General features: G+C 52.9%; 151 protein-coding genes, 4 tRNA genes, 8 pseudogenes and 2 riboswitches (1 of these 165 only partly in view). Of the genes and pseudogenes, 84 read left to right on the top strand and 79 right to left on the bottom strand.

Features of this window, described 5'->3' with window-relative positions:
- Positions 1 to 46: 46 nt before the first annotated feature.
- Positions 47 to 122, bottom strand: a tRNA-Val gene (locus DZE2538_RS14550).
- A 318-nt stretch (positions 123 to 440) separates the two neighbouring features.
- On the opposite strand from DZE2538_RS14550, the gene gltX reads away from it, so the two are divergent.
- Positions 441 to 1,856, top strand: a complete 1,416-nt coding sequence (gltX, locus tag DZE2538_RS14545) for a glutamate--tRNA ligase (RefSeq protein WP_038916657.1) — start codon at positions 441 to 443, stop codon at positions 1,854 to 1,856.
- Positions 1,857 to 1,986: 130 nt separating this feature from the next.
- Here gltX and DZE2538_RS14540 read toward each other — a convergent pair whose 3' ends face one another.
- Complete coding sequence (locus DZE2538_RS14540) at positions 1,987 to 3,255, bottom strand: O-acetylhomoserine aminocarboxypropyltransferase/cysteine synthase family protein (RefSeq protein ID WP_038914440.1); 1,269 nt, start codon at positions 3,253 to 3,255, stop codon at positions 1,987 to 1,989.
- A 268-nt stretch (positions 3,256 to 3,523) separates the two neighbouring features.
- Here DZE2538_RS14540 and DZE2538_RS14535 point away from each other — a divergent pair.
- A tRNA-Ala gene (locus DZE2538_RS14535) sits at positions 3,524 to 3,599 on the top strand.
- 46 nt (positions 3,600 to 3,645) lie between these two features.
- Positions 3,646 to 3,721: transfer RNA gene (locus tag DZE2538_RS14530), tRNA-Ala, on the top strand.
- 125 nt (positions 3,722 to 3,846) lie between these two features.
- On the opposite strand, the gene ung is transcribed toward DZE2538_RS14530, so the two are convergent.
- Positions 3,847 to 4,533, bottom strand: coding sequence for a uracil-DNA glycosylase (ung, locus tag DZE2538_RS14525; RefSeq protein ID WP_023640498.1), 687 nt, complete (start codon positions 4,531 to 4,533; stop codon positions 3,847 to 3,849).
- Positions 4,534 to 4,938: 405 nt separating this feature from the next.
- Here ung and grcA point away from each other — a divergent pair, with 405 nt between their 5' ends.
- Positions 4,939 to 5,322, top strand: a complete 384-nt coding sequence (grcA, locus tag DZE2538_RS14520) for an autonomous glycyl radical cofactor GrcA (protein WP_012885760.1) — start codon at positions 4,939 to 4,941, stop codon at positions 5,320 to 5,322.
- A gap of 240 nt (positions 5,323 to 5,562) precedes the next feature.
- Here the strand turns inward: grcA and srmB are convergent, their stop codons facing one another.
- Entirely contained in the window at positions 5,563 to 6,915 is a 1,353-nt protein-coding gene (gene srmB, locus DZE2538_RS14515) for an ATP-dependent RNA helicase SrmB (RefSeq protein WP_038916656.1), read from the bottom strand.
- Between the two features lie 146 nt (positions 6,916 to 7,061).
- Between srmB and trmN the strand changes: the two genes are divergently transcribed.
- Positions 7,062 to 7,823, top strand: coding sequence for a tRNA(1)(Val) (adenine(37)-N(6))-methyltransferase TrmN (gene trmN, locus DZE2538_RS14510; protein WP_038916655.1), 762 nt, complete (start codon positions 7,062 to 7,064; stop codon positions 7,821 to 7,823).
- A 104-nt stretch (positions 7,824 to 7,927) separates the two neighbouring features.
- On the opposite strand, the gene nadB is transcribed toward trmN, so the two are convergent.
- On the bottom strand, positions 7,928 to 9,532 hold the full coding sequence (gene nadB, locus DZE2538_RS14505; protein WP_019845892.1) for an L-aspartate oxidase: 1,605 nt from the start codon (positions 9,530 to 9,532) through the stop codon (positions 7,928 to 7,930).
- 355 nt (positions 9,533 to 9,887) lie between these two features.
- On the opposite strand from nadB, the gene rpoE reads away from it, so the two are divergent.
- The 11 genes from rpoE to acpS all read left to right on the top strand — a co-directional run bounded on the left by rpoE (position 9,888) and on the right by acpS (position 19,336).
- A complete protein-coding gene (gene rpoE / locus DZE2538_RS14500) occupies positions 9,888 to 10,463 on the top strand; it encodes an RNA polymerase sigma factor RpoE (protein ID WP_012885756.1) in 576 nt (191 codons plus the stop codon).
- A 49-nt stretch (positions 10,464 to 10,512) separates the two neighbouring features.
- The gene (rseA, locus tag DZE2538_RS14495) at positions 10,513 to 11,178 is read left to right on the top strand and encodes an anti-sigma-E factor RseA (RefSeq protein WP_038916654.1); all 666 of its coding nucleotides are present in this window, start codon (positions 10,513 to 10,515) and stop codon (positions 11,176 to 11,178) included.
- Positions 11,178 to 12,128 carry a sigma-E factor regulatory protein RseB gene (gene rseB / locus DZE2538_RS14490; RefSeq protein ID WP_038914436.1) on the top strand — a complete coding sequence of 317 codons (951 nt, stop codon included), beginning with the start codon at positions 11,178 to 11,180 and terminating at the stop codon, positions 12,126 to 12,128. Before rseA ends, rseB begins: the two co-directional genes overlap by 1 nt.
- The gene (gene rseC / locus DZE2538_RS14485) at positions 12,125 to 12,595 is read left to right on the top strand and encodes a SoxR-reducing system protein RseC (protein WP_038916653.1); all 471 of its coding nucleotides are present in this window, start codon (positions 12,125 to 12,127) and stop codon (positions 12,593 to 12,595) included. The genes rseB and rseC overlap by 4 nt, the downstream gene beginning before the upstream one ends.
- Positions 12,596 to 12,856: 261 nt before the next feature.
- Positions 12,857 to 14,656 carry a translation elongation factor 4 gene (lepA, locus tag DZE2538_RS14480; RefSeq protein ID WP_012885752.1) on the top strand — a complete coding sequence of 600 codons (1,800 nt, stop codon included), beginning with the start codon at positions 12,857 to 12,859 and terminating at the stop codon, positions 14,654 to 14,656.
- A gap of 15 nt (positions 14,657 to 14,671) precedes the next feature.
- On the top strand, positions 14,672 to 15,640 hold the full coding sequence (gene lepB / locus DZE2538_RS14475) for a signal peptidase I (RefSeq protein ID WP_012885751.1): 969 nt from the start codon (positions 14,672 to 14,674) through the stop codon (positions 15,638 to 15,640).
- 183 nt (positions 15,641 to 15,823) lie between these two features.
- Positions 15,824 to 16,504, top strand: a complete 681-nt coding sequence (gene rnc, locus DZE2538_RS14470; protein ID WP_012885750.1) for a ribonuclease III — start codon at positions 15,824 to 15,826, stop codon at positions 16,502 to 16,504.
- Positions 16,501 to 17,406, top strand: coding sequence for a GTPase Era (gene era, locus DZE2538_RS14465; protein ID WP_019845897.1), 906 nt, complete (start codon positions 16,501 to 16,503; stop codon positions 17,404 to 17,406). Before rnc ends, era begins: the two co-directional genes overlap by 4 nt.
- A gap of 11 nt (positions 17,407 to 17,417) precedes the next feature.
- Positions 17,418 to 18,152, top strand: a complete 735-nt coding sequence (gene recO, locus DZE2538_RS14460) for a DNA repair protein RecO (RefSeq protein WP_019845898.1) — start codon at positions 17,418 to 17,420, stop codon at positions 18,150 to 18,152.
- 72 nt (positions 18,153 to 18,224) lie between these two features.
- Complete coding sequence (gene pdxJ / locus DZE2538_RS14455) at positions 18,225 to 18,956, top strand: pyridoxine 5'-phosphate synthase (protein WP_038916652.1); 732 nt, start codon at positions 18,225 to 18,227, stop codon at positions 18,954 to 18,956.
- The gene (gene acpS, locus DZE2538_RS14450) at positions 18,956 to 19,336 is read left to right on the top strand and encodes a holo-ACP synthase (RefSeq protein ID WP_019845900.1); all 381 of its coding nucleotides are present in this window, start codon (positions 18,956 to 18,958) and stop codon (positions 19,334 to 19,336) included. The genes pdxJ and acpS overlap by 1 nt, the downstream gene beginning before the upstream one ends.
- A gap of 28 nt (positions 19,337 to 19,364) precedes the next feature.
- Here the strand turns inward: acpS and DZE2538_RS14445 are convergent, their stop codons facing one another.
- Positions 19,365 to 19,625: a YfhL family 4Fe-4S dicluster ferredoxin gene (locus tag DZE2538_RS14445; RefSeq protein WP_019845901.1), complete on the bottom strand. Its 261-nt coding sequence runs from the start codon at positions 19,623 to 19,625 to the stop codon at positions 19,365 to 19,367.
- A 345-nt stretch (positions 19,626 to 19,970) separates the two neighbouring features.
- Here DZE2538_RS14445 and pdeH point away from each other — a divergent pair, with 345 nt between their 5' ends.
- A complete protein-coding gene (pdeH, locus tag DZE2538_RS14440; protein ID WP_019845902.1) occupies positions 19,971 to 20,762 on the top strand; it encodes a cyclic-guanylate-specific phosphodiesterase in 792 nt (263 codons plus the stop codon).
- Between the two features lie 778 nt (positions 20,763 to 21,540).
- Positions 21,541 to 23,058 carry a sensor domain-containing protein gene (locus DZE2538_RS14435; protein ID WP_023640491.1) on the top strand — a complete coding sequence of 506 codons (1,518 nt, stop codon included), beginning with the start codon at positions 21,541 to 21,543 and terminating at the stop codon, positions 23,056 to 23,058.
- A gap of 10 nt (positions 23,059 to 23,068) precedes the next feature.
- Here the strand turns inward: DZE2538_RS14435 and DZE2538_RS14430 are convergent, their stop codons facing one another.
- Both DZE2538_RS14430 and DZE2538_RS14425 read right to left on the bottom strand, forming a co-directional pair.
- Positions 23,069 to 23,893, bottom strand: a complete 825-nt coding sequence (locus DZE2538_RS14430; protein ID WP_038916651.1) for an HlyD family efflux transporter periplasmic adaptor subunit — start codon at positions 23,891 to 23,893, stop codon at positions 23,069 to 23,071.
- Positions 23,880 to 26,066 carry a type I secretion system permease/ATPase gene (locus tag DZE2538_RS14425; RefSeq protein ID WP_038916650.1) on the bottom strand — a complete coding sequence of 729 codons (2,187 nt, stop codon included), beginning with the start codon at positions 26,064 to 26,066 and terminating at the stop codon, positions 23,880 to 23,882. The genes DZE2538_RS14430 and DZE2538_RS14425 overlap by 14 nt, the downstream gene beginning before the upstream one ends.
- 756 nt (positions 26,067 to 26,822) lie before the next feature.
- Between DZE2538_RS14425 and DZE2538_RS14420 the strand changes: the two genes are divergently transcribed.
- The 3 genes from DZE2538_RS14420 (at position 26,823) to tadA (ending at position 28,743) form a co-directional block, all read left to right on the top strand.
- On the top strand, positions 26,823 to 27,164 hold the full coding sequence (locus tag DZE2538_RS14420) for a tryptophan synthase subunit beta (protein ID WP_019845907.1): 342 nt from the start codon (positions 26,823 to 26,825) through the stop codon (positions 27,162 to 27,164).
- A 128-nt stretch (positions 27,165 to 27,292) separates the two neighbouring features.
- Positions 27,293 to 28,231, top strand: coding sequence for an N-acetylmuramic acid 6-phosphate etherase (gene murQ, locus DZE2538_RS14415; RefSeq protein WP_038916649.1), 939 nt, complete (start codon positions 27,293 to 27,295; stop codon positions 28,229 to 28,231).
- The gene (tadA, locus tag DZE2538_RS14410; RefSeq protein ID WP_038916648.1) at positions 28,231 to 28,743 is read left to right on the top strand and encodes a tRNA adenosine(34) deaminase TadA; all 513 of its coding nucleotides are present in this window, start codon (positions 28,231 to 28,233) and stop codon (positions 28,741 to 28,743) included. Before murQ ends, tadA begins: the two co-directional genes overlap by 1 nt.
- 73 nt (positions 28,744 to 28,816) lie before the next feature.
- Here the strand turns inward: tadA and mltF are convergent, their stop codons facing one another.
- Entirely contained in the window at positions 28,817 to 30,274 is a 1,458-nt protein-coding gene (gene mltF, locus DZE2538_RS14405; RefSeq protein ID WP_023640487.1) for a membrane-bound lytic murein transglycosylase MltF, read from the bottom strand.
- 278 nt (positions 30,275 to 30,552) lie between these two features.
- Between mltF and purL the strand changes: the two genes are divergently transcribed.
- From purL to glnB, 5 genes are all read left to right on the top strand, one after another.
- Positions 30,553 to 34,437, top strand: a complete 3,885-nt coding sequence (purL, locus tag DZE2538_RS14400; protein WP_038917197.1) for a phosphoribosylformylglycinamidine synthase — start codon at positions 30,553 to 30,555, stop codon at positions 34,435 to 34,437.
- A gap of 710 nt (positions 34,438 to 35,147) precedes the next feature.
- Positions 35,148 to 36,581 carry a sensor histidine kinase gene (locus DZE2538_RS14395; RefSeq protein ID WP_019845912.1) on the top strand — a complete coding sequence of 478 codons (1,434 nt, stop codon included), beginning with the start codon at positions 35,148 to 35,150 and terminating at the stop codon, positions 36,579 to 36,581.
- Between the two features lie 2 nt (positions 36,582 to 36,583).
- Positions 36,584 to 37,369 (top strand): two-component system QseEF-associated lipoprotein QseG, encoded by a 786-nt coding sequence (qseG, locus tag DZE2538_RS14390; RefSeq protein ID WP_012885734.1) that lies wholly within the window; start codon positions 36,584 to 36,586, stop codon positions 37,367 to 37,369.
- Positions 37,366 to 38,703 (top strand): two-component system response regulator GlrR, encoded by a 1,338-nt coding sequence (gene glrR, locus DZE2538_RS14385; protein ID WP_012885733.1) that lies wholly within the window; start codon positions 37,366 to 37,368, stop codon positions 38,701 to 38,703. The genes qseG and glrR overlap by 4 nt, the downstream gene beginning before the upstream one ends.
- 85 nt (positions 38,704 to 38,788) lie before the next feature.
- Positions 38,789 to 39,127, top strand: a complete 339-nt coding sequence (glnB, locus tag DZE2538_RS14380; protein ID WP_012885732.1) for a nitrogen regulatory protein P-II — start codon at positions 38,789 to 38,791, stop codon at positions 39,125 to 39,127.
- Between the two features lie 79 nt (positions 39,128 to 39,206).
- Here the strand turns inward: glnB and pemA are convergent, their stop codons facing one another.
- The 6 genes from pemA to hmpA all read right to left on the bottom strand — a co-directional run bounded on the left by pemA (position 39,207) and on the right by hmpA (position 48,321).
- The gene (pemA, locus tag DZE2538_RS14375) at positions 39,207 to 40,304 is read right to left on the bottom strand and encodes a pectinesterase PemA (RefSeq protein WP_019845913.1); all 1,098 of its coding nucleotides are present in this window, start codon (positions 40,302 to 40,304) and stop codon (positions 39,207 to 39,209) included.
- A 100-nt stretch (positions 40,305 to 40,404) separates the two neighbouring features.
- Entirely contained in the window at positions 40,405 to 42,051 is a 1,647-nt protein-coding gene (gene paeY, locus DZE2538_RS14370; RefSeq protein ID WP_038916647.1) for a pectin acetylesterase PaeY, read from the bottom strand.
- Positions 42,052 to 42,129: 78 nt separating this feature from the next.
- A complete protein-coding gene (gene pelE1 / locus DZE2538_RS14365; protein ID WP_038916646.1) occupies positions 42,130 to 43,287 on the bottom strand; it encodes a pectate lyase PelE1 in 1,158 nt (385 codons plus the stop codon).
- Between the two features lie 531 nt (positions 43,288 to 43,818).
- Positions 43,819 to 45,036 (bottom strand): pectate lyase PelE2, encoded by a 1,218-nt coding sequence (pelE2, locus tag DZE2538_RS14360; protein ID WP_038916645.1) that lies wholly within the window; start codon positions 45,034 to 45,036, stop codon positions 43,819 to 43,821.
- A 421-nt stretch (positions 45,037 to 45,457) separates the two neighbouring features.
- A complete protein-coding gene (gene pelA, locus DZE2538_RS14355) occupies positions 45,458 to 46,639 on the bottom strand; it encodes a pectate lyase PelA (RefSeq protein ID WP_023640482.1) in 1,182 nt (393 codons plus the stop codon).
- A 494-nt stretch (positions 46,640 to 47,133) separates the two neighbouring features.
- Complete coding sequence (hmpA, locus tag DZE2538_RS14350) at positions 47,134 to 48,321, bottom strand: NO-inducible flavohemoprotein (RefSeq protein WP_038916644.1); 1,188 nt, start codon at positions 48,319 to 48,321, stop codon at positions 47,134 to 47,136.
- 332 nt (positions 48,322 to 48,653) lie between these two features.
- On the opposite strand from hmpA, the gene glyA reads away from it, so the two are divergent.
- The 5 genes from glyA to DZE2538_RS14325 all read left to right on the top strand — a co-directional run bounded on the left by glyA (position 48,654) and on the right by DZE2538_RS14325 (position 54,346).
- Entirely contained in the window at positions 48,654 to 49,907 is a 1,254-nt protein-coding gene (gene glyA, locus DZE2538_RS14345) for a serine hydroxymethyltransferase (protein WP_012885725.1), read from the top strand.
- A 135-nt stretch (positions 49,908 to 50,042) separates the two neighbouring features.
- Positions 50,043 to 51,191, top strand: coding sequence for a 3-phenylpropionate MFS transporter (locus DZE2538_RS14340; protein ID WP_023640481.1), 1,149 nt, complete (start codon positions 50,043 to 50,045; stop codon positions 51,189 to 51,191).
- Between the two features lie 42 nt (positions 51,192 to 51,233).
- The gene (locus DZE2538_RS14335) at positions 51,234 to 51,896 is read left to right on the top strand and encodes a DUF1007 family protein (protein ID WP_038916643.1); all 663 of its coding nucleotides are present in this window, start codon (positions 51,234 to 51,236) and stop codon (positions 51,894 to 51,896) included.
- Positions 51,887 to 52,924 (top strand): nickel/cobalt transporter, encoded by a 1,038-nt coding sequence (locus DZE2538_RS14330; protein WP_038916642.1) that lies wholly within the window; start codon positions 51,887 to 51,889, stop codon positions 52,922 to 52,924. Before DZE2538_RS14335 ends, DZE2538_RS14330 begins: the two co-directional genes overlap by 10 nt.
- A 300-nt stretch (positions 52,925 to 53,224) precedes the next feature.
- Positions 53,225 to 54,346 (top strand): ABC transporter substrate-binding protein, encoded by a 1,122-nt coding sequence (locus tag DZE2538_RS14325; protein WP_038914422.1) that lies wholly within the window; start codon positions 53,225 to 53,227, stop codon positions 54,344 to 54,346.
- 119 nt (positions 54,347 to 54,465) lie between these two features.
- On the opposite strand, the gene DZE2538_RS14320 is transcribed toward DZE2538_RS14325, so the two are convergent.
- From DZE2538_RS14320 to suhB, 4 genes are all read right to left on the bottom strand, one after another.
- Positions 54,466 to 55,257, bottom strand: a complete 792-nt coding sequence (locus DZE2538_RS14320; RefSeq protein WP_019845922.1) for an ABC transporter ATP-binding protein — start codon at positions 55,255 to 55,257, stop codon at positions 54,466 to 54,468.
- Positions 55,254 to 56,237, bottom strand: coding sequence for a FecCD family ABC transporter permease (locus DZE2538_RS14315; RefSeq protein ID WP_236617023.1), 984 nt, complete (start codon positions 56,235 to 56,237; stop codon positions 55,254 to 55,256). Before DZE2538_RS14315 ends, DZE2538_RS14320 begins: the two co-directional genes overlap by 4 nt.
- A 102-nt stretch (positions 56,238 to 56,339) precedes the next feature.
- Complete coding sequence (locus DZE2538_RS14310) at positions 56,340 to 57,464, bottom strand: ABC transporter substrate-binding protein (protein ID WP_038916640.1); 1,125 nt, start codon at positions 57,462 to 57,464, stop codon at positions 56,340 to 56,342.
- Between the two features lie 185 nt (positions 57,465 to 57,649).
- Positions 57,650 to 58,453, bottom strand: coding sequence for an inositol-1-monophosphatase (gene suhB, locus DZE2538_RS14305; RefSeq protein ID WP_023640476.1), 804 nt, complete (start codon positions 58,451 to 58,453; stop codon positions 57,650 to 57,652).
- 127 nt (positions 58,454 to 58,580) lie between these two features.
- On the opposite strand from suhB, the gene trmJ reads away from it, so the two are divergent.
- The 11 genes from trmJ to sseB all read left to right on the top strand — a co-directional run bounded on the left by trmJ (position 58,581) and on the right by sseB (position 67,423).
- Complete coding sequence (trmJ, locus tag DZE2538_RS14300) at positions 58,581 to 59,327, top strand: tRNA (cytosine(32)/uridine(32)-2'-O)-methyltransferase TrmJ (RefSeq protein WP_023640475.1); 747 nt, start codon at positions 58,581 to 58,583, stop codon at positions 59,325 to 59,327.
- Positions 59,328 to 59,510: 183 nt separating this feature from the next.
- Positions 59,511 to 60,005, top strand: a complete 495-nt coding sequence (gene iscR / locus DZE2538_RS14295) for a Fe-S cluster assembly transcriptional regulator IscR (RefSeq protein WP_016941830.1) — start codon at positions 59,511 to 59,513, stop codon at positions 60,003 to 60,005.
- 58 nt (positions 60,006 to 60,063) lie between these two features.
- Positions 60,064 to 61,278, top strand: a complete 1,215-nt coding sequence (gene iscS / locus DZE2538_RS14290) for a cysteine desulfurase (RefSeq protein ID WP_038916639.1) — start codon at positions 60,064 to 60,066, stop codon at positions 61,276 to 61,278.
- Between the two features lie 24 nt (positions 61,279 to 61,302).
- The gene (gene iscU, locus DZE2538_RS14285; protein ID WP_012885713.1) at positions 61,303 to 61,689 is read left to right on the top strand and encodes a Fe-S cluster assembly scaffold IscU; all 387 of its coding nucleotides are present in this window, start codon (positions 61,303 to 61,305) and stop codon (positions 61,687 to 61,689) included.
- A 25-nt stretch (positions 61,690 to 61,714) separates the two neighbouring features.
- Positions 61,715 to 62,038: an iron-sulfur cluster assembly protein IscA gene (gene iscA / locus DZE2538_RS14280; RefSeq protein WP_012885712.1), complete on the top strand. Its 324-nt coding sequence runs from the start codon at positions 61,715 to 61,717 to the stop codon at positions 62,036 to 62,038.
- Between the two features lie 97 nt (positions 62,039 to 62,135).
- Positions 62,136 to 62,654, top strand: coding sequence for a co-chaperone HscB (gene hscB / locus DZE2538_RS14275; RefSeq protein WP_038916638.1), 519 nt, complete (start codon positions 62,136 to 62,138; stop codon positions 62,652 to 62,654).
- A gap of 74 nt (positions 62,655 to 62,728) precedes the next feature.
- The gene (gene hscA, locus DZE2538_RS14270) at positions 62,729 to 64,579 is read left to right on the top strand and encodes a Fe-S protein assembly chaperone HscA (RefSeq protein WP_038916637.1); all 1,851 of its coding nucleotides are present in this window, start codon (positions 62,729 to 62,731) and stop codon (positions 64,577 to 64,579) included.
- A 1-nt stretch (position 64,580) separates the two neighbouring features.
- Positions 64,581 to 64,916, top strand: a complete 336-nt coding sequence (fdx, locus tag DZE2538_RS14265) for an ISC system 2Fe-2S type ferredoxin (protein WP_012768859.1) — start codon at positions 64,581 to 64,583, stop codon at positions 64,914 to 64,916.
- Positions 64,917 to 64,927: 11 nt separating this feature from the next.
- A complete protein-coding gene (iscX, locus tag DZE2538_RS14260) occupies positions 64,928 to 65,128 on the top strand; it encodes a Fe-S cluster assembly protein IscX (RefSeq protein WP_012885708.1) in 201 nt (66 codons plus the stop codon).
- A 110-nt stretch (positions 65,129 to 65,238) separates the two neighbouring features.
- The gene (pepB, locus tag DZE2538_RS14255; protein WP_038916636.1) at positions 65,239 to 66,534 is read left to right on the top strand and encodes an aminopeptidase PepB; all 1,296 of its coding nucleotides are present in this window, start codon (positions 65,239 to 65,241) and stop codon (positions 66,532 to 66,534) included.
- A 94-nt stretch (positions 66,535 to 66,628) separates the two neighbouring features.
- A complete protein-coding gene (sseB, locus tag DZE2538_RS14250; protein WP_023640471.1) occupies positions 66,629 to 67,423 on the top strand; it encodes an enhanced serine sensitivity protein SseB in 795 nt (264 codons plus the stop codon).
- 130 nt (positions 67,424 to 67,553) lie between these two features.
- On the opposite strand, the gene sseA is transcribed toward sseB, so the two are convergent.
- On the bottom strand, positions 67,554 to 68,408 hold the full coding sequence (gene sseA, locus DZE2538_RS14245) for a 3-mercaptopyruvate sulfurtransferase (protein ID WP_023640470.1): 855 nt from the start codon (positions 68,406 to 68,408) through the stop codon (positions 67,554 to 67,556).
- Between the two features lie 292 nt (positions 68,409 to 68,700).
- On the opposite strand from sseA, the gene ndk reads away from it, so the two are divergent.
- From ndk to DZE2538_RS14195, 10 genes are all read left to right on the top strand, one after another.
- Positions 68,701 to 69,129: a nucleoside-diphosphate kinase gene (gene ndk / locus DZE2538_RS14240; protein WP_012885704.1), complete on the top strand. Its 429-nt coding sequence runs from the start codon at positions 68,701 to 68,703 to the stop codon at positions 69,127 to 69,129.
- A gap of 176 nt (positions 69,130 to 69,305) precedes the next feature.
- Positions 69,306 to 70,484: a dual-specificity RNA methyltransferase RlmN gene (gene rlmN, locus DZE2538_RS14235; protein WP_012885703.1), complete on the top strand. Its 1,179-nt coding sequence runs from the start codon at positions 69,306 to 69,308 to the stop codon at positions 70,482 to 70,484.
- 198 nt (positions 70,485 to 70,682) lie between these two features.
- A complete protein-coding gene (gene pilW / locus DZE2538_RS14230; RefSeq protein WP_038916635.1) occupies positions 70,683 to 71,438 on the top strand; it encodes a type IV pilus biogenesis/stability protein PilW in 756 nt (251 codons plus the stop codon).
- Positions 71,428 to 72,450, top strand: coding sequence for a cytoskeleton protein RodZ (gene rodZ, locus DZE2538_RS14225; protein WP_038916634.1), 1,023 nt, complete (start codon positions 71,428 to 71,430; stop codon positions 72,448 to 72,450). Before pilW ends, rodZ begins: the two co-directional genes overlap by 11 nt.
- Positions 72,451 to 72,486: 36 nt before the next feature.
- Positions 72,487 to 73,608, top strand: a complete 1,122-nt coding sequence (gene ispG, locus DZE2538_RS14220) for a flavodoxin-dependent (E)-4-hydroxy-3-methylbut-2-enyl-diphosphate synthase (protein WP_012885700.1) — start codon at positions 72,487 to 72,489, stop codon at positions 73,606 to 73,608.
- A gap of 156 nt (positions 73,609 to 73,764) precedes the next feature.
- Positions 73,765 to 75,039 (top strand): histidine--tRNA ligase, encoded by a 1,275-nt coding sequence (hisS, locus tag DZE2538_RS14215; RefSeq protein WP_023640466.1) that lies wholly within the window; start codon positions 73,765 to 73,767, stop codon positions 75,037 to 75,039.
- Between the two features lie 13 nt (positions 75,040 to 75,052).
- Complete coding sequence (locus tag DZE2538_RS14210) at positions 75,053 to 75,673, top strand: YfgM family protein (protein WP_038916633.1); 621 nt, start codon at positions 75,053 to 75,055, stop codon at positions 75,671 to 75,673.
- Between the two features lie 10 nt (positions 75,674 to 75,683).
- Entirely contained in the window at positions 75,684 to 76,865 is a 1,182-nt protein-coding gene (gene bamB, locus DZE2538_RS14205) for an outer membrane protein assembly factor BamB (RefSeq protein ID WP_019845936.1), read from the top strand.
- Between the two features lie 141 nt (positions 76,866 to 77,006).
- Entirely contained in the window at positions 77,007 to 78,500 is a 1,494-nt protein-coding gene (der, locus tag DZE2538_RS14200) for a ribosome biogenesis GTPase Der (protein WP_038916632.1), read from the top strand.
- A gap of 82 nt (positions 78,501 to 78,582) precedes the next feature.
- Positions 78,583 to 78,840, top strand: coding sequence for a zinc ribbon domain-containing protein (locus DZE2538_RS14195; RefSeq protein ID WP_038916631.1), 258 nt, complete (start codon positions 78,583 to 78,585; stop codon positions 78,838 to 78,840).
- Between the two features lie 21 nt (positions 78,841 to 78,861).
- On the opposite strand, the gene DZE2538_RS14190 is transcribed toward DZE2538_RS14195, so the two are convergent.
- From DZE2538_RS14190 to xseA, 3 genes are all read right to left on the bottom strand, one after another.
- Complete coding sequence (locus DZE2538_RS14190) at positions 78,862 to 79,227, bottom strand: protealysin inhibitor emfourin (protein WP_019845939.1); 366 nt, start codon at positions 79,225 to 79,227, stop codon at positions 78,862 to 78,864.
- The gene (locus tag DZE2538_RS14185; RefSeq protein ID WP_019845940.1) at positions 79,208 to 80,257 is read right to left on the bottom strand and encodes a M4 family metallopeptidase; all 1,050 of its coding nucleotides are present in this window, start codon (positions 80,255 to 80,257) and stop codon (positions 79,208 to 79,210) included. Before DZE2538_RS14185 ends, DZE2538_RS14190 begins: the two co-directional genes overlap by 20 nt.
- An 86-nt stretch (positions 80,258 to 80,343) precedes the next feature.
- On the bottom strand, positions 80,344 to 81,732 hold the full coding sequence (gene xseA / locus DZE2538_RS14180) for an exodeoxyribonuclease VII large subunit (protein ID WP_038917196.1): 1,389 nt from the start codon (positions 81,730 to 81,732) through the stop codon (positions 80,344 to 80,346).
- A gap of 172 nt (positions 81,733 to 81,904) precedes the next feature.
- On the opposite strand from xseA, the gene guaB reads away from it, so the two are divergent.
- Positions 81,905 to 83,368: an IMP dehydrogenase gene (gene guaB, locus DZE2538_RS14175; RefSeq protein ID WP_023640462.1), complete on the top strand. Its 1,464-nt coding sequence runs from the start codon at positions 81,905 to 81,907 to the stop codon at positions 83,366 to 83,368.
- A gap of 86 nt (positions 83,369 to 83,454) precedes the next feature.
- The gene (gene guaA, locus DZE2538_RS14170; RefSeq protein WP_038916630.1) at positions 83,455 to 85,032 is read left to right on the top strand and encodes a glutamine-hydrolyzing GMP synthase; all 1,578 of its coding nucleotides are present in this window, start codon (positions 83,455 to 83,457) and stop codon (positions 85,030 to 85,032) included.
- 580 nt (positions 85,033 to 85,612) lie between these two features.
- Here guaA and DZE2538_RS14165 read toward each other — a convergent pair.
- Positions 85,613 to 86,260, bottom strand: coding sequence for a TetR/AcrR family transcriptional regulator (locus DZE2538_RS14165; protein WP_038916629.1), 648 nt, complete (start codon positions 86,258 to 86,260; stop codon positions 85,613 to 85,615).
- Between the two features lie 126 nt (positions 86,261 to 86,386).
- Here DZE2538_RS14165 and DZE2538_RS14160 point away from each other — a divergent pair, with 126 nt between their 5' ends.
- Both DZE2538_RS14160 and DZE2538_RS14155 read left to right on the top strand, forming a co-directional pair.
- Positions 86,387 to 87,280 (top strand): NAD(P)/FAD-dependent oxidoreductase, encoded by an 894-nt coding sequence (locus DZE2538_RS14160; protein ID WP_038916628.1) that lies wholly within the window; start codon positions 86,387 to 86,389, stop codon positions 87,278 to 87,280.
- 98 nt (positions 87,281 to 87,378) lie between these two features.
- Positions 87,379 to 87,756 (top strand): antibiotic biosynthesis monooxygenase family protein, encoded by a 378-nt coding sequence (locus DZE2538_RS14155; RefSeq protein WP_038916627.1) that lies wholly within the window; start codon positions 87,379 to 87,381, stop codon positions 87,754 to 87,756.
- 275 nt (positions 87,757 to 88,031) lie between these two features.
- Here DZE2538_RS14155 and DZE2538_RS14150 read toward each other — a convergent pair whose 3' ends face one another.
- From DZE2538_RS14150 to DZE2538_RS14095, 14 genes and pseudogenes are all read right to left on the bottom strand, one after another.
- Entirely contained in the window at positions 88,032 to 88,418 is a 387-nt protein-coding gene (locus tag DZE2538_RS14150) for an acyl-CoA thioesterase (RefSeq protein WP_038916626.1), read from the bottom strand.
- Between the two features lie 128 nt (positions 88,419 to 88,546).
- A pseudogene (locus tag DZE2538_RS14145) lies at positions 88,547 to 88,927 on the bottom strand (hypothetical protein); the annotation flags it as partial.
- 102 nt (positions 88,928 to 89,029) lie between these two features.
- Entirely contained in the window at positions 89,030 to 89,443 is a 414-nt protein-coding gene (locus tag DZE2538_RS14140; protein ID WP_236616970.1) for a hypothetical protein, read from the bottom strand.
- 125 nt (positions 89,444 to 89,568) lie between these two features.
- Entirely contained in the window at positions 89,569 to 89,814 is a 246-nt protein-coding gene (locus DZE2538_RS21295; RefSeq protein ID WP_169409507.1) for a hypothetical protein, read from the bottom strand.
- 119 nt (positions 89,815 to 89,933) lie between these two features.
- Positions 89,934 to 90,185: pseudogene (locus tag DZE2538_RS21495) on the bottom strand (RHS repeat-associated core domain-containing protein); the annotation flags it as partial.
- A gap of 170 nt (positions 90,186 to 90,355) precedes the next feature.
- Positions 90,356 to 90,730, bottom strand: a complete 375-nt coding sequence (locus DZE2538_RS14135) for a hypothetical protein (RefSeq protein ID WP_038916623.1) — start codon at positions 90,728 to 90,730, stop codon at positions 90,356 to 90,358.
- Positions 90,731 to 90,732: 2 nt separating this feature from the next.
- On the bottom strand, positions 90,733 to 91,047 hold the full coding sequence (locus tag DZE2538_RS21075) for a hypothetical protein (protein WP_050568699.1): 315 nt from the start codon (positions 91,045 to 91,047) through the stop codon (positions 90,733 to 90,735).
- Between the two features lie 36 nt (positions 91,048 to 91,083).
- Positions 91,084 to 91,873 (bottom strand): annotated as a pseudogene (locus tag DZE2538_RS14125) (RHS repeat-associated core domain-containing protein); the annotation flags it as partial.
- 104 nt (positions 91,874 to 91,977) lie between these two features.
- Entirely contained in the window at positions 91,978 to 92,457 is a 480-nt protein-coding gene (locus tag DZE2538_RS14120) for a hypothetical protein (protein ID WP_038916621.1), read from the bottom strand.
- Complete coding sequence (locus DZE2538_RS14115) at positions 92,450 to 96,787, bottom strand: RHS repeat-associated core domain-containing protein (protein WP_236616969.1); 4,338 nt, start codon at positions 96,785 to 96,787, stop codon at positions 92,450 to 92,452. The genes DZE2538_RS14120 and DZE2538_RS14115 overlap by 8 nt, the downstream gene beginning before the upstream one ends.
- Positions 96,788 to 96,798: 11 nt before the next feature.
- A complete protein-coding gene (locus DZE2538_RS14110; RefSeq protein ID WP_033577390.1) occupies positions 96,799 to 97,206 on the bottom strand; it encodes a DUF1795 domain-containing protein in 408 nt (135 codons plus the stop codon).
- Positions 97,207 to 97,219: 13 nt separating this feature from the next.
- The gene (locus tag DZE2538_RS14105; protein ID WP_038916620.1) at positions 97,220 to 99,073 is read right to left on the bottom strand and encodes a type VI secretion system Vgr family protein; all 1,854 of its coding nucleotides are present in this window, start codon (positions 99,071 to 99,073) and stop codon (positions 97,220 to 97,222) included.
- A 111-nt stretch (positions 99,074 to 99,184) separates the two neighbouring features.
- The gene (locus tag DZE2538_RS14100) at positions 99,185 to 99,703 is read right to left on the bottom strand and encodes an Hcp family type VI secretion system effector (RefSeq protein ID WP_012768188.1); all 519 of its coding nucleotides are present in this window, start codon (positions 99,701 to 99,703) and stop codon (positions 99,185 to 99,187) included.
- Between the two features lie 318 nt (positions 99,704 to 100,021).
- Positions 100,022 to 101,896, bottom strand: coding sequence for an autotransporter domain-containing protein (locus DZE2538_RS14095; RefSeq protein ID WP_236616968.1), 1,875 nt, complete (start codon positions 101,894 to 101,896; stop codon positions 100,022 to 100,024).
- Between the two features lie 364 nt (positions 101,897 to 102,260).
- Between DZE2538_RS14095 and DZE2538_RS21090 the strand changes: the two genes are divergently transcribed.
- Positions 102,261 to 102,413, top strand: a complete 153-nt coding sequence (locus DZE2538_RS21090) for a hypothetical protein (RefSeq protein WP_162830905.1) — start codon at positions 102,261 to 102,263, stop codon at positions 102,411 to 102,413.
- Between the two features lie 12 nt (positions 102,414 to 102,425).
- Here DZE2538_RS21090 and DZE2538_RS14090 read toward each other — a convergent pair whose 3' ends face one another.
- From DZE2538_RS14090 to DZE2538_RS14040, 11 genes are all read right to left on the bottom strand, one after another.
- Positions 102,426 to 103,061: a carbonic anhydrase gene (locus DZE2538_RS14090; protein ID WP_023640454.1), complete on the bottom strand. Its 636-nt coding sequence runs from the start codon at positions 103,059 to 103,061 to the stop codon at positions 102,426 to 102,428.
- 168 nt (positions 103,062 to 103,229) lie between these two features.
- Complete coding sequence (locus DZE2538_RS14085) at positions 103,230 to 104,189, bottom strand: YbgA family protein (RefSeq protein ID WP_026358146.1); 960 nt, start codon at positions 104,187 to 104,189, stop codon at positions 103,230 to 103,232.
- Positions 104,190 to 104,239: 50 nt separating this feature from the next.
- Positions 104,240 to 104,773, bottom strand: a complete 534-nt coding sequence (locus DZE2538_RS14080) for a DUF3833 domain-containing protein (RefSeq protein WP_023640452.1) — start codon at positions 104,771 to 104,773, stop codon at positions 104,240 to 104,242.
- On the bottom strand, positions 104,770 to 105,303 hold the full coding sequence (locus DZE2538_RS14075) for a hypothetical protein (RefSeq protein ID WP_038916619.1): 534 nt from the start codon (positions 105,301 to 105,303) through the stop codon (positions 104,770 to 104,772). Before DZE2538_RS14075 ends, DZE2538_RS14080 begins: the two co-directional genes overlap by 4 nt.
- Before the next feature lie 34 nt (positions 105,304 to 105,337).
- The gene (locus DZE2538_RS14070; protein ID WP_019844858.1) at positions 105,338 to 106,564 is read right to left on the bottom strand and encodes an SAM-dependent methyltransferase; all 1,227 of its coding nucleotides are present in this window, start codon (positions 106,562 to 106,564) and stop codon (positions 105,338 to 105,340) included.
- Entirely contained in the window at positions 106,561 to 107,304 is a 744-nt protein-coding gene (locus DZE2538_RS14065; RefSeq protein WP_023640449.1) for a DUF1365 domain-containing protein, read from the bottom strand. Before DZE2538_RS14065 ends, DZE2538_RS14070 begins: the two co-directional genes overlap by 4 nt.
- Positions 107,297 to 108,559 (bottom strand): NAD(P)/FAD-dependent oxidoreductase, encoded by a 1,263-nt coding sequence (locus DZE2538_RS14060; protein WP_038916618.1) that lies wholly within the window; start codon positions 108,557 to 108,559, stop codon positions 107,297 to 107,299. Before DZE2538_RS14060 ends, DZE2538_RS14065 begins: the two co-directional genes overlap by 8 nt.
- Complete coding sequence (locus DZE2538_RS14055; protein ID WP_019844861.1) at positions 108,556 to 109,275, bottom strand: SDR family NAD(P)-dependent oxidoreductase; 720 nt, start codon at positions 109,273 to 109,275, stop codon at positions 108,556 to 108,558. Before DZE2538_RS14055 ends, DZE2538_RS14060 begins: the two co-directional genes overlap by 4 nt.
- A complete protein-coding gene (locus DZE2538_RS14050) occupies positions 109,272 to 109,724 on the bottom strand; it encodes a nuclear transport factor 2 family protein (RefSeq protein WP_038916617.1) in 453 nt (150 codons plus the stop codon). Before DZE2538_RS14050 ends, DZE2538_RS14055 begins: the two co-directional genes overlap by 4 nt.
- A 263-nt stretch (positions 109,725 to 109,987) precedes the next feature.
- Complete coding sequence (locus DZE2538_RS14045; protein WP_019844863.1) at positions 109,988 to 110,734, bottom strand: MerR family transcriptional regulator; 747 nt, start codon at positions 110,732 to 110,734, stop codon at positions 109,988 to 109,990.
- Between the two features lie 204 nt (positions 110,735 to 110,938).
- Positions 110,939 to 112,141 carry an MFS transporter gene (locus DZE2538_RS14040; protein WP_038914404.1) on the bottom strand — a complete coding sequence of 401 codons (1,203 nt, stop codon included), beginning with the start codon at positions 112,139 to 112,141 and terminating at the stop codon, positions 110,939 to 110,941.
- A gap of 119 nt (positions 112,142 to 112,260) precedes the next feature.
- Between DZE2538_RS14040 and DZE2538_RS14035 the strand changes: the two genes are divergently transcribed.
- Together DZE2538_RS14035 and DZE2538_RS14030 are read left to right on the top strand one after the other, a co-directional pair.
- Positions 112,261 to 113,040, top strand: a complete 780-nt coding sequence (locus tag DZE2538_RS14035) for a DUF3750 domain-containing protein (protein WP_038916616.1) — start codon at positions 112,261 to 112,263, stop codon at positions 113,038 to 113,040.
- 244 nt (positions 113,041 to 113,284) lie between these two features.
- Entirely contained in the window at positions 113,285 to 113,677 is a 393-nt protein-coding gene (locus DZE2538_RS14030) for a VOC family protein (protein ID WP_019844866.1), read from the top strand.
- 53 nt (positions 113,678 to 113,730) lie between these two features.
- Here the strand turns inward: DZE2538_RS14030 and DZE2538_RS14025 are convergent, their stop codons facing one another.
- Genes DZE2538_RS14025 through DZE2538_RS14015 form a run of 3 tightly spaced genes read right to left on the bottom strand, consistent with a single transcriptional unit; the run spans position 113,731 to position 114,952 of the window.
- Entirely contained in the window at positions 113,731 to 114,261 is a 531-nt protein-coding gene (locus DZE2538_RS14025; RefSeq protein ID WP_227469902.1) for a DUF4865 family protein, read from the bottom strand.
- On the bottom strand, positions 114,258 to 114,644 hold the full coding sequence (locus tag DZE2538_RS14020) for a tautomerase family protein (RefSeq protein ID WP_038916615.1): 387 nt from the start codon (positions 114,642 to 114,644) through the stop codon (positions 114,258 to 114,260). The genes DZE2538_RS14025 and DZE2538_RS14020 overlap by 4 nt, the downstream gene beginning before the upstream one ends.
- Positions 114,645 to 114,646: 2 nt before the next feature.
- Positions 114,647 to 114,952, bottom strand: a complete 306-nt coding sequence (locus DZE2538_RS14015) for a carboxymuconolactone decarboxylase family protein (protein ID WP_019844869.1) — start codon at positions 114,950 to 114,952, stop codon at positions 114,647 to 114,649.
- A gap of 113 nt (positions 114,953 to 115,065) precedes the next feature.
- Here DZE2538_RS14015 and DZE2538_RS14010 point away from each other — a divergent pair, with 113 nt between their 5' ends.
- Positions 115,066 to 115,962: a LysR substrate-binding domain-containing protein gene (locus DZE2538_RS14010; RefSeq protein WP_023640442.1), complete on the top strand. Its 897-nt coding sequence runs from the start codon at positions 115,066 to 115,068 to the stop codon at positions 115,960 to 115,962.
- Here the strand turns inward: DZE2538_RS14010 and DZE2538_RS14005 are convergent.
- Complete coding sequence (locus tag DZE2538_RS14005) at positions 115,944 to 116,726, bottom strand: NAD(P)H-dependent oxidoreductase (RefSeq protein WP_038916614.1); 783 nt, start codon at positions 116,724 to 116,726, stop codon at positions 115,944 to 115,946. The genes DZE2538_RS14010 and DZE2538_RS14005 overlap by 19 nt on opposite strands.
- A gap of 86 nt (positions 116,727 to 116,812) precedes the next feature.
- On the opposite strand from DZE2538_RS14005, the gene DZE2538_RS14000 reads away from it, so the two are divergent.
- The 6 genes and pseudogenes from DZE2538_RS14000 to DZE2538_RS13980 all read left to right on the top strand — a co-directional run bounded on the left by DZE2538_RS14000 (position 116,813) and on the right by DZE2538_RS13980 (position 123,391).
- Entirely contained in the window at positions 116,813 to 117,709 is an 897-nt protein-coding gene (locus DZE2538_RS14000) for a LysR family transcriptional regulator (protein ID WP_038916613.1), read from the top strand.
- 120 nt (positions 117,710 to 117,829) lie between these two features.
- Positions 117,830 to 117,928: riboswitch (TPP riboswitch) on the top strand.
- 67 nt (positions 117,929 to 117,995) lie between these two features.
- Positions 117,996 to 118,187: pseudogene (locus DZE2538_RS21285) on the top strand (integrase); the annotation flags it as partial.
- A 62-nt stretch (positions 118,188 to 118,249) separates the two neighbouring features.
- Positions 118,250 to 119,382, top strand: a protein-coding gene (locus tag DZE2538_RS13990) for an IS3 family transposase (protein ID WP_152486144.1) whose coding sequence is annotated in 2 segments (ribosomal slippage) — positions 118,250 to 118,499 and positions 118,499 to 119,382 — 1,134 coding nt in all. Because the reading frame shifts where the segments join, the coding sequence is not laid out codon by codon here.
- Between the two features lie 300 nt (positions 119,383 to 119,682).
- Positions 119,683 to 121,080 (top strand): 3'-5' exonuclease, encoded by a 1,398-nt coding sequence (locus tag DZE2538_RS13985; RefSeq protein ID WP_038916610.1) that lies wholly within the window; start codon positions 119,683 to 119,685, stop codon positions 121,078 to 121,080.
- The gene (locus DZE2538_RS20455; protein ID WP_071603586.1) at positions 121,081 to 121,755 is read left to right on the top strand and encodes a DarT ssDNA thymidine ADP-ribosyltransferase family protein; all 675 of its coding nucleotides are present in this window, start codon (positions 121,081 to 121,083) and stop codon (positions 121,753 to 121,755) included. It abuts the gene before it with no gap.
- 1 nt (position 121,756) lies between these two features.
- Positions 121,757 to 123,391 carry an ADP-ribosylglycohydrolase family protein gene (locus DZE2538_RS13980; RefSeq protein WP_038916609.1) on the top strand — a complete coding sequence of 545 codons (1,635 nt, stop codon included), beginning with the start codon at positions 121,757 to 121,759 and terminating at the stop codon, positions 123,389 to 123,391.
- A 422-nt stretch (positions 123,392 to 123,813) separates the two neighbouring features.
- Here the strand turns inward: DZE2538_RS13980 and DZE2538_RS21410 are convergent.
- Positions 123,814 to 124,008, bottom strand: a pseudogene (locus DZE2538_RS21410) (recombinase family protein); the annotation flags it as partial.
- Positions 124,009 to 124,083: 75 nt separating this feature from the next.
- Here DZE2538_RS21410 and DZE2538_RS21280 point away from each other — a divergent pair.
- Positions 124,084 to 124,913 (top strand): annotated as a pseudogene (locus DZE2538_RS21280) (IS3 family transposase); the annotation flags it as partial.
- Between the two features lie 210 nt (positions 124,914 to 125,123).
- Here DZE2538_RS21280 and DZE2538_RS13965 read toward each other — a convergent pair.
- Positions 125,124 to 126,369: pseudogene (locus tag DZE2538_RS13965) on the bottom strand (IS110 family RNA-guided transposase).
- An 82-nt stretch (positions 126,370 to 126,451) separates the two neighbouring features.
- Here DZE2538_RS13965 and DZE2538_RS13960 point away from each other — a divergent pair.
- From DZE2538_RS13960 to psiE, 4 genes and pseudogenes are all read left to right on the top strand, one after another.
- Positions 126,452 to 126,751 (top strand): annotated as a pseudogene (locus DZE2538_RS13960) (integrase core domain-containing protein); the annotation flags it as partial.
- A 183-nt stretch (positions 126,752 to 126,934) separates the two neighbouring features.
- Positions 126,935 to 127,034: riboswitch (TPP riboswitch) on the top strand.
- A 34-nt stretch (positions 127,035 to 127,068) separates the two neighbouring features.
- Positions 127,069 to 127,863 (top strand): hydroxyethylthiazole kinase, encoded by a 795-nt coding sequence (gene thiM / locus DZE2538_RS13955; protein WP_038916607.1) that lies wholly within the window; start codon positions 127,069 to 127,071, stop codon positions 127,861 to 127,863.
- Positions 127,860 to 128,663 carry a bifunctional hydroxymethylpyrimidine kinase/phosphomethylpyrimidine kinase gene (gene thiD, locus DZE2538_RS13950; protein WP_038916606.1) on the top strand — a complete coding sequence of 268 codons (804 nt, stop codon included), beginning with the start codon at positions 127,860 to 127,862 and terminating at the stop codon, positions 128,661 to 128,663. Before thiM ends, thiD begins: the two co-directional genes overlap by 4 nt.
- Before the next feature lie 196 nt (positions 128,664 to 128,859).
- A complete protein-coding gene (psiE, locus tag DZE2538_RS13945; protein ID WP_016943320.1) occupies positions 128,860 to 129,267 on the top strand; it encodes a phosphate-starvation-inducible protein PsiE in 408 nt (135 codons plus the stop codon).
- A gap of 185 nt (positions 129,268 to 129,452) precedes the next feature.
- On the opposite strand, the gene trhP is transcribed toward psiE, so the two are convergent.
- The 9 genes from trhP to DZE2538_RS13900 form a co-directional block, all read right to left on the bottom strand.
- Positions 129,453 to 130,829, bottom strand: a complete 1,377-nt coding sequence (gene trhP, locus DZE2538_RS13940; protein WP_038916605.1) for a prephenate-dependent tRNA uridine(34) hydroxylase TrhP — start codon at positions 130,827 to 130,829, stop codon at positions 129,453 to 129,455.
- A gap of 169 nt (positions 130,830 to 130,998) precedes the next feature.
- A complete protein-coding gene (locus DZE2538_RS13935) occupies positions 130,999 to 131,961 on the bottom strand; it encodes a glutathione S-transferase family protein (RefSeq protein WP_019844877.1) in 963 nt (320 codons plus the stop codon).
- A 124-nt stretch (positions 131,962 to 132,085) separates the two neighbouring features.
- Positions 132,086 to 132,817 (bottom strand): envelope stress response regulator BaeR, encoded by a 732-nt coding sequence (baeR, locus tag DZE2538_RS13930; RefSeq protein ID WP_019844878.1) that lies wholly within the window; start codon positions 132,815 to 132,817, stop codon positions 132,086 to 132,088.
- A gap of 19 nt (positions 132,818 to 132,836) precedes the next feature.
- The gene (gene baeS / locus DZE2538_RS13925; protein WP_038916604.1) at positions 132,837 to 134,195 is read right to left on the bottom strand and encodes an envelope stress sensor histidine kinase BaeS; all 1,359 of its coding nucleotides are present in this window, start codon (positions 134,193 to 134,195) and stop codon (positions 132,837 to 132,839) included.
- 8 nt (positions 134,196 to 134,203) lie between these two features.
- Positions 134,204 to 135,607 carry an MFS transporter gene (gene mdtD / locus DZE2538_RS13920; RefSeq protein WP_038914396.1) on the bottom strand — a complete coding sequence of 468 codons (1,404 nt, stop codon included), beginning with the start codon at positions 135,605 to 135,607 and terminating at the stop codon, positions 134,204 to 134,206.
- Between the two features lie 95 nt (positions 135,608 to 135,702).
- Entirely contained in the window at positions 135,703 to 138,792 is a 3,090-nt protein-coding gene (gene mdtC, locus DZE2538_RS13915) for a multidrug efflux RND transporter permease subunit MdtC (RefSeq protein WP_038916603.1), read from the bottom strand.
- Complete coding sequence (locus tag DZE2538_RS13910) at positions 138,789 to 141,929, bottom strand: MdtB/MuxB family multidrug efflux RND transporter permease subunit (RefSeq protein ID WP_038914394.1); 3,141 nt, start codon at positions 141,927 to 141,929, stop codon at positions 138,789 to 138,791. The genes mdtC and DZE2538_RS13910 overlap by 4 nt, the downstream gene beginning before the upstream one ends.
- Positions 141,929 to 143,194, bottom strand: coding sequence for an MdtA/MuxA family multidrug efflux RND transporter periplasmic adaptor subunit (locus DZE2538_RS13905; RefSeq protein WP_026357931.1), 1,266 nt, complete (start codon positions 143,192 to 143,194; stop codon positions 141,929 to 141,931). The genes DZE2538_RS13910 and DZE2538_RS13905 overlap by 1 nt, the downstream gene beginning before the upstream one ends.
- Before the next feature lie 211 nt (positions 143,195 to 143,405).
- Complete coding sequence (locus DZE2538_RS13900) at positions 143,406 to 144,587, bottom strand: NupC/NupG family nucleoside CNT transporter (RefSeq protein ID WP_016943329.1); 1,182 nt, start codon at positions 144,585 to 144,587, stop codon at positions 143,406 to 143,408.
- A 255-nt stretch (positions 144,588 to 144,842) separates the two neighbouring features.
- Here DZE2538_RS13900 and DZE2538_RS13895 point away from each other — a divergent pair, with 255 nt between their 5' ends.
- Entirely contained in the window at positions 144,843 to 145,805 is a 963-nt protein-coding gene (locus DZE2538_RS13895) for an aldo/keto reductase (protein ID WP_038916602.1), read from the top strand.
- A gap of 850 nt (positions 145,806 to 146,655) precedes the next feature.
- Here DZE2538_RS13895 and ompA read toward each other — a convergent pair.
- Both ompA and sulA read right to left on the bottom strand, forming a co-directional pair.
- A complete protein-coding gene (gene ompA / locus DZE2538_RS13890; RefSeq protein ID WP_023640420.1) occupies positions 146,656 to 147,720 on the bottom strand; it encodes a porin OmpA in 1,065 nt (354 codons plus the stop codon).
- Positions 147,721 to 148,083: 363 nt separating this feature from the next.
- Positions 148,084 to 148,578 (bottom strand): SOS-induced cell division inhibitor SulA, encoded by a 495-nt coding sequence (gene sulA / locus DZE2538_RS13885; RefSeq protein ID WP_019844887.1) that lies wholly within the window; start codon positions 148,576 to 148,578, stop codon positions 148,084 to 148,086.
- 219 nt (positions 148,579 to 148,797) lie between these two features.
- Here sulA and DZE2538_RS13880 point away from each other — a divergent pair, with 219 nt between their 5' ends.
- A complete protein-coding gene (locus tag DZE2538_RS13880) occupies positions 148,798 to 149,427 on the top strand; it encodes a TfoX/Sxy family DNA transformation protein (RefSeq protein WP_019844888.1) in 630 nt (209 codons plus the stop codon).
- Here the strand turns inward: DZE2538_RS13880 and yccS are convergent.
- A complete protein-coding gene (gene yccS, locus DZE2538_RS13875; protein WP_038916601.1) occupies positions 149,424 to 151,628 on the bottom strand; it encodes a YccS family putative transporter in 2,205 nt (734 codons plus the stop codon). The two genes, DZE2538_RS13880 and yccS, sit on opposite strands and share 4 nt — an antisense overlap.
- A gap of 9 nt (positions 151,629 to 151,637) precedes the next feature.
- Positions 151,638 to 152,084, bottom strand: a complete 447-nt coding sequence (locus DZE2538_RS13870; RefSeq protein ID WP_019844890.1) for a YccF domain-containing protein — start codon at positions 152,082 to 152,084, stop codon at positions 151,638 to 151,640.
- A 167-nt stretch (positions 152,085 to 152,251) separates the two neighbouring features.
- On the opposite strand from DZE2538_RS13870, the gene helD reads away from it, so the two are divergent.
- On the top strand, positions 152,252 to 154,309 hold the full coding sequence (helD, locus tag DZE2538_RS13865) for a DNA helicase IV (RefSeq protein ID WP_038916600.1): 2,058 nt from the start codon (positions 152,252 to 152,254) through the stop codon (positions 154,307 to 154,309).
- A 75-nt stretch (positions 154,310 to 154,384) separates the two neighbouring features.
- On the opposite strand, the gene DZE2538_RS13860 is transcribed toward helD, so the two are convergent.
- Both DZE2538_RS13860 and DZE2538_RS13855 read right to left on the bottom strand, forming a co-directional pair.
- Positions 154,385 to 154,843 (bottom strand): methylglyoxal synthase, encoded by a 459-nt coding sequence (locus tag DZE2538_RS13860; protein WP_012885637.1) that lies wholly within the window; start codon positions 154,841 to 154,843, stop codon positions 154,385 to 154,387.
- A gap of 142 nt (positions 154,844 to 154,985) precedes the next feature.
- Entirely contained in the window at positions 154,986 to 155,633 is a 648-nt protein-coding gene (locus tag DZE2538_RS13855) for a DUF2057 family protein (protein ID WP_019844892.1), read from the bottom strand.
- A gap of 250 nt (positions 155,634 to 155,883) precedes the next feature.
- Here DZE2538_RS13855 and DZE2538_RS13850 point away from each other — a divergent pair, with 250 nt between their 5' ends.
- Positions 155,884 to 156,297, top strand: coding sequence for a CoA-binding protein (locus DZE2538_RS13850; protein ID WP_023640416.1), 414 nt, complete (start codon positions 155,884 to 155,886; stop codon positions 156,295 to 156,297).
- A 101-nt stretch (positions 156,298 to 156,398) separates the two neighbouring features.
- On the opposite strand, the gene hspQ is transcribed toward DZE2538_RS13850, so the two are convergent.
- On the bottom strand, positions 156,399 to 156,707 hold the full coding sequence (gene hspQ / locus DZE2538_RS13845; protein WP_019844894.1) for a heat shock protein HspQ: 309 nt from the start codon (positions 156,705 to 156,707) through the stop codon (positions 156,399 to 156,401).
- 204 nt (positions 156,708 to 156,911) lie between these two features.
- On the opposite strand from hspQ, the gene yccX reads away from it, so the two are divergent.
- On the top strand, positions 156,912 to 157,190 hold the full coding sequence (yccX, locus tag DZE2538_RS13840) for an acylphosphatase (protein WP_038914387.1): 279 nt from the start codon (positions 156,912 to 156,914) through the stop codon (positions 157,188 to 157,190).
- Positions 157,191 to 157,220: 30 nt separating this feature from the next.
- Here the strand turns inward: yccX and tusE are convergent, their stop codons facing one another.
- Both tusE and DZE2538_RS13830 read right to left on the bottom strand, forming a co-directional pair.
- Positions 157,221 to 157,550, bottom strand: coding sequence for a sulfurtransferase TusE (tusE, locus tag DZE2538_RS13835; protein WP_038916599.1), 330 nt, complete (start codon positions 157,548 to 157,550; stop codon positions 157,221 to 157,223).
- 96 nt (positions 157,551 to 157,646) lie between these two features.
- On the bottom strand, positions 157,647 to 158,396 hold the full coding sequence (locus DZE2538_RS13830) for an SDR family oxidoreductase (RefSeq protein ID WP_038916598.1): 750 nt from the start codon (positions 158,394 to 158,396) through the stop codon (positions 157,647 to 157,649).
- Between the two features lie 100 nt (positions 158,397 to 158,496).
- Between DZE2538_RS13830 and DZE2538_RS13825 the strand changes: the two genes are divergently transcribed.
- A complete protein-coding gene (locus tag DZE2538_RS13825; protein ID WP_038908673.1) occupies positions 158,497 to 158,856 on the top strand; it encodes a winged helix-turn-helix transcriptional regulator in 360 nt (119 codons plus the stop codon).
- 112 nt (positions 158,857 to 158,968) lie between these two features.
- Here DZE2538_RS13825 and yccA read toward each other — a convergent pair whose 3' ends face one another.
- Complete coding sequence (gene yccA, locus DZE2538_RS13820; RefSeq protein ID WP_012885629.1) at positions 158,969 to 159,628, bottom strand: FtsH protease modulator YccA; 660 nt, start codon at positions 159,626 to 159,628, stop codon at positions 158,969 to 158,971.
- Between the two features lie 235 nt (positions 159,629 to 159,863).
- Between yccA and DZE2538_RS13815 the strand changes: the two genes are divergently transcribed.
- Positions 159,864 to 159,951 (top strand) — tRNA-Ser (locus tag DZE2538_RS13815).
- 178 nt (positions 159,952 to 160,129) lie between these two features.
- On the top strand, positions 160,130 to 160,654 hold the full coding sequence (locus DZE2538_RS13810; protein ID WP_023640347.1) for an isochorismatase family protein: 525 nt from the start codon (positions 160,130 to 160,132) through the stop codon (positions 160,652 to 160,654).
- Here DZE2538_RS13810 and DZE2538_RS13805 read toward each other — a convergent pair.
- Complete coding sequence (locus DZE2538_RS13805) at positions 160,651 to 161,016, bottom strand: DUF4186 domain-containing protein (protein ID WP_038916597.1); 366 nt, start codon at positions 161,014 to 161,016, stop codon at positions 160,651 to 160,653. The two genes, DZE2538_RS13810 and DZE2538_RS13805, sit on opposite strands and share 4 nt — an antisense overlap.
- 225 nt (positions 161,017 to 161,241) lie before the next feature.
- Here DZE2538_RS13805 and DZE2538_RS13800 point away from each other — a divergent pair, with 225 nt between their 5' ends.
- Positions 161,242 to 161,670 (top strand): universal stress protein, encoded by a 429-nt coding sequence (locus DZE2538_RS13800; RefSeq protein ID WP_012885626.1) that lies wholly within the window; start codon positions 161,242 to 161,244, stop codon positions 161,668 to 161,670.
- Between the two features lie 91 nt (positions 161,671 to 161,761).
- Here the strand turns inward: DZE2538_RS13800 and DZE2538_RS13795 are convergent, their stop codons facing one another.
- From DZE2538_RS13795 to ppk1, 4 genes are all read right to left on the bottom strand, one after another.
- Positions 161,762 to 162,028: a DksA/TraR family C4-type zinc finger protein gene (locus DZE2538_RS13795; RefSeq protein WP_038916596.1), complete on the bottom strand. Its 267-nt coding sequence runs from the start codon at positions 162,026 to 162,028 to the stop codon at positions 161,762 to 161,764.
- A 182-nt stretch (positions 162,029 to 162,210) separates the two neighbouring features.
- On the bottom strand, positions 162,211 to 162,438 hold the full coding sequence (locus DZE2538_RS20435; protein ID WP_071595863.1) for a YfgG family protein: 228 nt from the start codon (positions 162,436 to 162,438) through the stop codon (positions 162,211 to 162,213).
- A 206-nt stretch (positions 162,439 to 162,644) separates the two neighbouring features.
- The gene (ppx, locus tag DZE2538_RS13790) at positions 162,645 to 164,174 is read right to left on the bottom strand and encodes an exopolyphosphatase (RefSeq protein WP_038914384.1); all 1,530 of its coding nucleotides are present in this window, start codon (positions 164,172 to 164,174) and stop codon (positions 162,645 to 162,647) included.
- A gap of 4 nt (positions 164,175 to 164,178) precedes the next feature.
- The gene (gene ppk1, locus DZE2538_RS13785; RefSeq protein WP_019844903.1) at positions 164,179 to 166,248 is read right to left on the bottom strand and encodes a polyphosphate kinase 1; all 2,070 of its coding nucleotides are present in this window, start codon (positions 166,246 to 166,248) and stop codon (positions 164,179 to 164,181) included.
- 221 nt (positions 166,249 to 166,469) lie between these two features.
- On the opposite strand from ppk1, the gene DZE2538_RS13780 reads away from it, so the two are divergent.
- From DZE2538_RS13780 to DZE2538_RS13765, 4 genes are all read left to right on the top strand, one after another.
- Positions 166,470 to 168,656, top strand: a complete 2,187-nt coding sequence (locus DZE2538_RS13780) for an ABC transporter permease subunit (protein WP_038916595.1) — start codon at positions 166,470 to 166,472, stop codon at positions 168,654 to 168,656.
- Positions 168,653 to 170,299 carry a phosphate ABC transporter permease PstA gene (gene pstA, locus DZE2538_RS13775; protein ID WP_038916594.1) on the top strand — a complete coding sequence of 549 codons (1,647 nt, stop codon included), beginning with the start codon at positions 168,653 to 168,655 and terminating at the stop codon, positions 170,297 to 170,299. The genes DZE2538_RS13780 and pstA overlap by 4 nt, the downstream gene beginning before the upstream one ends.
- A gap of 17 nt (positions 170,300 to 170,316) precedes the next feature.
- Positions 170,317 to 171,132: a phosphate ABC transporter ATP-binding protein PstB gene (gene pstB, locus DZE2538_RS13770; RefSeq protein ID WP_038916593.1), complete on the top strand. Its 816-nt coding sequence runs from the start codon at positions 170,317 to 170,319 to the stop codon at positions 171,130 to 171,132.
- A 193-nt stretch (positions 171,133 to 171,325) separates the two neighbouring features.
- A protein-coding gene (locus DZE2538_RS13765; RefSeq protein WP_023640341.1) for a helix-turn-helix domain-containing protein crosses the window boundary here: on the top strand, positions 171,326 to 171,664 show its 5' portion. It continues 102 nt past the right edge of the window; the window shows 339 of its 441 coding nt (coding positions 1-339); its start codon is at positions 171,326 to 171,328; its stop codon lies beyond the right edge, outside the window.

Here is a 171,664-nt window from a genome sequence, read left to right as displayed (position 1 = left end):
CCAATCTCAAATCTTCTTACTTTACACAGCGCGGCACTCTAATGAGTGGTGGGTGATGACGGGATCGAACCGCCGACCCCCTCCTTGTAAGGGAGGTGCTCTCCCAGCTGAGCTAATCACCCCCGCTGTGTGGAGTCGCATTATAGGGATAGTTGCCTATGAGTCAACGCTTTTTAAAACGAAAATGGTTGTTCGTTGTAAAATTAGTCGATATGCCGTATTTCTGGGCGTTATCGTTGAATCCCTGCGCATTTTAGCGCGAAGAGACGGGCCTCGACGCGGTTATGGCGTTGAGGAATCGAGGGGGAGTGATAGAATATTGCCCACTTTAAGCAGGCTGTGTCTCGCGCTGACAGCGCGCACCCTTGATGGCGGGGCGCAGTCCGGAATCCTGGTTGGTGTTAACCGACCGTTGCTGTCTAATTAAGGCCGTAATCCCAATGAAAATCAAAACCCGCTTTGCGCCCAGCCCGACTGGTTATCTTCATGTTGGCGGTGCCCGTACCGCACTGTATTCCTGGTTGTTTGCCCGTCATCATGGCGGCGAATTTGTTTTGCGTATTGAAGATACTGATCTGGAGCGTTCGACCAAAGAGGCGATTGACGCCATTATGGATGGCATGAACTGGTTGAATCTGGACTGGGATGAAGGCCCGTACTATCAGACCAAGCGTTTTGATCGCTATAACGCGGTCATCGATCAGATGCTGGAAAACGGTACGGCTTACAAATGCTACTGCTCTAAAGAACGTCTGGAAACGCTGCGTGAACAGCAGATGGCTAATGGTGATAAGCCGCGCTATGACGGCTGCTGCCGCGATTCTCATGAACACCATGCTGATGATGAGCCGCATGTGGTGCGTTTTCGCAACCCTCAGGATGGTTCGGTGATCTTTGATGACCGTATTCGCGGGCCGATTGAATTCAGCAACCTTGAGCTCGATGATCTGATCATCCGCCGCACCGACGGTTCACCAACCTATAACTTCTGTGTGGTTATCGACGACTGGGATATGGGGATCACCCACGTTATTCGTGGTGAAGACCATATCAATAATACGCCGCGTCAGATCAATATCCTCAAAGCACTGGGCGCGCCTGTGCCGGAATACGCGCACGTTTCCATGATTTTGGGCGACGACGGTAAGAAGCTGTCTAAGCGCCACGGCGCTGTAGGCGTGATGCAGTACCGTGATGACGGCTATCTGCCGGAAGCACTGCTGAACTATCTGGTGCGTTTGGGATGGGCTCACGGCGATCAGGAAATTTTCTCTATTGATGAGATGAAGCAGTTGTTCTCACTGGATGCTGTCAGCAAATCCGCCAGTGCATTTAATACTGAAAAATTGCAGTGGCTGAATCACCACTATATTAACCATCTGCCGCCGGAATACGTGGCGACCCATCTGTCGTGGCATATCGAGCAGGCCGGTATCGATACCCGTACTGGCCCTCAGTTGAGCGAACTGGTGACATTGCTGGGCGAGCGCTGCAAGACGCTGAAAGACATTGCCGAGTCCTGCCGCTACTTCTATGAAGAGTTTGCTGAGTTCGATGCGGATGCTGCGAAGAAACACTTGCGTCCGGTAGCGCGTCAGCCGCTGGAATTGGTTCGCAGCAAGCTGGCTGCCATCACTGACTGGACACCAGAAAATATTCACCATGCTATTCAGGGCACTGCAGATGAATTGCAGCAGGGGATGGGAAAAGTAGGGATGCCGTTGCGTGTGGCGGTAACCGGCGCAGGCCAGTCTCCGGGTGTGGATGTGACGGTACATGCTATCGGTCAGTCGCGTACACTGGCGCGTATCGATCGGGCACTGGCGTTTATCAGTGAGCGCGAAGCCCAGCAATAATTGTCTATTGTCGGGATAGTGACTCTTCAAAACCCTGCTTGCCAGGGTTTTTTTACGTCCAGTATTCACTCTTGAAATCGCCATCATTTTGAAAATGATGGCGATTGATTACCGTGACGCAACCGGAATATCAGGCATTGAGTGCCTGATTCAGGTCGTCCAGTAAATCTTCTATTGCTTCGATGCCGACTGACAGGCGAATCATTTCCGGTTTAACACCGGCCTTAGCCTGTTCTTCCGGTGTCATCTGGCGATGAGTGGTCGATGCCGGGTGGCAGGCTAATGATTTGGCATCACCAATATTGACCAGCCGTTTAAAAATTTTCAGGGCGTCATAGAAGCGTACACCCGCGTCGTAGCCGTCTTTGAGGCCGAACGACAGAATGGCGGACGGCGTACCTTTCATGTATTTCTGTGCCAGAGCGTAATGTGGGTGATCCGGCAATCCGGCATAGCTGACCCAGGCCACGCTAGGGTGAGATTGCAGGTATTCCGCTACTTTTTGGGCATTTTCTACATGTCGTTCCATGCGCAGAGAGAGCGTTTCCAACCCCTGTAATAACAAGAAGGCATTCATGGGGGCGAGCGCTGAACCGGTGTTGCGTAGTGGAACGGTTCGGGCGCGGGCAATAAAAGCGGCGGGGCCGAATGTTTCGGTATAAACCACACCATGATAGGCCGGTTCAGGGAGATTCAGTCCCGGATATTTTTCAGGGTATTGTGACCAGGGGAATGTACCGGCATCCACAATGGCACCGCCGAGTGAATTACCGTGGCCACCAACGTATTTCGTGATCGAATGCACGACGATGTCTGCACCGAATGCAATGGGTTTGCACAGTACTGGCGAAGCAACGGTGTTATCCACGACCAGCGGTACGCCGTGTTGGTGGGCGACTTGTGCCAGCGCTTCGATATCGACAATGTTGCCCGCTGGATTGCCGATACTTTCACAGTAGACCAACCGGGTTTTCTCATCAATCAGTTCGGCAATAGCTTGCGGCGAGTCATCCGCTGCGAAACGGACCTCTACCCCGAAACTCGGCAGCATGTGAGCAAACAGGGTATAGGTGCCGCCATATAACTGTGGTGTCGAGACAATATTGTCACCCTGGCGGGTCAACGTTTGAATCGCATAAGTAATGGCGGCACTACCGGCAGAAACCACCAGCGCCGCAATTCCGCCTTCCAATGCCGCCAGACGTTGTTCCAGCACATCATTGGTCGGGTTCATAATCCGCGTATAGATATTACCCGGGACGGCAAGGTTGAACAGATCCGCGCCGTGCTGTGCATTCTCGAATTCAAAGGCGACATTTTGGTAAATCGGCACGGCTACGGCTTTGGTGACGGGATCGGAGGTAAAACCATGGTGTAGAGCGAGTGTGGCATCTTTCATGTCTGGAAAACTCCGGTAGATGAAATAATGACGCATTGTTAAGGTTTTTGTGAAAAGTAAGAAAAACTTTTTTGTCATAAGCTAATAGCAAACGCGCTTGATTTGCAGCGTTTTTTGCCTTTGGGATAAAACGTGCGTTGTTGCATGACACCTGGCGTCCTGCGTTGACGGCTTTTTCAGCGGTTGATCGGAGAAATGGATTTTGGCGTTGACAGGGGTAGGGGCGTTGCATATCATGCGACCCGTTCACACGATACTGTGTCGATACGGGGCTATAGCTCAGCTGGGAGAGCGCTTGCATGGCATGCAAGAGGTCAGCGGTTCGATCCCGCTTAGCTCCACCAAACCTTCATCCCAAAAGGTCTGGTTATCGATAGTGTCATCAGGTGTGGGGCTATAGCTCAGCTGGGAGAGCGCTTGCATGGCATGCAAGAGGTCAGCGGTTCGATCCCGCTTAGCTCCACCATAATTCTCCGTAGTCCTTCCCTTATTATTTCCTTTTATTCCCTTATAGTTCGATCAATTTTTGCGTTTGTGCTTCTGATGATGCGTTATTGCCTCTGACCAGCAAAGGCAACAACGAACTCGCTATCAGACGTTTTCTGGTAAACGGGGCGTCCAGTCGATGGGCGAATCTCCCCGTTGCTCCAGCAACTGATTGGTTTTCGAGAAATGATGGCATCCTAAAAAACCACGGTGCGCGGATAACGGCGACGGATGCGGTGCTTTCAGCACATGGTGCCGCTGTGTATCAATAATGCTGCCTTTCTTCTGCGCATGAGATCCCCACAACAGAAATACGATCCCTTCCCGATGTGCATTCAGATTTTCTATCACCTTGTCGGTGAACGTTTCCCAACCCAGATTCGCGTGAGAATGTGCTTTACCGGCTTCTACCGTCAGTACGGTATTCAGCAGCATTACACCTTGCTGTGCCCAGCTTTGTAAAAAGCCGTGGGAGGGGATCTCAAATCCAGGAATATCGTTGGCCAGCTCTTTATAGATATTGACTAATGAGGGGGGCGCTGGCACGCCCGGGCGTACCGAAAACGATAGCCCATGCGCCTGATTCGGACCGTGGTACGGGTCCTGCCCCAGAATCACGACTTTGACGTCATGAAACTCAGTAAAGCGGAAGGCGTTAAAAACATCTTTTTGTGGCGGATAGATAACCTTGCCTGCCGCACGTTCCTGATGGACAAACGACAAGGTGTTAACAAAGTAAGGCTGTTCTTTCTCTTGGGCCAGCACATCGTGCCAGGTCAGGGAAGTGGTCATGGCAAGGCTCTTTGCTCAATCGGGTAAATGGCGACAACCTGGGTGCGCAGGTTCAGCCTGATTCATCAATCCAGGTGCCTAAGATTACCGTCAAACACGGCAGAGGGAAAATTATTCGCTGTCTTTTATTGCCGACACATTGCGGGTTGCGAATTTTTTTTAAAATTTACAAAAATAATTGTATCGAGGATTTTGGGGGAAATTGATATAAAACAATTAATTATGAATCGGTCGCCAAGCGGTGGGTGGTTAAAATTGACTTACATCAAAGAGTGGGTGGGAAAGGGCTGGTATACAGAGTATCAGATTCGATTGGTTTTGCGCTGGCGTTAAGGTTGCTGGCACATTGTTATCAATCGTGGATTTTGTATTCGGTTCAATAGACGCCGCTTAACGGAGGCAATAATGGTTACAGGTATTCAAATCACCAAAGCAAATAACAATGCCCTGGTTAACTCTTTCTGGCTGCTGGATGAAGAGAAATCTCAGGCGCGTTGCGTGTGTGCCAAATCGGAGTTTAACGAAGATCAGATCGTGGCTATCAGCGATCTGGGGCAGTTCGAATATCGTGAAGTACCGCTGGAAATCAAACCGGAAGTGCGCGTTGAGGGTGGCCAGCATCTGAACGTGAACGTATTGCGTCGCGAAACACTGGAAGATGCAGTGAAGAACCCGGAAAAATACCCGCAGTTGACCATTCGTGTGTCGGGTTATGCCGTTCGTTTCAACTCGCTGACGCCTGAGCAGCAGCGTGATGTTATCGCCCGTACCTTTACTGAAAGCCTGTAAGCGCGTCGGTAAGACAGAGAGTCAGGTGAAGAACGCTAGCTTTACTTGAACAGCGCTAGACAAGCTATCGTCATGTAAACCATGCCGGTCACATAATGTGTCCGGCATGTTTTTTTATGGCATGTTTTTTATGAGACGATTTTTATGGCGAGGGATAGCAGGTATCGATAGCCTGACGCTGGCTTTCAGTTGCCCTTAAAAACACAGGGAGCCATGTGGCTCCCTGTCTGGTTTAACGGTTCAGGTATTATCCGCTGGTTTTTCTTTTGGTTGTTCCGCTGACGCTTTGGTGCTGGGCTGACGACGCTTACCGATATTTTTGCTATCGCGGTGGCGCACCTTGACCTTCGCCTTCTGCTTTTCTTTCTCTTTTTCTTTCTGCTCTTTGCGCTTAGCCAGCACTTTTTTCGATGGCTTACCGTTAGATTTGGGGCTTGGCGCACGGGTGCTCGGGCGTAATTCATCAATGACGCGCGCTTTCAATGGCTCGTTGAGATAACGACCAATTTTATCGAGCAGCAGATAGTCATGCGCTTCGACCAGCGAGATAGCACTGCCTTTACGGCCCGCTCGTCCGGTACGGCCAATGCGATGCAGATAAATGTCAGACGTGCGGGGTAAATCGAAGTTGAACACGTGGCTGACATCCTGAATATCCAGACCGCGTGCGGCGACATCTGTAGCAACCAGCACTTTCACCCGGCCTTCGCTCAACCGTTTGATGGCTTCATTGCGTTTGGCCTGCACCATTTCCCCTTCCAGGTAACAGGATTCGATGCCAGCAGATCGCAACCAGTCTACCAGTTCATGCACCCGCTCACGTTTGCGCACAAACACGATGGAACGCGTGACGTCCGGCTGCTTGAGCAGGTGGCTGAGTAGCGCGGTCTTGTGCTGAATGTCATCCGCGCGGTAGTACCATTGCAGAATTTTTTTACGCTCACGCCTCGATGGATCGGCTTCCACTTCGGCAGGCTCGTTGAGCAGTCGCTCGGCAAAATCCTGAATAGCATCCCCTTCAAGCGTTGCAGAGAACAGCATGGTCTGCTTACGCCAGCGGGTTTCACCGGCAATATGCTCGATGTCCTGCGCAAACCCCATGTCCAGCATGCGGTCTGCTTCATCCAGAATCAGGGTTTCTACTGCACGACAGTCAAAATTCTCTTCTTTGATGTATTGCAATAAACGACCGGTCGTGGCGACAACCACATCCTGATTTTCGCTAAACACCTCAGCGTGGTTCATATAAGCCACCCCACCGGTGATGGTCGCAATGTCCAGATGAGTATGAGCCGCCAACGCCCGAGCCTGATCGGCTACCTGCATCGCCAGTTCCCGGGTCGGTGTCAGGATCAGGATCCGCGGTGGGCCGGATTTTTTACGTGGAAAATCCAGCAAGTGTTGTAAAACCGGCAGCAGATAGGCTGCGGTTTTGCCGGTTCCGGTCGGTGCGGAGCCCAGTACATCACGCCCTTCCATCGCCGGAGGAATAGCTTCGGCCTGAATGGCGGTTGGACGGCTGAAGCCCATGTCGCGCAAGGCGTCAAGCAGGCTGTCATCAAGATCAAACTCGGAAAAATTGGTCGCAGTCATGGTCTACCTCTGTTCGGGGCGCTGATTATAGACGCATTGGCGGGCTTGTTCATCTGTTTAAGCGGCATTCGCCACTTTTCCCAGGCGGGCGTTTCTCCTATGCTAACCGCGGTTTGACAACAATATGGCATAAATACGGCATAGCAATGACCTTCCAGCAGCATACACCGGCTCCGCGCGCCGGAGGATTTACTTTTAAACAGTTTTTTGTCGCCCATGACCGCTGTGCGATGAAAGTGGGAACCGATGGCGTGTTGCTGGGCGCATGGACACCACTGCATCAGGAAACGCGGATACTCGATATCGGCTGTGGTTCCGGCCTGTTGGCCTTGATGCTGGCGCAACGCAGCGGTGGGCAGGTGCCTGTCGACGGTGTAGAACTGGATGCTGCCGCCAGTACGCAGGCGGTAGACAATGTGGCATTGTCACCCTGGGCTGACGCTATACGAATTTATCAGGCCGATATTCTGGCCTACGCTCGGGATACGGCTTCGCGTTACTCGTTGATTGTGAGTAATCCGCCCTATTTTTCCCCCGGAGTGGATTGCGCATCGACCCAGCGTGCACAGGCGCGTTATACCACCACGTTGACGCACGACGCTTTATTGGATTGCGCCAGTCGGCTACTGACGCCTGAGGGACGACTTTGTGTCGTCTTGCCGGTAAGCGGGGCGGAAGATTTCTTAACGCTGGCACAGCAGTTGGCATGGTGTGCTGATATCCGAGTCGATGTGGCGGACAGTGCGAGTCGGCCGGTCAATCGGGTGCTGCTGTCACTGCGGCGTGCAGGCGAGTCGGAGATAAGCACGATAGCGGTGAATCGAACGTCGTTAATCATTCGTGATGACAACCGCCAATATTCGCCATCTTTTCAGGCCTTGACGCGGGATTTTTATTTGTCGATGTGAAAGGCTATTCAGGAAGGAATGCGATCTCCTGAGCAGCCCGTTTTTTGTCCGCTAGGTAAAGGGACTCTGCCGGGGGAGACCCGGCAGCGGCACTGAGTTATGTATTAAGGATGAAGTATCGTGGGATGCGCGTTTGGCGAACGTTCTGGGTAATCGAGCGTGTAGTGCAACCCCCGGCTCTCTTTACGCTCCAGTGCACAGCGCACAATCAATTCTGCGACCTGAACCAGATTACGTAGCTCCAGCAGATTGTTAGAGAGACGGAAGTGGGCGTAATACTCACTGATTTCCTGCTGTAGCAGCGTGATGCGCCGCAGTGCGCGCTCCAGTCTTTTGGTGGTGCGCACAATGCCGACGTAATCCCACATGAATAGCCGCAGTTCGTGCCAGTTATGTTGAATCACGACCCTTTCATCCGAGTTTTCTACCTGGCTTTCATCCCAGCGAGGCAGCGATTCCACCAGTGTTTTTTCGGGTAAGTGCTGCAAAATGTCTTCGGCGGCAGACCAGCCATATACCAGACATTCCAGCAGCGAGTTCGACGCCATACGGTTGGCACCATGCAACCCGGTGTAGCTGACTTCACCAATGGCATACAGGCCGTCCAGATCGGTACGCCCCTGCTGGTCAACCACGACACCGCCACAGGTATAATGGGCGGCGGGAACAATGGGGATGGGTTCCCGGGTCAGATCAATGCCCAGTGACAGTAACTTTTCGTAGATAGTCGGGAAGTGCTGGGTGATAAAATCTGCGGGTTTATGACTGATATCCAGATACATACAGTCTACGCCCAGACGTTTCATTTCATGATCGATAGCCCGGGCGACAATATCTCGCGGTGCCAGTTCTGCCCGCTTGTCAAAATCGGGCATGAAACGGCTACCATCTGGCCGGATTAACCAGGCACCTTCACCACGCAGCGCTTCGGTCAACAAAAAATTGCGAGCCTGTGGGTGATACAAACACGTCGGGTGGAACTGGTTAAACTCCATATTGGCTACCCGACAGCCTGCTCGCCAGGCCATGGCGATACCGTCTCCGGAGGAAATATCGGGGTTGGTGGTGTACTGGTAAACTTTGGCAGCACCGCCGGTGGCGAGTACCACGGCTTTGGCGCGGCAGGATTCAACGTGCTCTTTTTCGCGGTTCCACAAATAAGCGCCGACCACCCGTTTGTGGCCCGGCAAGCCGAGTTTGCTGGAGGTAATCAAATCCACCGCATTGCAACGTTCCAGCAAGACAATATTGGGGTGTTGTTTCGCCTGGCTCACCAGCGTGGTTTCTACCGCTTTACCCGTGGCGTCTGCCGCATGCAGGATACGGCGATGGCTATGGCCGCCCTCACGTGTCAGGTGGTAGCGTGCTTCACCATGCGGTGCGGTTTCGGTGTCGAATAACACGCCTTGATCGATAAGCCACTGCACGCAATGACGTGCGTTACGCGCAATAAACGAGACCGATTCCCTGTCGCATAAACCGTCGCCAGCAATCAGGGTATCGTTGATATGGGCGTCAATGCTGTCGGTTTCATCAAAAACGGCGGCGATTCCGCCTTGTGCGTAGAAAGTAGCGCTTTCGCTAAGTGGGCCTTTACTCAGCACCATGACGCGAGCATGGGGCGCCAGACGTAGCGCCAGTGATAATCCAGCGGCTCCGCTGCCGATAATCAGCACATCACAGTGGTAGTCTGTAACTGAAGACATCATGATCGTTGTTTAATTTATAAAACGGTATTTTTGAATCTAGCACAATATTTATCTTAAATGCACGTGTGTGTTTAGTGTGTTAAACATTGTGGGTGTAAAAAGGTGGAACGGGGTGCCAGCAACGGGCTTTTGACGTATGATTTGCCAATTGGCTGGGGAACGTCATGAGAATAAAACCCCACAGAGCAGCACGGTGACACGTAGCAAGTATCCGACAGGATGCAAAAAAAGCGTCGTGTAGTGGAACTTTATGACATTAAAAGACTCCAAGCCGATGCTTGCTCGATTTCAGATATATGGCTGGCAGTACATGACTTAGGCGTGGCGACACGGTTTTGGGGAGACATGATCTCGGATGAGCGAGCAGTTAGCGGATCAGGTGCTGGTTGAGCGGGTCCAGAACGGCGACAGAAAAGCGTTTAATTTACTGGTCGTTCGTTATCAGCATAAAGTGGCGAGTCTGGTATCGCGTTACGTTCCCTCTGGGGATGTGCCCGATGTAGTGCAGGAATCGTTTATCAAAGCCTATCGCGCGCTGGAGTCGTTTCGTGGCGAGAGTGCCTTTTACACCTGGTTGTACCGCATTGCCGTGAACACGGCGAAGAATTATCTGGTGGCTCAGGGGCGACGTCCTCCCTCCAGCGATGTGGATGCGAACGACGCTGAAAATTACGAAAGTGCCAGCGCGTTGAAAGAAATATCGAACCCTGAGAATTTAATGTTGTCTGAAGAGTTACGACGGATCGTTTTCCATACTATCGAGTCATTGCCCGAAGATTTACGTCTGGCAATTACGCTGCGTGAACTGGATGGGCTGAGTTATGAGGAGATCGCCGACATCATGGATTGCCCGGTCGGTACAGTTCGCTCGCGCATATTCCGCGCACGGGAAGCGATTGATAATAAAGTGCAACCGCTTATTCAGCGTTAGCTTGTTCTTAACGTTACTCATGACGGGTTTGACAAGGTAAGGTGAAGTTATGCAGAAAGAAAAACTTTCCGCTTTAATGGATGGTGAGGCAGTGGATAATGCGCTGCTGGGCGCCTTGTCCAAAGACGATGCATTGCAGCAAAGCTGGCAGCGTTACCATCTGGTACGCGACACGTTACGAGGGGATGTCAGCGAAACGCTGATGCAAGTTGATATCGCTTCGCGTGTGGCTGCCGTCCTCGAACAGGAACCCGTTCCGTTCAAGACGAAAACTGTGCCGGAGTCTCAGCCGCATCCTCAGTCCTGGCAGGCGTTGCCGTTCTGGCACAAAGTACGTCCACTCGCCAGTCATCTGACACAAATTGGTATGGCCGCGTGCGTTTCGCTGGCAGTGATTGTTGGTGTTCAGCACTACCAGCAAAGCAACGTCGTTAGCGACAATGTGGTGGAAAACACGCCGGTACTGGGCACATTGCCAGTGATGGGTGGCTCCGCTTCGCCAGTTAGCCTGAGCGTGCCTGCGGAAAACAGCGTGGCGCATACTGGACAGCGTCAGATGCAGGCGCAGCATGAGCGCATTAATGCGCTGCTGCAGGATTACGAACTGCAGCGCCGTGTGCATTCTGATCAGCTCCAGTTGCAGCAGCAAGGGAGCCAGCAACAGGCCGCCGTACAGGTGCCTGGTACTCAGTCATTAGGAATTCAACCGCAGTAATGAAGCGCTTCTGGTTTGCCGCATGTGTATTGCTGAGCAGCCTGTCTTATTCCTCCCTCGCCCCGGCAAGTGATTCCGGGGCGTTGTTGCAGCAGATGAGCAGCGCCAGCCGATCATTAAATTACGAAATTTACTACATCAGTGTTTCCCGTCAGGGCATTGAGTCATTGCGCTACCGGCATTCGGTACAAAATGGCGAAACGCTGGCTGAACTGATTCATCTTGATGGTCCGAAGCGCGAAGTGATTCAGCGCGGTGGTGACATTAGCTATTTCGAAGCGGATGCCGAACCGTTTACGTTGTCTGGCGATCATATCGTCGATTCACTGCCGGCACTGATTTTCGCCAACATTGAGCGTTTGTCTGCGTATTACGACTTTATTCCTACTGGTCGTATCCGTCTGGCGGACCGCCAGGGCGATGTGGTGAGGATTGTCTCGCGGGATGGCACGCGTTTCAGTTATATCGTCTGTCTTGATGCGGAATCTCGCCTGCCATTGCGGGTTGATCTGCTCGATCAGAATGGCGAATTGCTAGAACAGTTCCGGGCGATTTCTGTCACGGTGGATAAAAATGTGCAGCTAGCCATGAAACCACTCGATAAAGTCAGCCAGCCGCCATCTCTCAGTATTTCTACGACGTCTGTTGCCGATTTTAACTGGACGCCAGAGTGGCTGCCGGTTGGTGTTGAAGAGGTGTCGCGCAGTCAGCGTCCTCTACCGGGCGTGACCGGTCTGACGGAATCTCGTCTTTATAGCGATGGTTTGTTCAGCTTTTCCGTTAATATCAGCCCGGCAGGGGAAAACCACCCTGACCAGAACGCCTCATTGGGGCGCAGAACTATCCATACCGAAGTACGGAATAACCGGGAAATCACGGTGATTGGTGAGTTGCCGCTGGCAACCGCCAAACGTATTGCGGATAACGTGCTCTTCAAGGCGCAGCCATGATTAAAGAATGGGCGACGGTGGTATCGTGGCAGGCGGGCATCGCCGTGTTGCATTGTGAACAACACTCCGGGTGTCAGAGTTGCCAGTCCCGTACATCATGCGGCACCGGCTTACTGAATCAGATTGGTGGTGCGCCAACGCACCAGCTGAGCGTTGCGTATTCGCAGCCTTTGTCACCTGGTCAGCGGGTGGAAATCGGTCTGGCGGAGTCCAGTCTGTTGCGCTCGGCAATGCTGGTTTATCTGCTTCCATTGTTGGGGCTGATGCTGGGGGCTGCGTTGATGCAATACTGGCTGGAGAGTGAACCGGCAACAGTCATCGGTGCCTTTGCTGGCGTGGCGGTGAGTTTCGTTCTGGTAAAGCGCTTATCTGCGAAAATTGGCAATAATCAGCGTTATCAGCCAGTCATTCTGCAGGTTTCTCTGCCTGAAAATCTACTGCGAACCGATATGACGCCGGAACGTTAAAACGCAGGCGGCCAGCAGGATGGCGGGCTGGTGGTCGGTTTGCTTTTTGTCCTTTAATGACTTTTTACCTCTGCTTTCATCTTCTCATCCATAACCTTGCCATAATCAAGAAATTGATTCGATACGCCATGACTAGGTTTTCCTTTGCATGGCATGTAGAATGCTGCGATTCAGGTATATGACAGTAGCTATGGCTGTCATCACATTGCGCGTGCCGTTCGGCAAGAATTTCAGAAATACCAAGGTAGAAAAACTTTTATAATGAAGCATATACGAAATTTCTCCATTATTGCTCACATCGACCACGGTAAGTCGACGCTCTCTGATCGCATCATCCAAATTTGTGGTGGCTTGTCCGAACGTGAAATGGAGGCGCAAGTGCTGGACTCCATGGATCTGGAGCGTGAGCGCGGTATTACCATCAAAGCTCAGAGTGTGACGCTGGATTACAAGGCTTCAGACGGCCAAACTTATCAGCTCAACTTTATCGATACCCCCGGACATGTCGACTTCTCCTATGAGGTTTCCCGCTCGCTGGCTGCCTGTGAAGGGGCATTGCTGGTTGTAGATGCCGGGCAAGGGGTTGAAGCGCAAACGTTGGCTAACTGCTACACCGCGCTCGAAATGGATCTGGAAGTGGTGCCGGTACTGAACAAGATTGACCTGCCAGCAGCCGATCCTGATCGCGTTAGCCAGGAAATCGAAGATATCGTGGGTATCGATGCAACCGATGCGGTGCGCTGCTCCGCGAAAACTGGCGTCGGTGTGCCGGATGTGCTGGAGCGTCTGGTGCGTGAGATTCCACCGCCGGAAGGCGATCCGGAAGCGCCGTTGCAGGCACTGATTATCGACTCCTGGTTCGATAACTATTTGGGTGTGGTATCGCTGATCCGGATTAAAAACGGTACGTTGCGTAAAGGCGATAAAGTCAAAGTCATGAGCACCGGCCAGGTGTACAACGCCGAACGTCTCGGGATTTTCACCCCCAAACAGGTGGACCGCGATGCGTTGCAGTGTGGTGAAGTGGGCTGGCTGGTTTGTGCCATCAAAGATATTTTGGGTGCACCGGTGGGCGATACCCTGACGCTGGCGCGTAAACCGGCTGAAAAGCCGTTGCCGGGCTTTAAAAAGGTCAAACCGCAGGTCTATGCCGGTCTGTTCCCGATCAGCTCCGACGACTATGAGGCTTTCCGCGATGCATTGGGCAAACTCAGCCTGAATGATGCGTCTTTGTTCTACGAACCGGAAAGTTCTACCGCGCTGGGCTTTGGTTTCCGCTGTGGTTTCCTGGGGCTGTTGCACATGGAGATCATTCAGGAACGTCTGGAGCGTGAATACGACCTTGATCTGATCACTACAGCACCGACGGTGGTGTACGAAGTGAAAACCACCAGTAACGAGGTTATCTATGTCGACAGCCCGTCTAAACTGCCGCCGGTCAATAACATCGAAGAACTGCGTGAGCCGATTGCTGAGTGCCACATGCTGCTGCCGCAGGAATATCTGGGTAATGTGATCACCTTGTGCGTGGAAAAACGCGGCGTGCAGACCAACATGGTCTATCACGGCAATCAGGTGGCGCTGACTTATGAAATTCCGATGGCCGAAGTGGTACTCGACTTCTTTGATCGCCTCAAGTCCACCTCGCGTGGTTACGCATCGTTGGATTACGGCTTTAAGCGCTTCCAGGCATCGGACATGGTGCGTGTGGACGTGCTGATCAACAGCGAGCGTGTGGACGCGCTGGCGCTGATCACCCACCGTGATAACTCGATGTACCGCGGTCGTGAGCTGGTGGAAAAAATGAAAGATTTGATTCCGCGCCAGCAGTTCGACATCGCGATTCAGGCGGCGATCGGCAACCACATTATTGCCCGTTCCACCGTAAAACAGCTGCGCAAGAACGTTCTGGCGAAATGTTACGGTGGTGACGTCAGCCGTAAGAAGAAACTGCTGCAGAAACAGAAGGAAGGGAAGAAACGCATGAAGCAGGTGGGGAATGTCGAGCTGCCGCAGGAAGCGTTTTTGGCCATTCTGCATGTTGGAAAAGAAAGCAAATAACCCTGAGGAGTTGGCATGGCCAATATGTTTGCCCTGATTTTGGCATTGGCAACGCTGGTGACCGGCGTTGTCTGGTGTCTGGAGCGGTTCAAATGGGCGCCAGCTCGGCGTGCCAAAATTTTGGCGTTGAGCCAGCAGGTTAATGGCGCGCTCGATGAGAAAACCCTGGCGAGCAACATTAAACAGCCGGGATGGGTGGAAACGTTCGCGTCCGTTTTTCCTGTGCTGGCGTTGGTGTTTGTCGTGCGTTCATTCATCTTTGAACCGTTTCAGATCCCTTCTGGTTCGATGATGCCAACGTTGCTGATCGGGGATTTCATTCTGGTCGAAAAATTTGCTTACGGCCTCAAGGATCCGATAACGCAAACGACGTTGATTGAAACCGGGCATCCGAAACGTGGCGATATCGCGGTATTTAAATACCCGGAAAATCCGCGTCTGGATTACATCAAGCGCGTGGTGGGGTTACCGGGCGATCGCGTGAGTTATGACCCTATCGCCAAACAGGTCACCATCCAGCCGGGATGTAGCGACAAGTCGAGCTGCACCAGTGCGTTACCGGTGACCTATAGCAACGTTGAACCCAGCGATTTTGTACAGACGTTTAGCGGCAGCGGACGTGAGATGACCAGCGGTTTCTATCAGATTCCGGTGGGCCAGAAAAGCGAAGGCATTCGCATGGCGACCCGCAAGGAAACGCTGGGCGATGTGACGCACAATATTCTCGCTGTCCCCGGCGCTCAGGACCAACTGGGAATGTATTATCAGCAACCCCGTCAGCCACTGGGAAGTTGGGTGGTGCCTGCTGGCCATTACTTCATGATGGGGGATAACCGCGATAACAGCGCCGACAGCCGTTATTGGGGATTCGTACCGGAGAGAAATCTGGTGGGTAAGGCAACGGCTATCTGGATGAGTTTTGAAAAACAGGAAGGTGAATGGCCCACAGGTGTGCGTTTAAGTCGCATCGGTGGTATTCATTAATCGAATGTAAATAAACTCGCAGCATATTTGCGACTTCCGTTGTAGAATATTTCTGAATAATAAATGCTGGCTCCCGGGCGGGAGCCACTGCAAACGAAACAGTTTTGACTTAAATGTAGTGGCAAGGCAGGGCTGTTCCGTATGCTGTTGTTTAAAAAGGCATTATAGATCTATTGGTAGCACATGAACCCCATCCTGATAAATCGTTTACAAAAAAAGCTGGGCTATACTTTCCAACAATATGACCTTTTATTGCAGGCACTGACCCACCGTAGCGCCAGCAGTAAACATAACGAGCGGCTGGAATTCCTGGGGGATTCCATTCTGAGCTTCGTTATTGCCAATGCGCTGTATCACCGTTTTCCCCGCGTGGATGAAGGTGATATGAGTCGGATGCGTGCAACGCTGGTGCGTGGTAATACACTGGCGGAAATTGCCCGAGAATTCGAATTGGGCGAATGCCTGCGCCTTGGTCCTGGTGAATTGAAAAGTGGTGGCTTCCGCCGTGAGTCGATTCTGGCGGATACCGTCGAAGCGTTAATCGGCGGTGTATTTCTGGACAGTAATATCCAGACCATCGAGCGGCTTATCCTGTCGTGGTATCAAACCCGACTCGATGAAATAAGCCCTGGAGACAAACAGAAAGATCCGAAAACCCGCCTGCAGGAGTTCCTGCAGGGACGTCACTTACCTTTACCGACCTATCTGGTGGTGCAGGTACGTGGCGAGGCGCACGATCAGGAATTTACGATTCATTGCCAGGTCAGCGGGTTTAGCGAGCCGGTAGTGGGTACTGGGTCTAGCCGTCGTAAAGCCGAACAAGCGGCGGCGGAACAGGCCCTGAAAAAGCTGGAGCTTGAATGAGCGAAGAACAGACCTACTGCGGCTTTGTCGCGATTGTTGGCCGACCGAACGTCGGTAAATCCACCTTACTGAACCAGTTATTGGGGCAGAAGGTGTCTATTACCTCGCGTAAGCCGCAGACGACGCGTCACCGTATTATGGGGATCCACACCGAAGGGCCGTATCAGGCTATCTACGTGGATACCCCAGGGCTGCATATCGAAGAAAAGCGAGCTATCAACCGCCTGATGAACCGGGCGGCCAGTAGTTCAATCGGTGATGTGGAATTGATCATCTTCGTGGTGGAAGGTACCCACTGGACTGACGATGATGAAATGGTAGTGAACAAACTGCGCGATCAGAAAACGCCTGTACTGTTGGCTATCAATAAAGTGGATAACGTCACAGATAAAACGAAGCTGCTGCCGCATATCCAAATGTTGAGTGAAAAGATGAATTTCCTCGATGTGGTCCCCATCTCTGCGGAGAAAGGCACCAATGTCGATACCATCGCTGCGATTGTGCGTAAGCATCTGCCGCAGGCCATTCACCATTTCCCTGAAGACTATATCACCGACCGTTCACAACGTTTCATGGCATCGGAAATCATTCGCGAAAAGCTGATGCGTTTTCTGGGCGAAGAGTTGCCGTATTCGGTGACGGTGGAAATTGAGCGCTTTGTCGCCAACGAGCGTGGCGGTTACGACATTAATGGTCTGATTCTGGTTGAGCGTGAAGGCCAGAAAAAGATGGTGATTGGTAACAAGGGTACCAAGATTAAAACCATCGGTATCGAAGCGCGTCAGGATATGGAACAGATGTTTGAGGCCAAGGTTCATCTGGAATTGTGGGTGAAGGTTAAATCTGGCTGGGCGGACGATGAGCGTGCGCTGCGTAGCCTGGGTTACATTGACGACCTGTAAGGCATACGCCGATGGAAGGCTGGCAGCGCGCGTTTGTCTTGCATGGGCGACCTTACAGTGAAACCAGCCTGTTGCTGGACCTGTTTTCTGAGAATGAAGGCCGTGTACGGGTGCTGGCAAAAGGCGCCCGAGCGCGGCGTTCCAGCCTTAAAGGGGCGCTGCAACCCTTTACACCTCTGCTGGTACGCTGGGGGGGGCGAGGCGAAGTCAAAACGCTTCGTAACGCTGAGCCTGTTTCTCTGGCGTTGCCATTAAGCGGTTCACTGCTCTATAGCGGTTTGTATGTGAACGAGCTGCTGACCCGCGTACTGGAATTGGAAACCAATTACTCCGCTCTATTTTTCGATTATCTCCATTGTTTACAACAACTGGCTGCCACCAACGGATCGCCAGAACCGGCATTGCGTCGTTTCGAGTTGGCGTTGCTGGAGCATCTGGGGTATGGCGTCGATTTTCTACACTGTGCCGGTAGCGGCGAGCCCGTTGCTGATACCATGACCTATCGTTACCGTTCAGAGAAAGGCTTTATTGCCAGTCTGGTGGTGGATAATGTTAGCTTTACCGGGCGTGAATTGCAGGCGCTGGCGTCGAGAGAGTTTCCCGATACCGACACATTGCGTGCTGCCAAACGTTTTACTCGTATGGCGCTGAAACCTTATCTTGGCGGTAAACCGCTGAAGAGCCGGGAGTTATTCCGCCAGTTCATACCGAAGCCCTATAAAGCGGTACCGGATGAAAAGATCTAGAACCGGCCGGGTACCGCCAGTGCTGGCCGGGGTGTACACTGCGACGAAGACTTAATTATTGAAGGATGGATCATGGCTGAGTTGTTGTTGGGCGTAAATATCGATCATATTGCCACCCTGCGTAATGCTCGTGGTACCGCGTATCCCGATCCGATTCAGGCGGCATTTGTCGCTGAGCAGGCGGGAGCGGATGGCATTACCGTCCATTTGCGTGAAGATCGCCGCCATATTACCGATCGCGATGTGCGTTTATTACGTCAGACCATCCAGACCCGCATGAATCTGGAAATGGCGGTAACGGATGAAATGCTGGCGATAGCCTGTGAGTTGAAACCGCATTTTTGCTGTCTGGTGCCGGAAAAACGTCAGGAAGTGACGACGGAAGGCGGGCTGGATGTGGCGGGGCAGCTTGCACGCATCACATCGGCGGTAACGCAATTACGTGAGGCGGGGATTCAGGTGTCGTTATTTATCGATGCCGATCGCACACAGATAGATGCCGCCGTTGCCAGTGGTGCGCCTTATATTGAAATTCATACCGGCGCTTATGCTGATGCGCAAGACGATGTGGCCCGGCAACAGGAGTTTGAACGCATCTGTGATGCGGCGACCTATGCGGCGTCTTGTGGCATCAAGGTTAATGCCGGTCATGGTCTGACTTATCATAATGTCCTGCCGATTGCGGCGCTGCCGGAAATGCATGAACTGAACATCGGTCACGCGATTATCGGGCGTGCGGTGATGAGTGGGCTGGCTCCGGCGGTGGCTGAGATGAAAACACTGATGCGGGAAGCGCGTCGCTAATGGCGATTTTGGGTCTCGGTACGGATATTGTTGAAATCACCCGTATTGAAGCGATCGTCGGTCGTTCCGGCGATCGCCTAGCGCGGCGAGTGCTCAGTCCCCAGGAATGGATACAGTATCAATCCCACTCTCAACCGATTCGCTTTTTGGCTAAGCGCTTTGCAGTGAAAGAAGCCGCCGCAAAGGCGTTGGGCACTGGCATTCGCGATGGTCTGGCCTTTGCCCAGTTTGAAGTGGTAAATGATGCGTTGGGCAAACCCTGTTTGCGGTTTCTGGCGCGCGCCGCTGAACTGGCGCAAGCCTTAGGGGTGCAGCATGTACATGTATCGCTGGCAGATGAGCGACACTACGCCTGTGCTACCGTGATTATCGAAGGGTAACATTGAATGGCATTATGCTGAGCGGGTATTACAGCTGGTCGGCATGGTGCAGCAGGACAAATTTTTCCCACAACTGCTCGTGATTTTCTGGATGATTCGCGTCTTTAATAATGGTGTTGTCGATAGGGCAGACCTTTTGGCAGGTCGGCGTATCGTAATGCCCAACGCATTCGGTACAACGTAGCGGGTCAATTTCATAGATCTCATCCCCCATCGAGATGGCTTGATTGGGGCATTCCGGCTCACACATATCGCAGTTAATGCATTTCGCGGTAATCAGTAGCGCCATGTTTTCTTTCCTTTCATCAAACAGCCGCTGATTATACTCTTCTACGGGCCAGTTACACAGCGTGGTTATGGTATAAACAATGCCGCTGGAGAAGGGCTCAAAAAGCGAGTTTATTCGATTGATTGACGGACTATACGACAAAGACATTAATCACTATTATGCGATTGTAATGCATAATTTCTCATAGCTTTTTGATATAAAAAACAAAATTCCCATGCAATGTGTCCGTCATATTCGCTTTGTACTGTAACTTGCATTACAGTCAACCCAGATAAAGATTGTCGGGGTGAAGCCGATAAACTCATGCGTGCATGTGGTATACTTGATCTGTAAGCATCTCCTTCAATGGCGGAACACATAGTGCAGCAAAACAGTCACTTTAATCAGCCCGGCTCTGCAGCCTCTATCTCCGGGGAGGCACTGCTTACAGATGCTGATTACTGTCACAGCTGCCATCGGCGATACAGATTTCAGCCCATTTATCGCACGTCAGGTCGTTTAATGGGAATTGAGTTACTGACCGCTGTTTTTCATCCATCCATGCCACAGACGTTTTTATCTCCTGAACAGTATTTTGCCCGCCTGAGCGTTGAAGAGCGCCTGCAAATCGTCATTGAACAGCTTCAGCTACTTAATCAGTGGCACGATCGCTTTGTTCGTGACGGGTTACGTGCCTCCGTCAATATTGACGGCCTGACGCTACTGGCTTTGCAGGACAGCCGCGAGGCTAAAGCACTGCTGTCGACCATGCCCTGGCTACGTTTTGAACTGGTTGAAAGTCTGGCTGTATTGCCCCATGACGTGCTGGCGTCACTCCCCGAAGCGAACCAGCTCTGGCTGGATGATTTCGGCTGCGGCGTAGCGAATTTTTCCTCGTTGGCGCAAGTAAAATACGATTGCATCAAAATTGCCCGTGAACTTTTCATTATGCTGTTGCAAAGCGAAGAGGGTAGAAAGCTGTTCCCGTCGCTGGTCTCTTTGATGGCGACTTACTGTAATGATGTGGTGATTGAAGGGGTTGAAACGCAAGAAGAGTGGGAGATAGTCAGACAATCGAACGCTTCTGCTGCCCAAGGATATTTCCTGTCTCGACCTCAACCATTTGAAAATATGGAAGATCTCCGTTCAGAGTTGTAATTACGCCTGCTTAATATTCCTGAGTCACTACTGTTTATTTGATTAGAGTAAACCTTCCCGACCCCTGCAAACCCAGTCCCCGACTCATTAATCCCTTGAGGGTAAAAGAAAAATTCATCTTCCAAAAATATACCGTATAAAATAAATGATTAGATTGCTAGCCATGGATTTTTCATTTTTTATGCCTTGTTTTTTATATAAATATAGTGTTTTATGTGGCCGAGGCGCTGTTTTCTGAATAGGGAAACTGTGATGATAGCTGAAAAAATCAGCAATCATAAGAGAAAGAACTGGCTAATTTTAAAAGATATAACCATTTGATTTATAAATACAAAAAAATAGATGTTTGCTATCAACGATCAAAAATCGTCTGGTGATAGTTTTTTTTGATTAAAATGATGTGACTTATCGGTATAATTGATTTGCTTACGAAAAATTGATAGTCAAAATACTGCGCTACGAAATCTGTAAAGAGCTGTATCAAAATATTAGCCAGGCTTATGTCTATAACGATCATTAATATAACTGATTAAGCTAATTCTCTTGATTTTATTATTTAGGTCTGCACACAGCGATATAATGGAGGCTTTATGCTGTCGTTTTTATGGCTATGAACCTGTCCTGCAGAGCTGGATAGTTTTTTCATTCATCCTTTCTACTCTCCGGAAATGTGCCAACCCTGAAAATCCATACGAGGGGAGTTATTACCGGGATTTTTCGTCTTCAGTGATGCGATTTGTTCGTTCAGGACCGCTCCGGGCCTGAGGAGAGTGTTATTGTGTATGAAATTATAATAACCCTATTAATAGTGCTCTTAGGGATTTCTACAGCAAGAAGTCGTAAATTTCAGGAAAAAGCCGACGCAGAACAAAAAAAGCAAGACTTCCTGAATATGGTGTTCTTCGCCGCCGAGTACAGCCCATCATCCATTATGATCGCTAATGAAAGCTGTGAAATCGTGTATGTGAACCGGCAGTTCACCGTGATGTCGGGTTATGAAGCAGAAGAAGTGATTGGTCGTAAAACAAATATATTAAGCTCGGGTATGACCAACGCCAGCGTGTATGAAGAACTGTGGTCTACCCTCAATAAAGGTGAGATTTGGAACGGCGAGTTCGTCAACCGTAAGAAAAACGGGCAGTTATATTGGGAAAAAGCCAGCATCGTCAAAATATATAATAAAGCCAGCGATGCGCTTCAGTATGTCAGCATAAAAATGGATATCACTGAGCGTAAGACTCAGGAACACCATGACAACTCCTACAACCGTGCGCTGGAGTTGCTCTCGAGCGGCGCGCCGTTGAAAGATATCCTCGACGCTATCATCTTCAGCGTCGAGGAGAAAAACCCTGGGCGGATCGTGTGTTCCGTCCTGTTGGTTGATAAGGAGAAGAAATGTCTGACGCTGGGGTCTGCACCCAGCTTGCCGGGCTTTTACAAGAATGCGATTCACAACGTGAAAATTGCCGATGGGGCGGCGTCGTTTGGTTCGGCGGCTTATTCTGGTAAACGTGTGATTGCCGAGGATATCTCCACGCATCCTCATTGGTCGTTGTATAAAGGCCTGGCATTGTATGCTGGCCTGCGTTCTTGCTGGTCTGAGCCCATTTTTGGGCAGAATAAAGAGATTTTGGGGGTGCTGAGTGTTTACCACCGCAAAGTCTATTCGCCAACGGAGGATGAAATCGCCTCTATTGAGAAATCAGCCCAGTTGGTGGCTGTCGCCATCGAACGTTATCGGGCGATTGATATGCTGCGTCGCAGTGAAGAGCACTACCGACAACTGGCCCATTACGATTCTCTAACCTCGCTGGCTAACGGTCTGACCTTCGCTGAACAGATGGAACAGGCTATCCAGTTATCACGGCAGACTGGCCGGAAGATCGCATTAATGTTCCTCGATCTGGATAAATTTAAGCAGATTAACGATACCTTCGGCCATGCCACCGGGGATTTACTGCTCAAAGAGGCGGCAGCGCGTATGCGAGGTGCGGTACGTGAAACGGATACGGTTTACCGCCGTAGCGGCGACGAATTTATTATTCTGCTGCAGGGGATCAAGGAAGTCGAGAATACGTTGTATGTCGCGGACAAGATTCACCATGCCCTTAACGAACCTTTTTATATCGAGGGCAAGAAACTGGATATCTCATGCAGTATTGGGATTGCGCTGTACCCGGAACATGGAACCGATTCGCTGACATTAGCCATCAACGCAGATGCGGCGATGTATCAGGCGAAGGCATTAGGACGAAGCCAGACCCAGATTTACCATGACCTGAATACACATCAGTAGCGCCGAGGCGTTATCTCTCCCGCAAGGCTTCCATCCGAGCCTGTCGTATTGGCTTTAGCAGATAGCTGAGCAATGTTTTCCTGCCAGTAATAATACCCACATGCGCTACCATGCCGGGAAGGATCAGTTGTGGCTTGTCGATACTCCCCAGGTAGTTGCTCTGTGTGCGTAACCGAACCAGATAGAAGCTGTTACCGGCTGGGTCTGTCACGGCATCCTGACTAATCTGCTCGATATAGCCTTTCAGGCTGCCAAATGTGGCGTGATCATAGGCTGCGAAAGCGATTACCGCTTCCTGGCCTGGACGCAAGAACGCCATATCCTTCAACCGGACTCGGGCTTCTATCAATAACTTGTCATCCAGCGGCGTGATTTCCACCAGCGTGCGGCCCGGTAAAACTTGCCCATTAGTCGTATCAACCAAAATATGTTTGACCATACCCCGCACTGGCGATACGACCAGTGACAGCTCATCCGAGGTATTTGCCGGCGCTTTTTCCTGCGATGAGCGTGTATCCAGCCGCATCAGTGGGTCGCCGATGTTAACGATTTGCCCTTCACGGATGTATAGCTCATTCAATTCACCCGTAACGGTTGCCTGTACCCGGTATTGTGGTGATTGACTGAGTGTCTTGCCCGTCGCACTGACGACTTCGTCCATTTGTGCCATGCCAGCCCAGCCAATCAGAAACATGATGAAGGCCAGCATAATCCAGATTGATAACCGAATGAGGCGGGGCGTATCTTCCACCAGAGCCTCACCGACAGCGGGCAGCGTGTGTGAGTCCTGTTGGTGATGGCAGGATAAATAGCGAGTGAATTTAGCGAGACGCATTGATCTGCCCCTTCTTTAATGCATCCAGCACGATGGCTTTGGGACCGTCGGCGATAATACGGCCTTTATCCACGATAATCAGTCTATCCACCAAGGTCAGCATGGATACCCGGTGTGTCACCAGCAACAGTGTTTTGTTGGTAATAATGGTTTGCAGGGCTTGTTTAAAGTGGTCTTCACTGCTGTTATCCATCGCACTGGTGGGCTCATCCATAAGCAGGATAGGGGGATTAAGCAATAGGGCACGGGCAATCGCTACCGCCTGCTTTTGGCCACCTGACAGGTTCATTCCACGCTCGCCAACCTGTAGGTTGTAGCCGTCTGGGTGTAACCGGGCGAAATCATTGACACCAGCGATATCCGCGACTTTCAGCATGGCATCATCCTCAACGTAGCGGGCCCCACAAATCAGGTTATCCCGCAACGTACCACTGAAAAGATGAATATCCTGCGGCACGTAACCAATATGATGGCGCAGATCGGCAACATCGAGCTGACGCGTATCGACCCCATCAATCAACAGGTTACCGTGGGTGGGGTGGTAAAGGTTGACGATTAACTTTTCCAGCGAGCTCTTACCCGAGCCGGTTCGGCCTATGATGCCAACTTTTTCACCTGGGCGAATAGACAGGTTAATATCGATCAGAGCACGGTTTTTCTGTTCGGGGTAACTGAACGTGACATCGCGAAATTCGATACTACCCTGAATGTTTTCTCGTTTTAGCGGATAGTGTTGCTCGCCACGTTCTTGCGGCAACATCATCAATTCCTGAGTTTCTTCCAGCGTTAGCCTGGCATGCTGGTAGCGGGTGATCCATTCGGATAACGGCCCCAGGGTCAGCAATACACGACTATTGAGCAGGTAACAGGCAAACAGCGTACCTAACGTCAATTGGGCGTTTTGCAGCAGGTAGACTCCGATGACTATTACGATGACGCAGGCGAGATGTTGGCAGGCTTGTGTCAGATGCAAAGCGCAGGCTGACAACGTTTTCACCCTTAAGGTCAGTCGACTAATCTCACCGCTGATGTGTTCCCACTGGCGCTGGCGTTCGCCTTCTGCGTTATTGATTTTAATGGCGTCCAGCCCACTCAATGTTTCCGTCAACAGCGCCTGGCGTTCATCCGTTAGTTGGCGGGAAAGGGCTTGTGCTGCCAGTATGGGTTTTTGAAACAGCCAGTTAATCAACAATACCAGCGGTATTGTCAGTAACGGTACCCAAAGCAACTGACCACCTAAGACACCGAGTAAGATAATCATCAGTAGTGCGAAGGGAAAGTCTATCAGGCTACCGAGTGACTGCGACGATAAGGTATCGCGCAAGGCATGAAATTCCCGCACCCGATGTGCTATGGCGCCGACTCGTGCCGGGAAAGCGGAGCGCATCATGCCGATCAGCCGTTCGAATAGCGTGGCAGAAAGAATCAAATCAGTTTTTTTACCTGCAATATCCAGACAGACGCTGCGCAATATGCGCAGAATAAGGTCGAATACCAGTGCAATACCGAGGCCGGAGGCCAGTACCCATAAGGTGGCTGTTGTTTGATTGGGGATCACCCGATCGTAGACCTGCATAACAAACAGCGGAATGAATAGCGCGATGATATTGATGAGCAGGCTGGCGGCTATTGCATCGAGATAAAGAGGGCGAGACAGTTTCAGTGTGTCACGCAGCCAGGCTTGGCTGCGTGACAGTCGTGTCATCGGCGGGGCATCAAAACGATGAGCTGGCTGCGCGAACATGACCAATCCCAGATAGTTCTGCTGCAGCGTATTGTGGTCAACCATGATTTCGCCACCTTCGGTTTCGCCGGTCATCAGACGGGCATTGCCGTCTTCAGTCCAGCCCAGCAGGATGGCTGCCCGCCCTTCACGCAGTAGCAACATCGCTGGCAGCGACATGCTGGGTATCGCGGTTAAAGAGCGTTTGAGTATACGGGCGCGCAAACCGGCGCGCGCGGCGGCACGCGGCAGCAAACTGGCAGATAAACGCAGATCTTCCAGCGGTAATCCTGCCGTCAGTGTGGCCCGACTGGTCGGCTTCCCCTGCAATTGGCACAGGGCCAACAGACAATCCAGTAAGGGATCGTCATGACGGGTGCGAGGATCCTGATGTTGTAGAGAATGCGGACATTCTCCGCCGCCTGGTGGCTGCTCATGGTGTGTATTCATGTCGCTGCACATTCCTTAGCTATCGTGATTGCTTGCAGGCAAGGCGATCGCCGATAAAAAATGACAATAAACAAAAGTGAGCAATATGGCCTGATTTTGTTGTTTTTTCTGGTGTTGACTGGCAAGCATTATTCATGGCGAACCTTACCGGACGCAACCTTTCATTTCAGTGGTATCAGACAGTCTGGTGATGGGAGAACGCTGCCAGTCAGTTGATCTGCTCAAGTACGAACTCTCTGGTATTGGTCAATATAACTGACATTTTGATGCGATATAATACGTGCATTAATTCTTGTATTGATCACATTTTAGCGGGCTATCGACTCTACTCGATACGTGAATAGCGGCGGATAATATTCTGGATAGCTTGCCGGGGGCTGGCGAAAATGCCATTCTGATAGGTGGCCTGACGGTGTGACTACGATTTTCTATCGTCACACCGTCAGGCTTCGTCGCAGGGTCTATTGCCCGTACGGCGTGACAAACTCCATCCAGCGGCAGTGTGTTATTCATTAATGCGGCTGCCTTGCTCGGGTGAAGACGATGGATTCTCGTATCGGTATCCTCTGGCAGACACAGCAGTAATACGGACTTAGCAAGGTTGCGCCAGTGCGCAGCCCTGTGCACCGTGGGCGTGTGTTTGAGGCCGTTATGTCTATCGGCTTGCAGCGTGGTAATAAAATGAAATCCTAATCAAGAGCGGAGGTTCCTCCTGTCGTTGGATTCTCTTCTATTGCTAATAAAAAAGGGCTTGGTATGTTTTACATTTTGCGTGACAGCAACGGGCATCTTATCAGGGTAGAAAGATCGCCGTTTCCAGAAATGAATGGTGAACTGCCGGATAATTCAGTCGAGGCAGCGGCATGGCTGCATAATCAGCGGGCCATTCTGGCTAAGATCGAGCGTTTGCGCAGCAGCGATCTGGAAATGGTACGTGTGCTTGAAGACTTGATTCAGGTGCTGATCACCAAAGGACAGATTAGTATCACGGATTTTCCAGCGGCGGCGCAGCTTAAACTCGTCAACCGCGCACGGGCGCGTGAAGAACTGGGTAATCTGGAGTCACTGATCCGTGAGGATGAAGATAAAATCTTCTGATGCTGATAAGTACCGACAAAACGGCTTGCCAGTTACCTTGCAAGCCGTTTTTTATTGCTCCGACAAACGGCAGAGTGATGAGCACCTGCCGACGGCACGGAACAAATGGGTAATCAAGGTGGCTGATAATGGTAAACGATGAGAAAAGTATCGATTTTGGTACGCTGGTTTCAGAAACACGTCATCCTGCATCCATGAATTTGGATCAGTTATCTACGCTGGAAATGGTGTCCTTGTTCAATCAGGAAGATCACCGTGTGCCGGAGGCGGTGCGCAAGGTCCTCCCCGCTATTGCTCAGGCGGTGGATGCGGCTGCAGGTTGCCTGAAGGCGGGTGGACGAATGATTTATCAGGGCGCCGGTACCAGTGGACGCCTTGGCGTGCTGGACGCCTCGGAGTGTCCACCGACCTTTGGCGTGCCACATGGGGTGGTGGTGGGGTTGATTGCCGGTGGCCCTGGCGCGTTGCTAAAGGCGGTGGAGGGTGCGGAGGATAACCCTGTACTCGGTGAATCGGATTTGGTTGCGCTGACACTCACTTCTCGCGATATCGTCATCGGCATTGCCGCCTCAGGGCGAACACCCTATGTGATTGGTGGTTTGCGTTATGCGCGGACACTGGGTTGTCGCACCGTCGCCATTTCCTGCAATCCCCATTCACCGATTGCACAAGAGGCGGAGATCGCGATCTCTCCCTTGGTGGGGCCAGAAGTGTTGACTGGTTCCACCCGGCTGAAATCCGGCACAGCACAAAAACTGATATTAAATATGATATCCACCGGTGCGATGGTACGACTGGGTAAGGTGTATCAGAACCTGATGGTGGATGTGAAAGCCACCAACGTGAAACTGGTCGATCGAGCCTGCCGTATTTTAATGGAGGCTACCGGGGTTGATCGGGAAACGGCACAGCAGTGTCTGGTGCAAACCGATTATGAGGTCAAACCGGCGATAGTTATGGTTGTGGCAGGATGTGATGCACAACAGGCTAGGCAACGGTTAGTACAGAGCGATGGGTATCTGCGTGATGCGTTATATAAAGAAAATGCAAAAAACCAAGGGGAATAATGAGTAGTCCGATGGATGATGAATTCTGGATGCGTCACGCCTTGTCGCTGGCACAACGAGCCTGGGACGAAGGTGAAGTACCGGTTGGCGCGGTACTGGTGCAAGGTGATCGGGTGATTGGTGAGGGCTGGAATCGACCGATCGGTCGCCATGATCCCACCGCCCATGCAGAAATTATGGCGTTGCAGCAAGGGGGGCAAGTGCTGCAGAACTATCGTCTGCTCTACACCACCCTGTATATTACGCTGGAACCCTGCGTGATGTGCGCCGGTGCCATGATTCATAGCCGCATCACTCGGTTGGTGTACGGTGCGGCGGACGCCAAGACGGGAGCTGCCGGCTCGCTGGTGGATATTCTGCGCCATCCCGGAATGAATCATCAGATAGCCATTACCGACGGTGTGTTGGCGGAAGAGTGCTCCGAACTGCTGAGTCGTTTTTTCCGTATGCGCCGCCAGCAGCAGCGTGAAGCGCGTGCCGGGCGTGATACTTCACATGATACTTCCGCCTGAATGGGGCCGCGCAGAATAACAAGGTCCGAATCGTAGCGACCCGAACCCTAGTGAATAGGGTTGCAGGAACCGCTTAGCGGGAGCGTGTGGCGGTCAATTGCTCTGGTGGTACGGCGGGGTAGGCGCTGCCAGCCAGTTGCTGTTGTAACGCACGGCTTTCTTTCTCTGAAAGATACCCCACCAGACTGACCATGTAGCGTCGGATATTTTCCACATAGTCGTAAGCCTCCTGACCACGCGCATAACCGTTGACTGTCTGGGAGTAGTAGCGTTTCTGACTCAACATCGGCAGGCGTATTTTGACGTCTGCCCAACTGTCTGGATTTCCCTGCTGTTTTTCTGTCAGCTTACGGGCATCCATCATATGCGCGTACCCCATATTATAGGCCGCCAGCGCAAACCAGATACGCTCGTCCAGTGGGATGGTGGCAGGTACCTGCTGCATCATTTGGCTTAAATACCTGGCGCCGCCGCGAATGCTTTCCTCCGGATTGAGCCGGTTGACCACATCCAGACTTTCAGCGGTATTACGTGTCAGCATCATCAAACCGCGTACCCCGGTTGGCGAGGTTGCCAGCGGGTTCCAGTGCGATTCCTGATAAGAAATCGCCGCCAGCAGTTTCCAGTCTATTTCCCGGGCGTATTTCTCGAACAGCGGACGTAAACCCGGCAATGTGTTGTCGATAGCGCTGAGGAACGTAGTGGTATCCACATAGTCGAATTCGCCGACGTGCCCCAGATACTTCTCTTCCAGACGGGCAAGGGTGCCGTCTTCCATCACCTGACTAAAGAAGTCGAGCAGCGCCGCAGAGAGGCTGTCATCGCGGTTTTGCCGCATATACCAGGTCACTGGCTCTTCGTCGCTGAGATCGAATGACACCGCCAGCTGTGGGTGGATTCGTTGCATCAGACCAATGTTGATTGAATCAGCGATGGTGTAATCCAGCTTTCCATCCGCAACTTGTTTTAGGAGATCCAGCTCAGAGACATCGGTGGCGACTTCCCAACTCAACTGCGGATATTTTTCGGCTTTGAGATCGCGCAAGGTAGCGGCATGTGCCGAGCCAGACAGTACGGTCAGTTTACCCTGCATTTTATCCAGTGAGGTAGGACGCGCGCTCCCCATACGGTAGACCAGTTGTTGTGACACCGAATAATAGGAAGGGCCTGCCTGGAAGCGGTTCAGACGTTCCTGGTTATAGATGAGGCCTGCTGCCAACAGGTCAGCATTGTCGTTATCCAGATCGCTGAATAAATCGTCAACATTTTGACGTACGGAAACCACCAGCCGCACGCCGAGGTAGTCGGCGAATCGCTTGGCCAGTTCATAATCCAGCCCGGTGGGGGAACCGTTGCTGAGGGTATAGGTCAACGGAGAGGTCACGGTGCTGATGCGTAGCTCACCACGTGAAAGGATTTGCCTTAACTGGACGTCCTGATGACTGCGCCAGGGAATATTTGGCCACAGTGCCAGCGTCAACAGCAAAGCGATTACCCCGATGAAAACATAATTTATCGTTAAACGCTTCAATGAGTTGTCTCTCGGCGGCCAGTTGGCCTGTCTGTCTGTAACGGCAGTTTCTTATTACGTCTGTCCCAGAGTCGGGGGGCATTTTGCTTAACAAACCGCCAGTGTGCAACTGTTATTCGTTTGTCTATTGTTTGACCACAGAACCTCTGCAATGTTTAACAATCGCTACGCAAACGGTTTCGTCACGCGTCACTATTCTCTATAATAGCCCGCGTTTCCCCCCTGTAGCGCCCTGACGCACTGTCTCCGGTGCCTCGAAGACGAGAGAAATTTAGATGATGGAAATACTGCGTGGTTCACCGGCCTTATCGGCTTTCCGTATCAATAAACTGTTGGCCCGGTGCAAGGAATACCAACTGCCCGTTAGCGACATTTATGCCGAATACGTCCACTTCGCCGATGTGAACGCTCCGCTAAACCATGAAGAACAGTCACGACTGAGCCGCCTGCTGAAATACGGGCCTTCTCTCGCTGAGCATGAGCCTACCGGTCGGCTGATTCTGGTGACCCCGCGTCCGGGCACCATTTCTCCCTGGTCTTCCAAGGCTACCGACATTGCGCACAATTGCGGCCTGCAGAAAATTCGTCGTCTGGAACGTGGCCTGGCGTTTTACATTCATGCACCGACATTAAGTGATGCCCAGTGGAAAGAACTGTCTTCACTGCTCCATGACCGCATGATGGAAAGCGTTTTTGACGACCTGCAACAGGCTAACCTGCTGTTCTCTCAGCACCAGCCAACCGCGCTTAAGCGAGTCGAAATTCTGCTGCAGGGCCGTCCGGCGCTGGAAGAGGCCAACCTGCGTTTGGGGCTGGCGCTGGCTGATGACGAAATGGATTATCTGCTGGAAGCCTTTACTAAACTGGGGCGCAATCCAACCGATATCGAACTCTATATGTTTGCTCAGGCGAATTCTGAGCACTGCCGCCATAAAATCTTCAATGCCGATTGGGTCATCAACGGTGAAACACAGCCAAAGTCGCTGTTCAAGATGATCAAAAACACCTTTGAGCATACACCGGACTATGTGTTGTCTGCCTATAAGGACAATGCGGCAGTGATGGAAGGATCGGCTGTAGGCCGTTTCTTCCCTGACCCACAAGGCGCTTATGCCTACCATCAGGAAGACGCACATATCCTGATGAAAGTGGAAACCCATAACCATCCGACGGCGATTTCACCGTGGCCGGGTGCTGCGACTGGCTCCGGCGGTGAAATCCGTGATGAAGGCGCTACTGGGCGAGGCGCGAAACCGAAAGCCGGTCTGGTTGGGTTCTCGGTATCTAACCTGCGTATCCCCGGTTTTGTTCAGCCGTGGGAGCAAGATTTCGGTAAGCCGGACCGTATCGTCAGCGCGCTGGATATCATGACCGATGGCCCACTGGGTGGCGCGGCCTTTAATAATGAATTTGGCCGTCCGGCATTGACCGGTTATTTCCGTACCTATGAAGAAGCGGTAGACAGCCATAACGGCGTTGAAGTACGCGGTTATCACAAACCTATCATGCTGGCCGGTGGGATCGGCAACATCCGTGCGGAACATGTCAAGAAAGGCGAAATTAGCATTGGCGCCAAGTTGATTGTGCTGGGCGGGCCTGCAATGAATATCGGTCTGGGAGGCGGTGCTGCATCGTCTATGGCATCAGGCCAGTCTGACGCGGATCTGGATTTTGCCTCGGTGCAACGTGATAACCCGGAAATGGAGCGCCGTTGTCAGGAGGTTATCGATCGCTGCTGGCAGCTTGGCGAGCAGAACCCGATCCTGTTTATCCATGACGTCGGTGCTGGTGGCCTGTCCAACGCCATGCCGGAACTGGTCAGCGACGGTGGTCGCGGTGGTCGTTTCGAACTGCGCGATATTCTGAATGATGAACCTGGGATGAGCCCGCTGGAAGTCTGGTGCAACGAATCACAGGAACGTTACGTGCTGGCAGTAGCACCGGAACAACTGGCGCTGTTCGATGAGATATGCCGTCGTGAACGCGCGCCTTATGCTGTCATTGGTGAAGCGACGCAAGAGCAACACCTGACGCTCAGCGATCGTCACTTCAACAATAAGCCGATCGACATGCCGCTGGACGTACTGCTGGGCAAAACGCCGAAAATGTTGCGTGATGTCGAGCGTAAAGACGTCGAAGGTACTCCACTGAATCGCGAAGGCATTTATCTGGCGGAAGCGGTTGAACGCGTGCTGCACTTGCCTGCGGTGGCTGAGAAAACCTTCCTCATTACTATCGGTGATCGTACGGTGACCGGGATGGTGGCACGTGACCAGATGGTTGGGCCGTGGCAGATACCGGTAGCGGACTGTGCGGTGACAACCGCCAGCCTGGATAGCTATTACGGTGAAGCGATGTCAATCGGCGAACGTGCACCGGTGGCGTTGCGTAACTTTGCCGCATCGGCACGTCTGGCGGTAGGGGAAGCACTGACTAACATCGCCGCGACACATATTGGCGACCTGAAGCGTGTGAAATTGTCTGCCAACTGGATGGCGGCAGCCGGGCATCCAGGCGAAGACGCAGGTTTGTACGAGGCGGTGAAGGCTGTTGGTGAAGAACTCTGTCCGGCGCTGGGGCTGACGATTCCGGTGGGTAAAGACTCCATGTCGATGAAAACCCGCTGGCAGGAAAATGGCGAAGATAAATCGGTAACTGCACCGTTATCGCTGGTGATTTCTGCGTTTGCCCGCGTAGAAGATGTACGCCATACCGTTACACCGCAGTTGCGTACTGACAAAGACAACGTACTGCTGATGATCGATCTGGGTGCTGGACATCACGCATTGGGCGCGACAGCACTGGCTCAGGTTTATCGTCAACTGGGTCGTAAAACGGCGGATGTGCGTAATCCGGCACAGCTGGCTGGTTTCTTCAATGCAATGCAGACATTGGTGGCGAACAAGGCACTGCTGGCATACCACGACCGCTCAGACGGCGGTTTGCTGGTCACGTTGGCTGAAATGGCGTTTGCCGGCCATTGTGGTGTTAAAGCCGACATCAGTTCTATGGGTGAAGATGCGTTGGCAGTGCTGTTCAACGAAGAGCTGGGGGCTGTTATCCAGATAGAAGCTTCTCGCCGTGCCGAAGTCGAACAGGTGTTGGCTGAACACGGTCTGGCAGAGTGCGTGCACTATCTGGGACAGGCACAAGCGGGCAACCACTTCATCATCCACAGTGGCAATGAGGTGGTGTACCACGAAAGCCGCACTACACTGCGCAACTGGTGGGCGGAGACGACCTGGCAAATGCAGCGTCTGCGTGATAACCCACAGTGCGCAGATCAGGAGCACCACGCGAAATCTGATGACAACGATCCGGGGTTGAGTGTCGCACTGACTTTTGACCTGCGCGAAGACATTGCCGCACCATTTATCAGCCGTCAGGCGCGTCCCAAGGTGGCCGTCTTGCGTGAGCAAGGTGTCAACTCGCATGTAGAAATGGCGGCGGCGTTCCATCGTGCCGGGTTTGATGCCATTGATATTCATATGAGCGATCTGCTGGCTGGTCGCCGTAATCTGCAAGACTTCCAGGCGCTTGTTGCGTGTGGTGGCTTCTCTTACGGTGATGTGCTGGGGGCAGGTGAGGGCTGGGCGAAGTCCATTCTATTCAACGATCGGGTGCGTGATGAATTCGCCGCATTCTTCCTGCGTCCGCAAACGCTGGCGCTGGGGGTCTGTAACGGTTGTCAGATGATGTCCAACCTGCGTGAGTTGATCCCAGGGGCGGAGCACTGGCCGCGTTTTGTTCGTAATAAATCTGACCGGTTTGAAGCACGTTTCAGCCTGGTAGAAGTGACCAGCAGCCCATCACTGTTCCTGCAGGATATGGCGGGTTCCCGTATGCCGATCGCTGTGTCGCATGGCGAAGGTCGTGTAGAAGTCCGTGACGACAGCCAGCTGTCTGCACTGGAACAGCATCAGTTGGTGGCACTGCGCTACGTGAATAATTATGGCCAGGCAACGGAAGATTACCCGGCTAACCCGAATGGCTCGCCGAATGGTATCACGGCGGTGACCAGCGTGAGTGGCCGTGCCACGGTAATGATGCCGCATCCGGAACGCGTGTTCCGCACCGTGAGTAACTCATGGCACCCGGAAGAGTGGGGTGAAGATAGCCCGTGGATGCGTATGTTCCGTAATGCTCGCCGCCAGTTGGGGTGATGTGTTCGAATACAGCGTTGATAAGAAAGGGGCTTTGGCCCCTTTCTTTTTTTGTCTCAAATCAGCGACAACAGCATGATTGATTGTCTCCAAAAGGTGACATTTATTCGATTGATTTTAAAGAATTATTTTTAATGGGTATTAGGGTGTCTTTTTTTAGCGACAAAAAGCCCTGATTTCACCGAATAGCGAAGGAATCGCGGAAAGCGTTCAGGCTGTATTATTAATACCTTCGATGTGTTATTTTTATTTTTCTTTCTATTTCAACACGTTGATTATTTAAGTTGAAAACTGGCACGATGAGTGCATAATGAGTGCGCTGCTCATTCAACTGGTTATGATAGCAATGTAACAAACATGCTCATAACGCCCGGAATGATGCCAAAAGATAAGGTGCCTATCGTCCAGCATTATTGATAACTGCCCTCGGGCTTTATCACACATCGGGCGACACGTTGAGTGAGGCACCGCCTATTCAGAGACCCGGTCAGACAGTAACTGTGTGACCGGGTTTTGCTTTTGGGTATTCACCGAGTCACTCCCAGCGCCTATTGCGCGTTCGTTCCTTTCTGACTACCGCAATTTGCAGGGTTGCATGGCATGATTGCGGCCGTCTTCCCAATATACTGATGGTCTGCATTTGAGCTGATACTGATAATGCGTACAATGGCGGGCGAGGTATCAGACGGTGTACTTTGGCAGGTAACGGTATGATTTCGTTGAAACGTTGGCGTTTTTTCCCACGCTCTTTGCGGCAATTGGTCATTATGGCTTTCCTGCTGGTCTTGTTGCCGTTGCTGGTATTGGCTTATCAGGCCTATGAGAGCTTGGATCATCTTAGTGAACAGGCGGCGGGGATCAATAGCACGACACTGGCTGATGCCCGGCGCAGCGAAGCTATGACCAGTACGGCTATCAGCATGGAACGCAGCTATCGTCAGTTTTGCGTGCTGGGCGATCAGACCCTGTCGCAGTTGTATCAAAATCAGCGTAAGCAGTATTCCCAGATGCTGGACGTGCATGCGCCGATTTTGCCTGACCCGTCTTATTATCAAAACCTGCGGCAATACCTGACGGAACTGACCGATATCCGTTGTCAGAACAACGGCCCGGCAGCCGCGTCTATTACCGTACTGGATAACTTCTCTCGTACCAATGCTCAGATGGTACAAGCCACACGTGAAGTCATTTTCTCACGGGGACAGCAGTTGCAGCAGGATATTGCTGAGCGTGGCCGTTTCTTCGGTTGGCAGGCACTGGTGTTGTTTCTGGTCAGTGTGCTGTTGGTGGTGCTGTTTACTCGGATGATCATCGGGCCGGTGAAAGGCGTCGAGAGAATGATTAATCGGTTGGGGGAAGGTAGACCGTTAGGCCAGCTCATCAATTTTAGAGGGCCGACGGAAATCCGTTCTCTGGCACAGCGGATCATTTGGTTAAGTGAGCGCCTTTCCTGGCTGGAAGCGCAACGTCATGAATTTTTGCGCCACTTATCCCATGAACTAAAAACGCCACTGGCGAGCCTGCGTGAAGGCGCGGCGTTGTTGGCTGATGAAGTGGTAGGCACGCTGACGGACGACCAGAAAGAGGTGGTCGCGATTCTGGATAATAGCAGCCGCCACTTGCAGCAACTGATCGAACAATTGCTCGACTATAACCGTAAGTTGGCGGATGCACCGGCTGGACTGGAGCAGGTCGATGTCAACGATATCGTTAATATGGTGGTTGCCGCGCATAGCCTACCGGCTCGCAGCAAGCTGATGCAAACGCATGTCGAATTGAATGCGAAGACGTGTCGGGCGGAAACGACATTGTTGATGCGGGTGATGGATAATCTCTATTCCAATGCGGTGCACTATGGTCAGGAATCCGGTAACATTTGGATCCGCAGCCGCCAGATAGAGAACCGGGTTCAGATTGACGTCGCTAACAGCGGCACCCCCATTCCTGAATCAGACAAAAGTATGATCTTTGAACCTTTTTATCAGGGAACTCACCAGCGTAAAGGTGCGGTAAAAGGCAGTGGTCTGGGGTTAAGCATTGCGCAGGATTGTATCCGCCGTATGCAGGGTGAACTGAATCTGGTGGCGGTGGAATATGCCGATGTCTGTTTCCGTATTGAATTACCATTAAACACTGAGAATTAACCATGATTGCACGGTTGTTGAGCCTTCTGCCGTTACGAAGCCTGGTGGTGTTGTTACCCGGCCTGGAGGTGATTGCCGCGCTGAAAAAACTGCTGACCGGTTTGCCCTTGCTGTTTTTACTTGCCGGTTGTGCTCAGGACAGTGATAACCCACCTGTTGGTCGGCGAGAGGCTGAAATCGTCAGCCCGCCTAAAGCGCAAGTGGCGGATTATCGCACCATGTCATGTGAACAGTTATGGCCGCTCCACAATGCCGACGCGATGAATAATGCACTGTACTGGCTGCGCGTCATGGAGTGTGCTTCACGTATGACACCGATGCAGGCCCGGCAACAGACGCTGTTGGTCGGTGAAAATGACTGGAGTGGGTTATTCCGTCAGGCCATCTTGCTGGACAATGCCGAAACCACCCCGCAAGAACGTCAACAGATTATTGAACAACTGAATCGTCAGCGGTTGAATGTGCCACTGACGTTATTGCCGTTGTTTCAGGTCTGGCTGGATAAACAGAATCTGATATTGACCCTGGCGGATGAACGTCAGCGTTTTCAGCGTACGCTGGAAAACAGCGATAAACAGCTGGAAGCGATGCACGAGCAGCAGACGCAGTTACAGTCACAACTGGAAACCACGACGCGTAAGCTGGAGAATTTGACCGATATTGAACGCCAACTGTCATCGCGTAAACCGACACAGGGGGATTTGCCTGATGGTGAAAGCCGTCGGGGGAAAAGCGCTGAGAGTGAAGCACCGCCGGCTGTGGCGAAAAAAGGAATGAAAAGCGAATGACCACCAGAAAATCCGCCACCCTGCTGTTGGTAGACGATGACCCCAGTCTGCTGAAATTACTGGGGATGCGCCTGACCAGCGAAGGATTTACCGTGATTACGGCAACCAGTGGTCAGGAAGCGCTACGATTGCTGTTGCGGGAAAAAATTGATCTGGTGATCAGCGACTTGCGCATGGATGAAATGGATGGATTGGCGTTGTTTGCTGAAATTCAGAAGAATCAGCCGGGCATGCCAGTGATCATTTTAACTGCTCACGGGTCTATTCCTGAAGCGGTGGCGGCAACACAGCAAGGGGTGTTCAGCTTTCTGACGAAACCGGTCGATCGTGATGCGCTGTATAAAGCGATTGATGATGCACTCAAACTTTCACCGCCGACCAGCGATGAAAGCTGGCGCGCCGCGGTGGTGACTCGCAGCCCAATCATGCAACGTCTGCTCGAACAGGCCAAAATGGTGGCGCAATCGGATGTCAGCGTGCTGATTAACGGCCAGAGTGGTACGGGGAAAGAAGTTCTGGCACAGGCGATTCATGCCGCCAGCCCGCGTGCGGGACGGCCATTTATCGCCATCAACTGTGGCGCATTGCCGGAGCCGTTGCTGGAGTCAGAGCTGTTCGGCCATGCCAGAGGCGCTTTTACCGGTGCAGTCAGCCAGCGCGAAGGGTTATTTCAGGCGGCGGAAGGCGGGACGCTGTTTCTGGATGAAATCGGTGATATGCCGCTGGCATTGCAGGTGAAGCTGCTACGTGTGTTGCAAGAGCGCAAGGTCAGGCCGCTTGGGAGTAACCGGGATCAGGATATCAATGTACGGATCATCTCCGCTACGCATCGGGATTTGCCCAAGGCGATGGAAAAAGGCGAGTTCCGTGAGGATCTTTACTACCGCCTCAATGTGGTGAATCTCAAGCTTCCTGCATTGAATGAACGCGCAGAAGATATTCCATTGTTGGCGAACCATTTGCTGCGTGAAGCCGCGACCCGGCATAAGCCTTTTGTGCGCAGCTTTTCGACCGATGCCATGAAACGTTTGATGGCGGCCAGTTGGCCCGGCAATGTGCGGCAACTGGTCAATGTCATTGAGCAATGCGTCGCGCTGACCAGTGCGCCGGTCATTGGTGATGCACTGGTAGAGCAGGCGCTGGAAGGGGAAAATACGGCATTACCTACGTTTGCTGAAGCACGTAACCAATTTGAGCTCAATTATCTGCGAAAATTGCTGCAAATTGCGAAAGGCAACGTCACGCAGGCCGCACGTATGGCCGGGCGTAACCGTACCGAATTTTACAAATTGTTGGCACGGCACGAACTGGACGCCAACGATTTTAAAGAATAGTGTTAAGTTATTGTGAATTGCATGGCCGATCATTATTTCGCCGTGCTGGCTCTTGCCGCTACATAGTGATGATTAGGATTTCACCATGAAAAAAATTGATGCAATTATTAAACCGTTCAAACTGGATGATGTACGCGAGGCGTTAGCTGAAGTCGGTATCACCGGGATGACCGTAACAGAAGTAAAAGGATTCGGGCGCCAGAAAGGCCATACCGAGCTGTACCGTGGTGCGGAATACATGGTGGATTTTCTGCCGAAAGTAAAAATTGAGATCGTGGTGTCTGACGATATTGTGGATACCTGTGTGGAAACGATCATGACTACTGCACAGACCGGTAAGATCGGCGATGGCAAGATCTTTGTATTTGATGTGGCTCGTGTGATCCGTATCCGTACCGGTGAAGAGGATGAAACCGCTATCTGACCGGTTACTTTCGATGTTCCGAAAGTAAACAGCCAGCCGTTATCGGCTGGCTGTTTGTTATCCGCAACAGGGTAACCTGTCAGGGGAGTGTTGGCGTCCAGTCACCCAGTACTTTGCTTTGGGTGTATTCCGCTGCCTGCGAGTCGGTCAACTGTCGACGCGCTGAGCTTTTTGCAGCACCGGCACCATAAGATTTGTACTCGAAGAAACGGGAATCTTCCGGATAGAACCAGATGGTATTGCCGTCTTTGTCTTTGCCAGACATCTTGTCCCAGCCGTAAATATGGTTATCCATGCTGGTGTTCAGGAATACTGTCTGGCCAATGGCATTCGGGTCCGCGTAACGTCCATCAGAGAACGTCGTGGTTGGATGCCAGGGGCGCCCCAGTCCATAGCTCTGTGCCGGAACTGAGTCGCTTTCTTTAATCACGCGGCTGTTGGTGATTACCAGACCATACTTCTGGTTGATGTTGGTGCTGGGCGCGGTCAGGTAGCCAGACACACCGCTTTTCACATCGGCACGGTAGCGTGAAACCAGATCGCAGTTATTGAACAGAGCCGTGCCGTCGCCAAAGATAAAGTCAACGGTACCGCTGATTCGACAGTCGGAGAAGAAGCTGCGCCCACCGGACACATACAGCGTGTCCTGATAGCCGACCAGGCTCACATCGTTGAAGTAAGCGCGGTCGCCGCTTTTGGTAACATAAAGCGCAACGGCCTGAGTATCTTTGATTTTAGTACTGTCACTGTCACTTTTGGCCTGGTTGGCCGGGAAGTCAAAATCATTGCGGATGGTCAGCGACTGGGCGCTGAAATCCTTGGCGCTGATGGTTACCGTGCTGCTGCCTGCTGTTCCCCATTTGCTGCCGTCTGACTTCAGCGTTCCTGCCGCTATTGCGGCGGCGATAACGGTGCCGCTACGACTTTCCCCTTTCAGATGCAGATTATTACGGGTAATGGTCAGGCGCTCATTATAGACGCCATTTTTGATCAGAATGACAAACGACGAGCTACCGGCCGGTGCGCTGGCGATAGCATCGGCAATGGTTTTAAACGTTTTGCCGTCGCTGGCGGTTTTTGACACCACAGCATTATAAGTTGTGGCTGCCTGAGCCTGATGAACACTGAGGGCGACCATCAACGACAGCGCAAGAGTTCCAGAGAGCGTTTTTAACATACACATATTCCTTTAGTGGTAGGTGACAGAAGTCCAGATGTTTTATGAACAGACAACATCCAATAAAACGTTGCTTTGCCTAAAACGTAATTTCTCCGCATTAGCGATCCGTTGCCTGCAGCTTACCGGCCAATTCCCGTAGCGAAGGGGTTGCTTTGATCTGGTCTGCGACTATTGCAGCGACTGCCTGTGCCCCTTTCTGCTGGAAATGGGTGTTATCAGGTTGAGTCAGGCTGCCGGGCTGATCACGGTAATAGGGGTAGAGATTCGGATCGACGGCCAGCCAGTATTGCTGCCACTGCTGCCCGTCGCCCTGATTGGCCAGCGCCAGCGTCGCGGTTTCTACATCCAGTAACGGCACGTTATTCTTATTAGCCGTGTCGCGAATAGTCTGGGTGTAATCGCCAACAAAGGCATAACCGCCCACTTTGTTCTGTTTTGTCAGGTGGCTGTGAACAGCGGGTGTTCCAGTTTTTCCGTCAGCTCGTCTAACACGGGCCGTCGGGGTCAACAGCACCGGTATCATATGATGTGCTTGTGCGTAACGGATGTAGCGCTCCAGAGAAATCTGTAAAGACATATCCGGTTTGCCTTGCGGATATTGCGGTTTGCCATCTGCGCTATTGGGGTAAGTGCAAAGGTTGGTGACATCAGCGACTCCGCGAAGGGCTTTCTGGCTATCGCAGTTTTGGTCGTTAATTCCCATAGCGATAAACAGGTAATCACCTTGCCGCATAAATGGCTCCATCTGACGGAACCACCCTTCGTAATAAAAATCGCGCGAACTGCGTCCCGCGCGGGCACCGTTGACGACGGTAACATCACCGCCAGGGCGGAATTGTTGTTCAAAGACTTGGCCCCATCCCATACGGGGAAAACGCGCTTTCTCGTAGGTTGCTGCCGTCGAGTCGCTCACGATGAAAATACGGGTTCGAGCCTGTTCCAGTGCTTTACGCTGTTGGTTAGCACTGGTTAGATCCAAGGGTTCGTAGTTACCAGAGGCATTCAGTCCGGCAATCGGGCGAAACTTGATGTCGGTTAGCACGGTGTGACTGGCCTGGCCGTTGTTATTGTTATAACCACGCATATGGTTGATAACCTGAAGGATCTGGGTAAAGGCTGGCGTCATCGTATCAGAATACGTTAACGGATCGAACTGGGAAGGGTCGGCAATACCCGCCTGTTTCAACGCATCATCAAAACCGGCATGAAATTCGCTGTAGGCAGCTTCCCAAGCCGTTGTCGATAAAGAGGGTATATCGGCAGCATCGATCAGTTGCTGTGGGCCGATATAACCGGCTGATACAGCGACCTCAGATAAAATACGATCGGTCAGCGGATTGATATTGGTGCGATTTTCATGGCCGTCACGCAATTGCGGTACCAGTGCACCCATACAAACGGCGCGAAGCTGATTACTCAACAGGCAATTCTGTCCACCGGCTTCAATGACGGACAGACGCAGTGGTGTGACCATTGAAGAGACATCGGCATAAAACCGCCCCTGGATATCGGTTTTCAGGCTGCGCTCTGTGCCACGCTGGTCTTTGATAAGCAAGGTGGCTGGAAAGCGTATGTCACGATAGGCCACCTGGCCGCTAATCTGAGTATTAGGTGCTAGCGTAGTGACGTTGAGTGTCTGCTGGGAAGCGGAAACGGGAGCGCTGCTTTCAGCCTGTGCAAAAGAAATTGGCAGACAAAGCAGGGAGCCTAGGAAAAGGGTCTGTTTCAATGTAGTTGTTAGCATGGTGATTGCCCCTTCTTTCTATTGTTGATGTAATAAGCGGCCACTCGATGGAGTGGCCGCTGTTGTTGGCAGGGGAAATTACAGTTTGCCGTAGCCTGCGTTGTTGTTGATGCTGGTAGCCAGGCTGCTGGTCATAGTCTGAGCCGAATATTTGTACGGCAGAGTCGGTTTGTACGCCGTCAGACCACAAGTATCCAGTTTAGTGGTGGTCGAGCCGTTAACCAGTGAGCCGTTGTCGGAGAACACCTTGCTGTTGAATTGCTTCACGATGCTACATTCTGGGTTCTTACCATCAATGCTCTTCAGGTTGGAGAGCGTGAAGGAGTTGGACTCAGACAGGATGCTGCCGCTGGTGCCCAGGCCGAAGCTGTACAGGTACGGATAGACGCTGTGCTTCACGTCGCCCAGATACACGTTGTTGTAAGCGTGGATGCTACCGAAACGTACGCGCGGAGTACGTTCGGTTACGCGGTCAAACACGTTGTTGTGGAAGGTGACGCGCAGTTTGCCGGAATCCTGTGAGCCATTGCTGTCGCTGTGGCCGATCAGGATAGTTTTGTCGTGCAGTTCGAAGCGGCTGTAAGAAATAGTGACGTAGTCAGAGCCTTTCTTGATATCCAGTGAGCCGTCGTGTTGAACGTATTTTTCACCATCTTTGGTGGTGTATTTATCGTCAGTGAAGCTACCATCGCTGATGGTGACATGGTCAACCCAAACGTTGGTCGAGTTGTCGATAACGGCAGCATCCCACTCGGCGTTCCAGCCATCACCGGTTTCATAATGCGGCGCGACATCCACCGGGGTTTCGATATACAGGTTACGCAGGATAACGTTGCTCACGCCCTTGATAACCAGCGAACCGTTGGTGAATTTACCATTGCTACCAACACCAATAATGGTGGTATTGGACGGAATGCTGATCTGGCTGCGGGCCTTTTGGTCGTCAAAGCTGGTATACGCTTTGCCACCACTGATATCAATCGGTCCGGTTATTTTGATGATTTTGGGTGATGAGTCAGTTCCATTCAGGGCTTTTTTAAAGTCGCTAATGTTTTTTACTTCAACTGCTTTTGATGCCTTCGCGCCACCAGTAGTGCCGCCGTTTTGCGTTGCCCAGCCAGTTGTTGCAGCATCAGTTTCTACTGCCGCATAAGCAGAGGTAGCCATCAGTGCGGCTGTGACAATCGCAGCCAGTAAACTTTTTTTTCCTGCAGAAGACACACGAGAGTTATTCATAGACCGTTTCCTTGCGCTGTAGGCGCTAATCCAAAGTGCATTATTGAAAATCAAAAAACCGTTTGTGAAAAAATGAAATGCCATTTTGTCCTTCGGCAAGGCGGATTTTTAAGCATTTTTGATTGTATGTTTTGAGATCAAAATCTCGTTTTTTTTATGAGAGTTATTAATTTTGTCTAAAGTGTGATCGAGACCGGTAACTTTTACTAATAGATGTTGAATTAAATTTTCTATTAAATTCAGCAATATACTTTGGTGTTTTTGTCTGTTGTAAGTAGTGTGATTAACAATTGATTCGATTTTTATTAAATATAATTTTATTGATATGAGGGGCTTATGTCAGATTAACTCCCCGGTGCTTATGGTGAAAAACGGACAGGCTTGCGAAAAATGCCCTTGTTGCAGAACTGAAAAGCATCGTAGTGAGGAGAGTCGATATTCCTGTTGAGGCACTGTGATGGAAGTAGCTCAGGGAAGAAGGAAAATCATCGAGGCCCCTGGCGATGGTGGCCTCGATGATTGAGCGGAGAATTACAGTTTGCCGTAACCCGCGTTGCTGCTGATGCTGTTTGCCAGGCTGGTCGTGATGGTCTGGGCAGAGTATTTGTAAGGGATTTTCGCGGTATAAGCGCTGAAACCAAAACCGCAGCCGTTTAGATTGTACGAAGCACCGTTGATGATTGAGCCTTTATCGGAGAAGATCTTGCCGTTAAACGCTTTGACCACGCTACATTCTTTATCGCGACCACTGATCTTTTTGAGGTTATCAATGGTAAAGGCGTTGGATTCAGACAGTAGGCTGCCGCTGGTGCCGATACCGAAGCTGTACTGATAACGATAGGCTTTGTGGTTAACGTCGCCGATGTAGACGTTGTTGTAAGCATGCACGCTACCGAAACGTACCCGAGGCGTTCGCTCACCGACGCGGTCAAACAGGTTGTTGTGGAAGGTGACGCGCAGTTTGCCGGCATCTTGTGAGCCGTTGTTGTCGCTATGCCCGATCAGAATGGTTTTGTCATGCAGTTCGAAGCGACTGTTGGAAACGGTAACGTAGTCAGAGCCTTTCTTGATATCCAGTGCGCCGTCATGCTGGACATATTTTTCGCCATTTTTGGTGGTGTATTTGTCATCGGTAAAGCTGCCATCGCTGATGGTGACATGGTCAACCCAGACGTGATCCGAGTTATCGATCACGGCGGCATCCCACTCGGCGTTCCAGCCATCGCCGGTTTCATAATGCGGCGCAACGTCCACCGGCGTTTCAATATACAGGTTACGCAGGATGACGTTGCTCACCCCTTTGATAACCAGCGAACCATTGGTGAATTTACCTTGGTTGCCGATACCGATAATGGTGGTATTGGACGGAATACTGATCTGGATGCGGGCCTTTTGGTCATCAAAGCTGGTGTAGGCTTTGCCACCGCTGATATCAATCGCGCCGGTTACCTGAATAATCTTGGGTGACGAATCGCTTCCATTTAACGCCGCTTTAAATTCGCTGATACTTTTCACGGCATAGATCTTAGACGATGACGCTTTAGCGCCGCCGGTTGTACCGCCGCTTTGTGTTGCCCAGCCGGTAGACGCGGTTTCCGTCGCTTTGGTGGTTTGCAGGCTGGCGGCAGAGGCAGTGGATACCATCAGCGTAGTGGCGATGACGGCGGCTAACGCGTTTTTCGTGGTGCGGAGGGCAGAACGTCCGGCTATTTTCTGTCTTGAAACAGAAGGCATAGATAAGTTGTTCATCACGATTTTCCTTATTCCTTGTTCACTCAGTGAATGTTCCTAATGTGTCTATGGATTAACGGTGTCTCAGAAAACGGAATAGCATTTCATCTTTTGGTTTGGCGACTATTCGTGTGTTTTCAGTGCCTGTTTTGTGAACTGTTTCACGATGATGGCAATCGCTTTTATTAACAAAAAATAATCTATTGACTGAATTTGTAACCTTGTGTTACGTGCGCGGTTTTTATGTTTACAATAATATCAATGAGTTGATTGGGTTATTTTCGCTGTTTAGCGTGGGTATGATTAAATAAATTGCGTATTGGTGAGTGGGGGATACAACGCTGGTCTAACCGGCGTGGAAGGACAGGATAAGCGATGAAAAGCAAAAGTGGTGTAAAAACGGCTGCTGATGCAGCCGTTGAAAACACGAAAAGAGAAATTACAGTTTGCCTGAGCCGGCTTTATCCGTAATGGATTGTGCCAGTGCGGCAGTCATTGGTTGAACGGTATAAACGTAAGGAATGGCACTGGTATAGGCGCTGAAACCACAACCCGATAGATCAACGGCGCTGCCGTTTAGTGTGGAACCGTTATCCGAAAAAATGGAGCCGTTGAATTTCTTCACAATCTTACAGGCTTTGCTGGCACTCAGATTTGCGATAGTGAAGCTATTGCCTTCCGATAACACGCTGCCGCTGGTACCGATACCAAAGCTGTACAAGTAGCGATAAACCGGATCTTTTACGTCACCTTTGAAAACGTTATTGAAACTGTGAATGCTGCCGTAACGTACGCGAGGAGCGCGCTCGGTGACGCGGTTGAACACGTTATTGAACAGGGTGACGTGTAGCTTACCTTTGTCCTGAGCGGAGTTAGTGTCGCTATGACCAATCAGCATGGTTTTGTCGTGCTGATCGATAAGGCTGTTGGAGATGGTCACGTAGTCGGAGCCACGTTTGATATCCAATGCGCCGTCATGCTGCACATAGGTTTCGCCATCTTTGGTGGTGTACATGTCATCAGTGAAGCTGCCGTCAGTGATCGTGACGTGATCAATCCACACATGGTGCGCACCATTGGTGATATTCATGCCGTCCCACTCGGCATTCCAGCCATCACCTGCTTCATAGTGCGGCTCAACATCAATCGGCGTCTGAATATAGACGTTACGGATGATCACGTTGTTGGTACCGTCAGTGCCGTCAATAATCAGCGAACCGTTGAGGAATTTTGCGTCGCTACCGATACCGATAACGGTGGTATTAGCGGGAATCATAATCTGGCTGCGGGCTTTTTGATCGGCAAAGTCTTTGTAAGGTGTACCGCCGCTGATATCAATCGTCCCTTTTATCTGAATAATCTTTGCAACTGTGCCAGCACTCAATGCACTAGTGAATTCGCTGATATTCGTGACGATGTAGATATTGTTGCTGCTTGCGGCCGCCCCGCCAGTAGTCGTGCCGTTTTGTGATGCCCAGCCGACAGAAGGGGCAGATTCCAACGCTTTATTGTTAATCAGCTCAGCGGCGGACACGCCAGAGGTCATCACGCCAGCTATCAGGGTGGCCAGCAGATAGGTTGAAGAGCGGGTAAAAGAACGTCCTGATGATGTGTTCATCATATTTTCCTTAGTTGACGTTTGTTTGAGTATTAAAAACTTCCATATATATCGAAAGGCATTTTTTATTTATTGCCCGCCAGGACATCACGTCATGAATTTCACTATTTATTAACTTTCTTGCCTTAACAATAATGAATAGTTTTTTCTGATGTCTCTGAAGGGCTGACAATGAATACGATCTATTTATTTACTTTTCAATTGAAACAAATAATGAAACGATGTTTTAAATGTAACATTGTGTTTTTTATCTCCGATTAGAATAGATAATCAGGGCTTTCTTTTTTTCGGGAATAAGGTGTGAAAATGATAACTTACGTTATTTTTATTACGCATTTTTATTTTTCTGTGTAGTGCGAAGGGGAATGAAAATGGCCTTAAAAAGCAGCGATGAGTTTATTTGGAAACAGGGTTCCAGTATTTTATTTTAGAAAATAAAACAGGCCGAATGGTCGGCCCGCTGACATTGTTGATATAAAAAATACCGTCGGTGTGAGCTATATCACTTTGTGTGGACCAAAACATTCGTAATGAATGTGTAATTCGGTAATTCCAGCTTCCAACAATTGCCGGGCGGCAAACTGCATAAAAGCAATCGGACCGCACAGATAGCACTGCAGGTCTGCCACCGGCAGTGATGTGGAAAGGTCCTGCAACGCCATTAAGCCGTGAAAAACAGAAGGGCGTGATGTCGCTTGTGGTGGGGTTTCCCGATACCAGATATAGGATTGCAACTGTGGTAACGCCGTGCCAAGGCTGGCGACTTCATCCGCAAAGGCGTGCACTTCTGGGTTTTCCGCCGCATGTAGCCAGAAGATGTCACCCTGATGTTGTTGCTGTTTTAGACTGTGCAACATGCTGAGCATCGGCGTCTGGCCGACACCTGCAGAAATCAGCGCCACCGGTGTTGATGGCGCGACATCCAGAAAGAAATCGCCGTGCGGTGCTGCCAGTTCAATGATGTCACCTTCACGGGCTATCTCATGCAGGTAACCCGATACACTGCCCATAGCTTCGCGTTTGACCGCGATACGGTAGTAGCGTCCGTTGGGCTCAGTAGTTAGTGAGTACTGACGAATTTCCTGATACTCAAAGCGTTTATCACGGATATAGACTGCCAGATACTGGCCCGGACGGTACGCAGCGATAGGGCCGCCATCCGCCGGTTCCAGCGTGAAGCTGGTAATCAGGCTGCTCTGAGGCTGTTTTGATACGATACGAAACGGCCGTGTGCCGGACCACCCGCCATGTTGCTCAGCACTGTGCTGATAAATAGCGCTTTCCCGCTGGATAAAGACGTTTGCCAGTACGTTGTAGGCTTTGCCCCAGGCATCCAATACCGCCTGACCCGGCTTCAGCATTTCGTCAAGCGTAACCAGCAGGTGAGTACCTACTATCTGATATTGCTCCGGGCGGATAGTAAAGCTGGCATGTTTCTGGGCGATTCGCTCGACAGCAGGCAGCAACGCAGGCAGGTTTTCAATATGCGTCGCATAGGCGCAAATCGCATTGAATAACGCCTCACGCTGATTGCCGTTACGCTGATTGCTCATATTGAAGATATCTTTCAGTTCCGGATTATGCTGAAACATCCGTTGGTAAAAGTGCGCAGTTAACGCAGGGCCAGTTGCAGCCAGTAACGGTATCGTGGATTTAATGGTAGCGATGGTTTGTTGATCCAGCATGGTGAACCCCTTCATTGTTGTCTTTTAAGTTGTATTTAAAATGCATGTTATTGGAAAGGGCTCCGTCTGTAAATACCTGGCGGTGCGATAGGCAAAAGGGAAGGGTGAAGATGGTGTGTATGAAAAAAATGCAGGTGGCGGATGAGAAAAAATCAGCCAGAACGATAAATCCCGGCAGGATGGGAAGCCTTGTGTAGCCTGTAGCTAATCGTTTGCGTAAAAACCTCTGTCAAGCTCTATCATCCCCAGTCCAAAACGGTTTACACTATGCACCCACGGCCCCCTGGGGTGATTTTAATAAAGAAGCACGTTAGCTGAGTCAGGAGATGCGGATGTTAAAGCGTGAAATGAACATTGCCGATTACGATGCCGAGCTATGGCAAGCAATGCAGCAAGAAGTGGTGCGTCAGGAAGAGCACATTGAACTGATTGCGTCAGAAAACTATACCAGTCCACGCGTCATGCAGGCCCAGGGGTCTCAGCTGACTAACAAATACGCCGAAGGGTATCCGGGCAAACGCTACTACGGCGGTTGCGAATACGTCGACGTGGTTGAGCAACTGGCGATCGATCGCGCGAAAGAACTGTTCGGCGCTGATTATGCCAACGTTCAGCCGCACTCAGGTTCTCAGGCTAACTTTGCTGTCTACACCGCATTACTGCAACCGGGCGATACCATTCTGGGTATGAACCTGGCGCACGGTGGCCACCTGACTCACGGCTCTCCGGTTAACCTGTCCGGTAAGCTGTATAACGTCGTGCCTTACGGCATTGATGACAGCGGCAAGATCAACTACGACGAAATGGCTGAACTGGCTCGCACACACAAGCCGAAGATGATCGTGGGTGGTTTCTCCGCCTACTCCGGTATCGTGGACTGGGCGAAAATGCGCGAAATCGCTGACAGCATCGGCGCTTATCTGTTCGTCGATATGGCGCACGTCGCGGGCCTGGTTGCGGCGGGTGTTTACCCGAACCCGGTTCCGCATGCGCACATCGTGACGACTACGACGCACAAAACCCTGGCGGGCCCGCGTGGTGGCCTGATCCTGGCGAAAGGCGGCGACGAAGACCTGTACAAGAAACTGAACTCCGCCGTGTTCCCGGGCGGACAGGGCGGCCCGCTGATGCATGTTATCGCGGGTAAAGCGGTAGCGCTGAAAGAAGCGATGGAGCCAGAGTTCAAGACCTACCAGCAGCAGGTTGCGAAAAATGCCAAAGCGATGGTGGAAGTGTTCCTGTCTCGCGGCTTCAACGTGGTGTCTGGCGGTACCGACAACCACCTGTTCCTGCTGGATCTGGTCAGCAAGAATCTGACCGGTAAAGAGGCGGATGCTGCGCTGGGTCGTGCCAATATCACCGTCAACAAAAACAGCGTGCCGAACGATCCGAAGAGCCCGTTCGTGACCTCTGGTATCCGTATCGGTACACCGGCAGCAACCCGTCGCGGCTTCAAAGAAGCGGAAGTCCGTGAACTGGCTGGCTGGATTTGCGATGTGCTGGACAATATCAATGACGAAGCGGTTATTGAGCGCGTCAAACAGAAAGTGCTGGATATCTGCGGCCGTTTCCCGGTTTACGCCTGATAATCCTGCCTGATCTGCCCGGCTTTGTCGGGTAGATTGCCAACGCCAGCCTTAGGGCTGGCGTTTGTTTTTCTGCTTCCCGTTGCGTCTGTTCCGGCTCTCTGACAGAGTAACCGACCGTAGAGGGGAGACAACATGGTTTTACAATCCACATATTGGCTGGCACTCAGCTATTTCACCTATTTCTTCAGCTATGGCATTTTTTTGCCTTTTTGGGGCGGCTGGCTCAACGGCGAAGGGCTATCCGCTGAGTCGATCGGTATCCTGCTGGGCGCTGGGCTGGTGGCCCGATTTATTGGCAGTCTGTTTATTACACCGCTGGTGAAAGATCCTGCCCGGTTGATTAGCGTATTGAGATTGTTGGCATTGCTGTCGGTGCTGACATTCATCGGGTTCTGGTTGGGCAGCGCCTGGCTCTGGCTCCTGATGGTCATGGCAGGGTTTAACCTATTTTTTGCACCCTTGATTCCACTGACGGATGCGCTGGCGGCGACCTGGCAAAAACAGATTCCACTGGATTACGGCCGGGTACGCGTCTGGGGCTCCATCGCGTTTGTGATAGGCTCTGCCGTAACCGGGCAACTGGTCGCCGTCTGGGGACATCAGGCGATTTTAGTCACCCTGGCGGTGGGATTGCTCTCAATGCTGCTGGGGATGATGTTACGACCGCATGTGATGCCCGCTTCGGTAAAACGTCACCAGACACACACTGCCGCTACGCCATGGCGTGTTTTGCTGCGTGAGTCTGCGGTCTGGCGTTTCTTATTGTGTGTGTCTTTGTTGCAGGGCGCGCATGCCGCTTACTACGGCTTTAGTGTGATTTACTGGCAGCAGGCAGGGTATTCGGCGGCGGTTATCGGCTATCTGTGGTCGTTGGGCGTGGTCGCGGAAATCGTGGTTTTTGCACTGAGTAAACGCCTGTTTGGGCATTGGAGTGCGTCCGGGCTGCTGATATTGTCTGCATTGTGCAGCGTGGTACGCTGGAGCCTGATGGGGGCGACGGTATCGCTGCCGTGGTTAATTGTGATGCAGATTTTGCATTGCGGCACCTTTACAGTTTGCCATCTGGCGGCGATGCGGTTTATCTCTTCCCGTCACGATGCTGACGTACTGCGCTTGCAGGCAGCGTACTCCGCGCTGGGTACAGGGGGCGCGGTTGCGGTGATGACGGTGGTGTCAGGGTTCCTGTTTGAGCATTTGCAAGGTGGGACCTTTTGGATAATGGCAGTGCTGGTGTTGCCTGTGTTCATGTTCCGTCCTCAGGTGAGTACTCGCTCTCGCTAAGTGAATAGGCATCAGTGTCAGGTGAAACGGACAGGATAAACAATGTTACATTATAACAATTTAGGCTTTTCATTCCGTTGGGTAAGCTGCCTGTTATTGACACTGCTAGCGTTATCCGGCCCGGCATTGGCCCATCCACACAGTTTTATCGACATGAAAACGACGGTGGAGGGGAAAGACGACCTGATAACCGGATTGCGTATGAACTGGACGATGGATCCTATTACTTCCGCTGATTTGCTCTATGATGCCGGTAACGCGGCGAAAGATTCCGACGTGTGGAAAAAACTGGCGGCAGGCGTGATGGCGAATGTGCTGGGGCAGCATTACTTCACCGATGTTTATCGAAACGGAAAGCCTGTGAAATACCTGTCGCTGCCAACGGAATATCATCTCTCCCGAGCGGGCAATAAGGCGGTGCTGGAGTTCGTGTTGCCATTGGCTCACCCGCAACCGCTGGCAGGGGCACCGTTACTGATTTCCACCTACGATCCTTCCTACTTCGTGGATATGTCGTATAAAGACGATAAAGCGATTCAGATTAGCGCGGCGCTGGCCGCACGCTGTAAAACTACGCTGATGACACCTAAACCCGATGCCTCGCTGCAGTCTTATGCGTTGTCGCTGGATAAAAACGCGAAACCCTCTCAGGACATGGATTTGGGAAAACAGTTTGCTCAACAGGTGACGTTGCAATGTCAGTAAATCGCTCGCGAGTTTCCCCTAATTATTTGCACTGGTGGCCGCTGGCGTTGTTTGTGCTACTACTGGGGGTTGCTGTATGGCAGGCGTGGGTCTGGTGGCCATCGCTCTTGCTGCAAAGTGTTGAGTGGCAGCGGTCTTTGCATCAACAAATGTCGGATTTGATGGAGCAGGTGCATGCCAGACCTCAACAGGCTGGCTGGACGCTGGTGATGTTTAGCCTGGTATACGGTGTGCTGCATGCTATTGGTCCCGGTCATGGCAAAGTGGTGATCGCCACTTATCTGGCGACGCACCCGTCCCGACTGAAAAGCAGCCTGCAATTGACCCTGACGGCCGCGTTGTTACAGGGGCTGGTGGCGATTATTTTGGTGACCGTCGTACTGGCGGTGTTGCAGCTTTCCAGCCGGACTTTGCATATCAGCAGTTTCTGGATGGAAAAACTCAGCTTTGTGCTAGTGACAGGGCTTGGGGGATGGCTGTGTCTGCGTGCGCTGCGGCGCCTGCTGGCGGTATTATTCCCCCGACCTAAACCACGCATTCACGCGTTAACGCCGCTTGGTTCACCCGTGCCGGGTAGTCGGCTGGCACCACCAGCCATACGCCATCAACATGACGCACAGTGCGGGTGTGGTCATCAACATGTGCCGTCGGCAGACGCGTTAAACCACAGTGACGGCTGGCGAACCCGTCTGATGGTTGTGCTGGCGATGGGAATGCGCCCGTGTTCCGGTGCGATCCTGGTGCTGTTATTCGCCAAAGTGCTGGATGTGTTTGTCTGGGGTGTGATCTCTGCGTTGACCATGGCGTTGGGAACGGCGCTGACAGTTTCGCTCTTAGGCGTGGCGGTATTGTTCTGCCGTCGTCAACTGGAGCGTTTAAGCCGTGATGGGACACCTTCCCGCTGGCAACCCTTTCTCTGGTCGGCCTTATCGCTAGCCGGTGGCATGATGCTGACCTTTGCCGGTATTGTGCTTTATCTCACCAGCCAACCCGATGTTATGGGCGGCATTCGGCCATTGATGGGGTAAGTACCGTTATCTCCCTTCGCATCGCCATCTGTCCCACAGTTTTCCAAATAGCAGTTCTCTAACGCTCAGTTTCCTAACATTCTGTGCGTTAGACGCACTGCTATTTTGTAAAGCAGAAGGGGGCGTTAACATCGCTCTATGTCGTCTGCCTGTCTGTATCCTCTGTTCATTTTCTGTCCACATAGTTACTTATCCTGTTCTTTTCCTGTGAAAAATATTGCTCCCAAACCGAGGCAACTTTATTATCTCATTGAATGATAATCAGTCTTATTATTAATTGGGTGATCAGGGAATAGCAGAATGAAAAAGTGGTTGTGTGCTGTTGGCATGGTATTGGGGTTGGCGTCGGCCGTCAGGGCGGCACCGATAATGATTGAAGATGTCAGCGGCAGAACCGTTGAGATCAAATCTGAAGTCAAACGGGTGATTTTGGGGGAGGGGCGGCAGATTTATCTGCTGGCGGCTTTTGATACCGAGGCCCCGTTCCAGCGTGTGGTCGGCTGGCGGGATGACTTGCCGAAAGCAGACTACGATGGTTATCTGGCTTATGAGAAGAAGTATCCACAGATTAAACAGTTACCGACCTTCGGCGGTGCCAAAGACGGTACGTTCAACGTAGAACAAGCCGTGAATCTGAAGCCGGATCTGGTGCTGATGAATCTGGAAGCGAAAGCGGCGACCGATGAGGCTAAGTTGATTGAAAAACTCGGCGGGTTGGGCATCCCGGTGGTCTTTATCGACTTTCGGGAAAAGCCGTTTGAAAACGCAGAGAAAAGTATTCGCATCATGGGGCAACTGCTGGGTAAACCAGAGCGTGCTGAGGCCATTATCCAGTTCCGTCGCCAGCAGATTGATGTCGTGACCGAACGCCTCAAACAGTATCAGGGGCCACGTCCGAAAGTTATGATCGATCGCGCAGGCGGTTATGACGAAGAGTGCTGCATGTCATTCGGCAATGAGAACTTCGGGAAAATGGTGGAAGCCGCCGGTGGCGTGAATATCGCTAAAGGTATTATCCCAGGTACATTCGGTACGCTAAACCCAGAGCAGATCATCAGCGCGCGCCCGGATGTGGTGATCGTCACCGGTGCTAACTGGAAAAACTACAATACCGCCAACGGTTGGGTCGGTGTTGGCCCCGGAGCTGACAAGTCGCAGGCGTTGCAGCGTTTGCAGAAACTGATGGAGCGCCCTGCGTTTAAAACCCTGCCAGTTGCCACCAACGGTAAGGCGCATGCCATCTGGCATCAGTTTTATGACAGCCCGTATCAGTTTGTCGCGATTCAGGTGATAGCGAAGTGGCTGCATCCGGATTTATTTAAAGATATCGATCCCGATGCGACTTTCCGCACCTTCCATGAGAAATTCCTGCCGCTGCCGTATCAGCCAGGTTATTGGGTGACGCTACCGGCGAAGTCCTGACAGACGACTGCTGCCTTCATCGGGCGGCTGACCGCTCAATAAAAAAGCCCCGAACCAGTAACTGTTCGGGGCTTTTTTCAGTGCTTATTAGACGGGGTAGCGGGTTCGTAGCGGGAATGCTACAGCCGTGGTTCAGTGACCAGCCCGTCGATCATCACTTGTGGAATACCGCGCGAGCAGCGTTCAATGCGGCCACGCACGCCATACACCTGAGCCAGACTGTCTTCACTGATCACGTTAGCGGGTTCGCCGTCTGCGATCAGTTTGCCGTCTTTGAGCATCAACACATGGTCGCCGTGACGCAGCGCAATATTAATGTCGTGCACGACTACTACCGTCACAATATTACGCTTACGGGTTTCCTGGCGGACCAGGTCCATGACGTGATACTGGTAATTGAGATCCAATGCACTGAGTGGTTCATCAAGCAATAGCAGTGAAGGCTGGCGGATCAGCGATTGTGCCAGCCCGACCAGCTGTTTCTGACCACCAGAGAGTTGATCCAGATAGCTCATTGCCAGATGCGAAATACCCAGTTGCCTGAGCAGCGCCAGCACTTCATCTTCGTTACTGCTGTGATGCAGTCCACCGGATGCACGCTGAGCGACGATAATCGATTCCAGTACATGGAGATGTACGCCTGCGGGCAATGATTGCGGCAGATACACCACTTTTTCCGCCCGTTTGGCGAAAGGTAACTGCATCAGGTTGACGTCATCCAGTAACAGGTCGCCTTGTGCCTGCCCTAAACCGGCCAACGCGCGCAGCAGTGTCGATTTACCGCTACCATTTGGCCCGAGCAATACCGTGATCTTACCGCGTGGCAGGAGTGGCACCGACAGGTCGTTAATGATGTTTCGTTTGGTGTAACCGGCAGAAAAACGCGAAATCGACAACCCATTGTGACTCATACGTTCCCCCGGTTACGCAGAATAATACTCAGGAAGAAAGGAACCCCTACCAGCGAGGTGACAATCCCAACCGGAATAATGACGCCGGGCAGCAGGTTTTTGGACGCGACTGACGCTAGCGACAACACCAACGCACCCGTCAGGGCACTGGCCGGTAGATAAAAGCGGTGGTCTTCGCCGAAAATCATACGGGCGATGTGCGGGGCGACCAGGCCGATAAAACCAATCGGCCCGACGAACGCGACCGATAGAGCCGACAGTAAACTGATGCGCAGCAACGTCGTCAGACGCAAACGGCGTACGTTGATACCAAAGCTGATGGCGCGATCTTCACCTAAGCGCAGTGCGGTCAACTTCCATGAGCTCATCATGGACAGCGGCATCACCACAGCCAGAACAGCCAGCAGAATACCGAGTTTCTCCCAGGAGGAGCGGGCCAGACTACCCATCGTCCAAAACACCAGTCCTTGCAGCGTATCTTCGTTGGCGACGAACTGCAAAACGGAGACCAGCGCATTAAACGTAAACACCAGTGCTATACCGAATAACACCACGCCAGAGGTCGCCACCTTCGTCCAGCGGGTAATACCATCCAACAACAGAGCCGCCAGTAGCGCGAACAGGAAGGCGTTAGCCGAAATGAACCATTGCGCTGGAACGCCGGGAATACCAATCCCCAGTACGATTGCCAGCGCCGCGCCAAATGCCGCCGCCGACGAAACACCCAACGTGAATGGGCTGGCTAGCGGGTTATTCAAAATGGTTTGCATTTCTGCACCGGCCAGCCCCAGCGCCAAACCGACCACCACCGCCATTAAGGCGTAGGGCAGACGGATGTCCCAGACGATGACCCGGCTACCGGCATCGGCGTTAGCCGGGTCGGTCAGTGTCTGCCACAGCACATCCAGCGGCAGGCCGGAAGGGCCGAGCATAAAGTCCAGCAGCAGGGAGGCCACAATCGCGACCGCCATCACCGCCATGATCACCAGTCGATGGCGGATGACGGCGTTGTAATGAACTATCGCGCTGTTTTCAGCCGTGCTGACACGGCTGATGGAGGATTCGGTGGTTACACTCATGGGTTAATTAGCCAGTTTACGGGCAAACACAAAATTGTCGTCAGGTAAGGTAGTGAAATGGCGAACGATGTAGTGATAGGTCTCGTCCGGGTTCAGATTGCTGAACTGCTTCGGGTACACCGCTTTGGCCAGATATTCCATACCAACGATGTTGTACGGATGGTTATAGAAGTGGTGGTAAACCCCATAGACCTGACCTGCTTTAATCGCAGGAACCTGGTCAATACCGGTACGGCTCAGCAGTGCTTTGGCTTTTTCCTGGATATCGCTGTCGCTGGCACCATAGCCAAATGGCAGAATTTTGCTGGTACCGTTACCACGTTTGGAACCGGTCATGATGTAGGTATCCGGTTTTTCGCTGATCACTTTTTCCAGTGAGACAAAACCCGATGCTCCCGGCAGCAAACCAGAGCCGATATTCTTCGCGCCAATGGCTTCCAGCAAGCCACCCCAGCCATTGTGGCCGTGAGTAAAGCAGCACGCGTCAGAGTTGCCAGCGATAGGTTCGATAAAGACGGTGGGTTTGGGGGTGATACCGGCTGTCACTTTCTGAATATCGTTAAAGTGCTGACGATAAAAATCAGTATAGGCTTTGGCGTTTTCTTCACGGTTTAACACCTTGCCAAGTAAGTCAACGCTGGGAGCGGTGTTTTGAGCCGGGTTGATTTCATAGTCCACAAACACCAGCGGAATGTGCAGCGCGTTCAGTTTGCTGATGACGCCATTTTCCACCAGCGCTGGTTTGGCGCGCAGTTGGGCGATCATCAAGTCTGGTTTTTTAGCCAGAATGCTTTCCAGCTCCACATCGCCTTTGTCGCTGAACCCCATGTCGAGGATGCCTTCAGACTGTGGCCATTTTCCCTTCAACAGATCCCAGGTAGCGGTGTCTTGTTTCTTAGGCAGATTGTTCCAGGCAACCAGTCGGTGGAATGGATTATCGCGATCTAACAACGCCATCGACATGATGTCGCGGCCGTCCTGCAAGACAATGCGCTGCGGTTCCTGGTTGATGGTGACGTGCTGTCCATCGATATCGGTCACGGTGAGGGGATACTGGGTGGCTAAGCTGGCGAAAGATGTGGTCAGTGTGGTAGCCAAAAGAAGAGAACGCCATGATTTCTTTAACATAACTTATCCTGTCATTAACCGCTGTGTGATAGGTCAATTCTGAATCGAGTGAATAGGAAATGAATGAGTTTAATAATTATTATCATATAAGGTTAAACTCTCACTCAATAGGGCTGAGTTGTAAAGAAAAATAACAGAGAAAAATCATAGCGTGGGCATGGCTGATGACATGCCCACGGGAAGGGTTAGCGCTTAAGTGCGTCGCTTAACTGGTCGCGGATGGTGGACAGCAAAGATTTCACAACTCGCGGGTTACCCGCAACGATGTTACCGGAAGCGAGGTAGTTATGGCCGCCAACGAAGTCGGTCACGATGCCGCCAGCTTCACGTACCAGCAGTTCGCCGCCAGCGAAATCCCAGGGTTTCAGGCCGATCTCAAAGAAGCCATCTACGCGACCTGCTGCCACATAGGCCAGATCAAGCGCGGCGGAACCGGTACGGCGGAAGTCGGCGCACTGGCTGAACAGGGCTTCCAGTACACGCAGATAGCTGGCGCTGTGCTGTTTGTGTTTGAACGGGAATCCGGTAGCAAGAATAGTGCCGTCCAGATCGCGGGCGTTGCTGCCGCGCAGGCGATAACCGTTTAACTGCGTGCCCTGACCACGGGTGGCGGTAAACAGTTCATTACGCATTGGATCGTAGACAACCGCGACTTCGGTGCGGCCTTTGACGCGAACGGCGATGGAAACAGCAAAATGGGGGAGACGTTTGATGAAATTGGTCGTGCCATCCAGGGGATCGATAACCCATTGCACGTCCTGATCTTCACCCACCATTTCACCGCACTCTTCACTAATGATGGTGTGCTGCGGGTAGGCTTTACGGATTACCTCGATAATCAGGCGCTCTGCATCGCGATCAACGTTAGTGACAAAATCGTTACTGCCTTTCTGGCTGGCCTCAACGGCGTCAGGTGTTTCATAGTTTTTTGCGATCAAGTTGCCGCCTTTGCGCGCTGCGCGCACGGCGATGTTAAGCATCGGATGCATGGTATCGTCCACAAGAATGTTAAAGAACAGAAAGCGGCGCGAAGTATAGCAGATAGCAGGAGAAAGAGAAAACAGAGAAGTTTGTGTTAACATACGCCAGTTTTCCGTTTCGTATGACAGAGTCCGCATGTTACAGAATATACGCATTGTGCTGGTGGAGACGTCGCATACCGGCAATATGGGGTCAACGGCCAGGGCGATGAAAACCATGGGCCTGACTAATCTTTGGCTGGTTAATCCGCTGGTCAAACCCGATTCGCAGGCAATCTCCTTGTCTGCTGGCGCCAGTGATGTCATTGGCAACGCTACTATTGTTGATACTCTCGATCAGGCGCTTGAAGGATGCGGTCTGGTAGTGGGTACCAGCGCCCGTTCCCGCACGTTACCCTGGCCGATGCTGGAGCCACGCGAATGCGGTGTGCGCAGTATTCAGGAAGCGCAGCACGCACCGGTGGCTATCGTGTTCGGTCGCGAACGCGTAGGGCTGACGAATGAGGAACTGCAGAAATGCCACTATCATGTGGCGATCCCCGCTAATCCTGAATACAGCTCGCTCAACCTGGCGATGGCTGTACAGATCCTGTCTTATGAGGTGCGCGTCGCCTGGCTGGACCACCAGCAACAGGGCGAAGTGGCACACGAAGAGAGCCCCTATCCGCTGGTGGATGATCTGGAGCGTTTTTATCAGCACCTGGAAGATACCTTGCTGCATACCGGTTTCATCCGTCAGTCGCATCAGGGACAGGTGATGAACAAGTTGCGCCGGTTGTTTACCCGTGCTCGTCCTGAAACGCAGGAGCTCAACATTCTGCGCGGCATTCTGAGTGCCATCACTAAAACGACGCCATCGGATCCGTCGCAGAATAATCATTGAATAAGAGCGGTTTGAGAGCGGTTATTGGGAATACGTGCTGTGCCGGGGTAATAGTTGAGTTATTTACTTGGTTAAATAGTTGACTGAAACACTCGGGAATGTCAGACTTATGACTGTGCTATGTATACTTGACTCGTAATACTTGTCTTAATAATACATGTTTATCTTACGGATACCACTAACATGAGACTGACATCTAAAGGCCGCTACGCCGTTACCGCCATGCTTGATGTGGCGCTGCATTCAAAGGAAGGCCCGGTTCCGCTGGCGGATATCTCCGAGCGTCAGGGTATTTCGCTTTCTTATCTGGAACAGCTGTTCTCTCGCCTGCGTAAGCATGGGCTGGTCGCCAGCGTGCGTGGTCCAGGTGGTGGTTATCTGTTGGGGAAAGACTCCGCCGAAATCGCTGTCGGCTCGGTCATCTCGGCGGTGGATGAATCTGTGGATGCCACCCGCTGCCAGGGGAAAGAAGGGTGTCAGGGCGGCGATCGCTGTCTGACCCACACGCTGTGGCGTGATTTGAGTGACCGCATCAGCGAGTTTCTCAATAACATCACCCTGGATGAATTGGTCAATAACAAAGAAATTCTGGACGTCGCGGATCGTCAGGATGCTGACGTGCGTCGTACCGCTAACGGACGCATACAAGAAACTATCAACGTCAACTTGCGTGCCTGAAAGAAAAAAGAACGAAACGCCTTGAACGTTTTGAAGTGATGTACGGAGTTTAAGAGCAATGAAGTTACCGATTTATCTGGATTATTCCGCTACTACGCCGGTCGATCCGCGTGTAGCCGAAAAAATGATGCAGTTTCTGACGCTGGACGGTACGTTCGGCAACCCGGCCTCACGCTCTCACCGTTTTGGTTGGCAGGCGGAAGAGGCGGTAGATATCGCCCGTAATCAGGTGGCTGAACTGGTTGGTGCGGACCCGCGCGAGATCGTTTTCACTTCTGGCGCTACCGAATCCGACAATCTGGCTATCAAAGGTGCGGCGAATTTCTACCAGAAAAAAGGCAAGCACATCATCACCAGCAAGACCGAACATAAAGCCGTGCTGGATACCTGCCGTCAGCTTGAACGCGAAGGGTTTGAAGTGACTTACCTGGCACCGCAACGCAACGGCATCATTGATTTGAAAGAGCTGGAAGCGGCTATGCGTGATGACACCATTGTTGTGTCGATCATGCATGTGAATAACGAAATCGGCGTGGTGCAGGACATCGCGACCATCGGCGAAATGTGTCGCAGCCGCGGCATCATTTTCCATGTTGACGCGACCCAAAGCGTAGGCAAACTGCCGATTGATCTCAGCCAGCTGAAAGTTGACCTGATGTCTTTCTCCGGTCACAAGATTTACGGCCCTAAAGGGATTGGCGCGCTGTATGTGCGTCGTAAACCGCGTGTGCGTATCGAAGCGCAGATGCATGGCGGCGGCCATGAGCGTGGCATGCGTTCCGGTACCCTGCCAGTCCATCAGATTGTCGGCCTGGGTGAAGCCTATCGCATCGCGAAAGAAGAAATGGCTGAAGAGGCTATTCGCCTGCGTACTCTGCGCGATCGCCTGTGGAACGGCATCAACGATATCGAAGAAGTGTACCTGAACGGCGATTTGACGCAGGGCGCTCCGAATATCCTGAACGTCAGCTTCAACTATGTGGAAGGTGAGTCGCTGATCATGGCGCTGAAGGATCTGGCGGTGTCTTCCGGTTCGGCTTGTACCTCTGCCAGCCTGGAGCCTTCTTATGTGCTGCGTGCACTGGGGATGAACGATGAACTGGCGCACAGTTCCATCCGCTTCTCTCTGGGTCGCTTCACGACCGAAGAAGAAATTGACTACACCATCGATCTGGTTCGTAAATCCATCGGCCGTCTGCGTGACCTGTCTCCGTTGTGGGACATGTTCAAGCAAGGCGTGGATATCAGCAGCATCGAATGGGCGCACCATTAATTCGCAGGAATCAGGACGTATATTATGGCTTACAGCGAAAAAGTAATTGATCACTATGAAAATCCGCGCAATGTCGGCTCGTTCGATTCTTCTGATCCGAGCATCGGCAGCGGTATGGTAGGCGCACCGGCCTGTGGTGACGTGATGAAACTGCAAATCAAGGTCAACGAGCAGGGGATTATCGAAGATGCCCGCTTTAAAACCTACGGTTGTGGTTCCGCCATCGCCTCCAGCTCGCTGGTCACCGAGTGGGTGAAAGGCAAAAGTCTGACGGAAGCCGAATCGATCAAGAACACCCAAATCGCCGAAGAACTGGAATTGCCGCCGGTGAAAATTCACTGCTCTATTCTGGCTGAAGACGCTATCAAAGCCGCCATCGCCGATTACAAGAGCAAACGTAGCGACAAATAACAGGCAGATGAATTAGAGGTTTGCTATGTCGATTTCCCTGAGCGACAGTGCTGCACAACGTGTTAATGCTTTTATGGCTAACCGTGGCAAAGGTATCGGTTTGCGTCTGGGGGTGAGAACTTCCGGTTGCTCCGGTATGGCGTATGTGCTGGAATTTGTTGACGAACTGAACACCGATGATGTGGTGTTTGAAGACAAGGGCGTGAAGGTCATTATTGACGGTAAAAGCCTGGTCTACCTTGACGGCACCGAGTTGGATTTCGTCAAGGAAGGGCTGAACGAAGGTTTCAAGTTCAATAACCCTAACGTTTCCAGCGAATGCGGTTGCGGCGAAAGCTTTAATGTCTGACCGCTGGCCGGTCTGTTGACTGGCTCCCGCCGTGTGGTGTGCTTCGGCACAGAGCACGGCGGGCGTGCATGAATTGTCTGCGAACTCAGAGCACACTATGGATTACTTTGCTTTATTCGGGCTGCCGATTCGCTATAAGGTGGATGGCAGCCTGCTTGCTTCCCGGTTTCAGGAACTGCAGCGCCAGTTTCATCCTGACCGCTTTGCCGCCAGCCCGGAACGCGACCGTATGATGGCGTTACAACAGGCGGCCACCATCAATAATGCCTATCAGGCGCTAAAGCATCCACTGAAGCGCGCCGAGTATATGCTATCTTTGCACGGCTTCGATTTGAGCAGCGAACAGCATACGCTCCATGATACTGCATTCCTGATGGAGCAGATGGAGTTGCGTGAAGAGCTCGATGAGATTGAACGCCGACCGGATGCGGAAAGTGCGCTGGCAACATTTGCACAGCGTCTGCAAGGGATGATCCGCCAGCGTAGCGAGCAAATGGTGGGCGAGCTGGATGCAGAATCCTGGTCGGATGCAGCGGATACCGTGCGTAAACTACGCTTTTTTGATCGACTCCGGCAGCAGGTCGAACAACTCGAAGAACAATTGCTGGAACGATAAGTCACATTCAATCCGGTAGGGCAACCATGGCCTGATGTCAGGTTTGCCCGCCCGCCAATTGATGGAAGCTCAATATGGCCTTATTACAAATCAGCGAGCCAGGACTGAGTGCAGCGCCGCATCAGCACCGTTTGGCTGTTGGCATTGATCTGGGAACCACCCACTCTCTGGTTGCCACCGTTCGTAGCGGTGAGGCACAGACACTGCCTGACCATAACGGGCGTCATCTATTACCGTCTGTTGTGCATTATGACGCTGACGGGCACACCGTTGGTTGGGAGGCTCGCCAGCAGGCGGCCATTGACCCGGTTAACACCGTCAGCTCCGTCAAGCGCTTAATGGGACGGTCACTTGCTGACATCCAGCAGCGTTACCCTCATCTGCCTTATCAGTTTACTGCCAGCGAAAATGGCCTGCCGGTGTTGCAAACCACTGGTGGCCCACGCAATCCGATTCAGATATCGGCCGACATTCTGTCTGCGCTGACCCGCCGTGCTGAGGAAGCGCTCAATGGGTTACCTGACGGTGTGGTGATTACTGTGCCGGCTTATTTTGATGACGCCCAGCGTCAGGGCACCAAAGACGCTGCCCGTCTGGCGGGTCTGCACGTGCTGCGCCTGCTTAATGAACCCACGGCGGCGGCGATAGCCTATGGTCTGGATTCCGGTCAGGAAGGCGTGATTGCCGTATATGATCTGGGCGGTGGTACCTTTGATATCTCTATTCTGCGTCTTAGCCGTGGGGTATTTGAAGTGCTGGCGACTGGCGGCGACTCGGCCTTGGGTGGGGATGATTTTGACCACCTGCTGGTTGAGTGGATTCGCGAACAGGCCGGTATCGTCGTGCGTGATGATCATCAATTGCAACAGGCGCTGCTTAATACGGCGGTGCAGACTAAGATCGCCCTGAGTGAGTCGCAATCTGTGCCGGTATCGGTCGCGGGCTGGCAAGGTGATATTACCCGTGAACAGTTCAATGAGTTGATTGCACCGCTGGTGAAACGCACGTTGTTGTCTTGTCGTCGCTCGCTCAAAGACGCGGGTGTTGATGTCGATGATGTGAAAGAAGTCGTCATGGTTGGTGGTTCCACCCGCGTCCCGCTGGTACGTGAGCAGGTGGGCGAATTCTTTGGTCGTACGCCGTTGACCTCTATCGACCCGGATAAAGTGGTGGCTATTGGCGCGGCTATCCAGGCGGATATTCTGGTCGGTAACAAGCCTGACAGTGAAATGCTGTTGCTGGATGTGATCCCGTTGTCCCTGGGGCTGGAAACCATGGGGGGACTGGTCGAAAAAGTGATTCCGCGTAATACCACGATTCCGGTAGCGCGCGCGCAGGAATTCACCACCTTCAAAGATGGCCAGACCGCGATGATGATTCACGTGTTGCAGGGTGAACGCGAGCTGGTGCAGGATTGCCGTTCGCTTGGACGCTTTACGTTGCGCGGTATCCCAGCCATGCCCGCAGGCGGCGCGCATATCCGGGTCACGTTCCAGGTGGACGCCGACGGGTTGCTGAGCGTTACCGCGATGGAGAAATCCACCGGGGTGGAAGCCTCGATTCAGGTGAAGCCATCTTATGGTTTGAGCGATGATGAAATCGCCACCATGATTACCGATTCTATGCAGAACGTGCAGAGTGATATTAGCGCGCGCAGGCTGGCAGAACAGCGGGTGGAGGCCACACGCGTGCTCGAAAGTCTCAACAGCGCGCTGGCGGCAGATGCCGCGTTGCTCACCCCGCAAGAGCGTGCGGCGATAGACGCTGCCAGTCTTCATTTGCAGCAGGCTGCACAGGAAAACGATGCCTCAGCGATTGAGGCCGCGATTAAAAAATTAGATCAACAAACCCAGGAATTCGCAGCTCGCCGGATGGATGAATCTATTCGCCGTGCGCTGGCGGGCCATTCCGTGGACGAGGTATAACATGCCCAAGATTGTTTTTCTGCCGCATCAGGATTTGTGTCCGGAAGGGGCGGTTTTAGAAGCGAACAGTGGTGAAACCATTCTGGACGTGGCATTGCGTAATGGTATCGAGATAGAGCATGCCTGCGAGAAATCCTGCGCTTGTACTACCTGTCACTGCATTGTTCGTGAAGGATTTGATTCGTTGCCGGAAAGTACCGAAGACGAAGATGACATGCTGGACAAAGCCTGGGGACTGGAACCGGAAAGCCGCCTGGGATGCCAGGCACGTATCACTGATGAAGATCTGGTGGTAGAAATTCCGCGTTATACCATTAACCATGCACGCGAACACTGATGGGGTAATTCATGGGACTAAAATGGACCGATAGCCGTGAAATCGGCGAAGCGTTGTACGACTTGTATCCAGATACTGACCCAAAAACTGTGCGTTTTACCGATCTACACCGCTGGATTTGCGAATTGGATGAGTTTGACGACGAACCTGATGCGTCAAACGAAAAAATTCTGGAAGCTATCCTGCTCGTGTGGCTGGATGAAGCCGAATAACTAAATTAGTCAACGGGCTACCTTGCGGTGGCCCGTTTTCTCTTTTTTCATCATGGCGAGAGTGGGCTAACAAGAGCAAGGCCCAATTAGAGCCAATTTGGAGTAGATGTATGACAACTGAAGCGATGCTGATTACCCTTTCCCATCAGCCAGCAGATTCACGCTGGGGTGAGAAAGCCTCGTTAACTGCCAATGAGCAGGGATTTACCATTCATCTGTCCGGCAGCAAGCCGCAGACGATAATTCAGCGAGCTGCCCGTAAAATTGATGGGCAGGGCATCAAACACGTCAAACTGGCTGGCGATGGTTGGGATCTGGAAAGCAGTTGGGCGTTCTGGCAGGGATACCGTGGGCCGAAGGGCAAACGTACGGTGGAGTGGGCCTCGTTGCCCGAAGCGCAACAGCAGGAGCTGGAACGCCGTCTGAAAATCGTTGACTGGGTGCGTGATACCATCAACCTGCCAGCGGAAGATCTGGCACCGGAGCAACTGGCTACCCGTGCTATCGATCTGCTGTGCAGCGTGGCGGGCGATGCTATCTCTTATCGTATTACCAAAGGCGAAGATCTGCGCGAGCAAAACTATGCCGGCTTGCACACCGTCGGCCGCGGTTCAGAACGTTCGCCGGTATTGCTGGCGCTGGATTACAACCCGACTGGCAACGCAGACGCGCCAGTGCTGGCCTGTCTGGTCGGTAAAGGTATCACCTTTGATAGCGGCGGTTACAGCCTGAAAGGTAGCAGCTTCATGGATTCCATGAAGTCGGATATGGGCGGTGCGGCGCTGGTAACCGGCGCGCTGGCACTGGCGGCGGCGCGTGGGCTGCAACAGCGTGTGAAACTGTATCTGTGTTGCGCAGATAACATGGTCAGCGGCAACGCATTCCGTCTGGGTGACATCATTCGCTATCGTAATGGTAAAACCGTCGAAGTCATGAACACCGATGCGGAAGGGCGTCTGGTCCTGGCCGATGGGCTGATTGATGCGTCTGAGCAGAATCCGCAGTGGATTGTGGATTGCGCGACCCTGACCGGTGCGGCGAAGACGGCGTTGGGGAATGACTACCACGCGCTGTTTAGTTTCGACGATGCGATGATTGATTCGCTGATGGAGAGTGCCCGTCGTGAAGACGAGCCGTTCTGGCGTTTGCCGCTGGAAGAGTTCCATCGCCAGCATTTACCGTCTAACTTCGCTGAACTGAATAATGTGGCGGGTGCGGCACATACCGCTGGTGCCAGCACCGCGGCGGCGTTTCTGTCTCACTTTGTGAAAAACTACCAGCAGGGCTGGTTGCATATCGACTGTTCTGCCACCTACCGTAAGTCAGCGGTGGATCAATGGTCTGCTGGTGCAACCGGTTTAGGCGTACGTACGCTGGCTGATTTTCTGCTGCATAAAGCGGGTTAACCTGCTTCAGGCCATGTGAGGACGACAACAGGGAACATTGATTCCCTGTTGTCGTTACTGTGCTTGCCGCTCATGTTAAGCATTGAGGAGAGTTATGGAGTTTTCACCCCACAATCGGCTGGAAGAGGTGTTAAAGCTGGCCGCATCGGAACCGGCGCACCGCCCTGAGTTTTTCAGCGAATTGCTGGAAGCCACGGTGTATGTGCTCGGCCACAGCGAAGAAAACGAAATATCTGGTGATGTTGTCTCGGCAGATAGCGGGCTGCAATTGCAGCATTGGGAGAAACCGGATGGCGATTCCGCGATTCCGTTTTTTTCTTCGCTGGAAGCGTTACAACTGGCGGTGACCGATGAGCAGGCATTTCTGGCGTTACCTGCCAGAACGCTGTTTGATATCACCCGCGGTGCCACGCTGTTTTTGAACCCGAAGTTACCGTATGGCAAAGAGTTTCTGCCGCAGGAGATTGAGCACCTGTTGTCCGCCGAGGGTAATGGTCTGGCGCAACAGCATGTTCTGGATGGTGATACCGAACTGAAAATCGGCATTCCGGCAGAGATGCCAACACAGATGATTGAGTCGCTGACCCAATTGTTCAGCAAACACCGTAATGTTAAACGGGCGTTTCTGGCGCAGATTCAGGAGCCTGATGAAGAACAACCGCATTTGCTGATTGGGCTGGATATCTATGGCGATGAGGTGGAGGAGCTGATTCAGGCTGCTGGTTCGGTGGCTACGGATACGCAGCCAGATGACCGTCCGATCGATATTTGTCTGGTGAACAATGAAGAACCCGGTATCAGTCATTTCCTGATTCGCCACACGACGCCGTTTTACGAGCGCAAATGGGGCAGCTTCCTGCGCGAATTCAAAAATGGCGTGCAGGCCTAGCGGGAACGCCTAGCGGGAACGCCGTGATAGCGGCTTTGCAGTAAACGCCGCGCACATAAAAACGGCACAGGCTGACAGGGCCTGTGCCGTTTTTTTATGCATCGAATATCTGTTTAGAAGGGTATCTTCGCTAGCCGGTAACGACCGGCACGTCATCGCGTGCACCCCATTCACTCCATGAACCGTCGTAGAGCGAAATGTGCGGCGCATTGAGTACAAACAGTGCCAGCAACACGACCGATGCCGTCACACCGGAGCCGCAACTGGCGACAATCGGACGCTGGATGTCGACACCAGCCTGATGAAAGATGGCAGCCAGTTCATCAGCCGGTTTTAGCGCGCCCTGGTCAACCAGCAGGTTCCAGGGAACGTTGAAACTGCCAGGAATATGTCCACGGCGTAACCCTGGCCGGGGTTCATCCATTTGACCGAGAAAGCGCGGCGCAGGGCGAGCATCAACGATTTGTTCATTACCTGTGTGGCAAAGCTCCAGCACCTCAGCAAGCGAGCGGATAGCGCCTGCGGTTGGCATTGGGGCATGGAATACGTTGGCAACGGGCGACGCGTTCCCTTGTTCCAGCGCGAAGCCCTGCTGTTTCCAGCCAGCCAGACCGCCACTGAGAATGGATATGCGTGGCGCGCCCGCCAGTCGCAGCATCCACCAGGCCCGTGGCGCGGAAAACAGGTTGCCTTCATCGTAAATCACCAGATGCTGTTGCTCGCTCAGCCCCAGCTTGCCCAGAGCGTCAGCAAAGGTCGCGATGTCTGGCATCATGTGCGGCAGTGAGGTCTGGTGGTCTGAAAGGGACTCGATATCGAAAAACACCGCGCCCGGCACATGTTCTGCACGGTATTCGGCGGCGATATCGCGTGTATCGTTGCCTGGCGGCAACATGCGAGCGTCAATCAGGGCGATATCCGCATCGTGGCGATGCGTATTCAGCCAGGATGCACTAACAAACAGCCCGGCGGCAGATGTAGACATAAAACCTCCCCCTATGGATCGGTTCACCGATCCTGCATGTGTCAATTGATGGCATTGTCAGTAATATTTCTGTGCTGAGCAAGGTGTCTGATACAGCGGCATGGCCTGGGCCAGATTTGTTATCACCGTGCAGGTAGCATACCGACGAAGAGGCTAAATTTTTTTTACGAAAATGTTATTTTCCTGATGGGAAAGTCATGACAGTGCCTCTATAATCGGCGCCACTTTACACGGGCTGGTATTATAATTTTATCTAACCAGCTGTTATGACATGTTATTGGATGAGGCCACTATGACGGTAGAACGTACCTTCTCTATTATCAAACCAAACGCAGTTGCCAAAAACGCGATCGGCGCGATTTATGCCCGTTTCGAAAGCGCGGGTTTCACCATTATTGCCTCTAAAATGCTGCACCTGAGCCGCGAACAGGCAGAAGGGTTCTACGCTGAGCATAAAGGTAAACCGTTCTTTGACGGCTTGGTAGATTTTATGACTTCCGGCCCGATCATGGTGCAGGTGTTGCAGGCGGAAAACGCGGTACAGCGTAACCGCGATATCATGGGTGCTACTAACCCGGCCAACGCGCTGGCGGGTACCCTGCGTGCTGACTATGCTGACAGCTTCACCGCGAATGCGGTACACGGTTCAGATTCTGTGGAATCTGCCGAGCGTGAAATCGCTTATTTCTTCAGCGCTGACGAAATCTTCCCGCGTAGCTAACCGCTATAGCCGGCCAGACACGCGCTTCCCGGTTAAATAATCAGGCTGAGGTAGCGCGGGTGTTATAAAATTTGTACAATGCCGCGCCCTGGGTGAGCACGCGCTTAACCAGGGCGTTTCTTTATTCGTTTCCCTTTCGCGCCATAACGTGTAACAACGAGGCCATGAGTCAATTTATGTCTGAGCAAACCGTATCTTCCGCCGTTGCTGTATCCGACGCTATCGCCGTCGCCGCCAGCAGCAATGAAAAAATCAACCTGTTGGATTTCAATCGCCAGCAAATGCGCGCCTTTTTTGCACAGCTGGGTGAAAAACCGTTCCGTGCCGATCAGGTCATGAAATGGATGTATCATTACTGCTGTGATGATTTTAACCAGATGACCGATATTAATAAGGTTCTGCGCGGCAAGCTGCAGGCGATCGCGGAAATTCGGGCACCGGAAGTCGTGGACGAGCAGCGCTCTTCTGACGGCACCATCAAGTGGGCGATTCTGGTTGACGGCCAGCGTGTGGAGACGGTGTACATCCCAGAAGATGACCGCGCCACGCTGTGTGTGTCCTCACAGGTGGGGTGTGCGCTAGAGTGCAAATTCTGCTCTACCGCGCAGCAGGGGTTTAACCGCAACCTGCGCGTATCTGAAATTATCGGGCAGGTATGGCGTGCGGCGAAAATTATCGGTGCTGCCAAAGTAACAGGTCAGCGTCCTATCACCAACGTGGTGATGATGGGGATGGGTGAACCGTTACTGAACCTGACCAATGTGGTGCCGGCGATGGAAATCATGCTGGATGATTTTGGTTTCGGTTTGTCTAAACGTCGGGTGACGTTGTCAACGTCTGGGGTTGTCCCTGCGCTGGATAAACTGGGCGATATGATTGACGTGGCGCTGGCGATTTCCCTGCATGCGCCAACGGATGAAATTCGTAACGAAATCATGCCGATTAATAAAAAGTATGATATCGAGACTTTCCTGGCGGCGGTACGACGCTATCTGGACAAATCCAACGCGAATCAGGGGCGTGTGACGGTGGAATACGTGATGCTAGATCACATCAACGACGGCACCGAGCATGCGCATCAGTTGGCGGAGTGCCTGAAAGACACGCCGTGCAAGATAAACCTGATCCCCTGGAACCCGTTCCCCGGCGCGCCTTATGGCCGCAGTTCCAACAGCCGGGTTGACCGCTTCTCCAAGGTGTTGATGGAGTATGGTTTTACGACTATCGTGCGTAAAACTCGCGGTGATGATATCGATGCGGCGTGCGGCCAGTTGGCGGGAGAAGTGGTGGATCGCACCAAGCGCACGTTGAAGAAAAAGATGGAACGCGACACGATTGCGGTAAAAACCGTCTGAAAATGATGTCAAATCAACCTGCTTTCTGAGGAAAGCAGGTGATAAATACGTTTTCGGGGCTTATCATACGGTGGGGTCATTGAAGACCCGGCGACGGCTTCGTACCGTTGTTGGTTGATGACAGGCTGTGGCAAGTCATCGATTGCGTTAACATGTCACAGCGGTGACGAGCCAGGATGGCTGCAAGGAGTATCAGGGATGAAACGGATGTTGCCGGGAAAGCGTGCGGCATTAGTCGCAGGTATTGGATTGCTGGCTGGGTGTTTGCACTCGCCGTCGAAGCAGGCTAATCCTGCAGCGGCACAAACGCGGTTGCAACTGGGGCTGGAATATCTGTCCCGGAATAATCTTGATGCGGCGCGTGATAATCTGCAAAAAGCAGAGCAACTGGCACCGGATGATTACCGTACTCAGTTAGGTATGGCGCTGTACGAGCAGCGTATTGGCGAAAACCTGGCGGCTGAAAAACGCTATCGACGTCTGTTGCGACAGGCGCCCGCCAACGGCGGCGTGATGAATAATTACGGTGCGTTTCTCTGTGGTTTAGGGCAGTATGTAGCGGCGCAACAGCAATTTGCCGCTGCCGTGCAACTCCCTGATTACCATCAGGTTGCCGATGCGCTTGAGAACGCGGGGTATTGCTTTCTCAAAGCCGGGCAGTCAGATGAGGCAGGTCAGTGGCTCAGTCGTGCACTGAGATACGATCCTGCGAAAGGCAATCGGCTTCTGGCGGAGGCGGAGAATCGTTTCAACGCCGGACGCCATGATCAGGCGCGATTGCTCCTGAGTATTTATCAGTCACAGCTTGCGGCAAGTGCCGAAAGTGTGTGGCTACAGATTCGTTTCGCCGCGCTGGCGAATCATCATGACGAAGTAGAACGTTATGGCGGATTGCTGGCGCGAAGTTTTCCACAATCCAAACAGTACCAGCAGTTCTTAGCTAATGAATACTGAAGCCACTCAAGATAATACTGCAGCAACGATAATGACTCCTGGCGAACGTTTGCGTGAGGCGCGCGAGCAACTGGGATTGACGCAACAGGTTGTTGCTGAACGGTTATGCCTGAAACTATCGACCGTTCGTGAAATCGAAGATAACAATACGCCTGCTGGTCTTGCCCCTACTTTTCTTCGCGGTTACATCCGCTCCTATGCCCGACTGGTTCACCTCCCCGAAGATGAATTATTGCCGATGCTGGAAAAGCAGGTCATGCCAAGTCGCGTTTCCAATGTGGCACCGATGCAGCGTCTGGCATTAGGTAAGAGCCGCAAAAAGCGTGATGGCTGGTTGATGCTGTTCACCTGGCTGATTTTGATCGGCGTGTTGGGCCTGACCGTTGCCTGGTGGTGGCAGAATCATCAGGCTCAACAGCAGGAAATCAATTCAATGGTGGATCACGCCACCGCTTCCCAGAACCGTAACGGCGGGCAGGCAAGTGATGTGAACACTGATCCGGAACCGGTTGATACCGATGACAATACGGCGGTGAATAATACAGCGGTTAACAACGCGACGATGAATAACGGACAGCCTATTGCGCTGAATTCGTCGGCCGCAACACCGTCTCAACCTGCTGCGTCGACGCCGGTTGCACCGACAGCGAATAATGCGCCTGCAGCGGCGGGTACGGCGTCTCAGGCCCCTGCGTCGTCTTCTGATCAGTCCTTGTTGAACCAGACCGCTACCGCACCGGCCAGTGCAGCGACAACGGCAGAAGCACCAGGCGCTATCGTAATACGTTTTACGGCGGATTGCTGGCTGGAAGTGGTAGATGCAGCGGGCAAAAAACTGTTCAGCGGCGTACAGCGTAACGGCAATGTGTTGAATCTGACCGGCCAGGCACCGTACCGGTTGAAAATCGGCGCGCCGGGTGCGGTACAAGTCGAGTTTCAGGGCAAACAGGTTGATTTGAGCCGGTTTGTCAAAAGCCATCAGGTGGCTCGTATTACGCTGACGGCAGAGTAATGGTGCCGTCGCACTGGCAATTGTGGAGAAGAAGTGATGCATAATCCCGCACCCATCAACCGCCGCAAATCAACCCGGATTTATGTCGGCAAGGTGCCTGTCGGTGACGGTGCACCGATTGCAGTGCAGTCGATGACCAATACCCGCACTACCGATGTCGACGCGACAGTCAGGCAGATTAAGTCACTCGAGCGGGTTGGTGTGGATATCGTGCGCGTGTCGGTACCGACGATGGATGCTGCAGAGGCATTTCGTCTGATTAAACAACAAGTGGATGTACCGCTGGTGGCGGATATCCATTTTGACTACCGTATTGCGTTAAAAGTAGCGGAATACGGGGTTGATTGTCTGCGTATTAATCCTGGCAACATCGGCAGCGAAGAGCGTATTCGTTCGGTTGTGGATTGCGCGCGTGACAAAAATATTCCGATTCGTATCGGCGTCAACGCCGGTTCTTTGGAAAAAGACTTGCAGGAAAAATATGGCGAGCCGACGCCGGAAGCGTTGCTGGAATCCGCCATGCGCCATGTGGATATCCTCGATCGCCTTAATTTCCATTCGTTCAAGGTCAGCGTGAAAGCATCGGATGTCTTTTTAGCGGTGCAGTCCTATCGCTTGCTGGCGTCCCGTATTGATCAACCGCTGCATTTAGGCATCACAGAAGCGGGTGGGGCACGTAGCGGTGCGGTGAAGTCAGCTATTGGTCTTGGCTTACTGCTCTCTGAAGGTATCGGTGACACCCTACGTGTGTCACTGGCGGCGGATCCGGTGGAAGAGGTCAAAGTCGGTTTTGATATCCTCAAGTCACTGCGTATTCGTTCACGCGGCATTAATTTTATTGCCTGCCCGACCTGCTCACGTCAGGAGTTTGATGTTATCGGCACGGTGAACGCGCTGGAGCAGCGACTGGAAGACATCATCACGCCGATGGATGTGTCGATTATCGGTTGCGTGGTCAACGGCCCGGGTGAGGCGCTGGTCTCGACGCTGGGTGTCACTGGCGGCAATAAGAAGAGCGGTTTTTACGAAGATGGCGTACGCCAGAAAGAGCGCTTTGACAACGACGATATGATCGATCAACTGGAAGCCAGGATCCGCGCCAAGGCGTCTATGCTGGATGAAAAACAGCGTATCGCCGTCAATATGGTGGATAAGTGATTCATCCGGCAAGTCTGGATGCGATCCGGTACGAATTCCTGAACTGAAGCACCCGATGATGGCGGCAGCGACATTGAAGACATTGCGTCGTTGCTTCTATAATCGGGTCTATTTTTTAACAGCGCATTACTTTCTGAAAACGCATAGAGAACTGACGTGGCAAAGAATATTCAAGCCATCCGTGGCATGAACGACTACCTGCCAGCCGAAACGGCACTGTGGCAGCGTATTGAAGATAGCCTGAAACAGGTACTCCGCGGGTACGGCTATAGCGAAATTCGTACACCGCTCGTCGAACAGACTTCGTTGTTCAAACGTGCGATCGGCGAAGTGACCGATGTCGTTGAAAAGGAAATGTACACGTTTGAAGACCGCAACGGCGATAGCCTGACGTTGCGTCCTGAGGGGACTGCGGGGTGCGTTCGCGCCGGGATTGAACACGGTATCCTGTACAATCAGGAGCAGCGGTTGTGGTATACCGGCCCGATGTTCCGTCATGAGCGTCCGCAGAAAGGGCGCTATCGTCAGTTCCATCAGTTGGGTTGCGAAGTGTTTGGTCTGAAAGGGCCGGATATCGATGCGGAAATGATCCTGATGACCGCCCGCTGGTGGCGTGTGTTGGGGATCGATCAGCATGTTAATCTGGAACTGAACTCCATTGGTTCATTGGATGCCCGTGCCCGTTACCGTGATGCGCTGATCGCATTTCTGGAACAGCATAAAGATCAGTTAGATGAAGATTGCCTGCGCCGTATGTATACCAACCCGTTGCGGGTGCTGGATTCCAAGAATGCGCAGGTGCAGGCGTTACTGAATAACGCGCCGACCCTGACCGACTATCTGGATGACGAGTCTCGTGCGCATTTCGATGAATTGTGTGAACTTTTAACCCAGTCAGGTATCCCATATAAGGTTAATCCGCGGCTGGTTCGTGGGCTGGACTATTACAACCGCACTGTTTTCGAATGGGTCACCAGCAGTCTGGGATCACAGGGAACGGTGTGTGGCGGTGGTCGCTATGATGGTATGGTTGAGCAGCTTGGCGGTTCCAGTACCCCGGCGGTAGGTTTTGGCATGGGGCTAGAGCGTCTGGTGCTGCTGGTACAAACGGTCAATCCGGCGTTTGCGGTACAGTCTGGCGTAGATGCCTATCTGATTTCATCGGGTGCAGGCACGCAACATGCGGCGATTCGCCTGGCGGAAAAACTGCGTGACGCGTTGCCGCAACTGAAATTGATGACCAACTACGGTGGCGGTAACTTCAAAAAACAGTTTGCCCGTGCGGATAAGAGTGGGGCTCGGGTTGCGTTGGTGCTGGGTGAAACCGAAGTGGCGGCCGGGCAGGTCGTGCTGAAAAACCTGACCAACGGCGAGCAGGAAACTCTGTCTCAAGCGGATGTAGCGGCGCGCCTGGCGGCGTTACTGAATTAAGGAGAAAGGCAGCGTGGAAGTTTATACCACTGAGAACGAACAGGTTGAGGTAATTCGCCGCTTCTTTGCTGAAAACGGCAAGGCGCTGGCTATCGGCGTGGTGCTGGGTGTCGGTGCCTTGGTCGGTTGGCGCTTTTGGCAAAATCATCAGGAAAGTAGCGCGATGGCGGCTTCCGCTGCCTATCAGCAAGTTACCGAATCGCTGTCTGCCGGTACGGCGGAAGGCGTTGCTGGCGCTGAAAAATTTGCTGCCGGTGAGCACGGCAATTATGGCGCGCTGACGGCACTGGCGCTGGCGCACCAGTTTGTTGAAAAAAATGATATCGCCAAGGCTGAGCAGCAGCTCCGCCTGGCATTGAGCCAAACCAAAGATGGCGATCTACAGGCGATGATTAACCTGCGTCTGGCTCGCGTATTATTGCAGCAGAAGAAGCCGGATGAAGCCTTGAAAACGCTGGATGCCATCAAGCTGGAAGGTTGGGCGGCGATGGTCGCTGACGTTCGCGGTGATGTGCTGGCGAGCAAAGGCGACAATCAGGGCGCTCGAGATGCTTACAGTAAAGGTATGGCGGCAAAACCTTCTCAGGGCCTGCAATCCCTGTTGCGTATCAAACTGAATAATCTGCCCAGCTAAGAGGGACTTCATGCAACTGCGTAAAACACTTTTGGTCGGACTGGTTTCTGTTACCCTGCTGAGCGGCTGTTCGCTGTTTGATCGCGAGGAGGACGTGGTCAAAATGTCTCCTCTGCCGCAGGTGACCAACCAGTTTACCCCCACCAAAGTCTGGAGTCGCTCCGTTGGGGACGGTACAGGGGAGTTCTACTCGAATCTGCATCCGACCTGGCAGGACAGCCGTGTTTATGCCGCCGATCGCCACGGTACGGTAAAAGCCTTGGATCTGAATAGCGGTGAAGAGAAATGGCGCGTCGATCTGGCGGAGAAAACCGGCCTGCTGTCCAGCAATCGCCCTGCGTTGCTGTCAGGCGGTGTTTCCGTATCAGGTAACCATGTTTATGTCGGCAGCGAACGGGCGCAGCTTTTTGCCCTGAATGCTGATGACGGCTCGTTACAGTGGCAGACCAAAGTGGCGGGTGAAGTGTTATCCAGCCCGGTGGTCAGTGATGGTGTGGTCATTATTCATACCAGCAACGGCATGCTGCAAGCGCTTAGCGAGTCTGATGGCACCATCAAATGGACGGTAAATCTGGATATGCCGTCGCTGTCGTTGCGCGGTGAATCTGCGCCGACAACCGCGTTTGGCGCCGCTATTGTCGGTGGCGACAATGGACGCGTAAGCGCCGTCATGATTAATCAAGGTCAGTTGATCTGGCAGCAGCGTATCTCCCAACCTGGCGGCGCGACTGAAATCGCTCGTCTGAATGATGTTGATACCACACCAGTTGTGGCAGGTAACGTCGTCTATGCGCTGGGATATAATGGCAACCTGACGGCACTGGATCTGCGTTCCGGACAGATTACCTGGAAGCGTGAAATTGGGTCGGTAAACGATTTTATTGTTGATGGCGATCGCATTTATCTGGTGGATCAGGATGATCGCATCGTCGCGCTGAATACCAACGGCGGGGTGGTGCTCTGGCGGCAGAGTGATCTGTTGCACCGTAATGTGACCGCACCCGCGTTGTATAATGGTTATCTGGTTGTCGGTGATGCCGAAGGTTATATGCACTGGGTGAATACCACTGACGGTCGTTTTGTGGTTCAGCAGAAAGTCGACGGCTCTGGTTTGTTGAGTAAACCGGTCGTGGCCAGCGACAAACTGTTGGTGCAAGCCAAAGGTGGCGAGGTTTACGCTTTTACCCGTTAACCGCTGCGCATGTTCGGGACTGATGGCGATGCCGTCGTCCCTGTAACGGCTCCTGATGCTGTCAGGGGCCGTTTCGTCTTTTATCTTCAGCAGCGTTTTCTGCTGTAACGAATTGAACTATAAGCAATAGAGGTTGTAACAATGATACCTGTCGTCGCGCTGGTCGGGCGCCCGAATGTGGGGAAATCCACGCTGTTTAATCGCTTGACGCGTACCCGTGACGCATTGGTGGCGGATTTTCCTGGGCTGACGCGTGACCGCAAGTATGGTCGTGCCGAGGTAGAAGGAAATGAGTTCATCATCATTGATACTGGCGGTATTGACGGTACTGAAGATGGTGTGGAAACACGCATGGCTGAGCAGTCGCTGCTGGCGATCGAAGAAGCGGATATTGTGCTGTTTCTGGTGGATGCCCGCGACGGTCTGATGCCGGCGGATCACGCCATCGCTCAACACTTGCGCTCGCGTGAAAAAGACACGTTTCTGGTAGCTAACAAAGTTGACGGTATTGATATTGATACCGGTATTGCCGATTTCTATTCGCTTGGTCTGGGTGACGTCTACCCCATCGCCGCATCCCATGGCCGTGGCGTGACCTCGTTGCTGGAAAAAGTGCTGTTGCCGTTTGCCACCGAGCCGCTTCAGGAAGCACGTGAATTAACCGAAGAAGAAGCCAATGCGGCTTACTGGGCAGAACAGCTTGGTGAAGGCGATGATGATGGCATTGATGATGTCGATGACGAGGCGCCAAATTTCGAAGGACTGCCGATTAAACTGGCGATCGTGGGTCGTCCGAATGTCGGTAAATCGACACTGACCAACCGTATTCTCGGGGAAGATCGGGTGGTGGTGTACGACATGCCTGGCACCACGCGCGACAGTATCTATATCCCGATGGAGCGTGATGGCCGCGACTATGTGTTGATCGATACTGCCGGGGTGCGCAAACGTGGCAAAATTACCGATACTGTAGAAAAGTTCTCGGTGATCAAGACATTGCAGGCAATTGAAGACGCTAACGTCGTGTTGCTGGTGATCGATGCCCGTGAAGGGATTTCCGATCAGGATTTATCGCTGTTGGGCTTTATTCTCAACTCTGGCCGTTCACTGGTTATTGTGGTCAATAAGTGGGATGGGTTGACACAAGAGGTTAAGGATCAAGTAAAAGAAACCCTCGATCTGCGCCTTGGGTTTATCGATTTTGCCCGAATCCACTTCATTTCAGCATTACACGGCAGTGGCGTGGGTAACCTGTTCGAATCTGTCAACGAAGCCTATGAGTGTTCTACCCGACGGGTAGGGACGGCAATGTTGACCCGTATCATGCAGATGGCGGCAGACGATCATCAGCCACCATTAGTACGTGGTCGCCGCGTGAAGCTGAAATATGCACATGCCGGGGGGTACAACCCGCCGATCGTGGTAATCCACGGTAATCAGGTCAAAGATTTGCCGGATTCCTACAAGCGCTATTTGATGAACTACTACCGGCGCTCACTGGATGTGATGGGAACCCCAATCCGTATTCAGTTCAAGGAAGGGGAAAACCCCTTTGCCAACAAACGCAACACGTTGACGCCGAATCAGCTGCGCAAACGTAAGCGCCTGATGCAGCATATCAAAAAAGGCAAATAAGCCGTGGTAGCAGAGCAGTGTTAATCCGCCGGGGCAGAAGCAATTCTGCCCCGTTTTACATACGTGGAACGGGAGGGAGACGATGGATACTTATTGTCCCGAATGTCAGCAAGCGATGGTATGGCGTGCCAGCGATCGGCAGCATGACGTTCAACATAGCCGCAACGACCAGTATTATTGCGAGGCGTGCCAGCGTGATTTTCTTCGTCTGACGCTATGCCCGGAATGTGAACAGCCATTGCAGGTGTTACGAGCCTGTGGCGCAGAAAACTATCTGTGTGCCAACGGCCACGGCTTGATTTCGCGCTCTCGCGTGGTGGTACGTTACCAGCCGCTGTAGTTCTGTGTAGTTCTGTAGCAGTCAGGGGGCTTCGTCATCCAGCCCATTACGCCACAGGGCTTCCAACTCGGACGAGGCATGCCGTTCGGGGATCAGCAATACCCAGTCAGCCTGGTGGCTATCCTGTGTATTGCAGTAGTGAATATGGATTCGGTAGTAGAACTGATCACCACGGCCAGGGGAACCAGGCTGACCTGGTTCCTGTGCTGCAGGCAGGGCGTCATGCAGCACGGCACGGATTTTTTCTTTTTGTGTGGCGGGTACTTCTGCCAGCGTAAAGCGTCGCGGGCCAGCCAGTTTCGGAATCCAGGCAAAACCGCCTTCGCGTGCCAGTTCAATAATCACATCGTCCGTTAAATCCGGCAGGTTATTCCTGTTCGTGCTCATTGATGATTCCCGTATCAATCCCAACCTGATGCCAGGCTCGCAGCACGGCATCAGCAACCGCTTCATTGAAGCGCCGCTTCGCGTGCTCTACGGTAAATCTGGCAAAGATGGAGAAATCGGCATTTTGCGGCAGCTCTTTGTCGCACACAGTGTCATACCAGATTTGACCGGCTTTTTCCCAGGAATAACCTCCTAGTGCCATCGCTGCGAGGTAGAAGGCACGGCTGGGGATCCCCGAATTCAGGTGCACGCCGCCGTTATCTTCACGGGTGTTGACGAAATCACGCATATGGGCGGGTTGTGGGTCGGTACCTAGCAGCAGGTCGTCATAGGCGGTGCCGGGGCGGGACAGCGAGCGTAGCCCTTTTCCGTCAATACCTTCGGCCAGCAACCCTTCGCCAATAATCCAGTCCGCCTGCTGTACTTTCTGGTTGCGGTAGTATTGTTTGACCATCGAGCCAAACACGTCGGCGAGCGATTCGTTGAGTGCACCGGACTGGCGGAAGTACAGTAAATTGCATTCGCTTTCTACCACGCCGTGCGACAGTTCATGTGCGATAACATCCAGTGCGATGGTGAACCGATTAAAAATTTTACCGTCACCGTCGCCAAATACCATCTGTTGCCCGTTCCAGAAGGCATTTTGGTAATCCTTACCGTAGTGAACGCTGCCAGTCAGTGATAACCCTTTGTTATCCAGTGAATTGCGACCAAAGATTTTCCAGAAAAAGTCGTAAGTGATACCCAGATAATTGTAGGCTTCATCAGCCGCGACATCACCGTTTCCTGATTGACCCTCGGCCCTAATCCGCTTGCCCGGTAATACCTGCTGGTGCTCGGCATCGTAGATGTCGCGCTGTACCTGACCCGCGGGGCGCTCCTCATGCTCATCAGGATGGACGACCGGAGCCACCATCAGGGATTGCACGTGCATCAGAGTGTGTTGCGCACAACGACGTTCTTCATCTGATCCATTATTAATGATGCGATGCAGAATGTAGGGCGGAATGATGCTACGGGCGGATTGCATACTTCATCTCCTTATGCCTGACAGTATGGTGCAACATATGATTAACACTGATCTACCACAATTACGACACGATAAGTATAGCCTAATCACTGAATATTTTTTGGCTGACGTTTTGCACGTGGTTTAGTAGATTCTTTTTTGATTTCAGTTACCTGACTCTCAACCCAGCCATCCTGTAACCGGGTTTTTAGTTTATCGCCCTTGGTGACCTGAACCGTTTGCTTCATGACCTTGCCATCTGAAGTGGTCGTGACACTGTAGCCACGGGCCAGTGTCGCCAGCGGGCTGACGGCTTCGAGATGGGAGCAGGCTTCGCCAAATTGTTGTTTATACTGGCTAAGTTGCTTTTCTAACGCATGGTGCATGCGGTAGCGTAGCTGCTGTATCTGTTGCTGGGCGCGATGTAACCGTGACTGCGGCTGGTGTTGCTGCAAACGCTGGGCGAGACGTTCCTGACGGCGCGTTTGTTGGCGCAGTTGCAATTGAATTGCGTCATCCAGACGTTGGCGTAGCCGAATCAGTTGGGTTTGCTGGCGGGCCAGACGGAGTTGTGGATGCTGCTGATGTAACCGATGTTGTAATCGGACGAATTGTTGCTGGCGCTGTGCCAGATAATAATCCATCGCCATTTCCAGTCGTTGGCGCTGGGCACGAATTTGTCGCAGCAGCTCCAACTGATTACGGCTAACCAGTTCAGCGGCTGCTGAAGGCGTTGGCGCTCGCAGGTCCGCCACAAAGTCAGCGATGGTCACATCGGTTTCGTGGCCGACTGCGCTGACAATCGGGATACGGCTGGCGAAAATGGCCCGAGCCACCCGCTCGTCGTTGAAACTCCACAAATCTTCCAGTGAGCCGCCGCCGCGGCCGACGATCAGCACATCACACTCTTCGCGCAGGTTAGCCAGCTCAATAGCCCGCACAATCTGACCCGGTGCATCCACACCTTGTACCGCCGTCGGGTAGATAACGACCGGTAGCGACGGGTCACGGCGCTGCAGAATGTGCAAAATGTCATGCAATGCTGCACCGCTGGCAGAGGTAATCACGCCAACCTGACGGGCGGGTTTGGGAAGTGGTTGTTTGTAGTGTTGGTCAAATAGCCCTTCAGCCGACAAACGCTGTTTTAGCTGCTCGAACTGTTGTTGCAGTAACCCATCGCCAGCCGGGTGCATGCTTTCCGCCAGCAACTGGTAGTCGCCACGCGGTTCATAGAGCGTGATGGTGGCGTGAATCAGCACCTGTTGTCCGTTTTGCGGCCGAAAGGTCACCCGACGATTGCTGGTGCGGAACATGGCGCATCGCACCTGCGCGCGCTCATCTTTGAGCGTGAAATACCAATGCCCCGAGGAAGGCTGGGAAAAATTGGAAATTTCTCCGGACAGCCAAACCTGGCCCATCTCACCTTCCAGCAACTGTTTTACTGTCTGATTAAGGCGACTGACGGTAAATATGGCGGATGACGGCAATGAAGACATTGTGACCCGGATCAAATAATAAAACAGAGAGTTAATCAATCAATACTACCGGTCAATGGGCCGTTCGCAAGCGTTTTTATAAAAAAATGCTGGAGGCAATCGATTTCGGCCTGTATAATGCCGCGGCAATATTTTATCTAATTCCCATCCTCAATCCCGGTGAGATATTGCCATGCTACGAATCGCTAAAGAAGCACTGACCTTCGATGATGTTCTCCTCGTTCCTGCCCATTCCACCGTTCTGCCCAACACGGCTGATCTGAGCACACAACTGACTCAACGTATCCGTTTAAACATTCCTATGCTGTCTGCCGCCATGGACACCGTGACCGAATCTGGTCTGGCGATTGCGCTGGCACAAGAAGGCGGCATTGGTTTCATCCATAAGAACATGCCCATTGAGCGCCAGGCGGAAGAAGTGAGCCGCGTAAAACGCCATGAAAGCGGCGTGGTGGTTGACCCGCAGACAGTAACGCCAGAAACGACACTGCGTGAAGTGAAAGCGCTCACCGAACGTAACGGTTTTGCCGGTTATCCGGTGGTCACGACCGGTAATGAGCTGGTCGGCATCATCACTGGTCGTGACGTTCGCTTCGTTACCGATTTGGACCGTCCGGTTAGCGCGGTCATGACCCCGAAAGAACGTCTGGTGACGGTCAAAGAAGGCGAAGCGCGCGACGTCGTGCTGCAAAAAATGCACGAGCGCCGTATCGAAAAAGCGCTGGTGGTGGATGCGCAGTTCCGTCTGGTTGGGATGATCACAGTAAAAGATTTCCAGAAAGCAGAACGTAAACCGAACGCGTGTAAAGATGAGCACGGCCGTCTGCGCGTTGGTGCAGCAGTCGGTGCCGGTGCGGGTAACGAAGAGCGTATTGACGCGTTGGTTGCCGCTGGCGTGGACGTCTTGCTGATTGACTCCTCCCACGGCCACTCTGAAGGCGTGTTGCAGCGTATTCGTGAAACCCGTGCCAAATACCCGGATTTGCAGATCATCGGTGGTAACGTCGCGACGGGTGCCGGTGCGCGTGCGCTGGCCGAAGCCGGTGTCAGTGCCGTGAAAGTCGGGATTGGCCCTGGTTCTATTTGTACTACCCGTATCGTAACCGGTGTCGGTGTACCGCAGATTACGGCGATTGCTGACGCGGTCGACGCACTGGAAGGCACCGGAATTCCGGTGATTGCCGACGGTGGTATCCGCTTCTCTGGCGATATCGCCAAAGCGATCGCCGCGGGTGCCGCCTGCGTGATGGTCGGTTCCATGCTGGCGGGCACGGAAGAATCGCCGGGTGAAATCGAACTGTATCAGGGCCGTGCGTTCAAATCTTACCGTGGCATGGGCTCGCTGGGTGCGATGTCTAAAGGTTCGTCCGACCGTTACTTCCAGTCTGACAATGCGGCTGACAAGCTGGTACCGGAAGGTATCGAAGGTCGAGTGGCTTATAAAGGCCGCCTGAAAGAGATCGTGCATCAGCAGATGGGTGGTTTGCGCTCCTGCATGGGCTTGACCGGTTGTGCGACCATTGATGCGCTGCGTACTAAAGCTGAATTCGTGCGTATCAGCGGTGCTGGTATTCAGGAAAGCCATGTCCACGATGTGACTATTACCAAAGAGTCGCCGAACTATCGTATGGGCTAAGCGCTTACCGGCTGATTTACTGTTACGAACCCGGTAAACTTACCGGGTTCAATTTTTCTTTCGCTCCGTAGTGGAATACGCCTCTCATGACAGAAAACATTCATCAACATCGCATTCTTATTCTGGATTTCGGCTCGCAATACACGCAACTGGTGGCACGTCGCGTACGTGAACTGGGCGTATACTGCGAACTGTGGGCATGGGATGTCACCGAAGCGCAAATTCGCGAGTTCAACCCGAATGGCATCATCCTTTCCGGCGGCCCGGAAAGTACCACCGAGTTTAATAGCCCGCGTGCGCCGGAGTATGTTTTCCAGGCCGGTGTACCGGTACTGGGTGTCTGTTATGGTATGCAGACCATGGCGATGCAACTGGGCGGCAAAGTGGAAGGCTCCAGTGAGCGTGAGTTTGGCTATGCTCAGGTTGAAGTCAAATCCAACAGTGCGCTGGTCCGCGATATTCAGGATGCCGTCAGCGCCAGCGGTGCTCCGCTGTTAGACGTATGGATGAGCCACGGCGACAAAGTCACCGCTATCCCGGCTGACTTCGTCACTGTTGCCAGCACCGATACCTGCCCGTATGCCATCATGGCGAACGAAGAAAAACGCTTTTACGGCGTGCAGTTCCATCCGGAAGTGACCCACACCCGTCAAGGTCAGCGCATGCTGGAGCGGTTTGTCCGTGATATTTGCCAGTGTGAAGCGCTGTGGACACCGGCCAAAATCATCGACGACGCCGTTGAGCGTATTCGTCAGCAGGTTGGTGGAGACAAGGTGATTCTTGGCCTGTCCGGTGGAGTCGACTCGTCGGTAACGGCATTGCTGTTGCATCGTGCGATTGGTGAACGCCTGACCTGTGTGTTTGTGGACAACGGTCTGTTGCGTCTGAATGAAGCCGAGCAGGTGATGGAGATGTTTGGTGACCAGTTCGGCCTGAACATCGTACATGTTCAGGCGGAAAACCGTTTCCTGTCGGCGCTGGCGGGCATTGATGACCCGGAAGCCAAGCGTAAAACCATCGGCCGCGTCTTCGTTGAGGTATTTGATGAAGAAGCAGGTAAGCTGACCGATGTGAAATGGCTGGCGCAAGGCACGATTTATCCGGATGTGATCGAATCCGCTGCTTCCGCTACTGGCAAAGCGCACGTTATCAAGTCGCACCATAACGTCGGCGGTTTGCCGGATGATATGGCGCTGGGTCTGGTTGAGCCGCTCAAAGAGCTGTTCAAAGATGAGGTGCGCAAGATTGGTCTGGAATTGGGCCTGCCGTATAACATGCTGTACCGTCATCCGTTCCCGGGGCCGGGCCTTGGCGTGCGTGTGCTGGGTGAAGTGAAGAAAGAGTATTGCGACCTGTTGCGTCGTGCTGATGCCATCTTTATCGAAGAACTGCACAAAGCGGAATTGTACGACAAAGTCAGCCAGGCGTTCACGGTGTTCCTGCCGGTACGCTCCGTTGGTGTTATGGGTGACGGTCGTAAATACGACTGGGTTGTTTCGCTGCGCGCAGTCGAAACTATCGACTTCATGACCGCACACTGGGCGCACCTGCCGTATGAATTCCTCGGCCGCGTTTCCAACCGTATTATCAACGAAGTCGACGGTATCTCCCGCGTGGTATACGACGTTTCTGGTAAGCCGCCAGCAACGATTGAGTGGGAATAAGGTTAATTAATAACTATTTGATTTTATATCAGAAAATAAAAACGGATAGTAATGCTTACTACATGATCAATGGCGTTTTTAATAGCGTACATTGTATGTAAGAGCGCTACATCGATACCATGTTCCGGCTAAGGAATGCCGGCATGGTATCGAACACGCTCAGTCGCCGCAGATGTCAGCCGTCACGGTTTGTCCGTCTCCACTATGGTGTTGATATGAGTAAGCAACTCATCACCATCTGCTTCACCGCAGTTACCCGCAAGTACGCATGGCATTGTCTACGTCCGACTGGAACCCCCGTACCATTGTGTGAAGTCCCCTGCCGGCGGGTGAAAAGAGGCAACCCCTAACTGAAGGTTCAAGACCCAACAACTGATTGCCACGTCAACAGCATCACATTCTCTCTGTCCATGAGTACCCTTGACTGGGCCTGATTATCGACGCCCGTTACACACTGTGGACTCACCAATGCGACCGAGTTTGCTCATGTCCAGATTCTCTTTACGCTTGGAGTTTACGCCTTTCATGCAATAGCAGTGCGTTAGCCTCACATCAATTGGAGACGCGTCTGCTACTTATCTTATCCGCTCGTGTGATCGTGGCCACCGTGCGCAGCGATGAACATCTCGACGGCCGAGCGGCAGTAGGATTCGATTTCGTTGTCGTCCTCTGCTCTCGCCTCATCGAAGCGAGCGATTGTCAGGAGGTCGGATCCTTTGATAAGCGCGCCAAATAAGCGGGCAGATCGGAGAGGATCAGGCACGTTCAGCACTGCCTTCGCGTGCAACTGACGCAACAGGGCCTCGATCTGGGCAATCACATAGGCAGCACCGGCTTCGTAATGGAGCTTGCTTAACGACTTTTGATTCGTCTTGTCGGCCATGATCATGGCTTCGACACTGCGGACTTCCGGGCTCAACAGCGTGCGAAGCAGGGATGATCCCACCGCGATGAGCTGATCTTCTGCCGAACCGCCGACGCTTTCAATAAGGGCCTGGGGGGAAAACTGATGACAGTGAGCCGCGATGGCCGCGCTGAACAGCGCCTCCTTGTTCTCGAAGTGCCGATAGATACTTAGCTTGGATATCTTCGCCCGCTGGGCGACCTTGTCCATGGTTGTCGCTTGAAAACCCAGTTCCACAAAGAGTTCGCTCGCGGCGTCGACTATCGTTTGGCCGAGCGCCTCATTGGCGGGGCGACCGCGTCGTCCCTGCTTTTTTTCGATCATGCTAATTCCAGTACTTGACAGTATCTTAATTACATAATTATGATACCGCATAGTATCTAAATTATGCAAGCCAATGAGTAGGTTTCAACCTGCTCTTCAATCATCAACAACACGGAACCCATTACCATGAATGACGTTATTATCATTGGTGGCAGCTTTGCCGGCCTCGCCGCCGCCCTGCAACTCGGCCGTGCCCGCCGCAAGGTCATCGTTCTCGATACCGGCCTGCCGCGCAATCGCTTCGCGGATCGCTCGCATGGCGTGCTCGGCCATGACCACAAGCTGCCGCAGGACATTCTGACCGACGCTCGGCAACAACTGGCGCGCTATCCCACGATCAAACTGGTGAGTGCCCGGGCCGAGAGCGTCTCCGGTGCTATCGACGATTTCTCTGTCCTCACCAGTGATGGCGAAAGCCTCAGGGCGCGCCGCCTGATACTGAGCTATGGCGTTGCCGACCAGATTCCCGCTGTTCCGGGCTTTGCCGAAGGCTGGGGTTCGAACATCGTGCCCTGTCCTTATTGCGACGGCTTTGAAGTCGCCGACCGTCATTGGGGCCTCGTCTGGTCCGGCACAATGTCGCACAACTACGTCAGGCTGTACCACGACTGGACCGACACGCTGACGGTCTTTGCCGATGGTCATGACATCCCAGCCGATATCCGGGCGGATCTGGCGCACCGCGGCATTCCCGTCATCGATGGGCGGATCACCGAAGTTGACCATGATGCTAGCCATAACGCCACCATCAGGCTCGATGTCGCCCCCTCTGTTGCAGTCGACATTTTGTTCGCGCATCCACGTAACAAGCCGTCTGCACGTCTGCATGAATCGCTGGGCCTCGCCACGGTCGATACGCCCCAGGGCATTGCTCTCAAGGTCGACGAACGCCGCGAAACCAGTATGCCCGGCATCTATGCTGCCGGCGACCTTGCCAACCCCGCCATGCATTCGGTCACTACGGCAGTATGGCAAGGTGCCATGGCGGGTATCTCCGCCCAGCAGTCGATGCTGGTTTGAGAGCACAAATTACCTTCTCCAGTTGCCGTAGGCTGCAAAAGCCTGCTAACCGCATTGATCACCCCAGTTTCGATTTCACAATAGATGGGAGTACGACCATGGAAGTTTTAAAGAAATTCAAGCCGCTAGACGATGAATTCCCGCTTGAGCGCCAACTGGGTATCCCGGCCGCGCCAATCGTACTCATCAACATATTCACGGTTGGTTCTGCCGACGAAGCGGGCTTTCTGGATGCCTTTACGACGGCAGCCGGAATCCTGACGAAGCAGCCCGGCTATATCTCCACCCAACTGCACCGAGCGATCGGCGATAGCCCGATCTTTCTGAACTATGTGGAGTGGGAGTCTACCGAGACGCTCCGCGATGCCTTCGCCCGTCCCGAGTTCATAGCGAAGGTTTCGGACTATCCGCCATCCGTTTCGGCCATGCCACACCTGTTTCAGAAGGTCGCCGTCCCCGGCTTTTGCACGGCCTGACTCCAGGCTTGTGCCGCATATCCTTTCGCTGCATGAAACGCAACCTCTATTCCGGCTTCTTTGAGGCCGTGTCGATTAGGCGCGTCGCAGGTAACTGACCATCCACACTTCAGTCTCGGTCCTGGCGAACGGTCGGTGATGATCAAGGGGGCGGCGTGGATCGTCATGGCGAGCAATCCGGCAAGTTGACAAGGATTAACCGGGGAGGACACCCCGGTTCGGCTGTTTGTACCTCTATGTGCCTGTTCCGGCGGCATGGAGGTACTATGCGACTTTTACAGCGCTAGCGCATTGGTGATGGCTTCAGGCATGGACGGGCGACCATTACTCAGGCAGGTTGCCACAAATGTGGCTTCTGCATATGTGGTGCCATCAACCTTAATGTGTTGAACGAAGTTGACGCGGTTACGCTTCTCATTTTTTTCTAACTGGCAGGTAACCTCTAGCCGATCGCCTTTTTGCAGGCTTTTACGAAAGCGCAGGGAATACTCAAGTACCATATAGATTTTCCCTTGTTTAAATTCCTCTTCAATATCAATACCCAACGATTCTTTCATGAACGCGTGGCGCGTCCATTCCATATAGAATGGGTAATAGAGGCCATCGACGACGCCCTGGAAATCGATATGGCTATCTTCAACGTCATAGTATTTTGAAAACATGTCTCGTCTCATCCTGATCTGATGGTTACTTTGGTCGTCCCGTTGATATACCCCACTTCTGCCGTAGAAGAAATGAGAATGTGTATCGAATGACAAAAGCAGGGATGTGATTGGGACAGTGCTGTGCGCTGCCAGCGCAGGGTGCCGTTCGGTGCGAACAGTGCCTGCGGGGTACCGTTCTGGCTGCTGGTGACAAAATCCGTTTCCCAGTCGCCGCCGGTGTGCTGGCGCTGCTGTACCACCAGTTCCCAGCCGTTGTAGACCCAGTGACGACGTTGTATCAGCTGGCCGTGGCGGTAGTGGCGGATTTCCGCTATCTGGTCGCTGTCCCACAGGTAGCGAATTTCTTCGGCTTTCTGGTCGCAGCGCTTGCCCACCTGGCGGCCAAACGGGTCGTAACGGTACAGCCAGCGCTCGCCGTTCGGGGTATCCACCACCCGCAGCTGGTTGCGGCTACCTCTACTATATTTCCACGTCTATGGGTGGTAGCCCGGCTGTCGAGTCTGTTTACAGGTCAAAGGTAGAAGATTTATTAAGTAATCTCGACTGATTTAAAAAACAACCTCTTCTTTTCCGTGAATATTATATCCAAGTAACTAATCAGAATGAAATTAAAAGCGCCACGAAAGGGCAGACGCACTCACATCGTCATTCAGATATGCAGTCAAGTATTCAATGAAATTCTTATATTTCGACTCTCCATTCACGTCATAAACCCAAAATTCAGGTTCAGACTCATCATCAAGCCATAGCAGAAAAATAGCTTCATTTCCTATATCACTACCGGCAAACAAGGAAAGACGGCTTTCTCTAAATAGTCCATAAGCACTGTTAGACCAATCATCTCTTAAGCATTCAGCTTGAAATTTAATTAAGTCAATAAATTCATCCTGAATAGGATTGCTCCACAAATCCTCCATATCACTAATGCTTAGCCAATGACCATGAGTAGCGTTTCCCCATCTTCCGTAGAGTTTGAACCGCGCTTCCAGCATTGGACTGGCATCTCTGTAAACACCTTTCATTAGAGTCGGTATCTTACCTTGATAAACTAGCTCAGGAGAATTGGGTTGAATAAAAAAATCACCGTCAAATTTTTTTTCTTTTCAATTACAGAATTCATTTGTTCTTTCATAAGAAATCCCGAAACTTAAATGAGAATTACTTTAGAGTATGTGGTTCCAACAGGAACCGCTTGAGTAGCGCCGCCGATATAGCTATTCACTCTAGACAGAAGCGGAATTATTGGTCCTTCAGTTTCCCCTCCCCATCCAACATCAGGGGTATGACCTGGAGCAGTACCTTTTGGATATAATTCAGGTGTCTTTTTCTTAGCTGCGTTAGCTGCATTATTAGCAGAAGCGCGCATTTCTGGACTTACGGCTTGTCTTGTCATTGAGCCACCATTAGCCTGAATTTGAGCGTTCCAATCTGCAACATGCTTCTGTAATGCCAAATCTCTGCTGAACCAGGAGAAAATTTGTTTTTAATGCTTAGAATCCCATCTTTATCGACACTTGCACAACCAGCTAATCCAAACGGATCAACCCATCCAACCGGATTATGCACATATGCATAATTCTGCTCACCACCTAAGATGCTCAATGGGTCTGGCGAGACATAACACCCACCGGTCGGGTCGTAGTACCGAAAGCGGTTATAGCACAGCCCGCTTTCGCTGTCACGGAGCTGCCCGGCGAAGGCCAGACCGGGGTCCGGACTTTCCGATTTTTCTGCCTGACGCTGGCCCCACAGGGTGGCTTTCGGTGTCGGAGCGAGAAACCAGCAGGTTGAACAGAGAAAAGGCTGATGCCAGAAGGCGGTGGTTTTTATTTGGTTAAAGATAGATAGCTAATAATAGTAAATAACCGTAATTGAACAGGAGATAAAATAAAGCCGGAAGGAACAGAGGGATCTTTCCGGCCAGAGTAATGCTCTCATTTACACAAATAAAATGTGCCGTCATTTACCTGTATTACGTAACGAGGCTCAGTCTTAAACTTAGGTGCTATCACTAAATCCCTTAAATCATCACGCGCTATGGATTTTTCTAGAAATTCGATTAACGGTTTCCTGGAAGTTGCAAAAAAAAGCCCCTTCAGAAATGGGGTCTTCCCTTTGTAAGCAACTATATTGTGTACAATGAAATAAAATTCATCGCTGAGAACCCCTTCTATTTCTTTAACACTATCGAGATGGAAAATTGCACCGTCCATTGTCAACTTTCTCATTTTAAAAAATAGTTCATTTTTATCCATGAGGTTATAGGGGGTTTTCTCTAAAAGATCATTAAAAGAGTAATCATTTTTCATAATCAATTTGGGATGTCATAGAAAATATGACCATCGGTTCCGTTATTATACCATTTGATATGGGGGCTATCGCCTAAACCACCTTCGGGAGCCATATGTTGTTCATACCCTTTCGGGTATTTTGCGACACCATCAGCGCGGCCACTTTGAGTATGTGCTTTATAGCGGTTCATATTTCCTTGCGTCTCTTTTAAGAAAGCTTTTGCATCGCTGCTTGTTCTAACTTTGACTTGGAATTTCTCACCATTAGAGGTAGCAAGCTTGGCATCTTTTACTGCCTGATTCCATTCTTTTGAACCTTTAATCAGTGGTTTCATTTCAGACGCTTTTACACTTAATTTTCCCTTATAAGCACTACACCCAGCAAGGCCCAGCGGATCAACCCAGCTATTGGGGTTCTGGACGTAAGCGTAGTTATTATCCCCGCCCGCTATCCCTATCGGGTCTGGCGAGACATAACACCCACCGGCCGGGTCGTAGTACCGAAAGCGGTTATAGCACAGCCCGCTTTCGCTGTCACGGAGCTGCCCGGCGAAGGCCAGGCCGGGGTCCGGACTTTCCGATTTTTCTGCCTGACGCTGGCCCCACAGGGTGGCTTTCGGGGCCTTGCCAGCGCAGGGTGCCGTCCGGTGTGAACAGCGCCTGTGGGGTGCCGTTCTGGCTGCTGGTCACAAAATCCGTTTCCCAGTCGCCGCTGGTGTGCTGGCGCTGCTGTACCACCAGCTCCCAGCCGTTGTAGACCCAGTGACGACGTTGTATCAGCTGACCGTGGCGGTAGTGGCGGATTTCCGCTATCTGGTCGCCGTCCCACAGGTAACGGGTCTCTTCGGCTTTCTGGTCGCAGCGTTTGCCCACCCGGCGGCCGAACGGGTCGTAACGGTACAGCCAGCGTTCGCCGGTCGGGGTATCCACCACCCGCAGCTGGTTGCGACTGTCCCAGCGGTACTGCCACACCTGCGGGCGGTAGCCCGGCTGCACCACCTGTTTACGGATAAGCCATCCGGCCCTGTCGTACTGGTAATGGGTGTCATCGTGCTGAACCAGTCGGCCAGACTGCCACTCGGTAAGCCGCCCCGCCTCCTGCGGCAGACCGGTGCGGGTGTAGTGGAAGCGGGCGAGGGTGTCCACCGGTTTGCCTGCGCCGCATCAGGTCAGGTAGGGATGGGAAACGGACGGTAAATCACCGCCACTGAGCGGCAGATAATAATAAGCCGTAAGGATCGTTGGGATCGCTTCCGGGTTATTGTTTAAATAACTACATATCTTTCTTTTGCAAAACCTACAGGCCAATGACCTGAGTAATAAATCTCAGTAATCCTTTCCCATCTGTTACCAAGGGAAAAATATCTCTCTGTAATAAGTTGCCTAAACGCAAAGCAAATTGCATTTCTCGCTGCAACACTAAAATCATGAGGAGAAGAGATAAAATTAGCTTTATTAAGCTCTCTTGTCGCAGAGATCACGTATTTATTTATCTCTTTACGTAATTCAATAAGCTCTTTGGGGTTGGCTTGTTTCTTATAAAATGGATCATCTTGAGTGGGTGAAGTCGGAAGCCATTCGGTTTTTTTATAGAACCCTTTAAAATCAGTATCTGATGGCTCAATGAATACTTTTCTTACATTTTCAATGAGTATAACATCCCCTTCATGGAGGTTGTTAACCCCCATGAGAGAGAAAAAGCTAGCAGCTTCTATTTTTTTTATCTCTTCAGTTATATCAACCATATGGCAGCCTTAAATCGGTTATCGTTCCAGGGGGTAAAGCTTTGCGTCCTTGTTGAATCGTTGTGCGAAGCGTTCCTCCGGCAGCATGAGGGCCGGGTATTCCGGGAAGTGAATGGTTCGGCAATGTTCCATTTGTTGGCATTAAATTCCACCATTTATTTGCACCACCACTCTCCAGAGGAATTATATGATGTGGTGTAGCTCCTTTTGGCCACGTCATCCCCATATTGGCCTCCCATTGTTTCATTAGGTAATCTTGAGTTTTTACAAACTCTTTTCTAGCCATTTGGTTTTGGAAAGCGCTACGCCTCTGGATGACTGGGAGATTGTTTCGCAGTATTTGTGCTTGTTTTGATGTAATACCACCACCCGGTGAAGCAACTTTATTTGCATCTTTTATTATATCGTCAAGTACAGAGCACCCCGCCAACCCCAGCGGGTCGATCCAGGTAATCGGATTCGGCGCGTAAGCGTAGTTATTATCCCCGCCCGCTATCCCTATCGGGTCTGGCGAGACATAACACCCACCGGCCGGGTCGTAGTACCGAAAGCGGTTATAGCACAGCCCGCTTTCGCTGTCACGGAGCTGCCCGGCGAAGGCCAGACCGGGGTCCGGACTTTCCGATTTTTCTGCCTGCCGCTGGCCCCACAGCGTGGCTGTCGGGGCCTGCCAGCGCAGGGTGCCGTCCGGTGTGAACAGCGCCTGCGGGGTACCGTTCTGGCTGCTGGTCACAAAATCCGTTTCCCAGTCGCCGCCGGTGTGCTGGCGCTGCTGTACCACCAGCTCCCAGCCGTTGTAGACCCAGTGACGACGTTGTATCAGCTGACCGTGGCGGTAGTGGCGGATTTCCGCTATCTGGTCGCCGTCCCACTGGTAGCGGGTCTCTTCGGCTTTCTGGTCGCAGCGTTTGCCCACCCGGCGGCCGAACGGGTCGTAACGATACAGCCAGCGTTCACCGGTCGGGGTATCCACCACCCGCAGCTGGTTGCGGCTGTCCCAGCGGTACTGCCATACCTGCGGGCGGTAGCCCGGCTGCACCACCTGTTTACGGATGAGCCGTCCGGCCCTGTCGTACTGGTAATGGGTGTCATCGTGCTGCACCAGTCGGCCAGACTGCCACTCGGTAAGCCGCCCCGCCTCCTGCGGCAGACCGGTGCGGGTATAGTGATAGCGGGCGAGGGTGTCTACCGGTTTGCCCGCGCCACCGCTCAGCACTGCCTGCACCCGGCCGGTGGCGTCCAGCCGATAACCTTCGGCGTCGCGGTTATGCCGCACCCCGGTCAGGTTACCGGCACCGTCGTAGCGGTATTCCCGCGTCTGGGCTGCCAGCAGGTGGCCGTCGTGCTGTGCGCCGCTCATCTCCCGCGTCAGCCAGCCCATCACGTCGTATTCCCGCTGCTGGACAAAGCCGCCGCCGGTGCGGAGCGACTCCCGGCCCGCCGCGTCCTGGGTCAGGGTCAGCTCGGCACCGTCCGGCAACTGCACCTGTCGCAGCTCGCCGGTGCGGGTGTAATGGAACAGACTGGTGAGTGGCGCGAGGGTGCCGGTGGTGTCTCCGGCGTCGCCGTCCCAGGTCAGGGTGCGGGTGACGGTGCGGGCCGCGTCATCGTACTGGCGGGTGAGCAGCGTGCCGTTATGCCATTCACGCACCACCCGGTCGCGCAGGTCGTAGTCCAGTTGCACATGGGCGGTGGCTGACGAGACCTCGGTCAGGCGACCCACCGCATCGTACCGGTAGTGCAGGGTGTCGTCCGGCGCGGTTTCACGCAACAGCAGCCCGCGGGCGTCGTACAGGAAGTGGCGGGTGTCGCCTTCGCCGTTGCGCACGCGGATGCACAGGCCGTCCTCGTCGTAATCGTAGTGGGTCTCGGTGCCGGTCATGTCGCGCTCACGGATGACCCGCCCGTCGGCGTCCAGCCACCACTGCCAGCGGCTGCCGTCCGGGGCAATAACCGTTGTCAGCTGCTGGCTCTCTTTATCGTACGCGTAGTGCCAGGTGCGCCCTTCGGCGTCGGTGCGCGCGGTCAGCAGGTCGAACGGGCCGAAGGTCTGACGCCACAGCGCGCCGTTGCCGTCCACGTAGCTCAGCAGGTTGTTGTGGCGGTCGTACTGGCGCTGCTCTTCCTTGTCATCCGGGCGTATCAGCTGCTCCGGCAGCGTCCAGCTGGCCCGGCGGTAGCCGAGCCGGAAACGGGCACCGTCCGCCCGTTGCCACTGCACCACCCGGTCCTGCATGTCGTAACGCAACTGCCGGGTACGGCTCTCGGCGTCAGTGGCGCTCAGCAGCCGCTGGCGGTGGTCGTACTGCAACCGCGCCTGCACCTCACCGGCGGCGTCACTGACCTGGGTCAGCAGGCCGTAGCGGTTCCAGGTGAATCGTACCTCGCTGGCATCCGGCCCGGTGAGCCGCTCCGGGTTACCCTCGGCGTCATACACCCAGCCCCACTCGCGGCCCAGCGGGTCGGTGACGCCGCACAGCCGCAGCGCGTCGTCGTAGTCGTACTGCCACTGGTGGCCGCTGGCGTCGGTAAAGGTGCTGACCCGCCCGGTATCGTCGAGATAACCGAATTCGACCACCCGCCCGGCGGGCGAGATTTCCCGCAGCAGGTTGCCGACATCGTCGTAGTCGTAGCGGGTGATGTGGCCGAGCGGGGATTGTTGCCAGCTCATCAGGTGCAGGTCGTTAAAACCGAATTCGCTGCGCTGGCCGAGGCCATCGGTCATCACCACCCGGTCGGGCAGGTAGTCGAAGCGGGCGGTCAGAAAACCGTCGGCGCAGGTGGTGTAGACGCAGCGCCCCTGTGCGTCGTACTCGTAGCGTGCCCAGGTCTGGTCGTTATCGTGCCAGCGGGTCAGTCGGTGGGCCGCGTCGTACTCATAATAGAGGTGATAGGCGTGGGTGGCGTCCGCTTCCACCAGTCGGCCCTGTTCGTCCTGGCGGTATTCGGCCAGCAGCGTCTTCTGGCCACCATCGATGCGTTGTATCTGGTGCAGGTACTCACCCTGCCATACCAGCAGCAGGGTGACGCCGTCGCTGTGGCGCAGCTGGCGCAGGTAGCCTTTCGGGTCGCGTACCAGCTCGATGCGGTTGTCGTGGCTATCGTGAAGGGCCGACAACAACCGGCGCTCGCCCTGTACCACACTAAAGTCGCGCCAGGTCTGCTGGTCGCGGTGCCACAGGCTGAAGCCGTCACCCCGGCGGTGCAGGGTAAATTCCGGGTAGTGCGGGCAGTACACTGCCTGCACGTCCTGATGGAAGGTAAAATCGATGTCGTAGCCCTGTGCCAGCGTGATGACCACGTGGGTGTTGAGGCCGTCGTGCGTTACCGTCGCCACCTCGCTCCAGCTGTCGTGCCAGCCGCGGCCCAGCAGTCCGGTGTGGGGGGAAGCGGAGCGATAGGTCCGCTCGAACACCAACGGCAACGTCTGACCCAGTTCGATATCGGTACGGGATTCAATCACCTCGCCGCTGGCGATATAAACCGGATCTTTCAGGAACGCCTTTACTGCTGCCTTGGCTCGCGTCAGCCCACTGCTGGCTTTGAAAGCCTTACTGGCACAAGATGATTTATCCGCGAGGCGACCGGCAATCCACTTTGCCCCGGCTCTGGAGCCGCGTAGTACTGCCTTGGGACCACGGATAAACAGCTTTCCCAGCCCCCTGAACATGCCCCGGCTGGGCGGCACCAGAAACTCCACCGCAATCAGCAACGCTTTTTCCCACCAACTGAACTCGTCGGCAATCTCCAGATAGGTGCCCTGCCCGGAGCCGAAAAAGACCGTCGAGGCCCCTTCCTTGATAGTGGCGCCACACACGGTTTTATCGTCGATACGGGCGGCCGGTGCGTCGTTCACGAACACTGACTCGCTGCCCTGGGCAATCAGTTGCGGACTGTTGTGCTTGGTGCAGGCGACGGTGTCTTTCGTGGCGCGGGCCACCGGCTGTTTTTCGACAAACACGTTACCCGAGCCGGACGCCACCGGCCCGAAGGCCGGTGATGCACTGTCTACCATCGCCGACACTTTATTGGTGACGGCGGAAATCAGGTCACCGGCAGCAAACACCGCCAGTGCCCCGACGGCCGCCACCGCCAGTCCGCCGGTGACGCCGACCAGAAATACCGCCGCTGCCGCGACAGCCGCCGCCACCAGCGCCCCGGCCACGGCACCGGCCAGCGCACCGAGGAAACTCTTGTGTTTGATGGTCTTGCCCGGCGAGGTTGGCGGTTTACCCTGACAGGGTTGCGGCCGGTCGGCGGGCGGGTTGGGACGGTTTCCGGCATGCATGGCCCCCACCCGGGCCACCCGGCTCAGAATATCGTTGAGCATCGTGACTCCCTTCAGGACGCGGCTTTGAACGTCTCGATGACCGCCAGCAGCGCGGTTTTCTGTTCATCCTGCAGTTCACCGGCGGCGGTAACGGTAAAGGTCAGCAACAGCTCGCCGCGCACCTGCATCACCACCACCTGGTGCATGGGGCCTTCCGGCGAGCGCCAGCTGTACTCCAGTCCGCGGGCGGGTTGACCATCCAGCGTCAGTTCCCAGGCGGCGCGCTCCTGATAGCCCTTCAGGTGGGCGGAAAATTGTGACAGCGTCTGTTCATAGACGGTGTCCGGCGACAGGCCGAATTCAATCGGTGTGCGGTTGACCACCAGATTGGCGGTATCGCCCGGCAGCACAAACACGTGCAGCGACTCGTCGCGCCAGCCCGCCGGAATAGCCAGGGTGCCTTCGTTCATCTGATACATGCGTGCTGCTCCCTCAGTTCAAATCGATACGGGTGCCGTTCAGCACCAGTCCTTTGCCGGTAATGGAAATGTTGCCGTCCTTGTCGATGGCGATGAAGCCACCCGCGGTGGCAATCAGGATGTCGCCGCTCTGGGACTGGATGGCGATATTGTTTTTCACCTGCAGCGACTCGTTGTCGTCGACGGTGGTGTGGCGGTTTTGGGTGACGGCGACGGTCTGCTCGCCCTGAATCTCGGTGACCTGATTTTCCTTCACCGACACCGTCTGGTTGTGCTGCACCACCACCGTCTGGTCGCCGCCCACGTTTTCGGTATGACTGGCGTTGACCGCCGTGCTGCGGTTATTCAGCACCACGGTGTTCATGTCCTTCTGGGCGTGGATAAACACCTCTTCCTGCCCGGCCTGGTCTTCAAAGCGCAGTTCGTTGAACCCGGCCCCTTTATGGGTACTGGTGCGCAGCGAGGTGCGGGTCTTGCTGGCTGGCAGCGGATACGGCGACGGGTTGGTGGCGTGGAAGGTGCGCCCGGTGACGATGGGCTGGTCCGGGTCCCCCTCCAGAAAGCTCACCACCACCTCATGACCGATGCGCGGAATGGCAATCAGCCCGTACTGACCACCGGCCCAGCCCTGGCTGACCCGCACCCAGCAGGAGCTCTGGTCGTCGCTGGCACCGTAGCGGTCCCACGGGAACTGCAGCTTCACCCGGCCAAACTCGTCGCAGTAAATCTCTTCCCCCGCCGGGCCGACCACGGTGGCAATCTGCGGGCCGTCCACCATCGGCTTGTACGGCATGGCCGCCCGCCAGGTGGTGGTGGCTTTCACCACCTCGAAGCTGTTGCTGATGGTGGTCGGCTCGCCGCCGCTTTCCTCTTCCAGCGCCTGCGGCTGCTGGCCGCTGTGGGTCACCGCCACCACCTGCCAGGCCAGGTTAAACGCCGGGTTCGGGTGCTCGGTCAGGGTAAAGGTGCCACCCGGCCTCAGTTCGGCGGCATTGGATTCGCCCGCCCCGGTCATGGCCCCGGCACGCAACGCGTCCAGCCGGTAGCCGGTAAACGCCTTGCCGCTCGGGTCCTGCTTGAAGCGGCCGGGGTAGTCAAAGTGCTGGTAGGACTCGCGCTGATGGTCCAGCTCGCTGCTCATCCTGTTGTGCAGCAGCCCGTAAGCCGGCGTTTTGAAGCTGTAATCCTTCAGTGCCACTTCGGCGGTACTGACCGCTTCGGCGTAGCGGAAACGACGCACATACGCCCCTTCGCTCAGCCCCTGCGCGGCGAGATTGAAGAACAGTTCCGGGCCTTTGGTCAGCGCACCGGCGTCATCGGCGAACACCACCCGGTGCTTACCGGCTTCAAACTCGTGGAAGTAGAACAGCCCTTCTTCTGCCGCCAGCCGGTTGATGAACGCCAGGTCGCTTTCGCGGTACTGCACGCAGTACTCGCGCACCGCATGCTCGTGGCGCAGCGCGAAGGCGTAATCGGTAATTCCGGCTTCTTCCAGCAGGGTACTGATAATGGCGTCCGGCTTCTGGGTCTGGAAGATGCGGGCGTTGGTGCGCAGACCGAGCCGCCACAGCGCCGGGCGCACCTCGGCCTGATAGCGGGTGCGGCGAAAACCGGTGTCGCCCTGGGCAAAGCGGCTGACGATACCGCTGACCCGGCGCTGCAGTTCGCCGTCGTACCACACCAGCAGCTCGCATGGCTGGTCCAGCACCGCGCCGAAGTCGATGCCGGGCTGGCTGCTGGCCAGATTGAGCGACAGCGCAAACGGCTGGTTCAGCGCCTCGCTCAGTTCAAAATCCACCACCGCGAAGGTGGTGTCCGGCAACGCGCCGACCTTCACGGTAAACTGCAATCCGGTACTGTTGGCCACCTGACGTCCTCCTTATTCCCTGTCTGCGTCCGCCCTCAGCGATGACCCCTTTCATCGCTCAGGGCAGGCTGAAAACGACAACACCCGGACCGGAGTCCGGGTTGATGGCCATTACGCTTCGATCGGCGCGCGCCAGTCGTCAGAGCCGGAGGTCCCGGCCACGGTGTGCTCCCAGTCCACCTTGCGGTAGGCCAGCGACACTTCGATCAGCTGGGTGTAGTCCTGCTTGGACGGGTCCTGACAGTGCGGCATCTGGTTGTTGATGTCGACGATGGTGGCGTCGGTGAGGGTGGTGGTGAAGAAATGCTCCTGCTTGCCTTCGACAGAGGTGCGGTACCACTTCAGGGTCACGGTCGGCAGCATTTCACCGGAGGCCAGCGCGTTATACAGCAGCGGGACGGCTTTGTTCAGCGCGACGGTAAACTTGAACGGTTTGTGCACGCGCTGACCGGCAGGCTGGCCGGACTGCGGGTCGGTCGGTACGGTGACGATGTGTTTGAATTCCTGCACCAGCATCTCGTCTTCGTGGCCCTGCACGTAGATGTTGCCGACGGAGTCGGAGGTGAAGGCACCGGCGGTGATATTGCCCTGCGTTTTACCTTCGATGCTGATATAGCATGGAGTTGGCATAGTCTTGCTCCTTGTTGTTGAACGGTTAGTGTGACTTCACCGTTTACAAAGCAATGACCATGCCAGTTTTTATTGTATTGTTTTTAAAGGGAAAAATAATATCGCCATTTTCCCTAAGTCAAACTTGAGCAAAAAGTTGCGCAGACTTCCTGAAAAAACGGCATCCATTGCGCAAACAGGGATTTATGCTGGAAAGTGAGCAAGAAATTGCGCAGATTTTGCATTTGTTCTGCAGAGGGGCGAATTGTGGATCGCTGCGACCGTGTTTTTTGTGATGCTGATCTCTTTTGCGTGGCGTGAGCGCGTCTGGCTGGAGCCTTATTTGAACGCGTAGGCCAGACCGGCACTGACGCCATAGCCCTCTTTTCGGGTATTACCGCCAAACTGGCTGGAATACTGCAACCAGGTATGCCATTGGGGGGTGATATCGACCGCGATCCCGGCATTGGCCGTGCCCCAGTTTTTCTCTGAAGCCGCACCTGGCATCGTGAAAGCACCGTTCATGGTGTTCAACCCGGCCGTTATCTGCGGGGGATGGGTCATATAATCGTGATTCCAGGCCACGTCTGCAAAAGGGCTGATTCCTAAACCGGACAGGTTCCATAACGCCTGCACTCGCCAGCCAAGGCTGGAAACCAGAGATTGACGACGTTGTGATGAAAACCACATGGCGGAGCTGTCATCACCGCGTTCACTGTAGCCATCGACCTTAACGAACTGACGTTCAAGACGGGCAAAGGGGCCGGTTTTGACGGGGCCCAGATTGAACCACCAGCCACCATCAATACCACCGCCAACATGATACCCGTCTACTGAGCCAGACTCCCGACGATTAGCCGGGCCAATATGAAGGGTGCGATAAGCATTATCGAAGCTGGAACGCCCGGTGTTGGCAAATGCACTCAGCCAGGCGTGCTCCTGATGATACACCCCGTACAGTGCGAGGCTGCCATCATACAGTGTGTAGCCTGCATCATCCCCGTTCGTGCGTTGGTGAGACTGGGTTACCACTACGCCAGTGTTAAGATTCTCGCCCCATTTCACGTCACCGCCGAGGGAGATAAAGCGATTATTTCCTGTACTGGACGGTGAGGTACTGGTTGATCCGGCGTGATTGTCATCGCCACTCACAAATACCCGCGTGTCACTGGCATTGGTATCAGCCAGAATTTCATTGTGCAATAAGCGGTACTGGGACGCTGTGGCGGCGAGTGGACCTTTACTCAGTAATGAAATTTTACCGGGTGCGGCAATTTCAGAGAGTACGATACTGGCCAGCATTTTGTACCCCCCGGTTGTGGGATGGACCGTATCAGCAAAAAGATAGGTATTTTCCGTACCACTGGCGTAATCGCCAGGTTCACAGATAAGGGAGGAGAGAGCATTACACGCGCCACTACTGGTGTTGATAATGCCATAGGCTGACGGGTTGGCCATGATTTCAGCGAGAATGGCATAGGTATTGACCGGGATGATATTGAGCCCCCGCTGGCTTAATGTGGCAAGTCCGGCATTTAATGTCTGATTATATTGATTAACCACTTCACGATATTTATTTTGCAGGTTGTGACTGACACCATCAGGTGTCGCGCCAAGATTGGGGAGGTTATACACCACGACATATCGCCCACCGGCTTCATACAGATTATTCAGTAGTGACAGTTCAGCGTTGGCGACCGGGATAATTTCCGACGTGGCCGTTGAGGGGGCTGATTCATAAATGGCATAGATATCATTGGAGCCCCCCCACATTTGATAAAGTGTTGATGCGCTGGCTCGATTATTTTTCAGGTAACTGTCAACCTGAGACTGAATAGTCGGTGAGAAAAAAACACCCAACGAATAATTATTGAGAATACCCGCGCCACCCCAGGCATAATTACTCCCACCCGAGGTGGAATCGGTCGCAGACAGGCCCAGCCCATCGGCAACGTACATCGCTGTATTTTCACCGGGGTTGGTCGTAAACCGGGAAACACCAAGCCCTAACGCCTGCGAGAGGTTCCCCGCGTCACTCAGGCTATCACCAAAAACCACCACACTATTGAACGGTTCTGCTTCCACAGCCAGGGTGTAAACAAAGAGTAATGCCAGTAGGGGGATAATCCCGCGGCGAATGACAGGCCGGGGGTGAGTTAGCACAATGGCATTGGCTGTATAATATTTGTTGAAGATTTTTCGAGACAGTGACATATACATGATGCTCCTGGTATTAGCATAGAAATGCTGATAACTATCGTATTTAGTGGAGACAGTCGTGTTAATGGGTATAACGAGTGAAAATAATTTCACTCATTTTTTATAAAATTAAATTCGATAACAGGTGCTACGGGATTTATTCTGTTTTTTATGTGTGTTTTTAATGGGTATCATTGATTCTCATAATGACAGTGATATGTCAGTGGTGATATATGAGATATATCCTATCGCTGTGTTATTTTTCCTATGGTGTTATTTTATCTTTCTGTATCGCCTTTATATTTTTATGAAACAATTAAATCGATAATAAAGTAAAGTTTATTGGTGGGTGAGATTATTTAAAACGGCTTTTTTCAGGATGGGTGATTATATTTCGGTGTTTTTGATTTTGTGTTTTTTTATGGATGAATATGAATATGAATATGAATATGAATATGAATATGAATATGAGGAAGAGGGCAGCGGGGCGATTCATGCCCTGGGCCGACAGGCCGCAGGGCAAGTTTACTGACTACCAGAAGGGTTATTCGAAATAAACGTGAGGGTTTTCAGCCAGCGAAACGAATGTCTTGCTGTCTTTATCCAGCGCGCGAATGACCCCGCTCTCAATGTCGTATACCCATCCATGCAGGCGCAGTGCATTGTCACGCAGGCCGACAGCGACGGAAGGGTGGGTTTTGATGTTATTCAATTGCGCGATGACGTTTTCTTCCACCATCGCATTTACTTTATCGGTTTCATTATCCCAGGTTTTTTTCTCCACCACCGCTTTCGCAGCGTCCGAGTAACGTAACCAGTGTGCCACGGCAGGCATCGGGTCAAGGCACTGGCAGGAGGCGATGGCTTTCATCGCTCCACAGTTGGAATGGCCACAGATGACGATATCGGTAACGCCCAGCGCGACAACCGCATATTCAATCGTAGCGGAAACCCCGCCGGGTTCCGGACCGAAAGAAGGCACGATGTTACCGGCATTACGGATAACGAACAGCTGTCCGGGTTCCTGCTGGGTAACCAGTTCTGGCACCAGACGGCTGTCGGAGCAGGAAATGAACAGCGCTTTAGGATTCTGGCTGGATGCCAGACTGCGGAAGAGTTCCTTGCGTTGAGGAAATATATCTTTTTGAAAACTGAGGAAACCCTCAATGATATGTTGCATAGCACGTTCTCTTTTTTGGCAGTGATCACGACATCATATACTCGTCAGGTTCTAAATTGCAGGTGTTGTCGATAGTGTGACCTGACTCGTTTCATGGCCGCCATGTATTGACGGCCAGGAACCTTCCTCTTGTTGATAATATGTTATTGATAAGTTTGTGATTGATAATCATGCGACCGCTAAACGCAATCCTAAATCTTGCGGATAGGGGTCAAAATAGTTTTGTGTCAACAGGTAACTGTCAGGGTGTTCCGCCAGATAGTGTTTGAGCAGTGTGATCGGCGCGAGAATGGGCAGACGTCCTGCCCGATAGCCGATAATCACCTCGCGCAGCTCTGCGCGCTGGCGGTTATTAAGCTGTTTGCGGAAGTAGCCCTGAATGTGCATCAGCACGTTGGTATGGTTTTTACGCGAGGCGGGCTGCCGGAGGATCGCCATCAGTTTGTAACGGTAGGCAATGAAAAACGCATCAAGGTCGTCCCACTCGTGAAGGCGGGCGACAAAAGGGCCAATCTCGCGGTAACCAGCCTGATGGTGCGCCAGCAACTGGAGTTTGTAGCGGCTGTGGAATGCCAGCAGGTTGTGGCGGGTTAATCCACTGGCACGCAGCTGGTTAAGCTCATGCAGCGCAAACAAACGCTCGACGAAGTTCTCGCGCAATACCGGGTCGTGCAGGCGGCCATCTTCCTCGACAGGAAGCCAGGGGTAGGCTTTCATCAGGGCGGCGGTGAATAACCCAACGCCTGCTTTACGGCCACGGTGGCCTTGCTCATCGTACAGTCTTACCCGTTCCATGCCGCAACTGGGGGATTTGGCACAGACGATAAACCCGGCAAGATTTCCGAGCGTGGGCAAATACCGGGCGGTGAAGGCGTGCATTTTTTCCGTCATGTCTTGCTGGGTATCATGGCTCATGCGCATGCGGATATCACCGCTGGTAGTCTGAATAAGGCGCAGTGCCGGACGAGGCACCGGCAGGTCGATAGACATTTCCGGGCAAACGGGCCTGAACACTATCCACGGCGACAGTTCATCCATCACGAAACGCAGCCGTTTATGCCCGCCGTCAAAGCGTACCGCTGAGCCAGTCAGACAGCCGCTAATCCCCAGAACGGGTTTGTTGTCGATGTTGCTTGTCATGACATGCTGCATGGCATGATTGTTTTCTGGGTGATTGTTCATGGCGTTGCCCCTTTGCTGAAAAACAGGGTGACGTAACCTGCGGTGAGGCCGAATTTCGTCATTTCTGTTTTATTGAACAGGTGGCTGTCGTCTTGCTGGAACATCCAGTCATCAAAATTGAGCAGCCAGATTGCGCCGTCTGCCTTGACGTTCATGCTGTACTGCCAGTGAAAGGCATTGCCTGATGCCTGGCCGTAGGCAACTCCTTCAATGTCTCCTGCAGTGCCTTCATACCGATCGTCACCCACCCGGCGGATATGCCAGACGCGTTGTTGGCGTTCACCGTCGTCATAGACAAATTGTTCATTGAGTGTCAGCGTATCGCCCGCGACATCACCACGAATGGCGACGTGAAAGCGGCGTAGTTGTTTACCGTGGCGGTCCTGTACCATTCCCCAGGCTTGCGTCTGGCCCTGAAAATAGTGGAAGAGATCGAAGCGTGGCTGCTGGCTGCGGTAGTCGGTGATGTCTGTGCTACAACCGGTGAGCAGCATCGTCATCGTCAATACGAAGAGCAAAAAGCGTTTCATCGTTCACCCCCAAGTAATTGCTGGCGTAATTCGGGATAGTGGGTCTGTGGGCTCAGCCAGATAGACAGAAAACACACGCTAAACGCGGCGGACTGAACCGGGCCAAGCGGCATAAACTGGCCCTGCGACGAGGAAGGGCGATACCAGAATTGCCCTTGCCGGTTGCTGGTTACAAAAGCCAGTTGCGACCCGTCATCCACACTGGGCCATAACTGCGCCAGCATGTGCAGCCACGCTTCGCTCTGCGGTTCTCTGTCCAGAATTCCCAGCGCCTGCCACTGTTCACGTGTGGCATCGACCAGCGTTTCACTGTCAATATGCCGCTGATAGGTAATAATCAGCGCCTGATCCTGTTGCAGTCCGCTGTAGCGCCCATCTGGCGTACGCAACTGCGAGTGATAGACCGAAAACGGGCCGAAGCGCAGTGTCGCGTCGCCGACGTTGCGCCAGTGTGTCCAGTCGGTGGCCTGTGCTGAGGTGAGATACAGCGCGGCAACCAGCCAGGCCAGCAAGGGCACACGCTGTTTCATCGTTGCCTCCCTGCTTATCCGTAGCGCCTGCATGTCACACCCGCTCGGCGGTCAATTGCACCACGCTGATGGTGCGCGCGTTAAATCCAGCTTCGCAGTAGCCGAAGTAGTACAACCACATGCGACGAAACCGGGTGTCGAACCCCAGCCGCTCTATTTCCGGCCAGGCCAGCAGGAAGCGCTGTCGCCAGTGTGCCAGCGTTTTGGCGTAGTGCGGCCCCATATCGAACAGGTTACGCAGTACAAAATCGGTATGGCGCGTCATCAGGGAACTGATGGCGGTGACGCTGGGTAAAAAGCCGCCGGGGAAAATGTAGCGCTGAATGAAATCAACGCTCTTGCTGTAATCGTGATAGCGCTGATCCTGAATGGTGATGGCCTGAATCGCCATTTTCCCACCCGGACGCAGGCGCGCCTGACAGGTCTTGAAAAACTGTGGCAGAAACGCTTTGCCGACCGCTTCAATCATTTCGACGGACACCAGTTTGTCGAACTGACCGGTGAGATCGCGGTAGTCGCACAACAGCACTGTCACCCGGTCTTGCAGGCCTGCCTGGGCGATACGTGCCAGCGCATAGTGATACTGCTCCTGAGAAAGCGTGGTGGTGGTGACCCGGCAGCCGTAATGACGTGCCGCGAACTCCGCCAGTGCCCCCCAGCCAGTGCCAATTTCAAGCAGGTGATCGTCCGGCGTCAGTGCCAGCTCTTCGCACAAACGCCGCATTTTGGCTTGCTGCGCACTGGCGAGATCCGGCGTGTCGGGGGTGAATAACGCGCTGGAATAGAGCAGTCCTTCATCAAGAAACTGCTGGTAAAACGTATTCCCGAGATCGTAATGGGCGGCGATGTTTTCGCGTGCCTGCTGGCGACGATTGCGACGCGTCCAGTGCCACAGTCGCTGAAAGGGTTGGCCCAGCACACGAAAGCCATTTTCCAGCCGACTCAGTACCCCGGCATTCGCGGCCATGATTTGCAGTAGTTCGGTGAGCTGATCGGTTTCCCACTCACCCTCCATCCAGGACTCCGCCGCCGCGATGCTACCGCCGGTCAGCAGGCGGGCGTAAATACCGGGTGAAAGGATGTTGACCTCGGCACGCAGGGGCGAGGCGGTATCACCAAAATGGACGCTCTGGTTGCCTTCGTGGAGGGTCAGCGAACCTTGCTGTATACCCGCCAACAGGCGGAACAACAGCCAGCGTGCAAAGCGAATCGTTGCTGTGCGCGGTACATCGGACTCAAGCGCAAAAACGGGGTCAGTCATGAGCGTTCACTCCTGCTGGTGGGGTGGTTATGAATTGGCACACGCTTGAGCCACAACAACAGCGCCTGCCAGTAGATCGCCACCACGGTCTTCAGTGTCATGACGGGGATGCTAATTTGCATCTGGCGCAAGTGCAGGGGGGTTAATGGCTTACGCGATAGCGTCAGCGTGGCATCGAATACTTTTTCATCCTGCTGGTTTTCATCCACGGTTTGATGATTTTCGATGTGCATATGCAGCGTTTTACCGGGGCAATTAAACCGCCAGTGATAGACCATATCCATCGGGTTGAACGGAGAAACGTGAAACGCTTTGGCGATGGGGCGGGTCTCTTGGGCGTTAACCGCGTAATAGTGCCGTTCATTCCACGGAGTGTTGCGCACTTCCGCCAGGATCCAGCGCAGGGTTTCACTGGCGTCAAAGCAGTAATAAAAATTCACCGGGTTAAAATGAAAGCCCAGATAGCGCAACTGGGTTAACAGCATCACTTTGCCGTCAGGGCGTTCACCGGTCAGTGCCGCCAGACGACTCAAGGCGTTTTCTTTGAGCGGCGTACCCAGCGGGTAGTCGCTGTCGTAAAAGGCGACGGTGGCAAATTGATTACGGCGGATGCCTAACGACGGCAGATTATCCAGGTCGTCGAGATCCAGATAGGCCAGAAAGACGTCATAACAAAACTGATGCGCGCGCGGCTGCCAGCGCCGGTGGCGCAACACGCCGCGATAGAGACAGCTATTCATCGTTCCTCCCATCGGCGATGCCCTTAACCACATCCAGCGCGCTGCGTACCCCATCTTCGTGGAACCCGTTGTACCAGTAAGCCCCACAAAACCAGCTACGTCGCAGGCCGTTGATTTCGGCGCGTCGTGACTGCGCCCGCCAGCTTTTCGGCGTAAACAGTGGGTGCTCATAGACAAAACGCTGCCACACATCGCGCTCATCAATCGGGGCGTCAGGATTGAGGGTGACGCAGAACAAGGGGCTACCCTCTGGTAACCCTTGTAAGATATTCATGTTGTAGGTGACACAGGCACTGGCCTGATCGTCGTGAGGCAGGCGATAGTTCCAACTGGCCCAGGCGGCAGGCCGCACCGGTAGCCAGCGTTTATCGCTGTGCAACACCACCTCGTTACGTTGCCAGCCGATATCCCCCAGAATCTCCGTCTCTTCGCGGCTGGGTTCATCAAGCAGAGCAAGTGCCTGCCCGGAGTGGCAGGCGAAAATCACCTGATCGACGGTCATGGTGTTGTCTGCCAGGCAGATATCCACCCCCTGTTCGTGGCGTACGACGCGTTGCACCGGCGAGTTGACGCAAAGCGTGAAGCGGTTTTCCAACTGGCTGAGCAGGGCGCGAACGTATTCCCGCGAGCCGCCGGGCACCACGTACCACTGCGGGCGCTGCGTAATATCCAGCAGCCCGTGGTTTTCAAAAAAGCGCAAAAACAGGGCGAGTGGAAAACGGCGCATCTCCTGCAAGGAAGAGGACCAGATCGCCGCCCCCATCGGCAAAATATAGTGACGGGCGAAAAAGGCGCTAAATTTGTGGCGTGACAAAAAGCTGTGCAGTGTTTCGTCGTCATCGACCGGTTGCGTCACCGCCTGTTTCGCCAGACGATTAAAGCGGACGATGTCTTTTAACAGCCCCCAAAATCGGGGGTTAACCAGATTGCTGCGCTGCGCAAACAGTGAACGCAGTGAGTGGCCGTTATACTCAAGCCCACTCGCCGGGTTATGCACCGAAAAGCTCATTTCCGTTTTCTGCCCGCTGATACCCAGTTCGCTCAATAGCCCCATAAAGCGCGGGTAGGTGCGATCGTTATAGACGATGAAACCGGTATCGATGGCATAGGTGCCCGAGGGCGTGGTGACATCCACCGTGGCGGTGTGACCACCGGGGATGGGGCCAGCTTCCAGCATGATGACGTCATGGTGCCCGGCCAGCCGCCATGCACAGGTCAACCCGGCGATGCCACTGCCGATAATAGCGATTTTCATGGTCTTACCATCCTGCGCAACAGTGCGCGTTGAGCGATGCCGGGGAGCCACGACAGCAGACGCAGCAGTGCGCCAAACCCGGCTGGAAAGGCGATATGTGATTTCCCTGCCGTAATACCGCGTCGTATCGCTGTTACTGCCTGTTCAACGGTGACGAGGCCGGGCATCGAAAAATCGTTCTTACGGGTAAGCGGGGTATCGACAAAGCCTGGCGAAACGACGGTGACGGCGATGCCCTTGGGTTCCCAGTCCAGCCGCAGGCTTTCAGCAAACCAGCTCAGCGCGGCTTTCGACGCGCCGTATGCCTCTGCCCGCGGGAAGGGGAGCCAGTGCGCCATAGAACTCACCAGCACCACACGGCTGCCGGGAACCAGTTGCCCCTGCAAGGCTGACAGGCAATTGATTGGGCCTATGAAATTGGTGTTCATGACCCGCGATACCCGTTCCGGGTCGATAACACCGTGGTCGATATATTCACAGGTACCGGCGCAGAGCACGGCCAGATTGACGCGGCAATCGGCCAGTGCCGCATGGCAAGCCTGACTATTTGTCATATCGAATTGACGAACGGTGATATGCGGACTGTACTGACTCAGTGCGCTCAGGCGCTCGATATCCCTGCCGCAAGCAATAACGGTGTGGCCATCATCGGCCCAGGATTTCGCCAGCGCTTCGCCAATGCCTGAACTGGCCCCGGTAATCAGTACGGTTGTCATGATGAGCGAACCTTCTTCTTCACGTGGCGAAGCGCCCACCCCAGTACCGGAAGATGTTCGTAGAGCATTTCTCCGGCGTCGTAGTAATCACGCTGGTATGTGATACGGGCTTGATGGTGGTGTTGATGTTCTACGTCGATGAGGGAGCACCCTGCCAAAGACAACATGTTTCCCCCCGCGATACGGGGGTGTGACCAGTGCATCGTCCAGCTTACGGCGAAGCGCTGAGCGTCAAAGAGCGGGGTATCGACGGTGAAATAACAGTAACGGGTGTTTTCCAGCAGGGTCGAGAAATAGCGCTGGATGGCCGGTAGCCCTTGATGCTGTCCAAATGGATCGGTCAGTACGGCATCCGGGTGATAGAGCGCAGACAGCCTCTCCAGCGGTTGGGTAGCCAGCGAGGCATAAAAGTCAGCAAACTCATTGAATACAGGTTGTAGTGTGCTCATGCGCGTTACCCTTATCCAGGGCAATCCTGAATCAAAGCCATATAGATAAAACTTACACAAAGTTAATTTTTTGTCTAAGTTTTTCGGAATTAAATTTCATAGTTATTTAAAATCAACAAATTAAAAAACCATCAGAACCGGTGATTCTGATGGAGGATGTGTGGTGATTTGTCGGGAGATAGCCTGTCAGCGAGAGTGGTTAACCGTGAAACGCTGGCGGCAGACGAATGCGGTAGCGGTTTTCAGCAGGGGTAAGGCTGCGTTTAGGCGACGGTGGAGGCCTGTAATAAGATAATTTCCAGTGACGCCACGTGTTCACGCCACTTGTCGATTTGCTTTTTTCGCGCCACGGTGAGCTTTCCGCTGGTGACCAGCAACCATTGCCTGTCGGGGAAAATTTCCGGTGCAGGTATGGCAGGCGAAAGCGGCAGGACATGAATGCGGTGGCCCTGTCCGGTGCGTTTTAGCGCTTCCAGCCAGATCTCGCACGGGTCAGTCAATTGCCAGCCGCCAATCAGGTAATTGTCGCCAGGTGCTTTTCTGTCACCTTCGAGGCAAAACGACGTGTAGGAAATAATCAGGCCATCAAGTATTTCGCGCAGCGTCATCATGGCGGGGGTATTGGCCGATACCTGGCGTCGCAGCGGGCGTAACACCTCATCGACCATTTCCGGCCTGGGGTATTCGCGGCCCGTGTCGTAGATAAGCTGGCGCAGCGATTCGATGCGGCCTTCTTTAAGGCGCAGGAGCATCGTTTCCTGTAAGGTTGCCCAGTTATTGCTTCGCCGCGCTTGCGGACGTTCCAGCAATGGTTTGACCTGGCTGACCGGAACCCCTTTTTTTACCCAGTCGAGGATTTTCAGCGCTTGTTGAACATCCGCATCACTGTATAACCGATGCCCACCTTCGGTGCGCAGCGGCTTGAGCAGACCGTAGCGACTCTGCCATGCCCTGAGCGTCGTGGCGTTAATACCGCAAAGTCTGGCAAATTCGCCGATGGAGTAGGACATAGAAGGTATCCGCTGAAAACTATCTTATTTAATATATTACGAATATTTTAACACTGAATGAAGTTGGGCAGGCGCGTGTGATTAGCGCGCTACCTGACCCTCATTACTCTTATAAGTCCTGATGGCGGATTTGTCTGGACAATTCGGTTAAATAATTTTTCTGGACATATTGGCTACCATTAAGTGGCTATCTTCACTCTGCGGTTATGGCGCAGGAGCTGGCGCGTTGGTTTTTTTCCCGATGACCGAGGCCAGAAAGGCGGCTATCACTGGCACCAGCGCCCCCCACAGTACGGCATTCCAGCCAAAAAGATTCAGCAATGCACCGGAGGAGAAAGACCCGACGATCATGACGCCAAAGACGATAAAATCGTTAAACGACTGCACCTGCGTTTTTTCCTCTGGGCGGTGATAGTCAATAATTTTCGCCGACGCGCCGGTAAAACCAAAGTTCCAGCCAATGCCCAGTAAAATCAGTGACAGCCAGTAATGCATGACGTCGGTTCCGGCCAACCCTGCCATGACTGACAACCCGGTGATAACTAAACCCGCAGCGCTAACACGTCTGGCACCGAAGTGGTGGATCAGTTTGCCGGTAAAAAAGCCCGGTGCGTACATGGCAATCACATGCCATTGGATACCCAGATTCGAGGCGTGTTGGGAAATGCCGTGCATGTGCATGGAAAGCGGCGCAGCCGTCATCAGAAAATTCATCACCATATAAGAAACGGCACCGCTAAATACCGTGCGGGAAAAACCGGGCTGGCGAACAATTTCACGCAGCGGGCGGCCACCGGCTTGGGTGTGCGCTACCGGTTCGGGTGAGGTGACGCCAAGCAGCACCAGCGCGGATACGGCGGCAACCAGCGCCTGTGCGATAAAGGTGATGGCAAAGGTATGAGGGGGCCAGAAATTCATCGTGCTGGTGACCAGCATCGGGCCGATAACGCCAGCCAGCACACCCCCGCCCATGACCAGAGAAAGGGCACGTGCCCGCCGCTCTTTCGCCACGCCGTCTGTCGCCGCAAAACGAAACGAGAGTGCTACTGCGGCATAGGCACCGCCCATAAATGCAGCGAGGCAAAACAGCAAAAAAGAACCCATGACCACCGCCAACGCGGCCGTCAGCCCCGTGGCGATACCAGCCCCTGTCCCTGCCATAAACACGGCTTTGCGGCCTTGCCTTTTGGCCAGTGCGCCGAACGGCAAAATGCACGCCGCCATCCCCAAAACAAACACCGTTATCGGCAGGGTAGCCAGCGTGCTGTCAGGGGCAATCGCATTACCGACAATCGCGCCCGTGGTGTAAAACACAACTGAGTTGGCACCCGCCAGCGCCTGAGCGGTGGCAAGGCGAAGAATATTGCTATTTTGCTGGCTGGCGGATAACGCTATCTCAGTATTCATCAATGATTTTTCTCTTGGTTATTGGTGCCTGGCACTCTATGTTACCGCAATGATCGTTATCGCCATGATGCACTCTTGCCCGTGCACTTGCCCGCCTGTTTCTGGAGAAAACCGCATCGATGAATTATCTCAAGGTATTGGGTTTCGTCTTTATTGCTGTCGTGGTGTTGTCGTTTGGTCGTAGCCTGGCGCAAGTTTCATGGAGCGAGGATAAGGCGCGTTTCTCCAGTCAGGGGGTTTGGACCGCTCGACGAGACTCCGCCGGTATCGCGCCGGATCCTGTGGCGTTGAGTCATATTGCCATCGTACAGGTCTATGCTGCACCCACTTACGGCTGGCGCGGTCTGGTGGCGGTCCATCCCTGGATCATCGTCAAAAAAGCCGGTGAAACCCGTTACCAGCGTTATGAAGTGATCGGTTGGGGCGGTGATGATGTCGTGCGTCGTAACGATTCCGTGCCTGACGGGTTTTGGTTCGGTTCAATGCCGCGGCTGCTGGTTGAACATCGTGGGGCGGGAGCGGCAGCGATGATCCCGAAAATAGAAGCGGCAATTAGCAGCTACCCCTGGCCGCATACTTATCACGCCTGGCCCGGCCCGAATAGCAATACTTTCATGGCACATATCGGCCGCGAAGTCCCCGAACTGAAACTGGATCTGCCAGCCAATGCCATCGGTAAGGATTTCCGCGCGTTGACACACCCGGTTGGATTACCGCCGTCAGGAAGGGGCATTCAGGTATCGTTACTGGGGATATTGGGTCTGACCGTCGGCGCGGAAGAGGGACTTGAAATCAATATATTAAGTGCCAATCTGGGCGTGGAGTTCAATCCGCCAGCCTTGCGCTTGCCGTTTATCGGCCGCCTGGGGTACGACAAAGCAACAAGGCATGAAGAGTAAACGCTGATGTAGCCACATCTGCGCAGGTTGCTGTTCTCTGGCAATGGAGCAAGGGGGGGAGTGGTGGTGATGTCATGACGGTAGTGAATAAATAAAAAATCACTTTTAATGAATAAATAAGCGATTTTTATAGATCTGGATCATCTTTTCTCGCTGTTAACGCGATTATGTTGGTATTTCCGCGTCGCGCCGGAGGCGAACGGGAGCGAAAAACCACAAAATTCAATCGCCAGAGGGAGGAAGTATGCTGGATCATCTGAGTATTCCGGTGTCTGATCTACGGCGTAGCCGTCAGTTTTATGAACAGGCGTTAAAGCCGCTCGGTTATGAGCAGGTCAAAGACATGAAATTCGCCGTGAGCTTTGGCGTGTTGATGGGATACGGGCAGTCTTCCGATCCGGGTGGTGAATTCTGGATTTTTCAAGGTGAGCTGTCATCACCGCCGACAACGCATTTTGCTTTCAGTGCCGAATCTCGCGCCGAGGTCGATGCCTTTTTTGCCGCTGCGGTAGCGGCGGGTGGGGTGGATAATGGCCAGCCCGGCGTGCGTGCTCAATATCACCCTGATTATTATGCTGCTTTTGTGCGTGACCCGGATGGCTACAACATCGAAGCGGTCTATCACCACACCGTGTGAAACAGCGGGGTAGCGTTGTACCCCGCTGATGCAATGATGTGGTCAAGATGTGGTTAACAGGCAACGTAACCGATACGGTAGCGCTGTGTGCTGTCACCCGCCGTGGTGGCCGCTGCGGACAAGGGCAAAAAATCCATCTGCAATTGACGCCAGTGGCTGACATCCCATGCCGTCAGCATCGCTTGCGTGTCGCCACTCAGCCAGTCCGGCAGGTGGCTATAAGGCGGAATCGGTGTGATGACACGCTGGGCGATAGCCCCCGCTTTCACCTCGCTGGGTTGCGGTATGTTGCCCGCCAGCCAGCAATCGATCTGCGGCCAGCCAAAGTCTCGCGTCAGCGCGGCAAAACCGGGACTTTGCAAAAATGCCGCCATCCCCTGACTGTGTTTCCAGACATAAAGCGGTGCGTATAGGTTGGCAACCGAGGGAATATCCGGATCGTGACGTTTTGCGTACAGATAGGCTTTAAACAGTAATCCGGCAAACCCGTCCAGCTTCGCCCCATTCCTGGCAATGCGTTGTTCGATCGTATCCATATCGTAGTCCGCTGGCAGGACAAAACTGTATTGCATGACGATCATCATGCCTCCTGTTGATACATGACGCCGCGGCTGAAACTCCAGTCGTCCGGCGTAGTGAACTGGATAACGACCATCACATCATCGGGTGGCAGTGCGAGTTGTGTGTGCAACAACTGTTGCAATCGCCGGTAAAAACCGCGTTTTTGCTCGCGGCTGCGTGGCTTGCCCGCCGTAATGTGAAAGAGCGTATAACGTTCGGAGCGCGTACCGGCCTGATAATGTGATGCGTAATGCAACATCCCGGCAGGTCGCTCTTCGATAACCTGGAAGCGGTCATCGGCGGGAACGTCAAATTCTTCTACCAATGCCTGATGAAACAGGTCGGCAATCTGGTGCAATTCATGCGAGGGACGCCCGGCCTGAACGATAATGCGGGTAAACGGCATGTTTATCCCTCCTGTGACAGGCATTCCAGCGCCGAGACAGCGGCAGGCCAGCCTGCGTAAAACGCCAGGTGCGTGATGGCTTCCACCAGCTCATCATGGTGCAAGCCATTACGGCTGGCGAAATCAAGGTGCCAGGACAATTGGTTCGGGCGGTTCAGCGCTATCAGTGCAGCAACGGTGATCAGGCTGCGGTCGCGTGCAGAAAGGTTCGGCCGCTGCCAGATATCGTCAAACAAGACGTCGTTGCTGAGTTGTGCCAGTTTCGGGGCGACATGTTGCAGTGTTTCGCGGGTAAGCGGCTGTGACATAGCATTCTCCTGTGGTGTTCTGTTCATGGCGATGAAGGGATTGTGTCTTTGTGTTATGGTTTTTAAAATCGAAATATTCAGCACTAATCGTCCTGAAAATCAGGATTAAAAACATGAAAAGACTCGTCACGTTGGATCTGGATGCGCTGCGCAGTTTTGTCGCTGGGGTGGAGTTAGGCAGCTTTGCGCTGGCCGCGCAGCAGCTTAGCCGTTCAACATCCGCAGTGAGCGCGCATCTGAAAAAGCTGGAGCAGCAATGTGATGCCACTTTGCTGCGTAAGGAGGGGCGTCACCTGAAGCTCACGGATAGCGGCGAGATTTTGTTGAATTACGCCCATAAAATTCTGGCGGTCAATGACGAGGCCATGCATGCCGTGCGCGGAGCGCGTGTTGAAGGGGAAGTGCGGTTCGGTATGCAGGAAGATTTTGGTGAAAGTTTGATGCCGGATGTGCTCGGCCGTTTCGCCCGCGCCTATCCGGGGGTACAGATCAGCGCCCGCATTGCCCGCAACCGCGAGCTGTGTGAGGCGATAAGCCAGCAACAGCTCGATTTGGCGTTAAGCTGGCTTGATGAGGAGAGTATGCCGGGTATTGTCGCACTGGCGCATCTGCCGATGCGCTGGATTCGTCATCCCTCGTTTGAGATAGCGGACTATCTGGAGACCGGACGGCCGCTGCCACTGGTGATGTTTGAAGCGCCGTGCCTGATGCGCCGACGGGGAACCGACGCACTGGATAAGGCCGGTATCCCCTGGCGGGTGGTGTTTGTCAGCCGCAGTCTTAGCGGCATCTGGGCGGCGGTGAATGCGGGATTGGGCGTGACGGTACGCTCTGCTGTCGGCATGCCGTCGTCTCTCACAGCAGCGACCCATAACCGGTTGCCGCCATTGCCCGAAATAGGCGTTGCCCTGTTGCAGACGCCCGCCAGTCTGCCCGATGCCACGGCGCGGTTGAAACAACTGCTGGAGGAAGAGCTATCGCACCAGTTGCCTCAGGCATTATCCGTATGAATCGCAAAGCCGCTGCCACCCGGCTGAATCTCCGGTTTTAGCGTTAGCGCCGGGATGGTGTAGTCCCCAGCGTTTTGCCGCCGAAAACGAATGGGTGTGTCATGCCACAGCGTGTCGAGACGCTGCTTCAACGCATCGCAGGTGTGTTGGTAGCGGGCTTCATCCATACGGCTGGTGTGGTAGACCACAAAGGGGGGCATCACCTCAAAACCGGGGTAATACAATATGCCGTGCTGGATGGGAAACAGCACATCATCAATAGGCCCGTTGATGCCGCGAGGTCCATAGTGTGATTCCCACCCTCCGGTGGTGACCAGCAACATGGCGCGTTTGCCTGCCATCATCCCTTCGCCATAGCGATCTCCCCAATGTGTCTGCGAGTGTTCCCCGACACCGTAGGCAAAACCATAGGCGTATACCCGGTCTATCCAGCCTTTCATAATCGCTGGCATGGTGAACCACCACAGTGGAAATTGCAGGATGACGGTGTCGGCCCAACGTAATTTATCCTGCTCGGCGGAGATATCCGGCGACTGTGTTCCTTGTGAGAAAGCGCGCTGCGAATCCAGCGATGGATGGAAAGGCGCATTAGTGTGGGGCTCTGTGTTGTCATCGGCGTCCAGCGTCGTTTTCCAACGCATGGCGTACAGGTCGGACACCTGAATCTGATGCCCGGTGTTTTCCAGATGGCTAACGATGACATTTTTCAGTGAGCCGTTGAGTGAACGGGGTTCTGGATGAGCATAAACCAGTAATACTTTCATTATCGTGTCTCCTTGATTGGCAGGAGCACAGCATAGGAGGTGGTCTGATATAGTTAAAATGAATGTTTACTATATTGGGTATAGCCATGAACAATATTAGGCGGTTGGATCTGAACCTGTTGCTGACGCTGGATGCACTGTTGGAAGAACACAATGTCACCCGTGCCGCGCGACGACTTAACCTGTCCCAACCGTCGGTGAGCGTACAGCTGGCGCGATTGCGCGCTATTTTTGATGATCCGCTACTGTTGCCCGGCCCCAGAGGCATGACCCCCACCGCCAGAGCGGATGCATTACGGGAGCCATTGCGGCTGGCGCTGGAGTCTCTTGAGCAGGCTATTGCGCCTTCCGCGCCGTTTAATCCGGCGACTGCCGAAAATACCTGGCGGATATCGGCGTTCGATTATGGCGAGTCGACGATTCTGCTGCCGGTCATGAACCAACTGCGTCAGGATGCACCCCATACCCGGCTGGCGATTCTGGAAACACCGCCGTCCGCCATGTTGCAGCGAATGGAACAAGGCGATATCGACCTGGCGTTGCATACCAGTGACATGGCGCACCCGGCAATGCGCAGGCGTGTGCTCTTTCGTGAACACTATGTATTGGCTGGCAGGGTTGGACACCCGCAGTTAGGTGGCTCATTAACGCTGGAACAGTTCAGTCAGTTAGAACATGTGATAGTGTCGCCGGATGGCGGTGGTTTTCACGGTACAACCGATGTCGCACTGATGGAGAGAGGGTTAACACGAAAAGTGGTGCTATCAGTGCCACATTTTCTGTTCATGATGTCAGTACTGACCACTACCGACCTTGTAGCGATGCTGCCATCCCGGTTGCTACGCAGCCAGACCGTTCTACAGGTTGCGACAGCGCCTATCGAGCTTCCGGGATTTGAGATGGCGATGTACTGGCATGAACGCTGGCATCGCGATCAGGCACACCAATGGCTGAGGGGATTGATCGCCCAGGCGGCGTTATGAATACCTGTTCAGGTATGAGGTGGTGAAAGGGGGCGCTGAGTGCGAGTTTTAATACAGCTTATTTAGCGCTGTTTCGCTGACGTTGATTGACCTTTTTACTCGATACTCCCAATAATAGCGTTCGTTGACTCGGGGTGCCCCTTTATGAAAAGCGGGCTGAGAAATACCCGTATTACCTGAACTGGATAATTCCAGCGTAGGTTGCCAAGATTCCAATTAGTATTCATGTGGTTACATTTCTTTTTGTCCGTGTGTAATGCACCTAAGATACAAAAAGAGAGTGATCATGAGGTACAAAACTCTGGCATACATGTTTCAACGAAACGGTAATTACTATCTACAAATCCGGCTTTCAAATGGCAGGATGTATAAAAAATCACTCCTTACTGATAGCTATCACCAAGCCTCAGCTTTGATGATTAACATCACTCCGCATATCCCATTTGTTAAATCATTAGCAACTCCGACTCCGATGTTTGAATCGCCACGGGTTTAACAGACACCTCAGAGTCATTTAAAATGGCTTAAAGAGAGGTACACATGAGCAGTAAGCGTTATCCTGAAGAGTTTAAAATTGAAGCTGTCAAACAGGTTGTTGATCGTGGCCATTCTGTTTCCAGCGTCGCAACACGTCTCGATATCACTACCCACAGTCTTTATGCTTGGATAAAGAAATACGGGCCGGACTCTTCCACCAACAAAGAGCAGTCAGATGCTCAGGCCGAGATCCGCCGACTCCAGAATGAGCTGAAGCGGGTTACTGACGAACGGGACATATTAAAAAAAGCCACGGCGTACTTCGCAAAGCTGTCCGACTGAGGTACGCCTTTATCCGTGACAACTCCTGTTGTTGGCCTGTTCGTCTACTCTGTCGGGTGCTGAATGTTCATCCGAGTGGGTTTTACACGTGGCTTCAGCAGCCGCATTCACCACGGCATCAGGCGGATCTCAGACTGACAGGACAAATCAAACAGTTCTGGCTGGAGTCCGGTTGCGTTTATGGCTACCGTAAGATCCATCTCGACCTGCGATGCGGGATTAACCGGGTCTGGTGGCTGATGAATTGTGCCGGGATAAAGGCTCAGGTCGGGTATCGAAGCCCACGAGCGTGTAAAGGTGAAGCCAGTATCGTGACACCCAACAGGCTCCAGCGACAGTTTAACCCGGAAGCACCGGATAAACGTTGGGTAACGGACATAACTTATATCCGAACCCACGAAGGCTGGCTGTATCTGGCCGTAGTTGTTGACCTGTTCTCGCGCAAAGTTATCGGCTGGTCAATGCAACCCCGGATGACAAAAGATATTGTTCTGAATGCGCTTTTGATGGCAGTGTGGCGACGTAATCCCCAAAAACAGGTGCTGGTTCATTCTGACCAAGGTAGTCAGTACACAAGCCATGAGTGGCAGTCGTTCCTGAAATCACACGGTCTGGAAGGCAGTATGAGCCGTCGTGGTAACTGTCACGACAACGCAGTTGCAGAAAGCTTTTTCCAGCTACTGAAGCGTGAACGGATAAAGAAAAAGGTCTACGGAACACGGGAAGAAGCACGCAGAGATATTTTTGATTACATCGAAATGTTTTATAACCGTAAGCTTCGGCATGGTTCGAGTGATCAGATGCCACCGACGGAATATGAAAATCAATATTATCAACGGCTCGGAAGTGTCTAGATTATCCGTGGCGATTCAATTTCCTCTGGTAAACATTAGCTATGTAATTGATGAGATTAAATGGATTTAATTCTCACTAAGCTAAATCACATGCAGCATATAGTTCAATGTTTCGCCATTACGTAATTGAGTAGTTTTAAAAACCAATTAATTAAAAGTTAATCATTATTTTAAATAGATTTTTTTATGTTTAAACATTGAAAATAAGATAATTATGATATATTGAACATTGAACGGATTTGTATCAATTCGTCACAGGTTAAATAATGTATAAAAGAAATAATTTACAAGGATATAACAATGAAAATACTTTCGAATCCTCAGGCAACGCGTGAGCAATTACCAATAGTTAGTAGAAATATTTCTGGGGTTGTAGTCATACGCGGAGCAGCTGGTAGTGGTAAAACCACAAGTGCCTTGCTTCGGTTAACGGCAATTGTAAATGCATTATCTTTTAGACGAAGAATTGATAACGATCAAAGTCCAATTAAAGCTTTAGTTCTTTCTTTTAATAGAACTTTGTCAGGATATATTGATGGATTACTTAATAACAGTATCCAAGCTGGATCCATGCCAGTGCAAGTTGAAAACGATACTTTTGCTAATTGGACGAGACGCTATATTAACACGCCGCTCATTAATGATAATGATCGAGATGCATACTTAACAATAAAATGTACAGGATTGGGTTATGAAACCGATTTTATCCTTGGTGAAATTGATTATTTACGAGGAAGATTTCGTGCTTCTGATTTAGATCGTTATTTAACTGCCGAACGAACTGGCCGAGGTTTATCACCACAAGTAACAAGGCCAACACGGCAAAAGTTAATTGATATTGTACGAGAGTACGAGTCGTATCTTGCGGCTCAAGAAGTAGATGATTGGCATACTCAATGTGAAAAAATGATTAATAGCGAATGCTTGGAGTATGATATAATTGTTGTAGATGAAACTCAAGACTTTTCAGCAAATCAAATAAGAGCGATATTAAACCATCTTAAAGAGGACTATTATCTTACATTTGTAATAGATACTGTACAACGGCTATATCCAAGAGGGTTCACATGGACGGAAACTGGATTGGATATGAGAAATGCAGCTTACTTCAGATTAAATGAAAACCATAGAAATACTGTTGAAATAGCAGCTTTCGCAGCTTCAATAACTCATGGATTAACGGTTGACGATGATGGAAGTATCAGCGACTTTAGGCAGACTACAAGACATGGGCCAAAGCCGATAGTATGTAAAGGATTATATTCTCAGCAGCTTGAATATGCAATTGATTACATTAAACAAAATGTTAATTTAGAAGATGAATCTGTCGCTTTTCTCAAGCCTAAGGGGGGGAATTGGTTTTCTGAAGTTGAAAAGCAATTAAAAGCACATAATCTGCCTTATATAATAATTACTAAAAATAGAGTTTGGCCTATAGGCCAAGAAAATATAGCACTTTCTACGATGAATTCAGCAAAAGGGCTTGAGTTCGATCATGTCATAATATTGGGCCTTAGTATTGCGAATATGCAGCATCAAGATAATGAACATGATGATAAGTTGCAGCAATTAAGACGGCTTCTTGCTATGGCAATTAGCAGGGCTAAAGAATCTGTTGTCATTGGCTATAAAGAATCTGAAAAGTCAGATTTAGTAGATTATTTTACGCAAGGAACTTTTGATGAGGTAAATCTTTAAATGAGTATTCAACAGTATATTGAAGAAAATGCCATTACTGAAGTTCTACATTTTACAACCGAAAGAGGATTAACAGGTTGTGCAAGCCAAAGATTAGTGCTTTCGCGAAAGGCATTAGATGAGGAACAATATTTAAGTCATATCGCTACGCCTGTATCTACTGAGCGTAAAGAAGCACAAGAAACATTTAATAAAGATGAAGATTGGTTGGATTATATTAATTTATCTATAAGTGAAATTAATACGCACTATTTTAGATCTGCCAAAAATAGATTCACATGTTTAGAACGATGGTGGTGCATAATGTCTTTTGATTCGGTAATATTAACCCACCCTGGTGTCTACTTCACAACGACAAATAACATATACACTGGAGTGGTTAGGACAGCTGGGCTTGTAGGGTTACAAGCAATGTTTAATGAGAGAATTATACGCTGGTTTGGTAACACAATAAATCGCAATGGGAGACCTAAACATCTCCCTACTTGTGAGCAAGCCGAAATTTTGTATCCAAATCCACTTAGCATGGAATACTTGAGGTGTGTTTATGTACAAGATAGAGAGCAAGCAGCTTCGATCCATGGAACATTAGTAAGCTTGGGTTTTCAACACGTAAATGTTATTCTTTCACCAGAGAAATTTTCTGGTGTGCCTAACATAATTCCAAGAGGGTAAAATGAACTTACTCAGAGAACAAAAAACCATAAACTCTGCACTATGGGCGGCCGCTGGTGATGCTATCGGATGGATTTCAGAGCTTACTGATGAGAATGGTTTAAGGCACAGAGTTGGAGACACTTACTTGCTTAAACCCGTCGGTTGGAATAGAAAGATTGGGGGGTATACTGGTGTAACAGTTAGCCTTCCTGCTGGTACATATTCTGATGACACCCAGCTAAGATTAGCTGTATCAAGAGCTATTCGGGATAATGGCGAATTTGATATTGAGTCATTCGCAAAAATTGAGCTTCCTGTATGGTTATCATATGCTCTTGGAGCTGGGCGAGCGACAAAATGGGCAGCCAGCAATCTAATGCGAAAAGATACTACTTGGTTTTCAAATTTTTATAAAACCAATGGAACCGAATATATTAATGCTGGTGGTAATGGTACAGCCATGAGAATACAACCTCATGTGTGGAGCTGTAAATATCTATCTAAAAGAAGTTACATTGCTTCAGTTATCAAAGATTCCCTTGTAACGCATGGTAATTTATTAGCCGTTTGTGGAGCGATCCTGCATGCTGACACTCTACAATTTGCATTATTAAATGAACGGCCAGCGGATATCTCTGACCTACAAAATATAATTGAAGACTTTTCATCAATCCCTGAGAGAATAAACAGTATCTATGAATTGAAGAATTTCTGGCTGCCGAATTGGGAAAGTATAAGCCAAAAAAAATTATCTGATGAAATTGAAAGTATTAGGATTGAAACAAAAGATTATCTGTCTAAAGTAATTAATGCTACCAATAAAATTAACGATCCTTCAGAAAAGTATAAGGTTGCAATAGATGTTTTGGATTGCAACAAAGAATCAAGAAGGGGTACTGCAACTAACACAGCTATCGCAAGTGCCGTTTTATGTCATCTTTTCAGAGAGTCATCGCCATATGATGCAATGGTAACTTGTGTTAATGAATTAGGCACTGATACAGATTCTATTGCAAGTATGGCTGGAGCAATTATTGGTTGCTATAATGAAATACCCAAATGGGATATTCAGGATAGTGAATATATCATAAATGAATCAATTCGCCTTAATAATATTTCTAAAGGCGTGGCTGTTAATAATTTTAGCTACCCCAAAATTAATAAATGGCTTGCTCCCCAAACTCAGAGTGATAGTTTGGTAAAAAGTGATACTGGTAACTATTATGTATTAGGACTTGGGCATGCTAATCCTTTAAAAAATGAAAGCTGGCAAACAAAAACACACCGTTGGCAGTGGCTAAAACTAAGTTTTGGTCAAACGATTTTAATAAAATGCAAGATTGGCGACTTGAAAACTATTAAGATACCAGAGCTTCGCAATAGTGAACCAATGCCTAAAAATGAAAATATCACTGCTACCAAGTTAGCTAAACCAATTGAACGTGAATTACAAGGTAGCTTCGATTATGAAATTAAAAAAAGCAATGAGTTAGATCTCGATGAAGTTACAACTCTACTAATTAGAGAGGGCTTCGATGAAAAAAGAATAGGGCACTTTCTCATAGAGCTTGCTGATAAAAAAGGTCTTGAGGCATGTATTGCTTATGCAGCAATTATCGGCAAGGCCTTCATCACCAGGAAGAAAAAACAGTAAATTATATTATAAGCCCAAAGAAAAAACTCTCTGGGCTTAATCATTTCAACCTATCTTGAGCGATTAAGTTTAATTTCTTTACAAAAAAATTAAAGGCAATTTCTCATAATATTATGCTGAGAAAATTTAATAGACTGTAAGATTTTAATTGTTGGGTTATAAACCATGTTATTCAATTTGTCTTAATATAGTTATTTAAAAAAACATGCTAAATTGCGACATTCCTAATATGTTTTTTAAGCTTGATTTAGTGTTGCGAGCTGCCTTGATTGTTTATTGCTATACTTTATAATTAATCGCAATACAAAAATTAATATACTGTGGTCAGTTTCACCGATTTATTTACAGGCTTATTTTAGATATCGAGTGGATTTGAACTGTACTAAACTGCAAGCCTTTTTCCTTTTCCTCCTCCCGCTATATCAGCGTTCATTGCCGCTAAGACTGGCGAGCATTTCTTTCTTCACACGAAACACTGTAGCCCTCCCGCAATCACAAAGTTTTGCGATCTCGTCAGGTGTGTTCTTCTTGGCCTAGAGCATCGCAATAATCTTACTGTGCAGTTCTTTGTTCTTTTGCTTGCCCTTGTACTTTTTAGCCTCTTTAGCAATAGTGACCCTGACCCAAAATCCTGCTCCATTCAGAAACAGAATTCCGGCATGATAATGACTCCCTGAACGGAGGTTGTGCCGATGAAAAAGTCGCGATTCACCGAAGAACAGATTGTGTTTGCCCTGAAGCAGGCTGAATTGGGTACGCCGGTGCCGGAAGTCTGCCGCAAGCTGGGGATTTCTGATGCCACTTTTTATACGTGGCGTAAAAAATACGGTGGGATTTCACCGTCAGAACTCAAGCATATGCGACAGCTTGAAGAAGAAAATCTGCGGTTGAAGAAGCGGGTTGCCGATCTGAGCCTCGATAAAGCGATGTTGCAGGATGTCCTCGCAAAAAAGAGCTGACGCTGGCACGTCTGCGCGAATGGGTCAGGGATTTACAAGCGCGCTACGGTGCCAGTGAGAGACAGGTCTGTTTTGCATTGCGGATCAGTCGTAGTTCGTTTCGATACCGTTCTGTCGCCGCTGATGACAGTGCGCTGCGCCTGCGCATTCGTGAGATCACTGAAACCCGGGTGCATTACGGCTACCGACGGGTACATGTGATGCTCAGGCGCGAAGGCTGGCGTGATAATCACAAGCGGATCTACCGTCTTTACAGCCAGCAGGGGCTATCGTTACGTCTCAAGCGGCCACACCGCAACAAATCTGCCCAGCGGCGTCAACCGCAAGCTCAGGGGTTATATCCGAACCCTGTGTGGGGTATGGATTTTGTCTCTGATGCCTTGTTTGGCGGACGTCGATTACGCCTGCTGACCGTTATCGATCTCTACACGCGCGAGTGTCTTGGGATCTGTGTGGGACAGAACCTTCGTTCAACAGAGGTCGCTGAGATGCTGAACCATATCGCCAGTCATTGCCCGTTGCCTCAGTTGCTGAAAACCGACAACGGACTACCGTTTGAATCAACAGTTTTTGCGCGCAAGGATCCTGCCATCTAATACAACGGCGATGGTTCATTGTTGTATCCGATATCGCTCATCTCCTTTCGGCTTATAAATATGCTTACCATGACATACAAGGGTCCGAATGGCCCGACAGGACTTAACACAGCATTTTGGAAACCATGGGCGTTGAGCATTATCTAATGGTCGCGATGCGCCTTACGGCCCGTTGAATCACGTCCCATGGCTTATTTCATCATACCCTTTGTAATCAATATCCTGCTTTACAATTGCATGCGCCACTCTGGCGACTTTTGTTGCTACAGCCGTCATGGCTTTTCTTTTCTGATCTGGCTTATCGCCATTTTCCCGAATATAACGTTCATATTTGTAGCGGAAGCTGTTTTCTCTCGTTCTTACGGCTACGGTGGCGGCAAGCCAGAAGGCATATCTTAACCGCGCATTTCCACGCTTCGACAATCTGTAACCACTGTGCTTTTGCCCGCTCTGGCTGGCGGAAAGATTAAAACCGCAAAAGTTGAGGTACTGCCGGTAATGAGCGAAACGTGTCAGATCACCGCTTTCAGCAATTATCATAAGGGCAATGATGGCGCCAATACCAGGGATCGTACGTAAGTGCCTGTAGTCACTCCGTTCCTGTAAATAATTTTCCGCCTGCTTTTCAAGCTGCAATCGCTGTGCCGAAAGCCCGACATAACGATGAAGTTGTAATCTGAACGTGGTCACGGCCAGAGAATCTTCTGACAACGGTAAGGCAATGGGATCCGCAGCAACATCATAGAGATGTTCAAGAAACTGCTGTTTATACTGTTTCCTGCCAACAACATCCCATGACTGTTTTACAAACACATCCCGGTTCAGTGATGTGATACAAGACGGTGTAGGGAAGTGAAGTAAAAACTGACAGAACCACTCTGCCCGGGACATATGCAGAAATTGCTCAGCCTCGGGGAAATAAAGGGTCAGATAGTGGTTAACCAGGCTGTTCAGGCATCGGGTTCGGGCCAGAGTAACCTGATGGTATGTGTTTGATATCTCATGTATATCGATAATGCCGTTCGCCAGAGGATCATAAAATGGTGAAGATAATCCCTGTTCGAGCAAATACATAATGACACTGGCATCTTTGCGATCATTTTTATCCCAGGTCTTAAACAGCATCTCACGTGCTCGCGCACATCTGACAGATGAAACAAGATGGCATTTTACGCCCTGCTTATGTAACCACTATGCGATGTTACGGTGATAATCAGCGGTAGGTTCAAAGGCCGCGATAATATCATTATGGGGGGAAGCGGTGAGCGCAAGTAATCGGTTGAAGCCTTCCAGTGTATTTTCAATACGCAGGAAAGATGTTCGTCCACCCGGGTGTCGAATTTTTGCATCATGATGTTTTTTAGCGATATCCAGGGCAAATCAGTGTCCCCGACAGGCTGGTGTTACTGACAAGAGTATTCATTGATTTTCTCCACTTGTGACAGGCATTACAAGTTGTAGAAAATGGCTGAGTAAAACGCGAACTGGATGCATTCAATAGGTATCATGGCTCTGAATTTGCAGGAAAAATGCTGGATAAATGGGTTTACGAACGGGGTATCCGCATTGATTTTTCCCGGCCGGGAACACCGACGGACAATGCCACGGTGGAATCCTTCAACGGCAGGTTGCGGCAGGAATGCCTGAACGAGAACGGGTTCATGTCTCTGGAGGATGCACGGTGCAAAATCGAAGCCTGGCGCATACACTATAATCAGGGATGTCCCCATTCTGCGCTGGGCTGGATGACGCCATCCGAATTTGCTCAAAAATCTGTCGGTTGCCAGAATATGCAGTCATCCTGAAGTCGAGAATTTCTGATTATGGGTGGATCAGATTCGGGGTCAGGGTCAATCATGCCGGAATTCTGTTTCTGAATGGAGCAGGATTTTGGGTCAGGGTACAATGCTCAGTAATGAGATTCGTAAAAACAACCATAGACAAACAAGAAAACTTACATAACTCACTAATTAATAAAGAAATGTAATCACCACGACTCGGGGTGCCCCTTTATGAAAAGCGGGCTGAGAAATACCCGTATTACCTGAACTGGATAATGCCAGCGTAGGGAAGTCACGGTATCCCACCGGTACCGCCTTCTTTCACGCCGGTTGGGAGGTTTATGAACGCTCGACCTGTACTTTTCCCTGCCGCGTCCGTCGCGGATTCTCTCGATGCTTTCCGTTTACGCGCACCGCTGGTGCATTGCCTTACCAATGAGGTGGTGCAAGGGTTTACCGCCAATGTGTTGCTGGCGTTAGGCGCTTCGCCCGCGATGGTGGTCGATGCCGGTGAAGCCGCGCAGTTTAGTGCGTTGGCCGATGGGTTACTGATTAATCTGGGGACGCTTGAGGCCGACCGCGCGCAGGCGATGCGCGCCGCGGTAACCAGCGCCGTCAACGCCGGTACACCCTGGGTGCTAGACCCGGTCGCGGTCGGTGGCCTGCGTTTTCGCACTGAATTTGCCGTTGAATTACTGGCGATGAAGCCAGCGGCTATCCGTGGTAACGCCTCCGAAGTAATGGCGCTGGCGGGCGAACAGTCCGCCGGACGTGGCGTGGACAGCGGCAACGATGTGCTGGCGGCCTTGCCTTGCGCCATTGCACTGGCACAACGCTGGGCCACTTGCGTGGTGGTCACCGGCGAGGTGGATTATGTGACCTACGGCGATCGGGTGCTGGCGATACCCGGCGGCGACCCGCTGATGACCCGGGTGGTTGGCACCGGGTGTGCGTTGTCGGCGGTGGTCGCGGGCTTCTGTGCACTGGATGGTGACCGCCTTGGTCATGTGGCCGCTGCCTGTGCGGTGATGTCTCACTGCGGGCAACAGGCCGCGGTGCAGGCACGGGGGCCGGGAAGTTTTATTCCTGCGTTTCTGGATGCGCTTTATACCCTGAAGCGGGAGGCGCTGGTATGAAACGTATCAACGCGCTGACGATCGCCGGTACTGACCCGAGCGGTGGTGCCGGTATTCAGGCTGACCTGAAAACCTTCTCGGCACTGGGGGCGTATGGCACCAGTGTGATTACCGCACTGGTGGCACAAAATACCCGTGGTGTGCAGTCGGTTTACCGCATTGAGCCGGCGTTTGTCGCAGCCCAACTGGATTCGGTACTGAGCGATGTCCGCATTGACAGCGCGAAAATCGGCATGCTGGCACAGACGGATATTGTGGAAGCGGTGGCAGACCGGCTGTTGCGTTACCCGGTGCCTTATGTGGTGCTGGATACGGTGATGTTGGCCAAAAGCGGTGATCCGCTACTGGCGGCGGAGGCAGTGGAGGCGGTGCGTCAGTTGCTGTTGCCGCGCGTATCGTTGATCACGCCTAACCTGCCTGAAGCGGCGGCGCTGTTACAGTGCGCACCTGCTGACGATGAGCACGGGATGCGCCAGCAAGGCGAAGCGCTATTGGCGATGGGGTGTCAGGCGGTGCTGATGAAAGGCGGGCACCTGAGCGACCGGGAAAGCCCAGACTGGCTGTTCATGCCACATGCCGAGCCTGTCCGGTTAAGCACGCCGCGCGTGCACACCCGACATACACACGGCACCGGTTGTACGTTGTCGGCGGCGCTGGCAGCGTTGCGACCGCGCCATAATAACTGGCTCGACACCCTGTCTGCTGCACGAGCCTACCTGCAAGGCGCGCTGGAGCAGGCTGATTCGCTGGAAGTCGGCCACGGCATCGGTCCGGTACACCATTTTCACCGCTGGTGGTGATGATGGCAGCCTGAGCAAAGCGATAAGAAAACCAGATAAGTAGTAAAAAATATTGCATAGACAGCTCGCTGATGACCCGGTAGTTTTGTGATCTCCGTCAGGTTATTGCCAGATGGCGACACTGACGTCTCCCAGGTCTTCAGGGGCTGTTTTTTTGGGGCGTATTTTCTCTGAATCTAGTGTTAAGGAGAGGCTTATGGCGGGGTCTGCGCGTGCGGTCATGATTGCCAGAGGATTACAGACGATACTCAATTTCGGCCTGCTGGTGCTGGCGGCGATTCTGGTGGTTTTCCTGGCTAAGGAAACCTGGCATTTGGCGACGGTACTGCTGGTCAGTAATGAAAAAGAGTCGTCGTATATGCTGATCGAAAGCCTGGTGATTTATTTCCTCTATTTTGAATTTCTGGCGCTGATCGTGAAGTATTTTCTCTCCGGCTATCACTTCCCGCTGCGCTATTTCATCTACATCGGTATCACCGCGATTGTACGGCTGATTATCGTCGATCATAAAAATCCGGCGGATACCTTCACCTATGCCGGGGCGATCCTGATTTTGGTGATCACGCTCTATCTGGTAAACAGCCCACGCCTCAAACGTGAATAGCGCGCAAAGAAAAAGCCAGCTCAAGGGAGATTGAGCTGGCCAAGGAGGTGGTTCCTAGTAGCATTACTACGCTTATTTTTCGTTTTGTATTTTCTCAGCGCTGCAATAATAACCAGTCACCAGTGCCATTGATGTGATCTGATTCTAAAAAATGTCACAATTGGCACGATTGTGTCACTTTTTTGCTATTTTGCATGCGGGTTGCGGGTGGTTGTCCCCGACAGGTTGCGCAGCAGTAACGCGTATTCCAGGTCGATATCGTCCGGTACCGGCAGATACACGGTGTGGCCGTCACCCGGCGCTACCTCGACAGCCTGACCTTTTTTATTGAGCAGGGTATCGATAGTGAACTGGACGTTGCCGCCCGGCGTCATCATTTCCACGCTGTCGCCGCGAGAGAACTTGTTCTTGACCGCCACTTCCGCCAGACCATCGCGCCGCTCGCCGGTGAACTCCCCGACAAACTGCTGCTGGTCAGACACCGAGTAACCGTAGTCGTAATTCTGGTAATCCTCATGAACGTGGCGGCGCAGGAAGCCTTCGGTGTAACCACGGTGCGCGAGGCCTTCCAGCGTTTGCAGCAACGTCGGGTCAAACGGTTTACCGGCGACAGCGTCGTCGATAGCGCGGCGGTACACCTGTGCGGTGCGGGCACAGTAGTAGAACGACTTGGTGCGGCCTTCGATTTTCAGCGAGGCGACTTGCATGTTGGTCAGGCGTTCTACGTGCTGAATGGCGCGCAGATCGCGTGAGTTCATGATGTAGGTGCCGTGCTCGTCTTCAAACGCGCTCATGTATTCGCCCGGTCGCTGTTTTTCTTCCAGCATGAAGACCTTATCGGTCGGTGCGCCGATGCCTAGCGTGGGTTGCGGCTGAGCGCTGTCTATCTGGGTAACCGCAATCGGCTCGTGGATATGCACGATGTTGCCCACCGCGTCTTCTTTACCTTCCTGCACGTTGTATTCCCAGCGGCAGGCATTGGTACAGGTGCCCTGATTCGGGTCGCGCTTATTGATATAGCCAGACAGCAGGCAGCGGCCGGAATAAGCCATACACAATGCGCCGTGAACGAACACTTCCAGCTCCATTTCTGGCACCTGGTGGCGGATTTCCTCAATCTCTTCCAGCGACAGTTCGCGTGACAAAATCACCCGGCTGAGCCCCATCTGCTGCCAGAACTTCACCGTCGCCCAGTTGACCGCGTTGGCCTGTACCGACAGGTGAATCGGCATCTGGGGGAAGTTTTCCCGCACCAGCATAATCAACCCCGGATCAGACATGATCAACGCATCCGGGGTCATGTCGACCACCGGTTGCAGGTCACGCAGGAAGGTTTTCAGTTTGGCGTTATGGGGGGCGATGTTAACCACCACATAAAATTTCTTACCCAGCGCATGGGCCTCATTGATGGCTTGCGCCAGCGTCTGGTGGTTGAATTCGTTATTGCGCACACGCAGGCTGTAGCGAGGCTGGCCGGCATAAATTGCATCAGCGCCATAAGCAAAGGCGTAACGCATATTTTTCAGCGTACCGGCCGGAGAGAGTAATTCCGGTTTAAACATGGTGGTTTCTCAAGTCTGATCACAGGTCAGGCTGTTCCTGGGCGGGAACAGTAAAGGCGGCAGATTCTAACGCCAACGGCGGGAAAAATCAGTAGTCGGCTTACAGAAAGTACGTCTATTGATGGGCATGATGCTTCACGGCCAGCGTTTCTCTGGCCGTGAATGAAGATTAGAGGGAGCGAATACCGGCTGAGGGGCCAATCAACTCACGCTGGTGTGGGCGTTCGAAGTCCACGAGTGGCCCTTTTGCAATAATACCGGTCGGGTTGAGCCAGCGAATGCTGTAGTAACCGGCTTTGATGTCGTCCAGCCTGACGGTGTCTTTGACCCCCGGCCACTGATACAGCTCGCGCAGATAGCCGGAAAGGTGCGGATAATCCTCCAGTCGACGGATGTTGCATTTGAAGGCACCGTGGTAAGCCGCATCAAAACGCACCAGCGTCACGAACAGTCGCCAGTCCGCTTCGGTCAGGGTGTCGCCCGCCAGATAGCGATGGTGTGCCAGGTGGGCTTCCACGGTATCCAGTGCTGCAAACAAGCTCGTTACCGCCTGGTCGTAGTGCGCTTGTGTTTTGGCAAAGCCAGTCTTATACACGCCGTTATTGATGTTGTCGTAAATCAGGCTGTTCCAGTGGTCGATTTCCGCCCGCAGATCCGTTGGGTAGAAATCCAGACGGTTACCGGTCAAATCATTAAAGTCATGGTTAAGCAGGCGGATGATTTCCGACGACTCGTTATTGACGATACGGCCTTCTTTGCGGTCCCACAGTACGGGAACCGAGACTTTCCCGGTGTAATGCGCGTCACTGGCGGTGTAAAGCTGGTGCAGGTAGCGCACCGGCGCGACGTGTTCGCCAGCATCCTGCGGAGTACTGAATTCCCAACCCTGTTCGCCGATACGGGGATCCGCGACCGACAAAGTGATCACGTTGCCAAGATCTTTCAGGTTACGGTAAATCGTTGTACGGGAGGCCCACGGGCAAAGATACGAGACAAATAACTGATATCGTCCCGCCTCCGGTATCAGCTCGGTGGCACGGAATCGGGTTTCCTGACGATGGAAAGCCCCGCCTTTGATTTCTTCGGCCGCTACATCGCCATCGACCCACTTGCCATTGACTAATCCCGACATGTTTACCCTCATTATCATCATTTTTGTCTGTGATTATGCTAGCAGCCACGAGCCAATAGAAAATTGCAAATTTTTAACCGAGTCAGACAGTTTCTTTGACTGCGTACCCCAATGGGCGAGGGCGTTATATTTCCTGACTGGCGGCGGCTTCCCAGCGATAACCAATGCCATAAACCGTGCGGATGAACGAGGTTTCCCGGTCAAACACTTCCAGCTTACGGCGCAGATTCTTGATGTGGCTGTCGATGGTACGGTCAGTCACCACCCGGTAATCGTCGTACAGATGATCGAGCAACTGCTCGCGTGAAAAAACGCGCCCTGGTTCGGCTGAGAGGGTTTTTAACAGCCGGAATTCGGCGGGCGTCAGTTCCAGATGACGGCCGAGGTAACTGGCCTGATAACGATTCTGGTCAATCAGCAACGCGGGTAAGACATCATTCGGTAGCGGTTCATGCTGCCAGCGACAGCGGCGCAACAGGGTTTTCACCCGGGCGACCACTTCACGCGGGCTGTAGGGCTTACAGATGTAATCGTCGGCACCGATTTCCAGCCCAAGCAGTCGGTCAATTTCTTCGGTACGTGCGGTGACCATAATGATCGGCACATTGGAAAAACCGCGAATGGCGCGGCAAAGCGTCAGGCCGTCACGGCCCGGCAGCATCAGGTCTAACAGAATGAGCTGGCAGGGGTGTTCACGTACCCAGGGTTCGACCTCTTCTCCCTGGGTCAGCCAGTGGGTGCGATAACCAGATGCCTGCAGGTAATCCACCAGTAACTGGGCCAGTTTGGGCTCATCTTCAACGATCAGCACCGGCAGGTTTTCATCACCCGTCGTTGCAGGAGAGGAGGCGGTCATGTCGATGTCAGTTCCTGTATCAGGATAGGTGCAACGGGAGCTCGACGGTGATTTGTACGCCGCCAAGCGCTGAATGATCAGCATACAGGCGTCCATCGTGCGCCTCAACGATCTTGGCGCAAATGGCTAACCCCAATCCGGAGCCGCCGCTGGCACGGTTGCGCGAGCTTTCCGCACGGTAGAAACGCTCGAAGATCAGCGCCAGTTGTTCATCGCTGATACCGGGGGCGCTATCACGCCAGTGAATAATCAGCCGCTGCGGACGTAGTGCGGTCTCCACTTCCAGTTGCCCGCCATCGTCCGTGTAACGCAGGCTATTTTCCATCAGGTTGTTGAACAACTGATTCAGACGGTCCGGGTCGCCAAATATCACCGCTTCAGGATGAAGATGCGTGGTCAGTTGAATGCTTTTGTGTTGAAAACGCTCTCTAAACGCCGCCACAGATAACTGTAGCAATGCGCTGGCATTGACGGCCGACTTACGGTAAGCCAGTGCGCCCAGGTCAGATAACGAGAGTTGATGAAGATCGTCCACCAGCTTGGTCAACAAAGCGACCTCTGCTTGCAGCGAGCTAAATGCGGCGCTATCGGGCCGTCGCACGCCATCCTGCAAGGCTTCCAGTTCACCACGTAACACCGCCAGCGGCGTGCGTAATTCATGGGAGACATCTGCCATAAACGCCCGGCGTGACTGCTCGTTTTTCTCCAGCGCTGAGGCTAACTGGTTAAAATCTTGCGATAGCCTATCCAGTTCATCGCGCCCGCTGGCGGTGACCCGGGTACTAAAGTCGCCGCCAGCCAGTTGATGAATACCGTTGACCAGTCGTTTGACCGGTGCCAGCAGGCCACGGGACATCATCCAGGTCACCACGGCTGCCAACAGAGTAGTAAAGGCGACGATCAGCCAACTGGTGCGCTGTTGCTGGCGATCGAAACTGATATCGGCGCTACGGGTCAGCCCTTCTACTGGTGCTGCCACCAGCCAGCCAACGACGCGTTTTTTCGCCATCAGCGGCTGCCAGGTGCTGCCCGCAGGCATTGGAATCGGTGGGCCTATCAGGCGACGGCGGTTCTCATCCGTCACCCAAAACCGGGTACGCCAGCCTTGCATCGCCTCGTCGTTATTCTGCTCCATTGCTCGCAGCATCGGGAAAATACCGCGTTCGGTATTTTGCAGAAAATCCCAGTTGCCGTACTGCTGGTACTGATCTTCCAGCCAGCCACGAATCTGTACCACCCGCTGTTCGTTACCACGGCGGATATAGTCGATAAACCCTTTCTCAAAACTGAGCCGGACACCGAAATGCATGATGATTAGCACCAGCATACAGGTGGAGAAAATGGCCAGAAACAGTCTGGCGGTAATGCCGAATCTCATCATTCACCTCATGAAGGGCGCGTCAGCGTCGCCTGCTGAACGGTATCGGGCGGCACCCGGTTGAAAATCAGCGCTGGGAATGCCATCACCGCCGCCATGCACAGATAGGTATACAGGAATACGGTGTGGGTTTCCGGTGTACCGCTCACCAGATGCTGATTGGCAAAAATGCCCAGCAGCAGCCCGGCGATAGTCACCCCCATACTGGTGGAGAGCTGCATTGACATCGACAGCAGGCTGTTACCGCCGCTGGCCAGGTCGTCCGGCAGATCTTTGAGCGTCAGGGTATTCATAGTGGAAAACCGGATGCCGTTGACCATACCGACCAACAGCAGCACCACCGGCGTCATCCAGTGCCAGTTCAGCAGTGCGACCAGCGCGAACAGCAGCGTAGCCAGCGCCAGCGTCAATGTCGAAGCTATCAGCACCACACGGTAGCCAAACCGGTTAACGATCAACACCACAATCCGTTTCATCCCCATATTGCCCAGCACCAGCGGGATCATCATCATCCCGGCATGAAACGGTGTGTAGCCCAGACCAATTTGCAAAAATACCGGGGTCATAAACGGCAACATGCCGCTGCCGATGCGTGCCAGCCAGCCGCCGAACAGACCGATACTAAAGCTGCGGGTATCAAATAAACGCAGATTGAACAGCGATTGCTCGTTGTCTCTGGCGTGCCACCAGTACCCCAATAGCGCCAGAACGCCGGTCAGCACCAGTGCGCTCAACGCTAAGGCGGACAACCCCAGGCTTTTCTGGCCGTCTAGCGCCAGTGTCAGGGTGCCCATGGCGATCACCAGACAAACAAAACCGAGAAGATCAAAGCGACGTGGTGGCATGGTGAAATTGGGCATCAGCCACCAGGTGGCGAAGGCACCCACCAGACCCACCGGGATATTAATCAGGAAAATCCAGTGCCAACTGGCGTACTGGACGAGAAAACCGCCAAGTGTTGGCCCCATCAGCGGGCCTATCTGCCCCGGCAATGTCACGAAGGTCATTGCGGCCATGTATTGATCGCGTGGCACCAGCTTCATGACCGTCAGGCGTCCAATCGGCACCATCATGGCACCGCCAATGCCTTGAATCACGCGGGAAAACAGCAACTCGTTGAGGGTGGTGGAGCGGGCGCAAAGCAGTGAACCAAGGCTAAACAGCATAATGGCGGAGAAGAAAATATTGCGAACGCCAATCCGGTCTGCCAGCCAGCCGCTGGCAGGCAACAGCATGGCGACTGTCAATACATAGGCGACGATCACCGCATGCATCCGTAGCGGGCTTTCATTCAGGCTGACCGCCATAGAAGGCAAGGCTGTGTTGACGATGGTGGTATCCAGCGCTTGCATAAAAAAGCCGAAGGCGACAATCCATAATTGCCAGCGAACGGAAGCGGGCTGATGGGTCATGCGTGGTATTACTCCCGGGAATATCCTGTCCCTTGCAGGCGCCGGGGCGAACCCCGGCGACGATTACAGATACAGCAATGGCGACTGACGTGGCATCAGGCTGACGGTTCTGTATGCGTGGTGGCGTCATTGCGTTCACGACGGCGCCAGCGCAGTCTGTCAAAGAACAAGTACACCACCGGCGTGGTGTACAGTGTCAGTAACTGGCTCATCACCAGCCCGCCCACGATAGTGATACCCAGCGGCTGACGCAGCTCTGAGCCGTCACCGCTACTGAGCACCAACGGTAACGCGCCGAACAACGCCGCCATGGTGGTCATCATGATCGGGCGAAAACGCAGCATGCAGGCGCGGAAAATCGCCTCATGCGCGGAGAGTTTCCCTTCCCGTTGCGCGACCAGCGCAAAGTCCACCATCATGATGGCGTTTTTCTTCACAATGCCTATCAACAGCAGAATGCCAATCAGCGCAATCAGACTGAACGGCTTGTTGAACAATTCCAGCGCCAGGAGCGCGCCGACCCCGGCGGAGGGTAGGGTAGAGAGAATGGTCAGCGGATGGGCGACATTCTCATACAAAATCCCCAGTACGATATAGACCGTTACGATCGCCGCAATAATCAACACAACCTGAGAATGCTGGGACTGCTGGAACGCCAGCGCGGTACCAGCAAACTGGCCTCGAATCGTGGGCGGTACACCCAGTGAGGTCATGGTGCGTTCAATCGCGGTGGTCGCCTCTGACAAGCTGGCACCTTCCGGCAGGTTGAACGAGATGGTCGCCGCAGCCGATAGCCCCTGATGGTTAACCGCCAGCGGTGCGTTAGCCGGTTGCCAGTGGGCAAAGAACGACAATGGAATCGGCTTGCCGTCGTTGTTGATAATAAACATTTTCTCCAGCGAGGCTGGGTCCTGGGTATAGGCCGGGTCAACCTCCATGACGACTTTATACTGGTTCATCGGCTGGTAAATGGTGGAGATCTGGCGCTGCCCAAAGGCGTCGTTCAATAGCGTGTTGGCACTGGAAACATTGATACCGAGCCGTGCCATGGCATCACGATCATAGACCAGCCTCAGTTCAGCCCCTTTGTCCTGCTGGTCAGAACTGACATCCGCCAGTTGTGGCAACTTGCTCAGCGCATCGCGGATTTTTGGCTCCCAGCTTCTCAGCACCGAGAGGTCGTCCGATAACAGCGAGAACTGATAGCCCGCATTCGCTTCACGGCCACCGATACGCACGTCCTGCACCGCCATCAGATACAGGTTGGCACCGGGCTCTTTCGCCAGTTTGGCGCGTAGCCGGGTGATGACCTGTTGCGCGTTGACATCACGCTGGGCGAGCGGTTTCAGGCTGATGAACATCGAGCCGCTGTTAGTTCGCATTCCACCGGTAAAGCCAGTGACGTTGTCCACCGCCGGGTCGGCGCGCACGATGGTCATGAAATCCTGCAGTTTGCGTTTCATTGCCTGGAAGGAGATGCTCTGGTCGGCCTGAATGAACCCCATCAGCCGCCCGGTATCCTGTTCCGGGAAGAAGGTTTTGGGGATGCTGATATAAAGCCAGACGCTCAGGCCAATCGTCCCCAACAGTACCATCATGACCCAACGTGAGTGGTTCAGCACCCAGCGTAAAGTGCGACCATAACCTTGCTGCAAGCCGAGCAGCAACCGGTTAAAGCCACGCGCACGCGGCTGGCTGCGCGGGGCGTGAGGTCGTAGCAGTCGGGCGCACATCATCGGTGTCAGGGTGATGGAGACCAGCAATGAAATCAGTATCGCCACTGACAGCGACACCGAGAACTCGCGGAACAGACGCCCGGGCAAGCCGTCCATGAACAGCAGCGGTATAAACACGGCGATCAGCGAGAAGCTCATCGAGACGACGGTAAAGCCGACTTCCCGTACCCCTTGCAACGCGGCCTGTAACGGCTTCATCCCGGCTTCGACATGGCGGGAAATGTTCTCCAGCACCACGATGGCGTCATCCACCACAAAACCGGTGGCGACGGTCAGGGCCATCAGTGACAGGTTGTTCAGACTAAAGCCGCACAGGTACATGGCAGAAAACGTGCCAATCAACGATACCGGTACCGCGATGGCCGGGATAAGCGTAGCGCGACCGGAACGCAGGAACAGGAACACCACCAGAATCACCAGCGATACCGCGATAGCCAGCGATCGTTCCACATCGCGCAGTGAGGCACGAATGGTGGGCGAGCGGTCCTGCGCGATATTCAGGTTGATTGACGCAGGCAGCATGGCCTGCAATTCAGGCATGGCGGCACGGATAGCATCCACGGTGGAGATAATATTGGCATCCGGCGCGCGTCGAATTAACACCAGCACCGCCGGTTTGGCGTTGGTCATCCCGGCGTTGAGGACGTTCTGCACCGAGTCTTTTACCGTCGCCACATCACTCAGGCGCACCGGCGCGCCATTGTTGTAGTGGATGATGAGCGATCGATAAACGTTGGCGGTTTTCAGTTCGTCATTGGTTTGAATCTGGTAGTGAGTGCTGCCACTGTCCACGCTGCCAAGCGGCTGGCGCACGTTGGCCTGGGCGATCGACTGGCGAACGGTATCCAGCGACACCCCCTGATTGAACAGCGCTTGTGGGTTGAGTGCGACCCGGACTGCCGGTAACGAGCTGCCGCCGATGGTGACATCGCCAACCCCATCGATTTGTGAAACGCGCTGGGCAACCTGGGTCGAGGCGTAGTCGTATAGCTGACCCGGACCGTAGGTGTCCGACGTCAGCGTGATGATCATGATCGGCGCGTCAGACGGGTTGACCTTACGGTAATAGGGGCGGCTAGGCATATTGCTCGGCAGCAGGCTCTGGGCGGCGTTGATCGCCGCCTGTACGTCACGGGCCGCGCCGTTAATGTCTCTATCCAACGCAAACTGCAGGATGATGCGAGTGTTACCCAGCGAGCTCATCGAGGTCATTTCATTGACACCGGCAATACGGCCCAGTGAGCGCTCTAACGGCGTCGCGACCGACGACGCCATGGTTTCCGGTGAGGCGCCGGGCATGGTGGCGGTGACCGAAATCACCGGGTAGTCCACCTGTGGCAACGGCGACACCGGTAGCAACTGATAGCCGAGCAGCCCGCACAGCGCTATCGCCAGCGCCAGCAACGTGGTGGCGACCGGCCGATGGATAAACAGCGCGAAGAACTTCACTGTGCTTCCCCTTCCTGCGGCTGGCGGCGGCGCAGGCGATGTGCCAGACGATCAAACAGCAGGTAGATAACGGGTGTCGTAAACAGCGTCAGTACCTGGCTCATCACCAGACCACCCACCATACAAATCCCCAGCGGGCGGCGCAGTTCCGCACCAACGCCGGTACTGAACATCAGCGGAATGGCGCTGAGCAGCGCCGCCATGGTGGTCATCAGGATGGGGCGAAAACGCAGCAGACAGGCCTGATAAATCGCCTGATACGGCGTCATCCCTTGTTCACGTTCGGCAGCCAGCGCAAAGTCGATCATCATGATGGCGTTCTTCTTCACGATACCGATCAGCAAAATGATACCGATGATGGCGATGATGTTCAGATCGCTGCCTGCGGCCATGAGTGCCAGTAACGCGCCGACGCCCGCCGTCGGTAGCGTAGACAGGATGGTGACCGGGTGGATGAAACTTTCATACAACACACCCAATACGATATACATCGCCACCACCGCTGCCACCACCAGCCAGATAGTGCTGGTTAGCGCCGACTGGAATGCCAGCGTACTGCCCTGGAAGCGGGTGATGATATCGCTGGGTAACTGCATGTTCTGCTGCGTTTGCTGAATGACTTTTACCGCATCACCCAACGCGTAGCCCGGCGCGACGTTAAAGGAAATGGTCGTCGAAGGGAACTGATCGATATGGTTGATGGATAATGGCCCCTTGCGCTCTTCCACGGTCGCAATGCTGCTGAGCGGTACCACGCCGCCGTTGGTGTTGATAAGCCGGATATCATTCAGTGACTCCAGCCCGTTGTTGTGGTCCTGATGCTGTTCCAGCACCACCCGATACTGGTTGGATTGCGTATAAATAGTGGAGATCAGCCGCTGGCCAAACGCGTTGTACAGCGCGCTGTCCACCTGGGACATGGTGATGCCGAGACGGCTGGCGCTATCCCGATTGACCTTAACGTAGGCGACGGCACCGCCGTCTTGCCAGTCACTGCTGACATCCTGCAATTGGGGTAACTTCTGTAGCTCGGCTACCAGTTTTGGCACCCAGGTGCTGAGTTCATCCAGCGACATGGTTTGCAGGGTGAACTGATATTGGGTACGGCTGACCTGTGTATCGATGGTCAGATCCTGTACCGGCTGCAGATAGAGCTGGACGCCCGGTAGTGTGGAAGTGCGTTGCTGTAGCCGTGCAATCACGGCCTGGATACGGTCACTGCGCTCATCCAGCGGTTTGAGGTTGATTTGTAGCCTGCCACTGTTAAGCGATGCGTTAGTGCCATCCACGCCGATAAATGAGGTCACGCTTTCCACTGCCGGATCCTGCATGATAAGCGTGGTGGCCTGCTGCTGCTTGTCCACCATACCGGAGAAAGAGATGGTTTGTGACGCCTGTACTGTACCCTGAATAATGCCGTTATCCTGTATCGGGAAGAAACCTTTGGGGATGACGATATACAGCAAGACCGTGAGTACCAGCGTGCTCAGTGCGACGCCAAGGGTAATCCACGGATGGCTCAATACACGCGTTAGTCCACGGCCATACCAGGCGATGACGGTGTCAAAAAAGCGCTCGCTGGCACGGGTAAAGCGGTTTTGTTGGCTCAATGAATGGTGGCTTAGTAAGCGGGCGCACATCATTGGCGTGAGCGTCAACGACACCACGGCAGAGATAAGAATCGACACCGCCAGTGTCACCGCGAACTCACGGAACAGACGGCCGATGATATCCCCCATGAACAGCAAGGGGATCAAAACGGCAATCAGCGAGAATGTCAGCGAGATAATGGTAAAGCCGATTTCTCCTGCGCCTTTCAACGCGGCCTGTAGCGGCTTTTCACCTTGCTCGATATAACGGGCGATGTTCTCGATAACGACGATGGCGTCATCAACCACGAAGCCGGTGGCGATGGTGAGTGCCATCAGCGTCAGGTTGTTGACAGAAAAGCCGAGAAAATACATGGCGGCAAAGGTACCCACCAGCGATAACGGTACGGCGATGCTGGGAATCAGCGTCGCGACGGCGTTGCGCAGGAACAGGTAAATCACCATCACCACCAGCGCGATAGCCAGAATCAGTTCGAACTGCACATCATCGACCGAGGCACGGATAGTGGTCGTGCGGTCGGTGAGCAGAGCGACATCCACCGATTTTGGCAGGCTGGCTTTCAGCGACGGTAACAGATTACGGATATGGTCGGCAGTAGCTATCACATTCGCGCCTGGCTGGCGCTGAATGTTAAGCACAATAGCCTGATGTTGATTAGCCCAGGCGGCCAGACGGGTATTTTCCGCCGCCTGTTCCACCGTGGCGACATCCTGCAACCGTACCGGTGCGTTATTTTTCCAGGAGATAATCAACTGGCGATAGTCGTCGAGTGAACGCATCTGGTCATTGGCGGAGAGCGTGACCGAACGCGCCGGGCCGTCAAAACTGCCTTTCGGGGTGTTGACGTTAGCGGCGGTAATGGCAGTACGTACGCTTTCGCTGCTCAGGCCATAGGAGGCCAGCGCCCCAGGATTGAGCTTAATGCGCACCGATGGCCGCTGACCACCGGCCAGCGTTACCAGCCCGACACCTTCCACCTGCGAGATTTTCTGGGCGATGCGTGTTTCAATCATATCCTGCACCTGCGTCAGCGGCAGGGCAGTGGACGTTACCGCCAGCGTCATGATCGGCGGGTCCGCCGGGTTCACCTTGCTGTAGGTGGGGGGAAACGGCAGATCGGTGGGCAGCAGGTTGGTAGCGGCGTTAATCGCTGCCTGAACATCCTGCTCAGCCACATCCAGCGATAGCGATAACTGGAACTGCAATGTGATCACCGACGAGCCGCCGGAGCTTTGGCTCGACATCTGCTTGAGGCCCGACATGCTGCCAAACTGATGTTCCAGCGGTGCGGTGACGGCTGAGGTCATCACATCCGGGCTGGCACCCGGGTACAGTGTCACAACCTGAATCGTCGGGTAGTCCACTTCCGGCAGTGCGGAAACCGGCAACGCTCGATAGCCCACAATCCCGGCCAGCAGAATGGCGATCATCAACAGGGTGGTGGCTATCGGCCGGAGAATAAACAGGCGCGACGGTCCACCACCTGTATTTAGCGCGGCATCCTGTAACGGCGTCGTTTCCTGCATCAGGATTTCTCCGCGTTATGCTGAGATTTTGCATGCTGGGGCTTCTCGGCACCGGCGGTAGATTTGCTGTCCGCCGCGGCGGGTGCAAGTACTTCAACGCGAGCGCCTTCGGTCAGGCGGTCGATCCCATCGGTCACCACTCGCTCACCTGCATTCAGCCCGTTGGAAACCACGGTTTGCTGGCCGTATTGAATACCGGTGGTGACGATGTGCTTGCTCACCTGATCTTTATCGTTCAATACCCAGATGAAGTGCCCTTCGTTACCCATCTGAATCGCAGCTGAAGGGGCGATCACTACATTTTGCAGGGTATCGACTTTCATCTTGATGTTGACGAACTGATTGGGGAACAACGCATCATCGGTGTTATCGAAGCGGGCTTTCAGTTTGATAGTACCGGTGGTGGCGTCTATCTGGTTATCCATGCTCAGCAGGCGTCCCTGAGAGAGAATGCGCTGACTGCCCCGATCCCAGGCTTCAACGGGGACTGGCTGGCCGGATTTCTGCGCTTTCAACACGGTGGCGATATCGCTTTCCGGCACGGTGAATATCACATCGATCGGATGGGTTTGCGTTAATACCAACAGGTTGTCAGTACTGGTCACGTAGTTGCCGATGTCAATCTGACGCAGGCCGACGCGGCCGCTGAACGGTGCGGTGATACGGCTGTAATCCAATTGCAATTGTGCGCTGGCGACAGCGCCCTGATCGGATTTCACCGTCGCTTCATATTGGCGTACCAGCGATTCCTGCGTATCCAGTTGCTGGCCAGACACCAAATTGGTTTTGGACAACTGCTGGTAACGGACTAAGTCCTGGCGAGCATTGACCAGCAACGCCTGATCTTTGGCCAACTGCCCTTGTGCTTGTATCAGTGCTACCTGAAACGGGCGCGGGTCGATCTCTGCCAGCAACTCGCCTTCTTTGACTTGCTGCCCTTCCTGAAAGTGGATGGCCATCAACTGGCCGCTGACCCGGCTGTGGACCGTGACGGTATTGGCGGCGGTAACCGTCCCCAGACCCGAGAGGTAATAGGGCACTGAAGAGGATGAGGATAGTGCGGCTTGTACCGGCGGTGGTGCGGTAGAGCCCCGGCGTCCGCTGCCGCTACGATTTTGTCCTTGTCCCTGAGGTGATGCGTGCTGTGCGGTTGTTGCCTCGTTGGCAGAATCTGATTGTGAGGGGCGGAAATAACGCCAGGCGAAAAACGCCGCGGCAATGACAACAAGCAGTATCAAGAAACGAAATAAGCGTGCGGCGTTCATAGTTATGGACGGAACCTCCAATCAGCACAGGCTAAGATAAGCCCATGAAACACTGAATATAATAATACTAGTGTAAACAGTTAACGGAGGACAAAAATGGAGGAAATATGGAACATATGTCAGGGTTTGTAGAAAAAGAATCCCCGGCGTAGTTAACACCGGGGAACGGTGCTGAGTATGTCAGCACCGTGTCATTATCAGGACGGGCGTGTTACAGCACCAGCCCGGCGATAGCGGCGGAAAGCAGGCTCACCAGGGTAGAACCATAAACCAGTTTCAGACCGAAGCGGGAAACCGTGTTGCCTTGTGCTTCGTTCAGGCCTTTGATAGCCCCTGCAACGATACCAATCGATGAGAAGTTGGCAAACGACACCAGGAAGACTGACAGAATACCTACGCTGCGCGGTGACAATTGACCGGCTACTTTCTGCAATTCCATCATGGCGACAAACTCGTTGGACACCAGTTTGGTGGCCATGATACTGCCTACCTGCAGCGCTTCAGCTTTAGGAATACCCATCACCCAGGCTAACGGGTAGAACACATAACCCAGAATTTCCTGGAAGCTCAGGCCAAATACCGCGCTGAACAGTGCGTTGATACCGGCGATCAGCGCGATAAAACCGATCAGCATTGCAGCAACGATAACCGCCACTTTGAAACCGGCCAGAATGTATTCACCCAGCATTTCAAAAAAGCTCTGGCCTTCATGCAGATTGCTCAGGTGCAGTTCTTTTTCTTCACTGGTGTCGTAGGGGTTGATGAGCGACAACACGATAAAGGTGCTGAACATGTTGAGCACCAACGCCGCGACCACGTATTTTGCATCCAGCATCGACATGTAGGCACCGACGATGGACATGGATACTGTCGACATCGCGGTTGCCGCCATGGTGTACATGCGTTTTTCAGACATCTGCCCCAGAATGTCTTTGTAAGCGATGAAGTTTTCAGACTGACCGAGAATCAGTGAGCTGACCGCGTTGAACGATTCCAGTTTGCCCATACCATTAACTTTGGACAGAACGGTACCAATCAGTCGAATAATGAATGGCAGTACTCTGATGTGCTGCAAAATACCGATCAGTGCGGAGATAAACACGATCGGACACAGTACTTTCAGGAAGAACACAAAGCTGTTGTTACCGATATTGCCAAAGACGAAGGTGGTACCTTCACCTGCGAAGCCGAGCAGTTTGTCAAACAAGCTCGCAAACCCTGTCACGAAACCCAGTCCTGCGCTGGAGTAGAGGAAAAAATAGGCGAGCAGAATTTCAATGACTAAAAGTTGAACAATATACCTGACGCGAATGCTTTTGCGATCGCGGCACACCAGCAGTGACAGGCCAGCGACAACGATCAGGGCCAGGATAAATTGCAGAATGTTGGACATGTTTGCTCCAAATTATGATAGGGGCCGATTTTTGGTCGTCATTTTATGTAACGATTGCGCCTAAAATGCGACGTAAGACGCAAAACCGGAATTATATCGCGGAAAATAACCTAAACTAAAGCGTGGGTCTCATAGCATTCGCTTCTGTCTGGGAGATATCTCAATATTTCATCATGCCAGACCGAAAAATGCTGTGATGAAAGTTCCCTGCCAGCATGTTGGTTGTAGGGAAAATGTAAGCACAAGGAGATGACAATGCCTGCGTCTGATGCGTTACGTGAGTTGGGACAATCGGGAATTCGGGTGCCGTTACTGACCTTTGGCGGCAACGTATTTGGCTGGACTATTGATGAGCCAACCTCGTTTCAGGTACTGGATGCCTTGCTCAGTCAAGGTCTCTACTTTATTGATACCGCCGATGTGTATTCTGCCTGGGCTCCCGGTAATAAGGGCGGCGAATCGGAAAGCATAATCGGTAACTGGCTGAAGCGGCGTGGAAACCGCGATCGCGTCATTATTGCCACCAAAGTCGGCAAGAATATGGGGGATGATCGGCACGGATTATCGGCGGCTTATATCCGCCGGGCGGTGGAAGATTCGCTGCGACGCCTGCAAACAGACTATATCGATCTCTATCAGTCGCATGAGGATGATAAGCACACCCCGCTGGAGGAAACCTTGTCGGCTTTCGATACGTTGATTCGCGAAGGCAAGGTGCGAGCTATCGGTGCTTCCAACTATGACGGTGAGCGTCTGGCACAAGCGCTGCAAGTGAGCAGAGATAACCATTTGGCGCGTTATGAAACGCTGCAACCGGAATACAACCTGTATGATCGTCAGCATTATGAGACCACGCTGGAACCGGTAGTAAAGGCGAATGGGTTAGGGGTGATCGGTTATTACTCGCTGGCGAGCGGCTTTTTGTCGGGCAAATACCGCTCGGCTGCCGATGCGGTAAAAAGTGCGCGTGGCCAGGGTGTGATCGATCATTATCTCAATCCGCGCGGTCTGGCGATTTTGAACGCACTGGATCAGATTGCGGAAGCTCATCGCACCACTCCTGCTCAGGTTGCGTTGGCGTGGTTGATAGCGCGTCCCAGTGTAACGTCCCCGATAGTCAGTGCGACCTCGGTAGAGCAGGTTGCGGAGTTGGCTAGTGCCACCCGGCTGGCGTTAAAGCCTCATGAGATTGAACAGCTCAATAGCGCCAGTGCCTGAAGCCGGGCATGGTTTGGTGTGCGCTAACCGCATAGCTATGGGCGATCTGGTAGCAAGCCAGATCGCCACCATCGTGCTTGTGAACCATATTATTTACCGTGAGATCAGCTTTATTTGTAGTCTGCGTTACCGAGGTTATTTCATTTCTTATTTATAGTGCTTTCAGCACTAAAAGAATACTGAGGAAAAGCGATTTGATGGCTTCACTTGCAGTGAACGCAATTTTCCTGTGAGCTGATGAGGAATGTAAATATATTACTGCTGCTATTTCCGTTTGTATTTTAATTGAGCATGACCTGCTATTTTTTCCCATGATATTTATCATCACAGTGATATGAGTTATGAGACCAGTCTGAACAATCCACCTACGTTTTTCACCCTCAGATGGCAAAAGCCAGCAAGGCTATGTGAGCTACTCCCCTGGTAGCAGGTCAGTAGTGCTTGTCGTATGTGATGTGACATCAGTTTATTTATCACTGACGGTATTCTCGGCCGAGCCATGAGTGGCACTGGAATCAGTACACCAACGTACCGATAACCTGATAATGCAGCAGGGAGAATTTGTATAGCTATCGTGAGGTTTTATGCGGTAAGGATATTTATATCCTGAAAGGCATTTATATTGATGACGTTACTTGTGCTTATGATAATAGTTATACCCATGAAAACACGGCTGTCCGCACTCATTTGTGGGAGGCTATGGCCGATAATGAAAATACGGAGTGGCGCTAATAAAAAACAGCCCCGCGTAAGCAGAGGCTGTTTTTCTGGCAGGGAAGAGCGGTAACGTAAATCTATAGAATCATCTATAGGGCTACCGCTTTTTCCACTAACGCATGCTCAGTGGCAATTAAGCCTGAGGCTGAGTCACTACGTCTTTGATGCCTTTCACTTCGATCTCTACGCGACGATCCGGAGACAGACATTCGATCAGTGCTGCACGTGCTTTCACGTTAGCACAGGTAGAACCGGTAACCGGGTTGGCTTTACCCATACCACGAGCGGAGATCTTGTTAGACGGGATGCCTTTGTGAACCAGGTAATCAACAACAGTCTGTGCGCGTTTAGCAGACAGAGTCTGGTTGTACTGGTCGGAACCCAGACGGTCGGTGAAGCCCAGAACCACTACTGAACCGTCTTTCGGATCCAGGGTGCTCAGCTGAGTGTACAGCTGGTCCAGAGAACGCTGACCTTCCGGTTTCAGAGTCGCTTTGTTGAAGTTGAACAGAACGTCAGACTTCAGGGTGAAGCGTTTGGTCTGAACAACCGGGGCCGGAGCCGGGGTCGGAGCCGGAGCTGGAGCAATAACCGGAGCCGGAGCAGCAGTTTCCTGACCGAAACGGTAAGAAACACCCACGCTCAGCAGACCATTGTCAGGACGACCACCAACGGTAGAAGCGTCACCAATGTTGTTCACCCACTGGTAATCCAGACGGGTTGCCCAGTTTTTGGTGATGGCGTATTCAACACCAACAGCAGCCAGCGGAGAAACGCCAGTGTCGTTATCGTTACGACCTGAGTTGTCATGGCTGTCAGCACGCCATACAAAGCCACCCAGACGGGTGTAGACATCCAGATCGTCAACGATCGGGTAGCTCAGTTTAGCAGCCAGTTGGATACCCTGAGCTTTGAAACTACCCTGGTTGCCACCGTTATATTTGATACGGCCCAGCCAGTCATAGCCCATTTCAAAACCCAGATACTGGTTAGCCTGATAGCCACCGAATGCACCGGCACCCAGTTGGCTCTGCGCAGCGTTGGTTGCGTTGTAACCATTGCCAGTCAGGTTGGTATCGTGGTACTGGGACCAGCCCAGTTTACCACCTGCGTACCAGGTGTTATCGTTCGGTGCGGCTTGTGCTACGGTAGCAAAGCCAGCCAGTGCCACTGCAATCGCGATAGCTGTTTTTTTCATTTTACGCCTCATTATCATCCAAATCGGCAATCAGCGCTGTAAGCTAATTAGCCTTTGGTTAAAATCCTTTCTCGGAGATATTGCCCTTGGTCTAATTACGTGCTGCCAGTGAACTGGCATTATGAAAGGGCAACTCCAGCGAGCTAAAGTCTACAACGTGGTGAGAAAGTTACAAGTATGATGTGACAGACGCCATGAAAAAATCAGTCGTTCATACATAATTACTAACAAATAATGGACGATTTTGTCAGATTCCCCTGATCTCTTTTAATATTAGTGCTCCGCAATAACACGTCCGGCGCTGTGTTTGCGCGGGCTACAGATAACCAGCGACATCCCTGTAAGAAAAATCCTAATATTCATTCAATGATACAATCTTGAGTGAATCTTTAGTGTGGAAAATGGTCTTGTGATTGTTTCTCCCTCTGGACGCATGATGAATCCATAGGTATTTCCATGCTGTGCCGCTCTTTGCAGCCGCATTTTTTGTTCATTATTCAGTTCGTTTGGCAGCCAGCACAGAACGACGCTGTAATTACCCGTCATTAACGCCTTCTCCATCGCATCAACAGTCGATACCGGATTGAGGCGATGAAGCTCGATCATCTTTTCCAGTGGTAATCCTGTCTGTTGTAGCCACAGGCGGCTCAGTTTTTGCTGTGGGGAAAGCCAAAGTAGCCAGCGTGATTGCGTACCCAATTGCTGCAACAACGGCAGTAGTAATGGCGTCAGCATGGGGTGGTCGTCACCATAGACGATTTCGCTGATGAAGCCGCTGGAAGCGGTTTGAGGCATCGCGTTATGACCCAGGCGTGACGTGTTGCAGACATGACGAGAACGGATGGTTTGAGTACGCATAGTTTCTTTACCTCACAGTTATACTGTATGGGTGTACAGTATCTTTTGTGTGGGTAAAGATCAACCGGAATTTCTGAAAGCGCTTCGCATAATCGTCATGTTATTGCCGGTATGACATGTTTTGTATTTGAAGACCGGGTTTTGCTGTGTTTAATTAATTGTTCCCGTTGCAGATGTCTTTGGTAAACAGGGAAAAACATTCAATACAAGGAATAAGTAATGAAAAAGCTATGTGAAAAAAGGATTTTACAGGCGAAAACCGTGTTTTCCTCATTGGGAACTATTTTCTCTCGCTCACAGTTCGGTGGTTACAGTATTGCGGCGGATGGCGTGATTTTCGCGTTGGTATCCGGCGGAGAACTCTATTTGCGGGCGGCTCGTCATAATGAAGCGTTTTTTCTCGAAGAGTGCGCGCCAAAACTCATCTATACCAAACGCGGTTTGCCGGTACCGCTCAATTATTATTTGGTCGCGGAGTCACTCTGGCAGGATGAGTCAGCGCTGCTGGAGCTGGCGCGATTATCTTTGCAGGGCGCGCGGCAGGATAAAGCGGCCAGAAAGCGTTGTATCAGGCTAAAAGACCTGCCAAATATCAATCATGATCTGGAGCGGTTACTCTGGAAGGTAGGCATCAGAAACATCGATGAGCTACACCGTCTTGGCGCAAAAACCAGCTACCTGAAACTGCGCACCATTAGCCAGAATCTGAGTGTGAATGTACTGCTGGCATTGGCTGGTGCGATTTGTGGTGTACACCAGGCTGCGCTGCCGCAAGGCATACGCAGCGAATTGCTCGAGTGGTTCGAGAAGGCCAGTCCCCGAGCCTTGAGACCCCCCAGACTGAATTAGTGGGCAGAGGTCTGTTGTCGATTCCGATGCATCGGTTCCTGTGGTCGATTTTCTTCAGCAATCATCTGGTTTTTCAGTTGCGTCAGTTCCGGCAACAGGCCGATTATCAGGTTAATCTGTTGTAATACCAATTGTTCCTGACTGTCCTGCTCCGGCGACAGGCTATGGATGCGGTGTTTCAGTGCTTCCAGTTCTTTATCCAACGTGGTCTGGTCGCGATTGTCCTGATGAAGCGCATCATCGACGTAACAAACGGCGTCGTTCAGCAATTGCAGTGTTTCAGTCGACTGAATATGTTCCCGATGCGCTCCCAGCGTGGAGATATATCCCAGCAAGGTATGGTTGAGACACATCAGCCTGAAGGCGTTTTCCAGTGAACCCGGCCGGGCATGCGGCTCGGCCGACATATTGGACACCACCGAGGCCAGTTCCGCATCGCTATTGTGGGCATCACGCCGGGCAATTCGATAAGGCAGTCCGTTATCTTTGCCCTGATGATATTGCACCATAATGGCATCGAGGTAGCGGCAATTCATGTCCATGGCTTTATTGATCACCGCAGGCAGGCCGCGGAATCGCCAGTCTGGCCAGATAAAACTGACCGCTGCCCAGGCAATACCACAGCCCAGTAATGTGTCGACGACTCTGGGGATGGCGACTTCCAAACCTTCTCCCAGTAGATTAAAACACATCAGCACCAGCAAGGTGATAAACAGCGTGGCCTGAGCGTATTGCACCGTGCGAAACGCGAAGAACAGCACCCCACTGATAACAATCAGCGCCAGTTGTCCTTCCAGTGACGGCACGATGTACAGCAGCGGCACCCCAATCAGCACCCCGCCCAACGTTCCAAGGATACGTAGCGCCAGACGTCGGCGAGTGGCGTTATAGTTAGGCTGGCAGACAAACAGGCTGGTCAGCAGGATCCAGTAACCGTGGTGTAAACCGGTAAATTGAATAATCGCATAGCCGACACACAGCACCAGCGACATACGCACCGCGTGACGAAACAGTGAAGATTGCGGTGTGAGATGGCGACTGATACGCAACCGGATATCGCTCCAGCCAGTAATTTTATCGTCCGATAACCGACTTTCTACCGGCAGGCGATGATTGTGGCGTTCAAGCGTCTGCTCGGACTGGATATTGATGAGCTGGGCATCAATCGCTTGCAGGTTATTGAGGAGATAGCGTAGTGCTTTGATGTATAAGGTTTCCACACCCTGAGCCGCCAGCCTGTCGATAGCCGCGTCGAGATGGGAAAAGGCCCGTTCGATTCGGTAATCATGCTGGTATTTCTGCCGCAATAAAATGGATTGCGACACCTGCTGGCAAGCGCGGGACAGCATAAACAACAGGCGTTGAAACCGGAAAGGTACATCGCTGTAGCGCAGCATATGCCGCAGTTGTTCATATTGAATGTGTACTGAACTGGCCCGCTCATGAATGTCTTGCGCGACAAAATAATAGTGTAGTGTGCGTCGGGTACCGCGCTGGCCGCGATCGCCGCGCAGACGGGTCAGCAACGACGCTTTGGCCCGATTGAGTGTATCAACCAACTGGCCGTTAGCCATGGCAACGTCAATCAGCGGTTGGTCGTTGTCATCAAGGTCGGGGTCGAACAGATTGGATTTGATTTCCAGATAGTGGGCTAACTGCTGGTAGCATTGGGCCAGGTTGTCCTGCAATGGGCGAATGGGAAACAGCAGGTGGCCGAGCAGCGTCAACAGGTTATACCACAGTGCCCCCAGCAACAGTAAAAACGGTTGCTGATACCAGTCGCTGTAAAGCGATATACCCAGCATGGTGTAGATGGCTATCAGCAGTGCGCCAAAAGCGATAGTGGCATAGCGCTGCCCCAACGACCCTAGCAGGATAAAGCTCCAGGTTGAGCCAGCCAGCCCAACGGCGAATAACCAGGGATGTGGATAGAGCAGCTCTATCGATACGGATGCCACCAGAAAACAGGCGAGCGTAATGATCAGATTGAACAGACGGCCGGACAAGCGGTCATCAAGGTCAGTCAACGCCGCGGCCACCACGCCCAGTGTTAGCGGAATAGTGCTGGTCGAGACCCCGAGCCACCAGGGCACGAGCGCCACACCGCTGAGTGCTATCAGAATCCGCAGGTTATACAGCCAACTACTGTTATAGATAACCCGCCGCAGACTGGTTGTGACGTTCTGTTGCACGATGATCATCCACCCTGATTACTGGTAACGCCGACGGGCGTTGGCTTCCCTTGCCGCTTGCGCTTCTTCTACCGATACAACGCGGCGCCCCACCGGCCAAAGCGCAATGGCGGCAATTTTGAAATTGGCGATGCCAACCGGTATGCCGATGATCGTCACACATTGTGCAATGCCGCTGACAATATGCGACAGGCACAGCCACCAGCCGAAAACGACCAGCCAGAACACATTAAGCAGCGTGCCGCTGGCATTCAGCAGTGAATTTTTTTGTTCCGGCCGTAGTTCGTCAATGTGGACGGCCTCGTTGCCGTATGGCAGCAGCGATAATTTGGTGATTTCCCAGCATGAGCGAGTAAGCGGCAGGGTAAACACCAGTACTATGCTGACGACGGTAGCCAGCAACCAGGCGAGCGTGGTGAAAAAACCGCCCAGCACGAAATTCAGGATATTGAGTACGGCTCGCATGATAGGAATACCCTCGGTCAAACTCTCTGATGAGAAAAGAATTATCACATTATTCGTCAGGTTATTCTAACGCGTTTTTGTTGCTAGAGTGCGGAGTCAGATAGCGGTTACACTACAATTTGTGAACGATAACGTTGAACACGTCTTCTGAAAATGGCTCTGGGATCATGGAACTGAAATCGACCGCGTTAGGTAAGCATCTGGCACAGCATCCTTACAACCGTGTGCAATTACTGAATGCCGGTGTCAATGTTAGCGGCGACCGGCATGAATATCTGATTCCATTCAATCAATTGCTGGCGATCCGCTGCAAAAAAGGGCTGATTTGGGGAGAGCTGGAGTTCGAGTTGCCGGAAGATAAAGTCGTGCGTTTGCACGGTACCGAGTGGCAAGAAACCCAACAGTTTTTTCGTCATCTGTTTAAGGCCTGGCAAAGCTGGAGCCAGGAAATGAGCGACGTTTGCAGCGCGGTGTTGCAACGACTGGTCGACGAGATTTCGGAACAGGAACACCGGGATGGGTGGTTTAGCCGTCAGGCGCTGGTGCGCGTTCAGCAAGAGATTCGTGCCGGGTTCGCTGCATTGCCGTTGCCGTTGGCTCGCTTGAATGAATTTGATGCGTGTCGGGATAACTACCAGCAGTGCTTGTGCTGGCTGGAGCAAGGTGAAGCGAAGCGTCAACAGGCTAACCAGCGCTGGACGCAAACAACGCTGGTTACGCAGAGCGCGTTTTTCGATACGGTGGAAAGCTCACCCTTAAACCCCAGCCAGTGTCAGGCGGTGGTCAATGGTGAAAATGCCGTGTTGGTGCTGGCTGGTGCGGGTAGTGGCAAAACGTCGGTATTGGTGGCGCGTGCTGCCTGGTTATTGCATCGGGGGGAGGCGTCGCCACAACAGATTCTGTTGCTGGCGTTTGGCCGACAGGCGGCAGAGGAAATGAATAGCCGTATTCTGGAGCGGCTGCATACTGACGATGTGCGGGCAATGACTTTCCATGCGCTGGCGTTGCACATTATTCAGCAGTGCAGCCGCAAGGTACCGGTGATCAGTCGGCTGGAAACAGATGGGGCGTACCGGCGGGAATTTTTGAGCCGACATTGGCAGCAGCAGTGTGATGAAAAGAAGACCCAGGCAAAAGGGTGGCGGCAGTGGCTGACGGAAGAGCTGGAGTGGACGTTGCCGGAGGGAAACTTTTGGCAGGATAGCGCGCTTGCATCGAGGCTGGCTGGGCGGCTGGAGCGCTGGCTGGGGTTGATGCGGATGCAAGGCGGTACACAGAGTGAAATGTTAGCCTTAGCCGATAATGAAACGCGTCCACTATTCCAGCAACGGCTGCGGTTAATGGCCCCGCTGCTAAAAGCCTGGAAAAAAGCCCTGAAAGACGAAGGCGCTGTAGATTTCTCTGGCTTGATTCATCAGGCCGTCAACTATCTGGATAAAGGCCGTTTTATCAGTCCGTGGTGCCATATATTGGTGGATGAGTTTCAGGATATCTCGCCCCAGCGCGCCCGCTTGCTGGAGGCGCTGCGTCGCCAGTCGCCTGATAACAGTCTGTTTGCGGTGGGCGATGACTGGCAGGCGATTTATCGCTTTAGCGGTGCTGAGCTGACGCTGACAACGGCGTTTGAGCAGCATTTTGGTGAAGGGGCGCAATGTGTTCTGGATACCACCTATCGCTTTAACCACCGCATCGGCGAGATTGCGAGTCGGTTTATTCAACAAAATCCGGCGCAGTTGAAAAAAACGCTCAACAGCCTGCGAGACGGTGATAAAAAATCAGTCGTGCTGCTGGAACAAGAACAGTTGGACGCGTTGCTGGACAAGATGAGCGGTTATGTGACATCAGGGGCGCGCATTTTGATACTGGCGCGCTATCACCATTTACGTCCGGATGTGTTGGATAAGGCTCAGACCCGTTGGCCGAATTTACACCTTGATTTCATGACAATTCATGCCAGCAAAGGGCAACAGGCGGATTATGTGATTGTACTGGGGCTGCATGAGGGACGTGATGGGTTTCCTGCACCTGTGCGTGAATCGGTACTGGAAGCCGTATTATTGCCTCGTCCGGAACCGTTCCCGGATGCAGAAGAGCGGCGATTGCTGTATGTGGCACTGACCCGGGCAAAACATCAGGTATGGCTGTTGTACAGTCGTGATGAGCCGTCTGTATTTGTGGACGATTTACACCAGTTGGGTGTACCTATGCCGCGTAAACCGGGTTAAGCCTGGTTTTATTGGTGACTTTTGCAGGAAAAACCGGCCGGTCATCACCGGCCAGTGGTGGCGAAAAATGCAGGCTTATCTCAGGCGCCCTTGAAGATAACGCTGATAATCCGGGATGGTGACGGAGACTTGCTGGCGGAACAGCGCGGAATTAATCAGAAAATCGGCTGTGGAGCGATTGGTCGCCACCGGGATATTCCATACCGTTGCCAGACGCAGCAGCGCCTTAACGTCCGGATCGTGCGGCACGGCATTCAATGGATCCCAGAAGAAAATCAGCATGTCGATTTTGCCCTCGGATATCAGGGCTCCCACCTGCTGATCACCGCCCATCGGCCCACTCAGCATGCTTCTGACCGGCAAGCCGGTATGCAGTTGGATCAGGTTGCCTGTTGTGCCGGTAGCATACAAATGGTGCTCCGCCAGTTGGGTTTTGTTAGCGGTAACCCATTCCAGCAGCGATTCTTTACAGTGATCGTGCGCAACCAGTGCAATGTGCTTATGCACCTCGATTGTGCGGGTGGTGTACTCCATGGCGACATCCTTCGAACAGTATAATTTCGATCAGTATAGTTTTCACAGATTACGGAAACGCGGTTTCAGTGGAAAGTGGCAGACTGAAAAAATGCGAGCATCTTTCCAAAAACAGCCGTTTTTGCCTGTAAAATCAGCATGCTTACTGGCTTTCTCTGTCTTTTGCCCATTCCAGAAAACGCTGGCGTGTGTTTTTATCCGCCTGTTGAAACCAGTATTGCATGATGCTGAGTGGATCGAGCGGGTTGGCGGCGGCGTTGGGTGTGGTAGATGCCTTTGCTGACGGTAACGGCGCGAACGTGATGGCGGCTGCCGGTTGGCCTGAGCGGTTGTAGTCAGCCATGCGTTTTTCTATTTCGCCGGATAACTCGGCGTCACCTGTGGGTAGCACGTCGGTACGAATAGGGATAGGCAGATTTTTGCTGTCTACCAGTTGATAGTCGGGGGTCTGGCTAAAATTCTGTCGTGTTGAAGGATTGTCCAGGTCAGGAAGCCGGATAGCGACTTCACTCAGAGTGCGGGCGTCAAATACGGCGATCAGGCCGGGCGAACGGTAAGTCTGTTTGGTGCCAACTGAAGAGCCTACGGATTTGAGCACCTGAAAGACAATTTGATGATAGCCTTTTTCCAGCTCCAGGCTGTCGGCACCATTGAGCAATGAACCTGGGACTTTCTTCCCATCCACCATCACCAACTCGATGTCAGGCCGAAGCTTGAGCGTCGTTGCCATCGCCAGAGAACTGAAGGTGATCAGCCACAACGTGGCGGCGATAGCAGAAATGGTTTTCATACAAACCTCATCATGGATCTCATCGTCGTATTGTTCAGTAACAAGCAGAATGTGTCAAAATTTTAAAATTGAAATATTTGGTTATCAATAAGTGGTAGGGAGAGGAGGCGTGTGCACTGGGTGTCAGCGGGCGGATTGAGCAGACACACACATCGCCATGGATATTCTGCGTTACACTGATACCAGACAGTGCCTGATCTCCTTCATGTGTGCGCGGGCGTGTGTCGGGTTAATCGTCACGGAGGCAACCATGCAAGATAACGACATAAAAAAGCTACTCACCGAGGTGAAGACTATCGCGCTGGTTGGTGCCAGCGATAATCCCTCACGGCCCAGTTATGGGGTCATGGCCTATCTGCTTGAGCAAGGCTATCGGGTGATTCCGGTTAATCCGGGGCTGGCGGGGGAGACACTGCTTGGGCAACACGTCTATGCGTCGCTGGCTGAGATTCCAGAGCCGGTAGATATGGTGGATGTCTTTCGCCAGTCGAATGCGGCATTTGAAATCGCTCAGGAGGCGATTGCGATTGGGGCGCGTGTGTTGTGGCTGCAGATTGGCGTCATCAATGAGGCGGCAGCAGTGCTGGCGCATGACGCCGGTTTATCGGTCGTGATGGATCGTTGCCCTAAAATCGAAATTCCCCGCCTGGGGTTGGGAAAGTAAGCCTCTCGCCTCAGGTTCCTATCAGGAGCGCCACTAACGGCAGGCGTATATTGCACTTATCACACCACATCGCATCACGTTCATGGGTGATGGGTGTGGTGTCAGTGCAGCAGACGCGGTGCGCGGCGTCGGATGGTGGCCGCCAGTTCATCCAGCGACGGGTGATCGGAAGGGTTGGGCCCTTCGTTGATCAGTTGTTCTTCCGCCAGATAGGTGTGAATAGGGCGGCCATGCTCATCTTCCATCACTACGTGATACCACGGGGCCGTTCGCAAGGTGTCGTTGACTGAAAGTTCTTCCCACTTGGGTTGTGCAAGGGAATACTCAGGATCAATATCAATGACGACGCCTGGGTACCCCAGCAGTTTATGACGAATCTGCTGTCCGATGGTGAATTTACAGTTAATCATATGACCTCCCGAGAAACGTATTACGAACCCTAAATGGGGGGACGGCGTGTGATTTTCAAGTCATCAGGCGTGGTGGTGATGTTCATTCAGGTAACAAGCCAGTCAGTCTTCCTGCTGTATTAATAATAGGCTGGATGCAGGTAAAAAGGCGTTAACCCTGATGCATTTTTACACAACACCGATGTGACAGAGGAGGAGGAAAAGATGTCGACAATGTCCGTGATTGTGTGGGTTTACGGGATGGTTCAAGGCGTCGGTTTTCGCTACCACACCCAACTCCAGGCCCGACAGTTGGGGGTGTGTGGTTATGTCCGAAATTGTGATGACGGCAGTGTGGAAATTGTCGCCAGTGGCGAAGAGCGTGACGTCGCGCAACTGCTGGCCTGGTTAAAGCAAGGGGGGCCGCGTCATGCTCGGGTGGATAAGGTGTTGACTGAGCCCCATGCAGCACCGGATGAGCGGGATTTTTCTATCCGTTACTGACCCCGGAGCCAGTCTGTTCGGTCTGGATGCTCAGATACATTTCACCGGCTTTGGCAGCCCGGCGATTTTGGTCGCCTGCTTGGCCGGGCCTTTGGGAAACAGACGATAAAGATAACGGCTGTTGCCTTTTTCCTCACCGTATTTTTGGGCCATGGCTTTAACCAGCATACGGATAGCAGGGGATGTATTAAATTCGAGGTAAAACGCCCGGACAAAACGCACCACTTCCCAGTGCGCCTCGGTGAGCGTGATGCCTTCCTGCTCTGCTAATAGTGGAGCCATGTCTTCCTGCCAGTCGCCGCTATCTTTCAGATATCCCTGGGCATCGGTTTCGATGACCTTGCCTTCAAACTCTAACATATTGCCTCGGTATCACGTGAAAACGGGCCTAGTCTAGCAAACTTTGCGACAGACGCAGAGAAGGTACATGCATCAAGGACGGGGGAAACGGTGTACTTAGAGGTTGCCCACGCCACCATCAACTTGCAGTTCAGTGCCGACGACAAAACTGGACTCATCGCAGGCCAGGAATACCGCCGCTTTTGCCAATTCCCACGGCGTACCCAGACGGCCGATGGGGACGAGATGCTTAATCTGTTCACGTAAGGCGTCCTCTTCCTGTGGTGGAAGCCCCAGCTTGCCTAGGGCCGCCGTCTCAGTCGGGCCTGGGCTTAAGCCATTGACCCGAATGCCTCTTCCTGCAAGTTCGCCGGACAAGGTGCGGGCTAGCGAGAGTAATCCTGCCTTGCTGGCAGCATAGACGCTGCTTTGCGGCAGGCCTATATGTGCACTGACCGAACCACACAAAATGACGGAAGACGGATTTGCCAGCAAGGGCAGTAAGGACTGAATGAGAAAGAATGGGCCTTTGAGATTGGTATCCATGAGCCGGTCATACGTCGCTTCATCCCACTCCTGTAACGGGCGGTGCGACACATCACCTGCATTTACGTACAGTACGTCAAGGCGTGGCCAATGCTGTGCAATCTGCTTGGCCAATGTGCGCTGGTCAGCCATATCACCAGCGTCGCTCTGAAGTAGCAGCACCGTATCACCCAATTCCCTACCGGCTGCCGACAGGCTTTCTTGGTTGCGTCCGGTGATGGCGACCATTGCGCCTTCTTTCAAAAATTGACGTGCAGTTTCCAGGCCGATGCCACTGGTACCCCCCGTGATCAGCGTATATTTATCTTGCAGTCTTAGCATGCTGTTATCCTTCTGATGAGCTGAAAGCTATATTATCTGATTAATGGTATCCTTTGCATAGTAGGCACCTTTTGGATACTAATGGAGAGGATGGATAGTTATGGCAATACTCAGGCAGGCGTCGGCAGATGTTCAGTCCACGGAACGTTGCCCGATGGTGGACTTCGTGAACCTGATCTCCGGTAAGTGGGCTATTCCCATCCTGTATCGGCTGATCATTATCGACAAACCCATGCGCTTTAGCGATCTACAGCGTGCGGTGGCTCCCATCACCCAGAAAGAGCTAACCCGGCAACTGCGTTTGTTCGAATTACGTGGACTAGTTTGCCGCACGGTCTATGCCGAAGTACCACCACGAGTGGAATATGAAATCACTGCTTTGGGAAAGACGTTGCGTGACACGCTGGATTCTTTGGCTGACTGGATGCGGGCTTATGGGGATAGGTTGATACGTCAGTGAGGAGCCTTCGTCGGAATATCGACAGCACCTCACCATTTTTTGTTTCCCGGATGGCCCAAATGCGACAAGGCACCCGAAGGTGCCTTGTCTGGTTGCCTGATGTCGGCTGGCGTTACTCGCTGCGGGACATACCCAACAGGCTCAGAAGGCTGACAAACAGGTTGTAGATGGAAACATACAGACTGACGGTTGCACGGATGTAGTTTGTTTCGCCACCGTGGATAATGTTACTGGTCTCCCACAAAATCGCGCCCGCAGAAAACAGGATAAACATCGCACTGATCGCCAGATGTAACCCCGGTAAATGCAGGAACAGGTTAGCGATGGTGGCCACCAGTAAGACGACGAAACCGGCCATCAGCATACCGGACAGGAAAGACATGTCTTTACGGGTGGTCAGCACGTAAGCGGAACAACAGAAGAACACCAGTGCGGTCCCGCCCAACGCCAGCATAATAATGTCACCCGCACCTGCGGCAATCATCGCATTCAGTAGTGGACCGAGGGTATAACCCATAAATCCGGTCAACGCGAATGTAGCGAGGATCCCCGCCGGGCGGTCAGCCAGACGATAGGTCAGGAACATCAGGCCGTAAAAGCCGATAATCGTCAGCAGAAATCCCGGTGACGGCAGATTCAGCATGGTGCTAAGCGTGGCAGTGACAGCAGAGAAACCCAGCGTTAGCGACAGCAGGAAATAGGTATTACGCAGCACCTTGTGGGTACTGAGCAGCGATTGCTCACGCGTAGAGGAGGCAATGATACGATCCATAATAACGACTCTCTCTGTTAAGGGGGCCATTGTGTCTGTAGAGAGAGTAAGTAGTTGCACTATGTTATTAAAGCCGTTTTACCCTTCTTTACTGACTTGAACCTACTTGACGGTAAAAGTTTGAGTCTGATGGCGATTTTGTATACTTTCAATCAGTTGTTGCCTGTTTTTCAGGCGATTGAACGTTATGTCACTTTACAATATCCGACACACTGTTTATAGTTCGCGTCGTTGCGGAGGAGTGGCCGAGTGGTTGAAGGCACCGGTCTTGAAAACCGGCGACGCGAAAGCGTTCTAGAGTTCGAATCTCTACTCCTCCGCCAAAATTCTAACGGGTCAGCATTATGCTGGCCCGTTTTCGTTTCTGCTGTTGTCCCCATTTACTATTCCAGTTTCCCACACTCCGTTTCTTTTCATGCGATGCTTCCCGTCATGAATGATGTCTGACTGCACGATAGCGCAGTATGATAGCGTTTTGCGCTATGGCTTTCGGAGGTAAACATGCAGGTGTTAATCGTTGTCGATATGCAAAATGGGGTGTTCGCTACGCCGCGCTATCAGCAGGAGAGTGTGACTGAGCGTATCAATCAGTTGATTGACGCCGCGGATCAGACCATTTTTATCCAGCATACGGACGCTGACATGTTGCCCGGCAGCGAAGCATGGCAGGTGCTGCCTTCACTACATCGGCCTGCCAATGCCATGTCGGTGACTAAAACAGCCTGTGATGCGTTTTACCGTACCGAACTGGCGCAGATTCTGGACCGTCTTCAGGTGAAGCACTTTACGTTATGTGGCTGTGCGACGGATTATTGTGTTGATGCCACCATCAAGAATGCCGCCAGCCGTGGTTATGCGCAAACGGTGGTCGGTGATGCCCACACCACGGCGGATAGGCGGGCAGTGAGTGCAGCACAACTTATCGACCAGCATAACGATGTCTGGCGCGACTTCATCATCCCCGGTAATACCTTGCTGGTGAAAGACACCGCGGTGATTTTACAGGCGTGGCAGGCACAACGTTAAGGCGTGTGGTGCAGTAGATCGTTTTCAAGCCAGCGCAGAATAACATCGACAATGTAGCGCTGTTCGTCATCGGTGAGCGGGCGGTGTGTGCTTATCTGATGCCATTTCTCCAGACAGCCCCGGCAGCAGGTCGCGGTGGCGTGCTGGGCAATAAACACCGGATGGCCGCGCATCGGGGTCTGTTTACCGTCGTTGGTCGGTTCTGCCGGTGCCAGCCTTCGGGCGATAAAATCGGCGGCATGAGCCGCAATTTGCTCTTTGCCTTTGCTAAAGCAGTAGTCGCGCTCTTTGGCACCCAGATGAAAACGCTGGCGGAAACGAGAGCGTGATAGCCGTAAGAACAGCGCATCAAGAGTTGTCATGCTTGCAGTCTGTGGGTCAGGGGCTGAACTCGGGCAAGACTACTCCCGTTACCGCAGGCAGGCAAGGTTGCCAGATAACCCGTTGTATTCGCTTGTGGTTGTATCAGATAGCCCCTATCGGCACTAAACCTGGCCTCGCTTCACAAATACCTGAAAAACGATGTCGCACCGCGGCAAACGGGGCTACGCTTTGAGTATAGCGATGGCTGACTTAAGGACGTGATGATGTACAAGACCATTTTAGTACCCGTGGATATTGATGAAGAAACGTTGACGCAAAAGGCATTGTCGCACGCGGTGGAACTGGCCAGGCAATCTGGCGCGACCGTTCACTTATTCTATGCGTTGCCTGATGCCTCGGCGTTTATGTCGGCTTACTCGTTTGGCATCAAAGAGTTTGAGAATGAAGCGGTGATCAAAGCGGATGAAAAACTGCATGCGTTGTTGAAAACCATCGATCTGCCCGCGGACAAACTGTCTCACAGCATCAGTTTTGGTATCCCACGTGATGAAGTGCTGGAACTGGCTCAGGAGATCGAAGCGGACCTGATTGTGATTGGTTCGCGGCGCCCGAATGTGAAAACCTACCTGCTGGGGTCAAACGCTGCGGCAATCGTTCGCCACGCCCAGACATCGGTGCTGGTCGTGCGGTGAATGGGGAATCATTGGGAATAAGGTTGTAAGGCTTTTGGTGGGGCGTGATGTTAGTCAGGCAGATGTCGTGTCTGCGTCATGCCCGTATTATTTAGCGTAGCTGACTGTCTTTACTGCCCCGCCGGTTATAACCGCTGTTAAGGGCGTGTTTTTTATCTCTCTTTTCCTGACACTGCACGCAAAAGCGGACACCCGGCAGAGCCTGACGGCGAGCTTGCGGGATAGCATCACCACATTCTTCACAATAGTGCGCGCTGTCACCCTGATGTAGCAGACTACGGGCATGGGCGATGGCGTCATCCACCGTGGCGTCAATTTGATCCTGAACCGCTCCGTCATTAGACCAGCCGCTGGCCATAGTGGTACCTCTTTCTCGTCAGCGTTCTCTCGTCAATATTGAGATGATGTATTGAGTATGGACTGAAATGCGCAGACGAAAAGCGTAGACAGGTGCATAAAATGGCACAACCACAGGATGCTACAGCACCAGGCGCAATTTCATGAGTAATACATCAGGCATCAACGGCATCAGTATAGATGCTATTCGCGTTGGGGTGTCACGGCTGTTGAGGTGACTGTCGGGGCAACAGGCTGTGTGACACGTTGTTGCTGTATGTTCTGGTGGTGGAAAAACGCGCCGACGGCGGAATAGGCAAAACGACCAAGCAGAATAATAAAACTAATCATGAGGATAGTACGAGCGATGCGCGTACCGGATCGTCGTCGCTGACGAAGGGCGATGCGTCGTTTATGGGTTAGGGTTGTCATTGGTTTTCGGTTTCCATGTTATAGCGAACATTCGCTGTATTTTATTTAGGCACAAGCTGGCGGTATGGTCAACGTGAGTGGGGTAAAAAGCGCGGTGAAAGGGGTATCAGATGTGCGATTGGCTGTAATAGTGCGAACATTATCACAGAAAAAGCGGATTTGATAATAACAGGCCGGACAGCACAGCGGCTGCCGGCCTGAAACCATCAGACCGGCTCTTCTTCGATGTACAGTTTCCAGCCGCTGACGTCGTCCCAGTACTGTTGTTCTCGTTCCAAATCAAGTTGAACCAACATGTTTTGATTGAAGAACCCCTGCGGGAAGATAAGCGTCCATGCGGTTTCGCTGGCAATAAGGCGCAACGTTTTTGGCGTTGTGGTCGCCTGACGCTGGTTATTTAACAACGTAGCCAGACGCAGCAGTTGCACCATCGGCAGATAGTGTTTCTTTTTGAACAGATTGAAGCGTGGCAATTCTTCGAGCCTCACCGCCTTGCGATGTAACCGCACCATCAACGCCAGCAGTTGCTGCTGTTCCTGATTGAAACCGGGCAGATTGGTGTTTTGCAAAATATAGGCGGAATGACGGTGCATACCGCTGTGGTTGATGCCGAGACCCACCTCATGCAGCATCGCCGACCATTTCAGCAGTGCTTCCAGTTGTGGGTGTACCAGTGACGGATTCTGCTGCGCCCATTGCGTGTAAAGCTGTTCGGCAGTTTCCCGCACACGTTTTGCCTGTTCCCGGTCAATGTTGTAATGGCTGGCGAGGCTTTGCGCGGTGCGAATACGGATATCCTGATGGCGGAAACGGCCCTCCATTTCATAGAGTACCCCTTCGCGTAATGCCCCGTCTGACAAACGCAATTCCTTGATAGCGAGCGCGTCAAATACGCCGCACAGAATCGCGAAGCCTGGCACCAGCACGGTTTGACGATCCTCGGTCAGGCCGGGCAGACTGAGCGCCCGAAAGTTTTTAAACTGTAGGATCTGCTCACGCAGCATTTCCAACCGTTCCGGGGTGATAAGACCGTCTTTTTCTCCCATCGCCACCAGAATTTCACAGGTGGCTTTGATGGTACCGGAGGCACCGAGTGCGTAATCCCAGCCGTAGATACGGTATTCCCACGCCAGCGTTTCCAGCTTCTGGGCCGCGGCGAGGCGGGCACGCTTGAAGTTGGCTTCGCTGATTTCTCCGTTGGGGAAAAATTGTTGGGCGAAACTGACGCACCCCATACGACGGCTTTCCACCAGCATCGGTTCGAAGTCCTCGCCGATGACCAGCTCGGTAGAACCACCGCCGATATCGATAACTAGCTTGCGGCCTTTTTCCGGTTGGGTGTGTTCTACACCCATGAAGATCAGACGCGCTTCTTCATTACCGGAAATAATCTCAATCGGGTAGGGGATAATTTTGGCAGCGCGCCGCAGAAAATCCTGGGCGTTGACCGCCTGGCGTAGCGCATGGGTACCGACAATCGACACGTTGGTGGCGGGAAAGCCCTGTAGCCGTTCGGCAAACAGCGCCAGACAGCTTAGCCCGCGCTGGATGGACTCCTCGCTAAGCCGGTTTTGGCTGTCCAGCCCGTCGGCCAGGTGTACGCGTTGCTTCAGGCGGCCCAATACTTGCAGCGCACCATTAACAACGCGGGCTATCACCATATGGAAACTGTTGGAGCCCAGGTCGATAGCCGCGAATTCCTGAGGTTGTTCGGTAGTGTGATTCATTAAAGGCATTGGGTCAGGCCTGTTCTCCGGGTTGCTCGAGCGCCTTGATATAGTCATAGATGGCAGTCTGGGCGCGCACTTTGCGCCTGTTACCGCGGGTGACGTAGCGATTGCTCAGCTCCTTGTCTACCACACGGGCTTTTACCGTATCGCTGAACAAGATATCCAGTATGTTCAGCACCCGTTCCTTCAGCCTGTCGTCAAGCACTTCCACCGCGACTTCGATACGGTAATCAATATTACGAGTCATCCAGTCAGCAGATGACAGGAATACCTTGTGGTCGCCACCGTTATGGAATACATAGACGCGATCGTGTTCCAGGTAGCGGTCAAGGAGACTAATAACCCGAATATTATCGCTGATCCCAGGGAGTTCTGGAATCAGTGAGCACATGCCACGAACCAGCAGGTTGATTTTTACTCCGGCACCAGAGGCGGCATACAGCCTGTCCACCAGCCCCTTATCCACCAGATTGTTGACTTTCAACGTGATTTTCGCTTCCAGACCCGCCTGTGCGTTGGCTATTTCCTGATCGACCATCTGATACAGACGATCACGGGAATTTTGCGGCGACACCAGCAGATGGTGGAAGCTGACCGGGCGGTATGGGTTTTCAATGAAGTTGAACACCCGGCGCACTTCGTTGGTGATGCGCTCATCGGCGGTCAGCAACGAATAGTCGGTATACAGGCGGGCGGTTTTCTCGTTGAAGTTACCGGTACCGATATGCGCATAACGCACGATGTTATCCCCTTCCTTGCGAGAGATGAGGAACAACTTGGCGTGGATCTTAAGCCCCGGCACGGAGAAAATAACGTGAACGCCCGCTTCTGTCAGCCGTTTGGCCCAGTGAATATTGGCTTCTTCATCAAAGCGTGCCTGCAATTCCACCACCACCGTGACTTTCTTCCCGTTGTGGGCGGCGTGGATCATGGAATTGATGATGCGGGAATCTTTCGCCACACGGTAAATATTGATGCGGATCGAAAGCACGCTGGGGTCGAAAGACGCCTGGCGCAGTAATTCCAGCACATGCTCAAACGTATGGTACGGGTAGTAGAGCAGAACATCGCGGTGGCGAATGGCGTCAAACCCGTTGCGGAACTGGCTGAACCAGTGATGGCGCAGGCGTGGCAGCGGTTTGTTGACCAGATTGGCGCGGCCGATATTCGGAAAGCCGATAAAATCTTTGAAGTTGTGATAACGCCCGCCCGGGATCACTGAATCATAAGAGGAGATCCCCAGTTTATGCAGCAGGCATTCCACCATCGCATCTGGCATATCGCGTTGATAGACGAACCGTACCGGTTTGGCGGTCAGGCGTTGCTTCAGACTGGAGGACATCAATTCCAGCAGGCTTGATTCCATTTCCGTGACCAGATCGTATTCGGCGTCACGGGTCATTTTCATGGAGTAAGCGTTTAGCGCGTCAAAATCGAAAAAGCCGCGGAAAATATCATCCAGGCAGTAACGCAGGATGTTGTCGATAAGAATCATGGTTTTGCGACGATGTGGCGCTTCCGGCGGCAGGTCGACGAAGCGGGGCACCTTGTCAGATGGAATTTCCAGCAGCGCATAGTCGGTTTTTTCACCGCGAATGATTTCTACCGCCAGATAGGTGTAATCGTCTTTCAGAAACTCGACCAGATTGGTTTCCGGCAGAATCAAAATCGGTGTGATGTGCGGGCGCAGGTTCTGTCGAAAATACTCGCGCAGCCAGATTTGCTGATTGGAAGAGACCTGACGCTCGTTCACCAAAAAGATCTGATTACGGGCCATCTCCAACAGCAATTCGTTGTACAGATTGTCAAACTGTTGGTCGGTTTTCAGTACCCGGGCCTGGATTTTGCCGAGTAATTGGCGCAGTTCGCCATCGGAGCCTTGTTCTTCATTGATCAGGATGCGGCGCTTCAGGTCAGCAAAACGAACTTTGTAGAACTCGTCCAGATTGCTGGAATAGATACCCAGGAATCGCATCCGTTCAATCAGTGGATTGGTTTTGTCCGAGGCTTCCTGCAACACACGTTCATTAAAGGATAACCAACTCAACTCTTTTTCTATGTAGAGTTTGTCCTGACTCATTGTCGCTCCGTTACACTATTTTTACTTAAGTGCAGCTACTATCCACGTTCATTATGGCGCGCAAATGACGATAAAAGCGAATGCGCGTATCGACTTACCATTGTCATATTACAGGTGTAAAGGCAACATATGTTACCCCGTCTGCGACGGGATATTTCATTTCCTCTTCTCAATGCAAGAAGATGGTCATATTTTCGACACAGCAGGAACAACGGCGACAGATGGCAGACTCAGGCAATTTAGCGTATCGGGACAAACAGCGGGCGTTCATCGACCGGCTGACGCGCCGGATTGTGGTGGGCAGCGGGTGGCTGGTATTGCTGGCGTTACTGACTATCTTTATTTATCTGCTGTATGTGGTGATCCCGCTATTTTCGTCCGCGTCAATTCGCCCGTTGGAGCCTGTGGCTGTCGATAGCCATGACCCGACGCTGGCGCTTGGCATTAATGATAGCGGCCGCTGGGCTTTTCGGGTTGATGCCGGGGGAAACGGCGAGTTTATCGATCTTGCGCGCGGGCAGGTTAACGCCAGTGTGTCGGTGGCGCCGTCGGTCGCCGTGGCGGCGATCAGTACCGGTGAGCACCCACTACTGGTGCTGGGGCAGGCTGACGGGGCACTGAGAGTGCTCCGCCCGGATTTGCCGTTGTCCAGCGCCGGTATACCCCAATGGCGATACCCGCTGGGTGAGCATTCGCTTCGCCTGGCTGGGGCGACGCAGCCGCTGCGACAACTGGCGATTGCCGAGTCAGACGATATGTTGTGGATGGCGTTGATTGACGCGGAGAACCGTTTGCAGCTTTATGCGTTGTCGCTCAATACCCCACCCGTCGACATGTTGACGCTCGCGGACCTGCAAGCGGTGTCGCAGGTTCAACCCGACGAACCTGTGCAACAACTGCTGTTATCGCCGGATGGTCAGCAGCTCTATACCTTGAGTGGCAACCGCCTGACGGTATGGCAACTGCGTGAGCAAGTGCTTACCGCCCGTGAAACGGTCACCTTGCCGGGAACGGCACCACTGTCGTTATCGCTGCTGGCTGGCGGACATTCGTTGCTGATCAAATCCGCTGATGGGCGCGTCAGCCAATGGTTCGATACCCCGACGACAACCGGGCCGCATTTGAGTGAAATTCGTATTTTCCCCACCGATGGACGGCAACTGAATCTGATTGTTGAGCCGCGCCGCCGCGTTTTTGCCACCCTTGACCCGCAAGGGCATTTCTCGTTGTTTGCCAGTAAGCAATCCGGCGAGCTGATGAGCGCGTTACTGGCACCACAGGCCCGAATCGCGGCATTTTCCCCGCGTGGGCGAGCACTGTTGCTGGAAACGGACACGGACTGGCGACCGTATCAACTCGATAATCCGTATCCTGATATTGGCTGGCGTGGGCTGTGGCAAAAGCTCTGGTATGAAAACTACCCGGAACCGGATTATGTCTGGCAACCGACCGCCGCCGACGACAGTTATCAGGCTAAATTCAGTCTGGTTCCGTTATTGAGCGGCACGTTTAAAGCAGCGCTCTATGCCATGTTATTCGCGGCACCGCTGGCGCTGGCGGCGGCGATTTATACCGCCTGTTTCATGACGCCGACGCTACGGCGTTGGATCAAACCTGCGATGGAAATCATGGGGGCGCTGCCGACGGTGGTGATCGGGCTGATTGCCGCGTTGTGGCTGGCCCCCCGTATGGCGACGTACCTGACCGCTATCCTGTTGCTGCCGCTGCTATGGGGTGTGGCGGTGTTGGGATGTGGGTGGTTGCTGGAACAACTGCCTGCCCGCTGGCGACGTGGTGTCTCGGCTGGGTGGGATGCCTTGTTGTTGATACCGGCGATGTTGCTGATGCTGGCGCTGGCGTGCTGGTTGGGGCCGTGGCTCGATTCACGCTTACTGGGGCAACCACTGTGGCAATGGATGGGGGATCGTTTTAGTCAGCGCAATACGCTGGTCGCGGGGGTTGCGCTGGGGTTTGCCTTGATTCCGTTGATTTTTTCGCTGGCGGAGGATGCGTTGTTCAGCGTACCGGCTCGCCTGAGTCAGGGGTCGCTGGCATTGGGCGCCACCGCATGGCAAACGTTGTGGCGGGTGGTGCTGCCATCAGCCAGTTCCGGCATTTTTGCTGCCCTGATGCTGAGTTTTGGCCGTGCGGTGGGTGAAACCATGATCGTGCTGATGGCGACCGGTAATACGCCGGTGATGGACAATAGCTTGTTTCAGGGATTGCGATCGCTGGCGGCGAATATCGCGATTGAAATGCCGGAAGCGGCAATGTCCAGCGCGCACTATCGGGTGCTGTTTTTAGCCGCGTTGGTACTGTTTCTCTTTACCTTTGTGGTGAATTCGCTGGCGGAGATCATTCGTCAGCGTTTACGTCGCCGCTATCGCGACGAGGGAGAACTGTCATGATGCGTTGGTTTCGCACCGGAACACCCTGGGTATGGCTCACGGCGTCTGCGATTACGTTCAGCCTGATTGCCATCGTTGCGGTGTTCGTGCTGCTGGTTGGGCAGAGCGCGCGCTACCTGTGGCCGCAGCCGGTATGGTCGTTTAGCCTGCACGATGCACAGGGCAATCCCCGTCAGTTGATCGGCGAGCGCTATGATGAACAACCGCTGACCCACCAGCAACTGGCGGATGCCGGTGTCGTCAATGCGCCTACATCAGGTGCTACGCGCTATCTGCTTAAAACCGGGTGGCGAGAGTCTTACGGCCAGAGTTTCCAGACATTGCTGTCCGCCTCGGTGACCCATGCCAGCCAGCCAGCGGATGTGTTGGCGGTGCGCCGGACCACCAACGGTATGGCGTATGGTTATCTTGATGGTATGACGGAAGACGGGCAGCCATTGGTGTCCGACAATCTGCCGTCAACGCTACAGCAGCGGATTGCGCAGGTGCATCAATTGATGACGCATGCTCAGACGCTGCGCCTGGGGGAGATGAGCCGGGTGAACCAGCAGTTTGACGCACTGCGGTTGCAGGAAGAAAAACTGCGGCGGGAAAACCGGCTAAATGAGCAGGCACAGGCACGCCTTGGTGCCGAGCGAGCCGCACTGGAGCGCCACTTCAGTGCGCTTAATCAACAACTGATGGCGTTCAATGCTGATATCAACCGCACGGCGGTGTCGCTACGCGATGCGCAGGGTCAACTGCATACCATCCCGGTCAGAATGATTGAGCGGGCGTGGTACCCGAATGCGATGACCCTCTCCGAAAAGGCGCACCAGACGCTGCAGGTGATAGGTAGCCTGTTAAGCCGGTTTGAACCCGACGACAGTAGTCCCGGTCAGCTGTTTCCCGCCATTTTCGGCACCGTGCTGCTGGTTATTCTGATGTCGGTTATCGTGATGCCACTAGGCGTGGTGGCGGCGGTTTATCTGCATGAATACGCTGATAACACCAGCCTGACCCGTTGGGTACGGGTTGCCGTGGCGAATCTGGCTGGGGTGCCGTCCATCGTCTATGGTGTGTTCGGACTGGGCTTTTTTGTTTATCTGGTGGGCGGTACGTTGGATCGTCTGTTTTACGCCGAATCGCTCCCGAACCCGACTTTCGGTACGCCGGGATTGCTGTGGGCGTCGCTGACGCTGGCGCTATTAACGTTGCCGGTGGTGATAGTATCTACGGAAGAGGGGTTGTCACGCATTCCGATATCAGTGCGTCATGGCTCGCTGGCGCTGGGGGCGACCCGGGCGGAAACCCTGTGGCGTGTAGTGCTGCCGATGGCGGTCCCCGCGATGATGACCGGGCTGATTCTGGCGGTGGCGCGCGCAGCAGGCGAAACCGCGCCGCTGATGTTGGTGGGGGTGGTGAAATCGGTACCGGTACTGCCGGTGGACGATATCTTTCCTTATCTGCATCTGGAGCGGAAATTCATGCACCTGGGGTTCCAGATTTATGATCTGGCGTTTCAGAGCCCGGATGTGGAAGCGGCTCGCCCACTGGTGTATACCACCGCGTTACTACTGGTGTTGATTGTGGTGGCGTTGAATCTGGCGGCGATTGGCATTCGCCATGTGTTGCGTGAAAAATACCGTGCGATGTCACTCTAAGTGGCGGGAGAATAATGATGGGTATGCCTAAACCGCTGGAGCGACTCCCCGTGATGGACGTCCACCGGTTAACTGATGAACAAACGGCGCTGTCAGTTGACGGGCTGAATTTGTATTACGGCGATAAACAAGCGCTGTGTGATATCTCTTTGCGTATTCCGAAAAACCGTGTGACGGCGCTGATTGGGCCGTCGGGTTGCGGCAAATCTACCTTGCTGCGCTGTTTTAATCGCATGAACGATTTGATGGATAGCTGCCGTATTGATGGCGACATCCGTTTACAGGGCATGTGTATCAACGATCCGTCGCTGGATGTCTCGACGTTGCGCCGCCGGGTCGGTATGGTTTTTCAGCGTCCCAATCCCTTTCCTAAATCCATCTATGAAAACGTGATTTACGGCCTGCGCTTGCAGGGGGTGAAAGACCGACGTCTGTTGGATGAGTCGGTGGAAAGCGCCCTGCGGGCGGCGGCATTATGGCATGAGGTAAAAGACCGACTCGTCGACAATGCACTCACGCTGTCCAGTGGTCAGCAACAGCGGCTGGTGATCGCCCGTGCTATCGCCATCGAACCGGAAGTACTATTGCTGGATGAACCGACATCGGCGCTCGATCCGATCTCGACATTGGTGATCGAAGAACTGATTGGCGCGCTCAAGCGCCGTTTCACGCTGGTGCTGGTGACGCATAACATGCAGCAGGCGGCGAGGGTGTCTGATTACACAGCGTTTATTCATCATGGTCGGCTGATCGAGTACAACGAAACCGACTCGCTGTTTACCGCACCGGCTGAGCGGCGTACTGAAGACTATATTACCGGTCGTTTCGGGTAGCGGTTTTCATCGCATTTTATCTCACGCGGTGTGAACGCCGCGTGTGCTATGCGCACTGTCGAATCCATACTTTTTTCTTATGAAAAATTGACCTGCATCGAGAAACTGACGTTTAGTTGTTCGCCCATCGCTGTGATTGCAGCGAGTGATGATAAACTGCGCGCAACTTAGCGTGGGGGCAGATAGCGGCATTATGAGATTCAGTACCATGAGCGAAGGTGACATCATCACCGAGCTGTGTCGACGTATAAAAGACGCACGTATTCAGCAGCGGTTATCCCAGGTGGATCTGGCCGAGCGCGCCGGGCTTGGCATCGCGACCATCAAACGGGCGGAGATGGGGGAGTCCATTACCCTGAGCAGCCTGCTGGCGATCCTGCGTGGGTTGAACCGTCTGCATCAACTGGAAGGCGTGCTGTTTGATACCGAGGTAGAGAACTTCAATGCGCGCTTAAATGGTGGGCAGTCTCGTGCACCGCTACGCATTCGTAAGAAAAACACTGACACACCCACCCCTGTTACAGCAGCTGAA

Origin of the sequence: Dickeya zeae NCPPB 2538 (assembly GCF_000406165.1) — a bacterium.
GTDB lineage: Bacteria > Pseudomonadota > Gammaproteobacteria > Enterobacterales > Enterobacteriaceae > Dickeya > Dickeya zeae.
Note: the sequence above shows the minus strand (reverse complement) of the source record. Positions and strands in the feature narration are given on the sequence as shown.

What these genes read in the sequence shown, in the direction of transcription:
- DZE2538_RS14395 (WP_019845912.1), top strand. Translation starts at nt 35,148, where the DNA reads ATGATTTCGTTGAAACGTTGGCGTTTTTTCCCACGCTCTTTGCGGCAA.
- DZE2538_RS14445 (WP_019845901.1), bottom strand. Translation starts at nt 19,625, where the DNA reads ATGGCGCTACTGATTACCGCGAAATGCATTAACTGCGATATGTGTGAG.
- helD (WP_038916600.1), top strand. Translation starts at nt 152,252, where the DNA reads ATGGAACTGAAATCGACCGCGTTAGGTAAGCATCTGGCACAGCATCCT.
- DZE2538_RS14080 (WP_023640452.1), bottom strand. Translation starts at nt 104,773, where the DNA reads ATGAAACGCTTTTTGCTCTTCGTATTGACGATGACGATGCTGCTCACC.
- DZE2538_RS14185 (WP_019845940.1), bottom strand. Translation starts at nt 80,257, where the DNA reads ATGCAATCCGCCCGTAGCATCATTCCGCCCTACATTCTGCATCGCATC.
- DZE2538_RS13910 (WP_038914394.1), bottom strand. Translation starts at nt 141,929, where the DNA reads ATGCAGGAAACGACGCCGTTACAGGATGCCGCGCTAAATACAGGTGGT.
- baeS (WP_038916604.1), bottom strand. Translation starts at nt 134,195, where the DNA reads ATGAGATTCGGCATTACCGCCAGACTGTTTCTGGCCATTTTCTCCACC.
- rseB (WP_038914436.1), top strand. Translation starts at nt 11,178, where the DNA reads ATGAAGCGCTTCTGGTTTGCCGCATGTGTATTGCTGAGCAGCCTGTCT.
- lepB (WP_012885751.1), top strand. Translation starts at nt 14,672, where the DNA reads ATGGCCAATATGTTTGCCCTGATTTTGGCATTGGCAACGCTGGTGACC.
- DZE2538_RS13805 (WP_038916597.1), bottom strand. Translation starts at nt 161,016, where the DNA reads ATGACAACTCTTGATGCGCTGTTCTTACGGCTATCACGCTCTCGTTTC.
- iscX (WP_012885708.1), top strand. Translation starts at nt 64,928, where the DNA reads ATGGGACTAAAATGGACCGATAGCCGTGAAATCGGCGAAGCGTTGTAC.
- hscA (WP_038916637.1), top strand. Translation starts at nt 62,729, where the DNA reads ATGGCCTTATTACAAATCAGCGAGCCAGGACTGAGTGCAGCGCCGCAT.
- DZE2538_RS14540 (WP_038914440.1), bottom strand. Translation starts at nt 3,255, where the DNA reads ATGAAAGATGCCACACTCGCTCTACACCATGGTTTTACCTCCGATCCC.
- rpoE (WP_012885756.1), top strand. Translation starts at nt 9,888, where the DNA reads ATGAGCGAGCAGTTAGCGGATCAGGTGCTGGTTGAGCGGGTCCAGAAC.
- DZE2538_RS14165 (WP_038916629.1), bottom strand. Translation starts at nt 86,260, where the DNA reads ATGATCGAAAAAAAGCAGGGACGACGCGGTCGCCCCGCCAATGAGGCG.
- DZE2538_RS14135 (WP_038916623.1), bottom strand. Translation starts at nt 90,730, where the DNA reads ATGAAAAATGATTACTCTTTTAATGATCTTTTAGAGAAAACCCCCTAT.
- DZE2538_RS14310 (WP_038916640.1), bottom strand. Translation starts at nt 57,464, where the DNA reads ATGTTAAAGAAATCATGGCGTTCTCTTCTTTTGGCTACCACACTGACC.
- baeR (WP_019844878.1), bottom strand. Translation starts at nt 132,817, where the DNA reads ATGACCGCCTCCTCTCCTGCAACGACGGGTGATGAAAACCTGCCGGTG.
- hspQ (WP_019844894.1), bottom strand. Translation starts at nt 156,707, where the DNA reads ATGATTAACTGTAAATTCACCATCGGACAGCAGATTCGTCATAAACTG.
- srmB (WP_038916656.1), bottom strand. Translation starts at nt 6,915, where the DNA reads ATGACTGCGACCAATTTTTCCGAGTTTGATCTTGATGACAGCCTGCTT.
- trhP (WP_038916605.1), bottom strand. Translation starts at nt 130,829, where the DNA reads ATGTTTAAACCGGAATTACTCTCTCCGGCCGGTACGCTGAAAAATATG.
- DZE2538_RS13825 (WP_038908673.1), top strand. Translation starts at nt 158,497, where the DNA reads ATGGCAATACTCAGGCAGGCGTCGGCAGATGTTCAGTCCACGGAACGT.
- pdxJ (WP_038916652.1), top strand. Translation starts at nt 18,225, where the DNA reads ATGGCTGAGTTGTTGTTGGGCGTAAATATCGATCATATTGCCACCCTG.
- DZE2538_RS14005 (WP_038916614.1), bottom strand. Translation starts at nt 116,726, where the DNA reads ATGAAAGTATTACTGGTTTATGCTCATCCAGAACCCCGTTCACTCAAC.
- DZE2538_RS14325 (WP_038914422.1), top strand. Translation starts at nt 53,225, where the DNA reads ATGAAAAAGTGGTTGTGTGCTGTTGGCATGGTATTGGGGTTGGCGTCG.
- DZE2538_RS13860 (WP_012885637.1), bottom strand. Translation starts at nt 154,843, where the DNA reads ATGGAGTACACCACCCGCACAATCGAGGTGCATAAGCACATTGCACTG.
- DZE2538_RS14095 (WP_236616968.1), bottom strand. Translation starts at nt 101,896, where the DNA reads ATGTCACTGTCTCGAAAAATCTTCAACAAATATTATACAGCCAATGCC.
- rlmN (WP_012885703.1), top strand. Translation starts at nt 69,306, where the DNA reads ATGTCTGAGCAAACCGTATCTTCCGCCGTTGCTGTATCCGACGCTATC.
- purL (WP_038917197.1), top strand. Translation starts at nt 30,553, where the DNA reads ATGGAAATACTGCGTGGTTCACCGGCCTTATCGGCTTTCCGTATCAAT.
- DZE2538_RS14140 (WP_236616970.1), bottom strand. Translation starts at nt 89,443, where the DNA reads ATGAAAGGTGTTTACAGAGATGCCAGTCCAATGCTGGAAGCGCGGTTC.
- DZE2538_RS14315 (WP_236617023.1), bottom strand. Translation starts at nt 56,237, where the DNA reads ATGGCGGTGATGGCGGTCGCGATTGTGGCCTCCCTGCTGCTGGACTTT.
- trmN (WP_038916655.1), top strand. Translation starts at nt 7,062, where the DNA reads ATGACCTTCCAGCAGCATACACCGGCTCCGCGCGCCGGAGGATTTACT.
- pelE2 (WP_038916645.1), bottom strand. Translation starts at nt 45,036, where the DNA reads ATGAACAACTTATCTATGCCTTCTGTTTCAAGACAGAAAATAGCCGGA.
- DZE2538_RS14055 (WP_019844861.1), bottom strand. Translation starts at nt 109,275, where the DNA reads ATGACAACCGTACTGATTACCGGGGCCAGTTCAGGCATTGGCGAAGCG.
- recO (WP_019845898.1), top strand. Translation starts at nt 17,418, where the DNA reads ATGGAAGGCTGGCAGCGCGCGTTTGTCTTGCATGGGCGACCTTACAGT.
- DZE2538_RS14040 (WP_038914404.1), bottom strand. Translation starts at nt 112,141, where the DNA reads ATGAATACTGAGATAGCGTTATCCGCCAGCCAGCAAAATAGCAATATT.
- yccA (WP_012885629.1), bottom strand. Translation starts at nt 159,628, where the DNA reads ATGGATCGTATCATTGCCTCCTCTACGCGTGAGCAATCGCTGCTCAGT.
- DZE2538_RS20435 (WP_071595863.1), bottom strand. Translation starts at nt 162,438, where the DNA reads ATGACAACCCTAACCCATAAACGACGCATCGCCCTTCGTCAGCGACGA.
- DZE2538_RS21295 (WP_169409507.1), bottom strand. Translation starts at nt 89,814, where the DNA reads ATGACAAGACAAGCCGTAAGTCCAGAAATGCGCGCTTCTGCTAATAAT.
- tadA (WP_038916648.1), top strand. Translation starts at nt 28,231, where the DNA reads ATGAGTAGTCCGATGGATGATGAATTCTGGATGCGTCACGCCTTGTCG.
- DZE2538_RS14320 (WP_019845922.1), bottom strand. Translation starts at nt 55,257, where the DNA reads ATGAGTCACAATGGGTTGTCGATTTCGCGTTTTTCTGCCGGTTACACC.
- DZE2538_RS13870 (WP_019844890.1), bottom strand. Translation starts at nt 152,084, where the DNA reads ATGCGAGCCGTACTCAATATCCTGAATTTCGTGCTGGGCGGTTTTTTC.
- DZE2538_RS13980 (WP_038916609.1), top strand. Translation starts at nt 121,757, where the DNA reads ATGAACTTACTCAGAGAACAAAAAACCATAAACTCTGCACTATGGGCG.
- DZE2538_RS21090 (WP_162830905.1), top strand. Translation starts at nt 102,261, where the DNA reads ATGGGTGATTATATTTCGGTGTTTTTGATTTTGTGTTTTTTTATGGAT.
- iscR (WP_016941830.1), top strand. Translation starts at nt 59,511, where the DNA reads ATGAGACTGACATCTAAAGGCCGCTACGCCGTTACCGCCATGCTTGAT.
- sulA (WP_019844887.1), bottom strand. Translation starts at nt 148,578, where the DNA reads ATGCGTACTCAAACCATCCGTTCTCGTCATGTCTGCAACACGTCACGC.
- iscA (WP_012885712.1), top strand. Translation starts at nt 61,715, where the DNA reads ATGTCGATTTCCCTGAGCGACAGTGCTGCACAACGTGTTAATGCTTTT.
- DZE2538_RS13880 (WP_019844888.1), top strand. Translation starts at nt 148,798, where the DNA reads ATGAAAAAGCTATGTGAAAAAAGGATTTTACAGGCGAAAACCGTGTTT.
- DZE2538_RS14120 (WP_038916621.1), bottom strand. Translation starts at nt 92,457, where the DNA reads ATGGTTGATATAACTGAAGAGATAAAAAAAATAGAAGCTGCTAGCTTT.
- xseA (WP_038917196.1), bottom strand. Translation starts at nt 81,732, where the DNA reads ATGTCTTCATTGCCGTCATCCGCCATATTTACCGTCAGTCGCCTTAAT.
- pilW (WP_038916635.1), top strand. Translation starts at nt 70,683, where the DNA reads ATGAAACGGATGTTGCCGGGAAAGCGTGCGGCATTAGTCGCAGGTATT.
- DZE2538_RS14335 (WP_038916643.1), top strand. Translation starts at nt 51,234, where the DNA reads ATGTTACATTATAACAATTTAGGCTTTTCATTCCGTTGGGTAAGCTGC.
- DZE2538_RS13905 (WP_026357931.1), bottom strand. Translation starts at nt 143,194, where the DNA reads ATGAACGCCGCACGCTTATTTCGTTTCTTGATACTGCTTGTTGTCATT.
- fdx (WP_012768859.1), top strand. Translation starts at nt 64,581, where the DNA reads ATGCCCAAGATTGTTTTTCTGCCGCATCAGGATTTGTGTCCGGAAGGG.
- murQ (WP_038916649.1), top strand. Translation starts at nt 27,293, where the DNA reads ATGGTAAACGATGAGAAAAGTATCGATTTTGGTACGCTGGTTTCAGAA.
- DZE2538_RS21075 (WP_050568699.1), bottom strand. Translation starts at nt 91,047, where the DNA reads ATGAAACCACTGATTAAAGGTTCAAAAGAATGGAATCAGGCAGTAAAA.
- rodZ (WP_038916634.1), top strand. Translation starts at nt 71,428, where the DNA reads ATGAATACTGAAGCCACTCAAGATAATACTGCAGCAACGATAATGACT.
- DZE2538_RS14110 (WP_033577390.1), bottom strand. Translation starts at nt 97,206, where the DNA reads ATGTATCAGATGAACGAAGGCACCCTGGCTATTCCGGCGGGCTGGCGC.
- DZE2538_RS14025 (WP_227469902.1), bottom strand. Translation starts at nt 114,261, where the DNA reads ATGATGATCGTCATGCAATACAGTTTTGTCCTGCCAGCGGACTACGAT.
- pdeH (WP_019845902.1), top strand. Translation starts at nt 19,971, where the DNA reads ATGGCGGAACACATAGTGCAGCAAAACAGTCACTTTAATCAGCCCGGC.
- DZE2538_RS14050 (WP_038916617.1), bottom strand. Translation starts at nt 109,724, where the DNA reads ATGAGCACACTACAACCTGTATTCAATGAGTTTGCTGACTTTTATGCC.
- lepA (WP_012885752.1), top strand. Translation starts at nt 12,857, where the DNA reads ATGAAGCATATACGAAATTTCTCCATTATTGCTCACATCGACCACGGT.
- DZE2538_RS13900 (WP_016943329.1), bottom strand. Translation starts at nt 144,587, where the DNA reads ATGTCCAACATTCTGCAATTTATCCTGGCCCTGATCGTTGTCGCTGGC.
- pepB (WP_038916636.1), top strand. Translation starts at nt 65,239, where the DNA reads ATGACAACTGAAGCGATGCTGATTACCCTTTCCCATCAGCCAGCAGAT.
- era (WP_019845897.1), top strand. Translation starts at nt 16,501, where the DNA reads ATGAGCGAAGAACAGACCTACTGCGGCTTTGTCGCGATTGTTGGCCGA.
- DZE2538_RS14035 (WP_038916616.1), top strand. Translation starts at nt 112,261, where the DNA reads ATGAATTATCTCAAGGTATTGGGTTTCGTCTTTATTGCTGTCGTGGTG.
- trmJ (WP_023640475.1), top strand. Translation starts at nt 58,581, where the DNA reads ATGTTACAGAATATACGCATTGTGCTGGTGGAGACGTCGCATACCGGC.
- ndk (WP_012885704.1), top strand. Translation starts at nt 68,701, where the DNA reads ATGACGGTAGAACGTACCTTCTCTATTATCAAACCAAACGCAGTTGCC.
- der (WP_038916632.1), top strand. Translation starts at nt 77,007, where the DNA reads ATGATACCTGTCGTCGCGCTGGTCGGGCGCCCGAATGTGGGGAAATCC.
- rseA (WP_038916654.1), top strand. Translation starts at nt 10,513, where the DNA reads ATGCAGAAAGAAAAACTTTCCGCTTTAATGGATGGTGAGGCAGTGGAT.
- thiM (WP_038916607.1), top strand. Translation starts at nt 127,069, where the DNA reads ATGAACGCTCGACCTGTACTTTTCCCTGCCGCGTCCGTCGCGGATTCT.
- DZE2538_RS14330 (WP_038916642.1), top strand. Translation starts at nt 51,887, where the DNA reads ATGTCAGTAAATCGCTCGCGAGTTTCCCCTAATTATTTGCACTGGTGG.
- DZE2538_RS14195 (WP_038916631.1), top strand. Translation starts at nt 78,583, where the DNA reads ATGGATACTTATTGTCCCGAATGTCAGCAAGCGATGGTATGGCGTGCC.
- ompA (WP_023640420.1), bottom strand. Translation starts at nt 147,720, where the DNA reads ATGAAAAAAACAGCTATCGCGATTGCAGTGGCACTGGCTGGCTTTGCT.
- glrR (WP_012885733.1), top strand. Translation starts at nt 37,366, where the DNA reads ATGACCACCAGAAAATCCGCCACCCTGCTGTTGGTAGACGATGACCCC.
- DZE2538_RS14000 (WP_038916613.1), top strand. Translation starts at nt 116,813, where the DNA reads ATGAACAATATTAGGCGGTTGGATCTGAACCTGTTGCTGACGCTGGAT.
- DZE2538_RS14030 (WP_019844866.1), top strand. Translation starts at nt 113,285, where the DNA reads ATGCTGGATCATCTGAGTATTCCGGTGTCTGATCTACGGCGTAGCCGT.
- grcA (WP_012885760.1), top strand. Translation starts at nt 4,939, where the DNA reads ATGGTTACAGGTATTCAAATCACCAAAGCAAATAACAATGCCCTGGTT.
- DZE2538_RS13935 (WP_019844877.1), bottom strand. Translation starts at nt 131,961, where the DNA reads ATGTCGGGATTAGTCAATGGCAAGTGGGTCGATGGCGATGTAGCGGCC.
- gltX (WP_038916657.1), top strand. Translation starts at nt 441, where the DNA reads ATGAAAATCAAAACCCGCTTTGCGCCCAGCCCGACTGGTTATCTTCAT.
- ung (WP_023640498.1), bottom strand. Translation starts at nt 4,533, where the DNA reads ATGACCACTTCCCTGACCTGGCACGATGTGCTGGCCCAAGAGAAAGAA.
- pstB (WP_038916593.1), top strand. Translation starts at nt 170,317, where the DNA reads ATGGGTATGCCTAAACCGCTGGAGCGACTCCCCGTGATGGACGTCCAC.
- mdtD (WP_038914396.1), bottom strand. Translation starts at nt 135,607, where the DNA reads ATGACCCATCAGCCCGCTTCCGTTCGCTGGCAATTATGGATTGTCGCC.
- DZE2538_RS13895 (WP_038916602.1), top strand. Translation starts at nt 144,843, where the DNA reads ATGCCTGCGTCTGATGCGTTACGTGAGTTGGGACAATCGGGAATTCGG.
- DZE2538_RS13800 (WP_012885626.1), top strand. Translation starts at nt 161,242, where the DNA reads ATGTACAAGACCATTTTAGTACCCGTGGATATTGATGAAGAAACGTTG.
- DZE2538_RS14015 (WP_019844869.1), bottom strand. Translation starts at nt 114,952, where the DNA reads ATGTCACAGCCGCTTACCCGCGAAACACTGCAACATGTCGCCCCGAAA.
- glyA (WP_012885725.1), top strand. Translation starts at nt 48,654, where the DNA reads ATGTTAAAGCGTGAAATGAACATTGCCGATTACGATGCCGAGCTATGG.
- rnc (WP_012885750.1), top strand. Translation starts at nt 15,824, where the DNA reads ATGAACCCCATCCTGATAAATCGTTTACAAAAAAAGCTGGGCTATACT.
- guaB (WP_023640462.1), top strand. Translation starts at nt 81,905, where the DNA reads ATGCTACGAATCGCTAAAGAAGCACTGACCTTCGATGATGTTCTCCTC.
- DZE2538_RS14340 (WP_023640481.1), top strand. Translation starts at nt 50,043, where the DNA reads ATGGTTTTACAATCCACATATTGGCTGGCACTCAGCTATTTCACCTAT.
- DZE2538_RS14155 (WP_038916627.1), top strand. Translation starts at nt 87,379, where the DNA reads ATGGAAGTTTTAAAGAAATTCAAGCCGCTAGACGATGAATTCCCGCTT.
- DZE2538_RS13985 (WP_038916610.1), top strand. Translation starts at nt 119,683, where the DNA reads ATGAAAATACTTTCGAATCCTCAGGCAACGCGTGAGCAATTACCAATA.
- DZE2538_RS14010 (WP_023640442.1), top strand. Translation starts at nt 115,066, where the DNA reads ATGAAAAGACTCGTCACGTTGGATCTGGATGCGCTGCGCAGTTTTGTC.
- paeY (WP_038916647.1), bottom strand. Translation starts at nt 42,051, where the DNA reads ATGCTAACAACTACATTGAAACAGACCCTTTTCCTAGGCTCCCTGCTT.
- DZE2538_RS20455 (WP_071603586.1), top strand. Translation starts at nt 121,081, where the DNA reads ATGAGTATTCAACAGTATATTGAAGAAAATGCCATTACTGAAGTTCTA.
- iscU (WP_012885713.1), top strand. Translation starts at nt 61,303, where the DNA reads ATGGCTTACAGCGAAAAAGTAATTGATCACTATGAAAATCCGCGCAAT.
- DZE2538_RS13850 (WP_023640416.1), top strand. Translation starts at nt 155,884, where the DNA reads ATGCAAGATAACGACATAAAAAAGCTACTCACCGAGGTGAAGACTATC.
- thiD (WP_038916606.1), top strand. Translation starts at nt 127,860, where the DNA reads ATGAAACGTATCAACGCGCTGACGATCGCCGGTACTGACCCGAGCGGT.
- DZE2538_RS13795 (WP_038916596.1), bottom strand. Translation starts at nt 162,028, where the DNA reads ATGGCCAGCGGCTGGTCTAATGACGGAGCGGTTCAGGATCAAATTGAC.
- DZE2538_RS14020 (WP_038916615.1), bottom strand. Translation starts at nt 114,644, where the DNA reads ATGCCGTTTACCCGCATTATCGTTCAGGCCGGGCGTCCCTCGCATGAA.
- DZE2538_RS14425 (WP_038916650.1), bottom strand. Translation starts at nt 26,066, where the DNA reads ATGAATACACACCATGAGCAGCCACCAGGCGGCGGAGAATGTCCGCAT.
- DZE2538_RS14190 (WP_019845939.1), bottom strand. Translation starts at nt 79,227, where the DNA reads ATGAGCACGAACAGGAATAACCTGCCGGATTTAACGGACGATGTGATT.
- ispG (WP_012885700.1), top strand. Translation starts at nt 72,487, where the DNA reads ATGCATAATCCCGCACCCATCAACCGCCGCAAATCAACCCGGATTTAT.
- iscS (WP_038916639.1), top strand. Translation starts at nt 60,064, where the DNA reads ATGAAGTTACCGATTTATCTGGATTATTCCGCTACTACGCCGGTCGAT.
- pelE1 (WP_038916646.1), bottom strand. Translation starts at nt 43,287, where the DNA reads ATGAATAACTCTCGTGTGTCTTCTGCAGGAAAAAAAAGTTTACTGGCT.
- DZE2538_RS14420 (WP_019845907.1), top strand. Translation starts at nt 26,823, where the DNA reads ATGTTTTACATTTTGCGTGACAGCAACGGGCATCTTATCAGGGTAGAA.
- DZE2538_RS14160 (WP_038916628.1), top strand. Translation starts at nt 86,387, where the DNA reads ATGAATGACGTTATTATCATTGGTGGCAGCTTTGCCGGCCTCGCCGCC.
- ppk1 (WP_019844903.1), bottom strand. Translation starts at nt 166,248, where the DNA reads ATGAGTCAGGACAAACTCTACATAGAAAAAGAGTTGAGTTGGTTATCC.
- DZE2538_RS14060 (WP_038916618.1), bottom strand. Translation starts at nt 108,559, where the DNA reads ATGAAAATCGCTATTATCGGCAGTGGCATCGCCGGGTTGACCTGTGCA.
- DZE2538_RS14070 (WP_019844858.1), bottom strand. Translation starts at nt 106,564, where the DNA reads ATGACTGACCCCGTTTTTGCGCTTGAGTCCGATGTACCGCGCACAGCA.
- yccS (WP_038916601.1), bottom strand. Translation starts at nt 151,628, where the DNA reads ATGATCATCGTGCAACAGAACGTCACAACCAGTCTGCGGCGGGTTATC.
- bamB (WP_019845936.1), top strand. Translation starts at nt 75,684, where the DNA reads ATGCAACTGCGTAAAACACTTTTGGTCGGACTGGTTTCTGTTACCCTG.
- ppx (WP_038914384.1), bottom strand. Translation starts at nt 164,174, where the DNA reads ATGCCTTTAATGAATCACACTACCGAACAACCTCAGGAATTCGCGGCT.
- DZE2538_RS13855 (WP_019844892.1), bottom strand. Translation starts at nt 155,633, where the DNA reads ATGAAAACCATTTCTGCTATCGCCGCCACGTTGTGGCTGATCACCTTC.
- glnB (WP_012885732.1), top strand. Translation starts at nt 38,789, where the DNA reads ATGAAAAAAATTGATGCAATTATTAAACCGTTCAAACTGGATGATGTA.
- DZE2538_RS14065 (WP_023640449.1), bottom strand. Translation starts at nt 107,304, where the DNA reads ATGAATAGCTGTCTCTATCGCGGCGTGTTGCGCCACCGGCGCTGGCAG.
- acpS (WP_019845900.1), top strand. Translation starts at nt 18,956, where the DNA reads ATGGCGATTTTGGGTCTCGGTACGGATATTGTTGAAATCACCCGTATT.
- hscB (WP_038916638.1), top strand. Translation starts at nt 62,136, where the DNA reads ATGGATTACTTTGCTTTATTCGGGCTGCCGATTCGCTATAAGGTGGAT.
- yccX (WP_038914387.1), top strand. Translation starts at nt 156,912, where the DNA reads ATGTCGACAATGTCCGTGATTGTGTGGGTTTACGGGATGGTTCAAGGC.
- rseC (WP_038916653.1), top strand. Translation starts at nt 12,125, where the DNA reads ATGATTAAAGAATGGGCGACGGTGGTATCGTGGCAGGCGGGCATCGCC.
- pelA (WP_023640482.1), bottom strand. Translation starts at nt 46,639, where the DNA reads ATGATGAACACATCATCAGGACGTTCTTTTACCCGCTCTTCAACCTAT.
- DZE2538_RS13810 (WP_023640347.1), top strand. Translation starts at nt 160,130, where the DNA reads ATGCAGGTGTTAATCGTTGTCGATATGCAAAATGGGGTGTTCGCTACG.
- DZE2538_RS13830 (WP_038916598.1), bottom strand. Translation starts at nt 158,396, where the DNA reads ATGCTAAGACTGCAAGATAAATATACGCTGATCACGGGGGGTACCAGT.
- DZE2538_RS14090 (WP_023640454.1), bottom strand. Translation starts at nt 103,061, where the DNA reads ATGCAACATATCATTGAGGGTTTCCTCAGTTTTCAAAAAGATATATTT.
- sseB (WP_023640471.1), top strand. Translation starts at nt 66,629, where the DNA reads ATGGAGTTTTCACCCCACAATCGGCTGGAAGAGGTGTTAAAGCTGGCC.
- sseA (WP_023640470.1), bottom strand. Translation starts at nt 68,408, where the DNA reads ATGTCTACATCTGCCGCCGGGCTGTTTGTTAGTGCATCCTGGCTGAAT.
- pemA (WP_019845913.1), bottom strand. Translation starts at nt 40,304, where the DNA reads ATGTTAAAAACGCTCTCTGGAACTCTTGCGCTGTCGTTGATGGTCGCC.
- psiE (WP_016943320.1), top strand. Translation starts at nt 128,860, where the DNA reads ATGGCGGGGTCTGCGCGTGCGGTCATGATTGCCAGAGGATTACAGACG.
- pstA (WP_038916594.1), top strand. Translation starts at nt 168,653, where the DNA reads ATGATGCGTTGGTTTCGCACCGGAACACCCTGGGTATGGCTCACGGCG.
- hmpA (WP_038916644.1), bottom strand. Translation starts at nt 48,321, where the DNA reads ATGCTGGATCAACAAACCATCGCTACCATTAAATCCACGATACCGTTA.
- DZE2538_RS14100 (WP_012768188.1), bottom strand. Translation starts at nt 99,703, where the DNA reads ATGCCAACTCCATGCTATATCAGCATCGAAGGTAAAACGCAGGGCAAT.
- DZE2538_RS14075 (WP_038916619.1), bottom strand. Translation starts at nt 105,303, where the DNA reads ATGAAACAGCGTGTGCCCTTGCTGGCCTGGCTGGTTGCCGCGCTGTAT.
- DZE2538_RS14150 (WP_038916626.1), bottom strand. Translation starts at nt 88,418, where the DNA reads ATGTTTTCAAAATACTATGACGTTGAAGATAGCCATATCGATTTCCAG.
- qseG (WP_012885734.1), top strand. Translation starts at nt 36,584, where the DNA reads ATGATTGCACGGTTGTTGAGCCTTCTGCCGTTACGAAGCCTGGTGGTG.
- tusE (WP_038916599.1), bottom strand. Translation starts at nt 157,550, where the DNA reads ATGTTAGAGTTTGAAGGCAAGGTCATCGAAACCGATGCCCAGGGATAT.
- DZE2538_RS13780 (WP_038916595.1), top strand. Translation starts at nt 166,470, where the DNA reads ATGGCAGACTCAGGCAATTTAGCGTATCGGGACAAACAGCGGGCGTTC.
- DZE2538_RS14115 (WP_236616969.1), bottom strand. Translation starts at nt 96,787, where the DNA reads ATGCTCAACGATATTCTGAGCCGGGTGGCCCGGGTGGGGGCCATGCAT.
- guaA (WP_038916630.1), top strand. Translation starts at nt 83,455, where the DNA reads ATGACAGAAAACATTCATCAACATCGCATTCTTATTCTGGATTTCGGC.
- suhB (WP_023640476.1), bottom strand. Translation starts at nt 58,453, where the DNA reads ATGCATCCGATGCTTAACATCGCCGTGCGCGCAGCGCGCAAAGGCGGC.
- DZE2538_RS14430 (WP_038916651.1), bottom strand. Translation starts at nt 23,893, where the DNA reads ATGCGTCTCGCTAAATTCACTCGCTATTTATCCTGCCATCACCAACAG.
- DZE2538_RS14045 (WP_019844863.1), bottom strand. Translation starts at nt 110,734, where the DNA reads ATGTCCTACTCCATCGGCGAATTTGCCAGACTTTGCGGTATTAACGCC.
- nadB (WP_019845892.1), bottom strand. Translation starts at nt 9,532, where the DNA reads ATGATGTCTTCAGTTACAGACTACCACTGTGATGTGCTGATTATCGGC.